The sequence below is a fragment of the Arthrobacter sp. RAF14 genome (assembly GCF_052114185.1).
In the GTDB taxonomy this organism is placed as follows: domain Bacteria; phylum Actinomycetota; class Actinomycetes; order Actinomycetales; family Micrococcaceae; genus Arthrobacter_E.
The window spans coordinates 1-165355 of the sequence record NZ_JBFREG010000004.1; the positions used below are offsets into that span (position 1 = coordinate 1).

135 protein-coding genes, 1 rRNA gene and 1 pseudogene are annotated in these 165355 nt (G+C 68.1%); 45 read left to right on the forward strand and 92 right to left on the reverse strand.

Going from position 1 to position 165355, the window contains the following annotated elements; all coding sequences use genetic code 11:
- Window positions 1-73: 73 nt before the first annotated feature.
- The 8 genes from AB4Y75_RS11595 to uriH all read right to left on the reverse strand — a co-directional run bounded on the left by AB4Y75_RS11595 (window position 74) and on the right by uriH (window position 10676).
- Complete coding sequence (locus AB4Y75_RS11595) at window positions 74-1867, reverse strand: alpha/beta fold hydrolase (protein WP_441436034.1); 1794 nt, start codon at window positions 1865-1867, stop codon at window positions 74-76.
- On the reverse strand, window positions 1864-2463 hold the full coding sequence (locus tag AB4Y75_RS11600; RefSeq protein ID WP_441436035.1) for a TetR/AcrR family transcriptional regulator: 600 nt from the start codon (window positions 2461-2463) through the stop codon (window positions 1864-1866). The genes AB4Y75_RS11595 and AB4Y75_RS11600 overlap by 4 nt, the downstream gene beginning before the upstream one ends.
- Before the next feature lie 163 nt (window positions 2464-2626).
- Window positions 2627-4216: a histidine ammonia-lyase gene (gene hutH / locus AB4Y75_RS11605; RefSeq protein WP_441436036.1), complete on the reverse strand. Its 1590-nt coding sequence runs from the start codon at window positions 4214-4216 to the stop codon at window positions 2627-2629.
- 98 nt (window positions 4217-4314) lie between these two features.
- The gene (locus AB4Y75_RS11610) at window positions 4315-6042 is read right to left on the reverse strand and encodes a urocanate hydratase (protein WP_441436037.1); all 1728 of its coding nucleotides are present in this window, start codon (window positions 6040-6042) and stop codon (window positions 4315-4317) included.
- Between the two features lie 277 nt (window positions 6043-6319).
- Window positions 6320-7276 carry a nucleoside hydrolase gene (locus AB4Y75_RS11615; RefSeq protein WP_441436038.1) on the reverse strand — a complete coding sequence of 319 codons (957 nt, stop codon included), beginning with the start codon at window positions 7274-7276 and terminating at the stop codon, window positions 6320-6322.
- 60 nt (window positions 7277-7336) lie between these two features.
- Window positions 7337-8275 (reverse strand): ribokinase, encoded by a 939-nt coding sequence (locus AB4Y75_RS11620; RefSeq protein WP_441436039.1) that lies wholly within the window; start codon window positions 8273-8275, stop codon window positions 7337-7339.
- The gene (gene uriT, locus AB4Y75_RS11625) at window positions 8272-9693 is read right to left on the reverse strand and encodes a uridine transporter UriT (RefSeq protein WP_441436040.1); all 1422 of its coding nucleotides are present in this window, start codon (window positions 9691-9693) and stop codon (window positions 8272-8274) included. Before uriT ends, AB4Y75_RS11620 begins: the two co-directional genes overlap by 4 nt.
- Window positions 9690-10676 (reverse strand): uridine-preferring nucleoside hydrolase UriH, encoded by a 987-nt coding sequence (uriH, locus tag AB4Y75_RS11630; protein WP_441436041.1) that lies wholly within the window; start codon window positions 10674-10676, stop codon window positions 9690-9692. Before uriH ends, uriT begins: the two co-directional genes overlap by 4 nt.
- A 153-nt stretch (window positions 10677-10829) precedes the next feature.
- Between uriH and AB4Y75_RS11635 the strand changes: the two genes are divergently transcribed.
- Window positions 10830-11951: a LacI family DNA-binding transcriptional regulator gene (locus AB4Y75_RS11635; protein WP_441436042.1), complete on the forward strand. Its 1122-nt coding sequence runs from the start codon at window positions 10830-10832 to the stop codon at window positions 11949-11951.
- Window positions 11952-11960: 9 nt separating this feature from the next.
- On the opposite strand, the gene AB4Y75_RS11640 is transcribed toward AB4Y75_RS11635, so the two are convergent.
- Entirely contained in the window at window positions 11961-12746 is a 786-nt protein-coding gene (locus tag AB4Y75_RS11640) for an IclR family transcriptional regulator (RefSeq protein WP_441436043.1), read from the reverse strand.
- 300 nt (window positions 12747-13046) lie between these two features.
- Here AB4Y75_RS11640 and AB4Y75_RS11645 point away from each other — a divergent pair, with 300 nt between their 5' ends.
- On the forward strand, window positions 13047-13487 hold the full coding sequence (locus AB4Y75_RS11645) for an SRPBCC family protein (protein WP_441436044.1): 441 nt from the start codon (window positions 13047-13049) through the stop codon (window positions 13485-13487).
- A gap of 109 nt (window positions 13488-13596) precedes the next feature.
- Here the strand turns inward: AB4Y75_RS11645 and AB4Y75_RS11650 are convergent, their stop codons facing one another.
- From AB4Y75_RS11650 to AB4Y75_RS11700, 11 genes are all read right to left on the reverse strand, one after another.
- Window positions 13597-14310 (reverse strand): ABC transporter ATP-binding protein, encoded by a 714-nt coding sequence (locus tag AB4Y75_RS11650; protein ID WP_441436045.1) that lies wholly within the window; start codon window positions 14308-14310, stop codon window positions 13597-13599.
- Window positions 14297-15184 carry an ABC transporter ATP-binding protein gene (locus tag AB4Y75_RS11655; protein WP_441436046.1) on the reverse strand — a complete coding sequence of 296 codons (888 nt, stop codon included), beginning with the start codon at window positions 15182-15184 and terminating at the stop codon, window positions 14297-14299. The genes AB4Y75_RS11650 and AB4Y75_RS11655 overlap by 14 nt, the downstream gene beginning before the upstream one ends.
- The gene (locus tag AB4Y75_RS11660; protein ID WP_441436047.1) at window positions 15177-16373 is read right to left on the reverse strand and encodes a branched-chain amino acid ABC transporter permease; all 1197 of its coding nucleotides are present in this window, start codon (window positions 16371-16373) and stop codon (window positions 15177-15179) included. The genes AB4Y75_RS11655 and AB4Y75_RS11660 overlap by 8 nt, the downstream gene beginning before the upstream one ends.
- Window positions 16370-17401, reverse strand: coding sequence for a branched-chain amino acid ABC transporter permease (locus AB4Y75_RS11665; protein WP_441436048.1), 1032 nt, complete (start codon window positions 17399-17401; stop codon window positions 16370-16372). Before AB4Y75_RS11665 ends, AB4Y75_RS11660 begins: the two co-directional genes overlap by 4 nt.
- 82 nt (window positions 17402-17483) lie before the next feature.
- Window positions 17484-18719: a branched-chain amino acid ABC transporter substrate-binding protein gene (locus AB4Y75_RS11670; protein WP_441436049.1), complete on the reverse strand. Its 1236-nt coding sequence runs from the start codon at window positions 18717-18719 to the stop codon at window positions 17484-17486.
- Window positions 18720-19135: 416 nt separating this feature from the next.
- Window positions 19136-20059, reverse strand: a complete 924-nt coding sequence (locus AB4Y75_RS11675) for an ATP-binding cassette domain-containing protein (protein ID WP_441436050.1) — start codon at window positions 20057-20059, stop codon at window positions 19136-19138.
- Window positions 20056-20937 (reverse strand): ABC transporter ATP-binding protein, encoded by an 882-nt coding sequence (locus tag AB4Y75_RS11680; RefSeq protein WP_441436051.1) that lies wholly within the window; start codon window positions 20935-20937, stop codon window positions 20056-20058. The genes AB4Y75_RS11675 and AB4Y75_RS11680 overlap by 4 nt, the downstream gene beginning before the upstream one ends.
- Before the next feature lie 5 nt (window positions 20938-20942).
- The gene (locus AB4Y75_RS11685; protein ID WP_441436052.1) at window positions 20943-21872 is read right to left on the reverse strand and encodes an ABC transporter permease; all 930 of its coding nucleotides are present in this window, start codon (window positions 21870-21872) and stop codon (window positions 20943-20945) included.
- Window positions 21869-22843 carry an ABC transporter permease gene (locus AB4Y75_RS11690; protein ID WP_441436053.1) on the reverse strand — a complete coding sequence of 325 codons (975 nt, stop codon included), beginning with the start codon at window positions 22841-22843 and terminating at the stop codon, window positions 21869-21871. The genes AB4Y75_RS11685 and AB4Y75_RS11690 overlap by 4 nt, the downstream gene beginning before the upstream one ends.
- Before the next feature lie 37 nt (window positions 22844-22880).
- A complete protein-coding gene (locus AB4Y75_RS11695; RefSeq protein ID WP_441436054.1) occupies window positions 22881-24596 on the reverse strand; it encodes an ABC transporter substrate-binding protein in 1716 nt (571 codons plus the stop codon).
- 211 nt (window positions 24597-24807) lie between these two features.
- On the reverse strand, window positions 24808-25215 hold the full coding sequence (locus AB4Y75_RS11700) for a MerR family transcriptional regulator (RefSeq protein ID WP_441436055.1): 408 nt from the start codon (window positions 25213-25215) through the stop codon (window positions 24808-24810).
- On the opposite strand from AB4Y75_RS11700, the gene AB4Y75_RS11705 reads away from it, so the two are divergent.
- Both AB4Y75_RS11705 and AB4Y75_RS11710 read left to right on the forward strand, forming a co-directional pair.
- Entirely contained in the window at window positions 25214-25789 is a 576-nt protein-coding gene (locus AB4Y75_RS11705; RefSeq protein WP_441436056.1) for an RBBP9/YdeN family alpha/beta hydrolase, read from the forward strand. The two genes, AB4Y75_RS11700 and AB4Y75_RS11705, sit on opposite strands and share 2 nt — an antisense overlap.
- A gap of 66 nt (window positions 25790-25855) precedes the next feature.
- Complete coding sequence (locus AB4Y75_RS11710; RefSeq protein WP_441436057.1) at window positions 25856-26413, forward strand: GNAT family N-acetyltransferase; 558 nt, start codon at window positions 25856-25858, stop codon at window positions 26411-26413.
- 32 nt (window positions 26414-26445) lie between these two features.
- Here AB4Y75_RS11710 and AB4Y75_RS11715 read toward each other — a convergent pair whose 3' ends face one another.
- From AB4Y75_RS11715 to AB4Y75_RS11745, 7 genes are all read right to left on the reverse strand, one after another.
- Window positions 26446-27285: a spermidine synthase gene (locus tag AB4Y75_RS11715; RefSeq protein ID WP_441436058.1), complete on the reverse strand. Its 840-nt coding sequence runs from the start codon at window positions 27283-27285 to the stop codon at window positions 26446-26448.
- 107 nt (window positions 27286-27392) lie between these two features.
- A complete protein-coding gene (locus AB4Y75_RS11720; RefSeq protein ID WP_441436059.1) occupies window positions 27393-27683 on the reverse strand; it encodes a hypothetical protein in 291 nt (96 codons plus the stop codon).
- A gap of 371 nt (window positions 27684-28054) precedes the next feature.
- A complete protein-coding gene (locus AB4Y75_RS11725) occupies window positions 28055-28846 on the reverse strand; it encodes a prolipoprotein diacylglyceryl transferase (protein ID WP_441436060.1) in 792 nt (263 codons plus the stop codon).
- Between the two features lie 3 nt (window positions 28847-28849).
- Window positions 28850-29200, reverse strand: coding sequence for a hypothetical protein (locus AB4Y75_RS11730; protein ID WP_441436061.1), 351 nt, complete (start codon window positions 29198-29200; stop codon window positions 28850-28852).
- A gap of 7 nt (window positions 29201-29207) precedes the next feature.
- Window positions 29208-30800, reverse strand: coding sequence for a radical SAM protein (locus AB4Y75_RS11735; RefSeq protein WP_441436062.1), 1593 nt, complete (start codon window positions 30798-30800; stop codon window positions 29208-29210).
- Between the two features lie 68 nt (window positions 30801-30868).
- The gene (locus AB4Y75_RS11740; RefSeq protein WP_441436063.1) at window positions 30869-31546 is read right to left on the reverse strand and encodes an O-methyltransferase; all 678 of its coding nucleotides are present in this window, start codon (window positions 31544-31546) and stop codon (window positions 30869-30871) included.
- Window positions 31547-31598: 52 nt separating this feature from the next.
- Window positions 31599-31922 (reverse strand): thiamine-binding protein, encoded by a 324-nt coding sequence (locus tag AB4Y75_RS11745; protein WP_441436064.1) that lies wholly within the window; start codon window positions 31920-31922, stop codon window positions 31599-31601.
- 89 nt (window positions 31923-32011) lie between these two features.
- Between AB4Y75_RS11745 and AB4Y75_RS11750 the strand changes: the two genes are divergently transcribed.
- A complete protein-coding gene (locus AB4Y75_RS11750) occupies window positions 32012-32638 on the forward strand; it encodes a TetR/AcrR family transcriptional regulator (protein ID WP_441436065.1) in 627 nt (208 codons plus the stop codon).
- A 291-nt stretch (window positions 32639-32929) separates the two neighbouring features.
- On the opposite strand, the gene AB4Y75_RS11755 is transcribed toward AB4Y75_RS11750, so the two are convergent.
- The 6 genes from AB4Y75_RS11755 to AB4Y75_RS11780 all read right to left on the reverse strand — a co-directional run bounded on the left by AB4Y75_RS11755 (window position 32930) and on the right by AB4Y75_RS11780 (window position 46476).
- Window positions 32930-33481 carry an RNA 2'-phosphotransferase gene (locus AB4Y75_RS11755; protein WP_441436066.1) on the reverse strand — a complete coding sequence of 184 codons (552 nt, stop codon included), beginning with the start codon at window positions 33479-33481 and terminating at the stop codon, window positions 32930-32932.
- Between the two features lie 388 nt (window positions 33482-33869).
- The gene (locus AB4Y75_RS11760) at window positions 33870-39563 is read right to left on the reverse strand and encodes an RHS repeat-associated core domain-containing protein (RefSeq protein ID WP_441436067.1); all 5694 of its coding nucleotides are present in this window, start codon (window positions 39561-39563) and stop codon (window positions 33870-33872) included.
- A 545-nt stretch (window positions 39564-40108) separates the two neighbouring features.
- The gene (locus tag AB4Y75_RS11765; RefSeq protein ID WP_441436068.1) at window positions 40109-43009 is read right to left on the reverse strand and encodes a LamG-like jellyroll fold domain-containing protein; all 2901 of its coding nucleotides are present in this window, start codon (window positions 43007-43009) and stop codon (window positions 40109-40111) included.
- Window positions 43010-43071: 62 nt separating this feature from the next.
- Window positions 43072-44874 carry a hypothetical protein gene (locus AB4Y75_RS11770; RefSeq protein WP_441436069.1) on the reverse strand — a complete coding sequence of 601 codons (1803 nt, stop codon included), beginning with the start codon at window positions 44872-44874 and terminating at the stop codon, window positions 43072-43074.
- 333 nt (window positions 44875-45207) lie between these two features.
- Window positions 45208-45492: a hypothetical protein gene (locus tag AB4Y75_RS11775; RefSeq protein ID WP_107003891.1), complete on the reverse strand. Its 285-nt coding sequence runs from the start codon at window positions 45490-45492 to the stop codon at window positions 45208-45210.
- Between the two features lie 90 nt (window positions 45493-45582).
- Window positions 45583-46476 (reverse strand): glycerophosphodiester phosphodiesterase, encoded by an 894-nt coding sequence (locus AB4Y75_RS11780; RefSeq protein WP_441436070.1) that lies wholly within the window; start codon window positions 46474-46476, stop codon window positions 45583-45585.
- Window positions 46477-46526: 50 nt separating this feature from the next.
- On the opposite strand from AB4Y75_RS11780, the gene AB4Y75_RS11785 reads away from it, so the two are divergent.
- Entirely contained in the window at window positions 46527-47849 is a 1323-nt protein-coding gene (locus tag AB4Y75_RS11785; RefSeq protein WP_441436071.1) for a DUF445 domain-containing protein, read from the forward strand.
- Between the two features lie 44 nt (window positions 47850-47893).
- On the opposite strand, the gene AB4Y75_RS11790 is transcribed toward AB4Y75_RS11785, so the two are convergent.
- Window positions 47894-48823, reverse strand: a complete 930-nt coding sequence (locus AB4Y75_RS11790) for a hypothetical protein (RefSeq protein WP_441436072.1) — start codon at window positions 48821-48823, stop codon at window positions 47894-47896.
- Window positions 48824-48908: 85 nt separating this feature from the next.
- Complete coding sequence (locus tag AB4Y75_RS11795; RefSeq protein WP_441436073.1) at window positions 48909-49553, reverse strand: alpha/beta hydrolase; 645 nt, start codon at window positions 49551-49553, stop codon at window positions 48909-48911.
- A 319-nt stretch (window positions 49554-49872) separates the two neighbouring features.
- Here AB4Y75_RS11795 and AB4Y75_RS11800 point away from each other — a divergent pair, with 319 nt between their 5' ends.
- From AB4Y75_RS11800 to AB4Y75_RS11815, 4 genes are all read left to right on the forward strand, one after another.
- Window positions 49873-50655: a DeoR/GlpR family DNA-binding transcription regulator gene (locus tag AB4Y75_RS11800; protein ID WP_441436074.1), complete on the forward strand. Its 783-nt coding sequence runs from the start codon at window positions 49873-49875 to the stop codon at window positions 50653-50655.
- Window positions 50652-51641 carry a 1-phosphofructokinase family hexose kinase gene (locus AB4Y75_RS11805; protein ID WP_441436075.1) on the forward strand — a complete coding sequence of 330 codons (990 nt, stop codon included), beginning with the start codon at window positions 50652-50654 and terminating at the stop codon, window positions 51639-51641. Before AB4Y75_RS11800 ends, AB4Y75_RS11805 begins: the two co-directional genes overlap by 4 nt.
- Window positions 51638-53671: a PTS fructose transporter subunit IIABC gene (locus tag AB4Y75_RS11810; RefSeq protein WP_441436076.1), complete on the forward strand. Its 2034-nt coding sequence runs from the start codon at window positions 51638-51640 to the stop codon at window positions 53669-53671. Before AB4Y75_RS11805 ends, AB4Y75_RS11810 begins: the two co-directional genes overlap by 4 nt.
- 379 nt (window positions 53672-54050) lie before the next feature.
- Entirely contained in the window at window positions 54051-55232 is a 1182-nt protein-coding gene (locus tag AB4Y75_RS11815; RefSeq protein WP_441436077.1) for an ABC transporter substrate-binding protein, read from the forward strand.
- 197 nt (window positions 55233-55429) lie between these two features.
- On the opposite strand, the gene AB4Y75_RS11820 is transcribed toward AB4Y75_RS11815, so the two are convergent.
- From AB4Y75_RS11820 to AB4Y75_RS11830, 3 genes are all read right to left on the reverse strand, one after another.
- Window positions 55430-55699, reverse strand: a complete 270-nt coding sequence (locus AB4Y75_RS11820) for a hypothetical protein (RefSeq protein WP_441436078.1) — start codon at window positions 55697-55699, stop codon at window positions 55430-55432.
- Between the two features lie 241 nt (window positions 55700-55940).
- Window positions 55941-56255: a GNAT family N-acetyltransferase gene (locus tag AB4Y75_RS11825; RefSeq protein WP_441436079.1), complete on the reverse strand. Its 315-nt coding sequence runs from the start codon at window positions 56253-56255 to the stop codon at window positions 55941-55943.
- A 136-nt stretch (window positions 56256-56391) separates the two neighbouring features.
- Window positions 56392-57759, reverse strand: a complete 1368-nt coding sequence (locus AB4Y75_RS11830) for an FAD-binding oxidoreductase (RefSeq protein ID WP_441436080.1) — start codon at window positions 57757-57759, stop codon at window positions 56392-56394.
- A 276-nt stretch (window positions 57760-58035) separates the two neighbouring features.
- Here AB4Y75_RS11830 and AB4Y75_RS11835 point away from each other — a divergent pair, with 276 nt between their 5' ends.
- Window positions 58036-59556: a choice-of-anchor A family protein gene (locus AB4Y75_RS11835; protein WP_441436081.1), complete on the forward strand. Its 1521-nt coding sequence runs from the start codon at window positions 58036-58038 to the stop codon at window positions 59554-59556.
- A gap of 87 nt (window positions 59557-59643) precedes the next feature.
- Window positions 59644-59799: a hypothetical protein gene (locus tag AB4Y75_RS11840; protein WP_441436082.1), complete on the forward strand. Its 156-nt coding sequence runs from the start codon at window positions 59644-59646 to the stop codon at window positions 59797-59799.
- 53 nt (window positions 59800-59852) lie between these two features.
- Here the strand turns inward: AB4Y75_RS11840 and AB4Y75_RS11845 are convergent, their stop codons facing one another.
- Window positions 59853-61169: an MFS transporter gene (locus AB4Y75_RS11845; protein WP_441436083.1), complete on the reverse strand. Its 1317-nt coding sequence runs from the start codon at window positions 61167-61169 to the stop codon at window positions 59853-59855.
- 26 nt (window positions 61170-61195) lie between these two features.
- Window positions 61196-62473, reverse strand: coding sequence for a M20 metallopeptidase family protein (locus AB4Y75_RS11850; protein WP_441436084.1), 1278 nt, complete (start codon window positions 62471-62473; stop codon window positions 61196-61198).
- A 97-nt stretch (window positions 62474-62570) separates the two neighbouring features.
- On the opposite strand from AB4Y75_RS11850, the gene AB4Y75_RS11855 reads away from it, so the two are divergent.
- From AB4Y75_RS11855 to AB4Y75_RS11880, 6 genes are all read left to right on the forward strand, one after another.
- Window positions 62571-63659, forward strand: coding sequence for an Lrp/AsnC family transcriptional regulator (locus AB4Y75_RS11855; protein WP_441436085.1), 1089 nt, complete (start codon window positions 62571-62573; stop codon window positions 63657-63659).
- 7 nt (window positions 63660-63666) lie between these two features.
- On the forward strand, window positions 63667-64005 hold the full coding sequence (locus AB4Y75_RS11860) for a YnfA family protein (RefSeq protein ID WP_441436086.1): 339 nt from the start codon (window positions 63667-63669) through the stop codon (window positions 64003-64005).
- A 295-nt stretch (window positions 64006-64300) separates the two neighbouring features.
- Window positions 64301-65860, forward strand: a complete 1560-nt coding sequence (locus AB4Y75_RS11865) for an alkaline phosphatase family protein (protein ID WP_441436087.1) — start codon at window positions 64301-64303, stop codon at window positions 65858-65860.
- 211 nt (window positions 65861-66071) lie between these two features.
- Window positions 66072-66674 (forward strand): hypothetical protein, encoded by a 603-nt coding sequence (locus tag AB4Y75_RS11870; RefSeq protein WP_441436088.1) that lies wholly within the window; start codon window positions 66072-66074, stop codon window positions 66672-66674.
- 169 nt (window positions 66675-66843) lie between these two features.
- Window positions 66844-69465 carry a beta-glucosidase gene (locus AB4Y75_RS11875; protein WP_441436089.1) on the forward strand — a complete coding sequence of 874 codons (2622 nt, stop codon included), beginning with the start codon at window positions 66844-66846 and terminating at the stop codon, window positions 69463-69465.
- Window positions 69466-69530: 65 nt separating this feature from the next.
- Window positions 69531-70214 carry a TetR/AcrR family transcriptional regulator gene (locus AB4Y75_RS11880; protein WP_441436090.1) on the forward strand — a complete coding sequence of 228 codons (684 nt, stop codon included), beginning with the start codon at window positions 69531-69533 and terminating at the stop codon, window positions 70212-70214.
- Between the two features lie 124 nt (window positions 70215-70338).
- On the opposite strand, the gene AB4Y75_RS11885 is transcribed toward AB4Y75_RS11880, so the two are convergent.
- Genes AB4Y75_RS11885 through AB4Y75_RS11910 form a run of 6 tightly spaced genes read right to left on the reverse strand, consistent with a single transcriptional unit; the run spans window position 70339 to window position 78760 of the window.
- Window positions 70339-71751 (reverse strand): NAD(P)/FAD-dependent oxidoreductase, encoded by a 1413-nt coding sequence (locus tag AB4Y75_RS11885; RefSeq protein WP_441436091.1) that lies wholly within the window; start codon window positions 71749-71751, stop codon window positions 70339-70341.
- A gap of 53 nt (window positions 71752-71804) precedes the next feature.
- Window positions 71805-73415, reverse strand: a complete 1611-nt coding sequence (locus AB4Y75_RS11890) for a dipeptide ABC transporter ATP-binding protein (RefSeq protein WP_441436092.1) — start codon at window positions 73413-73415, stop codon at window positions 71805-71807.
- Window positions 73412-74269: an ABC transporter permease gene (locus AB4Y75_RS11895; protein WP_441436093.1), complete on the reverse strand. Its 858-nt coding sequence runs from the start codon at window positions 74267-74269 to the stop codon at window positions 73412-73414. The genes AB4Y75_RS11890 and AB4Y75_RS11895 overlap by 4 nt, the downstream gene beginning before the upstream one ends.
- Window positions 74266-75342 carry an ABC transporter permease gene (locus AB4Y75_RS11900; RefSeq protein ID WP_441436094.1) on the reverse strand — a complete coding sequence of 359 codons (1077 nt, stop codon included), beginning with the start codon at window positions 75340-75342 and terminating at the stop codon, window positions 74266-74268. The genes AB4Y75_RS11895 and AB4Y75_RS11900 overlap by 4 nt, the downstream gene beginning before the upstream one ends.
- 2 nt (window positions 75343-75344) lie before the next feature.
- On the reverse strand, window positions 75345-77087 hold the full coding sequence (locus AB4Y75_RS11905; protein ID WP_441436095.1) for an ABC transporter substrate-binding protein: 1743 nt from the start codon (window positions 77085-77087) through the stop codon (window positions 75345-75347).
- Complete coding sequence (locus AB4Y75_RS11910; RefSeq protein ID WP_441436096.1) at window positions 77084-78760, reverse strand: amidohydrolase; 1677 nt, start codon at window positions 78758-78760, stop codon at window positions 77084-77086. Before AB4Y75_RS11910 ends, AB4Y75_RS11905 begins: the two co-directional genes overlap by 4 nt.
- A gap of 176 nt (window positions 78761-78936) precedes the next feature.
- Between AB4Y75_RS11910 and AB4Y75_RS11915 the strand changes: the two genes are divergently transcribed.
- The gene (locus tag AB4Y75_RS11915; protein WP_441436097.1) at window positions 78937-79620 is read left to right on the forward strand and encodes a TetR/AcrR family transcriptional regulator; all 684 of its coding nucleotides are present in this window, start codon (window positions 78937-78939) and stop codon (window positions 79618-79620) included.
- Between the two features lie 74 nt (window positions 79621-79694).
- On the forward strand, window positions 79695-81173 hold the full coding sequence (locus AB4Y75_RS11920; RefSeq protein WP_441436098.1) for a gamma-aminobutyraldehyde dehydrogenase: 1479 nt from the start codon (window positions 79695-79697) through the stop codon (window positions 81171-81173).
- Between the two features lie 105 nt (window positions 81174-81278).
- Here AB4Y75_RS11920 and AB4Y75_RS11925 read toward each other — a convergent pair whose 3' ends face one another.
- Both AB4Y75_RS11925 and AB4Y75_RS11930 read right to left on the reverse strand, forming a co-directional pair.
- Window positions 81279-82577, reverse strand: a complete 1299-nt coding sequence (locus AB4Y75_RS11925; protein ID WP_441436099.1) for an ArgE/DapE family deacylase — start codon at window positions 82575-82577, stop codon at window positions 81279-81281.
- A complete protein-coding gene (locus tag AB4Y75_RS11930) occupies window positions 82574-83875 on the reverse strand; it encodes an MFS transporter (protein ID WP_441436100.1) in 1302 nt (433 codons plus the stop codon). Before AB4Y75_RS11930 ends, AB4Y75_RS11925 begins: the two co-directional genes overlap by 4 nt.
- A gap of 132 nt (window positions 83876-84007) precedes the next feature.
- On the opposite strand from AB4Y75_RS11930, the gene AB4Y75_RS11935 reads away from it, so the two are divergent.
- Window positions 84008-84877: a LysR family transcriptional regulator gene (locus tag AB4Y75_RS11935; RefSeq protein ID WP_441436101.1), complete on the forward strand. Its 870-nt coding sequence runs from the start codon at window positions 84008-84010 to the stop codon at window positions 84875-84877.
- A gap of 4 nt (window positions 84878-84881) precedes the next feature.
- Here the strand turns inward: AB4Y75_RS11935 and AB4Y75_RS11940 are convergent, their stop codons facing one another.
- Window positions 84882-85406 (reverse strand): MarR family winged helix-turn-helix transcriptional regulator, encoded by a 525-nt coding sequence (locus AB4Y75_RS11940; protein WP_441436102.1) that lies wholly within the window; start codon window positions 85404-85406, stop codon window positions 84882-84884.
- Window positions 85407-85416: 10 nt separating this feature from the next.
- Complete coding sequence (locus AB4Y75_RS11945; protein WP_441436103.1) at window positions 85417-86868, reverse strand: cryptochrome/photolyase family protein; 1452 nt, start codon at window positions 86866-86868, stop codon at window positions 85417-85419.
- Between the two features lie 91 nt (window positions 86869-86959).
- Between AB4Y75_RS11945 and AB4Y75_RS11950 the strand changes: the two genes are divergently transcribed.
- From AB4Y75_RS11950 to panD, 3 genes are all read left to right on the forward strand, one after another.
- A complete protein-coding gene (locus AB4Y75_RS11950; RefSeq protein ID WP_441436104.1) occupies window positions 86960-88486 on the forward strand; it encodes an SDR family oxidoreductase in 1527 nt (508 codons plus the stop codon).
- A gap of 94 nt (window positions 88487-88580) precedes the next feature.
- Window positions 88581-89336 (forward strand): sugar phosphate isomerase/epimerase family protein, encoded by a 756-nt coding sequence (locus AB4Y75_RS11955; protein WP_441436105.1) that lies wholly within the window; start codon window positions 88581-88583, stop codon window positions 89334-89336.
- A 32-nt stretch (window positions 89337-89368) separates the two neighbouring features.
- Window positions 89369-89779, forward strand: coding sequence for an aspartate 1-decarboxylase (panD, locus tag AB4Y75_RS11960; RefSeq protein WP_441436106.1), 411 nt, complete (start codon window positions 89369-89371; stop codon window positions 89777-89779).
- A 215-nt stretch (window positions 89780-89994) separates the two neighbouring features.
- Here the strand turns inward: panD and AB4Y75_RS11965 are convergent, their stop codons facing one another.
- Window positions 89995-94119 carry an SdrD B-like domain-containing protein gene (locus tag AB4Y75_RS11965; protein ID WP_441436107.1) on the reverse strand — a complete coding sequence of 1375 codons (4125 nt, stop codon included), beginning with the start codon at window positions 94117-94119 and terminating at the stop codon, window positions 89995-89997.
- A gap of 301 nt (window positions 94120-94420) precedes the next feature.
- Here AB4Y75_RS11965 and AB4Y75_RS11970 point away from each other — a divergent pair, with 301 nt between their 5' ends.
- Together AB4Y75_RS11970 and AB4Y75_RS11975 are read left to right on the forward strand one after the other, a co-directional pair.
- Window positions 94421-95080: a FadR/GntR family transcriptional regulator gene (locus AB4Y75_RS11970; protein ID WP_441436108.1), complete on the forward strand. Its 660-nt coding sequence runs from the start codon at window positions 94421-94423 to the stop codon at window positions 95078-95080.
- A gap of 81 nt (window positions 95081-95161) precedes the next feature.
- Window positions 95162-95845, forward strand: coding sequence for an FCD domain-containing protein (locus AB4Y75_RS11975; protein WP_441436109.1), 684 nt, complete (start codon window positions 95162-95164; stop codon window positions 95843-95845).
- A 191-nt stretch (window positions 95846-96036) separates the two neighbouring features.
- Here AB4Y75_RS11975 and AB4Y75_RS11980 read toward each other — a convergent pair whose 3' ends face one another.
- Window positions 96037-100371 carry a DUF7507 domain-containing protein gene (locus AB4Y75_RS11980; protein ID WP_441436110.1) on the reverse strand — a complete coding sequence of 1445 codons (4335 nt, stop codon included), beginning with the start codon at window positions 100369-100371 and terminating at the stop codon, window positions 96037-96039.
- Between the two features lie 375 nt (window positions 100372-100746).
- Here AB4Y75_RS11980 and AB4Y75_RS11985 point away from each other — a divergent pair, with 375 nt between their 5' ends.
- From AB4Y75_RS11985 to AB4Y75_RS11995, 3 genes and pseudogenes are all read left to right on the forward strand, one after another.
- Window positions 100747-100953 (forward strand): hypothetical protein, encoded by a 207-nt coding sequence (locus tag AB4Y75_RS11985; RefSeq protein ID WP_441436111.1) that lies wholly within the window; start codon window positions 100747-100749, stop codon window positions 100951-100953.
- Window positions 100954-100964: 11 nt separating this feature from the next.
- Window positions 100965-101438 (forward strand): hypothetical protein, encoded by a 474-nt coding sequence (locus AB4Y75_RS11990; RefSeq protein WP_441436112.1) that lies wholly within the window; start codon window positions 100965-100967, stop codon window positions 101436-101438.
- 3 nt (window positions 101439-101441) lie between these two features.
- Window positions 101442-102006 (forward strand): annotated as a pseudogene (locus AB4Y75_RS11995) (ATP-binding cassette domain-containing protein); the annotation flags it as partial.
- Between the two features lie 84 nt (window positions 102007-102090).
- Here the strand turns inward: AB4Y75_RS11995 and AB4Y75_RS12000 are convergent.
- A complete protein-coding gene (locus tag AB4Y75_RS12000) occupies window positions 102091-103095 on the reverse strand; it encodes a heparan-alpha-glucosaminide N-acetyltransferase domain-containing protein (protein ID WP_441436113.1) in 1005 nt (334 codons plus the stop codon).
- A gap of 130 nt (window positions 103096-103225) precedes the next feature.
- On the opposite strand from AB4Y75_RS12000, the gene AB4Y75_RS12005 reads away from it, so the two are divergent.
- Window positions 103226-104161, forward strand: coding sequence for an AEC family transporter (locus AB4Y75_RS12005; RefSeq protein ID WP_441436114.1), 936 nt, complete (start codon window positions 103226-103228; stop codon window positions 104159-104161).
- A 52-nt stretch (window positions 104162-104213) separates the two neighbouring features.
- Here AB4Y75_RS12005 and AB4Y75_RS12010 read toward each other — a convergent pair whose 3' ends face one another.
- The 3 genes from AB4Y75_RS12010 to AB4Y75_RS12020 all read right to left on the reverse strand — a co-directional run bounded on the left by AB4Y75_RS12010 (window position 104214) and on the right by AB4Y75_RS12020 (window position 109099).
- Entirely contained in the window at window positions 104214-107006 is a 2793-nt protein-coding gene (locus AB4Y75_RS12010; RefSeq protein ID WP_441436115.1) for a beta-N-acetylglucosaminidase domain-containing protein, read from the reverse strand.
- A 125-nt stretch (window positions 107007-107131) separates the two neighbouring features.
- Window positions 107132-108064, reverse strand: a complete 933-nt coding sequence (locus AB4Y75_RS12015) for a diacylglycerol/lipid kinase family protein (protein ID WP_441436116.1) — start codon at window positions 108062-108064, stop codon at window positions 107132-107134.
- A gap of 87 nt (window positions 108065-108151) precedes the next feature.
- Entirely contained in the window at window positions 108152-109099 is a 948-nt protein-coding gene (locus AB4Y75_RS12020; RefSeq protein ID WP_441436117.1) for an EamA family transporter, read from the reverse strand.
- Between the two features lie 74 nt (window positions 109100-109173).
- On the opposite strand from AB4Y75_RS12020, the gene AB4Y75_RS12025 reads away from it, so the two are divergent.
- From AB4Y75_RS12025 to AB4Y75_RS12035, 3 genes are all read left to right on the forward strand, one after another.
- The gene (locus AB4Y75_RS12025) at window positions 109174-110052 is read left to right on the forward strand and encodes a LysR family transcriptional regulator (RefSeq protein ID WP_441436118.1); all 879 of its coding nucleotides are present in this window, start codon (window positions 109174-109176) and stop codon (window positions 110050-110052) included.
- A 683-nt stretch (window positions 110053-110735) separates the two neighbouring features.
- Window positions 110736-111875 (forward strand): radical SAM protein, encoded by a 1140-nt coding sequence (locus AB4Y75_RS12030; protein ID WP_441436119.1) that lies wholly within the window; start codon window positions 110736-110738, stop codon window positions 111873-111875.
- Window positions 111868-113169: an MFS transporter gene (locus AB4Y75_RS12035; protein WP_441436120.1), complete on the forward strand. Its 1302-nt coding sequence runs from the start codon at window positions 111868-111870 to the stop codon at window positions 113167-113169. The genes AB4Y75_RS12030 and AB4Y75_RS12035 overlap by 8 nt, the downstream gene beginning before the upstream one ends.
- A gap of 395 nt (window positions 113170-113564) precedes the next feature.
- On the opposite strand, the gene AB4Y75_RS12040 is transcribed toward AB4Y75_RS12035, so the two are convergent.
- Both AB4Y75_RS12040 and AB4Y75_RS12045 read right to left on the reverse strand, forming a co-directional pair.
- A complete protein-coding gene (locus AB4Y75_RS12040) occupies window positions 113565-114545 on the reverse strand; it encodes an LLM class flavin-dependent oxidoreductase (protein ID WP_441436121.1) in 981 nt (326 codons plus the stop codon).
- A 104-nt stretch (window positions 114546-114649) separates the two neighbouring features.
- Window positions 114650-115243, reverse strand: coding sequence for a TetR/AcrR family transcriptional regulator (locus AB4Y75_RS12045; RefSeq protein ID WP_441436122.1), 594 nt, complete (start codon window positions 115241-115243; stop codon window positions 114650-114652).
- A gap of 71 nt (window positions 115244-115314) precedes the next feature.
- Between AB4Y75_RS12045 and AB4Y75_RS12050 the strand changes: the two genes are divergently transcribed.
- From AB4Y75_RS12050 to AB4Y75_RS12060, 3 genes are all read left to right on the forward strand, one after another.
- On the forward strand, window positions 115315-116040 hold the full coding sequence (locus AB4Y75_RS12050; protein WP_441436123.1) for a GAP family protein: 726 nt from the start codon (window positions 115315-115317) through the stop codon (window positions 116038-116040).
- 100 nt (window positions 116041-116140) lie between these two features.
- Window positions 116141-116947 (forward strand): slipin family protein, encoded by an 807-nt coding sequence (locus AB4Y75_RS12055; protein WP_441436124.1) that lies wholly within the window; start codon window positions 116141-116143, stop codon window positions 116945-116947.
- Window positions 116948-117100: 153 nt separating this feature from the next.
- Entirely contained in the window at window positions 117101-118087 is a 987-nt protein-coding gene (locus AB4Y75_RS12060; protein ID WP_441436125.1) for an ABC transporter substrate-binding protein, read from the forward strand.
- A gap of 92 nt (window positions 118088-118179) precedes the next feature.
- Here the strand turns inward: AB4Y75_RS12060 and AB4Y75_RS12065 are convergent, their stop codons facing one another.
- Entirely contained in the window at window positions 118180-121737 is a 3558-nt protein-coding gene (locus tag AB4Y75_RS12065; RefSeq protein WP_441436126.1) for a proline dehydrogenase family protein, read from the reverse strand.
- 242 nt (window positions 121738-121979) lie between these two features.
- On the opposite strand from AB4Y75_RS12065, the gene AB4Y75_RS12070 reads away from it, so the two are divergent.
- Window positions 121980-122882: a LysR family transcriptional regulator gene (locus tag AB4Y75_RS12070; RefSeq protein ID WP_441436127.1), complete on the forward strand. Its 903-nt coding sequence runs from the start codon at window positions 121980-121982 to the stop codon at window positions 122880-122882.
- Between the two features lie 32 nt (window positions 122883-122914).
- Here the strand turns inward: AB4Y75_RS12070 and AB4Y75_RS12075 are convergent, their stop codons facing one another.
- From AB4Y75_RS12075 to AB4Y75_RS12170, 20 genes are all read right to left on the reverse strand, one after another.
- Entirely contained in the window at window positions 122915-123409 is a 495-nt protein-coding gene (locus AB4Y75_RS12075) for a MarR family winged helix-turn-helix transcriptional regulator (protein ID WP_441436128.1), read from the reverse strand.
- Window positions 123410-123567: 158 nt separating this feature from the next.
- Window positions 123568-123744, reverse strand: coding sequence for a CsbD family protein (locus AB4Y75_RS12080; protein ID WP_441436129.1), 177 nt, complete (start codon window positions 123742-123744; stop codon window positions 123568-123570).
- A gap of 51 nt (window positions 123745-123795) precedes the next feature.
- Window positions 123796-124083 carry a hypothetical protein gene (locus AB4Y75_RS12085; RefSeq protein WP_441436130.1) on the reverse strand — a complete coding sequence of 96 codons (288 nt, stop codon included), beginning with the start codon at window positions 124081-124083 and terminating at the stop codon, window positions 123796-123798.
- A gap of 240 nt (window positions 124084-124323) precedes the next feature.
- Window positions 124324-125571, reverse strand: a complete 1248-nt coding sequence (locus AB4Y75_RS12090; protein ID WP_441436131.1) for an ABC transporter permease — start codon at window positions 125569-125571, stop codon at window positions 124324-124326.
- Window positions 125571-126275 (reverse strand): ABC transporter ATP-binding protein, encoded by a 705-nt coding sequence (locus AB4Y75_RS12095; protein WP_441436167.1) that lies wholly within the window; start codon window positions 126273-126275, stop codon window positions 125571-125573. The genes AB4Y75_RS12090 and AB4Y75_RS12095 overlap by 1 nt, the downstream gene beginning before the upstream one ends.
- Complete coding sequence (locus AB4Y75_RS12100; protein ID WP_441436132.1) at window positions 126251-127429, reverse strand: hypothetical protein; 1179 nt, start codon at window positions 127427-127429, stop codon at window positions 126251-126253. Before AB4Y75_RS12100 ends, AB4Y75_RS12095 begins: the two co-directional genes overlap by 25 nt.
- 40 nt (window positions 127430-127469) lie before the next feature.
- Window positions 127470-128456: a hypothetical protein gene (locus AB4Y75_RS12105; protein ID WP_441436133.1), complete on the reverse strand. Its 987-nt coding sequence runs from the start codon at window positions 128454-128456 to the stop codon at window positions 127470-127472.
- A gap of 80 nt (window positions 128457-128536) precedes the next feature.
- Entirely contained in the window at window positions 128537-128911 is a 375-nt protein-coding gene (locus tag AB4Y75_RS12110) for a hypothetical protein (protein WP_441436134.1), read from the reverse strand.
- A 526-nt stretch (window positions 128912-129437) separates the two neighbouring features.
- Complete coding sequence (locus AB4Y75_RS12115; protein ID WP_441436135.1) at window positions 129438-130922, reverse strand: aldehyde dehydrogenase (NADP(+)); 1485 nt, start codon at window positions 130920-130922, stop codon at window positions 129438-129440.
- Window positions 130923-130946: 24 nt separating this feature from the next.
- The gene (locus AB4Y75_RS12120; protein WP_441436136.1) at window positions 130947-132383 is read right to left on the reverse strand and encodes an FAD-dependent oxidoreductase; all 1437 of its coding nucleotides are present in this window, start codon (window positions 132381-132383) and stop codon (window positions 130947-130949) included.
- A complete protein-coding gene (locus AB4Y75_RS12125) occupies window positions 132380-132676 on the reverse strand; it encodes a (2Fe-2S)-binding protein (RefSeq protein WP_441436137.1) in 297 nt (98 codons plus the stop codon). Before AB4Y75_RS12125 ends, AB4Y75_RS12120 begins: the two co-directional genes overlap by 4 nt.
- Window positions 132673-133845, reverse strand: a complete 1173-nt coding sequence (locus tag AB4Y75_RS12130) for an NAD(P)/FAD-dependent oxidoreductase (RefSeq protein WP_441436138.1) — start codon at window positions 133843-133845, stop codon at window positions 132673-132675. Before AB4Y75_RS12130 ends, AB4Y75_RS12125 begins: the two co-directional genes overlap by 4 nt.
- A 15-nt stretch (window positions 133846-133860) precedes the next feature.
- Window positions 133861-134613 (reverse strand): GntR family transcriptional regulator, encoded by a 753-nt coding sequence (locus AB4Y75_RS12135; protein ID WP_441436139.1) that lies wholly within the window; start codon window positions 134611-134613, stop codon window positions 133861-133863.
- A complete protein-coding gene (locus AB4Y75_RS12140) occupies window positions 134610-135554 on the reverse strand; it encodes an ornithine cyclodeaminase family protein (protein WP_441436140.1) in 945 nt (314 codons plus the stop codon). The genes AB4Y75_RS12135 and AB4Y75_RS12140 overlap by 4 nt, the downstream gene beginning before the upstream one ends.
- Window positions 135551-136552, reverse strand: a complete 1002-nt coding sequence (locus AB4Y75_RS12145) for a proline racemase family protein (protein ID WP_441436141.1) — start codon at window positions 136550-136552, stop codon at window positions 135551-135553. The genes AB4Y75_RS12140 and AB4Y75_RS12145 overlap by 4 nt, the downstream gene beginning before the upstream one ends.
- A gap of 160 nt (window positions 136553-136712) precedes the next feature.
- A complete protein-coding gene (locus tag AB4Y75_RS12150; protein ID WP_441436142.1) occupies window positions 136713-137618 on the reverse strand; it encodes a dihydrodipicolinate synthase family protein in 906 nt (301 codons plus the stop codon).
- Window positions 137619-137758: 140 nt separating this feature from the next.
- Window positions 137759-138634 (reverse strand): substrate-binding periplasmic protein, encoded by an 876-nt coding sequence (locus AB4Y75_RS12155; RefSeq protein ID WP_441436143.1) that lies wholly within the window; start codon window positions 138632-138634, stop codon window positions 137759-137761.
- Window positions 138635-138678: 44 nt separating this feature from the next.
- Window positions 138679-139332, reverse strand: a complete 654-nt coding sequence (locus AB4Y75_RS12160; RefSeq protein WP_441436144.1) for an amino acid ABC transporter permease — start codon at window positions 139330-139332, stop codon at window positions 138679-138681.
- Complete coding sequence (locus AB4Y75_RS12165; protein WP_441436145.1) at window positions 139329-139973, reverse strand: amino acid ABC transporter permease; 645 nt, start codon at window positions 139971-139973, stop codon at window positions 139329-139331. Before AB4Y75_RS12165 ends, AB4Y75_RS12160 begins: the two co-directional genes overlap by 4 nt.
- Window position 139974: 1 nt before the next feature.
- Window positions 139975-140760, reverse strand: coding sequence for an amino acid ABC transporter ATP-binding protein (locus tag AB4Y75_RS12170; RefSeq protein ID WP_441436146.1), 786 nt, complete (start codon window positions 140758-140760; stop codon window positions 139975-139977).
- A gap of 256 nt (window positions 140761-141016) precedes the next feature.
- Here AB4Y75_RS12170 and AB4Y75_RS12175 point away from each other — a divergent pair, with 256 nt between their 5' ends.
- Window positions 141017-141484, forward strand: coding sequence for a hypothetical protein (locus AB4Y75_RS12175; protein ID WP_441436147.1), 468 nt, complete (start codon window positions 141017-141019; stop codon window positions 141482-141484).
- A gap of 87 nt (window positions 141485-141571) precedes the next feature.
- On the opposite strand, the gene AB4Y75_RS12180 is transcribed toward AB4Y75_RS12175, so the two are convergent.
- Window positions 141572-142114 carry a DinB family protein gene (locus tag AB4Y75_RS12180; protein WP_441436148.1) on the reverse strand — a complete coding sequence of 181 codons (543 nt, stop codon included), beginning with the start codon at window positions 142112-142114 and terminating at the stop codon, window positions 141572-141574.
- 91 nt (window positions 142115-142205) lie between these two features.
- On the opposite strand from AB4Y75_RS12180, the gene AB4Y75_RS12185 reads away from it, so the two are divergent.
- Window positions 142206-143186 carry a helix-turn-helix transcriptional regulator gene (locus AB4Y75_RS12185; RefSeq protein ID WP_441436149.1) on the forward strand — a complete coding sequence of 327 codons (981 nt, stop codon included), beginning with the start codon at window positions 142206-142208 and terminating at the stop codon, window positions 143184-143186.
- Window positions 143187-143219: 33 nt separating this feature from the next.
- Here the strand turns inward: AB4Y75_RS12185 and AB4Y75_RS12190 are convergent, their stop codons facing one another.
- The 7 genes from AB4Y75_RS12190 to AB4Y75_RS12220 are packed head-to-tail and all read right to left on the reverse strand — an operon-like array spanning window position 143220 to window position 150985.
- Window positions 143220-144626, reverse strand: a complete 1407-nt coding sequence (locus AB4Y75_RS12190) for an NtaA/DmoA family FMN-dependent monooxygenase (protein ID WP_441436150.1) — start codon at window positions 144624-144626, stop codon at window positions 143220-143222.
- Window positions 144623-145780 carry an LLM class flavin-dependent oxidoreductase gene (locus AB4Y75_RS12195; protein ID WP_441436151.1) on the reverse strand — a complete coding sequence of 386 codons (1158 nt, stop codon included), beginning with the start codon at window positions 145778-145780 and terminating at the stop codon, window positions 144623-144625. Before AB4Y75_RS12195 ends, AB4Y75_RS12190 begins: the two co-directional genes overlap by 4 nt.
- Complete coding sequence (locus AB4Y75_RS12200; RefSeq protein ID WP_441436152.1) at window positions 145777-146697, reverse strand: DUF1684 domain-containing protein; 921 nt, start codon at window positions 146695-146697, stop codon at window positions 145777-145779. Before AB4Y75_RS12200 ends, AB4Y75_RS12195 begins: the two co-directional genes overlap by 4 nt.
- The gene (locus AB4Y75_RS12205) at window positions 146681-147841 is read right to left on the reverse strand and encodes an LLM class flavin-dependent oxidoreductase (protein WP_441436153.1); all 1161 of its coding nucleotides are present in this window, start codon (window positions 147839-147841) and stop codon (window positions 146681-146683) included. The genes AB4Y75_RS12200 and AB4Y75_RS12205 overlap by 17 nt, the downstream gene beginning before the upstream one ends.
- The gene (locus AB4Y75_RS12210) at window positions 147838-148950 is read right to left on the reverse strand and encodes an ABC transporter substrate-binding protein (RefSeq protein WP_441436154.1); all 1113 of its coding nucleotides are present in this window, start codon (window positions 148948-148950) and stop codon (window positions 147838-147840) included. Before AB4Y75_RS12210 ends, AB4Y75_RS12205 begins: the two co-directional genes overlap by 4 nt.
- An 8-nt stretch (window positions 148951-148958) precedes the next feature.
- Window positions 148959-149804 carry an amino acid ABC transporter ATP-binding protein gene (locus AB4Y75_RS12215; RefSeq protein WP_441436155.1) on the reverse strand — a complete coding sequence of 282 codons (846 nt, stop codon included), beginning with the start codon at window positions 149802-149804 and terminating at the stop codon, window positions 148959-148961.
- Window positions 149801-150985 (reverse strand): amino acid ABC transporter permease, encoded by a 1185-nt coding sequence (locus AB4Y75_RS12220; protein ID WP_441436156.1) that lies wholly within the window; start codon window positions 150983-150985, stop codon window positions 149801-149803. The genes AB4Y75_RS12215 and AB4Y75_RS12220 overlap by 4 nt, the downstream gene beginning before the upstream one ends.
- A gap of 286 nt (window positions 150986-151271) precedes the next feature.
- On the opposite strand from AB4Y75_RS12220, the gene AB4Y75_RS12225 reads away from it, so the two are divergent.
- The gene (locus tag AB4Y75_RS12225; RefSeq protein ID WP_441436157.1) at window positions 151272-153245 is read left to right on the forward strand and encodes an FAD/NAD(P)-binding protein; all 1974 of its coding nucleotides are present in this window, start codon (window positions 151272-151274) and stop codon (window positions 153243-153245) included.
- A gap of 98 nt (window positions 153246-153343) precedes the next feature.
- Window positions 153344-153904, forward strand: a complete 561-nt coding sequence (locus AB4Y75_RS12230; RefSeq protein ID WP_441436158.1) for a GNAT family N-acetyltransferase — start codon at window positions 153344-153346, stop codon at window positions 153902-153904.
- A gap of 218 nt (window positions 153905-154122) precedes the next feature.
- Here AB4Y75_RS12230 and AB4Y75_RS12235 read toward each other — a convergent pair whose 3' ends face one another.
- Together AB4Y75_RS12235 and AB4Y75_RS12240 are read right to left on the reverse strand one after the other, a co-directional pair.
- The gene (locus tag AB4Y75_RS12235; RefSeq protein WP_441436159.1) at window positions 154123-155199 is read right to left on the reverse strand and encodes a GNAT family N-acetyltransferase; all 1077 of its coding nucleotides are present in this window, start codon (window positions 155197-155199) and stop codon (window positions 154123-154125) included.
- A complete protein-coding gene (locus tag AB4Y75_RS12240; protein WP_441436160.1) occupies window positions 155192-155809 on the reverse strand; it encodes a DinB family protein in 618 nt (205 codons plus the stop codon). The genes AB4Y75_RS12235 and AB4Y75_RS12240 overlap by 8 nt, the downstream gene beginning before the upstream one ends.
- Window positions 155810-155920: 111 nt before the next feature.
- Between AB4Y75_RS12240 and AB4Y75_RS12245 the strand changes: the two genes are divergently transcribed.
- Window positions 155921-157642: a helicase HerA-like domain-containing protein gene (locus AB4Y75_RS12245; protein WP_441436161.1), complete on the forward strand. Its 1722-nt coding sequence runs from the start codon at window positions 155921-155923 to the stop codon at window positions 157640-157642.
- Between the two features lie 70 nt (window positions 157643-157712).
- Complete coding sequence (locus AB4Y75_RS12250) at window positions 157713-158708, forward strand: hypothetical protein (RefSeq protein ID WP_441436162.1); 996 nt, start codon at window positions 157713-157715, stop codon at window positions 158706-158708.
- Window positions 158709-158815: 107 nt separating this feature from the next.
- Here AB4Y75_RS12250 and AB4Y75_RS12255 read toward each other — a convergent pair whose 3' ends face one another.
- On the reverse strand, window positions 158816-160768 hold the full coding sequence (locus AB4Y75_RS12255; RefSeq protein ID WP_441436163.1) for an NHL domain-containing thioredoxin family protein: 1953 nt from the start codon (window positions 160766-160768) through the stop codon (window positions 158816-158818).
- Window positions 160765-163035 (reverse strand): cytochrome c oxidase assembly protein, encoded by a 2271-nt coding sequence (locus AB4Y75_RS12260; RefSeq protein WP_441436164.1) that lies wholly within the window; start codon window positions 163033-163035, stop codon window positions 160765-160767. The genes AB4Y75_RS12255 and AB4Y75_RS12260 overlap by 4 nt, the downstream gene beginning before the upstream one ends.
- A gap of 122 nt (window positions 163036-163157) precedes the next feature.
- Here AB4Y75_RS12260 and AB4Y75_RS12265 point away from each other — a divergent pair, with 122 nt between their 5' ends.
- Together AB4Y75_RS12265 and AB4Y75_RS12270 are read left to right on the forward strand one after the other, a co-directional pair.
- A complete protein-coding gene (locus AB4Y75_RS12265) occupies window positions 163158-163808 on the forward strand; it encodes a LysE family translocator (protein ID WP_441436165.1) in 651 nt (216 codons plus the stop codon).
- Between the two features lie 180 nt (window positions 163809-163988).
- Window positions 163989-164942, forward strand: coding sequence for a patatin-like phospholipase family protein (locus AB4Y75_RS12270; RefSeq protein WP_441436166.1), 954 nt, complete (start codon window positions 163989-163991; stop codon window positions 164940-164942).
- 312 nt (window positions 164943-165254) lie between these two features.
- On the opposite strand, the gene rrf is transcribed toward AB4Y75_RS12270, so the two are convergent.
- Window positions 165255-165355 (reverse strand): 5S ribosomal RNA (gene rrf, locus AB4Y75_RS12275); the annotation flags it as partial.

Sequence of the window (165355 nt, forward strand, 5' to 3'; positions counted from 1 at the left end):
GGCCGGGCCGGCGGGGGCCCGGTCGGCGGGGCGGGCCGGGCCCGCGAAGGCCAGCCGGGCCGCCCGCGCCACCTCAGACCCGGGTGCCCTGCAGCAACCCGATCAGGGAATCAGCATGAGTCAGCTGCGGGTGGTGGCCCGCACCGGGCACGGTGAGCAGCTCCACGTTCGGGCGAGAGCCGAGCTCCTCCACCGCCTCCTGCGAGAGCGGGTCCTCGCTGCCCGTGATGATCCTGACCGGACCGGTGAAGCGCCCCAGCGCATCACGGAGCTCGGCACGCCAGCGCTTCGACCCGGCGAGGGCGAGCTGTGCGGCCACTCGCGGAGCCGTGCCGCGCTTGAGGTCGCTGACGCTGCTCTCGAGAGCCGCGGCACTCGCCTCCGAACCGGTCAGGCGGCGGGACAGGCTCGCCGGGCTACTGCGCCGCAGGTACGCGCTGACGAACGGCCTCAGCACCGCCGGGAAGCCACCCGGCGCCTGGAGGAAGAACGGCGCGACCAGCGTCAGCGACCGGACCCGCTCCGGGAAGCGCGCGGCGGCGAGCACCGCCGCAGCCGAGCCGATCGAATGGCCGATGAGGTCGACGTCGTCGCCGCGGAGCAGTTCCGGCAGCCACTCCTCCCAGTCCCGGACGCCGTTCCCGCCGCTGAGGCCGAGGCCCGGCAGGTCGACGGCCCGCGCGCCGCTGCCCGCGGCGACTCCGGCCCAGGTGTCGGCATTGACCGGAAGACCGGGCAGGATCACGCGGGAGGCCTCGCGGTCGCCGAGTTCGAAGGTCCGCACTCCGGCCGCGTCCACGAACCGGCGGTCCTCAGCCATGTCGGCCCCGAAACGGTGCGCGGCCAGGTGGTCGGCCCAACGGTCGAGGGACCGGAGCACCTCGGGCATGCGGAGTCCGTTCCGCGCGGCCAGCTCGACGGCGGACCCGGTCGGGTAGCGGTCAGCCGACAGGAAGCCGAGGGTCTCGGGATCCGCCTGGGTGACGCTCTGCGGGAGCCGTTTGATGACACCCACGGGCACCCTCAACCAGGGGACCTTGCTTCCGAGATGACGCCCCACGTGCGTGAGCAGGTCCGCGAGCGGCGGGGTGGCGTCGTCGAGCACCCAGAAGGCCTTGTTCAGGGCCTGGGGATCGATCGCGGCCGCAGCCATGAAGGACGCCAGGTAGTCGACCGTCAGCACCGGGACGAAGGTGGAGTTCCCCGCGGGGAGCGCGGCGGCGGTGCCGTCCCAGAGCTGCTCGATGTTCCGCGCCAGGCCGATGATCTGATCCGATTCCCCGGTCTCGCTGTCGCCGATCACGGTGGCCGGGTTCATGATCGTCCACGGGACTCCTCGCTCGAGGGCGAGGGCCTGGAAGATCGCGTCGGACTCCACCTTGGAGGCCTCGTAGCCGCCGAGTTCCCGGTAGACCGCCGCGCGGCGCTCCTCTGACCACGGCACGGCGGCCGGGTCCTGCCCGCCGACGCGGTACCCGGAGATGTGGACCAGCCGCTGCAGCTTGGGGAGGCCCGCGGCGAAGTCGATCAGCTTCTCGACGATGCCGACGTTCGCGCTGCGTGCCTCCTCGGCGGACATGCCGAACCGGAAGGACCCGGCGCAGTTGTGGATCTCGGTGATGTGGGGCAGCGCCCCGGGCCCTCCGGCGACGATCTCCGGGGCGGCGAAATCGGCGATCACCGTGCTGACGTGCTGCGTCAGGCCGTGGTCCGTGAGCCACTGCTGGACCCGCTCCGCCGACCCGGCACTCCGGACCGCCGCCGTCACATTGGCGCCGGCCCGCGCGAGGGTCAGGACCAGGTGCCGGCCGATCAGGCCCGAGGCGCCGAAGACCAGTGCCTGGCGGGATGCTCCGTGCGAACTCATCGTGCACCTCCCACGGCCTGGAGACGCTGGTCGATGAGCTCGGCCACGACGTCGGCGGCCGTGAGCAGGGGCTGAATGCTCCGCGTGGCGCGGGAGACGATGACCGCGCCCTCAGTGGTCGAGACGACGACGGTGGCCAGCGCGCGGGCCCCCTCGGCGTCGAGTCCGGCACTTTCGAGCAGGGCCGCCGTCGGCGCGATCCACGACTCGAACGCGGTGGCGCAAGCCTGCCGCAGCCGTTCGCTGTCGGCGCCCATCTCCAGGGTCACCACGGAGACGGGGCAGCCGAGACGGAAGTCGCTCTCGCCGACGATGGCCGCCAGGGCCTCGATCGCGGTGCGCGCGGCTTCGCCAGGACCTCCCGCAGTGGCAGCCGCTTCGGCGATGAGCGTGCCGAACTGCGCCGCGGCGAGTTCGATCGCGGCGACGCCCAGCCCCTCCTTCCCGTCCGGGAAGTGGAAGTAGACCGAGCCCTTGGGCGCTGCGGCGTGTTCGATCACGGCATTCAGTCCCGTGCCGCTGTAACCGCTGGTCTGAATGAGTTCGAGCATGGACTCGGCGAGCCGTGCCTTGGTGAGGGTTCCTTTGGATGGCATAGGAAAATAATAGACCAGTCTATATATTTTGCCAACCGGGCAGTCTGGTCACGGAATCCAGGGGGTCCTTAAACGCTGAAACAGTGGTTTTCCGACGAAACCGCGTGGAAAACACACTGTTTCGTCGGAAAACCACTGTTTCAGCGGGAAGGGCAGCCCGGAATCAGGCCAGCGGACCCACGGCCTTCTCGGCGGCGTCGCGGATGGCACCGGCGCCCACGAGCTTGTCAGCGGCCTCCAGCTCCGGCGAGAGGAAGCGGTCGACTCCCGGGCCCTCGACGACGGCGCGCAGCACCTCGAGCACGGCGGTGCCGGCCGGGCCGGGGGTCAGCTCACCCTCGGAGAGCTGAGTGCGGATGTCCAGGGCGCGGCAGCTGGTCACCAGCTCGATGGCCAGAACACGGCGGAGGTTCTCGATGGCCTTGCGGAGCTTGCGAGCGGCGTGCCAGCCCATGGACACGTGGTCCTCCTGCATGGCGGAGCTCGGGATGGAGTCCACGGACGCCGGAACGGCCAGGCGCTTGTTGTCCGAGACCAGGCCGGCCTGCGTGTACTGCGCGATCATCAGGCCGGAGTCCACGCCCGGGTCGCCGGCCAGGAAGGCGGGCAGGCCGTGGGAGCGGGCCGGGTCCAGCATGCGGTCGGTGCGGCGCTCGGCGATGGAGGACAGATCCGCCACGGCGATGGACAGGAAGTCCAGCACGTACGCCACCGGGGCGCCGTGGAAGTTGCCGTTGGAGGACACGCGGCCGTCGGGCAGCACCACCGGGTTGTCGATCGCGGCGGCGAGCTCGCGGGTGGCGACCAGCTCGGCGTGGGTCACGGTGTCGCGGACGGCGCCGGCCACCTGCGGGGCGCAGCGCAGCGAGTACGCGTCCTGCACGCGGGAATCGCCCACCTTGTGCGAGGCGACGATCGGCGAGTCGGACAGGACGCGCAGCATGTTGTCGGCGCTGGCGGCCTGGCCCGGGTGCGGGCGCAGGGCGGCGTGCAGCTCCGGGAGGAACACCTGGTCGGTGCCGAGCAGCGCCTCGACGCTGAGCGCGGCGGTGATGTCCGCCGTCGTCATGAGATTACGCAGGTCCGCGATGGCCATGAGCAGCATGCCGAGCATGCCCTCGGTGCCGTTCACGAGGGCCAGGCCCTCCTTCTCGGCGAGCGTGACCGGCTCGATGCCGTGCTCGGCGAGGAGTTCCGCGACGGACGGACGGCCGGCGACGCCGTAGAGCTCGCCGTCAGGACCGGTTGCTTCGCCTTCGCCCATGACCACGAGGGCGCAGTGCGACAGCGGCGCGAGATCGCCGGAGCAGCCCAGCGAGCCGAATTCGCGGACCAGCGGGGTGATGCCGGCGTTGAGGACCTTGACGAAGGTCTCGAGGACCTCGGCGCGGACGCCGGTGCGGCCGGACGCCATGGTCTTGGCGCGCAGGAACATGATGGCGCGGACGACTTCACGCTCGACGGCGGGTCCCATGCCCGCGGCGTGGCTGCGGATCAGCGACTTCTGCAGCTGGGTGCGCAGGTCGTTGGGGATGTGGCGATTGGCCAGCGCGCCGAAGCCGGTGGAGATGCCGTACGCGGGGGTGTCGCTGACGGCCAGTTCGTCGATGTGGGCGCGGACCTTGGACACGTTGTCCAGGGCCTCCTGGGAGATGGTGATCTGAGCGCCGTGGCGCGCGACGGCGAGGACGTCCTCCGCGGTCACGCCGGCGGAGTTGAGGACGACCGTGGTCTCGGAAGTGGTGATGGTCATGTGAGGTCTCTCTTCAAAAAGTCTGGATCGACTGCTCCGTAGTTGTCGTTCTGAGCCCTCAAAACGACACCTACGGAGCGATGGATGGAGGATGCGGGTCAGCCCTGCATCGGAATGCGGACGCCGCGCTCGGCGGCGACCTCGATGGCACGCTCGTAGCCGGCGTCGACGTGGCGGATGACGCCCATGCCCGGATCGTTGGTCAGCAGCGCGGTGAGCTTGGCGGCGGCCAGCTCGGTGCCGTCGGCCACGGAGACCTGACCGGTGTGGATGGAGCGGCCGATGCCGACACCGCCACCGTGGTGGATGGAGACCCAGGTGGCGCCGGAGGAGGCCGCGGTCAGGGCGTTCAGCAGCGGCCAGTCGGCGATCGCGTCGGAGCCGTCCTTCATGGCCTCGGTCTCGCGGTACGGGGAGGCCACGGAACCGGAGTCGAGGTGGTCACGGCCGATGACGATCGGGGCCTTGACCTTGCCCTCGGCCACCAGCTTGTTGAAGAGCAGCCCGGCCTGGTGACGCTCACCGTAGCCGAGCCAGCAGATGCGGGCCGGGAGCCCCTCGAACTCCACTCGCTCCTGAGCGGCGTCGATCCACTTGTGCAGGTGCTTGTTGTCCGGGAACAGTTCCTTGATGGCCTCGTCGGTGACGCGGATGTCCTCGGGATCGCCGGAGAGGGCGACCCAGCGGAACGGGCCGAGGCCCTCGCAGAAGAGCGGGCGGATGTAGGCCGGGACGAAGCCGGGGAATTCGAAGGCGCGCTCGTAGCCGCCCTTGCGGGCCTCGTCGCGGATGGAGTTGCCATAGTCGAAGACCTCGGCGCCGGCATCCTGGAACTCGACCATCGCCTGGACGTGGCGGGCCATGGAGACCTGGGCCTTCTTGGTGAAGCCCTCGGGGTCGCCCTCGGCCTCGCGCTTCCACTCGTCCACGGTGATGCCCTCGGGCAGGTAGGACAGCGGATCGTGCGCGGAGGTCTGGTCGGTCACGACGTCGACGACGAACTCGCCCGCCTGGTGGCGGCGCAGGATCTCGGGGAAGACCTCGGCGGCGTTGCCCACGTAGCCCACGGACCAGCCGCGGCGCTCCTCCTTGGCCTTGAGGACCTTGGCGATGGCGGTGTCCAGATCGGTCTCCACCTCGTCCAGGTAGCGCTTGCCGACACGGCGGCGCAGGCGGGTCTCGTCGACGTCGACGATCAGGCAGGCGCCGTCGTTCAGGGTGACGGCGAGCGGCTGAGCGCCACCCATGCCGCCGCAGCCGCCGGTCAGGGTGAAGGTGCCGGCCAGCGGACCCTCGTGCTCGCGGCCCTCTCCCTGACCGCCGTCGGCGCGGCCTGCGGCGATGAGCTTGTTGCCGAGGGCGGCGAAGGTCTCGTAGGTGCCCTGGAGGATGCCTTGGGTGCCGATGTAGATCCAGGAACCGGCGGTCATCTGGCCGTACATCATGAGGCCCTCGGCCTCGAGGCGGCGGAATTCGGGCCAGGTGGCCCAGTCGCCCACCAGATTGGAGTTGGCGATGAGCACTCGCGGGGCCCACTTGTTGGTGCGGAAGACACCGACCGGCTTGCCGGACTGGACCAAGAGGGTCTCGTCCTCCTCCATGTCCTTCAGAGTCTCCGTGATGGCGTCGAACGCCTTCCAGGAGCGGGCGGCGCGGCCGGTGCCGCCGTAGACCACGAGGTCTTCGGGGTGCTCGGCGACCTCGGGGTCCAGGTTGTTCATGAGCATGCGCAGGGGCGCTTCGGTCTGCCAGCTCTTGGCGGAGATCTCGGTGCCGCGGGGCGCCTTGACCGGGCGGGTTCCGGTGGTGAAATCGGCGGGTGCCATGGTGACTCCTTGTGTGGCCAGTGGTTCGGGACCTCAGGGTCCGGCGCGAGGCCGTCATCCCTGGGGGCACCTCGCCGGGGGCGTCCTTGCCGTTCCGGGTGCGGTGCTGTGCTTCCCTTCAATGACACCGCACTTGTGAGCCCGCCCATAGGGGCTTTCCGGGGGTCATGTCCGGGATCCCGGACATGCCGCTTCCGGAGGCGAATCCCCCGTTAAACGGACATTCCCCGGCACCGGAGCGCCGGGGAATGTCCGTCAGGCCGGGGAAACCCCAGCGTCAGAACGCCCGCAGGATCCCGTCCACCAGGGCGTCCGGGAAGCCCGGTTCCGCCTCGAGGACCACGTGGCACGTGGCGCCGTCCTGGTCGCCGTTCCCGCGGTACCGTCCGCGCAGGTCACAGACCGTGGCGCCGCGCGCGGGGCCCTGCCCGGTCTCGACGGCGACCCGCACCACCGGTCCGAGCGTCACCGACACCTCGTCCAGGGCGATGGCCGCGGCGAGCGGGTCGTGCATGGCCGAAGACGGCCGGCCGAAGATCCCCCGGTAGAACTCGAAGTAGTGCTCCAGCATGCGGGCGAGAACCTCGGGGACCGCCTTTCCGGAGTCGAGGAGCCGTCGCCGGTGCTCCTCCTCCATCACCTCGGTCATGGTGACGTCCAAGGGCACCAGAGTCACGGGCCACGGCGCGGCCAGCACCTCGGCGGCCGCCTCGGGATCATGGAAGATGTTCGCCTCCGCCGCCGCGGTGATGTTCCCCGGGGCGAGCGCCGCGCCGCCCATGATGGTCACGTGGGCCACCATCTCCGGCAGACGGGGCTCCCGCCGGAGCGCGTCCGCCAGATTCGTCAGCGGCGCGACGGCGATGACGTGCAGCTTGCCCTCCTGCTCGCGCGCCAGCCGGATGAGCATCTCCGCGGCGGATTCCGCCTCGGGCTCCCGCTCGGCGCGTGGCAACTCGACCCCGCCCAGGCCGTTGTCGCCGTGCACGTGTGGAGATCCGCCGCCGTAGGCCGCCGCCTGGAAGTCGTGGCAGCCGACGGCGACCGGGATGTCCGGACGACCGGCGAGGGCCAGCAGATCCAGGGTGTTGCGGGCGCACTGCGCGGCCTCGCTGTTGCCGCTCACCGTCCCGACGCCCAGCAGCTCCGCCCGCGGCGAGGCGAGCAGATAGGCGATGGCCAAGGCGTCGTCGATCCCGGTGTCGCAATCGAGGTAGACGGGAGTGGTGTCCATGAGCGGCCTTTCAGTGCGGTTCGTGAATGCGGGCGGTTCGTGAGGCTGAAGGAGAGCGGTTCAGCGGTCGCGGAGCGCGACGACGTCGGCGTCCGTGCCGTAGGACGCCTGCGCACCCCGGCCGGTGGCCGCGTGAGCCGCGGCCACCGAGGCGTACCGCGCGGCCTCGACGAGGGAATCCCCCGCGGCTAGCCGGGTGGCGAGTCCACCGGTGAACGCGTCGCCCGAGCCGGTGGTGTCCACGGGCTCGATGCGGGTGGCCGCGATCCGCTCAATGGTGACTTCCTGAGCAGAACCGGCGCCGTCCAGCACCACGACGCCCTGCGCGCCCAGCGTCACCAGGACCCGGTGGAACCCGGCCCCGGCGAAGGCGTCCGCCACCGCGGACCAGTCCTCGCCCTCGGCGGCGGGGGCCTCACGGCCCAGCAGCTGACCGGCCTCATGAGCATTGACCAGGAGGATGTCCGTGGCTGCCACGAGATCCTCCTGGATCGGGGCGAACGGGGAGAGATTCAGGATGACCGAGACTCCGGCCGCGCGGCCCGCCCGGGCCGCCGAGAGCACCGTCTCCTGCGAGACCTCCAGGCACAGGCAGACCGCCGCGGCGCCGTCGAACACCGAGGACGCCTGCTCGACGTCCTGCGGGGACAGTTCCCCGTTGGCCCCGGCCACGATCACGATGCTGTTCTCGCCCTGCGCGTCCACCGTGATGCCGGCGACGCCCGTCGGCACGCCCTCGATCCGGCGCACCGCCGCGACGTCCACCCCGGAACCGCGTGCGGAGCCGAGCAGCATGGCGCCGTTCGCGTCATCGCCCACGGCCCCGATGAGCCGGACGTCCGCGCCGAGCCGTGCTGCGGCGACCGCTTGGTTGGCGCTCTTGCCGCCGGGCTGAATGACGAAGTCCGTGCCGAGCACGGTTTCGCCCGGCAGCGGCATCCGCTCGGCGTACAGGGTCAGATCCGCATTGAGCGAACCGACCACGACCACATGACTCACGACTGCACCTCGGCTTCTGCGGGACGGGGGATGAGGAAGGACGCGGCGAACGCGGCCAGGGTGATGACCAGACCCGTGAGCACCACCGTGAGGTAGGAGAGCTTCGGGTCGGACAGGGACTGCGTCGCCTGGAGCACCGCGGGCAGCACCAGGAAGCTCAGACCGGCGCCGAGGTTGAAGGCGCCGGCGTTCATGCCGGGCAGGAAGCCGGGGTTGCTCTTCGGGGAGAGCACGACTCCGAGGCCGTTGAGCATGATGTTCACGGTGCCAGCGTAGGCGATGCCGAGCAGCGCCGTGGCGATGATCATGACGGGCAGGCTGCCGAGTCCGAAGAACGCGATGACGGCCAGGGCCACCACGCTGCCGGTCATGCCCAGGTGCAGGGTCCGCCGGTAACCGAGGACGGGGGCGAGACGCCCGCTGAAGGGGCCCACCAGCCAGCCGAGCAGGGCGTACGGGGTGAGGATCATGAGGGACATCTCGGTCGGGCCCACGGAGAAGCCCGGGGAGGCAGCCTGCACGAAGGCCGGGACGATGCCGTTGATGACCGCGAAGATGCCGGTCATGGTCAGCGTGGTGGTGAGCAGCAGCGCCCACATGGAGCGCTGGCGCAGGTGGGCGATCTCGACCATCGGCTGCGCGGTGCGCTTCTCCACGGTCCAGAAGCCGATGAAGGCGGCCACGCCCACCACGGCGAGGACGATCGAGAAGGTGAGGGTGCCGGCGTCGAACGCGGAGACGAGACCCGCCGCCGAGTTGAGCGCCGTCAGCACCGCGCCCACGGCCACCACGATGAAGAACACGCCCGCCCAGTCCATCCGGGTGCCCGCCTGCGGCTTGGATTCGGGGGCCAGGACCAGGACGAGCACCGCGGCCACGACGGCGAGGGCCGTCATGATCCAGAAGAGGCTGCGGAAGCCGTAGTGCTCGGTGAAGAAGCCGCCGACGAAGGAGTCGACGCCGGCCACGCCGCCGTTGACCGCCGTGATGAGGCCCATGAGCGAGCCGTAGCGGCGCGGATCCGTGACGGCGGAGCGCAGCATGAGCAGGCACAGCGGGACCGTGGGGCCGGAGACGCCTTGGATGATACGGCCCACGAAGACCCAGCTGACGTCAGGGGCGACGGCGGCGATGACCGAACCGATCGCCATGAGCGCCATCATGCCCACCAGGACGCGCTTGCGGCCCACGATGTCACTCAGACGCGGCAGGAACAGGGAGAACAGCGCCGCGGCGGTGAAGAACCAGGTCTGGCTGAGGCCGATGGTGGCCTGGTCCGTGTGCAGCTCGTGCTCCATGGACACCAGCGCGGGGCTGAGCATGGAGGCGTTGAGCTGGAAGGCGATGCAGGCGGTCAGCAGCGCGGCGGTCAGGACGCCGACGCCGGGCCCGGACTTGGTGACGGTGGTGGTGCTCATGCGGCGGCTCCCGCCTGCTCGGGCTCACCGATGGCCTGGATGGCGTCGATGACGAGATTCCAGAACTTCTCCCGGTCCAGGTCGACCGCAACGGAGGTGGTGCAGTCCTCCGGCGCGGGAGCGCGGAAGTCGGCGACGGTCATGCCGAGGGTCAGCGTGCCGTTGAGCTCGATGTCCACAGGGACGCGCTGCGTGGTCATGACCGTGGGGTCGATGACGTAGGCGACGGCGCACGGGTCGTGGACGGGCGGGAAGTCGAAGCCCTGGGCGTCCTTGTAGGTGGCGGCGAAGAAGTCCATGAGCTCGACGACGAACTGGGCCGGCTTGGTGCCGATCGCGGCGATGCGCTCCACGACGTCCGGCGTGGCCAGGGCCTGGTGGGTCAGGTCGAGGCCGACCATGACGACGGGCCAGGATTCGTTGAAGACGATGTGGGCGGCCTCGGGGTCGATCTTGATGTTGAACTCGGCGACGGCGCTCCAGTTGCCGACGTGGTAACCGCCGCCCATGAGGACGACCTCGCGGACACGCTCCACGATGCGCGGCTCCTTGCGGGCCGCCAGGGCGATGTTGGTCAGACCGGCCGTGGGCACCAGGGTCACGGTGCCCGGTTCATGGGCCATGATCGTGTCGATGATGAGGTCCACCGCGTGGCGCTCATCCAGGCCGAAGGCGGGCTCAGGCAGGGCCGGGCCGTCCAGACCGCTCTCCCCGTGGATGTCCGGCGCGGTCTCGATGGTGCGCACCAGCGGGCGGGCGCAGCCTGCGGCGAAGGGGACGCCGGTGATGCCGGCGATCGTCGCCACGGAGAGCGCGTTGCGCGTGACCTTCTCCAGAGTCTGGTTGCCCACCACGGTGGTCACCGCCAGGAGTTCGATGTCCGGATTGCCGTGCGCCAGGAGCATGGCGACGGCGTCGTCATGGCCCGGGTCGCAGTCCAGGATGATCTTGCGAGGGCTGTTGTCTGCGGTGACAAGAGGCATGGTTGCTCCACGTCGTCGGGGGCGGGCCGCCGGGGTGGCGGCAGGGGTACACCAAGGAGTGTGACACCGTTCACGGAGCGACGTCAAACGCTTAACGTCAAACGCTTGATGCGTTGCGTTCCGGAGCGCCTCCCCTCGCCTAAGATGGAGCGCATGGACGACGACGCCGCGAACCCCCTGCCTCGCCGCCGCGCGGGTGCCGCGGGGGTCGGCGCCGCCGGGGCCGCGGACGCCGGAACGCCGTCGGCCGGAATCCCGTCCGCCGGAACCCCGGGCGCCGGCCGGGTCACGGCCGCCATGGTCGCCCGCGAAGCCGGGGTCTCCACCGCGACGGTGTCGCTCGTGGTCAGCGGCAAAGCCCAGGGACGCATCTCCGCCGCCAATCGCGAGAAGGTGCGGGCCGCCGTCGAACGCCTCGGCTATGTGGTGGACACCGCGGGCAGCACGCTGTCCAAGGGATTCAGCCCCGTGGTGGTGCTCGTGGCCACGGACATCGCGAACCCGTTCTACGCCGAGCTGATCTCCGAGGCCCGGGCGGCGCTCGGCGACCGCTACGAACTGCTGCTCTCGGTCGGCGGCCCGGGTCGCCAGATCGACCCGGCCACGATCCGCAAACTGCTCTCGCTGCGCCCGGCCGGCTTCCTCATCGACGCGCCGAACGCCGAATTGGTCGCGGCTCTTCCCCCGGGCACCCGCGCCGTGCTCCTGGACGCCCCCGGGCTTCAGGGCGGCCTGCCCAGCGTCAATCTCGACGTGGCCGACGGCGCCGCTCAACTCGCCCGGCACCTCGCTTCCCAGGGCCACCGGAACATGGGGTACCTGGACAGCACCATCGACGCCGCGACCTTCCGGGTCCGCCGCGAAGCGTTCCGTGAAACCGCCGCTGAGCTGGGGCTCGAGGTGCTGGACGGCGCGGCCTCGCTGACGGACATCGACGCCGCAGCGGAGGCCTTCGCGGAGGCGTGGCCCGCGTGGGGCGCGGCAGGGGTGACCGCGGTGGTCGGGTGCACGGACACCCACGCGTACGGGATCCTGGGGGCCGCCGCCGAGGCGGGCGTCGCCGTGCCCCGGCGACTCGCCGTCGCGGGCTTCGACGACCTGCCGTACTCCCGGCACACGAGCCCGCCGCTCACCAGCGTGAGCCTGCCGTCCGGGGAGCTGGGAGCGGCCGCCGGGCGCACCCTGCGAGCGCTGATCGAGGGTGGGTCACCCGAGCATGAGCACGTCGAAGTCCCGAGCAGGCTGGTCGCCCGGGCGTCGACGTCCCGGGGCTAGGCGCCGGGTTCAGCCCTTGGCGCGGCCGTACAGACGGGTGGTCAGCTCGTTCGCGACCTTCTGGATGCGTGCCGCAAGCGAGGGCCATTCCTCCACCGGCACCCGGTCCTCGATGAAGGTCACCGCGATGGCCGCCGTCGGCCAGCCCAGGTGGTCCGTCACGGCGGCCGCGACGGAGCCGAAGCCGGGCGTCACCTCGCCGTGTTCGGTGGCGAAGCCGCGCGTCCGGACGTCGTCCAGATGACGGGACAGTGCGGAGTAGCCGGAGATCGGGCTCGTGGTCTCGTGCCGTGAGACGAAGGCGGCCGCATTCGGGTACAGGGCCCTGACCTGGGGCTTCGGCAGGGCGGCGAGGATCGCGCGCCCGCTGGCGGTCAGGTGCGACGGAAGCCGGACGCCGACGTCGGTCACCAGGGACGGGCGCCCCTTGGCACGTTCCTCCACGATGTACAGGACGTCGCGCCCATGCAGGACGGCCAGGTGAGCGCTCTCCCCGATCGCATCGACGAGGCCCGCGAGCAGTGGCCGGCCCAGGCGGGAGATGGGTTCCTGACGGCTGTACGCGCTGCTGAGTTCGAAGGCTCCCAGCCCCAGGCCGTAGCGCTTCTCCTCCTTGAGATGCATGACCAGCCCGTGGTCCTCCAGGACCGTCAGCAATTGGTACACGGTGGAGCGGGGCAGTTCCAGGGCGGTGGCGATGGCGCTGGCCGGCTGCGGACCGCGGCGTGAACTGAGGAGCTTCAGGATCCGCAGCGTGTTGTCCGCCGCGGGGACTTTGGGTTTGGGTGCACCCACGGGGCAGTCCTTTCTGCATGGCCGCCATCCCGGACGTGAACTGGGGGCGAAGGCTCACCCCATTGTGACAGGCGCGGCGTGACGGCGCGCCGTGTGACAGCGCGCGGGCGGGACGGATGTGACGCGGCGTCCCGGGCCGGGCGCCCCTCCGCGAGCACGCGCCCTTGACCAGCGGTCACGTGCGCGCCATAGAGTGGCGAAAGCGCGCCATGTGCATCCGGCGCCGGAGATCAGCGGTCATGGCCGCTTCGTTTCCACCCACCGCATTGGATCGCCGCCCACCAACCCCTTGAGGAACCTGTGCACGTCGACATCTCCGTCAGCACGCTGATCAACCGCCCCACCGCCGTCGTCGCCGAATTCGCCGCCAACCCGCTGAACGCGCCTGAGTGGTACTCGAACATCACGGCCGTGGCACTGCATGCCCCGGGGGCGCCGTTCGGGGTCGGTTCGCAGATGGATTTCGTGGCCCATTTCCTGGGCCGGCGCCTCAGCTACACCTACGAGGTCACGGAGCACGAACCCGGACGGTCGCTGACGATGCGGACCGCTGACGGCCCGTTTCCGATGCAGACGACCTACACCTGGTCGGCCGAGGGCGACGCGACCGTGATGACGCTGCGCAACACGGGCACTCCGGCCGGATTCAGCGTGCTCCTCACACCGTTCATGAGCTTCGCGATGAAAGCCGCCACCACGAAAGACCTCGCCGACCTGAAGAGGATCCTCGAGCAGCGCTGACGGCGGGTCGCACTCCCGGCTCGCCGTCGCTGTCGCCCCTGAAACACAGAGGCCCCCGGAACCCCGACGGGTCCGGGGGCCTCTGTGCAGATATCTGCTCAGGACCACGTCAGGCGACGCCCAGGTAGGCCTCCTTGATGGCCGGGTTGGCCATGAGTTCCTTGCCGGTCCCCTGATGCGTGATGGACCCGGTCTCCAGGACGAACGCACGGTGCGAGCGGGCCAGGGCCTGATTGGCGTTCTGCTCCACCAGCAGCACCGTGGTGCCCTGGTTGTTGATCTCCGTGACGATCTTGAAGATCTGGCGGATGAACTGCGGGGCCAGACCCATGGACGGCTCATCCAGGAGCAGCAACTTGGGGTTGGACATGAGAGCCCGTCCGATGGCCAGCATCTGCTGCTCGCCACCGCTCATGGTGCCCCCGAACTGCTTGGACCGCTCCTTCAGGCGCGGGAACAGGTCGAACACCCGCTCCAGATCCTTGGCGATCCCGGAGCTGTCCTTCCGTCCGTACGAACCCATGCCCAGGTTCTCCATGACCGTCATCCCCGGGAAGATCCCGCGGCCTTCCGGCGCCTGGGAGATGCCCTGGAGCACCCGCAGGTGGGCCTTCATGGACGTGATGTCCTTGCCCATGAAACTGATGCTTCCGGAGGACGGATTCAGCAGTCCGGACACGGTCCGCATGGTGGTGGTCTTCCCGGCTCCGTTGGCGCCGATCAGGGAGACGATCTCCCCTTCCTCCACAGCGAAGGACATGTTGTGAATGGCCTGGATGCGCCCGTAGTGGACGGACACGTTCTTCAGCTCAAGCAAGCTCATCTTCAGGCTCCCCGAGGTAGGCGGATATGACTTTCGGGTCCTCGCGGATCTCCTTGGGAACGGCGTCGGCGATCTTCTTGCCGAACTCCAGCACGACGATGCGGTCCGTCACCCCCATGACCAGCCGCATGTCGTGCTCGATGAGCAGCACCGTGTAGCCGTCATCCCGGATGGTCCGGATGAGCGCCATGAGCTCCTCCTTCTCCGCCGGGTTGAAGCCGGCGGCCGGCTCATCGAGGCACAGGAGCTTGGGGTCCGTGGCCAGTGCGCGGGCGATCTCCAGTCTCCGCTGGTAGCCGTACGGCAGATGCCGGGACAGGTACTGCGCGTGATCCGCGATGCCGACGAATTCCAGGAGCGCCATGCCGCGCTCGATGGCGGATTTCTCCTCCCGGATATGCGTGGGAAGGCGAAGCAGAGCACCCCCCACGCTCGTCTTGTGCCGGGCGTCCAGTCCCACCACCACGTTTTCCAGGGCCGTCATCTCGCCGAACAGGCGGATGTTCTGGAACGTGCGGGCCAGGCCGCGCCGGGTGATCTTGTGCTGGGGCAGGCCGTTGAGAGGCTTGCCTTCCAGCGTGACCGTCCCGGACGTCGGCTTGTACACGCCCGTCATGGCGTTGAAACAGGTGGTCTTCCCGGCGCCGTTGGGGCCGATCAGACCCAGGATCTCGCCGCGGTTGATGTCGAACGTGACCTTGTCCAGGGCCGTCAGGCCACCGAACTTCATGGTCAGGTTCTCCACCCGCACCAGAGGCTCGCCCACATTGACCGAGATGTCCCGTTCCGGCGCGACCTTCTCAGCCACCTCGAGGTCCACACCCTGTTCCTTCAGGGCGTCGACGTCGATCTCCGGTTGGATCGCTTCACTCATCGCCGGCCGCCTTCCCACCGTCCGTGTCCACCTGGGCGCGTCGGCCCGTCGGAGGTTCCTTCAGCTTGTTGTACGCCAGCCGCCCGTACGCCAGCAGACGCTGACGCGCCGGGAGCAGGCCGCCCGAACGGAAGATCATGATGAGCACGAGTGCCACTCCGAAGATCAGGTATTTGAACTCCGCGATCGCCGTGAATCTCAGCGGGATGTACGCCACGAGGGCACCGCCCAGGACGGCGCCGACCTTGTTGCCCGTGCCGCCCAGAACGACGGCGGCCAGGAACAGGATGGATGTGGCGATGTCGAACTTCTGATTGTTCACGAAGCCCACCTGCCCGGCGAACAGAGCACCCGACAGGCCACCCACGGACGCGCCGATGGCGAACGCCCAGACCTTGTACTTGAACGTGGGAACGCCCATGATCTCCGCGGCGTCCTCATCCTCGCGGATGGCGATCCAGGCGCGGCCCACACGGCTGCGCTCCAGGTTGCCGGCCAGAAGCAGCACGATGATGATGATCGTCAGCGTGAGCCAGTACCAGGGTGTGCCGTTCGAGTTGAGGAAGATCGGCTGCCCGTCGGCGTCCGTCCCCGGAGGACGGCCCACGTTCTGGAAGCCCACCTGGCCTTTCATGGCCGGGATGATGGTGGCCAGAATGCGCACGATCTCGCCGAAGCCGAGCGTCACGATGGCCAGGTAGTCACCGCGGAGGCGCAGCGTGGGCACGCCCAGCAGCACGCCGAAGAACATGGTGATCGCCATGGCCAGCGGGAGGGTCCACAGGTACGGAATATGGAGGTACGGCGAGTCCGGGCTGGTGAACATGGCCGCCGTGTAGGAACCCACGGCGAAGAAGGCCACATAGCCGAGGTCCAGAAGACCGGCGTAGCCCACCACCACGTTCAGGCCCACGGCGACGAGAGCGTACACGGACATCTGCGCCAGGGCGATCTGCCAGTTGTTGCCGGGTTCCGTGGTGATGAACGGAGGGTTCAGGATGGGCAGCAGGTACGCGATGACCACGACCACCATGAGCCAGAGCCACTGGACGTGGCGTGGGAGCGCGTTCCACTTGTCGCCGAGGCCGGGGAACCAGCCGCGACGACGGCGCCCCTTGGCTTCGCGGTCAGCGATCGCCTGATCTGCGGCGGAGTCGGGGATGAGGGTCGGGCCGTCTGTGGTGCTCATGCCTTACTCTTTCCAAGCGAGCTTCCCAGGATGCCTTCGGGACGCACGACCAATACCAGGACCAGCACCACGAACGCCACGACGTCGGTCCACTGGGAACTGCCCAGCAGCACCTGCCCGTAGTTGCCGATCAGACCGATCAGCAGGCCACCCAGAAGGGCGCCGCGCACATTGCCGATGCCGCCCAGGACCGCCGCGGCGAACGCCTTGACGCCCAGGATGAAACCGCCGTTGTACTGCACACCGGACGGGATCTTCATGACGTAGAACAGGGCCGCAGCACCGGCCAGCACCCCGCCGATCGCGAAGGTGGTGAGGATGATCTTCTCCTTGTTGACGCCCATGAGCGTCGCCGTGTCCGGGTCCTGGGCCACGGCACGGATGCCGCGGCCGGTCTTCGACTTCCGGATGAACTGGTCCGTGGCCACCATCAGGATGACGGCGGCGATGATGATCACCAATTGCTGGGAGTCGATGATGGTGCCGAACACATCGAAGATGGGCAGCGGGCGGAACATGGTGAGTGCCGCTTCGGGGCTCGGGCCGCGCCACCAGTAGATGAGGTACTGGATCGCGAAGGAGACACCGATCGCGGTGATGAGGAACGCCAGCCGGGGCGCCTTGCGTTTGCGCAGCGGCTTGTACGCCACGCGCTCGACGACGACGGCGGTGAGGGCGGAGGCGATGATGGCCACCACGAGGGCCAGGAGGAGATTGCCCACGATCGCCCAGAACGGCAGATGAGGTGCGGACGGGCCGAAGTTCAGCGCGCTGAGGGTGAAGAACACGCCGTAACAGCCGACGATGAAGACTTCCGAGTGAGCGAAGTTGATGAGGTTGAGGACGCCGTACACGAGGGTGTAGCCGAGGGCCACCAGAGCGTAGATGGCGCCGAAGGTCAGTCCGTCGAAAGTGGAGCTCCAGAAGTTCTGGGCCAGGGAGTCGACGTCGAAAGTGATCCAGGTGTCGTCCGTGGGCACTGCCAGTGGCACGGCGTGGATGAGGCTGGGAATTGCTTCACTGATCATAGGAGCTTCCTGAGGTGATCAAGAGAAATGCTGGGGGTGCACACGATTGCGTACCCCCAGCACTCTGTTGAAACTGCCGACCTTACTTGCCGATCACGCCGATCGGCGCGATCTTGCCGTTTTCGACCTTGTAGCCGTAAACATCGGGAGTCGCCAGTTCGCCGGTGGAGTCCCACTTGTAGTGCTTGGACAGGCCATCGGCGTCGTAGGCCTTGACCCACGCGAGGAGATCCGCGCGGGTCTGCTTGCCGTGGTCGATGCCCGACAGCAGCACGGTGGCGGCGTCGTAGCCTTCAATGGAGTAGGTGCCGGGTTCGGCGTTGGCCACCTTCTTGTATTCGGATTCGAAGCTCGGGATCAGCTCGCCCGGGATGCAGGGGCAGGTGAAGAACGAGTTGGAGGACGCGTCGCCGGCCTGCTTGATGAACTGGTCATCCTTCACGCCGTCCGGGCCCACGAAGGATCCGGTGAAGCCCTTGGCCACCAGCTGCTGGTCGAACGGCGCGGCCTCGGCGTAGTAACCGGCGTAGTAGACCGTGTCGGCCTTGGAATTCATGATCTTGGAGATCACCGCGGAGAAGTCCTTCTGACCGGTGACGACCTTGTCGGATCCGACCATGGCCGAACCGAGTGCCTGCGAAGTCTGGGTTCCCAGGCCGATGCCGTAGTCGGAGTCGTCCTGCACCACGTAGACCTTCTTGGCCATCAGCTTGTCCGTCAGGAACTTGGCTGCGGCCGGCCCCTGGACGGCGTCGTTGCCCAGAGCACGGAAGAAGGTGGTCCAGCCGTTCTTGGTCAGATTGGGGTTGGTGGCAGAGGGGGTGATGTGCACCAGGCCCTTCTGTTCGAAGATGTTGCCCGTGGCCTTGGACTCCCCGGAGAACGGCAAGCCGACCACGCCGATGATGTCGGCTTCCGACACGATCTGCGTGACAGGACCGGTGGCCTTGTTGGGATCGCCTTCCGTGTCGAATTTCTTGAACTGCACCTGGCAGCCGGGGTTGGCGGCGTTGTGCTGGTTGATGGCCAGCTGGATGCCGTTGAAGATGTTGATGCCCAGCTGGGCGTTGGGACCGGTTTCCGCGCCGGCGTAGGCGATCGTGGTGGTGGCGGGACACTTGCCCTTGCCATCCCCTGCGGGGAGCACCGCGGCCGAGGGGACGTCCACCTTGGAGATCGCGGGGATGTTCACCTTGCCTCCGTCGGCGCCTGACGTGGCCGTGGTGCCCGGGCCGCTCTGGTTGGCGCAGCCGGACATCAGCATGCCGAGCGCCACCGCTGCAACTGCCGTGACTGAAAGAGCTTTCTTCCTGTACATAAATGGCCTCCGCGCCAGATCAGGGTCTGATTCATGCACTCGCAGTGGTGTATCCGCGAGCACTTCCAAGAGCGTACTCCCAGCAATGTGACATAGGCCACACTTTTGGCGTCAGGATCTGATAACGAATACGTCGCCTCACCAGCCGAAACCCTGTCGGGGCTCGACCCGAGGCGCGCGAGCGTCCCCGTGCGTGAGGTGCGTGGCCGCCGTCGAGCCTGACCATCGGACCCCCTGTCCACCGCTTGGCGACAGGGGAGCGATGAAGCGCGGCACATCATGTGCAATGTGCCGCATCCGCTGAAGTGAGCGTAGGGCCCCCGGGACGGCGCTTGGATTCCGGGAGATCACGTTCGCGTAAAGAGTCGGTTACGCCGCCTGGTGTATGGCGGGGCGGACGCAGCGCTCGCAATCGTTCACTCCCCAGGCAGCGCCACCAGGTGGCCGCCTCCGACATCCCGCAGTTCGCGGCTCGGTCCCCCGGGGAGGTCCCAGGACCGGTCGCTGCCCCGCCGACGTCGCTGCCCGCGCTCCCGGGGGTTCACGATCGGCACAGCGTCCAGCAGTTCCCGCGTATACGGGTGGCGTGGGTCGTCGAAGATCTGTTCGCGGCTCCCCTGCTCCACGATCGCCCCGCGGTACATGATCGCCACGGAGGTGCACATGTGCTCCACCACGCTCAGATCGTGCGAGATGAACAGGAAGGAAGTCCGTCGCTCTTCGCGCAGATCGCAGAGGAGGTTCACGATCTGGCCTTGCACCGAGACATCGAGGGCTGAGACCGGTTCGTCCGCCACGACGAACTCCGGTTGCAGGGCCATCGCCCGCGCGATGACGATCCGCTGGCGCTGCCCACCGGAGAATTCATGCGGGTAGCGGTCCAGGGCGTCCGCGCCCATCCCGCACTGTTCCAGCACGTCGATGACCCGCTGCCGCTCGTCGTCGCGGGACGCCAGGCCGTGGGTCCGCATCGGCTCGCCGATGGCGGTGACGATGCGCAGCCGCGGGTTCAGCGCTCCGAAGGGGTCCTGGAACACGTACTGCATCCGCCGTCGGAGTCCGCGGAGTTCGGAGCGCGGCAGGTCCAGGATCTCCTGGCCTCGGAACCGCACGGAACCGGCATCCGGCTCGTGCATCCGCACGATGGCCTGGCCCAGGGTCGTCTTGCCGCTGCCCGACTCACCGACCAGTCCGAACATCTCCCCCTCACGGATGCTCAGGCTCACCCCGTCCACGGCGCGCACGGTCTCCCGGGGCGCTCGGCGACTGCTGCCTCGCGCGCGGAACTCCTTCACGATGTCGCGCGCTTCGAGGAGCGCCGGCGCGGGACTCCCCGTCATGCGTGCACCCCCGTGGCCTCATGACCCTGCGCGGCCAGCCTGCGCACGTCCTCCGGAATCGTGGGCAGGCGATCCAGCCGCTGACCCAGCAGCGGGCGGGCACTGAGCAGTGCCTCCGTATAGGGGTGTTCCGGCTTTTCGAAGATGCTGAACACGTCTCCTCGTTCCACTGTCCGTCCGCCGTACATGACCAGCACTGAATCGGCGACCTCGGCGATAACGCCCAGATCGTGCGTGATGAACAGCATGGCCATGCCCGTCTCGTCGCGAAGCTCCAGCAGCAGGTCGAGGATCTGGGCCTGGACGGTGACGTCCAGCGCCGTCGTCGGCTCATCCGCGATGAGCAGCCGCGGTCCGCAGCAGAGAGCGACGGCGATCATCACCCGTTGCTGCATCCCACCGGACAGCTCGTGAGGGTAGGAGCGCATGATCCGCTCCGCTCCGGGAAGTCCCACCCGGCGGAGCCATTCCACCGAGCGATCACGGGCCTCGGCCCGCGAGACGGACTCGTGGGCGCGGATCGTCTCGGTCAGCTGCCGGCCGATGGTGAAGACCGGGTTGAGGGAGCGAGCCGGCTCCTGGAAGATCATCCCCACTTCTCCACCCCGGACACGCTGCAGGGCGGTCTGCCGCAGTGTGAGGACGTCGGCGCCGTCGAACAGCACCTGCCCGCCGGAGATCTCCCCCGGCTCGTCCACGAGTTTCAGCAGCGAGAGTGCCGTCAGGCTCTTGCCGGAGCCGGACTCCCCCACGATGCCGAGCACCTCTCCCGGGCCGATCTCGAAACCTACACGGTCCACCACTACACGATGCCCTCCGCCTTCGGCGGGGAACCTCACACTGAGATCTTTCACGCGGACCAGGGGTTCGGTCGCCATGACGGTCACCTCCCCATCCGGGGATCGAGGACGTCCCGCAGGCGGTCGCCGAGGACGTTGATCGCCGCCACCGTGATCAGGAGCGCGACGCCGGGTGGGACCCACAGCCACCAGTGCTGCTGGAAGTCGATCAGGTTGTTGGCGGCGTTGATCATGTTCCCCCACGAGGCATTGGGCGGGACGACGCCGAGGCCCAGAAAGCTCAGCGCGGACTCACTGAGGATCCCCGAGGCCGTGCTCAGGGTCGCCACCACGATGAGGAGCGGCATCACGTTCGGAAGGAGATGACGGAACTGGCGCGAAGCGGCGCTCAGACCAAGGACCTCCGCCGCCCGCATGTACGGGGCTTCGCGCAGGGACAGCACCTGGCCGCGGATCAGGCGGGCCAGCGAAGGCCAGCCGATCACGCTGAGCAGGATCATCACGATGTAGATCCGCGACTCGGGCGCGACCTTCAGCTCCGAGAGCACGGCCGCCATCACGATGAGCAGCGGCAGGCCCGGAATGGACATGAGAAGGTCCGCGAACCGCATGATGAGCGTGTCGACGATGCCGCCGTAGTACCCCGCCACGAGGCCGAGCACGGCGCCGAGGATCAGGGACAGCAGCATCGAGGCGACCCCGATCGTGAGCGAGATCCGCCCCGCGAGCATGAGCCTCGTCAGGACGTCCCGCCCGTACTCATCGGTGCCCAGCCAGTGGTTTGACGCCGGGGCGTGCTCGGCGATGCGCAGGTTGATCTCCTCCCCGGTGTACCCGGTGAGGAGCGGCCCCAGGAAACTGAAGAGCAGCATGAAGACGAGCAGGCCGATGCTGATGCTCGCGGCCGGGATCCGCAGCAGGCGGCGGAGCTCCGTCGCGCTCCTGCTCGAGGGCGGGCCTTCAGCCGAAAGCCCTGCGCCTCTGGTCGAAAGCTCTGTGTCGATGTGGCTCATGCCGCCCTCCTCGACCCGAGAAGCCGCACCCGGGGGTCGGCCACGGCGTAGAGCACGTCGGCCAGGAAGCTGCCCAGGATCGTGAGGAACGCCAGGAGCATGGTGACGGTCATGAGCACCGCGTAGTCGCGCGTCTGCACCGATTCGAGCTGGATCCGCCCGACGCCGGGCCAGTTGAAGATCTGTTCCGTGATGATGGCCCCGGAGAACAGGGCCGGAAGCTCGAAGGCCAGGAGCGTGATCGCGGGCAGCAGGGCATTGCGCAGCGCATGGGAGAACACCACCGTGCGCTCCCGCAAGCCCTTCGCCCGGGCGGTGCGGATGAAGTCCGCGTGCAGCGCTTCCAGCATCCCGCTGCGGAAGTAACGGGTGAGCGCACCGGCGCCAAGGAAGGTGAGGATGCCCACCGGGAGCACCATGTGCCGGGCGATCTCCAGGAACTGCGCGAAGCCGTCGGAGGAACTCGCGGTGTCGAGCATGCCACCCGTCGGCAGCCACCGGAGATCGACCGCGAAGACCTTGATCGCGAGCAGACCGATGAAGAACGACGGCACCGACAGGGAGGCGAACAGTCCCGCGGTGACGAGCCGGTCGAACCAGGAGTACTGCCGGGTCGCCGAGAGCACGCCACACACCAGCGCGATCGCCCAGGTCAGCACGAATCCTGCGAAGGCGATCACGAAGGAGTTGCCGATCAGCGGCCCGAGGAGTTCCGTCACCGGGCGGTTGTAGACCAGGGAGTACCCGAACTCACCGCGCAGCATGTTGCCCAGCCAGATGAAGTACCGCACCGGCACGGGCTGATCCAGCCCGTTCAGGGCGCGGAGCTCGGCCTTGCGCTGCGGCGTGAGCTGACGATTCGAGCTGAAGTAGTCGCCCGGCATGAGGGCGAAGAGGAAGAACACCAGGACGGAGACACCGAGAAGCAGCAGTGCCATCAGTCCCAGCCTCTTGAGGACGTAGCGGGTCATGGGAACCGTTCGTATCGGGTGACGGACGACGCCGGGGCTAGCCCGCGATCTTCAGCTTCGCCAGGGCGAGGGCCGCTTCGTCGCTGCCGGTCGTGTACAGCTCGCCATTCTGGATCCGGGCGTTCCACGCCGACAGGGACTTGCGGTAGTCGAGCAGGATGATCGGCGGGTCCTGGCTGAGCTTCTGGTACAGCTCCGTGTAGATCTTCTGCCGGGCCGCCCGGTCGAAGGTCGAGACGCCCTTCTTGATCAAGGCGGTCACCTGCGGGTTGGAGTACCCGGTGACGTTGATCGCGGGGTCGGTGGTCCCGAACTCGGACACGGCGTCGTTGGGGTCGCTCAGGCCGTTGCTGCGGAAGCCTGCGAGGTCGTAGTCCCCGTTGTTGAGGCGGTCGAACGCGGTGTTCGAGTCGAGCACCTCCGGCACGAAGTCGATTCCGAGGTCCTTGTAGTCCTTCTTCGCGATCGGGATCACCGGGTCGTCCTGCTTGGTGGTGATGTAGGACAGGGTGAGCTTCTTCCCGTCCTTCTCACGCGTGCCGCCGGCCTGGGCCTTCCAGCCGGCCTCATCGAGCAGCTGCCCCGCCTTCTTCGCGTCAAAGCCGTAGGAGGTCACGCCGTCGTTCGTGTAGGACCATTGGGTCGGGGCCGCGAAGACGTCTGCCACCTGTCCCAGTCCCTTGAACTTGGCGTCCACGATCTGCTGCCGGTCCAGGCCGTAGTACAGCGCCTGGCGGACCTTGGTGTCGGCCAGCGCGGGCTTCTTGTTGTTCACCCAGATGGCGCCGTAGTCGGAGACGACCCGGGCGCGGATGTTGGCGAAGCCGAGCCCTTGCAGTTCCTTGAGGGTCGCCGGGTCACTGCCGAAGCCGCCGTGGTCGATGTCGCCGTTCTGGAAGTTCTGCAGAGCAGAGTCGCTGGAGACCACCTTGAAGATCACCCGCGCGATGGAGGGCTTGCCGTGGTAGTAGTGCTCATTGGCCCGGTACCGGATCTCCTGGCCCTCCACGTACTGTTCCAGGGCATAGGGGCCGGCGCCCAGGGGCTTGGAGTAGAGGCTCTTGAGGTAGTCGAGCTTTCCCTTGACGTAGCCCTTGCCGTAGTAGGCCTTCGAGATCACCGGACCGCCGAGGGTGCGCAGGGCCAGCGGATTGGGCTTCTGGGTGACGATGCGGATCGTCGAGGGGTCCACCACCGTGATGCCGGAGAGTGAGTTCGCCGAACCGGTGCGGAACTCCTTGGTGCCGGCGATGACGATGTCGGAGAAGTCCACGCCACCGGCGTAGGCGGGGTCGTTGAGCAGGGTCAGCGTGAACGCGACGTCCTCAGCCGTGAGGGGCGAGCCGTCGCTGAAGGTCAGCCCCTTGCGCAGGTGGAAGGTGTAGCTGAGATCGTCGGAGGACACCTCCCATTTCTCGGCGAGATCCGGCACCGGCTCACCCGCGTCGTTGAACACCACGAGGGAGGCGAAGATCGGCTGCACCGCGTTCCCGTCCCAGCCGTTGTCGTAGAAACCGGGGAGGAACACGCCACCCGGCTTGCTGATGGTGGTGACGAACGAATCCTTGCGCTGCGTGGCGGCGGCCGGGCTCTTCCCCGGGTCGGAGGCCTTGTAGAACTCGTCCTTCAGCTTGCTCAGGTCCGCCTTCTCCGTGCCCGGGTCAGACTCGACGGCAGGGGCGCAGGCGCCGAGGAAAAGAGCACCTGCGAGCAGTCCCGCGATCGCTGCGACCGGCTTCTTGATGAGCGTCATTCTGAGACCCTTCTGGGGGCAGGAGGAATCCACAGGCGGAATGGTGATGTCCCTGTGAACGAATACCCGCACAGCCTAAGCAGGCCTCGGAAATCTCTGAAAGTGATGTTTCACGTGGTGAACGAATAAGAAGCCCGGTTGAAAAAGAAGTCGATATGAGAACCGTCAGGTTCATGAATCGTCACACTCGCCAGGACATTTCACCCGCCCGTCACCCGCCCGCGAGCAACCCGCTCAGCCGCTGCCGCTTGCCCCGGATCTCCCGCTCCTGAGCGGTCAGCCGCTCGGCGAGGCCATCGAGTTCAGCCCGCAGATCCGGGCACAGCTCCAGCGCGACGCCGTCCCCGCCGTCGCGCAGGCAGTCCAGATAGCGGCGGATCGTGGCCGTGCCGACGCCCGCCGCGATCATCGCCCGGATTTGTTGCACGCGCACGACGTCGGCCGCGGAGTATTCGCGGTACCCGGACCGAGTGCGGTCCGGCGTCAGGACGCCCTGCTCCTCGTAATGGCGCAGCGCCCGCGCGCTCACTCCGCTGGCCGCCGCCAGTTCACTGATCCGCATCCGGATCCCTCCCGTCTTGACCTTCACACGGGCGTGAAGGTTTAGCGTCCCTGTCATGGCATCTACGACAACGGGCCGAAGGGCTCTGATCTTCCACGGCTACGGCGCCACTCCCGAGGATCACTGGTTCGGCTGGCTGGCAAAGCGGCTGGAGGACGACGGCATTCCAGTGACCGTGCCGGCGCTCCCGGACTCTCTGGACCCGGATCCCGTGGTGTGGGAGGACGCGGTGCGGGCGGCGCTCGGAACCCCCGACGCCGGGACGATCGTCGTCGCGCACAGCCTGGGCTGCCTGACGGTGCTGCGTGCGCTGGGCTCGCTCACGGGTCCGTGGCGGCTGGGCTCGCTCGTCCTCGTGGCCGGGTTCCTCGACCCGTTGCCCGCTCTTCCGGGGCTCGACGGCTTCATCGCCGACGGCACGCCTGTGGACGGGCTGGCGGAGCACCTCGACCGTCTCGTGGTGCTCCGTTCGGACCGGGACGAGTTCGTGCCGACGGCTCACACGGACCGTCTGGCCGCCATGCTCGGCACGAAGGCACAGATCGTCGAAGGGGCCGGGCATTTCCTGGCCGACGACGGCGTCACGGAAGCCCCCGCGATCCTCAACGCCGTCCGCTCCACCCGGGACTGAGTCGCACCGAACCGGGCGAGGCCTCGACAGGCCCGGGACGGGACGCCCCGGCCTACGATGAGACCCATGCAGCCCTTGGGACCGGCCCCGTGGCCACCGCCGCCGATCACCACCGAGCGACTGACCCTGCGCGTCTCGGAAGCACGGGACCGCCCGGGCCTCATCGACTTGTTCGCTTCGCCGGAAGTCGGGACCTACACCGGTGGGGCGAGGCCCCGGGAGGAGCTCGAGGCCTCAGTGCCGGAGATCCCCGGGCGGCGCGAGGGTTTCTTCGTGGTCGAACGGGAGGGCGAGTTCCTGGGGATGGTGACCTTCGACCGACGTGACGCGGAGCATCCCGGCCACGTCCGTCCGGAGGGGAACGAGGCCCAGCTCGGGTACCTGTTCCTGCCGAGCGCCTGGGGCCGGGGCTACGCCACCGAAGCTTGCACGGCCGCTCTCGGCTGGTTCGGCACGGCGTTCCCGGGCGAACCGGTCGTCCTGCCCACGCAGACCGCCAACGAGGCCTCGCTGCGCCTCGCGCAACGGCTCGGTTTCCGCGAGGTCGAGGTGTTCGAAGAGTACGGCGCCGAGCAGTGGTTCGGCGTCTGGACCGGCGAGGGCGCCGGCTCCCCCGCCCTCTGAACCGCTACCCGGTGGCCCTGCCAAAAGCTGGACTACGACGACGGCGCGTCGTGCCGGACGGTGGCGTCGCGCGCGAACTCGCGCACCCGCGCGTCGTCCAGGTACTGAGCGGGCACGCCACCACCCAGCAGGGTCCGGACCATGGACGCCGAGCCGGGGAAGGCCGTGAAGCTGCCCGCGATGATCACGTTGCCGAAGCGCCGGCCCTTGAGCATGGGGGCGTCCGCGACGATCGCCAGGTGTGGGAAGACCGAGGCGATGGTGGCGGCCTCCTCACGGGCTGCTTTCAGGTCCGGCGCCGAACCGCAGTTCACCAGGTACACGCCGTCCGGACCGAGCACCCGCGCGGCGTGCTCGGTGAACTCCCGGCTGGTCAGCGTGGGCGGGGTGACTCCCTGCGCGAACACGTCGCGGATCACCACATCCCGGCTGGCGGGGCTGAGGGTTTCGGTGACGGCCCGGGCCTCCCCGACCCGGATGCGGAGGAACGGGGCCCGCGGGAGGTCGAACCAGTCGCGCACCGCGTTGGCGAGCGCGGCGTCGAGCTCCACCACCACTTGGCGGGATTCCGGGAACACGTGGTGGAAGTAGCGGGCCAGCGAGCACGCCGCCCCGCCGAGGTGCAGCAGACGGACGCGATCGCCCGTCCCAGGTGCCCAGCGGTCCTCCACCAGCGCCGCGATCCAGCGCATGTACTCGAAGCTCAGGTGGCCCGGGTCGTCGAGGTCGATGTGGGAGCTCTGCACACCGTTGAGCCGGAGGAGCCAGCCGTTCGCCAGGTCGAGGTCCCGGATCAGTTCGGCTTCCCCCTGGTCCACCGGATGGACGCCCTCCACGGGCCCCGTCGGCTGTGCCTTCTGCCCCTGTTTCATGGCCCCCAGCCTAGTACGCGAGGGGTCCCCGGCTGAGCGAAGCGAGGTTGGGGCGCGTACTGGGCGCTAGTACGCGAGGGGTCCCGCCCGGCGGATCAGCTTGCCGTTCAGCCGACCGAGCCGCTGACCAAGGCCGTGCAGGGTCCCACCACGACGATCCAGAAGATACACACCATGATCAGGATCCCCGCGCCGAAGCGCCGCCAGCGATCCTGGAACATCAGGATCACCCCGAGCACCAGCGCGAGGACCGAAGGGATGTTGAGGACCAGGAAGTTGTTGCTCACCCCCGAGAGGACCAGCGCCAGCACGAACGCGGCGAAGATCGCGGCACAGCCCACCCCCAGACCGCCCGGAATCCCTCCGCCGGCCGGCTTCTCCGGCAGGAGTTGAGGCATGCCGCCTGAATAGACGGGCGGATGAATGCCCGACGGCGGCTGCCCTGGACCGGGCCCGTACGGCTGCGGGCCGGGCGGATACGGCTGCGCGCCAGGATACGGCTGCGCGGGGCCGGGAGATGCCTGGCCGGGGAACTGCGCTCCCGGGTACTGGGGCGCGCCGGGAAACTGCGCCGGCCCCGGATACTGCGGCGGACCAGGCTGAGGCCCACCCGCCGGGCCTCCACCCTGCCCGGGAGCGTAACCCGGCGGAGGTCCCGCCGGTCCGGGGCGCGGGGTGCTCTGTCCCCCCGGGTACTGTCCCTCAGAGCCCTGTCCGCCCTGCCGTTGCCCGCCCGGACCCTGCCCGTCGGGGGTTCCCTGATCCTCGCTCATACGGCCTCCTTGATCCGGTGTGCGGAGTAATTGCCCTTGCGCGCCTCCCAGGCCACGCGGGCCAGCAGCAGAGGGATGGTGATCGCAAGGAAGAGCTGCGGCCGGCTCAGGCCCAGCCACGCGACGTCGTTGGCGCGGACGAACTCCACGAAGAAGCGGAAGATCGCATACGCGCCCAGGTACAGCGTGAAGGTGGAGCCCGGCGCCATGTCCCGGTGGCGGAGCCAGCACCAGAGGATCACGAAGGCCGTCGCGTGGAACAGGATCTCGTAGACGAAGCTCGGGTGCAGCGGGACACCTGCCGGGGCGTTGAGGCGTGCCGCGGCGTCCGGGGCGAGGACGATCCCCCACGGGCCACCCGTGGGGCTGCCGGGGTCCTCGGTGAACAGACAGCCGAAGCGGCCCACCGCCATGCCGAGCGCCAGCGCCGGGGCGAACAGGTCCCCCGTGCGGATCCTGTACCTCATGATCTTCTTGGCCACATGAGCGCCCAGCCAGGCGCCCACCAGGCCGCTCAGTATGGAGGCGTTGCCATGCGCCAGCTGCTCCACCAGGCTCAGATTCCTATTCGGGTCCAGGTGTTGCGCCCAGGTGCCCAGGCGCATGAACACGGCCCCACCGGCCAGGGCGCCGAGAACCACGTAGATGATCCGGTCCTCGTCGAATCCCCGCCGTTTGGCTTCGGAGAAGAACACGGCCAGCGCGGCGAAGACCCCCAGCGCCACGAACACCGAATGGGTGTCCAGCGCGGGCCCGAATCCCAGAAGGTCGTGCAGAGTGGGGAACACGGCTCAACCCCCCGCGCCGAAGCCCGGGATCAGCCGGAGCACCCAGAGAACCAATGCCGCGAGCGCGGCCAGCGCCACCAGGGACAGATATCCGATCACCACGCGGGTGTCCCCCAGCTTGCACTTGGACCGCAGCAGGCCGCCACGGCGTGCCTTGACGTACCCGGCGATCCCGACCAGCGCGAACACCAGCACCACCACGGGGCCGAGGACCCAGGCGAGCAGCGCGATCGTGGTGAACACGCACAGACGCAACGGGTCATAGGGCGGCGCGGGACGGCCCACCGAGTCGTCGAAACGGTTCAGATGATCGAAAGCCCCTGCCCGGCCGTTCCCCTCGCGGCTGCCGTCCACGGGGTCCTCAGCCCTTCACCGTGACGGGCAGTTCGCGGCGTCCCGTGGCCGTCGAGATCCGGGACTTCGCCAGCGGCGCCCAGGCCTGCACAGCGCAGAACGGTGCGCACTGATGACCCCCGCTCTCCTGATTTACGGTGGCGACGTGCACGCAGCACTGGGTGAGGCGCTCTTCGATCATGGTGTTGATGTCCATGAACGGCTTGATCGTGACCCGGAGAACCCGATCGGCGAGCATGGCCCGCATCCTGTTGTGCTGACCCGGCAGTCGGGACGCCGCGATGGTGGCGAGAGTGCCGACGCCCAGATCGCAGTTGACGCAGATGTCCCGCCAGATATCCGACATCGAGGGGTGGGACAGCGATGACTGCTCGCTGAGCAGGTCCAGGAGGGAATTCTTGACGACGTCCCGGATGGCTTTGTTGACGTTGGAATCGGCGATGCGGTTGGCGAGCAGATCCGGGTTCAGGTCCAGGAACTCCTTGAGGCGGTCGTGCCCGATCAGAGCCACGAGCGACTTCCACTCGCCCGCGTCGTCCTTGAGGAAGTACCCCACCGAGCAGCAGTGCGGGTGGCTGCAGGGCAGGGCGGTGAGGTCCTTCCAGCTGATCTTGCCGCCGGTCTGGCCTTCGAGCCGGGACAGGACGCCCGTGTGGGTCAGGCGGCGGTTCGGGTCGATCCCCGCCGAGCGCCCGGAGCCGAACACCGGCTGGATGGTGACCCCGCCGACGTACGGGGTCGCCATGGCCCGTTCGATCACGGCGCCGATCTCGCCGTCGTTCACGCCGAGCGCAGCCGTCATGGTCAGCGTGGTGAACACGCCCGCTGCAGAGAGGCGCTCGACGGCGCGCTGCTTGAAGCGCCGGATGTCCGCGCCACGGTGGAAGGCGGAGGCCTCGGCCGATTCGCCGTCGTACTGGAGATAGATCTCCACCCGCTGGCGATGCTTGCGCAGGGTTTCCACGAACTCGTCGTCCTGCGCGATCCGCAGACCGTTGGAGTTGATCAGGATACGGACGATCGGGCGGGCGACCAGGTGCTCCAGGAGCTGCTCCAGCCAGGGGTAGAGCGTCGGCTCGCCGCCGCTGAGCATGAGGACGTCGATCCGCCCGTTCTCGCGTTCCAGCCGTGCGTCCACGGACGCCAGCACTTCGGCGAGGGGCGCGACGGCGGACGCGGCCGGTCCGGATTCGGCGAAACAGGTGGGGCAGCGGAGATTGCAGTGGTCCGTGATGTCCTCCAGCAGGATGCAGGTGTGCTGGGTCTGCATCTCCGGGAGGCCGTCCTCGTAGGCGGAGGGCACGGGTTTGAAGTTGCCGGTCCGGTCCGGAGCGTGGACCTTGGTGGGCGCGGTCCACTGTTCCAGGTAGCTCAGAAGCTCAGCGGATTCGTCGTAGAGGGTGCTCACCAGGCCGTGCTCCTGACAGCCGCGCTCCAGCCAGACCTCGCCGTCGCGAACGGCCAGCCAGCCGGAAAGCCGTTGCACCTCGGACAGCGGCTGGTCCGGCTTCTCCTCATGGCATTTCGGGCAGAACGCGTTCACATAACGATGGATGCGATAGTCCCGCAGCGGCATCCCCTGGCCGGCCTTCTGAGTCATGGCGCAAGCCTAGCCGCGAGGGGTGACGCTATTCAATTAATCCATCGTATTGGATTAATGGGCCCGTCCTACCTGACGACGGCCAGCGCGAAGCCGTCCCACCCCTTGGAGCCGACCGTCTGGATGACCGTGGCGTCGAAGCGCGGATCATCACCGAGGAGTTCGAGCGAATCCCGGATCCCAGGGGCGTTCACCGGATCCATCTCAGGGTGCAGCGGGGCGCCTTCCCAGACCGTGTTGTCGAGGACCACCACGGTGCCGGGACGGCCCAGCCGCGCCGCCCAGTCCAGGTAGTGGGAGTTGTTCTGCTTGTCCGCGTCGATGAACACCAGATCGAACGGTTCCCCGCCCTCCAGCGTGGGCAGGACGTCCAGCGCGGCACCCACCTTGATGTCCACGCGGGCGCCGACGCCGGCGTCGTCGAGGTTCTTGCGCGCGACGGCGGCATGCGCGGCTTCATACTCGATGGTCACCAGACTCCCGTCCTCCGGGAGTCCACGGGCCATGAAGAGCGTGCTGAACCCGGCCAGCGTGCCGATCTCAAGAACCCGGCGGGCTCCACGGATGCGGACCAGAAGCTCCAGGAGCCTGCCGGAGTTCGGGGCGACCTCGATGGGCGGCATGCCCGCGTCCTTCGCCGTGCGGATGGCCTGGTCAAGGGCTTCATCCGGGTGAACCACGGTGCTGGAGATCCATTCCTCCATGGCCACCCACTCGGGCTGGGATCGGTGCTCGAATGCGCTCATGAGGCCATGCTAGGCACGTCGCCCGGCCGGCCGGTAGGGGGCGTGAGGAGGTTCACGAGAGGTCGTCGAGGGCCTTTTCGAGCCGTTCCACTTTGCCGCTCAGTTCGCCGGTGTAACCCGGACGGATGTCGGCCTTGAGCACCAGCGAGACGCGGGTGCCGTACTCGGCCACGGCGAAGGTCGCGCGCTTGACCACGTCCATGACCTCGTCCCATTCGCCTTCGATCTCGGTGAACATGGAACTGGTGTGATTCGGGAGACCGGATTCGCGGACCACCTTGACCGCGGCGGCCACGGCGTCATGGACGGAGGCGTCGCTGGGGGCTTCGGAACCCGGAGCGGCACCGGACGGGGCGACGGAGAATGCGACGATCATGGGGCGGCCTTTCGTCGGGATCGTGTCATGAAAGCGGAGGGTGGGACCACTTCCGCCCCTAGTGTGCCACGGCTGGCTATGCTGAGCAGATGGAATACCGCCAGGGGGGCAAACCGCTGCGTGCAGACGCGGCACGGAACGTTGAGAAGATCATCGCGGCCGCCCGCGAGTGTTTCCATGAGCGCGGCCCCGAGGTTCCTCTGCAGCTCATCGCGGAGACCGCCAAGGTGGGTCCGGCGACGCTGTTCCGCAACTTCGCGGACAAGGAGGCGCTGGTGCTCGCGGTGATATCGCGGCAGCTGAGGGCACATGTGGATCCCGTGGTGGTCGAGGCCCTGGTGGAGCCGAATGCCGGCGACGCCCTCATGCGGGTCATCGAGGCGATCGTGCAAGTGGCCGCGGAGGAGTCGACGCTGCTGGACGCGCTCGTGGGACGCCGTGGCGTCCTGACCACCATCAGCGGCAACATCATCGACGCCCTGGGCATGCTGCTCGGCCGCGCTCAGCGACAGGGCACCATCCGCCGGGACGTGTCCCAGGAGGATGTCATCCGGATCGTCGCCATGCTGATCGGCTCGGTGGACACGATCGAACGCGGCACCACCGCGTGGCGCCGCCCGGTCGCCCTCATCGAGGACTCCCTGCGCCCCGCCGCAGCGACCCGCGAACTTCCGCCCCAGACCCCGGTGCCGAGCGTCGCACTGCCGCTGGGTTAAGTGATCGAGGGACGGAGCGAGAAATGCCGATGAGGACGGGCACGAATTCGAACCCTCGCTTAGGCAAGCCCCACTGAGGATGTCATCTTCTAGACTGCATGCTGTGAGCGTCCCACCGATCCAGACATGCCTGCTACGGCGCAATCAGATTTTTCACGTCCTGCAGCCTCAATTTAGTTTGCCAAAATGCGATCTACAGGAAATGGCATACGATCCAACTCACCGGCTCCGGGTTGCTTCAAACAGAGGCGACCGACAGCAACCATCCCGTCGATCGGAGTTATCCTTACATCAATCGGCAGTAGCAATAAATCTCGGAGAGATTCCTCTCGCAAGCCAAGTCGAATCGCCCGCCTCAAAGAACTCCACACCTTCCGAGTTCGCGGCCGCAGCATCGATAACAATAATCATTGGCGCGGAGGTCTTTCTGCGCCCTACTTGGCGCGCAACGTCGCGATCAGATGCTAGATGAACATACTGGCGTCCCATGGGCAGGATGCCTCGAAGCAAGATTGATGCTAAATTTTCGGGCACAGTCCCATGAAAGAGGATATCGGGCGGGGCCACAGACTTTCTTGACACGCTCACTGGGATCGAGTGGCCATAAAGAGCCCTGATCCGACCTCCATCGATTTCATGTCTTCGCTTTGGCGCGGAAACAACGATCTGCACCAACCTGTCGCGATCTATCGCGCCCCATCCACCCCCCTTTTGACGCAGAGCACTAATCAGCTGCTCTATATCAGCCCACCCTGACTCGTCCAGCTCGAGTCCATATGACAACGGGGAGTGGCGAAGAGCCAACGAAAGTTCGCGGCTTATAGCAGAGTCCTGCAATCCCACTACGCCAACGTCTCTTCGAGCTGGTCCGCGGTCTCGGCGGCGACTTCATAAGCACCCGCCGAATCTACAAAAATCAAGAAATGTCGAATCGGCCAACGCCAGTCTTGATCGGCCGGTTGAGACTCCCGGAGTTCCGCCACCCAATTTGAATCCATAACCTCCACAAGGGCATCATAAGCGCCCTCACTGTGCCAAGCGGTGCAGTGAGATTCCGCACGGTACCGGTACGCTCTAACTCGAGCGAATCGGAATCCTCCTACATACAAAGAACCATTGCGACTATACGTGCACCGGAGCTCCGCTTCACCTCCTGGGTGACTGAACACAGCATCTTCGGTATAGTCGTACGGCGGCAAGGCCGCGACTAGGCGTTTGACACCTCGGCTGTTCATGGAAGGTCAATTCCTTCGCTGGTCAACTTGTTCCTCCTGAGCTGGTCGGACAATCGTTGCTCAAACGCTGCTTGGCCAGTTCGATCCACTAGACGCCAATCCGACCTAGGGATCCCTGCACGGTTCAACGCTTGGGCTGAGCGGGTATTCAAGATCAGTGTATTACCGTCTCTTACGATAACATCAATCGGCACATCATCCGGCGACAGGCTCTTCGATTTTAAATCACTCGCCACACTATCAATGGTTCGACCTGCAAAAGCTCCTTCTTTGCTGAACTTCTCGCTGAAGGTCTTCTGGGCAAACCTAGCGTTACCAATATTTGGCTTTATCCTCTTAGTTAAGGAGAGCACGAGTTTTGGGTTGGCGGCCCGCATTCCCGCTTTCAACGCCTTACCGCCGACCGGTATGCCGCCCAGGACTGCTCCACCAAGCCCTCTGGCCCAAGCTCCCCCAACATCGTTCGGGTTTTCATTCAAGTTGTCTGCAACGCTGCCCACTGCGTACAGAACTGTGACCGCCGCACATAGACCATTGGGGGTATTGCATGCGAGATCTTGAGCCCATGAAAGGACTTCGGTCGCATTGTGAACGAAAGACTTCGCAGCTTGTGCGGCGGCTTCCTTTACAGGATTCGCGGTTGGAAGGTTTCCGATCGTCGCGGCTCCCGTGTACCGCCAGTAGGGATTGCTCGTGCCGTAGTAGTAGTTTCCAGGGCCGCCCGGGGCGACCGTCAGGGTTCCGTACTGGGCTTGCTCCCACTTCGTGCCATAGTCCTTGATTGGGCCGTTCGTGTGATTGATAGGCACGTTGGGACGCGACTCGTATCCATTGCACACATCGCACAGGAATAGACCGCTAGGATCCGAAAAATTGACCGGATCGGCTCCCGAATACATGTAGGGGCTGAAGAGTCGCTGTGTAGACTTATCCAGGACGGGGTCCGGCGCAGTGAACGCCCCCAGCGACGGGTCGAGTTCTCGGGCGCCCACCTGAACGAGCTTGGACTGCGAGTCGGCCAGCTTGCTGATGTAGCCGTTGACGGCGCCGAACCCGGCAGGGTTGGCGGCATTGCTTCCCACACCGCGAGCGCCGGCTGGCGCTGCTGCGAAAGCGGCGTTGGCCACGGCCGATTGGGTCGGGCCACGGGCCAGACCGTACGGATCAGTGAACCTGACAACAGCGGTGGTCCCCGCAGTCGCCGTCGTCGGCAGGACCATCGTCTGGCCGGTGTTCACCCGATCGCTGAGGATGACAGTCAGCTGGGAAACTCCGGATTTGGCTGTGCGCTCGGCGACTGCCTTTCCGGCGAAGCTGTACGACCGCGTTGCGGTGACAGCACCGGCCGTCGTGGCATGCGCCGTCGTCATTCCCAGAGTGAACGTCGTTCCAGTCCCGTCGGTGATTCCGATGAGGTCTCCACCGGCGGTGTAGAACCGCTGAGTGTCACCTGTCGCCGTCGACGCGGGAGGGTTGCCCGAAGCACTGTTCGGGTTGGGGTTACCAGACAGCGTGGTGCTGCCTGACGTGCCGGCGAGCTTGCCGTCCGCCGTGTAATTCAGCGTCTGCCCGGCCCTCGTGGTCATCCGTCCCGCAGCGTCCCATCCGAACGATGCGGAAGACGCAGTCCCCGTGGCAGGGGTGCTCGTCATCCCGGAAAGACGGTGGCTGGTTCCCTGATAGCTATAAGCCTCAGTGGACGCCAGGGCACCGGTGGGACCGAAGCGCTTGACCTGGGCACGATCTCCACCTGCCGTGTACGTGTAGGTCTGGGCGTAGGCCGCCAGTCCTCCGAGGCCCGTGACAGAGGTGGCGCTGGATGCCGGGGCTGCACCGCAGGCGGCGGTGGGGCTCCAGGCAGCAGCCAGACGATCCGCGTAGTCATAGGCGAAGCACTGATTGTCGACCGGCTTATTGGTCCGAGCGGACCACGACTGATTCCGGTTGGTGATCTTCCCCGCGGCGTCGTACTTGTAGCTCGTCTTGCCGAGGTCGGCAATCACGCCCTTGGACTTGTTGTCACTCCGGACAGCGACGACTCGCTGCGTGGTCGCGTCATAGTCGAAGTAGGTGGCAGTGGTGCCGACGGTGGGGTTGGTCGAATAGACCGAGTTCTTGTCCCACTGCTGGAAGGATCCCAACCAGCCCAGGTTGTTGTAGGCACCGTTCGTGACAATGTTGTCGCCGAGATTGCTTTCGAGGGCGATCGGCCGATCGGCGCTGTCGTAGGACGACGTCAGGGTCTCCGCCGCCAGACCTCCCAGGGCCGGAATGCTCTGGGTGTTCGGAAGACCATTCTGCCGGTAGCTTGCGGTCGTGGTGTAGGTTCCGGCGAAGGTTCCCAGCCCAGACGGAACGGTTACGGTGGACGTTCCCGGCTGGTTACTGGCGTTGTAGTTCGCGTAGGTGGAGATGACGGCCTGATCGTAGTTCGCCCCGTTGTACCGGGTTTCGGAACTGAGCTGCCCCTTTTTCTCGGTGTCGTAACTCCGGGTGACGAGGGTCTTCTCCGTTCCCCCACTGACCGTCACGGTCGTTTTGATTGATCGGTCCAACGCGTCGTACTCGTTCTTCGTGACCGTGCCGAGAGCGTCAGTGGACGTGGCCAGTCGACCGCTCGCATCGTAGCTCAGCGAACTCGCGCCGGCATCCGGATCGGTGGCGGAGACCTGGCGCCCCGCGGCGTCGTAAGTCCAGCTCCACGTGTTGCCGGCGACGTCCTTCATCGCGGTCATCTGTCCGAGCGTGTCGAAGGTGTACGTGCTGGTGTCCTTCGCCGACGCCGTGGTCGGGCCCCGGAACAGGACGTTCGCCACAGCGTTGCCGTTGAGGTCCGTCACGCTCTGCTGCGCAGATGAAGCAGCCGTGCCTCCCGGAGGAGTAGGGCCGGTGCTGGTGACCGTATCAGTCCCCGCGTACGCCAGCGTGGTGGTCCACAGGGTCTGGTTGTCATTGGCCACGTCCGAGGTCGCTGTGACACGCCCTGCGGCATCATAGGCATAGGTGGTGGAGGACGGGACCGCGATGGTGGGGATGAACAACGTCCCCGACGGGGCATTCGTCATGTAGTACTCGTGGACGCTCTTGGCGAGATCTCCGGCACTGTTGTAGTACGTGTCCGTGGCGATCGTGCCACCGATCGGCGAAGCCGTCTGCGACTGACGGGCACGGCCCAGCCCATCGAAGATCGCATACCCGCTGACGATCCCACCCGAGTTGTTGACTCGGTCGGTCTTGATGGACGACGGCGCCGTCTGCGACACCGCGTAGGTGATGGCGAGCGACGGCGTGGGGTAGTTCGCTTTGGGGCGAAGTGCGTCCCACTGCTTGACCAGGCGTCCGGAGGAATCATATTCGCTGGTGGACACGTTGCCGTTGACATCCGTGGCGGTGAGGGCCGAGCCGCGGGAGGCATCGAACGTCTGGCTCGACGTCCACCCCAAGGGATTGGTGGAGGTCACCGTCGTCGGGAGGCCCGTGGCGGGACTGTAGGTCGTGGCAGTGACCCGGTCGGTCCCGGTGGTAGGATCGGTCGAGCTGATGGCCCGGCCGAGCGAGTCATAGCCGATGGTGTCGCCCGTGAGCCACGTCGACACCGACCCACCGTTGGTCTCGGTCGCCGTGTCGGTACGGGTCACCTGGCCCTTGGTTGGAGCCTGATACCCGTTGCTCCCTGGATCAGCGGAGGCCGAGGAGTCGTACAGCGTACGCGACGCGGTCAGAATATCCCCGGTGCTGGTGCCGCCGGAGCACTCACCCTTTCGCGTGGTCTGAGTGGCGGGCAGCCCCAGGAGATTCGCGCCTGTGTTGTCCGCAAACACCGTCAGCTGGCACGAGGCATCCGTGCCACCGGTCTGCGCGGTGTTGCTCGTGGCCGTGACACGGCCGTAACCGTCGTGGGTCAGGGTCGTGGTCCGGGACCTGGCCCCATTGATGGGAGCCGCCGTCTGACCGGACGCCTGGACCGTCTTCTGGGTGGCAACCCCGATGTGGCGAGCAGTTGCCGAACCCAGCGCTGCGGTCGACGTCGCCGTCGGCGACGAGGCCCAGGGGACGGTGATGGAGCTGGACAGGCGCGTTGTGGTGTCACCGAGGAAACTCTGAGTCTCCACCTGCATGCCCGTCAGCCACGGCGAATCCGTGATGGCGGTGCCATCCGTGGTGGTCACCGTGGACGTTCTGGTGCCGCCACTTGAATCGGACGGGGTGCCGTCCAGTCCTCTCAGATACGTGGTGATCGACGTGGGATTCGCCGTACCCGAGTTATTGCCCTTGATGGTCTTCACCTGAGCCCACCCGGCCGCCACGGACCAGGTCATGTCCGTGCCGCCCTTACCCGTCACGTATTTCTGCTCGGGGTACTTCCAGGCGGGGGTGCCGATGTACTGATACCGCGTGAGCATGTCGACTCCGCCACCCGGGCCCGCGGCGATGCCGATGGCTGCCACCGGGTAGATGTGGAAGTAATCGGTACGGGCAGTCTCAGGAATCGGAGTGGTCGGAGCCCACCGCTGCGGGAAACAGCGCTTGTTATTGGTCTCAGGAGACGCGGGCAGATTCGTCGGCGTGCATTCCGCCGCGAGGTAGCTTACAGACACCACGCCACCGGTGGGCAGTTTGATTCCGGAGATGCGGTAACGGTCCAGGGGCGCCTGGCCATCCACTACCCACACCCTGTTCTGCAGCGTCTGGCCGGAGAACACCACAGCGGGATCGGTCACAGCTGTGCGGCCCGACGTCGTATCCGCGGCGGTGTGCGTGACGGAGCCCAGCCAGAGGGCGGGCTTGGTCCCGTCGCCCGGGTCCGGGAACGTGTGTGCCAGAGTCCAGGTGTCGATGTTCTGGTAAGCGGAGCCCACCAGCGTCTTCGTGGTAATGGTCTGCAAGCGCTGGTCTGAGTAGAACGTGGGCGACTGCATCTCACACGTTCCCGAGGCGGTGCACGAGTACGTCGCGGGAATGTCGCTGCCCTTGCTGCAATCCGTCCCGGTGCAGCGTCCGGTGTAGCTGAAAACGTACTGCAACGGGGCCGCGTTGGCCTCGAGCTCGTCACCGGAGCGCATCCCGTAGTCGACCCTGATCGGGCGGGAGGACCGCACATAGGACAACCGTGCTCCGGTGCCCTTCTGAGAGGCGTAGAAGTTGGAGTCCTGCGCGTAGTAGACCGCCTGGGAATTGCCGTGGACATCCACGACGTAGTCGAGGTTCCACGCAGCCGCCTGCTGACAGAGGGAGGCGCCGAAGGATCCTGCAGCGCACGGTTGGCTGGAGTTCGCCGCACCCACGGGGACCGTGTCGACCGAGTTGGTCGTCGCAGATCCGCTGGTCCATCCGGGAAGCTTGTTGCGTCCGAAGAAATACTGGGTGCCCGCGGTGTCGGTCAGTTTCCAGTACCCGCCGTCGTAGGAACCGTTCTGGCCCGATCCGGTGAGGTACTCGATCTTGGTGTTGTCATCGTTCTCAAGCTTGAAAACGCCCGACGCGGCGTCCTTGATGATTTTCCCGGAACGTCCGCCGAACGCGATGGAGAACGACTGTCCGCCCTTGTTTCCGCAGAGGTCGTAGGAATCGGCGACGTCCTGGTCCAGGCACGAACCGAACTTCTGCCGGATCGAACCCAGTCCCGCGAGAACCCACCCGTCTCCGATCGTGCTGGCCTGGTTGTTGGTGGCCGCCGTCAATCCATCCACGCGAGAGGAATCGTACGACAGGGACAGCGACGGTGATCCGCCGGCTGGCGCTTCGCGGCCCGGCAAGGGATACGACCATGTGAACCCACCCGTCTGGGACGTGGATCCCCACTGGGAGGCACCGGTTCCGGGGAGGGCGGAGAAGTCACCCGCGCCTTTGTCATTGGTCGGCGATGCCACGGTCCGGGGCTGGACGGCGGTGGCTTTCCGCCCGGACTGGGAGAACGACGCCGGCACGACCGTCATCGTGGATTGCCCACCCTGAGCGATCGGAACAGAAACCTGCTCTGTCCCTGCCACGCGGCCTCGTCGGTCGTGCGTCTGCGGTGCGCCCGAGAGGAAGGGCAGCCCCTTCGATTCCCCGCTCGGAGCCCACGGCACCGCCGACACTGCCGGCAGGTCCTGGGCTTTCAACTGCTCTTGAGGCGACTCGCCAGTATCCGGGAGGGAGTACAGTCCCGCACCTGCGAGAAGTACTGCCGCCACCGAGGAAGCGGCGAGCGCGCCTTTCAGACCCTTCAATGTCCTCGCGGGGAATCTTCTGCTCATCTCATCAGCCCTTGTTCGCCGTTGTCGTTGAAGCTGCTCGTCAGATTCTTGATCTGTTCAGCCGTGAGGATTCCCTGGGCCAGTACAGGTCGGTAGACCGAACCGATGAACTGGTCCTGAGCGGATGTCGAAAGATACCCGAGCCGAACCGGCTGCGCTGCCGAGGAGGCAAGGAACCGGGTCTGAGCTGTTGCGGTGATCCACGTCGTCACCTGCCCGCCGCTGGTCACGGTGATCCGCAATTGCTGGTTCAGGGGGTCATAGGCGCTGACCACGTAGGCCCACTCACCGTCCTGGATACCGCCCGAAGCGTTGTTCAGGACACGGGAATCGGCCGTGGCACTGGTCCAGCCCTGCAGGCCGAACTGTGGCTTGCTCGCCGCGTCGGGCAGAATGCCCAGCCGCGCCCCAGGTCCTCCCGAAGCCGCAACCTGGGTGATCACCGATCGGGTGCCGGTTCCGCCTTGCGGCTTCACCCACGCCGCTGCCGTAAAGGCTTTGGACGTGTCGACGGCGCCGCTTGCAACGTCGCCTCTGTCCCCCGCCGCTGCGAACTGGAGCACTTTACCGCTCCGCTGGTCTGCCGTATCGGGACAGAGGGCCACATTCGGCGAACCGGAGTTGCACACCGCTTGTTCAGCCCAGGCGGCTCCACCGGAGACGGCCACGGGCTGCAGGTCATGGGGCAATGGCGCCTGAGCCCCCGTCGACAGCGTGTATGTGGTGGCACTGGTGCTCTCTTTGAGGAGATTGACGTTGCCGGCGGTGTCGACCGCCCACGCACTGATCACCGTGTTCTGATCGATTGGACTGACGTCAATCGTGGCCTTGTTCGATGTGGCACAGACGGAAACGAAGGGGCCGCTTCGGGTGTTGCATGCCATCGTGACCGGGTGCGACGTCACCTGCCCGTCCTTGGTCACGGCGTAAATGAACTTTTCCACGCCATACTCGCCACCGTCACCGAGGGTGAACGAGACAGTGTCCTGCCCTGGAACAGCCGACGTAGAGCCTTGGTTCGGACCCGTCGACGTCACCGGGAAACCCCCGGACGGGGTGATGGTGGGCGACTTAGGTGGAGTCGTGTCCACGTAGAAGATGAAGGTCATAGTCCCGGAGCTGTAGCCCTGGGCATCTGTCGCGGTGGCCGACAACACGTATCGACCGTCGGGGAGCGACCCTCCCTGCCACGTGAAAAAGGTTCCGATCGTCGGAGACCCGGGTGCCGACGTCCCCGAGAACATTAGTGCCCCATTCGCGGCTTGGGTGACTTTCATGGACACCGTGATGTTGCCTCCGGCAGCCCCATCGGGGTCGCCCGAGCGAACCTTGTAGAACGGCGCAGAGAACCTCGTGACGTACCGCGAACCCGTCGCATACGGATCTCCGTCCCAGAGGCCACCGTCAATCGTGTAGATGGTGGGCGTGGTCGGCGGAGTGTCGTACGTGACGGTCAACGTTGCGGCATTGCTGAACCGCTTCCAGCCCAGGGAATCAGTCTCGTCATCCGCCTTGAGGCCCACCGACCACTGTGCATCCGTGGACAACGCGCTCTTGGCCGCGCCCATGTCGAAACCAACAGTTCCTGCGGGGCATGACGCTGAATTGCCCTTGGCGACATTCACCGTGCTGAACTTCGTTCCCCAGGTCGGCTGAGAGTTCCACGTGGTGCCCGATCCGACCGTCGTCGTCGCGTAAGCACTGACCGGACGCGCCGTGCACGACGGCGACCACACTTCAGTCGTGTTCATGACGGCCTTGATGATCTTCTTGCCCGCCAGGGCAGAGGTCGTGAACTGGTAGTGGCCACGCGTCACATGAGAGGCGCCGTAAGTGTAATCCCACTCCGGAGGCAGATACCCGACGTGGACGCTGCCGTCCGAACCTCCGCCGCCATTCCAGTACGACATGGTGGGCCAGAAAGAGTCTACGTAGGTGTAACCGTCACGGTTGGTGGTCCAGTCCGGATCCACGAAGACAGGGAATGTCAGCTTCTTTGCCGCCAGAATGCCACTCATCCCCAGCTTCTGCACCTGCTGGTCGCCCTCAGCGCCCAGGCTCAGGCTCAGCGGATACATCAGCCCCGGCCCGCCGGGACCTGAAGCGGACGAGTCCTTCCAGGAGGAATCCCACCACTGACCCTCGGCAGTCTCCAGCGCCGCCTTGCCCTCAGCGGTCACCGCCACTAGGCCCTTGCCATCACCGCGGTCCTTGACCGTGGCACCATCGGCGTGAAGGAAAAACCTCATCTGCGCAACTCGCGGGTCCTTCAAAGCCTCCCGCGTCTTCACCTTCAGCACCTGCGAAACACCAGTGGGCCGTGCCAGCTGCACAAGGTCGACACCCGGCAAGACCTCGGAGTACGTCGCGGTTTCACCTTCGACGGTCGGCTCCGGCAAAGCGCCGAAGGGCCACTTCTGGGTCACTGCGGCTCCACGGTGATCGCCCACGTAGGCCATCACATCGGAGCCGCCCTTTGCCAGCGACACGTCAGCGTAGACGTGTTCCGGTACGAGCCGCGTCTGCCCATCACGATTGACAGACTTGAGGTCGGTGTCGATCTGGTGCCACGTCGTGCCTTCTTTGACCCGGACCGGCTCGGAGGAGATCTCGGACTTCACCGTCCCATCAGGCTGGGCGGTCGTCACCGATGACTCGGTCGTGAGCGAATCCACCACGACAGGAGCACCCGATGACGTGGCTTCTTTGACGGCGGCAGACTCCTCTTTTCCTAGCGACGGTGACTCTGCCGCGACCTGGGTGGGCGCCGCCGATGCTTCGCTCGTGCCAGGTGACGGCGCATCTTCCGCATACGCAGGCGTCATCCCTGCGGAAAGACAGGCGGCGACGATGGCCGCCGACATCATGCGGAAGCGACGGCTTTTCAGTGATCCCACGCTGTGCTCCTCAAGCTCAAGGTGGTTCCGGTGGTTCCGGAAGGAGATGGATGGTGGGTTGTTCAGGGGGTCGTGTCGACGGTGAAAGCGAAGGACATGATGCCCGATCGATAGCCCTGCACATCGGTGGCGTAAGCCTCCAGGACGTAATCGCCGTCCGCCAGAGTGCCGCCTTGCCAGGTGAAGATCGTGCCGTCAGCCGGCGAACCCGGAGCCGTCGCGCCCGAAGACCTGACCGCTCCGGTCACGCGATCCTTGACCGTCATGGTCACGGTGATGTCACCGCCCGGAGCTCCGTCCGGGTCGCTCGCCCTGACCTTGTAGGACGGGGTTGGGACGGCAGTGACATATCGGGAGCCCTGCGCGAACGGCTGCCCGTCCCAGAAGCCCCCATCGATCGTGAAGATGGTGGGTGTAATCGGTGGCGTGTCATAGGTGACAACCAGGGTCGCTGTATTGCTGAACCGCTTCCATCCCAGCGGGTCGCTCTCGTTGTCGGCCTTCAGCCCGACGGACCATTGCGATGTCGTGGACAGCTGAGATGTGGCGGCCCCCATGTCGAAAGCCACTGAACCGGCCGGGCAGGAGGCAGAGTATCCCTTGGCGACGTTCTGGGTGTTCACCTTCTGGACGAAGGCGGGCTGCGCGTTCCAGGTGGTGCCGGGCCCGACAGAGCCCGTCACATAGGCGCTCACTGGACGCGCTGTGCACGTCGGCGACCAGGTCTCCGTGGCGTTCAGCTTGGCGGAGATGATCTTCTTCCCGGCGAGCGCCGAGGTGTTGAACTGGTAGAAACCTCGTGTCACGTGAGAGGCACCATAGGTGTAATCCCATGCCGGGGGGAGATACCCGACATGGACCGTGCCGTCAGCACCGCCGCCGCCGTTCCAATACGAGACCGTGGGCGTAAAGGAGTCGACATAGGTGTAGCCGGAGCGACTCGTGCTCCAATCCGGATCCACGAAGACAGGGAACGTCAGCTTCTTCGCCGACAGAATGCCGCTCATGCCTAGCTTCTGTACCTGCTGATCGCCCTCAGTGCTGAGACTGAGGCCCAGCGGATTCCGCAACCCCGGTCCACCGGGGCCCGACGCCGTCGAACCTTCCCAGGAAGAGTCCCACCATTGACCTTCGGCGGTCTCGAGCGCCGCCTTGCCTTCAGCGGTCACCGCCACAAGACCCTTGCCATCACCGCGGTCCTTCACGGTGGCGCCTTCGGCGTGAAGGAAAAACCTCATCTGCGCAACTCGCGGGTCCTTCAAAGCCGCTCGCGTCTTCACCTTCAGCACCTGGGCTACACCGGTGGGGCTCACGATCTGGACCAGATCCACATCAGGAAGGACTGAACGATATGTTGCGGTGTCTCCCTGGACGAGAGGCTCCGGGAGGGCGCCGAAGGGCCATTTCTGAGTGACGGCGGCTCCCTTCCGGTCACCGACGTAGGACATGACATCCGAACCGCCCTGGGCGATGGCGATGTCCGCCAGAGCGTTCCGGGGAACCAACCGGCGTTCCCCGCTTGCTGCCGTAGACCTGAGCGTCGTATCGACCGGACGCCACCCGTCGGCGCCCTTCACACGAACAGGTCGCGAATCAAGCTGGGCTCGGAAAGTGCCGTCCGGAAGCGCGACAGTACGCGAAGTCTCAGTGGTCAGAGAGTCGACTTCAACTGCTGAACCGGATGCTTTCGCCTTGCGCGCAGCCAGCTCGGTGGCGCTCGGCGCATCGGCCCCAGCGTCAGGGCTTTTCGCTTGAACAGCGCCCGCTCCCACCACCAGGACGAGCGGAAGGCCGAGGCCTGCGATGAAAAAAGAGACAGCACGATGTAGCGGCTTTCGCCGGAAAGTCCCCAATATGATCCCCATGAAGTTGTGCGAGTGGCAGGCTTCAGGCCCTCCTCTGAAGCCACTGATGACTGAACCATATGACGAGAGTCACGAGGTGGCAAGACAAATGAAAACGTTCCACCGGTATGTTTTACGCTGGCGTGACCGAGCTCTACACATCGACCCTGGAGAGGTTGCCCCAATCTCGCCCGGCACCGCGCGGTTCGCCCTAGCGCGTCGCCGGGCCTCTTCGAGCGGGCGCATCTCGACGCCGACGCCCACACCGCCGTCGTCATCCACAGCTGAGACCCGACTGCGGCGACAGCCGGTCAGGTCCCGCTTCACACCGCACGAAATCGAGGCAGCGACAATTCAGCCCACTTCGCGGGCTCCGATGGCCCTCAGAACGTCCGCGAGCCACACAAGACCATAGCCGACGGCGTTCTCCGGATCATTGACGACAGAGGTCAGATTCTCAATGCATTCTGAGTACTGCCCGACAGTCAGCTCCGGCGGGCCGGCGAGCACATCCCCTTGGAGGCGAGGAGGGATGGACCAGTAGTAGTCCACGCCAAGGTCAACAACATCGTCCCCGTTGGCTGCGCGCTCAAGGAGTATCTCAAACGCCTCTCGCAATAGGTCCTTGGTGACAGTCACTGCGTCTGTCCTTCCGCTCCAGATTCTTCCACCCCCGTCACACGACGCGCCGAAAAGGCCGAGTGCTCCGAGCTGCGTCCTCGAGCCCCCTCAGACCGCCGGCACCTCGCCCAGCGCCACGGAGATCCGCTGCAGCACCTCGGCCGGGCGGTTGGTGGTGATCTCTTGGACGCCGAAGGTCACGCAGTAGTCCACGTCGGCGTCGTCGTCCACCGTCCAGACGCGGAAGCGGCGACCGTCCGCCAGCCATTGCCGCGCCTGGTCGGCATGCGCCTTCAGGTAATCGATGCCGGGGCCCGCGATGCCGGCGACACCGTCGTCCAGCATCCCCTCGGCCCGCTGCACCGCGGCGCGGAGCACGAGCGCGACCGCACTCGCCGCCAGGCCGCCCAGCTGGAGGTCCTCCTTGACCTCGTCCGTGTCGACGTCGTCCACCAGCTGGCACACGGCCTCCGCCGGCAGGGTCTCCAGCAACTGGTCCGTGGCCTGCGGATCGAAGCTCATGAAGGAGACCCGGATGTTCCCGAGCAGCCCGGTCGACGCCTCCCAGCCGCGCTCGGCCAGCAGCTCCAGCGTCTTCTCCTCCAGCCGGAACCCGAACGGCGAGGGATGCTTGAACTCGATGGCCAGCCCGATCTCGCGGCCCGCGCCCGCCAGGATGTCCAGGAGTTCCCCGAGGGTGAGGAACTGTTCGCTGGGCGAGCCGAACTCCTGCGGGATCACGGCACCCTTCCAGGAGTGGAAGTCCAGGTCGCGCAGCTCCGCGAGGGTCTTCTCTGCCACCGGCCCGGTGCCGTTCGACGTGCGGTCCAGGTCGTCGTCGTGGAGCAGCACCACGTGCCCGTCCTCGGTCAGGTGAACATCGCACTCGACCCCGTCCGCCCCGTCCGCGATCGCCTGGAGGTAGGCGGCACGGGTGTGCTCGGCGAAAAGCTCGCTGGCGCCCCGGTGGGCGTAAACAAGGGGACGGCTGATCTGGCTCATGGAATAAAGCTACCCACATTCCTGTCAGTGCCGGGGCATAGGGTGGAGGCATGGACGTGAACACTGCGCCAATTTCCCAGGACAGCGGCTCGCTGCCCTCCCCGGGCGACGCCGCCAAGGCCGCCGCGCTGGCACGGATGAAGGGCATCGCCCTCGCACTGCTCATCGCCCTGGCCGTGGTGTTCGGGGTGTCCTTCGCGCTCCAACACCAGTATCCGTGGCTGGCATACGTCCGGGCCGCGGCCGAGGGTGGCATGGTCGGCGCACTCGCCGACTGGTTCGCCGTCACCGCGCTCTTCCGGCATCCCATGGGCCTGAAGATCCCCCACACCGCCATCATCCCGCGCAAGAAGGATCAGATCGGCGCCTCGCTGGGCGACTTCGTCGGCACCAACTTCCTCTCCGAGGACGTCATCCGCACCAAGCTGGCCGCCACGGATCTGGCCCACTCGGTGGGCCGCTGGCTCTCCGGCACGAACGACGACGGCGCTCCCACCTCGGGCCCCACCGGCGCCGACCGCATCGCGAAGGAAGGCGCGGCCGCCATCCGCGGTCTCTTCACCGTGCTGCGCGATGACGATGTGCAGGCCGTGGTCGAGGCGATGGTCCGCAAACACGTGGTGGATCCGCCGTGGGGCCCGCCGGTCGGCAAGCTCGCCGAGCGGGTGTTCGAGGAGGGACACCACCGTCACCTCGTGGACCTGTTGATCGACCGCGCCGCGGACTGGGTGGGCCGCAACCACGAGACCGTGAACCGCCTGGTCAGCGACCGCTCCCCGCTCTGGGTCCCCGGCTTCGTGGACTCCCTGGTGGGGGACAAGGTGTACATCGAACTGGCGAAGTTCGTGAAGGGCATCCAGGCGGACCCGGACCACCAGGTGCGCCAGGCCATCGACACCTACCTCAAGGAGCTGGCCCAGGACCTCCAGCATGACCCGGCCATGATCGAACGGGCCGAGGGCATCAAGTCGCAGATCCTGGGCGATCCGCAGGTCCGGGACATCGCCGGCCGCACCTGGGAGACCATCAAGAAGGCGTTCCTGGATGCCGTGGACGATCCCCAGAGCGAGCTGTACCAGCGCTTCGTCGCCGCGATCCGGGACTTCGGGCACCGCCTGGTGGACGACCCCGAGCTGGCGGCGAAGGTCAACAACTGGGTGGCCGACATCGCGGCCTACGTGGTCTCCAACTACCGCGACCAGATCACCGGGCTCATCACGGACACCGTGGAACGCTGGGACGCCGAAGAGACCTCCCAGAAGATCGAGCTTCAGGTGGGCCGGGACCTTCAGTTCATCCGGATCAACGGCACCGTGGTGGGTTCCTTGGCCGGGCTGCTGATCTTCACGGTGGCTACGCTGCTGCTGGGCTGAGCCACTCGCGCAGCTCCGGCGTGCTTGGCTCGGCGCGAGTCAGTTCAGTGCGAGTCGGTGCCGGGCGCCGTGGTCGGGCTGTCCGGGGTCGAGGCGTCCGCTTCGGAGGCTTCGGGGAGTCGGCGATCGGAGCTCGACGGGTCCAGAGCCAGCGGCTCGTGCGGCATGAGCTGAGCTGTCGACGGGAGGGGCGCGGCGCCGTCGTCGGCCGAGAGCGCAGCCTGCTCGCCGAAGGGGGCTACGAGCGGGAGTGCACCGAACGCTTCGCGAGTGTTCGCGATGACTGCCCGCCCCATGAGCAGATTGCCACCGCCGCCCATGACCGCGCCGACACCGAACGGCAGGAGCCGGCCGAAGAATGCGCCGCCCTGCTGCTTGACCAGCGACTTCAGGAAGGCTTTCTGGATGGCGGCCTTCACCGGTTCGAACGCGGCGGCGGGCGTCTTCTTGGTCAGGACACTGCCCCACACCTGGCTCGCTCCCCCACCGCGGCCCATGCTCTGCCCGGTGAAAGCACTCAGCAGCGAGGTGCCCTCCTCGCCGAGCATGATCGCCATGACCATGGTGCGGGCCTTCTCGGGGTCGGTCACCCGGACCCCGTGGAGCTCGGCGACGCTGGAGGCGAAGAGTGCGGTGGCCTCGAGGAACGCGGCCGTCGCAACGCCGGACACGGCCAAGGCTGTCCCCGTGCCGACGCCGGGGATCACCGCGGTGGCACCGGCACCCGCGCCGGTGGTGGTGACGGTAGCCAGATACTGGCGCTCCAGACGGACCACGAGTTCGGCCAGGGTGGCGTTCGGATGCTTGTGGCGCAGCCGGGAGATGTGCGCCACCACGAGCGGGCGCTGCACATCCACCGCCTTCAGCAGCATGTTGTGGACTCCGGAACGGGGCTTGCCCTGTTCATCGAACATGGCATTCTGTGCTGCGTTCTGAGCGATTCCCAGGGCGGGGTTCTTCTTGCGCTTGGCCATGGCCCTAAGCGTAGCCCGCGAGGGGCCCCGGCCGAGGAACGAGGTTGGGGAGCGGGACACGCGGTAGCCCGCGAGGGGCCCCGGTTCAGGAGGTCGCTTCAGCAGGTTCAGTCCGGTTGAGTACGTAGTACTTGAGGAACGCGCTCACGTCGACCATCTCCTGGACCGCCATGTAGTGACCGAGCCCGGGGTAGCTGCGCGACGTCAGGGCAGTGTTCCGTTCCAGCCACTCCTCCGCGAAAAGCGTGGCGTCCTCATTGATCACCAGGTCCTCCTTGTCCCGGCCCCAGAAGAAGGGCGGTCGCTGCTCGAAGGACTCGGTGAGGGCGAGAAGGTCGTTGTCGAGGACGAATCCTGAGAGACCCACCGTGGCACGGAACTGCTCGGGCCGCAGCCTCAGAAGGCTGCTCGCCATCGCCATCCCCTGGGAGAAACCGAGGAGCGAGACGCTGCTGTGCTGCGCCTTGATCCCGTCCAGCCAGGCCAGCACCTGGGTACAGGAGGCCATGACCTCGGAGAAGTCGTTGGTCAGGAAGTAGTCGAGCAGGAACCAGCCGTGCTGGTCGCCGATCTCCACCACCCCCTGAGGGGCCGCGCAGGTGAAGTCCTGGGGCAGATGGGGGAACAGCTTCTCCATCCGCTCGGGCGAGGATCCGTAGCCGTGGAACAGCAGCAGCAAAGGCGTGCCGGCACGTTCGGATTCCGGCTTGGACCACAGGACCTTATCCATGGCCCTAAGCGTAGTCCGAGGGGTCCCCTGCCGAGGCACGAGGCCGGGGCAGGACGCAGCGGTAGTCCGAGGGGTCCCCTGCCGAGGCACGAGGCCGGGGCAGGACGCAGCGGTAGTCCGAGGGGTCCCCTGCCGAGGCACGAGGCCGGGGCAGGACGCAGCGGTAGTCCGAGGGGTCCCCGTCCCCCGATTCCGCCCGCTCATTTCCGGTTTCCCCAGCCAACCCCTTGACTTCCAAAAACAAACACAGATAAAGTCAAGCAATCAAAGATTGCTGTGACAACTGTCACAACCTCAATGGCGCGGAAGGGAGACGGACATGTTCGCAGAAGAACGGCACAGCACCATCGCCGACCTCCTGACCGCGCACGGTCGCGTCACGGTCACCGAACTGGCCCAGCGATTCACCATCACCCCCGAGACCGTCCGCCGGGACCTCGCCCTCCTCGAAGAACAAGGCGAACTGCGCCGGGTGCATGGTGGGGCCGTCACCGTGGAACGCGGCAGCACCGCCGAAACTTCCGTCCCCGAACGCCTCGCCACCCATTCCGAGCAGAAGCAGCGGATCGCAGCCGCGGCCTACGCGCTTCTCCCCCGCACCTCCGCCGCCAGCATCGTGCTCGACGCCGGCACCACCACCGAAGCCCTGGCCGGGCTGATCGCCCAGCGCGCCGACGACGCCCCGGCTCTCCTGGTCCTCACCAACTCGATCCCGATCGCCGCCACGCTCTCCAACGCACCCGGCGTCGCGCTCCACATCCTCGGCGGCAGAGTCCGCGGGGTGACGCAGGCCGCCGTCGGCGCCGGAACCGTAGCGGAGCTGCGCGCCGTCCGCCCGGACATCGCATTCATCGGCACCAACGGCATCCACGCAGACTTCGGGCTGAGCACCCCGGATCCCGAGGAGGCCGCCGTGAAGACGGCGTTCGTCCAGAGCTCCCGCCGCACGGTCGTCCTGGCCGACGCCAGCAAACTCGACTCCGAAACCCTGGTCCGCTTCGCCGCCCTGGAGGACGTGGACACCCTGGTCACCGACGGGGCACCTTCCCCGGAACTGGCCGAAGCCCTTTCAACCGCAGAAGCAGAGGTGATTCAGGCGTGATCATCACACTCACCGCCAATCCCAGCCTGGACCGCACCGTGGAGCTCCCCGGGGCACTCGCCCGGGGCGAGGTCCAGCGGGCCACGGCCGTCCGGAGCGAAGCCGGAGGCAAGGGGGTCAACGTCTCCCGCGCGCTCACGGCCTCCGGCCTGAAGACCGTGGCCGTCCTGCCCGGCGATCCCACGGATCCCGTGGTCGTGGGCCTCGCCTCCGCCGGGATCCCGCATCACGCGCTGCCCATCGGTGCCCCGCTGCGCAGCAACATCACGCTGACCGAGCCCGACGGCACCACCACCAAAGTGAACGAACCCGGCCCGCAACTCACCCCGGACCAGCGGGACTCCCTCACCGCGCTCCTGCTCGACGAATCCCGCGACGCGTCCTGGGTGGTCCTGGCCGGTTCCCTGCCGCCCGGCTTCCCTGCCGACTACTACGCGCAGCTGACCCGCTGGCTCCGGACCGAACTCGGCAGTGACGCCCCGCGCATCGCCGTCGACTCCTCCGGGACCCCGCTCCTGGAGGCCATCAACGCCGGCGCCGATGCCGCGCCGGACCTCCTCAAGCCCAACGGCGAAGAGCTCGCCGAGCTGGCCGCCCTGGCGGGCTTCAGCGAGCAGCACAGCGGAGACGAGCTGGAAGCGGACCCGGTGCTCGCCGCCCGGGCCGCGACCGCCGTCGTCGAGCGCGGTGTGGGAGCCGTGCTCGCGACGCTCGGCTCGAACGGAGCGGTGCTGGTCACCGCCGACGGCGCCTGGCACGCCCGCCACGCGCCCATCCAGGCGGTGAGCACGGTCGGCGCGGGGGACTCCTCGCTGGCCGGGTACCTCCTGCTGGCCCAGAACGGTGGATCCGCCGTCGAGTGCCTCACCCAGGCCGTGGCCCATGGCGCCGCTGCCGCCTCCCTCCCCGGTTCCACCGTCCCCGGCCTGGACCAGACCACCCCCGACGCCGTGACCGTCACGGCCCTAGCAAAGGACTCCCTGTGAGCCAGATGATCACCCCGGACCTCGTGGTCCTCGACGCGGATCTGGGATCCTCCCCGGCCGACGTCATCCGCACCCTTTCCGGCAAAGTCGCCGCGCTGGGCCGCGCCGAGGAGGAGGGTCTCTTCGCCTCCGCCCTGGCCCGCGAGGAGAAGACGCCCACCGGCATCCCCGGCGGCATCGCGATCCCGCACGCCAAGACCGACGCCGTCACCGAACCCGCGCTGGCCATGGCCCGCCTGTCCAACCCGGTGCCGTTCGGCGCCAAGGACGGCCCAGCGGACCTGATCTTCCTGATCGCCGCACCGGCCGGCGCCGACCAGGAGCACCTCAAGCTCCTGTCCAAGCTCGCCCGCTCCCTCATCAAAAAGGACTTCACGGCCGCCCTGCGTGCCGCTGCCAGCCCGGAGGAGATCGTGGCGCTGGTCGACGGCGCACTGAGCGATGCGCCGAAGGCCGCACCGGCAGCTGCCGCAGCGGCCCAGTCGGCCTCAGCGCCGTCGCAGGCTCCCGCCACTGAAGGTCCCCGCCGCATCGTCGCCGTGACGGCCTGCCCCACGGGCATCGCCCACACGTACATGTCCGCCGACGCTCTCGCAGCCGCAGGCAAGGAGATGGGCGTGGACGTCCAGGTGGAGACCCAGGGCTCCGCGGGCGCCACCCCGCTGCCGGCCGAGGTGATCGCCAACGCCGAGGCGGTGATCTTCGCCGTCGACGTCGACGTCCGCGACAGGGACCGCTTCGCCGGCCTGCCGGTCATCCAGTCGCCCGTCAAGCGCGGCATCGACGAGCCGAAGGAGATGATCGAGGAGGCCCTGGCCGCCGCAAAGGATCCCCATGCCCGCCGCGTGAAGGCCACCGGTTCCTCGTCCTCCTCCGATTCGGACACGGCCGGCGAGTCCGTCGGCGCCAAGCTCAAGCGCGCGCTCCTGACCGGTGTCTCCTACATGATCCCGTTCGTGGCCGGCGGCGGTCTGCTGATCGCGCTCGGCTTCCTGCTGGGTGGCTTCGACATCACGAAGTTCGCCGACACGATCGTGGTGAAGAACAACCTCTTCAGCCTGCCGACCGAGTTCGGCGACCACGCGCTCGGCCCGCTGGGCGCATACCTCGGCGCGGTGCTGTTCAAGATCGGCGCCCTGTCCATGAGCTTCCTGGTCCCGGCGCTGGCGGGCTACATCGCCTACGCCCTGGCCGACCGGCCCGGCATCGCCCCCGGTTTCGTGGTCGGCGCCGTCGCCGGCTTCATGGGCGCCGGCTTCCTCGGCGGCATCGTCGGCGGTCTGCTCGCCGGATACACGGCGTCCTGGCTCGGCCAGCGTCCCGCCCCGCGCTGGCTGCGCGGCCTCATGCCCGTGGTGATCATCCCGCTCGTCGCGTCGATCGTGGCCTCCGGCCTCATGTTCGTGGTCCTCGGCGGCCCCATCGCCTGGCTGACCACCGCCCTGAACAACTGGCTGTCCGGAATGAGCGGCGCCGCGGCGATCGTGCTCGGCATCATCCTCGGCCTCATGATGTGCTTCGACCTGGGTGGCCCGGTCAACAAGGTGGCATACTCCTTCGCAGCTGCCGGCCTGAGCGCCGGCACCGCGGACAACCACGGCCCGTACCTCATCATGGCCGCCGTCATGGGCGCCGGCATGGTCCCGCCGCTCGGCATGGCGCTCGCCACGGTGCTCCGTCCGAAGCTGTTCACGGCCGCCGAGCATGAGAACGGCAAGGCCGCCTGGCTCCTGGGTGCGTCCTTCATCTCCGAAGGCGCCATCCCGTTCGCCGCGGCCGACCCGCTGCGCGTCATCCCGGCCTCCATGCTGGGCGGCGCCGTGACGGGTGCTCTCTCGATGGCCTTCGCGGCCGGATCCCGCGCACCGCACGGCGGCGTGTTCGTCTTCTTCGCCTTCGACAACTTCATCCTGTGGCTCCTGTCCATCGCGGTCGGCGCCGTCATCACCGGTTTCACGGTGGTGGGTCTGAAGGGGGCGGCGGCCCGCAAGGCCGAGGCACGGCAGGCTCAGGAGGCCGTCACCGTCTGATCCCCTGATCTGACTGTCCCGGGACGCGAAAACACCCCCGGTTCCGTTGCTCGCCCTCTCACTTTTCAGGGGGTGGTCCACGGAACCGGGGGTGTTTTCGCGTCCGGTCAGTGTTTCCGTCCGTTAGTGCGAGTGCGGCATCTGCGGACGGCAGATCTCCCCGGTCTTCTGGACAATCCCCACCGCTCCGGCGGCAGGGAAAGTCCGGAAGACCGGGGATTTCCGTTTTTCAACGGCGTGGCGGGACGATCCGGACAAGTCGGAGCGCCCGCAAGGATTCGACACATTACTTGAAGCATCAAGAATCCATGTCCTACATTTGGGTCTACCGAGAGTGAACTACCACTCAAGGCTCTCCCCAGAACAGAACGAGGTGCTCATGGAACGCCGACAAGTCCTTCAGCTGCTGGCCGCCAGCGGCCTGTCGATCACCAGCCTGGCAGCAGGCGCTGCCGCCCCCGCCAACGCAGCCGCCCCCGCAGGAAAGCGCCAGGCCCTCACCGGAACGGCGTCCTGCCTCGGTCCCGCCACCGAGGGGTCCCAGCCCCTGCCACAGGAGACCGCGGAACTCGAACACCTCTACCGGAAGGCCTTGCAGGCCGGCGGTAAGCTCACCATCTGGGCAGGCGGCGATGCCCCCAATCAGCAGGACACCCTCAAGGGCAAACTGCAGAAGCGTTTCCCGGATCTGGAGATCACCCTCCAGGTGCGCCTGTCCAAGGAACACGACGTCGAGATCGACAAGCGCATTGCCGAAGGCGGAGTCCTCCCGGACGTGACCATGCTCCAGACCTCACACGACTTCGAGAACTGGAAGGCGCAGGACCGGCTCCTGCCCTTCAAGCCCCTCGGCGTGCGTCAGCAGTTCCCCGGCTACGCAGACCCGGACGGAGCCTTCCTGGCCGCCAATATGTACGCGTTCTTCCCCATGTACGCCAAGGACGGAGTGGATGGCTCCCCCTCCGCCTACCCGGACTTCCTCCAGCCGCAGTACAAGGAGCACCTGATCCTGACATTCCCCCACGACGATGACGCGGTGCTCTACGTCTACGACAAGATGATCAAGCAGTACGGTGAGGATTTCCTGGACCAGCTCGCAGCGCAGAAGCCGCACTTCGTGCGCGGTACGGCCGCGCCTGCGGTCATGGTGGGCACTCGCGGGTACCTGGGCAATCTGACCGGCCGCACGGCCCGTGCCAACGAACCCTCCCGGTCCTACATCCCCGGCAAGGACTGGTTCATCAGCTGGACCCAGCGCGCCGCGGTCTTCCGGGACGCGCCCAACACGGACGCCGGGAAACTCTTCCTCGCCTATGTGGCCAGCAAGGAGTACCAGTCGAGTTACGGCGGCTGGAGGACCCGCAAGGACCTGACCCCGCCCGCGGGGATGCAGCCGCTGAGCAGTTACGGCAACACAGACCCTCTCGACTTCCTCGCATGGATGCGGGACCGGCAGCACATCGATGCCCTGAAGGAAAGGATGGCCTCCGTCTTCGGACCTGTGACCGGCGAGTCCCCTCTGACGGATCCCGAATTGCTGGCGATCCTCGGTCTCGGCTGAGCGATCCCGCTCCGGGCTGCCGCCCCGTTGCGCCTCCCTGAGCAGTGTTCCCCAGGCAGCGCGGCGGAAACCCGCGGGGCCGGGACCAGGAAGATGTTTCCTGGTCCCGGCCCCGCGGTTCATTCATCGATCACCGAGGACTCCCGGAAGCCGGCGCCCTGATCGAGGAAGGGCATCGACGGGGCGTCCCCAGCCCCTCAGTGCGAGTGCGGCATCTGCGGACGGCTGGTGCGGTGGACTGCGTTCACTCCGGCGGCGTTGCTGGAACGACCAGGGTTGCTGAAATGATCCTTGGGGTGCCGGTGCTTGCCGTTGCCGTCCGGCCAGACCGGACGGGCGCTGTCCCCGCCCCCGACCGAGGAACTGAGGGAGATCTGCGGAACCGCCGCGGGCCCGTCCAGGGACGCCGTCATCTTCTGGACGATCTCGCCGTCGAGTCCTGCGGGGGTGGGTTCATGTTCTGCCATGGTGACGCCTCCTTGGGAGTTCGATGCCAGGAACCGGCCGCGTCCGGCCACAAGGGTGGGCAGGGCCGTCCCAGCAGTCTCCGCCCGCTCCCCCGGAAAATCAAGGGATCGGCGGCGTCCCGGGCGGAAATCATCCCCCTGAGGAACGGTGCAGCTCAGGTTTTCGGGCGGGACGGAAAAGCTGCTCCCGACGACGGCGACCGCGGCCTCCGGAAGCGCCGGGCGTCACGTGGACGGAGCGTCAGCCCTGCGGCCAGTCGATGAACTGGTCGTTGGCGTGGTGCTTCTTCAGATACGCCGCGATGAACGGGCAATGCGGAACCACGCGCTGCCCGGCCGCCACCACGTCGTCGATGGCGAAGTGGGCGAGCACTCCGGCCAGGCCCTGACCGCTGAATTCCTGCGCCACCTCCGTGTGCACGAAATCCACCTTCCCCGGAGTGAGCCGGTACTGCGCGAAGCCCGCGAGCTTGTCCCCCACGAACACCTCGTAGCGGTGGAGTTCGGGGTTGTTGCGGGTGGTCACGTCGGTGTGGAAACTGTCGTCCTGGCTCATGGATCCAGCCTCGCACCCCGTCGCCGGGGTGGCAAGGAATCGCCCCCGCATCGATTGCTCCACAGGATGCCGGAATCGCGGGATTTCGGCGCGGAACGGCATCGGATGGAGCAGTCGATCGGAGGGAGAAGCGTGCTCAGATGGCCTTGCCGGGATTGAGGACCCCGTGCGGATCGAACACGTCCTTGATGCCGCGCTGCAGCTCCCGGACGCGCTCGGACTGCTCCCAGCCGAGCCAGCGGAGCTTGAAACTGCCGATGCCGTGTTCGCCCGTGATCGTGCCACCCATCGCCAGGGCCACGCGCACCGATTCATCCAGGGCCTTCTCCAGGTCGAGCACCGCCGCATCCTCCTCGCCAGGCACGGGCTCGGCCCAGAACGTCGGGTGCAGATTGCCGTCCCCCGCGTGGGCCACAAGCTTCATCCCCACCCGGTACTCGGCGGCGATCCGCTCCAGTTCGGCCGCGTAATCCACCAGGAGCGACCGCGGCACCGCGACGTCCTCGCCCACCCGCAAGCGGTCCTCGGCCCCGGACCCGCGGTTGTTGCGCCGGATCAGCACGAAGCGCTCGGCGTCCGAGTCGCCGTCGTCGGCCAGGGCGCCACCGGCCTGACGCAGCACCTCACGGACGACGGCGGCCTCCGCGTCCGCGCCGAAACCGTCGGTCTGGATGAGGAGCAGCGCGCTGCCGCGGCCGGCGAAAGCCGTGCCGTTGAGGGCGTCGGCGTCCTCGATGGAAGCACGGTCCATCAGCTCCATGATGGCCGGCTGGACCCTGGCCCGGCCGACCGCCAGGACACCAGCCGCGGCAGACGGAAGATCCGGGAAAAAGGCCGCGATCGTCACGACCTTGACCGGCAGGTGCCGCAGCCGGACGGTCGCGCCCACCACGATGCCGAGCGTCCCCTCCGAGCCCACCAGGAGGGCCACCAGGTCATACCCGGCCACGCCCTTGAAGGTCGAGTGGCCGAGGCGGACCAACTCGCCGTCGGCCAGCACGACGTCGAGCGCCAGGACAGAATCCCGGGTCACCCCGTACTTGGCGCAGCGCAGCCCGCCCGCGTTGGTCCCGATGTTCCCGCCGATCGTGGCGAACGTGAAGCTCGCGGGATCCGGAGCGTACATGAGACCGTGCTCCCCGGCGGCGGCGTTGAGGTCCGCGTTCACCACGCCGGGCTCGACGACGGCAACCTCGTCCTCGGCGCGGACGTCCAGGATGCGGTTCATCCGTTCCAGACTGACGATCACGCTGTCCTTGACCGCATGCGCCCCGCCGGACAGACCCGACCCGGCACCACGCGGCACCACCCGCACCCCGGCCGCGACGCAGGCACGGACCGTGGTCTGGACATCGTCGGCGGAGCCTGCGAAAACCACTGCGAGCGCGGGCGCCTCCGGACGATCAGGGGCGCGATCCTGGCTGTATTCCTCGACCAGGGTGGGATCCGTGGCGACCTTGTCCGGTCCGAGCTGCTGAATGAGGGTGGCGGCGATCTCCTGCATGGACCTAAGCCTAGGCCGCGACGCGCCCTGAGAACCCGCCGGAGCACGCCCGGTGATCGGAGCCGTCGCCTGGGCCGCCTGATTCGCAACACGTCTGTGACTGGAATGAATTCCAGAGTGCTCTCTAGATTCAGCGAGGCGCTCGATCCGGGGCCAGGTTTCTCCGGCCATTCCCCGAAGTTCCCGAGCGTCAGGCCCATCACTTGGTCGTGCATTGCTCCTGTCACACGTCGTTGCTCAGGCCGTGACAAGGACTGCCTGAATCAGAAGGAATCCATGAACCGGAAACGCCTGGGCGCCGTGTGCGCCGCCGCGCTGCTTTCGTCCGCCACCCTCGCCCTCGCAGCCGCGCCGAATGCGCTGGCCGCCGCCCAGTCGGCCTCGTGCGCTCCCCGTGACGGCATGCCGGGCATCGTCAACGAACCGGGCTTCACCGACAACAACGTCGCCCTGTTCGCCGGCGGAGACTACACCGTGACCGGCTCCGCCGCAGAAGCGGAAGGCCTGCTGGTCATCAAAGGCGAAGCCCGTTTCCACAAGATTCCCGGCGGGATCTTCAACGTCGGCAGGGTGGGCGCGGGCTCCGGAATCATCCCCACCCCGGGCGAGACCATGCTCGCCGTCGGCGGCGGCATGCTGATCGACTCAGGAACCACCGTGGACGTGGGGCATGGCCTGACCGACGGCCCGAAGTACGGCGGAGCGGTTCACGTGGGCGGGGTCCTCGACGAACAGGGAACGCTCACCACCAATGGCGGCGAGGTGGCGACCGAGATGGGTGCCGGCCAGGCGCTCTCACCGTTCGCCACCTTCGATCAGACCATGATCAAGGAATCAGCCGACCTCGCGGCCCTCACTCCTACGGGGAAGGCCGTGAACAATAACGGCACGATCACGTTCACCAGCACCGCCCCGAGCCACGGCAACGTCCAGGTCTTCACCCTCACCACCGCCGATCTCAAAGACGCCTCCGTCTTCGTCTTCGACAAATCGATCCCCGCCGACGCGTCGATCGCGGTCAACGTCACCGGCACGGATGCCGTCTCCATCGATCCCCTCGCCGTCGGATACAAGGGTGAACAGGCGGACCTGTACTCCTCGAAGTACTTCGGGGAGGCCTCCTCAAGGATCCTCTACAACTTCACCCAGACCCCCTCGCTCGCCCTCGGTGGTGGCGGCAACTTCCTGGGCTCCATCCTGGCGCCCGCGGCGTCCGCGGATCTGACAGCAAGCACCAACGGGCGTCTCTATGTCGGCCACGACATCACCACCCACGGCACGGGGAACGAAAGCCACAACTACCCCTGGACCGGGGCTCCCGTCTTCGACTGCACTCCGGAAACACCGGTCCCGCCGACAACGCCGCCCGCCACACCCAGCACTCCTTCAGTCCCGCTTCAGCCGGCCACACCGGTGACCCCTATGGTCCCCCTGGAACCAGCCACCCCGACAACCCCGCCGAGCACCCCGTGGACCCCGATCACCCCGGCAACTCCCAGCACCCCCATGGTCCCGCTTCAGCCGGCCACGCCCGGCACGCCACCGACGTCGTGGACCCCGATCACCCCGCCGACGACGCCGCCCGCCTCGCCGGGCACGCCGGTGACCCCTGCGTCCACTCCCGCCGCTCCACAGGCCACGAGCACCCACACCACGGTTCCCGTCGCCGGTCACACCAGCACCGGCGAGCTCGCGTCAACGGGCCTGAACCTGTCCGCTTTCGTGCCTGCGACCGGCGGGTTCCTCCTCGTCGCCGGTGTCGTGATCGCCTTCCAGGCCCGCCGTCGGCGGCACTGACCTCACCCCCTCAACCCCGTGTGACAGCCTCCGGGGTACGGTGGTCCCAGCGCATCACCCCCGATGGGCCGGAGAGAAAGGATCCTCATGTTCGGAAGCAAGAAGCGCGAAGAAGAACACGCAGAAGAAGTGGCGGAGGTCTCCCGGCGCGAAGCCGAACTGGCCGAGGACGCGACCGAGACGGACGATTCGTTCTCCGACACGGACGAAGCCCTCGAGGCGGAGGAAGAGCCCAACGCCTGAGGCACTGCCGGGCGGGCGTGAACGCACCCGCCCGGCAGTGACCCCGCAGTGTTTCAGCTGCTGAGGTCCTTGCCCCGGGTCTCCGGGAGCCGCAGGACCACCAGGATCGAGATGACGATCAGCGTGACCGCGTAGGCGTTGAACATCCACGGCTGCTTCACCACGTCCGTGAACAGGGTCTGGAGGTACGGCGCCGTGCCACCGAACGCCGCGACCGCCAGGGCGTACGGGATGCCCACACCCGCGGTGCGGACCTTGGCCGGGAACAGCTCCGCGTACACGGCGGGGGCGATCGCGGCCCCGGCGGCGATGAACACGAGCATGACGGCCATCGAGACGAAGAGCTGCCACACCGAGTCCCGCAGGAACCACGTCATGGGGAAGTGCAGCAGCGCGCACCCCACGCCACCGATGATCAGCACCGGCTTGCGGCCGATCCGGTCGCTCAGCCTGCCCCAGAACGGCAGCGCCGCCAGGAACACCACGTTGGCGGCGAATCCGGCCCAGAGGGCCTGCCCCGGGTCCAGTTTGAGGCTCGTGGCGGCGTAGGTCGGGGCGACGATCGCCCACACGTAGTAGATGACCGTCAGGCCCAGGGTCATGCCGATCACCTGGGCCGCCTGCTTGCGGTGTGCCACGATGTCCCGCATGAGCGCGCCGAAGCCCTGCTCGCGCGTCGCGTTCCCGGTCTTGAGCTCCTCGAAAGCCTCGGTCTCCGGCATCCGCGCCCGCATCACCAGGCCGTACAGGCCCATGAGAGCGCCGAGGATGAACGGCAGACGCCAGCCCCATGCCGCCATGTCCGCCTTGGGCAGCAGCGCCGCGAGGATGGCGCCCAGCAGCGCGCCGAGCATGTTCCCCAAAGTGCCGGAGAAGTAGATGAGCGTGGCCCAGAAACCGCGTTTCTCCCGTGGAGCCATCTCCGCCAGATACGTCTGCGACGACGGGAGCTCGCCGCCATGCGCCAGGCCCTGGATCAGGCGGGCCACCAGCAGCAGGAGCGAGGCGAACGCGCCCACGGCGGCGAAGGTGGGCGCGATGCCGATCAGCAGACTGCCGACGGCGGCCATCGCCACGGTCATGGTCATGGCGTTCTTCCGGCCGAAGCGGTCCCCGATCCAGCCGAACACCACCCCGCCGAACGGACGCGCCACGAAGCCGACAGCGAAGATCGCCAGCGTCGACAAGATGGCCGAGGTGGGGTCGGCGGGGTTGAAGAGCTGCTTGGAGAAGTACGGGGCGAACGTCGCGTAGATCGCCCAGTCGTACCACTCTGCGGCGTTGCCGATGCCGGTGCTGATGAGCGTACGACGCGCGGAAGGCCGGCTCGCGTCGACCGCGGCGGCTGGGGAGTGGGTGCTGGCTGTCATGGCGGTCTCCTCGGTTCCTGGGGGGGTCAGCGAACGGCCGGCTGGGCGGTGCTCAACGGGGCGGCACTCAACGGCGCCGCGCTCAACTGGGCCGCGCTCAACTGGGCGGTTTTGGAAAGGGCGAGCTGCGCGTAGACGGCGGCTCCGTCGGCGAGGACCGCGTCGTCGAACGTCGCGTACGGGGAGTGGTTGAACGCGCTCGTGGCCGGGTCCACGCCCTCCGGCACCGCGCTGAGCCCGACGAAGCTGCCCGGCACCTCCGCGAGCACGCGGGAGAAGTCCTCGGAACCGCTGAGCGGCTGGGCCAGCCGGGAATGGCGGCCGTCGAAGAGCTCGGCGATGGTGGCCTCCGCGAACTCGGTCTCGGCGGTGTCGGTGATGGTCAGCGGGTACTCGGGGATGTAGGTGACCTCCACCTCCAGGCCGTGGGCGTGGGCGATGCCCTCCAGCAGACGCGGGATGGCGGTCTGCATGCGCTCCCGGTTCGCTTCGGAGAAGGTGCGGATGGTGGCGTCGAACTCGGCGGTGTCCGGGATGACGTTGCGCTTGGTCCCGGCAGCCAGACGGCCCACCGTGAGGACCGTGGGGTCGAACATGTCGAACTGGCGCGTGACCATGGTCTGCAGCGCCAGGATCATCTCCGCGGTCACGGTGACCGGGTCCTTCGCGGCGTGCGGGGCGGAACCGTGCCCGCCCGCCCCGAGGACACGGACGAACAGGCCGTCCGAGGCGCTCATCATGACACCCGGGCGGGTGACGAAGCGGCCGTGCGGTTCGAGCGAGGAGAAGACGTGCATGCCGAACGCGGCATCCACCCGGCGGCCTGCGGCGTCCAGGACACCTTCGCGCACCATGACGGAGGCGCCGTCGTAACCCTCCTCGCCGGGCTGGAACATGAAGACGACGTCGCCGGCGATCCGGTGGCGTCCGTCCGCCAGGAGGGTGGCGGCTCCCAGGAGCATGGCCGTGTGGAGATCGTGGCCGCAGGCGTGCATGGCGCCGTCGATCCTCGAGGTGTACCCGACGCCCGTGCGCTCCTGGACCGGAAGGGCATCCATGTCCGCCCGGAGCAGGACGGCGGGCCGGTCCCCCGCTCCGGTGGCGTCCACCGTGCCGCGCAGGACCGCGGTGACCGAGGTGGTGTCCGTACCGGTGGAGACCTCCAAACCCAGCCCGTCCAGCGCCGCCAGGACCTTCTCCTGAGTGCGGGGCAGCTCCAGGCCGATCTCCGGCGCCTGGTGGAACGCGTGCCTCCACTGGATGAGCTGATCGTGCAGTCCTCGTGCGTCGTCCGTGATGGCCATGCAGCGCCTCCTCGAGTGTGATTCACGCCATAGTCCGGCGTATGAAGAGTGTGCGCTTCTCTTCCAGTCCGGATGCCCAGGTGCAACAATTTTTCAGATGAGCGTGCCTCAACAGCGTTTTCATCCACTGCCGGGTTTTCATCCCTTGGGAGCCCCCGCCGTCGAGCTGTCCGAGGAGGACCTGCGCCTCCTGCACGCCCTCCAGATCGCGCCCCGCGTCTCCTGGCTCGACGCCGCCCGGATCCTGGGTTCCCACCCCGCCACTCTGGCGCGCCGCTGGGAGCGTCTGCGAGCGTCGGGAAGGGCCTGGATCACGGCGCACCTCGCGGGCGACCCGTCCGTCATGATTCTCGCTTTCGCGGACATCGAGTGTGAGCCTGGGCTCCGCGAACAGGCCCAGACGGCCCTGGCTGCGATCCCCGAAGTGGCCACCATCGACGTGGCCACCGGCAACCCCGACCTCACGCTCACCGTCCTGGCGCCGTCGCTCGCCGAGTGCACGGAACGCATCCTGCCCCAGGTCGCCTCGGCGCCAGGTGTCCTGAATGTGCACAGCGAACTCTGCACCCGACTGCACTCCGGGGGACACTCGTGGCGGCTCGCCGCTCTCGACCGCGAGGAGATCGCCGCCTTCACCCGGCTCGGAGCGGTCGAACCGCACCCCGGACCGGTCCCGGACGCCGCCTTGGACCTCTTGCCCTTTCTGGCGCTCAACGGACGGGCCAGCATCGCCGACATGGCCCGCGCCCTCGGCCGGAGTCCGGCCACCGTGCACCGTCAGCTCGCGAAGATCCTGGGCAGCGATCTCCTCACCTTCCGCTGCGAAGTCGCCCAGGGCCCCGCCGGATACCCGGTCGCCTGCCGCTGGCTCGCCAAAGCCCCGGCCGGGCAGCACGCTCAGGTGGCCACGGCGCTCAGCGGGCTGCGGAATGTCCGCCTCGCCGCCTCCACGACGGGCCGGACCAATTTCATCATCATGATGTGGCTCCGCACCGTGGCCGACGTCCTCACCGCCGAACTGACCCTCCAGGAACGGCTCCCGCAGATCGAGCTCGTGCAGAGCACCGTCATGCTGCGCAGCGCCAAGCGCGTGGGCTTCATGCTCGGACCGGACGGCACCGCCACGGGACACGTGGTCCCGGGGCCCGGCGTCCTGGAGGACAGCTGGAATCCCGAGCCGGAATGATGGACCCATGAGCATCCTCAAGTCGGTCCTCCTGTTCGCCCTCTCCGCCATCGCGGAGATCGGCGGCGCCTGGCTGATCTGGCAGGCCGTCCGCGAGGGCAAGGGCTGGTGGTGGGCCGGTCTCGGCGTGATCGCCCTGGGGATCTACGGCTTCATCGCCACCCTGCAGCCCGACGCGCATTTCGGGCGGATCCTGGCCGCGTACGGCGGGGTGTTCGTGGCGGGCTCGCTGGCCTGGGGAGTCCTGGTGGACGGATTCCGTCCCGACCGCTGGGATCTGATCGGCGCCTTCATCTGCCTGGCGGGCGTCGCCGTGATCATGTTCGCCCCGCGCGGCGCCGCCTGAGAGTGCCTGGCCCTGCCGCCGTCGTGGTCCGCCTGGGCTCCCTTATCGACGCCGGGCTCCACGACTGCGGCGCCCGGCGTCACCAAGGGAGCCCGCTCGCAGCATGAGCGGTGACGACGACGGCGAGCGGGACCCGGCGTCGTCCGCCTCACGCCGCCGCACCGAGAGTTAACCCACCCTCCATCGACGATTCACCGAAGTCTCCGCCGCAGGACGCGCACGAATCCTAGAATCGTCCCGTCATTCGCACGGGGGCTGGGGCATTCACGCTGTCATCGCGAACTTTGGAGCAAGCATGAAACTGCGGATCACCAGCCGCGCCGGGAAGACCCTGGCCGGAGTCCTGGCCGCGGGCGCCCTGAGCGCCTCCCTGCTGACCGGCATCACCGCCGCCACCGCCGGACCGAACACCTCCGACCAGGATTCCCAGGGCCAGAATTCCCAGGATCACCACGGCGGAGACCGGAACGGGGCCTCGAAGATCGGCCACGTCTGGACCATCATCCTCGAGAACAAGTCCTACGAAGCCACCTTCACCGGCCTGAACCAGAACGACTACCTCTGGAAGACCCTCCCGTCCTACGGCGCACTGCTGACCCAGTACTACGGCACGGGCCACTTCAGCCTGGACAACTACATCAGCCTGGTCGGCGGACAGTCGCCCGCCCCGGACAACCAGAACGACTGCCCCCAGTACACGGACGTCTCGCCGGGCACCCCCGCGGCGGACGGCCAGGTCCTCGCCTCGACGGGCTGCGTCTACCCGGCCTCCACCAAGACCCTGTTCAACCAGCTCGACGACAAGCACGTCAGCTGGAAGGCCTACATGCAGGACATGGGCAACGACGCGGGGCGTGAGGACGTCTACCGCTGCGGCATCCCGGGCGACCCGTCCGGCGCGGGCGTGAAGGACCCCTCCGGCGCGACCGCCACGGACCAGTACGTGGCCAAGCACAACCCCACCGCCTGGTTCCATTCGGTGATCGACAACCCGCAGGACTGCAAGAACGTGGTCCCGCTGACCGGTTACCACGCCACCCCGGGCCACCCCGCCATCACCGGTCTGGAGGAGGACCTGAAGTCCGTCCGCACCACGCCGAAGTTCAACTGGATCACCCCGGGCAACTGCTCCGATGCGCACGACGCCACCTGCAAGGGTCCCGGCCAGAACATGAGCGGCGATCCGGCCAGCCGGCAGGGCGGCCTCTACGCCTCGGACAACTTCCTCAAGAAGTACGTCCCGATGATCATGAACTCCCCCGCGTTCCAGCAGGACGGCCTGATCCAGATCATCTTCGATGAGGCCATGCCGCCCTACAAGATGTACGGCAACTCCATCGCCGACCTCGGCACCCAGACCGGCCCGTGGGGCAACAACAGCGGCCCCGCCATGGGCACCGACTCCGGCACCGGCGCCTCCGCCCAGGCCGAGGCCAACACCGGCCAGTCCGTGGTGGCCTGCTGCAACGAACTTCCCGGCCCGAACACCAGCCAGCCCGGCTTCCAGGCCTTCAACCAGGACACCACCCCGGGAGGCGGCATCACCGGCGCCGTGATGATCTCCCGCTTCATCAAGCCGGGTTCGGTCAGCAACCAGCCGTACAACCACTACAGCTGGCTGCGCAGCATGGAGGACCTCTTCGGAGTCCACGACGGCGGCACGGACGGCCGCGGCCACCTCGGCTATGCCGGGGCGGACGGCCTCCGCCCCTTCGGCGGCGACGTCTACAACAACCCGTCCGGCAAGGCCCTGCAGCCGACCCCGTCCGGTGCCATCACGTACCCGGCCGTGGCCGGAGTGAAGGACACGGGCGTCCCCGTCATCCCGGCCGGCAGCGTCTACGCCAAGCACTGACCCGGACTGGCCCGCCCCCGACGACGGCGGCCGCGCCGCTGACTCCATCGGATCGGCCGGCACACGGCCGCACCTGCGGGCCGGCCGCCGTCGTCCTCCACCTCCCCTCCGGGAACTCGCTGGGGAGGGTCCGACCTCACTGCCCTGCGCAGCGATCTCAGTCCCTCCTCAGCGATCCCTGCCGATCCAGAACTCCAGAAAGGCCCGCCCCGTGCGCTCCCGCCCCCTCCTCTCCTCCCTCGTCCTCGCCGCAGCCCTGGCGACTTCGCTCGCCGCGTGCAGCGCGCCGGCGTCGCCGTCCCCGTCCGAGTCCCCGTCAGCCGAGGATTCGGCGCAGGCCGTGGTGCAGTCGCTCGGAGCGGTTCCCATCCCCTCTGCCCCCAGTGTCGAGCCCACCGCGAGCGCGAATGCGAGCCACGGCGCGGTCCTGGCCATCGGCGCCCCGGTCTCCGCGACCCTGCCGGACGGCGCGACGGTGATCCTCACGGCCCTGGGTCCGGACACGGCGCCCGTCCCGGTGCCCACATCGCATCCCACCGCCGCGCCCGACATCCCGATCGAGGGCACCATCACCCTGCGGGTGAAGGCCGTCGCCGGATCCGCGACCCTCGGCGCCGAGGAGCTGACCTCCCGCGACCAGCGCGGCCGCACCGTGGCCCTGACTCCGGTGGGAGCCTCCACCGTCACGGTCGCCGCCGGTTCGCAGGCCGAGCTGGTGGTCCGCGGAACCTTCCATGACGGCGCCGCCCAGGTGACGCTGCGGCATGCGGGCCACACCCTGGCGCTCTGGACGTTCAACATCGAGAACGACTGAACCGTCGGACACAGCACGTTTCAGCACGACGGCGGCGCCGGGTCACCCGGCGCCGCCCTGCACTGAACCGGAAACCGACCCACCTCAGCCTCTTGTGACCCATGTCACTCCATGAAATAGTAATAGTTACCTATTTTAGTTCGCTGCAAGTCCCAGAAGGTGAAGTGACATGACCCAGAGCACCAGCACGGACGCACAGTCGCGGGAAGCGGTCGCGCAGGCGATCTCCCGGCTCAGCCTCGAGGAGAAGGTGAACCTCCTGACCGGGGAGACGGCCTTCACCCTTCCCGGCAACGACGCCATCGGCCTGGTGCCCCTCGCCTTCTCCGACGGCCCCACCGGGGTGCGCGGCCTGAAGTTCATGGGCGGCGACGCGGTGGCCCTCTTCCCCAACGCCACCCTCATCGCGTCCTCCTGGGACGACGCGATCGCCGAGGAGGTGGGTGGGATGCTCTCCGAGGAGGCGCATCGCCAGAACATCCACGTGGTCCTCGGACCCACCATCAATCTGCACCGCACCCCGCTGGGCGGACGGCTCTTCGAGGCCTACTCGGAGGATCCCTACCTGACCGGGCGGGCGGCGAGCGCCTATGTCCGCGGCTTGCAGGAGGGGGCACCCGACGCCGGCTCCGGCGGGGCCGGACAGCGCGACGGCGGGCCCGGCTCCGGCGGGTCCGGACGCCGGGGCGGCGGCACGGGCGCCTGCCTCAAGCACCTGGTGGCCAACGAATCCGAGATCCTGCGCAACTTCATGGACTCCCGCGTCTCCGAGACCGCGCTCCGGGAGGTCTACCTGCTGCCGTTCGAGATGGCCGTCCAGGACGCCCATCCGTGGGCCATGATGGCCGCCTACAACGACATCAACGGCGTGACCGCCACCGAGCAGGACCACATCCAGAACGGGATCGTGAAGGACGAATGGGGCTGGGACGGCCTCATCATGAGCGACTGGTTCGCCACCAAACGCACCGTCCAATCCGCCAATGGCGGCCTGGACCTGGTCATGCCGGGTCCGGTGGGCCCGTGGGGTGACCGCCTGGTGGCCGCCGTCCGGCGCGGAGACGTCGCCGAGAGCACCGTGGACGACCACGTCACCCGGCTGCTCCTCCTGGCCCGGCGCACCGGCGCCTTCGGCACGGACGGCACATCCCCGCTCGCGTCCTCCGTTTTCGCGCAGGGCATGCCCGCCCCGGACTCCCCGGAGCGCCGGGAACAGCTGCGCCGGATCGCCACCCGCGGCATGACGCTGCTGAAGAACGACGCCGGAGCCCTCCCTCTCAGCCAGGACGGTCCCGTCGCGCTCGTGGGGCGGTCCGCCGTGCACACCGTGTGCATGGGCGGCGGCTCCGCGCAGGTCACCCCGCCTTACCAGGTCAGCATCGCCGAGGGTCTGGAAACCCGGCTCGGGGACCGCCTGACCGTGGTGGACGGGCTGGCCATCCGGCGACGCCCCCTCGCCGCGAGCCCGGAGTTCGTCACGGACCCCGTGAGCGGCGAACCGGGCGTCCGAATCACCCGGCTGGCGGCGGACGGGCATGAGCTCGGCTCCGGGCACTCCCCCGTGGCGTCCCTGAGCACCGGCTTCGACGACCCCGGCCAGGAGTCCCCCGCCGCAGTGCGGATCGAGGCGGACCTGCGGAACCCGGCGGGCACCGTCCGGGTGGGGGCCATCGGCGCGGGCCACTGGCACGTGACCGTCACCGGCCCGGACGGCACGGTGCTGGAGGAACTGGACCGCGAGGTCAGCACCGAGGGCTTCGATCCCGGCGAGGGCATCCTCCGTCCCCCCGCGTTCTCCGAGCTCCTGGACCTGCCCGCCGGGGTCCGGGTCACCGCCGCGCAGACCTTCCGGACCGTGGACTGGCGTGCCGTGCTGGAGGCGCAGCCGCACGTGAGGGTGGCCGAGGAGAGCCACATCTTCGCGGCGTCCGGGGCCGGGGTGGCCGCCCTGGTCGCCGAGTCGCTCCCGGTCAGCGACGATCAGGCCCTCGCCGCCGCCGAGGAGGCCGCGGGCGGGGCGGGGACCGCCGTCGTCGTGGTCGGGCTGACCGAGGAGGACGAGACCGAGGCCGCGGACAAGCACACCCTGGCCCTGCCCGGACGGCAGGACGAGCTGGTGCGCCGCGTGGCCGCGGCGGCGGAGCGGACCGTGGTGGTCGTGAACGCCGCCACCCCGATCCTCATGCCGTGGCTGGATGAGGTGGACGCGGTGGTGATCGTGGGGCTGCCGGGCCAGGAGGGCGGGCATGCCGTGGCGGACGTCCTCACGGGCGCGGCCGAGCCGACCGGCCGCCTCGTCACCACTTATCCTTCCGCGGACGGCGCGGCCCCGGCCTGGAACACCCAGCCGGACGAGACGCTCGGCCTGGACTACAGCGACGGCACCGCCATCGGCTACCGCGGCTACCACGCCGGGAACGCCCCGGAGCCGCTGTTCTGGTTCGGCGCCGGGCTCGGTTTCGGCGCCTGGGAGTACGCGGACGCTGAGCTCACGGACGACGACGGCGCCCCCGCCGTGTCCCTGACGCTGCGAAACGTCTCGGCACGGGACAGCCGTGAAGCGGTGCAGCTGTACTACGATCCCGCGGAGGCCGGGCAGCCCGTCCGGCTGGCGGGGTACGCGACCGTCGAGGTCCCAGCAGGCGGCTCGGTCCCCGTGACCGTCCGCGCGGATCCCCGGCTGTTCCGCCGCTGGGACGAGACCGCCGGCTCCTGGCAGGACCTCTCGGGCGGGGAACTCCTCCTGGCCCGGGGCCTGGGCGACATCCGGGCGCGGGTATCGTTGGGATGAGCCTCGGCCTGGGGGAACGGCACGTTCCCCCAGGCCACATCCCGTCCCGGACTTCTTGGAGAGCCATGCCGCCCGTCCCTTCGCAGGAGAACGCCACCTCGGGCACGGCCGCGAACGCCTCTGGACGGCTCCGGCGCAACAGCGGACGTCCGAAGGGCGCGGACAGCGCCGCCCGGCGCGAGGAGATCCTGGCGACCGCCGCCCAGGTCTTCTCCGAGGAGGGCTACCGGGGCACCTCCATGAGTTCCGTGGCGCGGGCCTGCGGCCTGAGTCAGACCGGCCTGCTCCATCACTTCGCCACCAAGGACGTGCTCCTGGGCGCGGTCATGGAATGGCGTGACGCGCAGGACATGGCGCTGCTGGACGGGCTCGATCAGGGAGCCCCTCGGGCCTGGGCCGCAGTGGAGCGGCTCGAGCGGCTGGTCCGCCTCAACACCCGGCAGCCCGGCATGATCCGGCTCTTCACCACCCTGGCCGGTGAGGCGACCGCTCACGATCACCCGGCCAACTCCTGGCTCCTGGAACACCACCGTCTGGCCGAGGAGATGATCCGGCGCGCCTTCCGCGAAGCCGCGGAGGACGGCCGGCTCAGCGCGGACGCACCGGTGGATTCCCTGGTGCGCTGTCTGGTGGCGACCATGGACGGACTGCAGATGCAGTGGCTGTCCGATCCGGACTACGACGGCGCGGCCATGGCGGACGACTTCGGCGCGCTGATCCGGACCATCCGGGAGCGCTGGGAGGCTTAGCCCGCCGGGGCGCGCGGCGGCGTCGGCCTCACCCACACAGAGAACTGCGCCCTGTTTCACTTTTCGCGGGGCAATATCCCCGCGAAAAGTGAAACAGGGCGCAGAACCACGGCGGAACGGCCACTCAGGAGTCGAAGCCCAGCCCCACGGCGTCGAGGGCCTTCAGGATGAAGTTCCGCTTGCCTTCGTTGTGGTCGGCCCGGTCCATGGACCACCGCGTCAGGTTGATGCCCACCGAGGCGAACGGTTCCGGAGGGAACGGCAGGGGCCGCTTGCGGACCATCTCCACGCGGGTCCGCTCCGTGTCCGCGCCGCTCAGCAGGTCCAGCATCACGTCCGCGGCGAAGGCCGTGGCCCCCACACCCAGGCCCGTGAAGCCCGAGGCGTAGGCCACGCGCTCCTTCCGCGCCGTGCCGAAGAACGCGCAGAACTGGGTGCTGGAGTCGATGGGGCCCGCCCACTTGTGCGTGAACTTCAGGCCCTCCAGCTGCGGGAACGTGGTGAAGAAGTGGCTGGCCAGCTTCTCCCACGTGCCCGGCTGGTACTCATGGCCCTCATCGACCCGCCGGCCCCAGAAGTACAGCGCGTCATAGCCGCCGAACAGGATCCGGTTGTCCCGGGTGATCCGGTAGTAGTGGAACTGGTTGGCCATGTCCCCGATGCCCTGCCGGTTGGTCCAGCCGATGGCCGCGAGCTGCTCCTCGCTCAGCGGTTCGGTCATGATGGCGTAGTCGTAGACCGGCACGGTCATGAGCGCGTTGCGCTTGAGCAGGGACGGGAAGACGTTGGTGCCCAGCACCACCTGGCCCGCGTGGACGGTGCCGCGGTCCGTGACCACGTCCACGCCGCCGTCGACGTCCACCAGCTCCCGCACCCGCGTCCCCTCATGGATGGTCACGCCCAGCTCGGTGGCCACCCGGGCGAGCTCGGTGGCGAGCTTGTACGGGTGCACCATGGCCACGGAGTCCTTGAGCCACACCGACCCCAGGAACGTGGGCGAGTTGACCTCGGCCTGGGTGGCCTCCCGGTCCAGGACGTGCCCGCCGCTCTCCTCCGCCAGCCACTGGAGCTGATGGGGTTCGACGGCGACGTTCAGCTCGCCGGTGCGCTCCCAGTCGCAGTCCATGCCGTAACGCTCGATCGCCTCCTGCATGCGCTCCAGGTTCTCCAGGCCCAGACGTTCGAGGGTCTCGATCTCCTGCGGCCAGCGGCTCTTGCCGTTCTCGTAGCCGTGGGTCAGGCTGGCCTCGCAGAAGCCGCCGTTGCGCCCGGATGCCGCCCAGGCGATGCGCTCGCCTTCGAGCAGGATGACGCTGCGCTCGGGTTCACGTTCCTTGGCACGCAGCGCGGTCCACAGGCCCGTGTAGCCGCCGCCGACGATCACCAGGGCAGCGCTCGCGTCGCCCTCCAGCCGGGGGTACCGGGTCACGTCCGGACCCAGGTCGTCGATCCAGAACGGGCGGTGGACGGCGCCGTCCAGAGATCGCGCGACGACGGCGGGCTGCGGGACGTTCCGTTCGAAAACGGTGGTATGCACGGGAGTTTCTCCTGTTTCAGTGCGGGGTGAGTGAAGTGTGGGTGGGCGGGGCCTCAGAGGGCCACCGGCTCGGCATCCCAGAGAGGCCGCGGACGGGACCCGATGAGGTTCCGGGTGTAGTCGTCCGCGGGCGCCGCCAGGACCTCCGCCGTGGGGCCCTGTTCCACGATCCGGCCCTGGTGCATCACCAGGACCTGCGAGCAGATCCGGGACACCACGGCCAGGTCGTGCGTGACGAAGAGGATGGTCAGGCCGAGCTGGTCGCGGAGTTCCTCGACGAGTTCCAGCACCTGAGCCTGGACGGAGACGTCCAGGGCGCTGGTGGCCTCGTCCAGGACCAGGAGCCTGGGCTGCGCCGCGAGCGCCTTGGCCAGGGCGACCCTCTGGCGCTGACCGCCGGAGAGCGCCCGGGGTTTCGCCCCGAAACGCTCGGGGCCGATGCCCACGCGCTCCAGAAGGTCGCGGGCGCTGTCCACGGCCGCCTTGCGGCCCTGCTTGCGGTGCAGCCGGAACACGTCGGCCACGGCCTGCCCCACGGGGATCCGGGGGTCCAGGGAGAGGTACGGGTCCTGGAAGACGATCTGCACATCCCTGGCCAGGAGCTTGCGCTCGGCCGCCTTCAGCGGGCGGGCCGGGCGCTTGGTCCCGTCCAGGTGGAGCTCGCCGTCGCTGGCGGTCTCCAGGGCGACCACCAGGCGAGCGAGCGTGGACTTGCCCGAACCGGACTCCCCCACGACGCCGAGCGAGCCTCCGCGCGGGAGGGTGAACGCGGCGTCGTCGAGGGCCGTGATGACCTCTCCGTGGGCGAGCTCGTACCGCTTGCTCAGCCCGGAGACCTCCAGCAGTGGCGCGTCCTCGGTCGGGGCGGGCGGGGCCGGCACCCGGTCCAGGTCGATGGTCGGGGTGGCCCCCACGAGCTCCCGGGTGTAGTCCTGCTGCGGGCTCACGAAGACGTCACGGGTGCGGCCGTGCTCCACCACCTTGCCGCGGCGGAGCACGTAGACGCGCTCACACAGGCTGGCCGCGAGATTGAGGTCGTGCGTGATGAACAGCATGCCCATGCCGCGGGCCTGCTGCTCGTCCCGCAGCAGCTGGACGATCCCGGCCTGCGTGGTCACGTCCAGGGCCGTGGTGGGCTCGTCGCAGAGCAGCAGCTCCGGGGAGTCCAGGAGCGCGGCCGCGATCATGACACGCTGCAGCATGCCGCCGGAGAGCTGGTGCGGGTACTGGTTCACCAGGTCCTTGGCCCGGCGCAGTCCCACCTGCTCCAGCTGCGTCACGGCGCGTTCGGTGGCCTCGGCCCGGGACAGCCCGCGCCAGCGCACCAGCGTCTCGGTCAGGAAGTCGCCCACGGTCCGCACCGGATTGATGCCCGCGCGGGGGTCCTGGAAGATCATGGACGCGCGCTGACGGCGCAGGTCCAGGAGCTGCTGGCGTCCGGCCGTGAGCGTGTCGAGGCCACGGACGGACACCAGGCCCGAGTGCTGGGCGCGCTCCGGGAGGAGTCCCAGTGCGGCCCGCGTGGTCAGGGACTTCCCCGAACCGGACTCGCCCACCAGTGCCACCGCCTCGCCGTCGTCGACGTGGAGGGAGACCTTGTCCAGCAGCGGGTCGCGGCCCGCGAAGCCGAGGGTGAAGTCCTGTACTTCCAGCAAGTGGCTCATGAGAGCTTGCCTCCGATCCGATCCGAGATCTCTTCACCGATGACGTTCACGGCGACCACCACGATCACCACCACCAGGGCCGGCCAGAACGCCGGCAGGATGTAACCGCCCAGCAGAGCCCCTCGGGACTCCTCGATCATGGCGCCCCAGTCGCTCGTGGGCGGCTGGACGCCGAGGCCGATGAAGGACAGGGCCGCGAGGTCCGCCAGGACGTAGCCGAAGTTCAGCGCCGACTGGGCGCCCACGGTGGGGATCAGGTTCGGCAGCACCCGGCCCAGGACCACCCACGGAGTCCGGAAGCCGAGCACCCGGTACGCCTGGACGTACGGCCGGGAGCGCTCCGAAGCCACGAGCCCCTGGGTCAGGCGCGCCACATAGGGCACATAGGCGATGGTCATGGCGATGATGGGCGCCACGAGACCCTTGCCGAAGAGCGCGACGGCGAGCATGGACACCAGCAGGGCCGGGAAGGCGAAGAGGATGTCGAACACCCGGCCCAGGACCTTGCCGAGCCAGCCGTCGGACCAGCCCGCGGCGAGGCCCAGGAGCAGGCCGAGGACCGTGGAGCCGAGCACCACCAGGGTGGGGCCGAGCAGCGAGGTCCGCCCGCCGAACATGAGCCGGCTGAGCAGGTCACGGCCCAGGGCGTCCGTGCCCAGGAGGTGCTGGGCGCTGGGCCCGGCCAGGACGTTGTCCAGATCGACGTAGTCCGGGTCGTACGGGGCCAGGGTCGGGGCCAGCACGGACACCACGACCACCACGGCCGCGACGACCACGGCGATCCACGCCGTGAGGGACAGGGCCGAGGTGTAGCGCCGGAACCCGGTCTGCGGGAGCGTCATTGAGAGGGTCATCGGGTCTCCGATCCGGCGGCGATACGAGGGTCGATGAGGGGCTGGACCAGGTCCACCACGGTGTTGACCACGACGAACGCCGTGACCACGACCATGACGATCGCCTGCACCACGCCGAAGTCCAGCCGGTCGATGGACTGGACCAGGAGCTGGCCGATCCCGGTGAGGCCGAAGGTCTGCTCGATGATGGCGCTGGAGACCAGGAGTCCCGCGATCAGGACGCCGCTCACCGTGAGGATGGGACCCAGGGCATTGCGCAGCACGTGGCGCAGGACCACGGTGGGACGCGTCAGGCCGCGGCTCGTGGCCACCTCGACGTGTTCCCTGATGAGCTGTTCATTCATGGAGGAGCGGGTCACCCGGGCCACGAAGGCGATGTACGTGACGCCGAGGGCCAGGGCCGGCAGGGTGAGATGCCAGATCCGGTCCCAGAAGCCGTCTCCGCTGCCGAAGGACGGGAACCAGCCCAGGTTCACGGAGAAGACCGCCACGAGGCCGATGGCCGCCACGAAGGGCGGGACCGCGCCGGCCGCAGTGAGGGAGATCAGGATGAACTTGTCGCCGAAGCCCTTGTTGAGGCTCGCGATGATGCCGGCCAGCAGGCCCAGGATCGTGATGAAGACGGCGGCGAGCGCCACGAGCTGCAAGGTGGTGGGAAGGCGGTTGAGCAGCACGTCCGAGACGTCCTGCCGGTAGGTCAGGGACCGACCCCAGTCGCCGTGCAGAATGCCGCCCAGCCAGTTCACGTACTGCTCCCACGGTGGCTTGTCCAGGCCGTACTGACGGGTGATCTCCGCGAGCGCCTCCGGCTTGGGGCTGCGGCCTCGGAGCAGGAAGCGTGCCGGGTCGCCGGGGACCAGGAAGCGCGAGAAGAACACCGCGAGCGAGGCCACGAACAGGGTCAGCAGCAGGGTGCCGATCTTGACGAGCACGAACCGCAGGCGGGAGCCGCCCTTGCGCTTCCGGGCGTTGCCGGAGGCACCCGGCACGCCGGGCCCTCCCGTCCCGTCGGATGCTCCGGAGCCACCGGGGCCCGGGGAGTCGGGCGAGGGTTTCACGTCAACAGCAGTCATGGTCAACGGCCTCCGATCTTGGCAGCCCACGGGAAGTACATGTAGTTGATGGACGGGTCGGCCCCGGTGATGCGCTTGCCCAGCCACATGGACGTGACCGTCTCGTACAGCGGACCCCAGACCACCTCGTCGCTGGCGATCTTCGCCGCCTGCCCGGTGAACTTCGCTCGCTGATCCGGGTCCTTGGTCCCGATCGCCTGGTTGACGAGCTTGTCGTACTGCTTGTTGACCCAGCCGCCGTAGTTGCTGAAGTCTCCTTCCCGCAGCACGCTGTACATCTCGAGCGGTTCGGTGCTGGAGAGATACCAGGAGGTCAGCACCAGGTCCGTGCCTTTGCGGGCCTCCGGATCGGAGAACAGGGTCGTGTATTTGTCGTTGGACATCGTCCGGATCTCGGGGTTGAGCCCGATCTCCTTCGCCGCGGACGCGATGGCCCGGGTCTCGATATCGAAGGCCGCGCTCAGCGAGGCCGTGGAGAACACCACCTTCTTGCCGGTGGCGCCGGCCTCCTTCACGAGCTTCTTCGCCTCGGCCAGGTCGTACTTCAGCGGCTCCAGGTCACCGAAGGCCTTGTCCACCGTCGCCGGCTTCGCCGCATTCCACACATTGCGCGTGGTGAGGGCGTCGGTCGGCCGGGCGTAGCCCTGTTCGGCCGCCTTGATGAGGGAGGGCCGGTTGATGGCCATCATGAGGGCTTTGCGGACCCTCACGTCCTTGAAGGTCCCGGCCAGGTCCGTGAAAACCAGGCTCTGGACCGTGCTGTCCGCACCGAAGTAGAGGTTCCCCGCGTCCGTGTTGGCCTTGAGGATGTCCATGGCATTGGACGGGATCATGAAGGCCCCGTCGATCTCGCCGGTCTGGAGGGCGTTGATGCGCGAGTTGGCGTCCGTCAGCATCTTGAACGTCACTTGTTTGGACTTCGCCTTCAGGGACGGGTCCCAGTAATCGTCGAAGCGCTTGAGAGTGATGCTCTCCCCCGCTTCCCAGCTGACGAAGGAGAAGGGACCGGTGCAGTTCACGCCCTTCGTGGAGTTGCCGTAGTCCTTGCCGTCCTTGGCGAGGGTCTTGGCGGACTCGACGACGCCGGGCGAGCCGACCAGCGCCGCGTTCAGGGTGTAATCCGGCTTGGCCATGGTGATGGTCACCTGGTCCGCCGCCGTCTTGTCGATGCTCGCCACGTTCTGGAACGCCGACGCCCAGAACGAGCCGACCTTCTCATCGAGGTGCCGGCGGAGGGACGCCACCACGTCGTCGGCCGTCATGATGGTCCCGTCGTGGAACTTCACGCCCTGCCGGATGGTGTAGACCCAGTGCAGCGGGTCCGGGTTGTCCACCTTGGTGGCCAGGCCGGGCGACACCGTGAGGTCCTTGTTCCAGCGGAACAGCGACTCGCAGACATTGGCCAGGACGGTGTTGTCCGGGTAGTCGAAGGCGTAGGCGTAGTCCAGGGAGAACGGCTCGGCGTACATCGCCCAGGAGAAGCCGTCGATGTCCTTGGTCGGCGCCGGGGACCCCTGGCTCAGGGTGAACTTCGCTTCGCCGGGGTTCCCCGCGGCGCCGGGCCGTGCCGCGCAGCCGCTCAGGACCAGGCCGCCCACCACGGCGAGGGTGATGGCCGCCTTGCCGCGGGCCGCCGTCGTCGGGCGTTCCGCGGACGACGACGGCGCGCCGAACCACTCGCGCACGCTCCGGAAGGCGCGTCCCCGGCGTCGCCGCGGGGCCGTGCCGTGCGGGCTCTTCCTCATGCTTCCCCCTCCTGGGCGGTCCTGCGGTAGACGCGTTCCCCGTCGATCCAGGTCTCCTCGACGCGGGCGGTGTGGATCTGGTCCGCGCGCAGCTGGAAGACGTCCCGGTCCAGGATCACGAAGTCGGCCAGGCGCCCTTCCTCCAGGGTGCCGGTGACCTGATCGAGGTGATTGATCCAGGCGGTGCCCTGAGTGTAAGCGTCCAGGATCTGCTTGAGGCTCAGTTTCTGGTGTTCCGGGCCCAGCGGGGCGTCGGTCGCGCCCGGGGCGGTCCTGTTGACGGCCACGTGCATCGCCGCGAGCGGGTCTGCGCTGGAGACGGGCCAGTCACTGCCGGCGGCCAGGCGGACGCCGTGGGAGGCCAGTTCCCCGAACGGGTAGTGGCGTTCTTCGGCGTCGGGCTCCAGGAACGGCAGGGTGAGCTCGTCCATCTGCTCTTCGTGGCAGGCCCAGAGTGCCTGCACATTGGCCACGGCGCCGAGTTCCGCGAAGCGCGGGGTGTCCTCGGCCCGGACCAGCTGAAGGTGCGCCAGGTGGTGGCGGCCGTCGGTGGAGCCATTGGCCTGGCGGGCGTGTTCGAGCGCGTCGAGGGAGTCCGTGACGGCGCGGTCACCCAGGGCGTGGAAGTGGAGCTGCATCCCGGCGGCGTCCAGGGCGGTGACGAAGCCCTTCATCTCCTCCGGGTCGAAGAACTCGATGCCGCGGTTGTCGGTGTGGTGTCCGTGGTGGTCACGGTAGGGCTCGTGCATGGCCGCGGTGAAGTTCTCGGCGACCCCGTCCACCATGACCTTGACGGTGCTCGCGGTGAGCCGTTCCGGCGCCACCGCCTGGGCCACCTCCTCGCGACGGGCGAGGACGGGTTCCAGCTGGGCGTCGCCGGCGGTGCGGTCCCACCACTGGCAGATGCGGACCCGGACCTTGAGATCGCCGGCCTGGGCGGCCTGCACGTAGACCTTGAGGAGGTCCACGCTGCCATCCTCCGGATTGGTCACCCAGGCGTCCTGCCAGGCGGTGATGCCCTGGGAGAGGAGGAGGGCCTGGGCCTTGATCAGGCCGGCGTAGGCCAGCTCATGGGTGGTTCCGGGCCGGACCGCTGCGAAGAGGTCCATCGCGCCTTCGTGCACTGTTCCCGCCGGGGTGCCGTCCGCTTCGCGCTCAAGGCGTCCGCTCTCCGGGTCCGGGGTGGTGGCGTCGATGCCCGCGAGTTCCAGGGCCTTGCTGTTCACCCAGGCCCCGTGGTGGTCACGGTTCTGGAGGAAGACGGGGCGGTCCGGGACCACGGCGTCGAGGAGCCCGCGGGTGGGTGTGCCGCCCGGGAAGTGTTCCATGGACCAGCCGGCGCCGAGGATCCAGGGCTCATCCGGGTGTTCCTCGGCGTAGCGGCGGACGGTCTCCACGGCTTCCGCGCCGCTGGTGACTTCGGTGAGGTCGCATTGCAGGAGTTCCACGCCGGCGAAGACCGGATGCATGTGGGAGTCCTGGAACCCCGGGACGATCAGCTTGCCGGCGACGTTCAGCCGTTCGGTGCCCGCGTCCGCCAGGTGTGCCAGTTCATCGGCCGTCCCCACCGCGAGGACCTTCCCGTCGCCGATCGCCAGGTCGGCCCGGCGCGGTGCGTCGTCGCGGCCGGTGTAGACCCATCCGTTCTCCAGGATGGTCTGCGCAGTTGCCATGAGCTCCTCGAATCTGTGTGCGGGGCTGGATTGCACTCGACACTATGATGCGGGTCACAGTTAAGTCAACGATGTTGACATCATTAATGACATTGCGTCTGACTCCCTTGACGTGACGGCGTCGGGATCGTGTACCGTGGGGTTCCAGAACCGAGGCATGGAAGCGGGGTGGATAGATGGCGCAGGCCGCGCAGCCCAGTGAACGCCGCGCACGGCTTGACCCGGAAACCATCATCGACGCAGTCCTGAAAATCGCCGGACAGGATCCCGGCGAGCGCTTCACGTTCCGCCGCCTGGGCGAGGAACTCGGGGTGGACGCCACCGCGGTGTACCGGCATTTCCGCAATAGGGATGCCATCATCCGGGCGGCTCTGGACCGGCTCTTCGCCCTGTCCGTGGAACGCACCGAGGCCGCGGGCCGGCAGAGCGACTGGCGGGCCCGGCTGGAGGCCTATCTGGACGAACTGCTCAGGGTCTTCATGCAGTACCCCTCCCTGGGCAGCGAATCCTTCGCCACGGACACCTATGGTCCCGGCGAGCTGAAAGCCATCGAGTTCGTGCTGCAGTGCCTCACGGACGCGGGCCTCCCGGAGGAGCGCGTGGTGCATTACTACGCCGCCCTGGAAAGTTACACGCTGGCCCTCGGCGCCGGGGTCGCCCTGGAGATCCAGCGGCTTCCCGACTCCCAGGGCCACGACCCGTGGCTCAACCCCCGGATCTTCTCCCACCTCTCCGGGCATCCCCTGCTCGAAAAGCATCACCGGGCCCTGCAACGGCTCGACTCCCTCAGCACCTTCCAGGCCGGCCTGGCCGCCATCCTGGACAGCGCCGAGCGGGAAAGCAGCCTCTCTGCCATCTGAGTGCTCAGCAGTGGCGGGTTCCGGGGCACTCCACCCACCACCTCTGAGCACTCAACGCCACAGAAGGACGCACCATGCACCAGTTCATCAACGGCAAGGCCGTCACCGGTTCCTCCGGCGCCACCCAGGACGTGATCAACCCGGCCACGGGTGAGGTCACCGCCACCGTGACCCTCGCGAGCCTGCGCGACCTCGAGTCCGCCGTCGCCGCGGCCCGGGCGGCCTTCCCGGCCTGGTCCCGCACCACCCCCGGCGAGCGCTCCGCGATCCTGCAGCGCTTCGCCCGCATCCTCGAGGCCCGCGCCGAGGAGTTCGCCCAGGCGGAGAGCTCGCAGACCGGCAAGCCCCTGCGCCTGTGCCGCGAATTCGACGTGCCGGGCACCATCGACAATGTGGACTTCTTCGCCGGCGCGGCCCGGAACCTCGAGGGCAAGGCCATGGCCGAGTACTCCGCCGACCACACCTCCGCGATCCGCCGCGAGGCCATCGGCGTCATCGGCTCCATCGCCCCGTGGAACTACCCGCTCCAGATGGCCGCCTGGAAGATCCTGCCCGCCATCGCGGCCGGCAACACCATCATCCTCAAGCCGGCCGAGATCACGCCCCTGACCTCGGTCATGTTCGCCGAGGCCCTCACCGAAGCGGGCCTGCCGGACGGCGTCGTCAACGTCCTGGTGGGCAGCGGCAGCACCGTCGGCGCGGCTCTCATGCGTCACCCCCACGTGGACATGGTCTCCTTCACCGGCTCCACGGCCGTGGGCCGCACCGTCCTGGAGGCCGCGGCGGTGAACGCCAAGCGTGTGCACCTGGAGCTGGGCGGCAAGGCGCCCTTCGTGGTGTTCGACGACGCCGACATCGACGCCGCGGTGCACGGCGCCGTCGCGGGTTCCCTGATCAACTCGGGTCAGGACTGCACGGCGGCCACCCGCGCGCTGGTGCACCGCAGCGTCTACCAGGAGTTCGTGGACAAGCTGGCGGCGCGATTCGACGGCATCGTCCTGGGCACCCCGGACGATGACGGCGCGGACATCGGTTCGCTCTCATCCTTCCGGCACCGCGACCACGTGGCCGGCATGGTCGAGCGCGCCCGGGGCTACGCCCGCGTGGTGGCCGGCGGCCACGTCCCCACCGAGGACGGACTGGGCGACGGCGCCTTCTACCGCCCCACGCTGATCGTGGACGCCACGCCTGATTCGGAGATCGTCAAGAACGAGGTGTTCGGCCCGGTCCTGGTGGTCCTGCCCTTCGACGACGACGACGAGGCCATCGCCCTCGCCAACGACACCGTGTACGGGCTGGCCGCCTCCGCCTGGACCTCCAGCATCCAGCGTGCGCTGCGTGCCACCCGGGAGATCAAGGCCGGGTGCGTGTGGGTCAACGACCACATCCCGATCATCTCCGAGATGCCCCACGGCGGCTTCAAGCAGTCCGGCTTCGGCAAGGACATGTCGGCCTACTCCTTCGAGGAGTACACCCAGGTCAAGCACGTGATGTTCGAGCTGGGCGGCGTCGTGGAGAAGGACTGGCACCGCACCATCTTCGCGCTGCGCTGACCCTTCCGGGAACCGGGGCCGGCCCGTTGCGGGTGGAACGTCAGCGGCCGGCCGTGACCGCGGAATTCCTGCGGTCACGGCCGGCCATTGGGCGTCACGGGACAGTCAGACGGGTGTCACCCCGCACCACTGGGCGATGAAGAGGGCCATGGCGCCCGTGACCTCTTTCAGGGAGGCCACGGACACGCATTCGTCGGCTCCGTGCATGCGCTGGCATTCCGGTCCGAACACCAGGGCCGGCGTGCCGTCGAACAGCCCGTGGACCCGGGAGTCGATGTAGCAGAGCATGGTGCGCGCGCCCAGCTCCCGGCCCGTGGTGGAGTTGAACGCCTCCGCCAGGACCGCTTCGGCCGCGGTGCCGGGTTCCAGCACGTAGCCGTCCGCGTAGAAGCCGGTCTTCGTCACGGTCACGCTCGCGCCCTGCAGCACCGGCAGTGCGGCCACGGCCAGATCGATGCACTCCTGGATCTCGGCCCAGGCGCTGTCCACGTCATGCCCGGGCGGGAACCCCGCACGGAGGGTGAACTCGGCGTGGTCCGGCACGGAACTGGTCCAGTCCCCGCCGTGCAGCGTGCCGACGTTGAAATTGAAGGGATGCTCGATCCCCTCGAAGTGGGGCACCTGCGCGGAGACGGAGTTCCACTTCTCTTCCAGCACCCGCAAGGCGCCCACCAGCGCGTACGCCCCGTCCAGGGCGTTGAAGCCGCTGGACATCTCGGCGGCATGCGCGGCCCGGCCGGTCAGCCGGACCTTGAACCAGATCACGCCCAGATGCGCCCTGACCAGGTCCCCGCCCACCGGTTCCGGAATGAGCACGGCGTCCGCGTGGTAGCCGTGCTGCAGGGTGGAGACCGTGCCGTTGCCGGTGCTCTCCTCCTCCGGGACGGACTGCACGTGGATCCGGCCCGCGGGACGCAGCCCGGCATCACGCAGGGCCCGGAGCGCGAACGGGATCGCGGCGAGCCCGGCCTTCATGTCCCCTGCGCCTCGGCCGTGGAGCCAGCCGTCCACGATCGCCGGGTCGAACGGATCGCGCTCCCAGAGCTCGGGGAGCCCGGTGGGCACGACGTCGACGTGACCGTTCAGAATGAGGCTCCGCCCGCCGTCGTCGGCGTGATGAGTGCCGACCACCACCTCGCTGCCGGAGTAGTCGACGTCGATGGCGCCCGCCGCGGGGTGCCGGGAGATCTCCTCCGGATCCAGCGTCCAGCGGTCGATCTCCAGGCCCAGCTCGCAGAACTGCTCCTCCATGAGGTCCTGCGCCGCACCCTCGGCGCCGCGCAGTGAGGGGGTCGCGACCAGGCGCTGGGTGAAGGCCAGCTGGGCGGGGTAGCCCCGGTCGACGGCGGCGAGGATGGCGTCCCGGTCGGACGGCGCCAGCGGCTGATTCAGGTCCGGGCTCATCGGGCGTCCTCCCGCTGAGCCGCCTTCACGCCGGCCGTGCGGCGGGCGATGGCCCAGACGCCGACGGCGGTCAGCACCACTTCCGCCGCGTAGAGCCCGGCCACGCCCCAGGGGCCGAGCCCGCCCAGCAGGGCCTGCGCGATCAGCGGCGTGGAGCCGCCCACGATCGTGGCGCACAGCTGGTACGCGATGGAGACGCCGGTGTAGCGGACGGAGACCGGGAAGGCTTCGGCCAGCAGGGTCGCCAGGAGCGCGTAGTAGGTGGAGGCGCCCACGATGTTGATCACCATCATCACGGCCAGGAACGGCACGTTCTGGGACAGGATCGCCAGGAAGAGCGGGATGATGACCACCAGCGCGAACACCAGCGCTGACATCATGACCCGCACGGCGCCGAAGCGTTCGGCCAGCCGCGCCGCCACAGGCTGCCAGATGAATTGCAGAACGGCGGTGACCAGCAGGATGTTCAGGATGAGCTGACGGTTCATCTTCAGCTCACCCGTGGTCCAGGCCAGCAGGAAGGTGTTGCTGAAGTAGGCGGCCGCGATGCCGAGAATGGACGCCAGCACGCCGAGGACGACGGCGCCGCCAGCCGTGCGGAAGACCTCCACCACCGGGGTCCGCGGGATCTCGTTGCGGGCCTTCGCTTCGAGGAACTGGCCGGACTCCTCCACCTTGGCGCGGATGATGAAGCCGACGATCACCAGGACAGCGGAGAGCAGGAACGGGATGCGCCAGCCCCAGCTGAGGAAGGCCTCGTTCGGCAGGGCACCCACCGCCAGGAAGGCGAGGGTGGCCAGGATGGATCCCGCCGGGGAGCCCTGCTGGACCCAGGCGCCGGCGCGGCCCTTGCGATCCTCGGACGCGTGCTCGGTGGCCATGAGCACGGCGCCGCCCCATTCACCGCCGACGGCGATGCCCTGCAGGGCACGCAGCACGATCAGCAGGATCGGTGCGGCCGCGCCGATCTGGGCGTAGCTGGGTAGCAGGCCGATCAGGGCGGTGGAGGCGCCCATCATGACCAGGGTGACGATCAGGGTGTTCTTGCGGCCGAACTTGTCGCCGAAGTGGCCGAAGATGAAACCGCCCAGCGGACGGGCCAGGAAGCCGACCCAGAAGGTGGCGAAGGAGGCCATGAGCGCGGAGGCGGGGTCGATCTGCGGATAGAAGACCTTGCCGAAGACCAGCGCCGCGGCGGTGCCGAAGATGAAGAAGTCGTACCACTCGATGGCGGTGCCCACGAAGGCGCCGAGAGTGGCACGGCGCTGCGCCGTGCGGGCAGTGGCTGTAGTGCTCATGTGTGTTCCTCCCGAGACCGTGACGGGATTCGATCTTCCCGTGATGCACGTCTCACGGAGATCAACTATCCGAGGTGAGGAATATAATCGTCCAATGCCTATGAGGCTGAATATGCATAACTTGGAGGCATAGTGGAGCTACGGGTCATCGAGTACTTCATCGCCGTGGCGGACCACGGCACGGTCAGCGCCGCCGCCGAGGCACTCTTCGTGACGCAGCCCGCGGTGTCCCGCCAGATCACCTCCCTGGAACGCGAACTCGGCTCCCGACTCTTCGCCCGCACTCCCGCGGGCATGCGGCTCACCCCGGCAGGCGCCCGGTTCCTACCGATCGCCCAGGACATCCTCTGGCGCACTCAGACCGGGACGGCCGTCATGCGCGGGCTCTCCCAGGAGTCCGTGGACCTGGTGATCGCCTGCCCGCCGACCGTGTTGCGGTACGTGGTGGCGCCCTTCCTCGCGGAGCGGAGACGTCCTGTCCGGGACATCCGCGAGCACCCTCCCGAGCAGGTCTACCGCGAGGTCCAGGAGCGGCGGGCCGATCTGGCGATCGGAACACTCACCCCACCCGCGGCCCTGGAACGCCACCGGGTGCTGGAGGTGCCGCTCAAAGCGCAGGGGCTCGGGAGGAACTGGCAGCCGGACGCGGGCGGCACCGTGGAACTCGCGCGGCTGGAGGGCCTGACCCTGCTGGTGTCGAAGGGCGGCAGCGCCTTGCGGCAGACTCTCAGCGAGGCCTCCGAACAAGAGGGTCTGGCGCTGGAGCTCGGCGACGGCGTTTCCTCGGGGACGGTGGCACAAGCGCTGGCCGCCGCGGGCCGCGGAGTGGCCGTCGTGGTGGAGCCGCCGGACTTCGGGCTCGACTCCCACCGGATCACCAGGTCCGGTCGGCCACTCACGGTCCGCGACTGGGCGGCGTGGGACCCCGCGCACTACGCGGCCGCGGAGATCCGGTCACTCGTGGGCGAGCTCGAGGAATGGTGCCGGGGCCGGTTCGACTAGAGGGTCATCCCTCCGCCGCCTGGACTTCCTCGCGGGCGGCCTCGATGGCGTCCGTCAGCTTGGTGATCATCTCTTCGAACAGGGCGATCTGGTCCTCCGAGTACTCGCCGAGCACGGGCATCATGTGCTCGACCATCGGGTCGAACATCTCCCGGCCCGTCGCCCGGGCGCTCGGGGTGGAACTGAGCACCAGCTGACGCCGGTCCACCGGGCTCGGGTGACGCTGCAGATGGCCCGAGGCCTCCAGCCGGTCCAGCACGGACGTCATGGCCGCAGAACTGAGGATCAGGAGGCGCCGGAGGTCGCGCGGCGTGACGGTGGCGCCGGTCCGGTCCGCCTCCACGACGGCGTTGATCGCATGGATGTCGTTGCGGGCCAGGCCGTGGTGGCGCCGGACCACCTCAGAGTAGCGCTCGGCCTCGGTGGTGAATTTCTGCAGGAGGAACAGCACCTCAAATCCGGGCGTGGCGGCGAGACGCTCACGTTCTGGGGATGACTCGACGCCGAGGGCGCTCTCTTCCGGATGCATGCGATACATCTTAGGATCTCCCCGCCGCATGAGCCGGTTGCGCCCCGGCTTCCGACATGACCTTCAACCGGTCCAGTGCGCCCTTCCGGGAATCCGCGAGGTCCACGCACGGGAGCGGATACTCCGGGGTGTTCAGTTCCGGGATCCATTCCGCGAGATACGCGCCGTCGGGATCGTGGGTCCGCGCCTGGGTCTGAGGGTTGAAGATCCGGAAGAACGGCGCGGCGTCCGCCCCGCTGCCGGCGGCCCATTGCCAGTTGAAGGGATTGGCCGCGGCATCGGCGTCCACCAGAGTGTCCCAGAACCACTGCTCGCCCAGCCGCCAATGGATCCCGAGGTTCTTCACCAGGAAGCTCGCACTCACCATCCGGACCCGGTTGTGCATCCATCCGGTGTTCCAGAGCTGGCGCTGTCCGGCGTCCACCAGCGGAATCCCGGTCCGGCCCCGCTGCCAGGCATGCAGCAGCGCCGCCATGTCCGGGCTCCTGGTCCCGCCGTCGTCGCCGCCGCCCTGCGCGTTCTCCCCCGGGAGCCACCAGGGGTGCCGGTCGAACTCCGGGCGCAGGTTCACGGTCGCCAGACGCGGGTGGTGGTACAGCTGATGCCAGGCGAATTCCCGCCACCCCAGTTCGCCGGCGAAGGCCGCGGAGGCCTCCGGGGCCTTCCGGCGCAGCGACGCGAGCCCGGCCCACACCTGGAACGGGCTCACGTGGCCCCAGCGGAGGTACGGCGAGAGTCTGCTGGAGCCCTCGACGCCGGGCCGCTCCCGGGCGTCGCGGTAGTCACCCAGCTTCTCGTCCAGGAAGTCCGCGAGCAGTTCCTGCCCGGCCTGCTCGCCGGGAGCCCAGGCTTCGCGGAGCGGTGCGGACCAGTCGGGACGGGACGGCAGAAGCCCGAGGGACTCCGGTTCCAGCCCCTCGGGCACGGAGAGCCCGTGCGTATCCTGCGGTTCCGGCACGGGCAGGGGCGGCCGGAAATCCTGAGAACTCAGCGTCTTCCAGAACGGCGTGAAGACGCGGTACGGATTGCCCTGCTGCGTGGTGATGCGCCAGGGCTCGTGCAGCAGGGATGCCTGGAAGCTCCTGGCCGTGCGGCCCGCGGCCGTCAGGAGCGCTTTCACCGCCTGGTCGGCGCGCCGTTCGGGGCCGCCGTAGCGACGGTTCCAGAAGACGGACCCGGCCCCCGCGACCGCGGCCACGTCCGGCACCACCAAGGCGGCCGGCCCCCGGCGGATCACCAGCGGAACGTTGAGCTCGGCGAGCCCGTCCCGCAGCTCGGCGAGCGCATGATGCAGCCACCAGCGCGCCGCTCCCCCCAGGGGCCGCACTCCGGGCGACTGCTCATCCAGCACGTACAGCGCGACGGTCCTCCCCGCGTCGAGGGCGGCCCGCAGGGCGGGATGGTCCGCCGTCCTCAGGTCGTCGCGGAACCAGACGACGGAGACTTCGGTCCTCCCGGTCATGGCGTCACCCCTTGAATCGCTCGATCATCTACAAATATGATCGTCTAGTAATCGATGCGTGTCCAGACAGAGCGCAGACAGGAGGATTCCGATGTCCGCAGAAGATCACGGGAACCGCGCGCGCCGGACCATCGCGGTCGCAGGCGCCACGGGATATCTCGGCGGCCGCCTGGTCCCCCGGCTCGTCGAAGCCGGCCACCGGGTCCGCGTGCTCGCCCGCACCCCGGAGAAGCTCCGGGATGTGCCCTGGCACGACGACGTCGAGGTGGTGCCCGGGAGCCTCGAGGACGCGGAAGCCATGACAGCCCTCTGCCGCGGGGCCGACGTGCTCTACTACCTGGTGCACTCGATGGGCGGCGGATCCCACGAGCGCTTCGCGGAGCGGGAACGCGTCGGCGCGCAGACCGTCGCCCAGGCCGCGCACCGCGCCGGTGTGAGCCGCATCGTCTACCTCAGCGGCCTCAACCCCGGCACCAACCTGAGCCGGCACCTCCAGTCGCGGCGCGACGTCGGCCGCATTCTGCTCGCTTCGGGCGTCCCGACGGCGGTGCTCCAGGCCGGCTTGGTGATCGGCTCGGGCTCGGCGAGTTTCGAGATGATCCGGCATCTGACGGACGTCCTGCCGGTCATGCCCGCGCCGCGCTGGGTGCTGAACCGCGTCCAGCCGATCGCCGTGCGGGATGCCCTGTACTACCTTGAGGAGGCCGCGGAGCTGCCGCCCGAAGTGAACGCGACCTTCGACATCGGCGGGCCGAGCGTTCTCAGCTACGCGGACATGATGAAGGACTACGCCCGGGCGGCCGGGCTCCGGCCGCCCGTCATCCTCCCCCTCCCGGTGCTCACCCCGTGGCTGGCCGCGCAATGGGTGAACCTCGTGACGCCGATCCCCCGGTCCCTGGCGGTTCCGCTCGTCGAGTCCCTGCAGAACGACTGCGTGGTGCGGGAGCACTCCATCGATCAGCACATCGATCCCCCGCCCGGCGGGCTGACGGACTACCGGCGGGCGGTCGAGCTGGCGCTGGTCAAGATCGAGCGCGGCGAGGTGGAGACCACCTGGGCCGGTTCGAGTGCCGTGCAGACCCCGTCCGATCCGCTGCCGAGCGACCCCGACTGGACCGGCGGCACCGTGTTCACGGACACGCGGGTCCAGAAGACGGAGGCCTCGCCCGAGGAGCTGTGGGACGTCATCCAGGGGATCGGCGGCGAGAACGGCTGGTACTCGTTCCCGCTCGCCTGGTCGGTGCGGGGCTGGATCGACAAGCTGGCCGGTGGTGTCGGGCTGCGCCGGGGTCGCCGCGACCCCAAACTCCTGCACCTGGGCGACGTGCTCGACTGGTGGCGCGTGGAGGCTCTCGATCCCGGCCACCTGCTCCGGCTGCGGGCGGAGATGAAGGTGCCGGGCCGGGCCTGGCTGGAGCTGTCGATCGAGCAGGCGGGCGGCGGCACGGAGTACCACCAGCGTGCCATCTTCCTGCCCCACGGCCTGCCGGGACGGCTGTACTGGCTGGCGGTCCTGCCGTTCCACGGTGTCATCTTCAAGGGGATGGCCGTCCGCATCACGGAGGCCGCCGCTCGCCGTGCGAGCGTGAGCCGGCACGAGGCGAACGCCGGGCGCTGACGGGCGCTGACGGGCGGAACCTGAACCGGCGAAGGCGGTGTGCAACTGCGGTCATCTCCGCCCGCACCTCCCGGCTCACGCCTAGGCTGGCTTCATGCCCGACCTCACCCTGGGGCTCTGCTCCGTCACCTTCCGGCACCTCGACGTTCCCGGGGTCCTCGCCGCGGCGACCGGCGCCGGCCTGGCGGGGATCGAATGGGGTTCCGATGTGCACTGCCCGGACCCGGCCACCGCCCTGGAAGTCCGCCGCCTCACCGAGGCCGCGGGGCTGCGCGTCCTTTCCCTGGGCTCCTACCACCGGGCCGAGTCGCACGACGACGACTTCCGCCCCGTCCTCGACACCGCACTCGCGCTGGGCGCACCACGGATCCGCGTCTGGGCGGGAACGCGCGGCACCGAGGCGTCCAGCCCGGCTCACCGGGCGCGGGTGATCCGCGGCCTGCGGGATGCCGCCGACGCGGCGGCGGAGGCCGGCGTCGTGCTGGCACTGGAATATCACCGCAACACCCTCACCGACACCCTGGAGAGCACGCAGGCGCTGCTGGAGGAGGTGGACCGGGATAACGTCGGTGTGTACTGGCAGCCGAATGTGGATCAACCCGCCGAGGAAGCTCTTCGCCACCTCGAAGCACTACTGCCCCGGCTGTCCGGGCTGCACTGTTTCTCCTGGTGGCCGTTCGATGCGCGTCTGCCGCTGGAGGCCCGGGAGGACCTCTGGCTCGGCGCCGTGGACGTGCTGCGCAAAGCGGACGAGCCCATTGAGGTGATGTTCGAGTTCGTTCCCGAGGATGCTCCCGCCGCCCTGACGCGCGACGCCGCGTGGCTGAGACGGGCGATGGACGCGGGCTGACGATCAGCCGGGCGGCGTAGACTTGAGTCGCTATGCTGCGCACCATGTTCAAGTCCAAAATCCACCGTGCCACGGTGACCCACGCCGATCTCCACTATGTGGGGTCGGTGACAGTGGACCTCGACCTTCTGGAAGCCTCGGACATCCTGCCCGGCGAGCTCGTCTCGATCGTGGACGTCACGAACGGTTCGCGGCTGGAGACGTACACGATCGCGGGCGAGCGAGGCTCCGGCGTGATCGGAATCAATGGCGCCGCCGCGCATCTGGTCCACGTGGGCGACACCGTCATCCTCATGAGCTACGGCCAGATGACCAGCGAGGAAGCGCGCGCGTTCGTCCCCAGCGTGGTGCACGTGGACGGCGAGAACCGCATCATCCAGCTGGGCTCGGATCCCGCCGAAGCCGTCACGGCCGGCTCGGTCCGCCCGCCGCACGCTCTCTGAACCGTCCAGCGGTCCAGCCCTCCGGGCTCCCTTCCCGCCGGACACCCGGATCCCTGCACACCTCTCCGGCGCGATGACGCCGGCGAGCCGTCCCCGGACTTCATAGCACCGCCGCACTGCCCCCGCCCCATGCATTTCGTGCAATCCTGACGACGCCGAAGGCCCCGCCGCTCCAGGTGAGGAGCAACGGGGCCTTCAGTGGCCGCAGCGAGGGGTCAGTGCTGGCGGCGACGGCGGAAGATCAGCAGCGCGGCGCCGCCGAGGAACAGAAGTGCTCCTGCGGCGATGGTGCCCATGCTGAGGTTCGCGCCGGTGTAGGCGAGGTCCCCGCCCGGTGCCGGATTCCCGGGGTCGGCCGGGTTGCCGGGTGCCGGCTGACCAGGCTTGGCCGGGTGGCTCGGGGCCGGGGACCCGGGGGTGCCCGGGTGGCTCGGCTCCGGGGCCACGTAGGTGATGGTCACCTTCGCGCCGGTCTCGTTCCCGTTACGGTCCTTCACGGTGTAGTTCACCGGGGTGGGGTTACCCGTGAAGCCCTTCTCCGGGGTGAAGGTGATGTCACCGGTCTTGGGATCGACCGTCCACTTGCCCTCGCCCGGGACGACCAGCTCGGAAACCGGCTTGCCGTTCGGGTCGGTGATCTTCACCGTCGCGGGATCGAGGTTGCCCTGGTCGTTCTTCAACGTCGGCACCGTGACAGTCGAGCCCTGCTTGTTGTTCAGGGACTCGTCATCGCTGGCCTTCGGCAGGACCACCAGACCTCCATCGACGTCGCGACGGTTCGGGTTCTCCGGCGTCAGCGAGACGGTGTCGGAGACACCGTTGGGGTCGATGTTGGAATCGGTTCCGCGATCAGAACCGGCACCGGCGGTGGTGGCCTTGGTCCCGGCCGGGAGATCGACCTTGACCTTGTAGTCGCCCATCGGCAGGTCCGTGAACAGGTAGTTCCCGTCCTTGTCGGTCGTGGTGGTGATGGGGTTGCCGTTGGCGTCCTTGACGGGGTTGCCGTCCTTGTCCAGCAGCTCCACCTTCACACCCGAGACACCGGGCTCGCTCGGGTCCTGGACACCGTCACCGTTGTCATCACGCCAGACCTTGTCGCCCAGCGAACCGAGCGGGACCAGGCCCGCGTCGACGTCGCGACGATTCCGGTTGTCCGGCGTCAGCGAGACGGTGTCGGAGACGCCGTTGGGGTCGATGTTGGAGTCGGTTCCGCGATCAGAACCGGCACCAGCGGTCGTGGCCTTGGTCCCGGCCGGAAGATCGACCTTGACCTTGTAGTCGCCCATCGGCAGATCCGTGAACAGGTAGTTCCCGTCCTTGTCCGTGGTGGTGGTGATCGGGTTACCGCTGGCGTCCTTGACGGGGTTGCCGTCCTTGTCCAGCAACTCCACCTTCACACCCGAGACACCGGGCTCGCTCGGATCCTGGATGCCGTCACCGTTGTCATCGCGCCAGACCTTGTCGCCCAGCGAACCGACGGGGACGATGCCGGCGTCCACGGTCATGTTGTCCGGAGCGTCAGCGGTGAGGCTGACCGCACTGGTCACACCCGTGGCCGGGTCAGGATTGGAATCCTTCGCCTGGTCGGTCCCTGCACCCTCCGAGGTGAACTTGCTGTCCTGCGGAAGGTCGAACTTCACCTTGTAATCGCCCAGCGGGAGATCGCTGAACTTGTAGTTGCCGTTCGCATCCGTGGTGGTCGTGATCGGGTTGCCGTTGGAGTCCTTGACGGGGTTGCCGTCCTTGTCCAGCAGCTCCACCTTCACATCGGAAATGCCGGGCTCGTTGTCGCCCTGCACGCCGTCACCGTTGTCATCACGCCACACCTTGTCACCCAGCGAGCCGAGCGGCACGATGCCGGCGTCGACGTCGCGACGGTTCCGGTTGTCCGGGGTCAGCGAGACCGTGTCGGAGACACCGTTGGGGTCGATGTTCGAGTCGGTTCCGCGGTCGGAACCGGCACCGGCGGTCGTGGCCTTGCTCCCGGTCGGGAGATCGACCTTGACCTTGTAATCACCCATCGGCAGGTCCGTGAACAGGTAGTTCCCGTCCTTGTCCGTGGTGGTCGTGATCGGGTTGCCGTTGGCATCCTTGACGGGGTTACCGTCCTTATCCAGCAGCTCCACCTTCACACCAGCAACACCAGGCTCGTTCGGGTCCTGGATGCCGTCACCGTTGTCATCGCGCCAGACCTTGTCACCCAGGGAACCGAGCGGGACGATGCCTGCGTCGACGGTCATGTTGTCCGGAGCGTCAGCGGTCAGGCTGACCGCACTGGTCACACCCGTGGCCGGGTCAGCGTTGGAGTCCTTGGCCTGGTCGGTCCCTGCACCCTCCGAGGTGAACTTGCTGTCCTGCGGAAGGTCGAACTTCACCTTATAGTCGCCCAGCGGGAGGCCGGTGAACTTGTAGTTGCCGTTCGCGTCCGTGGTCGTGGTGATGGGGTTGCCGTTGGCGTCCTTGACGGGGTTGCCGTCCTTGTCCAGCAGCTCCACCTTCACATCAGAGATGCCCGGCTCATTCGGATCCTGGATCCCATCACCGTTGTCATCACGCCACACCTTGTCGCCCAGCGAACCGAGCTTCACGATGCCGGCGTCGACCGTCATGTTGTCCGGGTTCTCCGGGGTCAGCGCCACGGTGTCGGAGACACCGTTCGGGTCGATGTTCGAGTCCTTGGACCGGTCATCACCCGAGTTCGCGCTCGTGGCCTTCGAACCTTCCGGAAGATCGACCTTGACCTTGTAACTGCCCAGCGGGAGATCGCTGAACTTGTAGTTGCCGTTCGCATCCGTGGTGGTGGTGATCGGGTTGCCGTTGGCGTCCTTGACGGGGTTGCCGTCCTGATCCAGCAGCTCCACCTTCACACCCGACACACCGGGCTCGTTCGGGTCCTGGATGCCGTCACCATTGTCGTCGCGCCAGACCTTGTCACCCAGGGAGCCCGTCGGGATGATGCCCGCGTCCAGGGTGAGGTTCTCCGGCGCCTCGCTGTTCAGCGTGACCGGACCGGTGACTCCGGTGGCCGGGTCGGCGTCGGAGTCCACGGCGTCGTCAGTGCCCTGATTCGCCTTGGTGAGCGACGTGCCGGCCGGAAGACCGGTGAACTTGACCTTGTAGGTGCCGAACGGCAGATCGGTGAACTTGTAGTTGCCGTTCGAGTCCGTGGTTGTCGTGATCGGGTTGCCGTTCGCGTCGTTGACGGGGTTACCATCCGCGTCCAGCAGCTGAACCTTGACGCCCTCGACGCCGGGCTCTCCGTCACTCTGGAGGCCGTCACCGTTGGTGTCGCGCCAGACCTTGTCTCCGAGGGAGCCGTTCTGCGGCAGGCGCAGGGAGATCCGCTGAAGATCCGAGTTCGTTGCATCGGTTTCGTCCCGCGGGAGGCGAACACGCTCAGTCTCGACGGTGTTCGCACCATTCACGCCATCGGCGTACTGCGTGCCGTCATTGGCGAAGAACTCCGAGCCCGTGCCGTACTGCGCAGAGGGGAACTCTGAGAAGGGAGTGGACTTGGCATCAATCTGGAAAGTCACTTCCGAGAAGGTTCCCTGCAGGGTGATGGAGCCACAGCCCGCATTGTCCACCGTCGGGCCCTGATGGCTGGTCCCGGGGGTGTACACGGTATTGCTGTCACAGCGCGGGTCGGCATTGGCGTTCTTCACCAGGAGCCGCTTGCCGCCCTGGCCCACCTGAAGGTTACGGGACCCGGACGAGAGCTGGGCGAAGGAGACACCATCCGTGGCGATGAGCCACTGCGTGTTGTTGAAAGACCCGCGGGCGTAGTCGTAACCACCGGGGTTGTCCTTGTGCTGATAGAGCATCGACGCGCCGCCGATACCGGTGAGGTCCAAGACCGGGTCGGTCACGGGCTTGGAGAACTTCAGCGTCAGAGTGCCGGTGTTCTCGCACAGGGTGCTGAGGTTCTGATGCCCGGCAGAGCCGAGGTCACCGCCACAGGTGGAGCTGTTGGACAAGAGGCCGAGGGCCGGCACTGAAGCAGGGTTCGGCGAACCCGTCAGCATGGAGCTCGTGGCACCGTAAGAGCCCTGGTTGCCGCCGTCGGTGATGAAGTTCGTTCCCGGCAGCTGGGAGCTGTTCTGCTGGAAGAGCGCATCGACGCTCACGGCCCCGGTGTTGAGGGGGAAGGAACTCGTCGCGTGAGTGGAAGCGTTCACGCCGGACGGGGTGTATTGGCTGTTCTGGGATCCGGAATCCTGGATCTGCCAAGTGTTGTTGAAGACGTAGCCATTCTGTTGCGCCGCGTTGGCAGGGGCGGCACCGAGGACTTGAAGCCCTGCCAGTCCCGTCAGCCCTGCCAGAGCAAGCGTCACGCTCATGGTTGCGGAAGCTGTCTTCCGCGCCAAGCCTAGAGACATGGGTGCTCCTGATCATTGTGAAAGGGGGCCTTCCCTGCCCCGAAAGGACTGAGAAGAAGAGAGACTGTCCAGACGTCGAACCGCTAAATGTCGGACAGTTACCCCGCCATGTTATCCCGGATGTCTTTCGGAGGCCACCGCCCGCCGTCCAGGCGAGGCCGGTGTCACGCCGCAACCGCCGAGGTGCTCTGCGCACTACGCCCGACTACTCGGTCGGTTGACAGTGGGCGTTCGATAGTGTCCTTGGCCTACCCTTGGAACTGTGACATCTCTGCGCCCCGCCACCCGTAACGTCCCCCTCTCTGTCCAGATCGGGGACCAATTGCGCGAGAACATCACGAATGGCACCTGGCCGGTCGGCACCAAGGTTCCCGGCGAATTCGAGCTCATGAAGACCTTTGAGACGAGCCGGAACACAGTGCGGGAGTCGCTGCGCGCCTTGGTTCACCTCGGCCTCCTCGAGTCCCGGCCCGGCGACGGAACCTACGTCCGCTCGACCAGTGAACTCGGGGCCGTCCTCGCTCGCCGCGTCAAGGACGATGGGTCGGATGAAGTTCTTGAAGTGCGCGCCGGACTGGAGATCCAGGCATCGCGGTTGGCCGCGACCCGCGTATCGGAAGATCAGCTCGACCTGATTTCAGGGCATCTGCAGGACCGCGAAAACGCCGGCGACGCACAGGAACGACTCCTGGCTGACATCCGCTTTCATCGAGCCATCGTGGAGGCCTCGGGCAATCCTCTGATGGCCGAACTCCATTACGGCCTCGAACCGGCCGTCCTCGAAAACGCGCAGAACTACCCGAAGATCGAAGACCCGGCCGCCCTGGAGCAGGAGCACCGAGACCTTCTGAGCGCACTTCAGCAGAGGGATGCCAGCGCGGCTGTCGCCGCAGCACAGGCGATCGTGGACGGCTTCAGATAAGAGTCGGCTCGGCCCGCCCCCTGCTTTCGCGCACACCTGAGTCCTGCCGTTCAGGCCTCTCAATTGTCGTACACTTGACAGGTGAATGTCGATCACACCACCCCTCCGGCAGACGGCACCTCGTACAGCTTTGCGCAGCGTCTCGAACACTGGATCAACTCCGGCGCGTGGCCCCACGGCACCACCCTGCCCAGCCTCTCCGAGCTCAGCCGCATCTTCAAAGACCAGGACATGTCGAGCATCCAGGAGGTCCTCGACGGCTTCCTGTCTCAAGGGGTTCTTCTTCTCGACGCCGAGTCGGGTCGGCTGTCGGCTCGCGACTGGATCTCCTCCCCCGACGGCAGCCATGGATGCGCCGATCTCGATCAACCCTTTGAAAGCGTTGCAGACCGGGCGCACGCCCTCGGGGAAGCCCGCAACGCACTGCTGTGCCAGTGCGTCCGCCGTCTGGCATCACGCGCGACCCAGGAGGATCTCGACCACCTGGAGTTCGCCCTCGCCCGGGCCGTCGAGAACCAGTCGGCGGAGAGTCTGGCGGCATTCGACCGCGAACTCGTCCTCCGGACGGGCAACGGTCTGATGCTGCGGATCTACGACCGGTTGAATGACCTGGGAACGGCGGAGTCCAGCGCCGGGCTCAGCGCCCCATCACCTGATCAGGCACTCGCCCGGACCGAACTCCTGACAGCGATCGGCGCAGGGGAGACCTCCGCCGCGGTCCGCTTCGCCGAAGGACTTGCGACCTCGCGCCACCGCGTCGCCTGAGGTCAGCTCTCCCGCCGGCCTTCGCCTCCAAGCCACCACCCCATCGGTCCGCTCCTCAGTTTTCCGCGGCGCCTGACCTGAGAAATCAGCACGCCGGGACCGCGTACCGGCGCTTGAATGCCTGAAGCCCGCCAGCGTTGACGCTGGCGGGCTTCAGGCATCTCACGCCGTTTTTGGCACGGCCGTGCTTCTCAGCAATCGGACTCCGCGGCCTCCCGACGGCGGAACGCGACCACGAGCGCCAGTCCGGTGAGCACCAGAGCCGCCGCACCGAGCGCCAGGCCCGGACCGCTGGCCGCGCCCGTCTCAGCGAGGGGCGGTGCCGTCGGCGCCGTCGGCGTTCCCTTGAGCGTCACCGACGACGGCTGCGAGCCGACGGCGGAGCCATCCGGAGCGATGGCGGATGCCGTCGCCGTGTTGCTCAGCTTCCCCTGGGCAAGGTCTTCGCCCGTCACGACATAGGCGGCGGTGCACCGCACCGAGGCGCCGGGTGCCAGCCCCGCCGTTTCCTTCGGGCAGGAGACCGGAGACAGCTTGCCGCTCCCCGAGAACGATCCCTCACGCACGGCCGGCTCCCTGAGGGTGACATTGCCCGTGTTGGTGATCGTGAACGTGTAGACGACGCGCTCCCCCACGTGGCCGAGCACCGTCCGGTCAGCCGTCTTCACCAGGGTGAGCGCCGGTGCCGGCTTCTGAGGCACGGACACCTCGGAAGGCTGTGAGCCCACGGGCTGCCCTGAGGGGGTCTTCCCTGAAGCCGTGGCGGTGTTCGTCACCGAACCCCGGTCGACATCCACCTGAGTCACCAGATAGGTGGCCGTGCAGGTCACCGAGGCTCCCGGCGCCACGGACCTCGCGGCCTCCGGACACGTGATCCCCGACATCCGACCCGAGCCCGTGAACGAGCCTTCCTGAATGGTCACGTCCGTCAGGGTCACGTTTCCGGTGTTCGTGGCCACGAAGGAGTATGTGACCTTCTCCCCCGCCTTCAGGGTGGTCTTGTCGGCCGACTTCACCAGCGACAGCCCAGGATGAGGATCCTGAGGGACGGTGACTTCTGACGGCTCCGAGGTCACGGGGTCGCCCGTGGGTGGAGTCCCCGTGGCCGTGGCGGTGTTGTGCAGCGAACCACGGTCCACATCGGCCTGCGTCACCTCATAGCTCGCAGTGCACGTGGCGCTGTCCCCGGGAGCCAAAGGCGTCTTCGGGCAGGACGTGGCACCGAGCGTGCCGGAGCCGGTGAAGGTTCCCTCGGTGACCTTGAGGTCGTGCAGGGTCACATTGCCCGTGTTGGTGATTTTGAAGGAATAGGTGATCGTCTCACCCGCCTTCAGCTCGGTCTTGTCCGCGGACTTGGTCATCGTCAGGTCCGGCTTAGGGTCTCCTGGAAGGGTGACCTCGGAGGGGGATGATCCGACCGGCTTGCCCGAGGGATCGTCACCGCCGGCCGTCGCCGAGTTGTGCACCGAGCCACGGTCCACATCCTCCTGAGTGACGGTGTACGTCGCAGTGCAGCGAACCGACTCTCCAGGCGCCAGGCTCTTCGCCGCGTCTGGACAGCTGATCGCGGAGAGCTTCCCGGAACCGGTGAATTCCCCTTCGGTGATCTTCACGTCGTGAAGGGTCACGTTGCCGGTGTTGGTGGCGTCGAAGTAGTACGTCACCTTCTGGCCCGCGACGAGTTCCGCCGTACTCGCACTCTTCTGCAGCGCGAGCCCGGGCTTCTGATCCACGGGGACGGTCACCGACGACGGTGAGGATTTCACGGGCGAACCCGCGGGCGGCGTCCCCTCCGCGGTCGCCGTGTTCTGGACGGATCCACGATCCACATCGGCCTGCGTGACCTGGTAGCTCGCCGTGCACGTCACGGAAGCACCCGGCGCGAGGGACTTGGCCGCGTCAGGACAGTCGATGGCGGACATCTTTCCGCTTCCGGTGAAGGCTCCTTCCGCGATCGCCACGTCATGCAGGGTGACGTTCCCGGTGTTGGTCACCGCGAACGAGTAGCTGATGGTGTCACCCACGGCGCCCACCCGGGAGGGCGAAGCACTCTTCTGCAAACTGAGGCTCGGCTTCGGGTCGGACGGGACGCTGGCCTGTGACGGCTCCGAGGTCACCGGATCCGCGCCGTTGGGCGGCGTCCCCGCCGCCGTGGCGCTGTTCTTCACGGACCCCCGGTCGACGTCGGCCTGGGTGACCTGATACGTCGCAGTGCACGTGACCGAGTCACCGGGAGCGAGGGACGTCTGCGGGCAGGAGATGGCCGAGAGCTTCCCGGAACCGGTGAAGGATCCCTCGTTGACCTTCACATCCTTCAAGGTCACATTGCCCGTGTTCTTCACGGCGAAGGAGTAGGTGATCGTCTCACCCACGACGAGCTCCGTCTTGTCGGCGGACTTGGTCAGGGTGACAGCAGGCTTCTGCTGCGCCGGGATGCTCACCTTCGACGGGTCGGAGGTGACCGGATCCCCGGTGGGCGGCTGACCGCCGGCGGTCGCCGAGTTGTCCAACGATCCGCGGTCCACATCGACCTGGGTAACCTGATACGTGGCCGTGCACGTCACCTGCTGTCCGGGCGCCAGCGAGGAAGCCGCGTCCGGGCAGGAGACCTGGGGCTTCGCGCCCGATCCCGTGAACTCGTCCTCATTGATGTGGACGTCCTTCAAAGTCACGTTGCCCGTGTTCTTCACGGCGAAGGAGTAGGTGACCGTCTGACCCGCCACGAGCTCCGTCTTGTCCGCCGTCTTGGTCAGCGTGATGCCCGGCTTCGGGTCCTCGGGGATCTTCACGGTGGACGGATCGCTGGTCACCGGGTCCTTGCCCGGCGGCGTCCCGTGGGCCGTCGCGGTGTTCTCCACGGTGCCCTGATCCACATCGGCCTGAGTGACCTGGTAAGTGGCGGTGCACGTGACCTGATCCCCCGGCTTGAGCGCCGACGCCGGGGCCGGGCAGCTGACCACGGGCTTCTCACCGTTGCCGCTGAACGCGGTCTCGTCCACGCCGACATCGTTCAAGGGCACATTGCCCGTGTTGGTGATGACGAAGGAGTACGTCAGGGTTTCCCCGGCGACGAGCTCGGTCTTGTCCACGGACTTCACCAGCGTGAGGGCCGGGGACGCCTTGGTCACCGGGGTCCGGGTCTCGCTGGTGGCCGACTTCACCGTGGCGGTGCTGCCGGGCGGATTGCCGCTGGCCGACGCCACATTGTGCACCTCACCTGCGTTCTCATCGTCCGCGGTGATCGTGTACTGCGCGGTGCAGGTGGTGGACGCACCGGGAGCGAGATCTCCCGACGGGCAGGTGACCGGACCGACCTTGGGATCATCGACGGCGATGTTGGTGAGTGCGGTCTTCCCGGTGTTGGTCACCTCGAAGGTGTAGGCGATGGTGTCCCCGGCGTCGGTGATCCCGTCATTGTTCGCGTCGACGGGGGCGCCCGCCTTCTTGACCAGGGAGATACCCGTGGTGAGGGCGGTATTGGTCAGGGTGCATTCGACGTCATCACCGATGGCGACGAAGATGTCCTGCGACGTTCCGGCGTCCCCCTGCGGCAAAGAGGAGTCCACCTGGTCGAAGTTGGTGCACTTCCACGACGTCGAGTAATTGCTCAGGTTGCCGCTCACCGCGCTCTCACGGAAGTGGAACGGCATACCCGGCACCGGGGTGACCACGGAGTTCTTGCCCGTGGTGGCGCTGGTGCCCGTAGGCCCTGTGGAGCCGTGGGCGACATCCGCGGCATCGCTGCTGATGTCCACCTGGAAGTCATCACCCGGGAAACGCGAGGCCACGGTCTTGTTCATCTTGACCGAGGAGACCAGGACGCCGAAGGCCACAGCCTCGCGACCGCCGCCAGCCATGCTCTGAGAGAAGGTGACGGGACGCTGCGAGGCGAGGATTGCCGTGCCGGTCTTGGCCGCCGTCCCGGCGCCCGTGCATTTGACCTGCGTGGTGCCGACACCGGTGAAACCACCGGCGCACGCGTTGCCCAGACCATTGCCCGTACGGGTCGCGGTCAGCGAGGTGATGGGACTCGTCGAATTCCAGGTGATCGATTCATTGACGTCCGTGGATTCGGCGTCGGCGCCGACCATGGACCACTGGGTCACTTCCATGCCCTGGGGTGTCACCACGCGCATATTGCTGAGGGTCAGCGTGCTCTTCGGGCCGGTCTGGCCGGCATCCGCCTGATACAGCGCAGGCTTTCCCGCGGTGCCTGAGTAGAAGCCCCGGTTGCCGAGGTAGGCGCCGCTCCAGGTGGGGAAGGCGGCCGGAGCGATCGGAGCACCGCTACGGGTGACCGTGGCGTAAAGGGTGTTCCCGCCATCGATCGTGAAGGCGAAATCCTGGCCGTTGACCGCTTTCGCGGGATCGAGCCCGGAGAAGTCGAGCCAGCACAAGGTGTCGGCGTACTTTCCGGTCCCCGTCGCGGAGAAGTGACACGAGGTGTTGGTGGCCGCTGCGGCCGCCGGCGCACCGGCCACGACGACGGCGAGGGCGGTGGCAAGCCCGAGAACGAGGGCCGCCACCGCCGCCGTAATCCTCCGGAGACGGCGTGCGGCGCGTCCCAGGAACAGCCCCGGCGACGGCCGGCGCCGTCCTGGGGTCACGTGGTTTCGGCTCCCCCTGGAGCGCAACCAAGTATGAGTGAACATTTCCCCTCCTTGGCGGCGAACCGCCGTTCGGATGCGAGCGAGAATCCTGCTGTTGTCCACCCCATGGTTTCTTCAAATGCGTGAAGCGTCAAATGTCCGACATTATTTCACCGAACATGACGCTCGGGACCCTTTTCGGCATCGAAGACGTATCGCCCGAGGTCGGAGGCGTGATATAGCTTTCATATACAGATGTCGGACACTTCCGGGAAGCATTCGGGAGCGGGCGCATCACAGGGCTGACAGCACATGACAGGATCCGGCGCCAGTACCGCCGGCACGACGGGAGGGAACATCATGGGTGGGGACATCCTGAACGACGTCACGAGCTGGCTTTTCGCGATCGGTCTGATGGTGGGAGCGGTTTCGCTCCTCGTCTTCATCGGCGTCGGGCTGGCCCCGTTGTTCCGCAAGGACGCCGCTTCGCCACAGGCCCGGCAGCAGCGGCACCACTGAGAAGCGGCCCGATGAAGGGGAGCACGACACACGACGTTCCGCTGCCTGGGCGCCCCTGGTCGCCTCATGGGGCGCCGCCGGCCATCGACGGCGCATCGATCGCTGCAGTCCGCGAACACCTGGTCGAGGCATATCGCCCCGGGCTTCCCGGCCCGCAGCATCGCCGCCTGCTCAGGGACATCGCGCTTCCCGAGGCGGTACTGGTGCGCCTCGACCGCCAGACCCACAGGACCGATGCGGTCGATGAACTGGACAGGTCATCCAGCAGGGAGTTCCTCCAGGGGATCATTCCCGCGTCCGCGGACGCGCTCCGTCAGGGTCGCGCGGACATCACCGGCGGCCTCGCGCGCATCTGGTGCGCCACAGCCGAGGATCACGACGACGAAGCGGCCGGCGCGGCCCGCCTGCAGTCGGTCCACTTGGCGAAGGTCCGGCAGGACTGGAAAATCACGGCGATCGTGGCGCAGATTCCCCAGGCCACCTAGGCAGGGGCGCACGGCGCCGGGAAGTCGACGCTCCTGACCCTCATAGGGCGGCTCATCGAGGCGGATTCCGGATCCATCACCGTGGGCGGGCTGGACGTGCGACGGGCGGTTCCCGCATTCCAAGGGCCGTCTGACCGCCGAGTGCGTGGCCGCCGTGGACTCCGCCCTGGATTTCCTGAACCTGACGGAACTGCAGGACCGGTTCCTTGACCAGCTCTCCGGCGGGCAGCGGCAGCGCGCGTTCGTGGCCATGGTCCTGGCGCAGGACACGGACTACATCCTCCTGGACGAGCCACTGAACAATCTGGACATGAAGCACTCGGTCCTCATGATGAAACAGCTCCGCCGGGCCGCCGATGAACTCGGCAAGACCGTGGTGCTCGTGGTCCATGACGTGAACTTCGCCGCGGCCTACTCGGACAGGATCGTCGCCCTGCGTGACGGGCTGCTGGTCCACGAGGGAACGGTCGAGGAGACCATGACCGCGGAGGTGCTGACCGGAGTCTTCGACACCCCGGTCACCGTTCACACGATCGGCTGCCACCCGACGGCGGTGTACACGCACTGAAGCGTCGCAGCTAGCAAGCCGCCGCTTCCTCCGGCAGCGCGGAGGCGGGCACGCGGGCCGGCCGGAGCGGCTTCGGACGCAGTGTCACGCGTCCCATGAGCCACTCCACCGGGCCCGTTCCGACCCACCTGTCCCAGCACCAAGCCAGCACCAAGCCAGCACCAACGGGAGGATGACCACCATCGCCCAGCCTGCCGGGTCGAAGCGCGTCGGCAGCATCCGCTCGTGCGTGTTCACCCACCAGGCGATCAGGCCGACATGCAGCAAATACAGGCTCAGGGCGTGACGGCCCCAGACCTTGAGGGGAGCGAACACGCGGTCGGCCGCCGCCCGCAGCGGCCCGGACGCCGTCGCGAGCAGCACGACGGCGACGCACACGGCGAGGACCAGTCCGGCGTCGTGCAGGGTGTCGACGTAGCTGCCGGAGACGCGGAGCTCGCGGCCCGAGATCTTCTCGGCCAGCGGCCTGGCCGCGTACGCGACCGGGGCGGCCACCGCCATGCTCCAGAGCACGGGGCCGCGCCGCAGCCCGTGGCGGATGAGCAAGCCGCCGAGCAGGAAGAACGGCAGGAGGTTGGTCAGGCGATACGAACCGCCGAGCGCCACCATGTCCGCGAAGAACCGGGTGACCGGGTCCGCGGTGTAGATCCAGGTCTGGGACCGGGCGAACGCGTTCAGCGGATCGCCCACCAGGACCACCACCAGGGCGACCGCCGCCACCCAGGCGGTCCGGAGCCGGAGCAACGGGACTCCGATGATCAGCAGCAGACCGAGGTAGGCGAGCACCACCATGACCCAGGTGCCCCACGTGGCCATCCAGAGACCGAGGGCGATCAGGATGACCCCGCGCAGCACCTGTTGCAGGTAGGTGAATCCACCGCGGGACGAGGCGTTCCAGGTCAGCTGCGCGGACATGCCCATGACGAGGGCGAAGAGGGGCGAGGCGAGGTCATTGATGTTCCCCACCGCGAACTCCACCGCTTTGGGCGCATTCGGATGGAATCTGGCCGCATGAGCGATGAGCATGGCGACGATCGCGATTCCGCGCAGCACATCGGGCACGGGCAGGCGCTGAGACAGTGATTTCATGTGTTCCCCCTGACATGGTCCACTTCATCCTAAGGGCCCTGTCGAGAGGCCGGGCAGCCCCACCGCTCCACCGCGGCCCAATAAATGAGACAAAATAGTCCACACTCTGGACCTCGGTTAGGCTGAGAGCGTGTTGGGAGTTCTCGCCGGTTTCTTCGTGGTCTGGGCCATCATCGGGGTGGGCTGGTTCGTCGGGCGACGCGGGATCCTCGGTCCCAACGCCGGGCAGACCCTCAGCAGGCTCGCCTTCTTCGTCGCCAGCCCGGCCCTGCTGTTCGAGACGCTTTCCAAGGCGCGTCTGGAGGATGTGCTCGGTCCACAGCTCGCGGTGGCCGCCATCAGCGGGACCGCGGTGGGCATCGCTTACCTTCTGGTCAGCAAGCTCCTCCTGAAGCGCGAAGGCCCGGAGAGCATCATCGGCGCCATGAGCGCCAGCCAGGCCAACAGCGCGAACCTCGGCATCCCCATCGCGGTGTACGTGCTGGGAGACGCGAGCTACGTGGCACCCCTGCTGATCTTCCAGCTGGCGTTCTACAACCCCCTGAACCTGATGCTGCTGGATGCCACGCTCGGCGGGCGCAGCACCCGGCAGAACCCGGTGGTCAAGTTCTTCCTGATCATCCTCCGCAACCCCGTGATCGTCTCCTCGGCGCTGGCACTCATCCTGTCCGCCCTGCACCTCCGGCTCCCCGATCTGGTGCTCCAGCCCATCCACTTCATCGGCGGCGCGGCGGTCCCGGCCATGCTCATGTCCTTCGGCATGTCCCTCAACGGCAACCGTCCGCTCGCAGCGGCGAGCGGACGGCGACCGGACATCCTCGTGGCATCCTCCTTCAAACTGCTGCTGCACCCGGTCCTCGCGTTCCTGGCCGCGCACTTCATCCTCGGGCTGGACGGCCACGCCCTCTTCGCCGCCACGATCGCCGGAGCGCTGCCGACCGCGCAGAACGTCTTCGTCGCGGCGAACCGTTACCAGCAGGGCGTGACCATCGCCAAGGACACCGTGCTGATCACCACGATCATCGCGGTGCCGGCCATGCTCGTGATCGCGGCGCTCCTGCACTGAGCTTCGTCACCGCTACATCACCACGAGCCCCCAGGCCGACCGGCCTCCCAGGTCAGCGGAGGACGAGTTCGTTCACCCGCGGCGCCTGGGAACCGGGCGCGAACAGGATCCGGACCCCGGACACCGCCCACGACGGGTCCACGGCGAAGGCCGTGTACGGCTCGCCCGCCTGCACAGGTCCCAGATCCACCCACGCACCGGCCCGCTGGACCTGGACCGTGCCGGAGGCGGCGCCGACCACCTCGACCTGGCGCGCGCTCACCGGCGCGTCCAGCGTCCGTTGCAGGAACGAACCGGCCACCGGCGCGGAGGCGGCCTGGTACGCGGTGGCGAGATCGGCGTCGAACGCGGCAGGCGCCCCCTGCCCGGGCACCGAGGCCAGATTGCTCGTGGCCGACGACGGCGCCGCGGCCTGGATCTCGCGGATCTTCACCCACTGCCCGCCGGAGTTCGGCACGGTCGCCCGCCAGCGGATGTACCGCGCCTGCACCGGAGCGTCGAAGGTGTACTGCACGAGCGGCCGGGCCGTGAAGGTGCCCGCCGTGGTCCACGTGACTCCGTCGGCCGAATAGTCCAGCGCGGCGTTGTAGATCATGTCACCGGTCTGGGTGTCGCTGTCCGACTGCCGCACCACGATGGACCCCACCGGCTTCACGGCGCCGAGGTCGAGCTGCACGGCGCTGCCCGCGACGGGCGCCTGGTTCGACCAGTAGAAGGTCTGCGGGTCACCGTCGGTCATCCTGCCGGTCCCGTAGCTGGAGTACGTGCCCAGGGTGCTGGCGGCGGCGCCGGGATGGATCGCAGACACCATCGGCGTGGCGCCGAGCCAGTCGCGGTAGATGCCGGCGGCCTTGGTGCTGAACGCCTCGAACGCCCCGTCCCCGACCGAGGGGGTGATCACGTTCTGAACCACGGCGCCGTTGTCCCCGAGGTCCGGGACGGTCGGTTTCTTCGCCTGCTCCATGGCCGAGGACGCGGCGAAGTACTCCGTGGTCGCGGTGGCGCCGTCTCCGGCGTCGAGCGCCTTCAGCATCGCGATCTGGTGCCGCAGGGCCGTGCCCCACAGCGCCGCGGCGTCGATCCAGGGCTTGGAGTCCCGCGCGAAACCGGGCTGTGCCATGCGCGGGAGCGTCTGCGGGAGACGTTCGATGGCGTCCAGCCGGGCCAGAAGCGCGGTCGCCGCCCCGGGGTCCTTGCGGTCCCGGGCCGCCCAGAAGTCCTGGATGTCCTTGTTCAGCGCCGGGGCGTTCCCGGTGGCAGGCCGGTAGGGCCAGTTCTGGTTCAGATCGGCGAAGGTGTCCAGCGCGGCCCGCGTCCCGGCGTCGGGGCCCGCCAGCTCGCGGAGGGCGGAGGCCATGGAGGCCGCCGGGTCGTAGGCGGGGCCGTTCCAGGTGTAGTCGCCATAGCCGGCGAGGGCCGGGCGCGAGGCATACGGTTCGATCATCGGATTGGACGTGATGCCGTCGATGTACTTGTACAGATCCGGATCGCGGCCCGTGAGCGGGTTCAGGAAGAGTCGCCCGCGCTGGCCGTCGTTGACCGGGAAGTTGTCCCAGATGTACAGGTGCTTCGTGGCGTAGGAACTGCCGGCGCGCTGCACCGACGCCGTGGTGATGGTGTCGGAGAAGACGCCCTCACCGGTCCACTGGACGCGGATGTCCGGATCCAGACGGGCCCCGAACTCCCCCTTGTAGGGGTCCGGCCCCGAGCCGTTGTAGTTCGTGGGGACGGTCTGCAGCGGCGGCAGGCCATGGGGCTTGATGTATTCCTTCTCCAGGCGGTTCAGGTAATCGGCCTGGGCGTCGGCGAGCCAGTGCCAATTGCCCTGATCGGGGTACTTGGCCTTGTCCGCGGCGCAGTGGAAGGAGAGCGGGATGTCGTCGAGGGCGACGTAGAAGGACTGCACGCCGAGCTTCCTGAGCTGCTCGAACTTGGCCACCGTCGCCTGGAAGTCGGCGTCGGAGGAATAGCAGATGTCGTTGCCGGGCGAGAGCGCGAACGTGAAGTCGACGTGCTTCGCCGTGGCCCCCTTGACCAGTTGATCCATGCGGTCCAGGTCCGCCCCGCTGTACAGGGTGCGCCATTGCGCACGCAGCAGGGCGTCGTCCTTCGGGGTGTAGATGTACGTGTTCACCTTGTGCTCGGCGTAGAAGGCGAACTGATCGAGCCGCGCCTGCTGCGACCACGGGATGCCGTAGAAGCCCTCGATCGCGCCGCGGATGGACATGAGCGGCCAGTCGCGGACGACGACGCCGGGCACGGACTTCCGCTGGACGAGTTGCCGCAGGGACTGGGCGGCGTAGAACGTGCCGCGGGCGTCGAACCCGTTGAGGGCGACCACGGGGCGGCCCTCGTAACGCCCGGACGTCAGCACATACCCGTCGGCGCGCAGGTCCGTGGCATCCCTGGCCCCCATCCCGGCGACCACGCGGGCGATGGCGGGATTGTCCTGCGCGGTGCCGAGGTAGATCTCCTTGCCGGCGGAACGCGGGGCCGAGGAGATCTCCGGCTTGCCCCCGGCCTTCTGGACGATGCTCCGGACCAGGTCCACCGTGGGCTGGTCCGGGTGGGTCCCGGTGACGATGGTGACCTTGCCGGACAGTGGGACCGGATCGCCGCCGGACTGCACGGACTGTGGCGCCGGCAGGATGGCGGGCGGCGAATCCTGAACCTGAGCCGGCTCCCCTGCGACGGGCACGGACCGGGCGGACGCCGGAACCGCCCCGATCCCCGCCCCTCCGATCGCGAGCATCAGGGCGAGGGCCGTTGCTCCGGGCCGCCTCCAGCGCTGCCGCTCCGCGGCCTGCCTCTGCGAGATCTTTTCTGAACTTCCTCTGGACACCATGCGAGATCCTGCTCTCTATACCGGTTAAGGAATCAGAAAGATGCTATGACATGGATCACAGAATAGCCAGGGTGATGCCTGGAAGAGCCCGCCGCCCGGGGGCCGCGAAATGCCGGACTGCGGCGTCAGCGCACGCGGAGCGCGCCGGGCTGGATGCTGACCGTCAGACGTGTGCTCTCGCCGATGTCATCGCCGTCGACCTCGATCACACGCGGCTCCGCCAGGGTGACGCTCAGGCCGGTGGTCCGCCAGTGACTGGTGCTGTGGCTGCTCTCCGCCCGCTCCCCTTGCGCGATGAGGCGCTTGAGCCCGTTGTCCCACACCAGGTTCCTGAGCGAGTCCAGCCAGCCGCCCAGCCCCTCGGCCCGCAGGACCAGAACGTCCAGCTCACCGTCGTCGGGCTCCGCGTCGGGGAGCAGCGTGATGCCTCCCTGAAGCACCCCGCAATTGCCCACCAGAAGCGTGTGGGCCCGCTCGTGGACGGCGTCACCCTCCGCATCGGTCAGCTCCAGATCGATCACTTCGCTGGCGGAGACCGCCCGGCCCAGCGACTCGACATAGGCGAGCCAGCCGGCCTTCTCCTTGAGGTCGTCGTCGGTCTCGGTGATCATGTGGGCGTCGATCCCGAAGCCCGCCATCACGGTGAAAGCGTGGCGTTGCGTGTCACCGTCCGACTCGACGTCGATCCATCCGACGTCCACCGGCCGGCCCTCCGCGGAGAACATCCGCTCGAATGCGGCGGCCGGGTGATTCAGCGGGATCCCGAGGTTGCGGGCCAGCAGGTTCCCGGTGCCCAGAGGGACGATCCCCAGTTCGACCTGCGCACCCGCCTCCGCCAGATGTTCGGCCACGGCCCGGACGGTGCCGTCGCCACCGGCCGCGACCACCAGTTCCGCGCCGGCCTCGATCGCCTGCCGCGCCGCGCCCTGGCCCGGGTCCTCCTTGGTGGTCTCAAACCACGAGAACTGGAAACCCTCCGCCCCGGTGATCGCCGCTTCCAGTTCCTCGCGTTCCGACTTCGACGGATTCCATACGATTCCCACCTGCACCGGGCTCATGTTCGGTCCTCTTCCCCTGGTTCACTTGTGACACAGCAAGTATCCCGGCAGGAGGCCCGATCCGCCAGGGAGCAAGCGGCGCAGCGTTCAGCGCCGGCGCAGGCCCCTGAGCTGCCCCAGCAGCATCGCGCCGAAGGCGAGCACCAGGCCCACCACCTGCAGCGGCCCGAAGGTCTCCCCCTTGACGAGCACGCCCAGCGTCGCCGCCATCAGCGGAGAGAGGAACCCGAGAAGGGAGGCCCTGGTCACGGGCAGCTTGCCGATCGCCCAGAACCACACGGCATACGCCAGCAGCCCACCCACGAGCCCGAGCCAGACGTAGCCCGCCAGACCCCGGGCGTCGATCTCTCCCGGAAGCCCCTCCACGAGGAGCGTCAACGGCAGCAGGAACAGGCCTCCCGCCGTGAGCTGCCACCCGACGACGGCGATCGGCCGGACGCCGTCGGGCTTGCCCCACTTCTTGGTCAGGACGATGCCGAGCGCCATCGACGCGGTGCCGGCCAGACCCGCCGCGACCCCGACGGCGTCCAGCGCGGCGGACCGTCCGAGCACGACGAACGCGACTCCGACCGCACCGACCACGGCCCAGGCGAGCCGCCAGAGCGCGAGCTTCTCCTTCAGAACGGCCACGGCCAGGAACACGACCACCAGCGGCTGCGCGGCGCCCAGCGTGGCGGCCACGCCGCCGGGCAGGTGGCCCGCCGAAATGAACAGGAGGGGGAAGAAGAACCCGATGTTCAGCAGACCGAGCACCGCGGCCCGGAACCACCAGACGCCACGGGGCAGGGCACGTCCCAGGAGCAGGGCCACGATGCCGGCGGGCAGCGCCCGGGCCAGCCCGGCGAAGAGCGGGTGCCCGGCGGGCAGGAAGTCCGTGGTGACGAGATAGGTGGTGCCCCAGGAGAGCGGAGCGAGCGCCGCCAGCAGTGTCACCAGGGCCAGCGGAAGAGGTCCGCGAGTGCTGGCCGGGTGCTGTGTGACCGGCTGCTCGGGCGGCAGTGGGGCGGGAGAGGTCTCGAGGGCTTCGGTGCTCATGCTCCACTGTCACTCGGAACGAATCAATGAGTCCAACACATAGATTTCATGGAAATCATGAGTATTTTAGATGGATGGAGTTGCAGCAGATGCGGTATGTCGTCGCCATCGCGGAGACCGGGAGCTTCACGCGCGCCGCAGCCCGGCACTTCGTGGTCCAGTCAGCCCTCAGCCATCAGATCGCGGCCCTGGAACGCGAGCTCGGAACACCGCTCTTCGTGCGCTCCAGCCGCCAGGTCCGACTCACCGAGGCCGGCGAGGCGTTCCTCCCGCACGCCAGGGCCTCCCTGGAATCGGCCGAGAGGGCGAAGAACGAGGCGGCCGCCGCGCAGGGCGTGGTCCGGGGCAGACTCCGGATCGGGTTCATCCCCACCCTCACCGCCGTCGACCTCCCGCGGCTGCTCCGGGAGTGCCGCGAGCGCTTCCCCGAGCTGACGCTCGCCGCCCGCGTCTCCAACAGCGAGGAGATGATCCAGGAGATCCGCTCCGGGACACTCGACCTCGGATTCCTCGGGCTCCTGGACGGCGTCCGGGTGGATGGCGTCGAATCCCGGGAACTGAACCGGGACATCCTGGTGGCGGTGCTCGCCCCGGAGCATCCTCTCGCACAGCGCAAGAAGCTCTCCCTGGAAGACCTGGCCGGGGAACCGTTCGCCGACTTCCCTCACACCTCGGCCGGACGCAAGCAGAGCGACGCCGCGTTCGCCCGTGCCGGCGTCGAACGCAGGGTCGCGTACGAGCTGGGTTCCATGGAGCTGATGTGCGAGCTCGTCGCGAACGGCCTGGCCGTCATGCTCCTGCCGGGCCGTTACGCGGCGGCGCTCCGTGGCGTGGTCGCCGTGCCCCTGAGGGAGGAGACGGTGCGCCACGAACACCTCGCCTGGGACCGGCTCCATCCCAACCCGGCCACGCGGGCGTTCCTCACGCTCGTCGAGGAACTCCGCTCGTCCTGAGCGACCCATGACGAAGCGGTAGCCCACAGCCTTCACCTGCCGTGATCAGTGGTCGAACCCACGGCATGTCCTCATGACGAGCTGTAGCGCGGTTGTTAGCGAGACCCGGCCCCGAGCGACTTCTCACCGTGGGTTGGGATGATCTCATCAAGGCTGCACTGGAGACTCCTGGCTGTACAACTTCAGCGCGAGTCTTTGCGGGGACCGTTGAAAACGCCGCCCTCCTTCACCTCCGAATCCACAGCCAGAGTTGCACGCGTCCGGTCCGGGTGCAGCCGGCGGATCCGTTCCATTCGTAAGCGCGGCGGACGGATTTTGGTAGGCAAGGGGGCCCGAAGCAAGTCACAGCGTAATACCTCCAATTGTTTGTGAAATATTTGTTGACTACCTCACCTCTCGCTCGCAGTCATGCTTAAGTGATGTCAGGCACTCAGTTGAGCAATCAAAGGCACGACGGAATGCTTGCGACGGGCAAAGTTCGCCGCAAAATCGGCAGCATGTTTGGCCACAAATGAAGGGATGTAAATATGTCTGTTCTCGAAATGGCAATGAACTCCGCTGATGACCAGGTCATCACCGCCTGGGCGTTCAGCACCGACCCGATCAAGCCCTGATAACTGTCGGGACTGCAAACAACTTGGGGTGCGCCTTCTGGCGCACCCCAAGCGTCGCTGGAGGCAAGCATGGCATCAAATACAGGGATTGACACCTACATCATCAAGACCGTGGAGTGGTGCAATCTGAACTGCACCTATTGCTATTTCTACAACGGTCAGGACACGAGCTTCTCCGGAAGACCGAAGCACATGTCTCGAGAAGTCCTCGCGGCGGTAGTTCCGAAGATCATCGAGCACTGCCAAGCTCACAACATCTCCGAGGTCCAACTTGTCATGCATGGCGGGGAGCCTTTGCTCCAAAGCAAGGACGACTACCAATACATGATGGCTGAGTTCGATGCGATCCAAAGAGCAGGCATCAATGTCGTATGGAAGTGCACGACAAACGCCGTGACGTTGACCGAGGAGTGGGCAGAGCTGCTCGCGGATCGCCGGGTTTTCCTGGGAGTGAGCATCGACGGCACCAAAGAGGTCCACGACTCCATGCGCGTCGACCATGCCGGCCGCGGATCCTACGACAGAGTGGTAAAAGGACTGAAGACCGCCCAGCGGTGGGAGTCGAAAGGTCTTTCAGTAGGAACGATCTCCGTCATCAACCCCTCAGAGTCCGGCGCACAAACATACCAACATCTCCGGTCCCTCGGGATTCGCAACATTAATCTAGTTCTTCCCGAAGCGAATTATGTTCAAACTCTCCCTGAGGATCAGCCTGCCGGATCACACGGCGAAACTCTTAAGGAGATTTTTGATGCATGGGTTCAAGAAGACAACAACACTGTCAACATCGGGTTCTTCCGTGACGTGATCAGGGCCGTATCGGGCCTTCCGTCCTACAGTGACCAGTTCGGCTCCGCCCCTGTCAATGTTGCGGTAATCGAGACGGATGGTTCTATCCAGCCAACCGACAACTTCCGTGCCTGCGCAGACGGCATGACGGATCTTGGCCTGAATATCTTCACACATGCCTTCGAAGATCTTCTCGAACATCCGTTCTTCGCTCACTGCAATCAACAGCAGGGATCGATTCCGACCGAGTGCTCCGGCTGCAAGTTCTTGGAAATCTGCGGAGGCGGGCGCGTGACACATCGTTACTCGGAAGCTGACGGATTCTCAAGGAAGTCAGTGCACTGCCAGTCTCTCTACTCGCTCTTCGAGCACGTGAACCAGACCCTCGGGTCTCACGGCTTGAGGAGGGAAGTTGCCTGACACCGCCCCCATAGGAACGCCGACGCAGAGGTCCGTCGGATCGGACTGGCGCTCCTTCTATATCATTTGGGCCGGCCAGCTCCTCTCCGTACTCGGAGGACCGATGCAAACGATCGCGCTCTCAGTCTGGGCGCTCCAGCGGCCGGAGGGCGCGGTTGGCGTCTCGTGGATCGCCGCCGCCGGCACACTCGGTGTTCTGGTCGGAACATTGGTGGGAGGGGGGCTGGCCGACCGCTACCCGATTATGCGGACACTGCTCATCTGCGACTGCATCGCCACCACGCTCAGCCTCGTGGTTGCTCTCCTCGTTTCCGCGCAAGCACCCGTTGTCACAGTCGTCCCTGTGCTCTTCCTTTCTGGGATCTCGGCCGGGATCTTCTCCCCAGCGATGCGGAGCGTGGCACCCACGCTGCTCCAAGAAAGCGACCTAGAACGCGCCAACAGTTTCATCGCCTTTTCCGCCAATGCCAGCATGCTGGGCGGTGGACTCATCGGTGGTGCTCTGGCCGGACTATTCGGTCCCTCTCTCGTCATCGTGGTCAACGCAGCCGGCTACCTTGCCGGAGCAGCCTCGACCCTGGTCGCCATCGTACGACGGCGCCGCCGTCTAGACCCACCGACGAAACTGTCGCTCCCTCAACCCCATGAAGGTCTCTTCTCCAAAGTGATCGACGGCATCCGCTACGTCTGGCAGACCCCGTGGATCAGGACGCTGATCATCGTCGATGCCGTCATCGACCTGGTCACCGCCGGACAGTTGGCCGTTGGACTCCCCGTTCTCGGAAACAGTACCGGTGGAGGCATCGGCATCGCCGCTCTCTTTGCAGCCTTTGGGGCAGGCGCACTCGTCGGAGCCACCTTCTCCTCCCGCATCTCAAGAAGAATCAACGTCACCGTGAGAACGGTACTGTGGCTGGATATCATCCAAGCCCCGTTCCTCGCAATCCTGCCATTCGTGGACCTCTGGACTGCCATGAGCTGCCTTCTAATCAGCGGCGTGCTCAATGGGGCGGCGAACGTCTACTACATCTCATTCTTGCAACGGAATTCACGTCAAGACATGCGCGGGCGAGTGATGTCCTTTCTTCTCTTCGCCAGCCTCTGCCTGCAACCGGCGGGGCAGCTTCTCTCCGGCGTCCTCTTCACGTCCCATTTCATGGGCGCGACGTTCATCGCGGGAGGCATCATCATGGTCGCCACAGCCGGAATCGCACTGACCTCACGCAGCCTGCGGAACGGCGAACTCGCAGGTTCTCTCGCTGCAAAACAGTGCCGCGTTCGCGACGAGAGCTGAGGCGAGAGCACGCTGCAACTCCCGTTTGTTCGACGCACGGGGCTCGGTGAGCTGACACTGATCCAGGATCGGTGCTGCCCGGTAGCGACTGCGCTCCATAGACGTCCGCACGACCGACCGCGATTACCACGAGGCCGGCCTCTCGGCTCTTGGACACGGCGATGTCGTCAAGGACAGACAGCTCCGCCGTGCTCGATAGCCCGGCGGAGGCAGAAGCGACCGCTTGTGATGGAAGCCCGAACATGGAACCGAGCGCCTGGATGTCATCAAACAGAAATCTGGCTTGGTGATAGCCCTACGGCCTGCGCCCGCACCATGAACAGAAGTCGAATCCACTCCATGTCCTCATGATGTCTCGGGAAGGAGCTTCTGGCGAGACTCAGCCCGGGTCATCTCTAGACCAGCGCCACCTGGCCGAGCAGTTCGGCGGAGCGGAGCTTCGCCTCGGTGCCGGGAGCCTGGTGCGCCACGATGAGTTCGTCGGCATCGGCGTGCTTCGCGAAACCCTCGAGGTATTCGAGCACGGCGGCGGGCTCGCCCACGGCGGAGTAGCGGACCATCTCCCGCAGGTGCTGACCCTGCGGCGAATCAAGGACCATGTCCGCCTCATCCGCGGTGAAGACGTGGTCCTTGCCGAAGAAGGTCTGGACGCGCTGGCGGAGGGCGTCCCGCAGGAGGTCCTGGGCCATCTGATGGGAATCGGCCGCGACCACGTTCACGCCCGCGATCACATACGGTTCGGCGAGCTGCGCGGACGGCTGGAACTGCTGACGGTAGATGCGCACCGCGTCCTGCAGGGCCGCCGGGGCGAAATGCGAGGCGAACGCGTACGGGAGGCCGAGGGCGGCGGCGAGCTTCGCCCCGAAGAGGGACGACCCCAGGATGTACAGCGGCACACGGGTCCCCTTGCCGGGGGTGGCCTCGACGCCGGGGATAAGGGTGCTGTCTCCGAGGAACGCCTGGAGTTCCTGGACGTCCTGGGGGAAGGTGTCGGCAGCCATCGGGTCGCGGCGCAGGGCGCGCATGGTGTTCTGGTCACTGCCCGGCGCGCGCCCCAGGCCGAGGTCGATGCGGCCCGGGTGCAGGGTCTCCAGGGTGCCGAACTGCTCCGCGATGGTCAGCGGCGAATGGTTCGGGAGCATGACACCGCCGGCGCCCAGGCGGATGGTCTCGGTGTGGGCCGCGACATGCGCGATCAGCACGCTCGTGGCGGAGGAGGCGATGCTGGCCATGTTGTGGTGCTCGGCGTACCAGACCCGCTCATATCCGGCGCGCTCGGCGAGGCGCGCCAGCTCCACACTGCCGTCCAGACTCTCCTTCACACTCTGCCCGGGTCCGATGGTCGCGAGGTCGAGGATGGAGAGCTTCAGGGACATGGCTGCCTTTCATCGGTGTTCCGGACCGGGATCACCGGCCACATCTGCGACAACGACGGCGCGCGGCCGGGCATTCCTGTGAGTTTCACCGCGTGCCCCGCGGCTCAGCCCTCGGAAGCCACCCGAATTCCGCCCAGTTCCTCGCGGATCAGGTCGATCGCCCAGCCGGTGTCCGCGTCGGCCGATTGGTGCAACAGGTGAAGCCCCAGCCCATCGCAGAGGGCGAGCAGCCGCCGGCCGTCGTGCCGGGGGCCCGCCTCGGCAGGGTCCTCGTCCCGCAGGAATCCGGCGAGGCGGATGAAGAGGTCCAGCAAGCGGGCATGGGCATCGTCGCGGGCGCGGGCCAGCCCCGGATTGCCCGGAGTCTCCGCGATCAGGGCCATGTTGAGTTCGAACTCTCGCCGGGTGGCCGGGGTCAGCGGAAGCAGTTCGCTGATCACCGCGACGACGTACCCGACCGGATCCGGTCCGGGGACGACGGCGGAGACCCGTTCCGTGGCGCGCTCCACCATGAGCTCCGCGGAGAATTCGATCAGCTCGGACTGCGTGGGGAACAGATGCCGCAAGGAGCCGACCGCCATCCCGGCGCGGGCCGCAACCGACCTCACGGACACGGCGCTGATGCCGTGTTCCAGGACGATCTCCCAGACCGCTTCGGCCAGCCGTGCTTTGCGCTCCTCGCGCGGCGTGTATCCCACTCCCCCATCCTAGTACGACCGTGCTAGCCTCAAGTTAGTACGACTGTACCAAGGTGACGAACGAGGAGACCATGATCATTCCCGGCGAAGCCGCGGGAGCCCTGCTGCTCCTCGCCCTGACCGACTCCTTGAGCTTCGGGACGCTCCTGGTCCCCGTCTGGCTCCTGATGGCACCGGGGCGGATGCGGCCCGGGCGGTTCCTGCTGTACCTGGGCACCGTCGGGGTCGCGTACTTCGCCGTGGGCATCGTGCTGATGGCCGGCGGAGGCTTCCTCCTGAAGGACGCCTCGGGGCTGCTCGACTCCACCCCGGCGCTCGTCATCCAGCTGCTCCTCGGGGCGACGCTGTTGTTCCTCAGCTTCGCCCTGGACACCAAGGCCGCACGGGCACAGGCCGCCGAACGCGGAGCACGCTCCGGGCGCCTGCGGCGCTGGCGCGACCAGGCCATGGGTGAGACCAGCGGATCCGCGGCGCTCATGGGCCTGGCGGTGAGCGCCGTCGTCGTCGAGATCGCGTCGATGCTGCCGTATCTCGCGGCCACCGGCATCATCACCACGCAGACCGCCGATCCGCCGACGGCGCTGCTCGTCCTGGCCCTCTACTGCCTGGTCATGATCGCGCCCGCGCTGGTGCTCACGGCGGGGCGGCTGTTCGCCCGGCGGCTCGTCGCCGAGCCCCTGCGGAAGCTCGACTCCTGGCTCACCCGGAGTGCCCGTTCCACCACGCTCTGGATCATCGGGATCGTCGGATTCCTGCTCGCCGTGAACGCCGTCAAGGCGCTCGGCTGGATCGTCTGAGCCGGAGCCTTTCACCGGTATCGGAGGGACAATGGAAGGAGGAGCTCCTCCGGGGCAGAAGCGCTTCCGGACGGCTTCGCAAGCTAAGGAGGGGATCCCCGTGGACCCCATTGCTCTCATCATCCTGGGCGTCGTCATCGTGCTGCTGATCATCCTGGCGAAAGCGTCCATCCGCATCGTCAGACAGTACGAACAAGGTGTCCTGTTCCGGCTCGGCCGGGTGGTCGGCGTGCGGATGCCCGGCTTCCGGCTCATCATCCCCGTGGTGGATCACCTGCCCCTGGTGAGCCTGCGGATCGTGACCATGCCGATCCAGTCCCAGGGCATCATCACCCAGGACAACGTCAGTGTGGATGTCTCCGCGGTCGCCTACTACCGCGTGGTGGATGCGGTGAAATCCGTGGTGGCGATCGAGAACGTCGCGGCCGCCATCAACCAGATCGCCCAGACCACGCTGCGACGCGTCGTGGGACGGCACACCCTTGACCAGACCCTGTCCGAAACCGAGAGGATCAATGACGACATCCGCCAGATCCTGGATGTCCTCACCGCCGATTGGGGCGTGGAAGTGACCCTGGTGGAACTGAAGGACATCCAGCTTCCGGACGCCATGAAACGCGCCATGGCCCGCCAGGCCGAGGCGGAGCGGGAGAAGCGGGCCAAGATCATCGCGGCCGAAGGAGAGGCCATCTCGGCCGCCGCCCTGGGCGACGCCTCGGACACCATGATGGCCCACCCCCTGGCCCTGCAGCTCCGCAATCTGCAAAGCCTGGTGGAGATCGGCGTGGACAAGAACACCACCGTGGTCTTCCCGGCACCGCTCATGAGCACCATCGGGGAACTCTCCGCGTTCCTGGCCCGGGAGAACCAGGCGGCGGGCGGCGCCGGAAAAGGACTTCCAGGATGACTTTTCCGCACGCCGTGTGACCCGCTCCGCGACGCTCGATGACGCCGTGATTCCCCGTGTTTCCGCACGTCTCGCACCGTGTCGAACGGCTTTGACCGGGCGCCCGGGTGACCGTGAAAGTTGCTGCACCAGCTCTACTTTCGAAAGGTCATCATGAGCTCTGCAAGATCAACCGCTGCGGCCGCCGTCGCCCTCCTGGCCAGCGTTTCGGTGGGGCTCAGCGCCTGCTCGGACCCCGGCGCGAACGCCGCCGGGAACGACGCGTCGCCCGCTCCGTCCGCCACCGTCGCCGGCAAGGTCTTCAACCTGACGCCGCAGCAGGACCGGTTCCCCGTCACCGCCGATGCCACGGTCGCCGCCCTGGTGCCGGAAGCCGTGAAGGCGGACGGGAAGCTGACCGTCGCGGTGAGTCCGTTCGCGGCACCGCTGGCCGTCTACGCCAACGACGACAAGACCCCGGTGGGCAATGAGGTGGACATCGCCTTCGCCCTGGCGGAGAAGCTCGGCCTCAAGGCGGACGTCATCCCCACCACGTGGGAGAACTGGCCGCTCGGCGTCGCGTCCGGCAAGTATGAGGCCGTCATCTCCAACGTCACCGTGACCGAGGAGCGCAAGGAGAAGTTCGACTTCGCCAGCTACCGCAGCGACAAGCTCGGCTTCTACGCCAAGAGCGACAGCCCCATCAGCTCGATCGAGAAACCGGCCGATGTGGCGGGCAAGAAGATCATCGTGGGCTCCGGCACCAACCAGGAGTCGATCCTCCTGGCCTGGGACGCGGAGAACAAGAAGAACGGCCTGGCGCCCGTCCAGTTCCAGTACTACGACGACGACTCGGCCTCCTCGCTGGCCCTCCAGTCGGGGCGCGCGGACCTCACCCTCGGTCCCAACGCGACCGCCGCCTACAAAGCGGCCAAGAACGGTCAGACGAAACTGGTGGGGCTGCTCGACGGCGGCTGGCCGCTGAAGGCGAACATCGCCGTCGGGACCAAGAAGGGCAACGGCTTCGCCAAGGCGGCGCAGGCCGCCCTGAACGACCTCATCAAGGACGGCACCTACGGCAAGATCCTGGACCGCTGGGGCCTGAAGGAGGAGGGAATCCCGGCCTCCGAACTGAACCCGCCGGGCCTGCCGAAGAAGTAGCCCCCGCCGCCGACGCGAGCCGCCAGTAGATGCCCGAATCCAGCACGGATAAGGGCATCTACTGGCGGCTCGCGGCCGTGAGGGAGACGCTGCTAGATCAGCGCATCCGAGAGGTGGTTCGGCGTGCCGAAGCGGTGCGCGGTGATGGAGACGGCCTGCTCCTTCAGGAAGGTGAGCAGCTCCACGCGGCCTGCGGCGACGACGTCGTTCGCGTAGATCGCCACGTCCGGCTTGCCGTCGGCCGCCTCGGCGGTCGGCAGCACCGGGGCGCCGATCAGGCGGATCCGGGCCGAGGACTCCGGGCCGTTCTTCGCGGCGAGACGTCCGACGCGGGCTGCCCACGCGGCGTCGTCCTCCACGATGGCCGGCATGCCGGCAGCGCTCAGCGCCTGCACGACGGCGGCCGGCAGCTTCTCCGCGGTGCTCACCACGGTGCCCTCCGGAGTGCGTCCGCTCCAGGCGGTTGCAGCGGCCGCGGCGACGCGGAGCAGCTCCGCCAGACCCCGGCCCGAAGCGTCGGCCTCGAAGCGGATCGTGGCCGGAACGGCGTGGTAGCGGAACACGTTGCGCTCGGCGGTCAGGCCGGAGGCGTCACGAGCGGCGCCGAATTCGGAACCCCAGGCGACGGCGTCGGAGGCCAGTGCCCCTTCGAGCCAGGCAAGATCCTCGGCGCCCAGCTCGGCGGAGCGGGCGGCGGCGAGGAGACCACGGGCTGCCGCGGTCGGCGCGCCTGCGGCGGACACCTCGGCGTCCTTCCAGGAACCCAGGCCCACCAGGTAGTTGGGGCCGCCGGCCTTGGTGCCCGCGCCGACTGCGGACTTCTTCCAGCCGCCGAACGGCTGACGGCGCACGATCGCACCGGTGATGCCGCGGTTCACGTACAGGTTGCCGGCCTGGATGTTCTGCAGCCAGTAGTCCAGCTCGGCCGGGTCCAGGGAGTGCAGACCGGAGGTCAGACCGTAGTCGATCTCGTTGACGATCGCCACGGCCTCCTCCAGGGTGGCGGCGGTCATGACGCCGAGGATCGGGCCGAAGTATTCGGTCTTGTGGTATTCGCTGCCGCGCTTGACGCCGGTGCGGACACCCGGGCTCCACAGCTTGCCGGAGTCATCGAGCTTCTGGGGCTTGAGCACCCACTGTTCACCCTCGCCGAGGGTGGTCAGGCCGCGCAGGAGCTTGCCCTGGGCGGGTTCGATGACCGGGCCCATCTGAGTCTGCGGGTCCACCGGGTAGCCGACCTTGAGAGAGCGGGCGGCGTCCTCGAGCTGCTGGTTGAAGCGGCGGGAGGTGGCGACGGAACCCACCAGGACCACCAGGGAGGCGGCGGAGCACTTCTGGCCCGCGTGACCGAAGGCGGACTGGACGACGTCCTTGGCGGCGAGGTCCAGGTCGGCGGACGGGGTGACGATGATGGCGTTCTTGCCACTGGTCTCGGCCAGCAGCGGCAGATCCTTGCGGAAGCTGCGGAACAGCTCGGCGGTCTCGTAGCCGCCGGTGAGGATCAGTCGGTCCACGGCCGGGTGGGAGACCAGTTGCGTGCCGAGCTCACGGTCGGCGAGCTGGACGTACTGGAGCACGCTGCGGTCGATCCCGGCTTCGTCGAAGGCCTCCCAGATGGCCTCGACCATGACCGCGCCGGAGCGGCGGGCCTGCTTGGCGGGCTTGATGACGACGGCGGAGCCGGCGGCCAGCGACGCGAGCGTGGAACCGGCCGGGATGGCGACCGGGAAGTTCCACGGCGGGGTGACGACCGTCAGCTTGGAGGGCACGAAGGTGGCGCCGTCCACGTGGTCGAGTTCCTTGGCGAGTTCGGCGTAGTAATGCGCGAAGTCGATGGCCTCGGACACCTCGGGGTCACCCTGATCCAGGGTCTTGCCGCACTCGGAGGCCATGACCTCGAGCAGTTCGGCGCGGCGGGCCTCCAGGCGCACACCGGCGCGGTGCAGCACCTCGGCGCGCCGGGCGCCGGTGAGGGAGCCCCACTCGGTGCCGCGGGCGACGGCGGTGGCGATGACGGCGTCGAGCTCTTCCGCCGTGTTCAGCACGTGCGAGTCGGCGGTCGCCAGGCCGAGAGCGGTGCCGGGCACGCGCTCCAGGATGGCCCGGCCCCAGGTGCGGTTGGCCGGGAGGTCCGGGTCGGTGTCCGGGGTGTTCTCGAAGCCCGCGGTCGGCCCGCCGAAGCCGGCTTCACCGGTGGCGAGGGCGGCGCGGGAGAGTTCCTCCTGCATGAGGGCTTCGGCGTCGAAGGCCAAGCGGTCCTGCACGCGGTTCGGGCCGGGGACGGTGCCCGTCAGGGCGTCCAGGGAGGCGAGGAAGCGGTTCTTCTCGCGCTCGAAGAGGCCTTCGTTCTTGTCCAGCTCGAAGACGGCGGACATGAAGTTCTCCTGGCTCGCGCCCTCTTCGAGGCGGCGGATCAGGTAGGCGATGGCGACATCGAACTCACCCGGGTGCACCACGGGGGTGTAGAGCAGGAGGGAGCCGACGGTGCGCTTCACGGCCTCGGCCTGGCCGGTGGCCATGCCGAGCAGCATCTCGAACTCGAGGCCCTGCTTCACGCCGCGCGCCTCGGCGAGCAGGTGGGCCAGGGCCACATCGAACAGGTTGTGGCCGGCGACGCCGATGCGGACGTTGGCGATGCGCTCCGGGGTCAGCGCGTAGTCGAGGACGGCCTTGTAGGAGGTGTCCGAGTCCTGCTTGGTGCCCCAGGTGGCCAGGGGCCAGCCGTGCAGATCGGCGTCGACCTGCTCCATGGGGAGGTTGGCGCCCTTCACGACGCGGACCTTAATGGGGGCGCCGCCCTGCGCGGTGCGCGCGGCGGACCACTCCTGGAGGCGGATCATGGCGCTCAGGGCGTCCGGGAGGTAGGCCTGGAGCACGATGCCGGCTTCCAGGTCCTTGAACTCGGGGCGGTCGAGGAGCTGGGTGAAGACCGCGATGGTCAGCTCCAGGTCCTTGTACTCCTCCATGTCCAGGTTGATGAACTTGCGGGGGCTGGAGGAGGCAGCCAGGCGGTAGAGCGGGGCGAGCTTCTCGATGATGTGCTCGACGGCCTCGTCGAACGCCCAGTGGTTGTGCGGGGCGACCGTGGAGGAGACCTTGATGGAGACGTAGTCGACGTCGGGACGCGCCAGGAGCTTCCGGGTGCCCTCCAGGCGGCGGGAGGCCTCGTTCTGGCCGAGGATCGCCTCGCCCAGGAGGTTGACGTTGAGGTGGATGCCGGGCTTCTTGATCTTCTCGATCGAAGCGCCGAGCTTGGCATCCGTGGCGTCCACGATCAGATGGCCGACCATCTCGCGCAGGACGCGGCGGGCCACGGGGATGACGACGCCGGGCAGCACCGGGGCGAGCGAGCCGCCCAGAGCGACGGCGGACTTCATGTACCAGGGCAGGAAGGCCGGCACCTTGGGCGCGAGGGCCTTGAGGTTGCGGGCCGCGACGCTCAGATCCTCGGGGCGGACCACACCGTCCACGAAGCCGACGGTGAACGCCAGGCCGTTGGGATCCTTGAGCACGCCGGCCAGCTGTGCGGCGGAGGCGTCCACGGGGATCCGGGACCCTTCCTCGAGCCAGCGGCGCACCAGGGCGATGGCCTCCGTGGCCAGGTCCTGTGGCCTGACGGACGGCAGTTCGACACGAGCAGGGGTGGTCATGGCGCTCCTTGCAATTCAGTGTTGTCCGCCGGTTCCGGGTTGCGTCACCGGAGGCGGGAAAGGGGGTGATCGGCGCGCCGTGGTTCGTCGGCGAACCGGGCTGCCTGATCGATCTGATCATCAGTATGCGCCTCAAGGAAAATTAGGAAAAGTGATGTTTTCTGTAGGATATGGATCAGCTTTTATGAACTATTGAGGCGGCCCTCCCGGGGCGCCGTCCGCATCCCCGAAATGAGGCCCCGATGCTGGAGATCCGCAGGCTCCGATTGCTCCGCGAACTGAGCATCCGCGGCACCCTGGCCGGGGTCGCCGAAGCCCTCGCGTACAGCCCGTCCTCGGTGTCCCAGCAGCTCGCCCTCCTGGAGAAGGAGGTGGGCGTGGAGCTGATGCGGAAGTCCGGCCGCGGCGTCCTGCTGACCCCGCAGGCGCAGCTGCTGGCCGAGCACACGGGCGAACTGCTGGACGCCTTCGAACGGGCCGAGGCCGCCGTCGCCGCGAGCCAGGACGAGATCCGGGGCACCGTGCGGATGGCCGTCTTCCAGAGCGCGATGCTCGCCCTCCTCCCGGCGACCCTCAAGGCCGTGGCCGAGCAGCATCCGGCGCTCCGGATCGAGATGGTGCAGTACGAACCGGAGACGGCGCTGCATGAGACCTGGGCGCACGGCTTCGACCTGGTGGTGGCGGAGCAGTACCCGCATCACGCCGCGCCGCACCTGCCCGGCCTGGACCGCAAGCCATTGGTGGAGGACGCCATCCGCCTGGCGGTGCCGCCGGAGAACACTCTGCAGCAGCTCACCGACGCCGCGGAGCTGCCCTGGGTCATGGAGCCGCGGGGCGCCGCCACCCGGCACTGGGCCGAGCAGGCCTGCCGCTTGGCGGGCTTCGAGCCGGATGTGCGGTATGAAACCGCCGACCTCCAGGCACACATCAGCCTGGTGGAATCCGGGCATGCCGTGGCCCTGCTGCCGGATCTGATCTGGGTGGGGCGGAGCAAGTCCTCCGTGCGCCTGGTCGATCTGCCCAGCGCGCCCCTGCGCACCGTCTTCACCTCGGCCCGGCTCGCCAGCGTGGGCCATCCGGCCATCACCGCCGTGCGCGACGCCCTGGAGGAGACGGCCCGGAGGCTGGACCCGGCGGGGGCGTGAGGCCGGGAAGGCCGCGGGCGCGCGGGCGCAGTTCAGCCGCGCGGAGGCAGCGGATTCCGGAGGGCCGCGATGCTCGCCCCGAGGAACTCCTCCACCACTTCCAGGTCCTCCTGATCGAAGGAACGCACGACGGCGGCGAGCGCCTCGGTCTGGTGCTCGACGATCGAGCGGAGCAGTGATCGCGCTCGCTCCGTGGGGAAGAGCAGATTCGCGCGGCGGTCCTGGGGCGCCGGTTCCCGCCGCAGGTGGTCGGCCCGTTCCAGGCGGGACACCAGGATGGTGGTCGACGCCGAGGACAGCCCCAGGTGCCTGCCGAGAACGCTCGCGGTGACGCCCCACGTGTCGCTTTCGATCAGCAGATATTCGAGGGCGGCGAGGTCCGTGGCGTTCACTCCGAGTTCGCGGCGCATGCTCTCGCGGGCATGTTCGGCGGCCACGGTGAACTCGCGGAGGAGCCGGACGGTTTCGCCCGCGTCGTGGCCGTCGCCGTCGTCGTTCCAGTGCTTGTCGATCAGTTCGAGTGCCATCGAAAGATCAGCCTTTTCCACTTCACTTTGCTTGCGCGGTTCGCCCGGGATCGCAGCCCCGGGGCAGGGAGGCCTCGGGGCCGGCACACTCACGATGGCGTGGGTCGACGCCGGCCCCGACGGCACAAGGTCATTTACCTTTGGTCATCTACCTTTGGTCACTTGCCCTTGAAGGCGTCCTTGACGTCCTCGCCGGCCTGCTTCACATCACCCTTGGCCTGCTGAAGCTTGCCTTCAGCTTCCAGCTTGTGATTGTCCGTCGCGTCGCCGATGACCTCCTTGGCCTTGCCGACCGCCTGATCGGCGGCGTTCTTGACCTTGTCCGTGAAACTCATGATGCTCGTCCTTTCGTTGGGTGATGGATTCGACCGGGGCTGCGGCCCCGGTCAGAGAGAGACCAGCGAAGCGGACCGTCCGCGTGGTTCCAGGGCGGAACCGCTCGCGACGGCGAACCGGACGTGGCGCTGAACGAACGGGACGCCCAGCACCTCCTCCAGGTCCGGGATGAGCCGCTGCTCGACGAGCGCCATGGCGGCGACCGGGTCGGCGGACCAGGCCATCGTGTACACGGCGTTCAGCACCCAGCCGTCATCATGCTGGTCGAGGCGAACCTCGGCGTCCGCGAGCGCAGGGCTCGCCTTGGCCGCGTTCTCCGCAGCTCGCGCGAGCACCATCCGGCGATTGTCCATGCCCATCCCCCGACTTCTCAGATCCTGCTCTCCAGCAGACATTCCCCGGAAATCAGGAATCTCTGGCGTTCCGGCCTGCCCGGGGCCGACCGGAACTCATGAAGCTAGGCTAACGTATATCTCGCTCATCGAGCTAGTCGTAGATCGAACTTATTTCCCGGGGGTGGGAGTTGCCGGGAACTCGCCCGTCATACGAACCGTCGGCGCCGCGGATCCGTTCGCCCCTCACCGCGTGAGAGCACGCGCAGGGCTGATCTGCGTCGCCCGGATACCCGGATGAATCCCAGCAAGAATGCCTGCGACGATGCCCGCGACCACCGCCAAAAGGGGCGCTGTCGGGTCGATGATGGGCACCCAGTGGTTGGCGAGCGAGACGACGATGGTGACGACTGTTCCGGCGACGGCGCCAGCGGCCCCGCCCAGCAGGCCGATGCCGGCGGATTCCCCGACGAGTTGCCAGAAGATGTCGACCCTGCGTGCCCCGAGCGCTCTCCTCAGGCCGATTTCCGGGGTTCTGAGGACGACTCCCACGGCTGTGGTGCTCGCGATCGAGATGGCTCCGATCAGGAGGATGACGACGCTCACGACCAGGCTCAGGAGGGTGATGCTGCCTTCGACCGCTTGGCGGAGCGTCTGAGGGTCGGGCGGGGCGACGACCGTGACGGTGTCCGGATTGGTGGGGGCGACGGCGAGGGCGGCCTGGTCGCCGACTTGGGTGGCAGCCCCAGGCGCGGTTTCCAGCAGGATCTTCCGGGCGATCTGTGCACCGCGGAACGCTTCCGATCGTTCCAGGAAGGTGATGGGCAACAGAAGGGCTCCTTGAGCGCCTGGTTCGCGATTGACGTCTGCGTAGATGCCGATGACGGTCAGACCTGTATCACCGACGAAAATTGCCGGGCCCGGCGCGGCGATGCCGAGGCGATCGGCGACCGGCTTGGAGAGCATCACGACGCTGTCGGCTCGTTTTACGTGGCCGTTGTCGAAAGTCCTCCCTGCGATCACTTTCGGAGCGATGGCGGCCAGTGCACCGTCGTCGACACCGTAGGCGTCAACCGGGACGGGGTCGCTCTCGGGAAGGAACAGCCGGCGGTACGACACAGCGCTGGCGACCGAGATCCTTCCGCCGTTCAGCACTCCCGAGATCGTATCGGCCCGGGCGACTGACGCGGACGTGTACCACCGGGCGAGAACGGCCTCGGCATCGGAGGGGTCCGCGAGAGGCGCAGCAGTGACGGACACCTCTGTTGCCCGGCGGGCATCGAACTGACTGGAGACCTGATGGCTCGCAGTACCCGTCAGTCCCAGGGTGGCGACGAAGGCGGCGCATCCCAGCAGCGTTCCCAGGGCCGCGAGAAGGGACCGGGCAAGATCCCGGAAGACGGATCGGTAGGACTCACGCAGGATATCGATGGGACCAAGCCGGCTCGGCTTCAGTCCGAGCCCAGCGGTTCTTGGTGGAGGCCGTCGGAACATCAGGACGGGCTCCCAGCCGGGGCAAGGTGTCCGTCCTCGACATGGACGACTCGACTGAGCTGGGCTGCCAGTGCCGTGTCGTGGGTGACCATGACGAGGGTCTGTCCCAGGTCGTTGAGCTCGAAGAGGGTCTCGATGACGGCACGGCTGTTCTTCGAGTCGAGGTTGCCGGTCGGCTCATCGCAGAAGAGCACCTCCGGCTCGAGGCAGAGGGCCCTGGCGATGGCAGTTCGCTGGCGTTCGCCGCCTGAAAGGTCTCGTGGATCCGCGTGCACCCGGTGTCCGAGTCCAAGCCGCGCCAGGGACTCTTCGGCGCGGGTTCTGCGGTCCCGGGCAGGGATCCCCGAGTACATCATTGCGAGCTCCACGTTCTCCACCACGGAACGCTGAGGCAGCAGGTGGAAAGCTTGAAAGACGAATCCGAACTTCTGGCCGCGGATCGAGCACCGCTCCGTTTCCGTGCACGAAGAGATGTCCACGCCGGCCAGGGAGTATGTGCCGGTGGTGGGGACGTCGAGCAGTCCCAAGAGGTTCAGCAAGGTGGACTTTCCCGAGCCGGAGGGGCCGACGATCGCCACCGACTCTCCCTCCTGGATCGTGAGATCCGCGGGGTGAAGAGCCGTGACCGGTAAGCGGCCCGGATACGTCTTGGAGATGTCGCGGAGTTCCAGAAGCGCGCTCAGTTGATGCCTCCGTCCGATGATCCCAGGACGACGTCGTCGCCTGCCTTGAGACCTGAGCCCTCTTCGAGCTGGACTGTGCCTTCGACGTTCGCGCGGATCCGCACCGGGATCTTCTGATCTGGGTGCTTGAGCGGAATGACGTAGGTTCCGCCCTGCTGATCCGAGTAGATGGCGGTGATCGGTAGCGTGAGTCCGCGGGTGGGGGTGGCGAGGGTGAGTTCAAGTTTCAGCGAGCCGCGGCCGGCGTCGGTCGGTTGCGCTCTGCTGCCCGAGGCGAACGACAGATCGATGCGGATTCCTGTGCCGAGCCCGGCGAGGTCGCCGACGGCGGCGCCGACCTTGGTCACGGTCACCGCGTACTGTGTCCCGTCTTCTTGGTACAGGACACCGGTCATGTCGTTTTTGATCCTGGCAGCCCGGTCAGCAGTGGCTATCGCCGCCACGCTGGGACTCTGACCGTCCAGGCGCAGCAGTACCGTGCCCGCGTCGATCTTCTGGCCGACTTTCAGGGGCTCGGACGTCACGGCACTGTTCGCACGGGGAATGGTGACGATATCCCGGGCAGGCACATAGAATCCACCGGCAGCGCCACCCGACGTATTCGACACGGCCGCCCCTTGGGCGGGTGACTGAGCCGTCTTGGAGGGCGCAGGAGTCTGCTCGGAGGTTTTCGGCAGCGCATACCCCAGGTCGGCATACAACCGCGAAGCTCCCGACAAGGTCGCGGTATCAAACGTTCCCGTTGACCCGCTCGAATAGCCCAGTTCGCCCAAGCTCTTCTGCAGTTCTCTCACATCCGGCCCCGTGTCGCCGACGTGAAGATCCCGGTAGGCGGGGAATGGCCAGTTGAACGCGATCAGCGGCTCTCCGTCAGCCTCAGCCACGACTGTTCCGGTCGTCACGGTGGCCGGCGATGGGCTGGGTAGGCTCGTGACCACCATCCCGGCCGCGCTCAGCATGTCCGTGGCTTTCACGTCGACCGTCGCCCCCGGCAAGACCAGGGCGCGCAACACGACTTTCGAGGTCAACGTCTGATCCGCAATGCGGGCTGAAATCGGCTTGGGCGGCGGTGGGGCCGCGTCAGCCGCCACCTGCTCTGGCGTTCGCAGGGCCGGGAAAACCACGGTCGTCAGAACGATGCCGACGATCACCAATCCGGCCAGTACCGCTGCCACCGTCCATGCCTTGCGTCGGCGCTGTGCAGGTTCTACCGGCCTACTTCCCATGGCCCTGCAGGGCGGCTGATGCTGACTTGGCCAGCGCGGCGATCTTCGGGTTCAGCTCATCCAACGCGGCTTCGTTCTGCGAGATCGCCGTCGCCTCGGCTTGGTGGATGTCGTTCAGCCACTCATCGTGGGCGCCGGTTTCGACCGAACAGTGGTACATGGCCGCTGCCGACTCGCTCTCTTCCTTCGTCGGCACGTACGGTTTCGCCGGAATCGCCGGCGTGATGATCACAGCGTTGCCGTTCATTCCGGAATCGTCCCGGTTCAGCTGTGGAGGCTGCACTCCCAGCGGCACCAGGAAATCCACGTTCCAGTCGTTGTTCTTGTTGGCCCCGTTCGGATCGACCGGATATTTCCCCTTGTTCATGCACGCCAGCACCTGATTGGTAAGGTCCCCCTTTGCCTTGTCCGTGATAGACCCCATAGAGCCAGCTAGCGTGTTGCCAAGTTCGGTGTAATTCTGGATGGTCCCGTCCCGGTCCCCCACCGCGGCCAAGGACTTCTTCGTGCAGTCGTTCATGACAGGGCCGATGGCCGGATCCATGGTCATGACCGTTGGGGCGAGGGCCTGCGCGGGTAAGCCATAACCCTTCGCTCGCGCATCTTGTTCAGAGGCAAACCATGGCAGCTCACCGTAGGAGGCGAAAGTCGCAGCGAAGTCCGGGGTCTCCTCCATATTCCGAAAGGAGTTTGCTTTCTGCGCCGGCAAAACCTGCAGGAATTGTGGGTAGCCGTTTTCCCCTAGGCATTTGTACCTGAGCTCATTGAACGCAGAACTGATCGCCAAAAGATCCGCCGACTTATAGACCGCATAGGGGTCCCCCGAAACTTTCGCCGCCCAGCCCGTCGCGGCACCAGGAGAACTCATGTGACCCCCACTGGTAGGAGGTGAGGGCTGCTGCGCCCCACACGCGGCGACGCTGGTGAGGAGCCCGCTCAGTGCGAACACCACGGTGACGATCTGCTTCTTCTTCATCTTCACTTCACTTCGACTCGATCCGTCACAACTATGTGGGGCGTTGGGCGCCAAAAACGCGTCCAACACCCCGAGAGTCCTTACGGCTTAAGCCTCACTGCCCAAGTGTTGACGTAGGGCGGCTCGAAATAGGACCTGTAGTTGTGCGGCCGAAGAGTGGACCAATACTGCAACCCGTCGGAAAAGTTGTAGTAGAAGACCTGGCCCCGGTTGTTCCCGGTCGAGAGGGAGGTTGTTTTGTTCTGGTACGTGTCCATCTGCCCCTGGTTCGCGAAGCACAGATGCTGCGGATCGTGTCCCCAAATCTCGTAGAACGAGCCGCCGGAGCAGGCCACCTGGTTCGTTGCATTGGCCGCAGGAGCGGCCACCATCAGTGACCCGGTCACCGCGCATGCACCCGCGGCCACAGCCAGCATTGCCTTCTTCAGTTTCACTTTCCCTGCTTTCTTGACCATCAGGCCAGGCCTGATCGATGTGATGAGGTGCGTCAACAGGTCGCCAACGCAGGCGATAAGAGCCTCTGGCTCCGAAGGCTTGGTCACTTCGTCGTGACGTGCAGATGAGCGAAGCAGACAAGGCTGGAGCCTTCGGCCATCCCAGACTGGGGCAACCACCAGAATCCACTCAGGCCCTTGATGAGCGGTCTGTTGCACACCTCAACCCCGGAGGTATCCCGGACCAGTGATACGCGCTGAGCCGGGATACCCGTCAGACCAAACGGCCTCATCTACCGGGGTTGGCTCCGAAATTCCTTCGGGGCCGGTGTCATCATCCGGCACTTTGGCACGCAATGTCAAATGTCCTACAGCTACGGGCTAAATTGACCATTTTCGCTGGTCAACGCTGGTTTTCTGGACCTTGCGTCATCGCGCTCGCCCGGCCCCCTTCACTCGCCAGCCTGGACTCCAGCTCGGGAACGCCGACGGCCGGCACCCTCCCGGGTGCCGGCCGTTCTGCCGGGTCGCGGCGCGGGGACGGCGTTCAGCCCTGCGCCCGCCGTCCGTCGATCAGCTGCGGCACGTCCAGCGGGTTCGCATCCCGCAGCGCCTCCGGCAGCAGGTGCTGCGGGAAGCCCTGGTAGGCCACCGGCCGCAGGAAGCGCTCGATCGCCGCCGTGCCCACGGACGTGCTCGAGGACGCCGTCGTGGCCGGGTACGGTCCGCCGTGCTGCTGCGCATAGGTCACCGACACTCCGGTCGACCAGCCGTTCCACAGCACCCGGCCGGCCTTGCGCGCCAGCACCTCCACCAGATCCGCCACCTCGCAGGACTCCGTGCCCTGAATCGTCGCGGTCAGCTGCCCTTCGAAGCTCTCCGCGAGCGCCACCAGCTGCGCCTCGTCCGTGTAGGTCACGACGACGGCGGTCGGCCCGAAGCACTCGGCCTGCAGCGCGTGCGGATCGGCCAGCATGTCCTCCGCCGTGGTCAGCAGCAGCGTGGGTGACGGCGGATCGGCCAGCGGATCCGGCCCCTGCACGAGGATGCTCAGCTTCGGATGGCCCTCCAGCCCCTGGAGCACCTCCGTGTACCCGGACTGGATCCGGTCGTTGAGCAGGGGCGCGGCCCCCGGCAGGACGGCGGCCCGGAGCTGATCCACCAGACCCGAACCCGTCGGAACGAACAGTGTCCCCGGTTTGGTGCAGAACTGTCCGCTGCCCAGGGTGAACGAGCCGATGAATCCCTCCACGATGCCCTCACCGCGCTCCGCGGCGGCGGCCTCCGTGACGAACACCGGGTTGTTGCTGCCCAGCTCCCCGTAGAACGGGATGGGCGTGGGCCGGGAGGAGGCGATGTCGAACAGCGCGCGGCCGCCCGGGATGGATCCGGTGAATGCTCCGGCCGAGATCCGGAGGTCCTTCAGCGCCGTGGCGCCCGCTTCCGTGCCGAACAGCAGTCCGAACACCCCCTCCGGAGCGCCCGCGGACGCGAGCGAGGACGCCACGACGTTGGCCGTCAGCCGGGACAGCTCCGGGTGGCCGGAGTGCGCCTTGACCAGCACCGGGCAACCGGCGGCGAGCGCGGACGCGGTGTCGCCCCCGGCCACGGAGAACGCGAAGGGGAAGTTGCTGGCGGCGAACACCAGCACCGGGCCCAGGGCCTGCTTCACCCGGCGCAGATCGGGGCGGGGCGCGCCCATGGGCCATTCCGGATCGGCGTGGTCGATCCGCGCGTCCAGGTAGCCGCCGTCGCGCAGTTCCTGGGCGAAGAGCCGCAGCTGGAAGGTGGTGCGCTTCAGCTCGCCGGTCAGGCGGGCCTCGGCGAGCCGGGTCTCGGCCTGGGCCACGGGGATCAGCTCCCCGGCGGCCGCGTCGAGTCCGTCGGCCACGGCCTCCAGCAGGCGAGCACGGTCGGCGGGCCGGAGGGCGGCCAGCGGCGCCGCGGCGGCGTGGACACCGGCCAGGAGACGCTCGAGTTCATCCTCGGTGGTGGCGTCGGTGGTCGTGATCGGGGCGTGGGAGACGCTCATGGGGAGTCCTTTCGGTGGGGACGTTCAGTCGGTGGGGGCGTCGAGCGCGGCGAGTTCGGAGATCGGCACCGGAACGGCCAGGGGCCGTTTCGCCGCCGAGGCGAGCGATGACCGGGTGGCGGGCTCGCCGGGTCCGGCGCCCAGGCAGGAGGCCGCGAAACCGCACACCCTCCCCTGGCACCAGCCCATCCCCACCCGGGCGAAGGACTTGAGACTGCGGGAGTCCTCGGCGCCGAGCGCGTCCCGCGCCTCGGCCACCGCGGACACCGGAACCTCCTCGCAGCGGCACACCAGGGTCTCCGGCGTGAGCCAGTCCTGCCAGGCCTGCGGCACCGGATGCGCCCGGTGCATGGCCTGGGCGAAGCGACGGTGCCGGTCGCGACGGACGGCTTCCTTCGCGGGCAGGACGACGGCGGACGGGTCGGCCGCGGCGGTCCCGGCGGCCCGGCCTTCGAGCACGGCGAGCACCGCGCCCCCGACGCCGGTCACCTCTCCGGCCAGGAACAGGCCCGGCACGGAGGACTCCTGCCGCTCATCCACCACCGCCACGAGGGAACCATCGGCGTCCAGACGGGTCGCGGCTCCCAGGGCCAGCGGCAGTTCCATCTGCGGAGTGAAGCCCCAGCCGAAGCCGACCACGTCCACGTCCTCCCAGCGACCGCCGGTGCCCGGGACGGCACGGCCGTCGGCGTCGGCCTTCGCCCAGCTCACCGCCCGCACGCGGTCCTCACCCTCGACCGCGGTGACGATGCTGCGGGTCTTGTACGGGATGCGGTGCCGGGCGAACACGCCCGCATACTCGGCGCCTTCCAGCGCCTTGCCGGGCACGGACGCCGCGGCTTTCCAGTGCGGGAGCCAATTCGACAGGGACGAGGATTCGAGCACGGCGAGCACCTCTCCCCCGGCCTCTGCGATGTTCGCGGCCACAGGCAGCAGGAACGGCCCCGTCCCGGCCACGACGAACCGCTTGCCCGGGAGCACCCCGTTGGCCTTGACGAACGCCTGGATGCCACCGGCCGCCATGACACCGGGCAGCTCCCAGCCGAGCACGGGAAGCTGCCGGTCATAGCCGCCCGGGCAGAGCACCAGGCGCGCGGCATGCACGGTCGGACCGGCTCCCTCGCCGTCCACCACGGTGCGGGTGGTACGCAGGGTGAAACCGGCGTCGTGGTTCTTCGACGCCATCCAGACCTGCAAACCGGGCAGGTGGTGCACCCGCCCCGCGGCGATCCCGGCGCGGAAGCGGCGGCGCAGGTCCAGGAACACGTCCCAGTCATGATGGCCGCGCCCGTCCGGATCCGCGTCGCGCACTTCGGGGCGGTGGCGCCAGAACTGCCCGCCCGGCTGGTTCCCGGCGTCGACGACGGCGACCACGGCGCCCGCTTCCGCTGCGGCGACGGCGGCGGCCAGGCCGGCCGGGCCCGCGCCGACCACAGCCACATCCGCGGTGAGGCCGCTCATCGGGCCTCCTCCGGGGATTCCTCGGCGTCCGCGGCGAGCGTGCCCCGGACCTCCATGCCGTCACGCAGCTCCACCAGGCACGCCCGCTGGTTGCTCACGCCGTCCACGGTCACGAGGCAGTCGAAGCAGACGCCGATCCCACAGAACAGGCCGCGCGGACGGCCCTCCTTCCGGGTCCCGCGCCAGGCGGTCACGCCGTTGGTGACGAGGGCGGCGCCGACGGTCTGGCCAGGGCCGGCGGTGAGGTCCCGGCCGTCGAAGGTGAAGCGGACCGGATCATCCAGGGTGCTCATCGGGTGGCCTCCCACGGGGTCGGGGCGTCGGCGCCGAACCGCGCCGGGGCGAAGGGGGTGAGGTCGAGGTCGGGGGTCCGCCCGGTGAGCGCCTGGGACAGCAGCTTGCCGGTCCCCACGGACAGGCCGATCCCGGCGCCCTCATGGCCGGCGGCGTGCCAGAGACCCGGGGCGCGGTCGTCGTGCCCGATCACCGGAAGGTGGTCCGGGCAGTAGGGCCGGAAGCCGTGATAGTGCCGGATGGCCCGCACCTCTGCCAGGAACGGGAACAGGCCCATGGCGTTCTGCGCCAGGCGGCGCAGGGCTTCCGTGCTGACGGTCCGGTCGAAGCCGACGCGTTCGCGGGTGGAGCCGATCAGGATGGTGCCGCCGGGCGTCCCCTCGACCACCGGGGAGGCCTGCAGTCCGGCATCGGAGCTGCCGACATTGTCGATGTACTCGGCGGCGTAGACCTTGTGATGGACCATGGGCGGGAGCGGCTCGGTGACCATGACGAAGCCACGGCGCGGCATGACGGGGACGTTCACGCCCGCGAGCGCGGCGATCTCCCCCGCCCAGGTGCCGGTGCAGTTGACCACGTTCCCGGCGGCGAATTCGCCCTTCGACGTGCGGACGCCGGTGACCCGGTCGCCGTCGCGCAGGATGCCGGTGACGGTGACGCCCGCGTGGAACACGGCCCCGGACTCCGTGGCGAGCCGCACCAGATGGGCGGCCACCAGCATCGGCTGGACCTGCGAGTCCTCCGGGTAGTAGGCGCCGCCCAGGGCGTCAGGGGTGATGTGCGGTTCCGCGCGGCGCAGGGCGGCGGGGTCCAGCTCTTCGACCACGACGCCGAAACTCCGCTGCACCTTCATCACCCGGTGCAGCGACTCCAGGCTGCTGGGCCGGGAGGCGACGATGATGCCGCCCTTGGCCTCGAACTCCCAGAGATGACGGTGTTCGGCGAGTTCGCCCTTCCAGACCGAGAGGGAGTACCGGGTCAGCTCCAGTTCCGGGCCGAGTTCCTTGTCCGAGACCAGGATGTTGCCCTCACAGGCCGACGACGTCCCGCCGGCGGGAAGACCCTGGTCCACGATCGTCACGGACAGTCCGGCCTTCGCCGCGAAGTAGGCGGTGGCGGCGCCGATCACTCCCGCGCCGATCACCAGGACATCGCTGGCCCTGCTCATGTGTGCTCCTTGAATCTAGGGTGCCGGTGGCCGGCTGGTGTCGCTTCTGCTGGATTCGTGCTGCCCGGATTCCTGCTGCCCCGTGGCCCAGAGGCCGCGGGTATGCCCGAGGTGGCGCCGCATGAGCGCCTCCGCGCCGTCCGCGTCGCCGGCCTGGATGAGGTCGAGGAGCTCGTGGTGCTCCTGGGCGGAACTGGACAGCTGGTGGTTGTCACTGAGGGTCCGCAGCCCGTACATGCGGGTCCGCATGCGCAGCCGGGTGGCGAGGTCCTCCAGCTGGCTGTTGCCGTAGAAGCTCAGCAGCTCGCTGTGGAAGGTGCGGTCGTTGACCAGGTACGCCGTCAGATCGCCCTCCTCGGCCGCGCTGACGATGGCGGCGGCCAGCTTCCGCAGGCGCGGGAACGCACTCTCCGGGATCCGCCCGGGCAGCTTCCCGACCGTCGGCGCCTCGATCATGAGACGGATCTCGGTGATCTCGTCCAGCTCCTCGTCGCTCACGCCGAGCACCCTGAAGCCCTTGTTCTTGACGGTCTCCACGAGACCCTCCCGGGCCAGGTCCATCATGGCTTCGCGGACCGGAGTGGCGGACACCCCGAACACGGCCCCCAGCGCGGGCGCGGAGTACAGGGTCCCCTCCTCCAGGCTGCCGGCGATGATGGCTGCGCGCAGGGACTCGGTCACGCTCTCCCGCAGACTCGGCTTCGGAACGATCGGTGCGAGGGGAAGATCAGACACGGGGTTCACGGCTGTCACTCCTGGGGTGCTCATGGGATGGTCCCCCCTTCATACACCATCGAGGCGGTGATCAGGTCCTCCCAGGCCATGCCCACACCCGCGTAAAGACAGGGTTTTCCGGGGGTGCGTTCGATCCCGTCCACCACCAGGTCCCGCAGATTCGCCGGCCGGATCTCCAGCCACTCCTCGGCACTGCGGGCCGGGATCAGGTCCCCGGCCTCACGGAGCGCCGACGCGCGTCCTTCCACCACCACGTCGCTGCGGCGCACGAGGGCCGCATCGACTTCGCGGGCGTCCAGACCATGCTGCCCGACGGCGGCCACCACGGCATCCGGGGCGACGGCGGCGCCGTCGAAGAGCGGCGTCGTCGACGTCGTGGCGCAGATGATCACGTCGGCCGAGCCGACGTCGGCGGCGGACGCCCGCTCCACGCCGACGCCCTCGGCGGCCAGGGTCTCCTGGAGCGCGCGGACGCGGTCCGCGCTGCGGCCCACGACACTCAGCCGGGCCCCCGGGATCAGGGCGTGGGCCGCGCGGAGGTGATTGAGTGCCTGGACGCCCGCGCCGAACACGAGCACCCGAGGGCTCGCAGGGGCGCCCCCGGGAGTGGCGGCCAGGATGCGGGTGACCGCCAGGAGAGTGACGGCGGGTGTCCGGATGGCCGTCAGCTCGGTCCCGTCCATCAGCGCCACGGGGGCCAGGGTGTCCGAGCTGTACAGGACGTAGACGCCCTGGATCTTCTCCAGGCCCCGCGCCGGGTTGCCCGGGGCCACGGTGAGCGCCTTGACGCCGCTGTACCGGGTTCCGGAGGCGGGCATGAGGAGGAACTCGCCTCCCGGCGCCGGGCTGAAGATCCGAGGGCCGTCCAGTTCGGGATCCACCCCGTCCCGCAGGGCCGCGGCCAGGCCGTCCACCGCGGCACGCCAGGGCGCGCGGTCGCGGACCTGCGCGGCGTCGAAGTACGGCACGCTCATAGCAGGAAGCCTGCCGGGAAGGGATCACTCGGATCCAGGAAGTACTGCGCGGTTCCGGTGATCCAGGCACGGCCCGTCACGGTGGGGACCACTGCGGGACGGCCGGCCACCTCGGTCTCCTCCACCAGGCGCCCGACGAACTGGGAGCCGATGTAGGACTCGTTGATGAAGTCCGTGTTCAGGGCGAGTTCGCCGCGGGCGTGCAGCTGCGCCATCCGAGCGCTGGTGCCGGTGCCGCAGGGCGAGCGATCGAACCAGCCGGGGTGGATGGCCATGGCGTGGCGGGAGTGCTCCGCGGTGGACCCGGGGGCCTGAAGGTACACGTGGTGGCAGGCGCGGATGTCCGGGCGTTCCGGGTGCACCGGCTCGTCCGTGGCGTTGATGGCGTCCATGATCGCGAGGCCGGCCTTGAGCAGATCGTCCTTGCGCTCCCGTTCGAACGGCAGCCCCAGATCCTCCAGCTTCACGACGGCGTAGAAGTTGCCGCCGAACGCCAGGTCATACGGCACGGCGCCGTAGCCCGGGACGTCGACGGTGGCGTCGAGCCGGTCCACGAAGGACGGCACATTGCGGATCGTCACCGACTCGGCGTGCCCGTCCTTCACGGCCACCTCCGCGATGACCAGCCCGGCCGGGGTGTCCAGCCGCACCGTGGTCACGGGTTCCACCACCTCGACCATGCCCGTCTCCACGAGCACCGTCGCCACGCCAATCGTCCCGTGACCGCACATGGGCAGCAGCCCCGACACCTCGATGTAGAGGACGCCGAAGTCCGCATCAGGACGGGTGGACGGCTGCAGGATCGCGCCGCTCATCGAGGCGTGACCCCGGGGTTCGTACATGAGGAGCGTGCGGATCCAGTCACTGTTCTCCATGAACCAGAGGCGCTTCTCCGCCATCGTGGCGCCCGGGATGGTCCCGACGCCGCCCGTGATCACCCGGGTGGGCATCCCCTCGGTGTGTGAGTCGACGGCATGAAAGACGCGCTTGGTCCGCATCGTTGCTCCTAGGGTCGGTGGGTGGATTTCGTCGAGGTTTCAGGCGTCCGGGAAGTCGCGCATCGCAGCCGCAGCCGCCCTGAAGGTCGTCCCACGACCGAAGGGCGGCGCAGGCTGTGTCTAAGCGACGTCGGACGCCTGAAACCTCGGGGCCCTGAGTTTATTTGTAACCCTTGGCGAGCACGGCTTCCGTGTCCCGGGTGATCGCGGCGACCGTTTCCGGGGAGAGGGGGCCGCGCGGCGGGCGGGTCACGCCGCCTCGCTGGCCCACGATGTCCTGGGAGAGCTTGATCGCCTGGACGAACTCGGTCTTGCTGTCCCAGCGCATCAGCGGGTGCAGATCGCGGTAGATGTCGCGTGCCCGGGCCAGGTCGTCGCCCTGGTCCGAGATGGCCAGGCGGTAGAGCTCCATGGAGATCTCCGGGATGGCGTTCGGGTACCCGGACACCCAGCCCACGGCGCCGGCGAGGCCGAGCTCCAGGACGGTGTCATCGGCGCCCATGATGATGTCCAGCTCCGGCGCGAGTTCCTTGATCTCGTACGGGCGGCGGACGTCACCGCTGAATTCCTTGACGCCCACGATCAGGCCCTCGCCGTGGAGACGGGCCAGCAGGCGCGGGGTCAGGTCCACCTTGGTGTCGATCGGGTTGTTGTACGCCACGATCGGCAGCCCGGCCTTGGCCACCAGGCGGTAGTGCTCCACCACCTCGTCCTCGTTGGCCCGGTAGGTGTTCGGCGGGAGGGCCAGGACGGACTGCGCGCCGGCCTCGGCCGCCTGCTGGGCCCAGCGCAGGGACTGCAGGCCGCCGTACGCGCCGACGCCGGCCATCACGGTGAAGCCTTCGGGTGCGGCCTCGATGGCCGTGGTGATGACGCGGGCCCGCTCCTCGTCGGAGAGGGTCTGGTACTCGCCCAGCGAGCCGTTCGGCGCCACGCCGTCGCAGCCGCCGGCGGCGAGGAACGCGATGTTCCGGGCGTACGCGTCGTAGTCCACGCTCAGGTCATCGTTGAACGGGAGGGTGGTGGCGACGTGGACTCCGCGCCACGGCTTACGGACTTCGGTCATTTCCGGTTCCTTTCAGGGAGGCGGCTCAGCGCCACGGGGGCAGCCGCGCTGTGAGTCACCTCACAGGATTAATTTACCATGTGACATTGCACAATATTGAAGGGTGGCGCCGGGGCTTCTGCCCCGGCACCCGGGGTGGATCAGCTGGCGGGGACCACGTACTGCGTGTCCGCCACCTTGCCCAGGCCTTCGGTGAGGCCTGCGCCCGTGAGGAGCTTGGTGATGGTGCCGTCTTTGCGCTGCGCCTCGATGCCGTCGCTGAGCGCCTGCTTCAGGCTCGTGTTGCCCTTCGTCAGCGGGAACGCCGCCTCCGGCGAGTGGGTGATGGCGCCGACGCGGGGGTCGGGCTTGTCGTTGGCCAGGGACACCGTGATGCCCTTGGCGTCCTTGAACTGCAGCACCTGCACACCGTAGGCGTCCACGTCGGCGTCCAGTCGGCCGGCGTCGAAGTCGGCCTTCAGCTCCACGCTGGACGGGTACGTGACCAGCTTGTCGCCCAGGATCTTCTTGAGGTCCTCAACCCAGAGGTACCCGTCGATCGTGCCGACCTTGTTCATCTTCTCCAGATCGGCCACCGTCTTGGCGCCGGTCTTCGTGGCGATGCCCATGCCGTCCAGATAGGTGGAGGCGGAGAAGTCCACGGCCTTGAGACGCTTCTCGGTGGCGTCGATCGTGCCGACGGCCAGGTCGATGCTGCCGCCGGAGATCGACTGCACGGCATCGGCGTACGTGGCCTGCTGGTAGACCGGCGTCAGGCACTCGTCCTTGGCGATCTTGTCCACGATGGAGATGTCGATGCCGTTCGGCTTGCCGCTGTTGTAGCTGCTGAACGGCGGGATGTCGATGACGCCGACGGTCAGCTTGCCCGGGGCGACGGTGGTGACGCCCTGGTGCTTCGGAGTGCAGTCGGACGACGCCGTCGTCGTGCCGGAGCTTCCGCAGGCCGTCAGGCCGGCCCCGGCCAGCAGAACGACGGCGGCCAGCACACCGGGGCGCTTGAGCTTCTGGATTTTCATGGGGTTCCTCTCAAAAGGGGGTTTCGGGGATTTCGAATGCCGGGTCAGGCGTGGCGGGACAGACGTTTTTCGAAGTAGACGGTGATCCAGGTGGCCGGCATGGAGATCGCGGCGTAGCAGATGCCGGCCAGGGTGAAGATCTGCAAGTAGTTGAAGTCCTGGCTGCCGATGTTGTAGGCGGACTTCATGAGCTCTGGGACGGCGATGGCGTAGGCCAGCGACGTGCCCTGGAACATCTGAATGGCCACGCCCATCAGGCCCGGGATCGCCGAGCGCATGCCTTGCGGCATGATGACGCGGAAGAAGATGTCACGGGAGGACAGCCCCAGGACCTGGGCCGCCTCGGTCTGCCCCCGGGGCACCGATTGCAGTCCGGCGCGGATGATCTCACTGGAGTATGCCGCGGCGTTCCACACGAGCGCGATGCAGGCCGCCTGGATGCTCTCGAAGGCGATCCCGAACTTCGGCAGGCCGTAGTACACCAGGTAGAGGATGACCAGCGCCGGGGCTCCGCGCCCGATCTCCACGATCGCGAGCCCCAGGGTGCGGATCACCAGGTTCCGGCGCTGCACCATGACGCTCAGGAGCAGGCCGAGCGGGTAGCCGATCACGATCGAGACGGCGGCGATGAAGAGGCTCACGCCGAGCCCGGAGAGCATCTGGGGCATGTAGGACGCCCACTGTTCGAGCCAGTTCATACGAAGATCGCCTTCCTCATGCGGGCGTCGAGACGGCGGGACAGGAATGCCACCGGCAGGCTCAGGACGATGTAGATGATCCCGACGATCACGTACGGGAGGATGCCCTCCACCGTGGGATGCTGCCGGGCGAAGGACTGCGACTGGAACACCATCTCCGCCACGATGATGGTGGAGGCGATGGAGGAGTCCTTCAGCAGCCCCACCAGGTAGGTGGCGATGGACGGGGACACGATCCGGAACGCCTGCGGGATGACGACGCCGAAGAAGGTGGTGGCGCCGGAGAGGCCGAGGGCCTTGGACGCTTCCAGCTGACCGCGCGGCACGGCCTGGATGCCTCCACGGTAGATCTCGGCCAGATAGGCGATCGAGACGACCCCCAGGCCGACGATCGCGGCGTTGACGGGGTCGAACTTGAACGTCCCGACGTGGATGCCGAACTTCAGCAGGAACAGCCAGACGATGATCGGCACGCCGCGGATCAGGTCCACCAGCAGGCGGGCCGCCCAGCGCACCGGAGCCACCGGGGAGGTCAGCGCCAGGGACAGCGGAACGGCTCCGACGATGCCGATGGCGAATGCGGCCAGCGTGAGCCACAGCGTCATGGGCAGGCCCTGGACGACGGCGGTGAGCGCGTCCATCTCAGCGCTCCAGGACGGCGCGGAGGAAGCGCCGGGTGCGCGCCTCCTGCGGGTCGCTCATGATGGCCCGCGGATCACCCTGTTCGATGATCTTGCAGTCGGCCATGACCACCAGCGTGTCCGAGACGTCCCGGGCGAACTGCATCTCGTGGGTCACCACCACCATGGTCATGCCGTCCGCGGCGAGCTCCCGCATGACGGCCAGGACTTCCAGGCCCACCTCGGGGTCCAGGGCGGAGGTCGGTTCGTCGAAGAGCATGATCGACGGGTCCAGCGCCAGGGCCCGCGCGATGGCGATGCGCTGCTGCTGTCCGCCGGAGCAGCGCCCGGGGTGCTGGTGCGCCTTCTCCTTGAGGCCCACGCGCTCCAGGAGCTGCATGGCCCGCTCGTCCGCCTCCTCCTTGCTGCGGCCCAGGACCCGCTGCTGCGGGAAGCTGATGTTCTTCAGGGCCGTCATATGCGGGAAGAGATTGAAGGACTGGAAGACCATCCCCACGGCACTGCGCAGTCGCGCCAGGTCCTTGGCCGCGATGTTCTTCCCGGGTTCGATCGTGTGGCCCGCCACCCGGATGGTGCCGCCGTCCGGCTGTTCCAGCAGGTTGATGCACCGCAGGAAGGTGCTCTTGCCGGCGCCGGAGGGGCCGATCAGGGCCGTGACGGTGCCGGGCTCCACATTCAGGGACACGTCGTCCAGGACCACGTGGTCGCCGTAGTGCTTCCTGATGTTCTCCAGCTGGATGCCGAGCCGCGGCACGCGGTGCTCTTCGGTGGGGGTTGATTTCGCCATGCCTGTCTTCCCTGCCAGGGTCGGGGCTCCGACCTCGTGAGTGTCATGTGATCCACATCACCAACTCTGTACAATGTTACATGTCACGTACCGGAGGTCAAGGGTGTTCCCCCGAGGAGTTTTCAGGCAGGCCCGGCAGTGGGTTGCGGAGCCGCGGTGACGGTCGGCGGCGTGTCCTTCTCACGCTCGGTGCGCCGCCCGGGCGGGAAGCACGGCGCCACTGTCTTTTCAGTGCGGCTGATGATTGACTGGGCCGGTGGCTGACATCCCGCACCATCTCGACATCGCCGGTACGGCGTTCACGCTCATCGACTCCCCCGAGGGGGTGGCGTGCTGGACGGCCATGCTGGAGTCCGCAGACGACGCCGGCCCGCGGGCGGTGAGCGTCCTCATGGAGCCCGCGGCGCAGCCCGGGCAGGACCTCCTGGCGCTCACCGCAGACGTGATCGCCCGCTTCGACGAACTCACTGGGCTTGCCGGGGCCTACCTGCTCGAACAGCTCGCCGAGCCGCGCTTCGGCCTCCGAGACGACGAACTCCTGGCACTGCGCGGCGGCGAACCGCTGTTCGGCGGACCCGAAGCCGTCATCTGGGACGATGGCGGCTGGATGCTCCGGTTCACGGAATCACGGCTGGATCTCGCGGATCCCCATGGCATCGGAGTGCTGTTCGAGGGCATGGCCCCGTCCGCGGTTGAGGACCTGTCCGACGCCGACCAGGCCTAGCCAGCACAACGACGACGGGCGGGGAAGCGGAGCGCCTGCGCCCCGCTTCCCCGCCCGTCGTCGTCCCCGCATGCAGGGGCGAGGCGTTCAGCCCATGGTCTTCTGACCGTCCAGGGCCTCCCGGATGATGTCCGCGTGCCCGGCGTGCTGGGTGGTCTCGGCGATGATGTGGATCAGCGTCCGCCGCACCGACCAGGACCGGGCCTCGCCCCACGGCGTCCCGGGAAGCTCATACGACACCCCGAGGTCCTCCAGCTCCTCGACCACGCGCTCGGTCTCCTCCGCAGCGGCCCGGTAGTCCTCCAGGGCGCCGGCCAGCGTCTCACCCTCCGTGAGCCGGAATCCGTCGGCGTACCGGGCGAAATCCTCCTCGGTCAGGTTGGAGAAGTCAGTCTTCGCAGCCGCCGACTCCGGGCCGTTCACGATGAAGTCGACCCAGTGCCGCTCCACCGAGGTGACGTGCTTGATCAGGCCACCGAGCGTCAGCTCGCTCACGGTGGTGCGCTTCCTGGCGTCCTCTTCGCTCACCCCGCGGCAGGTGTAGCCGAGGAACTCGCGCGCCTGGGCCAGGGCGCCCAGCAGATCGGCCTTCTCGCCCGTGCCTACGGCGTTGATCATCCGTGCAGTCATGACATCTCCTTGGTCGTTCCGGTCTTGATGTCTTCCACGCTACGCACCATTGGTGTCACTTTCCGTCCTCAATTCGGAGCAGAATGAGAACATGGCGAACACGAGTTCACGAACCCTCCGGTTGCTCTCCCTGTTGCAGGCCAGACGGTACTGGCCGGGCGCCGAGCTGGCCGGGCGGCTGGAGGTGTCCGTGCGCACGCTGCGGCGCGACGTCGACCGCCTGCGGGACCTCGGATACCCCGTGGAAGCCGCGCGCGGGGTCGACGGCGGTTACCAGCTCGCGTCCGGCGCGGCGATGCCGCCGCTGCTCCTGGATGACGAGGAGGCCGTCGCTCTTGCGATCGCCTTGCGATCGGCGGCTCAGGGTGCGGTGAGCGGCGTCGCCGAGGCGTCGGTGCGTGCGCTGGCGAAGCTCGTCCAGGTGATGCCGAAGGGGCTCAGGAGACGGGTCGAAGCGATCGGATCCGCCACGGAGAGCCACTTCTGGGAGCCGGTCGAGGAACAGATCGATCCCGAGGTCCTGATCATCATCGGCCAGGCCTGCCGGGACCAGGAGCGGATCGGCTTCGACTACACGGCGGCCGACGGGCGCGCCAGCACGCGGCACGTCGAACCCCTGCGGATGGTCCGGCTCGGACTGCGGTGGTACCTGGTCTGCTACGACCTGGACCGTGGTGAATGGCGCAGCTTCCGCCTGGACCGGATGGGCAGGCCGGTCCAGGCCGGGGCCCGCTTCGCTCCCCGGACGCTGCCCGCGGACAGCCCGGTCGATTTCGTGCGGGACGGAACCGAAAGAGCGGCGAACACGAACGACGTGATCGCGCTGGTGTCAGCGCCGCAGGGCCATGTGGTGGAGAAGATCGGGCGGTGGTCCACCGTCTCCGAGGTCACTGAGAGCAGCTGCCGGGTGACCGTTCACGCGAAGACACTGGACTGGGCGCTGCTGGCGCTCGGCATGCTCGACGTCGAGTATCGGATCGAGTCGCCGCAGTCCGCGATCGAAGGAGGCCGGGTGTGGGCCGAACGGCTGCTGAGGGCGACCGGAGGCGGCCGCCGTCGTCGTCCCGGATGAGACGACGACGGCACACTCCGGAGGATCAGCGCGTCAGCCGCGCACGGGCAGCGGGAGCCCCAGATGCTCGCGAAGTGTGCTCCCGCGGTACTCCGTGGGGTACACGCCGCGTTCCTGGAGCTCGGGGACCAGGTGGTTCACGATCTCGTCCAGACCGGTCGGGATGAGCCACGGCGAGATGTTGAACCCGTCCACCACGCCGTCCCGCGCGTACACGGCCAGGTGGTCGGCCACCGACTGGTACGAGCCCGTGAACGTCGCATCCCGGCGGGCGGACTGGGCCGTGACGAACTGCCGGATGGACAGCCCCTTGTCCTTGGCCTCGGCCCGCCACTGATCGGCGAGCTGCCGCGCGCGGGCACCGTGGAAGCCGCTGCCGCGCGTCTCGCTGGTCTCCTCCACCACCGGATCGATGTCCGGCAGAGGCCCGTCCGGGTCGTAACCGGACAGGCTCGTGCCCCAGAACTGCTCCAGGAACGCGATCGCCTGCTGGGGCCCGATCTGCAAGGACCGGACCCACGCCTTCTTCTCCAGCGCCTCGGCCTCCGTGGGCGCCAGGATGAACTCGCTCGCGGGGAAGATCTGCAGGGCATTCGGGTGACGTCCGGCCGCGACGGTGCGCTCCACCAGATCCGCCCGGAACGCCCGGGCGTCCTCCAGCTGCGGGTGTGCCGAGAAGATCACGTCCGCCTGCCGCGCCGCGAAGTCCCGCCCCTCCGGAGAGTCGCCCGCCTGGAACAGCACCGGACGGTACTGTTCGCTGCGCGGCAGCCGCGGTACGACGTCCACGGAATAGTGCCGCCCCTCGTGCCGCACCCGGCGGGCGAAAGCACCCGCTCCCCCGTCAGATGCGGACGCCCAGGACTTCGCCGCGCCGTCGCCCGCGATCACGTCGTCCTCCCACGAGTCCCAGATCTCCTTGGCCACCGTCACGAACGCCTCCGCGTGCGTGTACCGGTCGGCGTGATCCAGATATCCCCCGCGCCGGAAGTTCTGTCCCGTCCACGCGTTGTCCGTGGTCACGATGTTCCACGCCGCCCGGCCGCCCGAGATCAGATCCAGCGAGGCGAGGCGGTGCGCCAGGTCCGCAGGGTCGTTGTAGGTGGTGTTCTGCGTGGCCACCAGGCCGATCTTGTCCGTGACGCCGGCCAGTGCCGCCAGCATGGTCTGCGCGTCGGGGCGTCCCGCCACATCCAGCTCGTGGACCCGGCCCAGGTGCTCACGCAGGCGCAGGCCCTCGCCCAGGAAGAACGCCGCGAACAAGCCGCGTTCCGCGGTCTGGGCGATCCGGCGGAAGGACTCGAAATCCGTCTGCGAACCCGCTTCCGGCGTCTTCCACACCGTGCCCGAATTGACGCCCTGGAAGAAGATCCCGAACTGAATCCGCCCGCTCGGCCTGAAGTCCGCCGTCGTGTGCCCCTGCGTGCTGTCGCCGCTCATGCCTGTGCCCCTGTCCCGGCCGCGACGCTCTGCGCGGCCTCCGTCGAATAGCGATTGACCGCGCGCCCCAGCCCCAGCACGGAGCGGAAGGTGCCTCCCGGCGCCGTCGGGCGCAGGAGGTTCCGCGAGCGCAGCAGCGGGAGGGTCAGCGCGGACAGTTCCGGCAGGTCCTCGTCGAGGACGGCCGGGTGCAGGCGGACTCCGTCGGCCAGGGCCAGGAGTTCCTCCAGGAGATCCGCCAGGCCTTCGGCCGTCCCCACGAACCGTGCCCGCCCGCTGTTCCACGGCGTCGCCGCGTCCAGCACGCCCAGACGGTCGGCGGCGCTCAGGCCCCGCGCGTCGAGCACCACGTCCAGTTCGGCGATCACCGCGGGACCGCCCTCCGGCCGGGCGCCGAAGGCCTCCCGCGCCTGAGACAGCTCGGTGCGCAGCCGGTCCAGGGACGACCCACTCACCAGGACGGCGTCCACGTCGAGCGGCGTCAGCGGGCCGTCCGCGGACACCAGACCTGCTGGCGCCACCACCGGCAGCTGCCCCTGCAACGGCCTCGGGATGATGGAGGGACCCTTCACGAAGTAGCCCTCGCCGTCGCCCAGATCGGCCTGGAAGTCGGCGTAGTGCAGCCGGTCGGCGTCGAGATAACGGCCCGAGTCGACGTCCTTGATCACGGCGTCGTCCTCCCATGAATCCCACAGCCGGCGGTTGGCCTCGACGGACGCGCCCGCCTCGGCCCGGCGGCGGTGACCGTCCGCCACGGAACGCCCGACGGCGGCGGCCTCCCGCGCGTCGTCGCTCGCCGCGAGCAGCCAGCCGCCACGGCCCTGGGACACGTAGTCGAGGCTGGCCAGCTGGGTGGCCACGTGGAACGGCTCGGTGTAGACGGTGTCGACCTCGGGCAGGAGCCCGATCGCATGGGTCAGGGGTCCCACGAACGCCGCTCGCTGCAGGGCGTTGAGGCGAGCCTGTGCGTCGGGTCCCTCCGGGAGCGGCCCGTCCACATAGCTCAGGGCGTGGAACCCCGCGGATTCGGCTGCGAGCGCCACGTCCCGGAGCCCTTCGGGTCCCAGGACCGACGCCGGCGCGGTCCGGCCGGCGCGCCAGGCCGCGGGGTGCGACCCGGCGCCGTCCGCTTCGAGGATCAGGAAACCGCTCATGCCGCGGCCTCCGTCTCCGGGGTCCCGGCGGCTGGCGAAGCGTCCGCCGTGGCGCGCTCGCGCGGCAGCTTCTCCCCCGCCTCCACCGCCACCGGCAGGCGGTTCCCCGCGGGCGGAAGGGGGCACGTGGCGAAGTCCGTGTAGGCGCACGGCAGGTTCACCGCGCGGTTGAAGTCCAGGATGGCGGTGCCGTCCTCGGCCGGGGTGACCACGAGCGAGCGGTTGGCCGGATAGGTCGTGTCACCGCTGGTCAGGTCCGTGAAGAGCACGTTGAGGGTGCCGGGGGCGTAGCCGTTGAAAGCGGTCAGCACGTGCTCCTGGCCACCCAGGGTGAACCGCAGGCGGGCCGGAGATTCGTAGACGTGTTCGATCCCCTCCACCACGGCCCCCACCGTGACGGCCCGGGGCGCGTCGAAGTACTCGACCTGCGCCGTCACGGCGAACTCCTCGGAGGCCGGATAGGCCGGCGTGCCCGGATAGCCGGCGCGGAGGGAGTAACCGGGATCGCGAGGCCGGACCACCAGGAAACCTCCCCGGCGGGCCACCTCGATCTGCACGCGGCCGTGGTCCAGGAGCACGGCGTCGCGCTCGGCGATGGGCCCCAGGACCGTGGTGCTGCCGGTGCCGTCCGGGTTCAGCTCGCGGCCGTCCCAGCTGAGACGCTCGACGGCGGAGAGCGTGATGGTCACGGTGTCCTCCACGGCGTTCCAGAGCCCCGGGATGCCGTCGATCCGCTGCGGCGCATCGTCCAGGAAGTGCAGTCCGGTGACCGCCAGGAATCCGTGCGGCGCGGCGCGCTGCTCCTCGTGCCGGGCGTGCCAGGCGTCCCACTCGGCCTGGAAGGCGCTGGGCTCCGGGGTGGTCACCGGGGTCGTGGTGGCCTGGCTGGCCGCGGTGCTGTCAACTGACGAAGGCATGCTGGCTCCTGTGCTGGTGGTTGAGTTGGGTGATGCGAGTGGCCGCGTCGGGTTCGAGCGCTCCCGCGACGGCGGGGCGGCCGCCGTACGGGTCCGCCTCCTCCCACAACGTGGTCGGGGCCACCGCCCGGACCTTCGGGATGACCTCGGTGGCGAAGCGTTCCAGCAGCTCGAGCTGCTGAGCGAACGGCAGGGTGGTGGGCAGCGAGATGGACTGGAGGTCGTGCCCGTAGAGCTCGTGATAGGACAGGATCTTGTCCACCACCTGCTCCGGGCTGCCCACGAGCGCGGGCCCCTCGTCCACGGCGTGGTCGATGTCCCGGTACGGCGAGTTGTTGCCCGGCACGTTCCGGTGCGCCGTGAGCGCCTCGTAGACCGGGCCGAACTGGGCCTTGGCCTCCTGCGTCGTGTCGGCCAGGAAGAGCCCGCCCGCGCCGCTGCCGGAGGCCAGGTACGCGAAGCGCGGATCATGGCCGTGCCGCGCGTACTCTTCGCGGTAGTGGTCGATCAGGACCTTGTAGTTCTCCCGCGGCTGGATGGCGTTCGCGGTGAAGAGCGGGTCGCCGTACTGGGCGGCGAGCGCCGCGCTGGTCAACGACGTCGCCGAGCCGTGCCAGACGCGCGGGGCGCCCGCGAAGGGGCGCGGCGTCGTCGTGGTCGGATCCGTGAGCGCAGGCCGGAAGCGGCCCTCCCAGGTGACGCCCTCCTCCCGCCAGAGCCGGTGCAGCAGCCCGTACTTCTCGGCGAGCAGCTCCCACTGATCGTCCAGGGACAGCCCGAAGAGCGGGTACTGCAGCACCTCGTTGCCCTTGCCGATCACGAGTTCCAGTCGGCCGGCGGAGAGCTGGTCGATCGTGGCGTAGTCCTCGGCCACGCGGACCGGGTCCAGTACCGAGAGGACCGTGACGCCGCTCTGCAGGCGGATCCGGCTGGTGACGGCGGCGATCGCGGCCAGCACCGTGGTGGGCGAGGAGGAGATGAATTCGCCCGCATGCCGCTCCCCCACGGAGAAGGAGTCGAAGCCGAGTTCCTCGGCCCGACGCGCGGTCTCCACCACCTGGCTCAGCCGCTCGGACGGGGAGACGATCTCCCCGGTCAGCGGATTCTTCAGATGCGGAATGATGTCCAGGACCTGGAATTTCATTTCTTCGCTCCCGGGGTGGATCCGTAGTTCTCCGCCGTGATGGTCTCGGAGTCCGGCAGCGCCTCCTCGGAGAGGCCCCACCGTGCGAGGACCTTGGCGTAGCTGCCGTCCTTGATGCTGGAGTTCAGGGCCTCGGTCACGGCGTCCGCCAGGCCGTTGCCGCGTTTGGCCACGGCCGCCACGAGTGTGGTGGCCGGCCAGCCGGCGTTGACCTTGCCCACCACCTTCAGATCGTTCCGGGTGTTCGCGCGGTACACGGCGGACGGATACGGGCCGAGGTTCAGATCGGTGCGGCCGGAGGACAGGGCCAGGATGGTGTCGGCCTCATTGGCGTAGTACTCCAGCTGCGCGGGAGCCTTGCCCTTGGCCTCCAGCTCCTTGTTCCAGGCCAGCAGGATCTTCTCCTGGTTGGTGCCGGATCCCACGGAGATCTTCTTGCCGGAGATGTCGTCCGAGCCCTTGATCTCCAGCGTGGAATCCTTCTTCGCTTCGAACCCCATGTACGCGGCGCGGTAGCTGGAGAAGTCGAAGAGCTTCACGCGTTCGCCGTTGATCCCGACGTTCGAGAACACGGTCTCCACCTCGCCGGACTGGGTCTTCAGCGGCCAGCTCTCCCACGACGTGACCTTCACGTCCAGTTCCAGGCCGAGCTTGTCCGCCACCAGCTGGGCGATGTCCAGCTCGCTGCCGACGGGCGTCTTGTCATCCGTGGCGTGGAAGGACAGCGGGATGGAACCGGCGCTCGTGGCGACCGTCAGCTTCCCGTCCTGGGAAACAGCGGCCGGGACCTTCGCGGCGGCGGCAGCGTCCTTCTGCGTCCGGACCCGGTCCTGCTGCGGCGAGGTGTTGTACGTGACGCCGTTGCGGGCCGCGGTGCTCGGACCGGCGGCGGCGCTGGCTCCCGGATCGGAGCAGGCCGCGAGCACGGGGACGACGACGGCGGCGAGCGCTGCGAGAGCCAGCGCGCGCTTCGTGGCGGGGCGGCGGAGCCCGGCCACCCGGGTGGGGGCGGGCACCCGGGTGCGGGTGCCGGCTGCCGGGGCGCCCGCCGTCGTCGTGGCCCGGGGATGCGGCGGATGGACGGTGTCCTGTGCGGTGCGGTGAAGCATGGTGTTCCTTAGATGTTGAAAGCCGGTTCGATGACTTTGGAGAGGAAGGCCCGGGTGCGTTCCTGCTGGGGGTTGCCGAAGAGCTGCGCGGGCGTGCCGGACTCGACGATGCGGCCCTGGTCCATGAAGACCACGGTGTCCGCGACGTCCCGGGCGAAGCCCATCTCATGGGTGACCACGATCAGCGTGGTGCCGGTCCGGGCCAGGTCCCGGATGACGTCCAGGACCTCGTTGACCAGTTCCGGGTCCAGGGCGGAGGTGGGTTCGTCGAACAGCACCAGTCGGGGTTCGAGGGCCAGCGCGCGGGCGATCGCCACCCGTTGCTGCTGCCCTCCGGAGAGCTGCCTCGGGTAGGCCTGTGCTTTGTCCGCCAGGCCCACCCGGTCCAGGAGCTCCCGCGCTTTCGCGGTGGCAGCCTCCCGGCTGCGGCCCTGCGCCACGATCGGCGCCTCGGTCACGTTCTCCAGCACGGTCAGGTGCGGGAAGAGGTTGAAGTTCTGGAAGACGAAACCGATGCCGGTCCGCTTGGCCAGGATGTCCTTCTCCTTGCGCTCCAGCAGGCGGTTCCCCTTGAGGCGGTACCCGACCGGTTCGCCGTCGATCGCGATGTACCCGGAGTTCAGGGTCTCCAGATGATTGATGGTCCGCAGGAGGGTGGATTTCCCGGAACCGGACGGCCCCACGATCACGGTCACCTCGCCGGGCCGGACCGTGAGATCGACGCCTTTCAGGACTTCGACGTGGCCGAAGCTCTTGTGGGCGTTGACGATGTCCACACGGCCCACCGTCCCCGTGACGGATGCCGCGTTCTCCGTGTCTGGAGCGGCGGCGGGTGCTGTTTCCAGGGTGCTCATGGGAGGTCCTTCCGGGTGATCTCCTGGCCTGCGGCCTGAGGCGCAGCCGGGGAAGCTGTGGTCGGGTTGGGCGCGGCCGAGTGAGCCGGGCGGCGTCCCGGTGCGAGGTTGGCGCGGATCCGCTGCCACGGCGTCGGAGGCAGGTTCCGGACCGAACCGCGGGAGTAGTGCCGTTCGATGTAGTACTGGGCCACGCTCAGCACCGAGGTGATGACCACGTACCAGAGGGTCGCCACGAGGAGCAGCGGTAGGACTTGCTGAGTGCGGTTGTAGATGACCTGGACCGTGTAGAACAGCTCCGAATACGCGAGGACGTACACCACGGAGGTGCCCTTGACCAGGCCGATGATCTCGTTGAAGGCATTGGGCAGGATGGCGCGCATGGCCTGCGGCAGCACGATCCGGGTGTTCCTCCGCCACGCCGGGATGCCCAGGGCCGCGGCCGCCTCCAGCTGACCCGCGTCCACGGAGAGGATGCCGCCACGGATGATCTCGGCGGAGTAGGCGGCCTGGTTGAGGCTCAGGCCCAGCACCGCCGCGGCGAACTGGCTGATCAGGGTGGTGGTGGACGCCTCGAAGAACCGGACGTCCGTGAACGGGATGCCGAGGCTGATCTTCTCGTACAGGTAACCCAGGTTGTACCAGAGCAGCAGCTGGACCAGCAGGGGCGTGGAGCGGAAGATCCAGGAGAACGTCCAGGCCACACCCACCAGAAGGGGCGAGGCGGAGAGCCGCATGAGGGCCAGCACGAAACCCAGCACGAAACCGAGCGTCCCGGCGATCACGGTCAGCTTGAGCGTCTCCAGGAGCCCGTTGACCACGGACTGCGCGGTGAACCACTGGGCCACCACGCCCCACTCCCAGCGCGGATTGGTGGCCAGCGAGTAGGCGATCCCCGCCACGAGGAGTGTGACCAGCGCGGTGCCCACCCAGCGCCACGGATGGCGGGCCGGGACCACGCGGAGGTCGGCGCCGGCCGGAAGGGCCGGAACCGGGCTGTCCGCGGAGCCTCCTCCATCGGTGGTTCCATCCGCCGTCAGCAGGCCGAGGGAGTGACGGTGTTCCGTACCGTCGTCGAAGGTCGCGGGGAGGCCCGTTGCGGGGGCCGCCTTCCGGGATTCGGCGGGCTGGCCGAGCACCCCCTCCGGGGGCCCTGCCGGGGTATTGGTGATGACACTCATGGGACGTCCTCAGAAATCAGTGACAGTGGGATTGGGTGCCAATCTATGGACCGCCGCGGCGCGTGTTCAAGGGGACGATTCACATTCCTGCACCCCCGTTCACGGCACGTCTTCGCAGGTCACGCGGGGCCATATGAGGCGTCGGACGACGCTCCGTGACGAGCCGTGAACGGGGGTGTCGGGGCATGACGGATGGGCTGGATTCGGGCAGGCCGGCGCTCCTAAGGTCAGGTTCCACCAGACCGATCCCGCCGCCGTCGTGCGGCCCGCGTCCCAGGAGAAAGCCATGAGTCACCGCAGGCCCACGCTCGTCATGATCGGGGCCGGTCCGCGCGTCGCCGGAGTCCTGGAACGGCTGGCCGCGAGCGCACCCGAACTCCTCCGGACCCCGGTGGACCTGCACCTCGTGGACCCGCAGGAAGCGGGTTCGGGCCGCGTCTGGCGACACGACCAGCACGCCGGCCTGCTGCTGAACTCGATGGCACAGGACATCACCCTGTTCACCGACGCCACCGTCCATTGCGCCGGACCGCGCGCCGAAGGCCCGGACCTGCTGGCCTGGGCGGGCCTGCTGACCGACGGCGAACTGGACGACGACGGTCACCCCGCCGACCCCGCGCTGGAAGACCCCGCACTGCTCGCCGAAGCCTCGGGTCTCCGCGCCGGGTCGTTCCCCAGCCGCCGTCTCTTCGGGGCCTACGCGCGTTGGTTCCTGCACCGGGCCGGGCTCCGGCTGGCGCCCCGCGCCCGGGTCACCGTGCACCGGGACACCGCGACGGCCGTCCACCACGACGACGCCGGGTACCGCGTGCAGCTGGCGTCCGGCCCGGTGCTGGACGCCGACGTCGTGCTTTACTCCCTGGGGCACAGCGACGCCCGCCCCGACGCCCGGGAGCGCTCCCTGGCCTCGTTCGCGGACCGGCACGGCGGCCTGTATCTGCCGCCCGCCTACACCGCGGACGCCGACTATTCCGGCATCGCCCCAGGTCAGGATGTGCTGGTGTCCGGCATGGGGCTGGCGTTCGTGGATCTGATGGTTCTGCTGTTCGAAGGCCGGGGAGGCCGGTTCACGCCCCGTCCCGAGGGTGGGCTGGACTACCTGCCCTCCGGACGGGAGCCGCGGCTCTGGGCCGGTTCACGGCGTGGCGTGCCGTATCACGCCAAGCCGCAGGTCCCCCTGCGGGGCCCTGCGGCAGGCGGACCCCGCTACCTCACTCAGGAGGCCGTGGGCGCGCTGCTGAACTCCGTGGACGAGATCGGGTTCCGGGAGCACCTCTGGCCTCTCGTGGCCAAGGACGTGGCCCACGCCTACTACGCCGAGCTGTTCGCCGCGTCGCCCGAGCGGGTCGACGGTCCGTGGGACGCCTTCGGGCGGCGGCTGGACACCGTGGAATGGGGTTCGGCCGAGCAACGGCGCCTCCTGGCGGACTTCGTGCCGGACTCCCGCTTCCGCTTGGATTTCGAACAGCTGGACCGGCCTCTCGGAGCGGAGCAGGGTGCAGGGCAGCGCACACTGGCCGACCGTGAGGCCGCAGTGGTCCGGCACATCGAGGAGGATCTCCACGTGCGCGGCGATCCAGCCCACAGCGAGCAGACCGCGCTCTTCATGGGCTTCCTCCAGGCCTATTTCGCGCTGGGAACCCTCGTGCCGGTGGAGCGCCTGAGCGCATCGGCGCTGGCCGAGATCAACGAGTGGTGGCACGGCTTCTTCTCGTTCATCGACTCCGGCCCGCCGCCGCACCGGCTCGAGGAGATGCTGGCGCTGCACCGTGGCGGATTCCTGCGGTTCCTCGGTCCCGGGGCCGAGATCACCCCCGACGAGGCGAGCGGGACCTTCATCGTGTCCCTCCCCGGCACCCTGGACACCGTGCGCGCCTCGGCCTTCGTGGAGGCCCGACTGCCCGAACCGACCGTCGAAGGTTCCCGGAACCCAGCCCTCTGGCAGCTGGGCAGCAGCGGTCTCGGCCGGGAGAAGCAGGTGCTCACCCGGGCCGGCGTCAGCAGCTCCGGCCGCCTGGCCGTAGACGCTCAGCAGAGGATCCTGGGGCCCGACGGCGCGGAGCGGCACCACCTGTTCGCCGTCGGGCCGTGGACCTCGGCGTGGGGATCGGCCGCTTTCGCGCGGCCGCGCACCAACGCCGCCCCGTTCCGCGAGAACGACGCCCTGGCGCGCCGGCTCCTCAAGGCGCTCAACGACGTCGCGGCCGGAGGCCTTTCCGGCGCCGAACCCGAACCCGCGCCGGAACGGCTGCGTGCCTGAACGGCACAGTGGCCCCCTCCCCGGCGCCGTCCGCTGTGTTGCACCCTTTTGTCCCGCCCACAGCATTCCGCAAACGACCCTCAGAGACGGAAGACCCCATGAGCATGACCGCGAACTCCCTGACCGCACCTGTCACCGTACCCGCCACGGCTCCCGCCCCGGCCGGGGATCTCGAGGTGACCGTCGTCCAGGTGGCCCTGGGTGACCCCCGGGTGCAACCGCTGCTGGAGGAACTGGCCGTGGAGTACTCCACCCGGTACGGGGACTTCTTCTCAGCGGCCGGCGCCCAGGAGGAACTGTCCCGCTATCCGGCCAGCGAGTTCGAGCCCCCGCACGGCGCCCTCCTGATCCTGCAGCAGGGCGAGGAGACCGTGGCCGGTGGGGCGTTCCGCCGTTACGACGCGGAGACGGCGGAGTTCAAGAGGATCTGGACGCACTCGGCGCACCGGCGCAAGGGCCTGGCCCGGCGGGTCCTGGTGGAGCTGGAGCGAGCGGCCCGCGAGCGCGGCTACACCAGGGTGTACCTGACCACCGGTCCACGGCAGCCGGAGGCGAAGTCGCTGTATCTGGCCACGGGGTACACACCCCTCTTCGACCTCGACGCCGATCCGGAAGAGGTCAAACACCTGGCCTTCACGAAACCTCTGCCTGAGGCCTGAGACTCGTCCGGACTGCGCTTCCCCGGTGGGAGGATCCCCCGCCCCCCTGCCCGACCGTTCCCTGCCCAACCGTTCCCTGCCGGTCGCGAAGGAACAGATGATGCCCTTTCTCCGAGCGGAAACGGGCATCATCTGTTCCCTCGCGTCACCACCGGCGTCATCACCGCCTTCATCCCGGCGTCATCCCTGAGTTTCCGGAGCCGTCCGGATTCGAGCGTTCACCCGAATTCGATCTCGAAGGGCGTGGTCCCGGTGACGCGGACGAAGCCGTACCGTTCCAGGATCGGCCGCGAGTAGTCGGTCGAATCACTGTGGATCAGGCTGATGCCGTGGGCGAGAGCGGTCCGGGCGCGCTGCGCCGTGACCGCACGGTAGATGCCCTGTCCGCGCCAGTCCTCCAGGGTGAAGCCACCCCAGATGCCGGCGAAATCGGTTCCCGGCACCGGTTCCAGGCGTCCGCCGGACACCACTTCCCCCTCCGCCAAGGCCATCCAGGCCTCCGTGCCGTGTCCCCTGGCCAGCCGGCCCATCAGGTCGGCGGCCCGGCGCGGGGCCTCGGCAGCACTGCCGTCGAAGGCGTCCTCCGCCGCTATGCACAGCGCCAGAGCGTCCTCGACGGACCGCACCCGCTGCAGGCTGACGCCGTCCGGCAGCGCCACGTCGACGGCGAGCGCGGCGGATTCGCCGATCATCACCGACTCCTCCTCACCGCGGGTGAAGCCCTCGGCCTGGAGGGCTTCGTCCAGGCCGGTGAGCCCGTCATGGCTGCGGGTCTTCCATTCGAGGGTGGACAGCGGCCGACGCGGCGCTCGGACCGGCGCGCCACCCGGGACCGGGCTGCTCTCCCGGGCGGCGCCGGCCTGGGAAGAGGAACCCTGGTCCGCCGAAGCCGAGCGGATGACGTCATCCCCGTCCGGTCCGCTCAGTCCCCCACCGGGCTCGGCCCCCTCCCGCCCGGCCTGGCTTTCGATCGCCAGATCCAGAACGGAGCCCACTGCCGCACGGACCAGGGCCGGCATCCGGCCCGGGCGGGCCAGTTCCTCCCGGAGCAGCGACGGCGTTCCGCTCCGGCCCGGAGCCCCGTGACTGATGAAGCCCGCTTCACCGGCGAACACCGCGGTCATGACCGGGAGGAACGGGCTCTCACCGGCTCCGTCCGGAACGGTGGGGGCCTCCACGAGCACCCCTTCCCGGGGATACCAGTGCATCAGGCGACACGCCAGGGCGCCTTGCGCTTCGGCGTCGAGCCTCAGCTGGGAGTCATACGCGGCGAGCATTCCCCGCTCCTCATTCATGGACGGCCTCCCCTGCGACTGCGGCGGCGGCACGGGCCGCCTGTTCGATCCGGTCGCGGTAGGCGGACCAGCGGGCGCCATCGAAGTCTGGAAGGTTCGGATGCCCCGCCGTGTATCCGACGCTGCCATCGATCAGCTCGCGCACGATGTCCGCGTGGCCCGCGTGGTGGGCGGTCTCCATGTCCACGTGAACCAGGATCTGCTGCAGGGTGACGTTCCGCGTTTCCGGCTTCCACCATGGGACCACTCCGGGCGCGTCGAGCTCCAGCGCGTCGATGGTGGCGTCGCTGTGGGCCGCGGAGGCGTGGTGCAGTTCCAGGATGCTCTGCACGGATTCGGTCTCCGGCACCCACATGTCAGCGTTGTCCTCGGCATCCGGGGCGCCCCAGGGCATCGGGTGGTCGAAGGGTCTGTCGAAGACCAGGCCGAAGTACTCGGCCTGGACACTGGCGACGTGCTTCACGAGGCCCAGGAGGTTGGTCCCGGTCCGTGTCAGGGGACGGCGGAGATCGTATTCTCCCAGACCGTCCAGTTTTGCCAGCAGTCCCGTTCTCCGCGCCCGGAGATAACGGTGCAGGATCGTCTTGATGTCCTCTGGGGTGTGAGTCATGCCACGAGCCTACGACAGGGGTCCGACAGAAGATCCGCCACCACCCTGGACCACGGATTCCGGGCGGGGCCCTGCCGCCTCAAAGGCTTTGACACCCCCTCCCGCTAAGCTATGGCCATGGCCAGCAAGAGCACTGACTCCAAGAGCACCGAGGACAAGGTCCAGACGATCCGCGAGGGCTACACGTTCTCCGGCCCCGTGATCGAGCTGGGCGCCGCGATCGTGGATGACGTCGTCCACCAGGACGCCCCGGTCCGTCTGCCCCTCGGCATGATGAACCGGCACGGCCTCGTGGCGGGTGCCACGGGCACTGGAAAAACGGTCACCCTGCACATGATGGCCGAACAGCTGTCGGCCGCCGGAGTGCCCGTCTTCCTCGCAGACATCAAGGGCGATCTCTCCGGCCTCGCGGCCCCCGGCGCCGGCGGGGACAAGCTCCTGGCGCGCACCGCCGAACTCGGCCAGCAGTGGAAAGCCGCCACCTTCCCGGTCGAGTACCTGGCCCTGGGCGGCAACGGCAAGGGCATCCCGGTCCGGGCCTCCATCACCAGCTTCGGCCCCATCCTGCTCTCCCGCGTCATGGATCTCAATGACACCCAGGAGTCCAGCCTCCAGCTGATCTTCCACTTCGCGGACCAGAACCAGCTGGAACTGGACGACCTCAAGGACCTGCGGGCCGTCATCCAGCACCTCACCTCGGATGAGGGCAAAGAGGCCCTGGCCCAGCTCGGCGGCCTGTCCAAGGCGACGGCCGGCGTCATCCTGCGCGAGATCGTGGCGCTCGAGGCCCAGGGCATGGAGCAGTTCTTCGGCCTCCCCGAATTCGACCCGTCCGAGCTTCTGCGCACCGCGCCGGACGGGCGGGGCGTCATCAGCGCCCTCGAGCTGCCGACCCTGCAGGACAAGCCGGCGCTGTTCTCCACCTTCCTCATGTGGCTGCTGTCCGAGCTGTTCGAGACCCTCCCGGAAGCCGGGGACCTGGACAAGCCCAAGCTGGTGTTCTTCTTCGATGAGGCGCACCTCCTCTTCACGGGAGCCTCCAAAGCGTTCCTCCAGGCCATCACCCAGACCGTGCGCCTCATCCGGTCCAAGGGTGTGGGCATCTTCTTCGTGACCCAGACGCCCAAGGACGTCCCCGCGGACGTCCTCGGCCAGCTGGCGAACCGGGTCCAGCACGCGTTGCGCGCCTTCACCCCGGACGATGCCAAGGCCCTCAAGGCCACGGTGTCCACCTTCCCCGTCAGCGACTACGACCTGGACAAGGTCCTCACCTCGGCCGGTATCGGCGAGGCCGTCATCACGGTCATGAATGAGAAGGGCGCACCCACCCCGGTGGCGCTCACCCGGCTCAGGGCTCCGGAATCGCTCATGGGCCCGGCGGACGACGCCACCATGAACCAGGTGATCCAGGCTTCGGCCCTGGCGTCCGAGTACGGCCAGGCCACGGACCGCCAGTCCGCCTTCGAGAAGCTCCAGGGTGGAGCGCCCGGGCAGCCGGGTGCCGCCACGGGGCAGCCGGCCGCAGGTTCAGGCCCGGTCGACCAGAATTCGGTGGACGAGGAGGCCCGGCGGATCGAGGCGGAGATCCTCGGCCATTCGGCGCCCGGCGCGCCGTCCCAGGCGCCCGCCCCCAGTGCTCCCGCACCGAGCACGCCGGCACCGCCCGTACCCGCACCGGAACCCGCACCGAACCCGATGGGTGACATCATGGGAGGCCTGGGCTCTGCACTGGGCGGCGGTCTCCGCTCCATGGTGCGGTCGCTCGGAACGCAATTGGGCCGGGACCTGGGCCGCAGCATCTTCGGCACGTCGTCGAGAAGCAGGCGCCGCTGAACCGGTGCGTCCCACGGCCCGGGCGAAGGACAGGCCATTTGACCGGAAGCGAGATGAGGTTCAGAGCAGCGTGACATGGACACAGACCACCATCAAGGTGGCCGCATCCTGGCTGGCCGGCATCATGCTGGTGGCCGCAGCTGCGATCGTGACGATCGTCGTGGTGAACTCCGGGCCCGCCGGCGCCCAGGAGCCGGTGCGGGCGTACCTTTCCGCCCTCAAGGACGGCGACGGCGGCAAGGCCCTCGGGCTGGTCCGCTCCCAGGTGCCGGCCGGCAACGCAAGCCTCCTGGACGGCGACGGCCTCAAGGCGTCGATGGAGAAACTCGAGGACCTCACGGTCGGGAACCCCGAACGCCAGGCGGACGGGCGGATGACCGTGCCCGTCACCTACTCCCTGGACGGCGTCGAGAACAGCACACGTTTCCTCGTGGAACCCGCCGGGCGGGAGTGGCTGTTCTTCACGCGATGGCAGCTGGTTCCGGCCAGTCTGCCGACCATCACCGTGAACGTGGTCAACTCCAATCTGGCCACGGTCAACGGCGTCACGGTGAACACCCCCCGGGGGCACGGGCAGTTCCCGGTGTTCTTCCCGGGCAGCTACGAGGCCTCCTACACCTCCCCGTATTTCGCAGCTCCGGCCCAGCGGGTCTCGGTCTCCGGGCCCAGTAGCGGCCAGACGGTCAATCTCAGCACCGAGGCCACCAAGAGCCTGTCCGACGCGGTCTCCTCCCAGGTTCACAAGTACCTGGATGACTGCGCCGCCGAGGCCAACCACGAGCAGCGCCTCCAGCCGGACTGCCCGTTCTACCACGCCGGTCTGGAACGCGTGACGCAGGGGTCCATCCGTTGGAGCATCGTGGAATACCCCAAGGTGGAGATCCAGCCGTACAACGGCCGCTGGGTGGTGACACCGCTCGGGGGCAAGGCGAAGCTGAACGCCAAGGCCGTGGACCTGTTCACCGGTCTGGACGGCCCGCTGGACCAGGTCCATCCCTTCAGCTTCACCGTGACGCTGAGCTTCACGGCGGACAAGGTCACCGTCACCCCCGTCGTCGACTACTGAGCCGTCCGCGCAGAACCTCCGGCGCCTCCCGGACACACGCGAAAGAACAGATGGTGCCCCTTCCCACGCCGGGAAGGGGCACCATCTGTTCTTTCGCGGGCGGGACCTCAGTCCATGCCGCGCAGGTCCAGGACCAGCTCCGTGTCACCGTCCGCGGTGAGGACCACGGGGATGCCCCAGTCCTGCTGGTACAGGTGGCAGGCGGCGTGATCCGGGATCTCGCCGTCGGGGCCCTCCGCTCCGTCGCAGGCCGCGGCGCGGGCGGTGATGTGCAGGATCCCTTCGCTGACCTCGGAGGACAGCTCGAGCGTGCGGTTCAGGCCTTCACCCGTGCCGCCGCCCGAAACCAGGAGCTCCGGCGGCGTCGACGAGATCTTGAGCTGCGTCGGGTCGCCCCAGCGGTAGTCGAGCTTCTGGCCCGTGGGGGCGGTGAAGCGGACCGTGAGGTCGAAGGACCCTGGAGCCACGGGCGAGGTGGGCCGCTGCGTCTGAGAGGCACCCTCATCCACCTGCTGCGCCTCGGCCGGGATGGGCACGTAGACGAGCTGGTGCTTGTTCGCCTCCACCACCACGAGGAGCGGCTCGGCGCCACGGGGGTCGAGCACCACGTCGCTGGGCTCGGCGAGCCCACGGGTCAGGGTGGACACGACGCCGGAGGCTGGGTCGTAGCGGCGCACCGCGCCGTTGTACGTGTCCGCGATCGCCACGGAGCCGTCCGGGAGCACGGTCACGCCGAGAGGGTGCTGGAGCCGCGCCTCGGCGGCCTCGCCGTCCCGGAATCCGAAGTCGAAGAGACCCTTGCCGATGGCCGTTTCGACGGTCACCTGGCCGGAATCGCCGGTGGGCACCAGGCGGCGCAGCGCGGAGGTCTCCGAGTCGGCCACCCAGATGACACCGTCAGGTCCTTCGGCCAGGCCGGAGGACTGCGCGAACCACGCCGAATCGGCGGCGCCGTCCAGCAGGCCCTCCAGTCCGTTGCCCGCCAGGATGGACACCTCGCCCGTCTCCGGAGCGAACGCGAAGATCTGGTGCACACCCGCCATGGCGATCACCACGGTCTGGAGCGATTCGGACCAGAGCACATCCCACGGCGAGCTGAGCGCCACCTGCAGCGGATCCGCGCCGAGCGGCCCGCCGTAACCGGCGCCGTCGTCGTCCACGCGAGCAGGACCGGCTTCCAGGAGGCGCTGCACGCCGCTGCCGGCCAGCGTGGTCACCTCGCCCGTGGCGAGGCTGATGCCGCGCAGACGGTGATTGACCGAGTCCGCGACGACGACGTCGTACCCCACGCGCGCCGCCAGCTCGGCGGGGAGGAGGGTGAGTCCCTGGGGCTCGTTGAAGCGGGCCGCTTCCGCGCCGTCCACGTGTCCCTTGGTCCCGTCACCGTAGGCGGCCAGGATGGTGTCGAAGTCGTCGGCCAGCTCCAGGACCCGGTGGTGCCCGGTGTCGGAGACGAGCCAGGAGTCCCGCTCGGAGCCGCGGCCCGCGGGCAGCAGGAGCGCCTTGCCCGGGAAACGGAGGGTGCCGGAGGTGGGCTCCGGAGCGACGTACGGCCCGTTCCCGCGGTGCAGGGTCCCCTTGGCCTCGTGTTCGGCGATGAGTTCCGGGATGAGGACGGCCAGGCCGTCGGCGTGGCCCTCGCCTGAGAGGTGTGCCACCACGTAACCCTCGGGGTCCACGACCACCAGGGTGGGCCAGGCGCGGGCGGCATAGGCCTTCCAGGTGTCCAGCTCCGGGTCGTCCAGGACCGGGTGGTGGATCTCGTAGCGCTCCACGGCGGCGGCGATGGCCACCGGGTCCGCCTCATGCTCGAACTTCGGGGAGTGGACGCCCACGGTCACCAGGACGTCGCTGTACTGCTCCTCGAGCGGGCGCATCTCGTCCAGGACGTGCAGGCAGTTGATGCAGCAGAAGGTCCAGAAGTCCAGGATCACGATCTTGCCGCGGAGTTTCTCGAGGGAGAGCTGTTCCCCACCGGTGTTGAGCCACTTGCGGCCCACCAGCTCGGAGGCGCGGACGCGGGTGGCGCTGCGCACTGAGGTCGCGTTCTCGGTGGTCATTCTTTCTCCTTCGGTTCCGGCGTGCCGGGTTCCAGCGTAGAGGCTGCGTCGTGAGTGGGCGCAGTGCGTCCGGTGGGTGAACCGTCCCGCTGGGCAAGACGGGCGAACATGTCGTTATAAGCGGTCAGCTCGGCGTCGTTATTCCTGTCCGCGGCACGGTCGGTCCGCCGCGTCTCCCGCTCATCGGACCGCGACCACATGATGGCCACCCCGATCGCGAGCAGAACGGTGGGCACTTCGCCGATCCCCCAGGCGATCGCGCCGCCGTGCTGCTGGTCCACGATCGCGCTCGGACCCCAGGCCCGGCCCAGGTTCCCGAAGTAGTCCGCCGCGAGCAGGCTGGTCCCGCCCATGATGGAGACCCCGAAGAAGGCGTGGAACGCCATGGTCGCGAGGAGGAGCAGGAGGCGCATGGGGAACGGGGCCCGGCGCGGCAGCGGATCCTGGCCGATCATGGTCAGCGCGAAGATGTAACCGGTCAGGAGGAAGTGCAGGTTCATCAGCTCGTGGCCCACGTGGTCCCGCATGGCGAAGCCGAAGAAGTCCGAGTAGTAGAAGAGCACGATCGACCCGGCGAAGTTCGCGGCGGCGAAGAGCGGGTGTGTGACCACCTGGGAGAACTTCGAGTGCACGAAGGCGAGGATCCATTCGCGCAGGCCGCGGCTGCCGTCCGTGCGCGGGGCGAGTGCGCGCAGGGCCAGGGTGATGGGCGAGCCGATCACCAGGAAGATCGGCGCCACCATGGTCAGGGCCATGTGCTCCACCATGTGGATGGAGAACATGACGTGCCCGTAGACACCGGGGGCGCCGGAGATGATGTAGGTCAGGGCCGCGAGGCCGATGAACCAGGACACGGCGCGCATGACCGGCCAGCGGTCACCGCGGCGGATCACCTTGATGAGGCCCAGGGCGTAGGCCACCGCACCCAGGACGGCCACGGCCACCCACAGCCAGTCCAGACGCCATTCGGAGATCCAGCGCTCCGGGGTGAGTTCCGGTGGAAGCTCGTAGCCGCTGAGGATGAAGGCGGGGCTGGCATCCTCCGAGTATTTGGTCTCGGACGGTGGCGCGGAGGAGGACAGCGCGACGGCGACGGAGCTGGTGGCCGCCATGACCAGCAGTTCCACGCCGATCACCTGCCAGAGCACGCGCTGCGCGGTGAGGGATCCCTTGCTCGGCACCGCGGCGCCCTTGCCGCGCGAGGCCGCTCCGTCGTCGTCGCCCAGCCGCGGGATGATCCAGGAGCGGTGCATGTAGCCGATGGCGCCCAGAGCCAGCGCGCAAAAGGTCTTGACGAGCACCAGTTGCCCGTACGGCGAATAGAAGAGGTTGTGCCAGCTGGTGATGCGGATCGAGGCGCTGATGATGCCGGACGCGGTGACCAGGAGGAAGCAGAAGAGCGCGAGCGCGGAGAACCGTTTCAGGGTCGCCGCCGTGATGTCGCGGCGCGGAGTGCCGGACGCGGGGCGCGCCAGGAGGCCGGAGATGAGCGCCAGCACGGCCACGCCGCCCACCCACAGCGACGCGCCCAGCACGTGCAGACCGATGGAGTTCACGGCGCCCGCGTGGTCGTTGGAGCTGGCGGCGTGACCGTTCAGCGCCGGAGGCACCATGCCGATCAGTGCCAGGAGCAGCGTGAAGGCGAGGGCTGTGGTGTTGCGCAGTCCGAAGCTCGCGGTCGCCACGAGCGCCGCGACGATCACCACGAACAGCCAGCCGCGGCCCAGTGGGAAGTCGCTCATGAAGAAGACCAGGGCCTTGGTGTACTCGGTGTCGCCGCTGAGCGCCTGTCCGGAGACGTTCGCGTAGGTCAGCACCAGCACGGCGATGGCGGACACCGTCCAGAGGCTTCCGGCCACACCCGCCAGGAGCATGGTCCGAGTGAATGCCGGATGTTCCGGGACGTCCTTCGTCTCGCCTCCGCGCCGCGGCGCCCGGATCCCCTGCGGCAGGACGACGACGGCGAACGCGAGCGCCGCGACCGTCACCGCCAGGCTGAGGTTGTGGACGGTCTTGGCCACCGGGAGTCCCCAGCGGACCAGAGCGCCGGGGTCGGAGAGCTGACGCACGCCGGCGGCGCCGGTGAACAGGAGCCCCAGGACCAGGGTCACGACGGCCACGGCGAGAGCGGCGAACTGCCAGGCGGGACCCAGCCCGGACCTCGCAGCCTGTGGGGCGGGACCCTGAGTGGTCTTCCCGCTCGACCCCTGCCCGCGCGCGGGTCTTCCGGGGCGTGAGGAGACCTGGTTCCTGGTGGTTGCTGGCATGAATCCATTGTCCCGCGCGGGCGAGAGCGGGTCGAATCGGGGGACGCACTTCACAGCGGGCTGTCAGCCTGGGCGCGTGTAACGCACGGCGCGAACTCCCGGCGGCCCCTTACGATGACCGGGTGACCCTTGAACAGTCCCTGCTCGGCTTCGCCGCCTTGTCCGTCCTGATCACCATCCTGCCGGGGACGGACACCGCTCTGGTGCTCCGCTACGCGCTGGGGCGGAGCCGCCGCCACGCGTACACGGCGGCGCTGGGCATGATCACGGGCGCGTTCATCTGGGGCGTGGCCGCGGCAACCGGCGTCTCGGCCTTGCTGGCGGTCTCCACCGTCGCCTACGACATCCTGCGCATCATCGGCGCCGGGTACATGTTGTGGCTGGCCTTCTCGTTCTGGCGGGCGTCCTTCCACACGGGCGGCGAGACCGTCACCGCCCCCGGCGGCACGGCGGCGATCGCGCCGGAGCACCTCGGGAAGACCTGGATCAAGGGGTTCCTCTCCAACATCCTGAACCCCAAATACGGGATGTTCTGCCTCGCCGTCATCCCGCAGTTCCTCGTCCCGACCATCGCCCCCTTGTGGATGGGCCTGATGCTCTCCGTCATCAGCAATCTGGAGGCGGCTCTCTGGTTCACGCTGATCATCACCGCGGCACACTACTTCCGGCGGTGGCTGGACGGCCCGCGCTTCCGGAAGGTGATCGACCGGGTGACGGGCACCGCTCTCGGCGCATTCGGTCTGGTCGCCCTGGCGGAGACCCGGCACGGCTGACCCGCAGCTGTTGCTTCCCCGTCGCCGGTGTGCGACTATTCCCCTGATCGTGATCAAGTCGCAGGAGGTGAGACCCATGTACGCAGTATCTGAAATGGGCGCTCCCCTCCGCCCACGATTCCGCGGCTGACGCAGCCGCCCCGGGAGCGCCGTACCGGCACTTCGCGAAAGGCGACTCCCATGCACCATCTCACTTCTTCTCAGGCTGCCCTCTCGGCCGCCCCCTCCCGTGAACATCCCGCACGACGCGCCCTCGTCCTCGGCGGTGGCGGTTCCACCGGCAACGCCTGGCTGATCGGCGTGATCGCCGGGCTGGCCGACGGCGGCCTGAACCTCGACGACGCCGATCTGGTCATCGGCACCTCCGCCGGCGCGACCGCCACGGCTCAGCTCGCGGGAGCACTCCCGGCCGATCTCCATGCGGCCACGGTCGCCACGCCGGCACGATCCATGCCCGCGCACTCCGCACCGGCGCCAGGAGACGCCGGGCGCCGCGGCCTGGCGGGTTCCACCATCAATCACCTGGAGCGGACAGACGGGATCATCGCCTCGTCACTGGATGCGGCGGACATGCGACGCCGGATGGGGGCGGGCGCACTCGAGCTTCCCGGTTCCTCGGACCCGTCGGTTCAAGCGCGATGGCAGGCCACGGTCTCCTCTCGCCTGCCCCGGCAGGAGTGGCCGGAACACCGGATCCTCCTCACCGCGGTCGACGCACAGACGGGCGAGCCCGTGGTGTTCGACCGGCACAGCGGGGTCGCACTCGCAGACGCTGTCGCCGCCAGCTGCTCCAGCGGCTTCGCCTACCGGATCGGGGATCGGCAATACATCGACGGCGGATATCGCCGTAATGAGAACGCCGACCTGGCCGCCGGCTCCGAACGGGTCCTGATCCTCTCGCCTTTCGGTGGGCGCACACGCACTCCCACGGAGTGGGACATGCAGCTCGAGAAGCAGGTCGAAGAACTGCGCGACGCCGGCAGCGCCGTCGCGGTCGTCTCGCCGGATGCGGAGGTCGAGCACCTCTTCGGCGCGAACGCCATGAACTTCGCCTTGCGTCCAGCGGCGGCCGAGGCGGGGTTCAGCCAGGGACGTGGACTCGCCGAGGAACTGAGCATGTTCTGGGGCCGGTGAGTGGCGGTCTGATGCGTTGAATACTGCGGGTCCCGCCGCTTGGCGGGGCCCGCGGCACCGGCGTGTAGGACCGCACGAGTTTCACAACCGGCATCTCCGTGAGGCGGACGGAGAGGCGGAATGCGGTCCGTGGTGTCTGCCCGCCGGGTGGGGGTATGGCTGCGGCCTGGGGTGGTTTGCTCGCCGGGTTTGGTGGTTAAACGGGTGCAGCTCCCTGCGCTGGTGCTGGGGGCTGCTGTTGGTGTTGGTGGTGGTGGTGGTTTAAAGGGGTGTGGCCCAAGCGTCGTTGCTTGGGCCACCCTTTGTGGTTGTGTCCGGCGGTGTCCTACTCTCCCACACCCTCACGAGTGCAGTACCATCGGCGCTGTGGGTCTTAGCTTCCGGGTTCGGAATGGGACCGGGCGTTTCCCCCA

Bases quoted from the DNA above. Each gene is read 5' to 3' on its own strand.
- AB4Y75_RS12060 (WP_441436125.1), top strand. From the start codon at position 117,101: ATGAGCTCTGCAAGATCAACCGCTGCGGCCGCCGTCGCCCTCCTGGCC.
- AB4Y75_RS12270 (WP_441436166.1), top strand. From the start codon at position 163,989: ATGCACCATCTCACTTCTTCTCAGGCTGCCCTCTCGGCCGCCCCCTCC.
- AB4Y75_RS11925 (WP_441436099.1), bottom strand. From the start codon at position 82,577: ATGAGCCCGGACCTGAATCAGCCGCTGGCGCCGTCCGACCGGGACGCC.
- AB4Y75_RS12180 (WP_441436148.1), bottom strand. From the start codon at position 142,114: ATGACTGCACGGATGATCAACGCCGTAGGCACGGGCGAGAAGGCCGAT.
- AB4Y75_RS12150 (WP_441436142.1), bottom strand. From the start codon at position 137,618: ATGACCGAAGTCCGTAAGCCGTGGCGCGGAGTCCACGTCGCCACCACC.
- AB4Y75_RS11860 (WP_441436086.1), top strand. From the start codon at position 63,667: ATGAGCATCCTCAAGTCGGTCCTCCTGTTCGCCCTCTCCGCCATCGCG.
- AB4Y75_RS11940 (WP_441436102.1), bottom strand. From the start codon at position 85,406: ATGCATCCGGAAGAGAGCGCCCTCGGCGTCGAGTCATCCCCAGAACGT.
- AB4Y75_RS11750 (WP_441436065.1), top strand. From the start codon at position 32,012: ATGGAATACCGCCAGGGGGGCAAACCGCTGCGTGCAGACGCGGCACGG.
- AB4Y75_RS12075 (WP_441436128.1), bottom strand. From the start codon at position 123,409: ATGGCACTCGAACTGATCGACAAGCACTGGAACGACGACGGCGACGGC.
- AB4Y75_RS12125 (WP_441436137.1), bottom strand. From the start codon at position 132,676: ATGAGCACCCTGGATGATCCGGTCCGCTTCACCTTCGACGGCCGGGAC.
- AB4Y75_RS12080 (WP_441436129.1), bottom strand. From the start codon at position 123,744: ATGAGTTTCACGGACAAGGTCAAGAACGCCGCCGATCAGGCGGTCGGC.
- AB4Y75_RS11820 (WP_441436078.1), bottom strand. From the start codon at position 55,699: ATGGCAGAACATGAACCCACCCCCGCAGGACTCGACGGCGAGATCGTC.
- AB4Y75_RS12145 (WP_441436141.1), bottom strand. From the start codon at position 136,552: ATGCGGACCAAGCGCGTCTTTCATGCCGTCGACTCACACACCGAGGGG.
- AB4Y75_RS12105 (WP_441436133.1), bottom strand. From the start codon at position 128,456: ATGAAGAAGAAGCAGATCGTCACCGTGGTGTTCGCACTGAGCGGGCTC.
- AB4Y75_RS12040 (WP_441436121.1), bottom strand. From the start codon at position 114,545: ATGTCCCTGAAGCTCTCCATCCTCGACCTCGCGACCATCGGACCCGGG.
- AB4Y75_RS11660 (WP_441436047.1), bottom strand. From the start codon at position 16,373: ATGAGCACCACAGACGGCCCGACCCTCATCCCCGACTCCGCCGCAGAT.
- AB4Y75_RS11745 (WP_441436064.1), bottom strand. From the start codon at position 31,922: ATGATCGTCGCATTCTCCGTCGCCCCGTCCGGTGCCGCTCCGGGTTCC.
- AB4Y75_RS11635 (WP_441436042.1), top strand. From the start codon at position 10,830: ATGGACGACGACGCCGCGAACCCCCTGCCTCGCCGCCGCGCGGGTGCC.
- AB4Y75_RS12190 (WP_441436150.1), bottom strand. From the start codon at position 144,626: ATGAGCGGCGACAGCACGCAGGGGCACACGACGGCGGACTTCAGGCCG.
- AB4Y75_RS11965 (WP_441436107.1), bottom strand. From the start codon at position 94,119: ATGAGCGTGACGCTTGCTCTGGCAGGGCTGACGGGACTGGCAGGGCTT.
- AB4Y75_RS11685 (WP_441436052.1), bottom strand. From the start codon at position 21,872: ATGAGCCACATCGACACAGAGCTTTCGACCAGAGGCGCAGGGCTTTCG.
- AB4Y75_RS11780 (WP_441436070.1), bottom strand. From the start codon at position 46,476: ATGAGCCAGATCAGCCGTCCCCTTGTTTACGCCCACCGGGGCGCCAGC.
- AB4Y75_RS11710 (WP_441436057.1), top strand. From the start codon at position 25,856: ATGCAGCCCTTGGGACCGGCCCCGTGGCCACCGCCGCCGATCACCACC.
- AB4Y75_RS11610 (WP_441436037.1), bottom strand. From the start codon at position 6,042: ATGGCACCCGCCGATTTCACCACCGGAACCCGCCCGGTCAAGGCGCCC.
- AB4Y75_RS11675 (WP_441436050.1), bottom strand. From the start codon at position 20,059: ATGACGGGGAGTCCCGCGCCGGCGCTCCTCGAAGCGCGCGACATCGTG.
- AB4Y75_RS12230 (WP_441436158.1), top strand. From the start codon at position 153,344: ATGAGCATGACCGCGAACTCCCTGACCGCACCTGTCACCGTACCCGCC.
- AB4Y75_RS12160 (WP_441436144.1), bottom strand. From the start codon at position 139,332: ATGAACTGGCTCGAACAGTGGGCGTCCTACATGCCCCAGATGCTCTCC.
- AB4Y75_RS12245 (WP_441436161.1), top strand. From the start codon at position 155,921: ATGGCCATGGCCAGCAAGAGCACTGACTCCAAGAGCACCGAGGACAAG.
- AB4Y75_RS12185 (WP_441436149.1), top strand. From the start codon at position 142,206: ATGGCGAACACGAGTTCACGAACCCTCCGGTTGCTCTCCCTGTTGCAG.
- AB4Y75_RS12235 (WP_441436159.1), bottom strand. From the start codon at position 155,199: ATGAATGAGGAGCGGGGAATGCTCGCCGCGTATGACTCCCAGCTGAGG.
- AB4Y75_RS11990 (WP_441436112.1), top strand. From the start codon at position 100,965: ATGAAGGGGAGCACGACACACGACGTTCCGCTGCCTGGGCGCCCCTGG.
- AB4Y75_RS11850 (WP_441436084.1), bottom strand. From the start codon at position 62,473: ATGGCCATCACGGACGACGCACGAGGACTGCACGATCAGCTCATCCAG.
- AB4Y75_RS11770 (WP_441436069.1), bottom strand. From the start codon at position 44,874: ATGGGGATCATATTGGGGACTTTCCGGCGAAAGCCGCTACATCGTGCT.
- AB4Y75_RS11910 (WP_441436096.1), bottom strand. From the start codon at position 78,760: ATGGCAACTGCGCAGACCATCCTGGAGAACGGATGGGTCTACACCGGC.
- AB4Y75_RS11835 (WP_441436081.1), top strand. From the start codon at position 58,036: ATGAACCGGAAACGCCTGGGCGCCGTGTGCGCCGCCGCGCTGCTTTCG.
- AB4Y75_RS12030 (WP_441436119.1), top strand. From the start codon at position 110,736: ATGGCATCAAATACAGGGATTGACACCTACATCATCAAGACCGTGGAG.
- AB4Y75_RS11840 (WP_441436082.1), top strand. From the start codon at position 59,644: ATGTTCGGAAGCAAGAAGCGCGAAGAAGAACACGCAGAAGAAGTGGCG.
- AB4Y75_RS12170 (WP_441436146.1), bottom strand. From the start codon at position 140,760: ATGGCGAAATCAACCCCCACCGAAGAGCACCGCGTGCCGCGGCTCGGC.
- AB4Y75_RS11890 (WP_441436092.1), bottom strand. From the start codon at position 73,415: ATGAGCCACTTGCTGGAAGTACAGGACTTCACCCTCGGCTTCGCGGGC.
- AB4Y75_RS11785 (WP_441436071.1), top strand. From the start codon at position 46,527: ATGGACGTGAACACTGCGCCAATTTCCCAGGACAGCGGCTCGCTGCCC.
- AB4Y75_RS11825 (WP_441436079.1), bottom strand. From the start codon at position 56,255: ATGAGCCAGGACGACAGTTTCCACACCGACGTGACCACCCGCAACAAC.
- AB4Y75_RS12240 (WP_441436160.1), bottom strand. From the start codon at position 155,809: ATGACTCACACCCCAGAGGACATCAAGACGATCCTGCACCGTTATCTC.
- AB4Y75_RS12070 (WP_441436127.1), top strand. From the start codon at position 121,980: ATGCTGGAGATCCGCAGGCTCCGATTGCTCCGCGAACTGAGCATCCGC.
- AB4Y75_RS11800 (WP_441436074.1), top strand. From the start codon at position 49,873: ATGTTCGCAGAAGAACGGCACAGCACCATCGCCGACCTCCTGACCGCG.
- AB4Y75_RS11595 (WP_441436034.1), bottom strand. From the start codon at position 1,867: ATGAGTTCGCACGGAGCATCCCGCCAGGCACTGGTCTTCGGCGCCTCG.
- AB4Y75_RS12225 (WP_441436157.1), top strand. From the start codon at position 151,272: ATGAGTCACCGCAGGCCCACGCTCGTCATGATCGGGGCCGGTCCGCGC.
- AB4Y75_RS11665 (WP_441436048.1), bottom strand. From the start codon at position 17,401: ATGATCAGTGAAGCAATTCCCAGCCTCATCCACGCCGTGCCACTGGCA.
- AB4Y75_RS11715 (WP_441436058.1), bottom strand. From the start codon at position 27,285: ATGAAACAGGGGCAGAAGGCACAGCCGACGGGGCCCGTGGAGGGCGTC.
- AB4Y75_RS12140 (WP_441436140.1), bottom strand. From the start codon at position 135,554: ATGAGCGTGCCGTACTTCGACGCCGCGCAGGTCCGCGACCGCGCGCCC.
- AB4Y75_RS11695 (WP_441436054.1), bottom strand. From the start codon at position 24,596: ATGACGCTCATCAAGAAGCCGGTCGCAGCGATCGCGGGACTGCTCGCA.
- AB4Y75_RS11600 (WP_441436035.1), bottom strand. From the start codon at position 2,463: ATGCCATCCAAAGGAACCCTCACCAAGGCACGGCTCGCCGAGTCCATG.
- AB4Y75_RS12020 (WP_441436117.1), bottom strand. From the start codon at position 109,099: ATGAGCACCGAAGCCCTCGAGACCTCTCCCGCCCCACTGCCGCCCGAG.
- AB4Y75_RS12255 (WP_441436163.1), bottom strand. From the start codon at position 160,768: ATGACCACCGAGAACGCGACCTCAGTGCGCAGCGCCACCCGCGTCCGC.
- AB4Y75_RS11855 (WP_441436085.1), top strand. From the start codon at position 62,571: ATGAGCGTGCCTCAACAGCGTTTTCATCCACTGCCGGGTTTTCATCCC.
- AB4Y75_RS12000 (WP_441436113.1), bottom strand. From the start codon at position 103,095: ATGAAATCACTGTCTCAGCGCCTGCCCGTGCCCGATGTGCTGCGCGGA.
- AB4Y75_RS11705 (WP_441436056.1), top strand. From the start codon at position 25,214: ATGGCATCTACGACAACGGGCCGAAGGGCTCTGATCTTCCACGGCTAC.
- AB4Y75_RS11905 (WP_441436095.1), bottom strand. From the start codon at position 77,087: ATGAGGAAGAGCCCGCACGGCACGGCCCCGCGGCGACGCCGGGGACGC.
- AB4Y75_RS12090 (WP_441436131.1), bottom strand. From the start codon at position 125,571: ATGTTCCGACGGCCTCCACCAAGAACCGCTGGGCTCGGACTGAAGCCG.
- AB4Y75_RS11655 (WP_441436046.1), bottom strand. From the start codon at position 15,184: ATGAGTGAAGCGATCCAACCGGAGATCGACGTCGACGCCCTGAAGGAA.
- AB4Y75_RS12015 (WP_441436116.1), bottom strand. From the start codon at position 108,064: ATGAGCCCGGTGCAGGTGGGAATCGTATGGAATCCGTCGAAGTCGGAA.
- AB4Y75_RS12200 (WP_441436152.1), bottom strand. From the start codon at position 146,697: ATGCCTTCGTCAGTTGACAGCACCGCGGCCAGCCAGGCCACCACGACC.
- AB4Y75_RS12025 (WP_441436118.1), top strand. From the start codon at position 109,174: ATGGAGTTGCAGCAGATGCGGTATGTCGTCGCCATCGCGGAGACCGGG.
- panD (WP_441436106.1), top strand. From the start codon at position 89,369: ATGCTGCGCACCATGTTCAAGTCCAAAATCCACCGTGCCACGGTGACC.
- AB4Y75_RS12050 (WP_441436123.1), top strand. From the start codon at position 115,315: ATGATCATTCCCGGCGAAGCCGCGGGAGCCCTGCTGCTCCTCGCCCTG.
- AB4Y75_RS12205 (WP_441436153.1), bottom strand. From the start codon at position 147,841: ATGAAATTCCAGGTCCTGGACATCATTCCGCATCTGAAGAATCCGCTG.
- AB4Y75_RS11740 (WP_441436063.1), bottom strand. From the start codon at position 31,546: ATGAGCGCATTCGAGCACCGATCCCAGCCCGAGTGGGTGGCCATGGAG.
- AB4Y75_RS12215 (WP_441436155.1), bottom strand. From the start codon at position 149,804: ATGAGCACCCTGGAAACAGCACCCGCCGCCGCTCCAGACACGGAGAAC.
- AB4Y75_RS11690 (WP_441436053.1), bottom strand. From the start codon at position 22,843: ATGACCCGCTACGTCCTCAAGAGGCTGGGACTGATGGCACTGCTGCTT.
- AB4Y75_RS12165 (WP_441436145.1), bottom strand. From the start codon at position 139,973: ATGGACGCGCTCACCGCCGTCGTCCAGGGCCTGCCCATGACGCTGTGG.
- AB4Y75_RS12135 (WP_441436139.1), bottom strand. From the start codon at position 134,613: ATGAGCACCCCAGGAGTGACAGCCGTGAACCCCGTGTCTGATCTTCCC.
- AB4Y75_RS12260 (WP_441436164.1), bottom strand. From the start codon at position 163,035: ATGCCAGCAACCACCAGGAACCAGGTCTCCTCACGCCCCGGAAGACCC.
- AB4Y75_RS11670 (WP_441436049.1), bottom strand. From the start codon at position 18,719: ATGTACAGGAAGAAAGCTCTTTCAGTCACGGCAGTTGCAGCGGTGGCG.
- hutH (WP_441436036.1), bottom strand. From the start codon at position 4,216: ATGACCATCACCACTTCCGAGACCACGGTCGTCCTCAACTCCGCCGGC.
- uriT (WP_441436040.1), bottom strand. From the start codon at position 9,693: ATGAGCACCACCACCGTCACCAAGTCCGGGCCCGGCGTCGGCGTCCTG.
- AB4Y75_RS11900 (WP_441436094.1), bottom strand. From the start codon at position 75,342: ATGACTGCTGTTGACGTGAAACCCTCGCCCGACTCCCCGGGCCCCGGT.
- AB4Y75_RS12065 (WP_441436126.1), bottom strand. From the start codon at position 121,737: ATGACCACCCCTGCTCGTGTCGAACTGCCGTCCGTCAGGCCACAGGAC.
- AB4Y75_RS11955 (WP_441436105.1), top strand. From the start codon at position 88,581: ATGCCCGACCTCACCCTGGGGCTCTGCTCCGTCACCTTCCGGCACCTC.
- AB4Y75_RS12085 (WP_441436130.1), bottom strand. From the start codon at position 124,083: ATGGTGCTCGCGCGAGCTGCGGAGAACGCGGCCAAGGCGAGCCCTGCG.
- AB4Y75_RS11895 (WP_441436093.1), bottom strand. From the start codon at position 74,269: ATGACCCTCTCAATGACGCTCCCGCAGACCGGGTTCCGGCGCTACACC.
- AB4Y75_RS12210 (WP_441436154.1), bottom strand. From the start codon at position 148,950: ATGCTTCACCGCACCGCACAGGACACCGTCCATCCGCCGCATCCCCGG.
- AB4Y75_RS11845 (WP_441436083.1), bottom strand. From the start codon at position 61,169: ATGACAGCCAGCACCCACTCCCCAGCCGCCGCGGTCGACGCGAGCCGG.
- AB4Y75_RS11985 (WP_441436111.1), top strand. From the start codon at position 100,747: ATGACAGGATCCGGCGCCAGTACCGCCGGCACGACGGGAGGGAACATC.
- AB4Y75_RS12195 (WP_441436151.1), bottom strand. From the start codon at position 145,780: ATGAGCGGTTTCCTGATCCTCGAAGCGGACGGCGCCGGGTCGCACCCC.
- AB4Y75_RS11680 (WP_441436051.1), bottom strand. From the start codon at position 20,937: ATGGCGACCGAACCCCTGGTCCGCGTGAAAGATCTCAGTGTGAGGTTC.
- AB4Y75_RS12130 (WP_441436138.1), bottom strand. From the start codon at position 133,845: ATGAGCAGGGCCAGCGATGTCCTGGTGATCGGCGCGGGAGTGATCGGC.
- AB4Y75_RS11865 (WP_441436087.1), top strand. From the start codon at position 64,301: ATGAAACTGCGGATCACCAGCCGCGCCGGGAAGACCCTGGCCGGAGTC.
- AB4Y75_RS12155 (WP_441436143.1), bottom strand. From the start codon at position 138,634: ATGAAAATCCAGAAGCTCAAGCGCCCCGGTGTGCTGGCCGCCGTCGTT.
- AB4Y75_RS11875 (WP_441436089.1), top strand. From the start codon at position 66,844: ATGACCCAGAGCACCAGCACGGACGCACAGTCGCGGGAAGCGGTCGCG.
- AB4Y75_RS11945 (WP_441436103.1), bottom strand. From the start codon at position 86,868: ATGACCGGGAGGACCGAAGTCTCCGTCGTCTGGTTCCGCGACGACCTG.
- AB4Y75_RS11815 (WP_441436077.1), top strand. From the start codon at position 54,051: ATGGAACGCCGACAAGTCCTTCAGCTGCTGGCCGCCAGCGGCCTGTCG.
- AB4Y75_RS11930 (WP_441436100.1), bottom strand. From the start codon at position 83,875: ATGAGCACTACAGCCACTGCCCGCACGGCGCAGCGCCGTGCCACTCTC.
- AB4Y75_RS11720 (WP_441436059.1), bottom strand. From the start codon at position 27,683: ATGCCTCAACTCCTGCCGGAGAAGCCGGCCGGCGGAGGGATTCCGGGC.
- AB4Y75_RS11650 (WP_441436045.1), bottom strand. From the start codon at position 14,310: ATGAGCTTGCTTGAGCTGAAGAACGTGTCCGTCCACTACGGGCGCATC.
- uriH (WP_441436041.1), bottom strand. From the start codon at position 10,676: ATGCCTCTTGTCACCGCAGACAACAGCCCTCGCAAGATCATCCTGGAC.
- AB4Y75_RS11830 (WP_441436080.1), bottom strand. From the start codon at position 57,759: ATGCAGGAGATCGCCGCCACCCTCATTCAGCAGCTCGGACCGGACAAG.
- AB4Y75_RS12110 (WP_441436134.1), bottom strand. From the start codon at position 128,911: ATGGTCAAGAAAGCAGGGAAAGTGAAACTGAAGAAGGCAATGCTGGCT.
- AB4Y75_RS11700 (WP_441436055.1), bottom strand. From the start codon at position 25,215: ATGACAGGGACGCTAAACCTTCACGCCCGTGTGAAGGTCAAGACGGGA.
- AB4Y75_RS11915 (WP_441436097.1), top strand. From the start codon at position 78,937: ATGGCGCAGGCCGCGCAGCCCAGTGAACGCCGCGCACGGCTTGACCCG.
- AB4Y75_RS11795 (WP_441436073.1), bottom strand. From the start codon at position 49,553: ATGGATAAGGTCCTGTGGTCCAAGCCGGAATCCGAACGTGCCGGCACG.
- AB4Y75_RS11950 (WP_441436104.1), top strand. From the start codon at position 86,960: ATGTCCGCAGAAGATCACGGGAACCGCGCGCGCCGGACCATCGCGGTC.
- AB4Y75_RS12010 (WP_441436115.1), bottom strand. From the start codon at position 107,006: ATGGTGTCCAGAGGAAGTTCAGAAAAGATCTCGCAGAGGCAGGCCGCG.
- AB4Y75_RS11615 (WP_441436038.1), bottom strand. From the start codon at position 7,276: ATGGACACCACTCCCGTCTACCTCGATTGCGACACCGGGATCGACGAC.
- AB4Y75_RS12120 (WP_441436136.1), bottom strand. From the start codon at position 132,383: ATGAGCGGCCTCACCGCGGATGTGGCTGTGGTCGGCGCGGGCCCGGCC.
- AB4Y75_RS12115 (WP_441436135.1), bottom strand. From the start codon at position 130,922: ATGAGCGTCTCCCACGCCCCGATCACGACCACCGACGCCACCACCGAG.
- AB4Y75_RS11735 (WP_441436062.1), bottom strand. From the start codon at position 30,800: ATGACTCAGAAGGCCGGCCAGGGGATGCCGCTGCGGGACTATCGCATC.
- AB4Y75_RS11880 (WP_441436090.1), top strand. From the start codon at position 69,531: ATGCCGCCCGTCCCTTCGCAGGAGAACGCCACCTCGGGCACGGCCGCG.
- AB4Y75_RS11920 (WP_441436098.1), top strand. From the start codon at position 79,695: ATGCACCAGTTCATCAACGGCAAGGCCGTCACCGGTTCCTCCGGCGCC.
- AB4Y75_RS12220 (WP_441436156.1), bottom strand. From the start codon at position 150,985: ATGAGTGTCATCACCAATACCCCGGCAGGGCCCCCGGAGGGGGTGCTC.
- AB4Y75_RS11790 (WP_441436072.1), bottom strand. From the start codon at position 48,823: ATGGCCAAGCGCAAGAAGAACCCCGCCCTGGGAATCGCTCAGAACGCA.